The 226,571-nt window shown below is 40.0% G+C and carries 182 protein-coding genes, 2 tRNA genes and 4 pseudogenes (1 of these 188 running past the window's edge); 109 read left to right on the plus strand and 79 right to left on the minus strand.

Translation table 11 applies throughout. The features are described 5' to 3' along the window. A protein-coding gene (locus tag ACE1CI_RS18720; RefSeq protein ID WP_413263026.1) for an iron uptake porin crosses the window boundary here: on the minus strand, positions 1-1,149 show its 5' portion. 600 nt of this gene lie to the left of the window's left edge; 1,149 of the gene's 1,749 nt are visible here — the first part of the coding sequence; it begins with the start codon at positions 1,147-1,149; its stop codon lies beyond the left edge, outside the window. A 255-nt stretch (positions 1,150-1,404) separates the two neighbouring features. On the opposite strand from ACE1CI_RS18720, the gene ACE1CI_RS18725 reads away from it, so the two are divergent. The 7 genes from ACE1CI_RS18725 (at position 1,405) to ACE1CI_RS18755 (ending at position 5,828) form a co-directional block, all read left to right on the plus strand. Then, positions 1,405-1,878 carry a hypothetical protein gene (locus ACE1CI_RS18725; RefSeq protein ID WP_413263027.1) on the plus strand — a complete coding sequence of 158 codons (474 nt, stop codon included), beginning with the start codon at positions 1,405-1,407 and terminating at the stop codon, positions 1,876-1,878. Between the two features lie 58 nt (positions 1,879-1,936). Beyond that, entirely contained in the window at positions 1,937-2,719 is a 783-nt protein-coding gene (locus ACE1CI_RS18730; RefSeq protein WP_413263028.1) for a YoaK family protein, read from the plus strand. A gap of 120 nt (positions 2,720-2,839) precedes the next feature. Then, complete coding sequence (locus ACE1CI_RS18735; RefSeq protein ID WP_413263029.1) at positions 2,840-3,415, plus strand: hypothetical protein; 576 nt, start codon at positions 2,840-2,842, stop codon at positions 3,413-3,415. Between the two features lie 59 nt (positions 3,416-3,474). Further along, complete coding sequence (locus ACE1CI_RS18740; RefSeq protein ID WP_413263030.1) at positions 3,475-3,948, plus strand: DUF4079 domain-containing protein; 474 nt, start codon at positions 3,475-3,477, stop codon at positions 3,946-3,948. 194 nt (positions 3,949-4,142) lie between these two features. After that, complete coding sequence (locus ACE1CI_RS18745) at positions 4,143-4,814, plus strand: putative antibiotic biosynthesis monooxygenase (protein ID WP_413263031.1); 672 nt, start codon at positions 4,143-4,145, stop codon at positions 4,812-4,814. Between the two features lie 9 nt (positions 4,815-4,823). Next, on the plus strand, positions 4,824-5,066 hold the full coding sequence (locus ACE1CI_RS18750) for a hypothetical protein (RefSeq protein ID WP_413263032.1): 243 nt from the start codon (positions 4,824-4,826) through the stop codon (positions 5,064-5,066). Between the two features lie 9 nt (positions 5,067-5,075). Beyond that, on the plus strand, positions 5,076-5,828 hold the full coding sequence (locus tag ACE1CI_RS18755) for a hypothetical protein (RefSeq protein WP_413263033.1): 753 nt from the start codon (positions 5,076-5,078) through the stop codon (positions 5,826-5,828). Positions 5,829-5,964: 136 nt separating this feature from the next. On the opposite strand, the gene ACE1CI_RS18760 is transcribed toward ACE1CI_RS18755, so the two are convergent. Beyond that, positions 5,965-6,180: a heavy-metal-associated domain-containing protein gene (locus tag ACE1CI_RS18760; protein ID WP_496615563.1), complete on the minus strand. Its 216-nt coding sequence runs from the start codon at positions 6,178-6,180 to the stop codon at positions 5,965-5,967. Positions 6,181-6,565: 385 nt separating this feature from the next. Between ACE1CI_RS18760 and ACE1CI_RS18765 the strand changes: the two genes are divergently transcribed. The 3 genes from ACE1CI_RS18765 (at position 6,566) to ACE1CI_RS18775 (ending at position 9,662) form a co-directional block, all read left to right on the plus strand. Then, complete coding sequence (locus tag ACE1CI_RS18765) at positions 6,566-6,847, plus strand: hypothetical protein (RefSeq protein WP_413263035.1); 282 nt, start codon at positions 6,566-6,568, stop codon at positions 6,845-6,847. 329 nt (positions 6,848-7,176) lie between these two features. Next, the gene (locus tag ACE1CI_RS18770) at positions 7,177-8,583 is read left to right on the plus strand and encodes a uracil-xanthine permease family protein (RefSeq protein ID WP_413263036.1); all 1,407 of its coding nucleotides are present in this window, start codon (positions 7,177-7,179) and stop codon (positions 8,581-8,583) included. Positions 8,584-8,963: 380 nt separating this feature from the next. Beyond that, positions 8,964-9,662: a GntR family transcriptional regulator gene (locus ACE1CI_RS18775; RefSeq protein WP_413263037.1), complete on the plus strand. Its 699-nt coding sequence runs from the start codon at positions 8,964-8,966 to the stop codon at positions 9,660-9,662. 110 nt (positions 9,663-9,772) lie between these two features. On the opposite strand, the gene ACE1CI_RS18780 is transcribed toward ACE1CI_RS18775, so the two are convergent. Continuing rightward, on the minus strand, positions 9,773-11,608 hold the full coding sequence (locus ACE1CI_RS18780; protein ID WP_413263038.1) for a WD40 domain-containing protein: 1,836 nt from the start codon (positions 11,606-11,608) through the stop codon (positions 9,773-9,775). Positions 11,609-11,824: 216 nt separating this feature from the next. Between ACE1CI_RS18780 and ACE1CI_RS18785 the strand changes: the two genes are divergently transcribed. From ACE1CI_RS18785 to ACE1CI_RS18810, 6 genes are all read left to right on the plus strand, one after another. Continuing rightward, positions 11,825-12,565 carry a Uma2 family endonuclease gene (locus ACE1CI_RS18785; RefSeq protein WP_413263039.1) on the plus strand — a complete coding sequence of 247 codons (741 nt, stop codon included), beginning with the start codon at positions 11,825-11,827 and terminating at the stop codon, positions 12,563-12,565. Between the two features lie 120 nt (positions 12,566-12,685). After that, positions 12,686-15,310: an ATP-dependent chaperone ClpB gene (clpB, locus tag ACE1CI_RS18790; protein ID WP_413263040.1), complete on the plus strand. Its 2,625-nt coding sequence runs from the start codon at positions 12,686-12,688 to the stop codon at positions 15,308-15,310. A 190-nt stretch (positions 15,311-15,500) separates the two neighbouring features. Further along, positions 15,501-16,091: an SH3 domain-containing protein gene (locus ACE1CI_RS18795; protein WP_413263041.1), complete on the plus strand. Its 591-nt coding sequence runs from the start codon at positions 15,501-15,503 to the stop codon at positions 16,089-16,091. A 99-nt stretch (positions 16,092-16,190) separates the two neighbouring features. Then, positions 16,191-16,409, plus strand: a complete 219-nt coding sequence (locus ACE1CI_RS18800) for a hypothetical protein (RefSeq protein ID WP_413263042.1) — start codon at positions 16,191-16,193, stop codon at positions 16,407-16,409. 50 nt (positions 16,410-16,459) lie between these two features. Then, on the plus strand, positions 16,460-16,678 hold the full coding sequence (locus ACE1CI_RS18805) for a DUF6887 family protein (protein ID WP_413263043.1): 219 nt from the start codon (positions 16,460-16,462) through the stop codon (positions 16,676-16,678). A 45-nt stretch (positions 16,679-16,723) separates the two neighbouring features. Next, positions 16,724-16,981 (plus strand): toxin-antitoxin system, antitoxin component, Xre family protein, encoded by a 258-nt coding sequence (locus ACE1CI_RS18810; protein WP_413263044.1) that lies wholly within the window; start codon positions 16,724-16,726, stop codon positions 16,979-16,981. A 51-nt stretch (positions 16,982-17,032) separates the two neighbouring features. Here the strand turns inward: ACE1CI_RS18810 and ACE1CI_RS18815 are convergent, their stop codons facing one another. Next, positions 17,033-17,374, minus strand: a complete 342-nt coding sequence (locus ACE1CI_RS18815; RefSeq protein ID WP_413263045.1) for a XisI protein — start codon at positions 17,372-17,374, stop codon at positions 17,033-17,035. Positions 17,375-17,428: 54 nt separating this feature from the next. Between ACE1CI_RS18815 and ACE1CI_RS18820 the strand changes: the two genes are divergently transcribed. The 4 genes from ACE1CI_RS18820 (at position 17,429) to ACE1CI_RS18835 (ending at position 18,923) form a co-directional block, all read left to right on the plus strand. Further along, on the plus strand, positions 17,429-17,668 hold the full coding sequence (locus ACE1CI_RS18820; RefSeq protein WP_413263046.1) for a hypothetical protein: 240 nt from the start codon (positions 17,429-17,431) through the stop codon (positions 17,666-17,668). 112 nt (positions 17,669-17,780) lie between these two features. Beyond that, positions 17,781-18,047 carry an AbrB/MazE/SpoVT family DNA-binding domain-containing protein gene (locus tag ACE1CI_RS18825; protein ID WP_413263047.1) on the plus strand — a complete coding sequence of 89 codons (267 nt, stop codon included), beginning with the start codon at positions 17,781-17,783 and terminating at the stop codon, positions 18,045-18,047. Beyond that, the gene (locus ACE1CI_RS18830) at positions 18,035-18,364 is read left to right on the plus strand and encodes a type II toxin-antitoxin system PemK/MazF family toxin (RefSeq protein WP_459563838.1); all 330 of its coding nucleotides are present in this window, start codon (positions 18,035-18,037) and stop codon (positions 18,362-18,364) included. Before ACE1CI_RS18825 ends, ACE1CI_RS18830 begins: the two co-directional genes overlap by 13 nt. Before the next feature lie 82 nt (positions 18,365-18,446). Continuing rightward, complete coding sequence (locus ACE1CI_RS18835) at positions 18,447-18,923, plus strand: DUF29 domain-containing protein (RefSeq protein WP_413263049.1); 477 nt, start codon at positions 18,447-18,449, stop codon at positions 18,921-18,923. Positions 18,924-19,014: 91 nt separating this feature from the next. On the opposite strand, the gene ACE1CI_RS18840 is transcribed toward ACE1CI_RS18835, so the two are convergent. Then, entirely contained in the window at positions 19,015-19,335 is a 321-nt protein-coding gene (locus tag ACE1CI_RS18840; protein WP_413263050.1) for an H-type lectin domain-containing protein, read from the minus strand. 121 nt (positions 19,336-19,456) lie between these two features. Continuing rightward, positions 19,457-20,863 carry a guanitoxin biosynthesis MATE family efflux transporter GntT gene (gntT, locus tag ACE1CI_RS18845; protein WP_496615565.1) on the minus strand — a complete coding sequence of 469 codons (1,407 nt, stop codon included), beginning with the start codon at positions 20,861-20,863 and terminating at the stop codon, positions 19,457-19,459. Positions 20,864-21,330: 467 nt separating this feature from the next. Here gntT and ACE1CI_RS18850 point away from each other — a divergent pair, with 467 nt between their 5' ends. The 3 genes from ACE1CI_RS18850 (at position 21,331) to ACE1CI_RS18860 (ending at position 25,250) form a co-directional block, all read left to right on the plus strand. Continuing rightward, positions 21,331-21,879: a hypothetical protein gene (locus tag ACE1CI_RS18850; RefSeq protein WP_413263052.1), complete on the plus strand. Its 549-nt coding sequence runs from the start codon at positions 21,331-21,333 to the stop codon at positions 21,877-21,879. A gap of 266 nt (positions 21,880-22,145) precedes the next feature. Further along, entirely contained in the window at positions 22,146-22,631 is a 486-nt protein-coding gene (locus tag ACE1CI_RS18855; RefSeq protein ID WP_496615566.1) for a DUF2127 domain-containing protein, read from the plus strand. Between the two features lie 33 nt (positions 22,632-22,664). After that, the gene (locus ACE1CI_RS18860) at positions 22,665-25,250 is read left to right on the plus strand and encodes a CPBP family glutamic-type intramembrane protease (RefSeq protein ID WP_496615567.1); all 2,586 of its coding nucleotides are present in this window, start codon (positions 22,665-22,667) and stop codon (positions 25,248-25,250) included. 72 nt (positions 25,251-25,322) lie between these two features. On the opposite strand, the gene ACE1CI_RS18865 is transcribed toward ACE1CI_RS18860, so the two are convergent. Then, positions 25,323-25,946 carry a DUF938 domain-containing protein gene (locus tag ACE1CI_RS18865; RefSeq protein WP_413263055.1) on the minus strand — a complete coding sequence of 208 codons (624 nt, stop codon included), beginning with the start codon at positions 25,944-25,946 and terminating at the stop codon, positions 25,323-25,325. 145 nt (positions 25,947-26,091) lie between these two features. Between ACE1CI_RS18865 and ACE1CI_RS18870 the strand changes: the two genes are divergently transcribed. The 4 genes from ACE1CI_RS18870 (at position 26,092) to ACE1CI_RS18885 (ending at position 31,763) form a co-directional block, all read left to right on the plus strand. Continuing rightward, positions 26,092-26,532, plus strand: a complete 441-nt coding sequence (locus tag ACE1CI_RS18870) for a response regulator (protein ID WP_413263056.1) — start codon at positions 26,092-26,094, stop codon at positions 26,530-26,532. Positions 26,533-26,888: 356 nt separating this feature from the next. Beyond that, positions 26,889-29,222 (plus strand): ATP-binding protein, encoded by a 2,334-nt coding sequence (locus ACE1CI_RS18875; protein WP_413263057.1) that lies wholly within the window; start codon positions 26,889-26,891, stop codon positions 29,220-29,222. After that, positions 29,176-29,622: a response regulator gene (locus ACE1CI_RS18880; protein WP_413263058.1), complete on the plus strand. Its 447-nt coding sequence runs from the start codon at positions 29,176-29,178 to the stop codon at positions 29,620-29,622. Before ACE1CI_RS18875 ends, ACE1CI_RS18880 begins: the two co-directional genes overlap by 47 nt. An 11-nt stretch (positions 29,623-29,633) precedes the next feature. After that, positions 29,634-31,763, plus strand: a complete 2,130-nt coding sequence (locus ACE1CI_RS18885) for a hybrid sensor histidine kinase/response regulator (RefSeq protein ID WP_413263059.1) — start codon at positions 29,634-29,636, stop codon at positions 31,761-31,763. 95 nt (positions 31,764-31,858) lie between these two features. On the opposite strand, the gene ACE1CI_RS18890 is transcribed toward ACE1CI_RS18885, so the two are convergent. The 7 genes from ACE1CI_RS18890 to ACE1CI_RS18920 form a co-directional block, all read right to left on the minus strand. After that, positions 31,859-34,540, minus strand: a complete 2,682-nt coding sequence (locus ACE1CI_RS18890) for a CHASE2 domain-containing protein (RefSeq protein ID WP_413263060.1) — start codon at positions 34,538-34,540, stop codon at positions 31,859-31,861. Positions 34,541-34,654: 114 nt separating this feature from the next. Beyond that, a complete protein-coding gene (locus ACE1CI_RS18895) occupies positions 34,655-35,926 on the minus strand; it encodes a diguanylate cyclase domain-containing protein (RefSeq protein ID WP_496615568.1) in 1,272 nt (423 codons plus the stop codon). Beyond that, on the minus strand, positions 35,914-36,414 hold the full coding sequence (locus tag ACE1CI_RS18900) for a CHASE2 domain-containing protein (protein ID WP_496615570.1): 501 nt from the start codon (positions 36,412-36,414) through the stop codon (positions 35,914-35,916). Before ACE1CI_RS18900 ends, ACE1CI_RS18895 begins: the two co-directional genes overlap by 13 nt. 25 nt (positions 36,415-36,439) lie before the next feature. Next, entirely contained in the window at positions 36,440-37,198 is a 759-nt protein-coding gene (locus ACE1CI_RS18905) for a DUF928 domain-containing protein (protein WP_413263062.1), read from the minus strand. A 122-nt stretch (positions 37,199-37,320) separates the two neighbouring features. After that, entirely contained in the window at positions 37,321-39,891 is a 2,571-nt protein-coding gene (locus tag ACE1CI_RS18910; RefSeq protein ID WP_413263063.1) for a CHAT domain-containing protein, read from the minus strand. A gap of 4 nt (positions 39,892-39,895) precedes the next feature. Continuing rightward, on the minus strand, positions 39,896-42,421 hold the full coding sequence (locus ACE1CI_RS18915; protein ID WP_413263064.1) for a two-partner secretion domain-containing protein: 2,526 nt from the start codon (positions 42,419-42,421) through the stop codon (positions 39,896-39,898). 73 nt (positions 42,422-42,494) lie between these two features. Next, a complete protein-coding gene (locus ACE1CI_RS18920; RefSeq protein WP_413263065.1) occupies positions 42,495-45,362 on the minus strand; it encodes a two-partner secretion domain-containing protein in 2,868 nt (955 codons plus the stop codon). Positions 45,363-45,404: 42 nt separating this feature from the next. On the opposite strand from ACE1CI_RS18920, the gene ACE1CI_RS18925 reads away from it, so the two are divergent. Then, positions 45,405-45,545 (plus strand): hypothetical protein, encoded by a 141-nt coding sequence (locus ACE1CI_RS18925; protein ID WP_413263066.1) that lies wholly within the window; start codon positions 45,405-45,407, stop codon positions 45,543-45,545. A gap of 75 nt (positions 45,546-45,620) precedes the next feature. Here ACE1CI_RS18925 and ACE1CI_RS18930 read toward each other — a convergent pair whose 3' ends face one another. Next, positions 45,621-46,739 carry a trans-sulfuration enzyme family protein gene (locus tag ACE1CI_RS18930; RefSeq protein ID WP_413263067.1) on the minus strand — a complete coding sequence of 373 codons (1,119 nt, stop codon included), beginning with the start codon at positions 46,737-46,739 and terminating at the stop codon, positions 45,621-45,623. 139 nt (positions 46,740-46,878) lie between these two features. Here ACE1CI_RS18930 and ACE1CI_RS18935 point away from each other — a divergent pair, with 139 nt between their 5' ends. Beyond that, positions 46,879-47,385, plus strand: a complete 507-nt coding sequence (locus ACE1CI_RS18935; protein WP_496615571.1) for a DUF6653 family protein — start codon at positions 46,879-46,881, stop codon at positions 47,383-47,385. A gap of 38 nt (positions 47,386-47,423) precedes the next feature. On the opposite strand, the gene ACE1CI_RS18940 is transcribed toward ACE1CI_RS18935, so the two are convergent. The 5 genes from ACE1CI_RS18940 to ACE1CI_RS18960 all read right to left on the minus strand — a co-directional run bounded on the left by ACE1CI_RS18940 (position 47,424) and on the right by ACE1CI_RS18960 (position 56,110). After that, on the minus strand, positions 47,424-50,648 hold the full coding sequence (locus ACE1CI_RS18940) for a CHAT domain-containing protein (RefSeq protein WP_413263069.1): 3,225 nt from the start codon (positions 50,646-50,648) through the stop codon (positions 47,424-47,426). A gap of 110 nt (positions 50,649-50,758) precedes the next feature. After that, positions 50,759-52,414, minus strand: a complete 1,656-nt coding sequence (locus ACE1CI_RS18945) for a trypsin-like peptidase domain-containing protein (protein ID WP_413263070.1) — start codon at positions 52,412-52,414, stop codon at positions 50,759-50,761. Positions 52,415-52,437: 23 nt separating this feature from the next. Further along, the gene (locus ACE1CI_RS18950) at positions 52,438-54,120 is read right to left on the minus strand and encodes a WD40 domain-containing protein (protein ID WP_413263071.1); all 1,683 of its coding nucleotides are present in this window, start codon (positions 54,118-54,120) and stop codon (positions 52,438-52,440) included. A 12-nt stretch (positions 54,121-54,132) separates the two neighbouring features. Beyond that, on the minus strand, positions 54,133-54,708 hold the full coding sequence (locus tag ACE1CI_RS18955) for a COP23 domain-containing protein (RefSeq protein ID WP_413263072.1): 576 nt from the start codon (positions 54,706-54,708) through the stop codon (positions 54,133-54,135). Between the two features lie 22 nt (positions 54,709-54,730). After that, complete coding sequence (locus ACE1CI_RS18960; RefSeq protein WP_413263073.1) at positions 54,731-56,110, minus strand: glycoside hydrolase 100 family protein; 1,380 nt, start codon at positions 56,108-56,110, stop codon at positions 54,731-54,733. Between the two features lie 71 nt (positions 56,111-56,181). Here ACE1CI_RS18960 and ACE1CI_RS18965 point away from each other — a divergent pair, with 71 nt between their 5' ends. From ACE1CI_RS18965 to ACE1CI_RS18985, 5 genes are all read left to right on the plus strand, one after another. Further along, positions 56,182-56,676 (plus strand): GNAT family N-acetyltransferase, encoded by a 495-nt coding sequence (locus tag ACE1CI_RS18965; protein ID WP_413263074.1) that lies wholly within the window; start codon positions 56,182-56,184, stop codon positions 56,674-56,676. A 171-nt stretch (positions 56,677-56,847) separates the two neighbouring features. Continuing rightward, positions 56,848-58,014, plus strand: coding sequence for a hypothetical protein (locus ACE1CI_RS18970; RefSeq protein ID WP_413263075.1), 1,167 nt, complete (start codon positions 56,848-56,850; stop codon positions 58,012-58,014). A gap of 7 nt (positions 58,015-58,021) precedes the next feature. Continuing rightward, positions 58,022-59,089: a hypothetical protein gene (locus ACE1CI_RS18975; protein WP_413263076.1), complete on the plus strand. Its 1,068-nt coding sequence runs from the start codon at positions 58,022-58,024 to the stop codon at positions 59,087-59,089. Positions 59,090-59,213: 124 nt separating this feature from the next. Beyond that, positions 59,214-60,152: an RpnC/YadD family protein gene (locus tag ACE1CI_RS18980; RefSeq protein ID WP_413263077.1), complete on the plus strand. Its 939-nt coding sequence runs from the start codon at positions 59,214-59,216 to the stop codon at positions 60,150-60,152. Positions 60,153-60,536: 384 nt separating this feature from the next. Beyond that, entirely contained in the window at positions 60,537-60,995 is a 459-nt protein-coding gene (locus tag ACE1CI_RS18985; RefSeq protein ID WP_459564022.1) for a pentapeptide repeat-containing protein, read from the plus strand. Between the two features lie 96 nt (positions 60,996-61,091). On the opposite strand, the gene ACE1CI_RS18990 is transcribed toward ACE1CI_RS18985, so the two are convergent. Then, entirely contained in the window at positions 61,092-61,745 is a 654-nt protein-coding gene (locus ACE1CI_RS18990; protein ID WP_413263079.1) for a glutathione S-transferase family protein, read from the minus strand. Between the two features lie 95 nt (positions 61,746-61,840). Then, positions 61,841-62,401: a GNAT family N-acetyltransferase gene (locus tag ACE1CI_RS18995; RefSeq protein ID WP_413263080.1), complete on the minus strand. Its 561-nt coding sequence runs from the start codon at positions 62,399-62,401 to the stop codon at positions 61,841-61,843. A 310-nt stretch (positions 62,402-62,711) separates the two neighbouring features. Between ACE1CI_RS18995 and ACE1CI_RS19000 the strand changes: the two genes are divergently transcribed. Further along, on the plus strand, positions 62,712-63,785 hold the full coding sequence (locus ACE1CI_RS19000) for a methyltransferase domain-containing protein (RefSeq protein WP_496615573.1): 1,074 nt from the start codon (positions 62,712-62,714) through the stop codon (positions 63,783-63,785). 278 nt (positions 63,786-64,063) lie between these two features. Continuing rightward, entirely contained in the window at positions 64,064-64,492 is a 429-nt protein-coding gene (msrB, locus tag ACE1CI_RS19005) for a peptide-methionine (R)-S-oxide reductase MsrB (protein WP_413263082.1), read from the plus strand. A gap of 57 nt (positions 64,493-64,549) precedes the next feature. Here the strand turns inward: msrB and ACE1CI_RS19010 are convergent, their stop codons facing one another. From ACE1CI_RS19010 to ACE1CI_RS19030, 5 genes are all read right to left on the minus strand, one after another. Next, positions 64,550-65,200, minus strand: a complete 651-nt coding sequence (locus tag ACE1CI_RS19010; protein ID WP_413263083.1) for an NAD(P)H-dependent oxidoreductase — start codon at positions 65,198-65,200, stop codon at positions 64,550-64,552. A 61-nt stretch (positions 65,201-65,261) separates the two neighbouring features. Next, positions 65,262-67,046 (minus strand): ABC transporter ATP-binding protein, encoded by a 1,785-nt coding sequence (locus ACE1CI_RS19015; RefSeq protein ID WP_413263084.1) that lies wholly within the window; start codon positions 67,044-67,046, stop codon positions 65,262-65,264. 9 nt (positions 67,047-67,055) lie between these two features. Continuing rightward, positions 67,056-67,445, minus strand: coding sequence for a type II toxin-antitoxin system VapC family toxin (locus tag ACE1CI_RS19020; protein WP_413263085.1), 390 nt, complete (start codon positions 67,443-67,445; stop codon positions 67,056-67,058). After that, positions 67,432-67,695 carry an AbrB/MazE/SpoVT family DNA-binding domain-containing protein gene (locus ACE1CI_RS19025; RefSeq protein WP_413263086.1) on the minus strand — a complete coding sequence of 88 codons (264 nt, stop codon included), beginning with the start codon at positions 67,693-67,695 and terminating at the stop codon, positions 67,432-67,434. The genes ACE1CI_RS19020 and ACE1CI_RS19025 overlap by 14 nt, the downstream gene beginning before the upstream one ends. Before the next feature lie 64 nt (positions 67,696-67,759). Then, positions 67,760-69,502 (minus strand): ABC transporter ATP-binding protein, encoded by a 1,743-nt coding sequence (locus ACE1CI_RS19030; RefSeq protein WP_459564023.1) that lies wholly within the window; start codon positions 69,500-69,502, stop codon positions 67,760-67,762. A 301-nt stretch (positions 69,503-69,803) separates the two neighbouring features. Here ACE1CI_RS19030 and ACE1CI_RS19035 point away from each other — a divergent pair, with 301 nt between their 5' ends. Further along, positions 69,804-70,595, plus strand: a complete 792-nt coding sequence (locus ACE1CI_RS19035; RefSeq protein WP_413263088.1) for a TspO-related membrane protein — start codon at positions 69,804-69,806, stop codon at positions 70,593-70,595. Between the two features lie 8 nt (positions 70,596-70,603). Here the strand turns inward: ACE1CI_RS19035 and ACE1CI_RS19040 are convergent, their stop codons facing one another. Beyond that, positions 70,604-72,244 (minus strand): RluA family pseudouridine synthase, encoded by a 1,641-nt coding sequence (locus tag ACE1CI_RS19040; RefSeq protein WP_413263089.1) that lies wholly within the window; start codon positions 72,242-72,244, stop codon positions 70,604-70,606. A 127-nt stretch (positions 72,245-72,371) separates the two neighbouring features. Between ACE1CI_RS19040 and ACE1CI_RS19045 the strand changes: the two genes are divergently transcribed. From ACE1CI_RS19045 to ACE1CI_RS19070, 6 genes and pseudogenes are all read left to right on the plus strand, one after another. After that, the gene (locus tag ACE1CI_RS19045) at positions 72,372-72,719 is read left to right on the plus strand and encodes a DUF433 domain-containing protein (RefSeq protein ID WP_413263090.1); all 348 of its coding nucleotides are present in this window, start codon (positions 72,372-72,374) and stop codon (positions 72,717-72,719) included. Further along, a pseudogene (locus ACE1CI_RS19050) lies at positions 72,700-72,840 on the plus strand (DUF5615 family PIN-like protein); the annotation flags it as partial. The gene ACE1CI_RS19045 and the pseudogene ACE1CI_RS19050, both read left to right, overlap by 20 nt. Next, positions 72,840-72,935: pseudogene (locus tag ACE1CI_RS19055) on the plus strand (type II toxin-antitoxin system YoeB family toxin); the annotation flags it as partial. The pseudogenes ACE1CI_RS19050 and ACE1CI_RS19055, both read left to right, overlap by 1 nt. Positions 72,936-72,968: 33 nt before the next feature. Next, positions 72,969-73,118 carry a PIN domain-containing protein gene (locus ACE1CI_RS19060; protein ID WP_413263092.1) on the plus strand — a complete coding sequence of 50 codons (150 nt, stop codon included), beginning with the start codon at positions 72,969-72,971 and terminating at the stop codon, positions 73,116-73,118. A gap of 125 nt (positions 73,119-73,243) precedes the next feature. Further along, the gene (locus ACE1CI_RS19065) at positions 73,244-73,399 is read left to right on the plus strand and encodes a hypothetical protein (protein ID WP_413263093.1); all 156 of its coding nucleotides are present in this window, start codon (positions 73,244-73,246) and stop codon (positions 73,397-73,399) included. Continuing rightward, a complete protein-coding gene (locus ACE1CI_RS19070; RefSeq protein ID WP_413263094.1) occupies positions 73,383-74,015 on the plus strand; it encodes a hypothetical protein in 633 nt (210 codons plus the stop codon). Before ACE1CI_RS19065 ends, ACE1CI_RS19070 begins: the two co-directional genes overlap by 17 nt. Here the strand turns inward: ACE1CI_RS19070 and ACE1CI_RS19075 are convergent, their stop codons facing one another. Then, positions 74,016-76,007 carry an N-6 DNA methylase gene (locus tag ACE1CI_RS19075; protein WP_413263095.1) on the minus strand — a complete coding sequence of 664 codons (1,992 nt, stop codon included), beginning with the start codon at positions 76,005-76,007 and terminating at the stop codon, positions 74,016-74,018. 356 nt (positions 76,008-76,363) lie between these two features. After that, on the minus strand, positions 76,364-77,884 hold the full coding sequence (locus tag ACE1CI_RS19080; protein ID WP_413263096.1) for a hypothetical protein: 1,521 nt from the start codon (positions 77,882-77,884) through the stop codon (positions 76,364-76,366). 78 nt (positions 77,885-77,962) lie between these two features. Here ACE1CI_RS19080 and ACE1CI_RS19085 point away from each other — a divergent pair, with 78 nt between their 5' ends. Next, a complete protein-coding gene (locus tag ACE1CI_RS19085) occupies positions 77,963-79,060 on the plus strand; it encodes a helix-turn-helix domain-containing protein (RefSeq protein ID WP_413263097.1) in 1,098 nt (365 codons plus the stop codon). Beyond that, positions 79,044-79,556 carry a PIN domain-containing protein gene (locus ACE1CI_RS19090; protein WP_413263098.1) on the plus strand — a complete coding sequence of 171 codons (513 nt, stop codon included), beginning with the start codon at positions 79,044-79,046 and terminating at the stop codon, positions 79,554-79,556. The genes ACE1CI_RS19085 and ACE1CI_RS19090 overlap by 17 nt, the downstream gene beginning before the upstream one ends. A gap of 168 nt (positions 79,557-79,724) precedes the next feature. Here ACE1CI_RS19090 and ACE1CI_RS19095 read toward each other — a convergent pair. From ACE1CI_RS19095 to hisF, 3 genes are all read right to left on the minus strand, one after another. Then, positions 79,725-79,797: transfer RNA gene (locus tag ACE1CI_RS19095), tRNA-Ala, on the minus strand. Positions 79,798-79,861: 64 nt separating this feature from the next. Beyond that, positions 79,862-80,074, minus strand: coding sequence for a hypothetical protein (locus ACE1CI_RS19100; RefSeq protein ID WP_413257240.1), 213 nt, complete (start codon positions 80,072-80,074; stop codon positions 79,862-79,864). A gap of 106 nt (positions 80,075-80,180) precedes the next feature. Further along, entirely contained in the window at positions 80,181-80,948 is a 768-nt protein-coding gene (gene hisF, locus ACE1CI_RS19105; protein WP_413263099.1) for an imidazole glycerol phosphate synthase subunit HisF, read from the minus strand. Positions 80,949-81,018: 70 nt separating this feature from the next. Here hisF and ruvB point away from each other — a divergent pair, with 70 nt between their 5' ends. From ruvB to ACE1CI_RS19120, 3 genes are all read left to right on the plus strand, one after another. Further along, the gene (ruvB, locus tag ACE1CI_RS19110; RefSeq protein WP_413263164.1) at positions 81,019-82,107 is read left to right on the plus strand and encodes a Holliday junction branch migration DNA helicase RuvB; all 1,089 of its coding nucleotides are present in this window, start codon (positions 81,019-81,021) and stop codon (positions 82,105-82,107) included. A gap of 177 nt (positions 82,108-82,284) precedes the next feature. Then, the gene (locus ACE1CI_RS19115) at positions 82,285-83,163 is read left to right on the plus strand and encodes a tetratricopeptide repeat protein (protein ID WP_413263100.1); all 879 of its coding nucleotides are present in this window, start codon (positions 82,285-82,287) and stop codon (positions 83,161-83,163) included. 192 nt (positions 83,164-83,355) lie between these two features. Further along, positions 83,356-83,715: a hypothetical protein gene (locus tag ACE1CI_RS19120; protein ID WP_413263101.1), complete on the plus strand. Its 360-nt coding sequence runs from the start codon at positions 83,356-83,358 to the stop codon at positions 83,713-83,715. Positions 83,716-83,855: 140 nt separating this feature from the next. Here ACE1CI_RS19120 and ACE1CI_RS19125 read toward each other — a convergent pair whose 3' ends face one another. Both ACE1CI_RS19125 and ACE1CI_RS19130 read right to left on the minus strand, forming a co-directional pair. Continuing rightward, on the minus strand, positions 83,856-84,389 hold the full coding sequence (locus tag ACE1CI_RS19125; RefSeq protein WP_413263102.1) for a GNAT family N-acetyltransferase: 534 nt from the start codon (positions 84,387-84,389) through the stop codon (positions 83,856-83,858). A gap of 20 nt (positions 84,390-84,409) precedes the next feature. Next, positions 84,410-85,246 carry a TIGR01548 family HAD-type hydrolase gene (locus tag ACE1CI_RS19130; RefSeq protein ID WP_413263103.1) on the minus strand — a complete coding sequence of 279 codons (837 nt, stop codon included), beginning with the start codon at positions 85,244-85,246 and terminating at the stop codon, positions 84,410-84,412. Positions 85,247-85,342: 96 nt separating this feature from the next. Here ACE1CI_RS19130 and ACE1CI_RS19135 point away from each other — a divergent pair, with 96 nt between their 5' ends. Further along, a complete protein-coding gene (locus ACE1CI_RS19135) occupies positions 85,343-85,648 on the plus strand; it encodes a 30S ribosomal protein PSRP-3 (RefSeq protein WP_413263165.1) in 306 nt (101 codons plus the stop codon). 29 nt (positions 85,649-85,677) lie between these two features. Continuing rightward, the gene (locus ACE1CI_RS19140) at positions 85,678-86,898 is read left to right on the plus strand and encodes an acyltransferase family protein (RefSeq protein WP_413263104.1); all 1,221 of its coding nucleotides are present in this window, start codon (positions 85,678-85,680) and stop codon (positions 86,896-86,898) included. 59 nt (positions 86,899-86,957) lie between these two features. Here ACE1CI_RS19140 and ACE1CI_RS19145 read toward each other — a convergent pair whose 3' ends face one another. Further along, positions 86,958-87,374 carry a hypothetical protein gene (locus ACE1CI_RS19145; protein WP_413263105.1) on the minus strand — a complete coding sequence of 139 codons (417 nt, stop codon included), beginning with the start codon at positions 87,372-87,374 and terminating at the stop codon, positions 86,958-86,960. A 588-nt stretch (positions 87,375-87,962) separates the two neighbouring features. Between ACE1CI_RS19145 and ACE1CI_RS19150 the strand changes: the two genes are divergently transcribed. From ACE1CI_RS19150 to ACE1CI_RS19165, 4 genes are read left to right on the plus strand one after another with little or no spacing between them, the layout of a single operon-like run. Further along, positions 87,963-88,571, plus strand: a complete 609-nt coding sequence (locus tag ACE1CI_RS19150; RefSeq protein ID WP_413263106.1) for a hypothetical protein — start codon at positions 87,963-87,965, stop codon at positions 88,569-88,571. Between the two features lie 17 nt (positions 88,572-88,588). Next, positions 88,589-88,966: an Imm10 family immunity protein gene (locus tag ACE1CI_RS19155; RefSeq protein ID WP_413263107.1), complete on the plus strand. Its 378-nt coding sequence runs from the start codon at positions 88,589-88,591 to the stop codon at positions 88,964-88,966. Positions 88,967-88,984: 18 nt separating this feature from the next. Next, positions 88,985-89,242: a ribbon-helix-helix domain-containing protein gene (locus ACE1CI_RS19160; RefSeq protein WP_413263108.1), complete on the plus strand. Its 258-nt coding sequence runs from the start codon at positions 88,985-88,987 to the stop codon at positions 89,240-89,242. 2 nt (positions 89,243-89,244) lie between these two features. Further along, the gene (locus tag ACE1CI_RS19165; protein WP_413263109.1) at positions 89,245-89,550 is read left to right on the plus strand and encodes a type II toxin-antitoxin system RelE/ParE family toxin; all 306 of its coding nucleotides are present in this window, start codon (positions 89,245-89,247) and stop codon (positions 89,548-89,550) included. Positions 89,551-89,648: 98 nt separating this feature from the next. On the opposite strand, the pseudogene ACE1CI_RS19170 reads toward ACE1CI_RS19165, so the two are convergent. Beyond that, a pseudogene (locus ACE1CI_RS19170) lies at positions 89,649-89,903 on the minus strand (DUF4383 domain-containing protein); the annotation flags it as partial. A gap of 297 nt (positions 89,904-90,200) precedes the next feature. Here ACE1CI_RS19170 and ACE1CI_RS19175 point away from each other — a divergent pair. From ACE1CI_RS19175 to galK, 10 genes and pseudogenes are all read left to right on the plus strand, one after another. Next, positions 90,201-91,031, plus strand: coding sequence for an MFS transporter (locus tag ACE1CI_RS19175; RefSeq protein WP_413263111.1), 831 nt, complete (start codon positions 90,201-90,203; stop codon positions 91,029-91,031). A gap of 175 nt (positions 91,032-91,206) precedes the next feature. After that, on the plus strand, positions 91,207-92,784 hold the full coding sequence (locus ACE1CI_RS19180; RefSeq protein ID WP_413263112.1) for a peptidoglycan-binding protein: 1,578 nt from the start codon (positions 91,207-91,209) through the stop codon (positions 92,782-92,784). Between the two features lie 271 nt (positions 92,785-93,055). Further along, positions 93,056-93,280: a hypothetical protein gene (locus ACE1CI_RS19185; protein ID WP_413263113.1), complete on the plus strand. Its 225-nt coding sequence runs from the start codon at positions 93,056-93,058 to the stop codon at positions 93,278-93,280. Positions 93,281-93,646: 366 nt separating this feature from the next. Then, a pseudogene (gene glf, locus ACE1CI_RS19190) lies at positions 93,647-96,271 on the plus strand (UDP-galactopyranose mutase); the annotation flags it as partial. A 416-nt stretch (positions 96,272-96,687) separates the two neighbouring features. After that, positions 96,688-98,943: a family 1 glycosylhydrolase gene (locus tag ACE1CI_RS19195; RefSeq protein ID WP_459564025.1), complete on the plus strand. Its 2,256-nt coding sequence runs from the start codon at positions 96,688-96,690 to the stop codon at positions 98,941-98,943. 174 nt (positions 98,944-99,117) lie between these two features. Further along, the gene (locus ACE1CI_RS19200) at positions 99,118-99,465 is read left to right on the plus strand and encodes an STAS domain-containing protein (RefSeq protein ID WP_413263117.1); all 348 of its coding nucleotides are present in this window, start codon (positions 99,118-99,120) and stop codon (positions 99,463-99,465) included. A 137-nt stretch (positions 99,466-99,602) separates the two neighbouring features. Then, on the plus strand, positions 99,603-101,633 hold the full coding sequence (locus ACE1CI_RS19205) for a glycoside hydrolase family 2 protein (protein ID WP_413263118.1): 2,031 nt from the start codon (positions 99,603-99,605) through the stop codon (positions 101,631-101,633). Beyond that, positions 101,545-102,645, plus strand: coding sequence for a galactose-1-phosphate uridylyltransferase (gene galT, locus ACE1CI_RS19210; protein WP_459564026.1), 1,101 nt, complete (start codon positions 101,545-101,547; stop codon positions 102,643-102,645). Before ACE1CI_RS19205 ends, galT begins: the two co-directional genes overlap by 89 nt. 149 nt (positions 102,646-102,794) lie before the next feature. Next, a complete protein-coding gene (locus tag ACE1CI_RS19215) occupies positions 102,795-103,886 on the plus strand; it encodes a M24 family metallopeptidase (protein ID WP_413263120.1) in 1,092 nt (363 codons plus the stop codon). Positions 103,887-103,953: 67 nt separating this feature from the next. Next, positions 103,954-105,024, plus strand: a complete 1,071-nt coding sequence (galK, locus tag ACE1CI_RS19220; RefSeq protein ID WP_413263121.1) for a galactokinase — start codon at positions 103,954-103,956, stop codon at positions 105,022-105,024. Here the strand turns inward: galK and ACE1CI_RS19225 are convergent. Then, positions 105,021-105,395, minus strand: coding sequence for a signal peptidase I (locus tag ACE1CI_RS19225; protein ID WP_413263122.1), 375 nt, complete (start codon positions 105,393-105,395; stop codon positions 105,021-105,023). The genes galK and ACE1CI_RS19225 overlap by 4 nt on opposite strands. A gap of 17 nt (positions 105,396-105,412) precedes the next feature. After that, a complete protein-coding gene (locus ACE1CI_RS19230; RefSeq protein ID WP_413263123.1) occupies positions 105,413-105,811 on the minus strand; it encodes a response regulator in 399 nt (132 codons plus the stop codon). Positions 105,812-106,808: 997 nt separating this feature from the next. On the opposite strand from ACE1CI_RS19230, the gene ACE1CI_RS19235 reads away from it, so the two are divergent. Next, positions 106,809-107,165, plus strand: a complete 357-nt coding sequence (locus ACE1CI_RS19235) for an HNH endonuclease (RefSeq protein WP_413263125.1) — start codon at positions 106,809-106,811, stop codon at positions 107,163-107,165. A 183-nt stretch (positions 107,166-107,348) separates the two neighbouring features. Here the strand turns inward: ACE1CI_RS19235 and ACE1CI_RS19240 are convergent, their stop codons facing one another. Continuing rightward, positions 107,349-109,793 (minus strand): metallophosphoesterase family protein, encoded by a 2,445-nt coding sequence (locus ACE1CI_RS19240; protein ID WP_413263126.1) that lies wholly within the window; start codon positions 109,791-109,793, stop codon positions 107,349-107,351. Positions 109,794-109,987: 194 nt separating this feature from the next. On the opposite strand from ACE1CI_RS19240, the gene ACE1CI_RS19245 reads away from it, so the two are divergent. The 4 genes from ACE1CI_RS19245 (at position 109,988) to ACE1CI_RS19260 (ending at position 114,107) form a co-directional block, all read left to right on the plus strand. Continuing rightward, positions 109,988-110,191 (plus strand): ChaB family protein, encoded by a 204-nt coding sequence (locus ACE1CI_RS19245; protein WP_413263127.1) that lies wholly within the window; start codon positions 109,988-109,990, stop codon positions 110,189-110,191. Between the two features lie 135 nt (positions 110,192-110,326). Beyond that, on the plus strand, positions 110,327-111,994 hold the full coding sequence (locus ACE1CI_RS19250; RefSeq protein ID WP_413263128.1) for an esterase/lipase family protein: 1,668 nt from the start codon (positions 110,327-110,329) through the stop codon (positions 111,992-111,994). 125 nt (positions 111,995-112,119) lie between these two features. Continuing rightward, entirely contained in the window at positions 112,120-113,445 is a 1,326-nt protein-coding gene (locus ACE1CI_RS19255; protein WP_413263129.1) for an aromatic ring-hydroxylating dioxygenase subunit alpha, read from the plus strand. A gap of 74 nt (positions 113,446-113,519) precedes the next feature. After that, positions 113,520-114,107 carry a Uma2 family endonuclease gene (locus tag ACE1CI_RS19260; protein ID WP_413263130.1) on the plus strand — a complete coding sequence of 196 codons (588 nt, stop codon included), beginning with the start codon at positions 113,520-113,522 and terminating at the stop codon, positions 114,105-114,107. Between the two features lie 46 nt (positions 114,108-114,153). Here ACE1CI_RS19260 and ACE1CI_RS19265 read toward each other — a convergent pair whose 3' ends face one another. From ACE1CI_RS19265 to ACE1CI_RS19275, 3 genes are read right to left on the minus strand one after another with little or no spacing between them, the layout of a single operon-like run. Further along, positions 114,154-115,275, minus strand: a complete 1,122-nt coding sequence (locus tag ACE1CI_RS19265; RefSeq protein ID WP_413263131.1) for a glycosyltransferase family 2 protein — start codon at positions 115,273-115,275, stop codon at positions 114,154-114,156. Positions 115,276-115,294: 19 nt separating this feature from the next. Then, positions 115,295-116,230, minus strand: coding sequence for a D-2-hydroxyacid dehydrogenase (locus ACE1CI_RS19270; RefSeq protein ID WP_413263132.1), 936 nt, complete (start codon positions 116,228-116,230; stop codon positions 115,295-115,297). 26 nt (positions 116,231-116,256) lie between these two features. Continuing rightward, positions 116,257-117,087, minus strand: coding sequence for an aldolase/citrate lyase family protein (locus ACE1CI_RS19275; RefSeq protein WP_413263133.1), 831 nt, complete (start codon positions 117,085-117,087; stop codon positions 116,257-116,259). 771 nt (positions 117,088-117,858) lie between these two features. Between ACE1CI_RS19275 and ACE1CI_RS19280 the strand changes: the two genes are divergently transcribed. Next, positions 117,859-118,551, plus strand: coding sequence for a PEP-CTERM sorting domain-containing protein (locus tag ACE1CI_RS19280; RefSeq protein ID WP_496615576.1), 693 nt, complete (start codon positions 117,859-117,861; stop codon positions 118,549-118,551). On the opposite strand, the gene lhgD is transcribed toward ACE1CI_RS19280, so the two are convergent. Beyond that, positions 118,544-119,731: an L-2-hydroxyglutarate dehydrogenase gene (gene lhgD, locus ACE1CI_RS19285; protein ID WP_413263135.1), complete on the minus strand. Its 1,188-nt coding sequence runs from the start codon at positions 119,729-119,731 to the stop codon at positions 118,544-118,546. The genes ACE1CI_RS19280 and lhgD overlap by 8 nt on opposite strands. 159 nt (positions 119,732-119,890) lie before the next feature. On the opposite strand from lhgD, the gene acs reads away from it, so the two are divergent. The 7 genes from acs to ACE1CI_RS19320 all read left to right on the plus strand — a co-directional run bounded on the left by acs (position 119,891) and on the right by ACE1CI_RS19320 (position 127,984). Continuing rightward, entirely contained in the window at positions 119,891-121,858 is a 1,968-nt protein-coding gene (gene acs, locus ACE1CI_RS19290; RefSeq protein WP_413263136.1) for an acetate--CoA ligase, read from the plus strand. 227 nt (positions 121,859-122,085) lie between these two features. Continuing rightward, on the plus strand, positions 122,086-122,850 hold the full coding sequence (locus ACE1CI_RS19295; protein ID WP_413263137.1) for a glutathione S-transferase family protein: 765 nt from the start codon (positions 122,086-122,088) through the stop codon (positions 122,848-122,850). Further along, positions 122,843-123,808 carry a flagellar assembly protein H gene (locus ACE1CI_RS19300; RefSeq protein ID WP_496615577.1) on the plus strand — a complete coding sequence of 322 codons (966 nt, stop codon included), beginning with the start codon at positions 122,843-122,845 and terminating at the stop codon, positions 123,806-123,808. Before ACE1CI_RS19295 ends, ACE1CI_RS19300 begins: the two co-directional genes overlap by 8 nt. 27 nt (positions 123,809-123,835) lie before the next feature. Next, a complete protein-coding gene (locus ACE1CI_RS19305; protein WP_413263139.1) occupies positions 123,836-124,207 on the plus strand; it encodes a hypothetical protein in 372 nt (123 codons plus the stop codon). Between the two features lie 124 nt (positions 124,208-124,331). Beyond that, positions 124,332-125,624 (plus strand): glycosyltransferase, encoded by a 1,293-nt coding sequence (locus ACE1CI_RS19310; RefSeq protein ID WP_413263140.1) that lies wholly within the window; start codon positions 124,332-124,334, stop codon positions 125,622-125,624. Positions 125,625-125,627: 3 nt separating this feature from the next. After that, positions 125,628-126,710, plus strand: a complete 1,083-nt coding sequence (locus tag ACE1CI_RS19315) for a hypothetical protein (RefSeq protein ID WP_413263141.1) — start codon at positions 125,628-125,630, stop codon at positions 126,708-126,710. 236 nt (positions 126,711-126,946) lie between these two features. Further along, entirely contained in the window at positions 126,947-127,984 is a 1,038-nt protein-coding gene (locus tag ACE1CI_RS19320; protein WP_413263142.1) for a DNA cytosine methyltransferase, read from the plus strand. A 12-nt stretch (positions 127,985-127,996) separates the two neighbouring features. Here the strand turns inward: ACE1CI_RS19320 and ACE1CI_RS19325 are convergent, their stop codons facing one another. From ACE1CI_RS19325 to crtR, 6 genes are all read right to left on the minus strand, one after another. Continuing rightward, positions 127,997-128,812, minus strand: coding sequence for a tetratricopeptide repeat protein (locus ACE1CI_RS19325; protein ID WP_496615578.1), 816 nt, complete (start codon positions 128,810-128,812; stop codon positions 127,997-127,999). An 8-nt stretch (positions 128,813-128,820) separates the two neighbouring features. Beyond that, positions 128,821-129,636, minus strand: coding sequence for a helix-turn-helix domain-containing protein (locus ACE1CI_RS19330; RefSeq protein WP_413263144.1), 816 nt, complete (start codon positions 129,634-129,636; stop codon positions 128,821-128,823). Positions 129,637-129,697: 61 nt separating this feature from the next. Continuing rightward, a complete protein-coding gene (locus ACE1CI_RS19335; RefSeq protein WP_413263166.1) occupies positions 129,698-130,546 on the minus strand; it encodes a DUF4351 domain-containing protein in 849 nt (282 codons plus the stop codon). 132 nt (positions 130,547-130,678) lie between these two features. Continuing rightward, positions 130,679-132,628, minus strand: a complete 1,950-nt coding sequence (locus ACE1CI_RS19340) for an iron uptake porin (protein WP_496615579.1) — start codon at positions 132,626-132,628, stop codon at positions 130,679-130,681. A gap of 549 nt (positions 132,629-133,177) precedes the next feature. Further along, positions 133,178-135,952 (minus strand): Vgb family protein, encoded by a 2,775-nt coding sequence (locus ACE1CI_RS19345; RefSeq protein WP_413263146.1) that lies wholly within the window; start codon positions 135,950-135,952, stop codon positions 133,178-133,180. 430 nt (positions 135,953-136,382) lie between these two features. Then, a complete protein-coding gene (gene crtR / locus ACE1CI_RS19350) occupies positions 136,383-137,288 on the minus strand; it encodes a beta-carotene hydroxylase (RefSeq protein WP_413263147.1) in 906 nt (301 codons plus the stop codon). 265 nt (positions 137,289-137,553) lie between these two features. On the opposite strand from crtR, the gene pyk reads away from it, so the two are divergent. From pyk to ACE1CI_RS19370, 4 genes are all read left to right on the plus strand, one after another. Next, positions 137,554-139,347 (plus strand): pyruvate kinase, encoded by a 1,794-nt coding sequence (pyk, locus tag ACE1CI_RS19355; protein ID WP_496615580.1) that lies wholly within the window; start codon positions 137,554-137,556, stop codon positions 139,345-139,347. Positions 139,348-139,477: 130 nt separating this feature from the next. Further along, positions 139,478-140,641 (plus strand): dual-specificity RNA methyltransferase RlmN, encoded by a 1,164-nt coding sequence (gene rlmN, locus ACE1CI_RS19360; protein ID WP_413263149.1) that lies wholly within the window; start codon positions 139,478-139,480, stop codon positions 140,639-140,641. A gap of 196 nt (positions 140,642-140,837) precedes the next feature. Further along, complete coding sequence (locus tag ACE1CI_RS19365) at positions 140,838-141,401, plus strand: sugar O-acetyltransferase (RefSeq protein ID WP_413263150.1); 564 nt, start codon at positions 140,838-140,840, stop codon at positions 141,399-141,401. Positions 141,402-141,504: 103 nt separating this feature from the next. Beyond that, positions 141,505-141,900 (plus strand): VOC family protein, encoded by a 396-nt coding sequence (locus ACE1CI_RS19370; protein WP_413263151.1) that lies wholly within the window; start codon positions 141,505-141,507, stop codon positions 141,898-141,900. A 197-nt stretch (positions 141,901-142,097) separates the two neighbouring features. On the opposite strand, the gene ACE1CI_RS19375 is transcribed toward ACE1CI_RS19370, so the two are convergent. The 3 genes from ACE1CI_RS19375 to ACE1CI_RS19385 all read right to left on the minus strand — a co-directional run bounded on the left by ACE1CI_RS19375 (position 142,098) and on the right by ACE1CI_RS19385 (position 144,787). Next, a complete protein-coding gene (locus ACE1CI_RS19375) occupies positions 142,098-142,985 on the minus strand; it encodes a hypothetical protein (protein ID WP_413263152.1) in 888 nt (295 codons plus the stop codon). Between the two features lie 355 nt (positions 142,986-143,340). Continuing rightward, positions 143,341-144,228 carry a hypothetical protein gene (locus ACE1CI_RS19380; protein ID WP_413263153.1) on the minus strand — a complete coding sequence of 296 codons (888 nt, stop codon included), beginning with the start codon at positions 144,226-144,228 and terminating at the stop codon, positions 143,341-143,343. Between the two features lie 46 nt (positions 144,229-144,274). Then, positions 144,275-144,787, minus strand: coding sequence for a hypothetical protein (locus tag ACE1CI_RS19385; protein ID WP_413263154.1), 513 nt, complete (start codon positions 144,785-144,787; stop codon positions 144,275-144,277). Between the two features lie 274 nt (positions 144,788-145,061). Between ACE1CI_RS19385 and ACE1CI_RS19390 the strand changes: the two genes are divergently transcribed. Further along, on the plus strand, positions 145,062-146,042 hold the full coding sequence (locus ACE1CI_RS19390) for an exopolysaccharide biosynthesis polyprenyl glycosylphosphotransferase (RefSeq protein WP_413263155.1): 981 nt from the start codon (positions 145,062-145,064) through the stop codon (positions 146,040-146,042). 178 nt (positions 146,043-146,220) lie between these two features. Here the strand turns inward: ACE1CI_RS19390 and ACE1CI_RS19395 are convergent, their stop codons facing one another. The 3 genes from ACE1CI_RS19395 to ACE1CI_RS19405 all read right to left on the minus strand — a co-directional run bounded on the left by ACE1CI_RS19395 (position 146,221) and on the right by ACE1CI_RS19405 (position 150,293). After that, the gene (locus tag ACE1CI_RS19395) at positions 146,221-146,703 is read right to left on the minus strand and encodes a universal stress protein (protein WP_413263156.1); all 483 of its coding nucleotides are present in this window, start codon (positions 146,701-146,703) and stop codon (positions 146,221-146,223) included. 235 nt (positions 146,704-146,938) lie between these two features. Then, positions 146,939-149,437, minus strand: coding sequence for a phosphoenolpyruvate synthase (ppsA, locus tag ACE1CI_RS19400; RefSeq protein WP_413263157.1), 2,499 nt, complete (start codon positions 149,435-149,437; stop codon positions 146,939-146,941). A 376-nt stretch (positions 149,438-149,813) separates the two neighbouring features. Continuing rightward, positions 149,814-150,293: a hypothetical protein gene (locus ACE1CI_RS19405; protein WP_413263158.1), complete on the minus strand. Its 480-nt coding sequence runs from the start codon at positions 150,291-150,293 to the stop codon at positions 149,814-149,816. A 129-nt stretch (positions 150,294-150,422) separates the two neighbouring features. Here ACE1CI_RS19405 and arsM point away from each other — a divergent pair, with 129 nt between their 5' ends. Then, positions 150,423-151,391, plus strand: coding sequence for an arsenosugar biosynthesis arsenite methyltransferase ArsM (gene arsM / locus ACE1CI_RS19410; protein WP_413263159.1), 969 nt, complete (start codon positions 150,423-150,425; stop codon positions 151,389-151,391). A 172-nt stretch (positions 151,392-151,563) separates the two neighbouring features. Continuing rightward, positions 151,564-152,571, plus strand: coding sequence for an arsenosugar biosynthesis radical SAM (seleno)protein ArsS (arsS, locus tag ACE1CI_RS19415; RefSeq protein ID WP_413263160.1), 1,008 nt, complete (start codon positions 151,564-151,566; stop codon positions 152,569-152,571). Positions 152,572-152,636: 65 nt separating this feature from the next. On the opposite strand, the gene ACE1CI_RS19420 is transcribed toward arsS, so the two are convergent. Next, entirely contained in the window at positions 152,637-153,131 is a 495-nt protein-coding gene (locus ACE1CI_RS19420; protein WP_413263161.1) for a GNAT family N-acetyltransferase, read from the minus strand. A 110-nt stretch (positions 153,132-153,241) separates the two neighbouring features. Between ACE1CI_RS19420 and ACE1CI_RS19425 the strand changes: the two genes are divergently transcribed. Beyond that, a tRNA-Asp gene (locus ACE1CI_RS19425) sits at positions 153,242-153,315 on the plus strand. A 356-nt stretch (positions 153,316-153,671) separates the two neighbouring features. Here the strand turns inward: ACE1CI_RS19425 and dtd are convergent. Beyond that, on the minus strand, positions 153,672-154,124 hold the full coding sequence (gene dtd / locus ACE1CI_RS19430) for a D-aminoacyl-tRNA deacylase (RefSeq protein ID WP_413263167.1): 453 nt from the start codon (positions 154,122-154,124) through the stop codon (positions 153,672-153,674). Between the two features lie 92 nt (positions 154,125-154,216). Here dtd and ACE1CI_RS19435 point away from each other — a divergent pair, with 92 nt between their 5' ends. Beyond that, positions 154,217-157,288, plus strand: coding sequence for a PAS domain S-box protein (locus ACE1CI_RS19435; protein WP_413263162.1), 3,072 nt, complete (start codon positions 154,217-154,219; stop codon positions 157,286-157,288). A 46-nt stretch (positions 157,289-157,334) separates the two neighbouring features. On the opposite strand, the gene ACE1CI_RS19440 is transcribed toward ACE1CI_RS19435, so the two are convergent. After that, on the minus strand, positions 157,335-158,486 hold the full coding sequence (locus tag ACE1CI_RS19440) for a CobW family GTP-binding protein (RefSeq protein ID WP_413263168.1): 1,152 nt from the start codon (positions 158,484-158,486) through the stop codon (positions 157,335-157,337). A gap of 134 nt (positions 158,487-158,620) precedes the next feature. Between ACE1CI_RS19440 and cysS the strand changes: the two genes are divergently transcribed. Further along, complete coding sequence (cysS, locus tag ACE1CI_RS19445; protein ID WP_413263163.1) at positions 158,621-160,102, plus strand: cysteine--tRNA ligase; 1,482 nt, start codon at positions 158,621-158,623, stop codon at positions 160,100-160,102. 189 nt (positions 160,103-160,291) lie between these two features. On the opposite strand, the gene ACE1CI_RS19450 is transcribed toward cysS, so the two are convergent. Then, positions 160,292-161,989, minus strand: a complete 1,698-nt coding sequence (locus ACE1CI_RS19450; RefSeq protein WP_413262003.1) for a vanadium-dependent haloperoxidase — start codon at positions 161,987-161,989, stop codon at positions 160,292-160,294. A gap of 420 nt (positions 161,990-162,409) precedes the next feature. Here ACE1CI_RS19450 and cobM point away from each other — a divergent pair, with 420 nt between their 5' ends. The 4 genes from cobM (at position 162,410) to ACE1CI_RS19470 (ending at position 165,517) form a co-directional block, all read left to right on the plus strand. Next, positions 162,410-163,228 (plus strand): precorrin-4 C(11)-methyltransferase, encoded by an 819-nt coding sequence (gene cobM / locus ACE1CI_RS19455; RefSeq protein ID WP_413262004.1) that lies wholly within the window; start codon positions 162,410-162,412, stop codon positions 163,226-163,228. 321 nt (positions 163,229-163,549) lie between these two features. After that, positions 163,550-164,947, plus strand: coding sequence for an oxygen-independent coproporphyrinogen III oxidase (gene hemN, locus ACE1CI_RS19460; protein WP_413262005.1), 1,398 nt, complete (start codon positions 163,550-163,552; stop codon positions 164,945-164,947). Between the two features lie 169 nt (positions 164,948-165,116). After that, the gene (locus ACE1CI_RS19465) at positions 165,117-165,311 is read left to right on the plus strand and encodes a hypothetical protein (protein ID WP_413262006.1); all 195 of its coding nucleotides are present in this window, start codon (positions 165,117-165,119) and stop codon (positions 165,309-165,311) included. A gap of 11 nt (positions 165,312-165,322) precedes the next feature. Beyond that, entirely contained in the window at positions 165,323-165,517 is a 195-nt protein-coding gene (locus ACE1CI_RS19470; protein WP_413262007.1) for an RNA-binding S4 domain-containing protein, read from the plus strand. A gap of 12 nt (positions 165,518-165,529) precedes the next feature. On the opposite strand, the gene ACE1CI_RS19475 is transcribed toward ACE1CI_RS19470, so the two are convergent. The 8 genes from ACE1CI_RS19475 to acsF all read right to left on the minus strand — a co-directional run bounded on the left by ACE1CI_RS19475 (position 165,530) and on the right by acsF (position 186,335). After that, a complete protein-coding gene (locus ACE1CI_RS19475) occupies positions 165,530-171,490 on the minus strand; it encodes an amino acid adenylation domain-containing protein (RefSeq protein ID WP_496615583.1) in 5,961 nt (1,986 codons plus the stop codon). After that, positions 171,487-174,798, minus strand: a complete 3,312-nt coding sequence (locus tag ACE1CI_RS19480) for a non-ribosomal peptide synthetase (RefSeq protein ID WP_413262009.1) — start codon at positions 174,796-174,798, stop codon at positions 171,487-171,489. Before ACE1CI_RS19480 ends, ACE1CI_RS19475 begins: the two co-directional genes overlap by 4 nt. A gap of 136 nt (positions 174,799-174,934) precedes the next feature. Continuing rightward, a complete protein-coding gene (locus ACE1CI_RS19485; RefSeq protein ID WP_413262010.1) occupies positions 174,935-176,521 on the minus strand; it encodes a S8 family peptidase in 1,587 nt (528 codons plus the stop codon). Between the two features lie 384 nt (positions 176,522-176,905). After that, on the minus strand, positions 176,906-179,392 hold the full coding sequence (locus ACE1CI_RS19490; protein WP_413262011.1) for an ABC transporter substrate-binding protein: 2,487 nt from the start codon (positions 179,390-179,392) through the stop codon (positions 176,906-176,908). A 138-nt stretch (positions 179,393-179,530) separates the two neighbouring features. Beyond that, positions 179,531-182,059, minus strand: coding sequence for an ABC transporter substrate-binding protein (locus ACE1CI_RS19495; RefSeq protein WP_413262012.1), 2,529 nt, complete (start codon positions 182,057-182,059; stop codon positions 179,531-179,533). A gap of 38 nt (positions 182,060-182,097) precedes the next feature. Continuing rightward, the gene (locus ACE1CI_RS19500) at positions 182,098-183,501 is read right to left on the minus strand and encodes a DUF1822 family protein (RefSeq protein WP_413262013.1); all 1,404 of its coding nucleotides are present in this window, start codon (positions 183,499-183,501) and stop codon (positions 182,098-182,100) included. Positions 183,502-183,520: 19 nt separating this feature from the next. After that, positions 183,521-184,972, minus strand: a complete 1,452-nt coding sequence (locus ACE1CI_RS19505) for a hypothetical protein (RefSeq protein WP_413262014.1) — start codon at positions 184,970-184,972, stop codon at positions 183,521-183,523. A 289-nt stretch (positions 184,973-185,261) separates the two neighbouring features. Further along, complete coding sequence (acsF, locus tag ACE1CI_RS19510) at positions 185,262-186,335, minus strand: magnesium-protoporphyrin IX monomethyl ester (oxidative) cyclase (RefSeq protein WP_496615584.1); 1,074 nt, start codon at positions 186,333-186,335, stop codon at positions 185,262-185,264. A 232-nt stretch (positions 186,336-186,567) separates the two neighbouring features. Here acsF and ACE1CI_RS19515 point away from each other — a divergent pair, with 232 nt between their 5' ends. Beyond that, positions 186,568-187,329, plus strand: coding sequence for a biliverdin-producing heme oxygenase (locus tag ACE1CI_RS19515; RefSeq protein ID WP_413262016.1), 762 nt, complete (start codon positions 186,568-186,570; stop codon positions 187,327-187,329). A 93-nt stretch (positions 187,330-187,422) separates the two neighbouring features. On the opposite strand, the gene ACE1CI_RS19520 is transcribed toward ACE1CI_RS19515, so the two are convergent. Next, positions 187,423-188,610: a glycosyltransferase family 4 protein gene (locus ACE1CI_RS19520; RefSeq protein WP_413262017.1), complete on the minus strand. Its 1,188-nt coding sequence runs from the start codon at positions 188,608-188,610 to the stop codon at positions 187,423-187,425. Positions 188,611-188,648: 38 nt separating this feature from the next. Beyond that, entirely contained in the window at positions 188,649-189,854 is a 1,206-nt protein-coding gene (locus ACE1CI_RS19525) for a glycosyltransferase family 4 protein (protein ID WP_413262018.1), read from the minus strand. Between the two features lie 399 nt (positions 189,855-190,253). Between ACE1CI_RS19525 and ACE1CI_RS19530 the strand changes: the two genes are divergently transcribed. After that, complete coding sequence (locus ACE1CI_RS19530; RefSeq protein ID WP_496615586.1) at positions 190,254-190,436, plus strand: hypothetical protein; 183 nt, start codon at positions 190,254-190,256, stop codon at positions 190,434-190,436. Between the two features lie 65 nt (positions 190,437-190,501). Here the strand turns inward: ACE1CI_RS19530 and ACE1CI_RS19535 are convergent, their stop codons facing one another. Beyond that, the gene (locus ACE1CI_RS19535) at positions 190,502-192,652 is read right to left on the minus strand and encodes a VPS10 domain-containing protein (protein ID WP_496615587.1); all 2,151 of its coding nucleotides are present in this window, start codon (positions 192,650-192,652) and stop codon (positions 190,502-190,504) included. A 488-nt stretch (positions 192,653-193,140) separates the two neighbouring features. Between ACE1CI_RS19535 and ACE1CI_RS19540 the strand changes: the two genes are divergently transcribed. The 3 genes from ACE1CI_RS19540 (at position 193,141) to ACE1CI_RS19550 (ending at position 196,589) form a co-directional block, all read left to right on the plus strand. Next, on the plus strand, positions 193,141-194,469 hold the full coding sequence (locus tag ACE1CI_RS19540) for a flippase (protein ID WP_413262021.1): 1,329 nt from the start codon (positions 193,141-193,143) through the stop codon (positions 194,467-194,469). A 75-nt stretch (positions 194,470-194,544) separates the two neighbouring features. Continuing rightward, complete coding sequence (locus tag ACE1CI_RS19545) at positions 194,545-195,513, plus strand: glycosyltransferase family protein (RefSeq protein ID WP_413262022.1); 969 nt, start codon at positions 194,545-194,547, stop codon at positions 195,511-195,513. A gap of 14 nt (positions 195,514-195,527) precedes the next feature. Then, entirely contained in the window at positions 195,528-196,589 is a 1,062-nt protein-coding gene (locus ACE1CI_RS19550; RefSeq protein WP_496615588.1) for a glycosyltransferase, read from the plus strand. Positions 196,590-196,649: 60 nt separating this feature from the next. Here the strand turns inward: ACE1CI_RS19550 and ACE1CI_RS19555 are convergent, their stop codons facing one another. Genes ACE1CI_RS19555 through ACE1CI_RS19575 form a run of 5 tightly spaced genes read right to left on the minus strand, consistent with a single transcriptional unit; the run spans position 196,650 to position 201,934 of the window. Next, positions 196,650-197,429 (minus strand): hypothetical protein, encoded by a 780-nt coding sequence (locus ACE1CI_RS19555; protein ID WP_413262024.1) that lies wholly within the window; start codon positions 197,427-197,429, stop codon positions 196,650-196,652. A 49-nt stretch (positions 197,430-197,478) separates the two neighbouring features. Further along, entirely contained in the window at positions 197,479-198,576 is a 1,098-nt protein-coding gene (locus ACE1CI_RS19560) for a glycosyltransferase family 4 protein (protein WP_413262025.1), read from the minus strand. A 12-nt stretch (positions 198,577-198,588) separates the two neighbouring features. Then, complete coding sequence (locus ACE1CI_RS19565; protein ID WP_413262026.1) at positions 198,589-199,683, minus strand: glycosyltransferase; 1,095 nt, start codon at positions 199,681-199,683, stop codon at positions 198,589-198,591. A 56-nt stretch (positions 199,684-199,739) separates the two neighbouring features. Then, positions 199,740-201,026: an O-antigen ligase family protein gene (locus ACE1CI_RS19570; RefSeq protein WP_496615590.1), complete on the minus strand. Its 1,287-nt coding sequence runs from the start codon at positions 201,024-201,026 to the stop codon at positions 199,740-199,742. Next, complete coding sequence (locus ACE1CI_RS19575) at positions 201,023-201,934, minus strand: glycosyltransferase family 2 protein (protein WP_413262028.1); 912 nt, start codon at positions 201,932-201,934, stop codon at positions 201,023-201,025. The genes ACE1CI_RS19570 and ACE1CI_RS19575 overlap by 4 nt, the downstream gene beginning before the upstream one ends. Before the next feature lie 522 nt (positions 201,935-202,456). Here ACE1CI_RS19575 and ACE1CI_RS19580 point away from each other — a divergent pair. From ACE1CI_RS19580 to ACE1CI_RS19615, 8 genes are all read left to right on the plus strand, one after another. After that, positions 202,457-204,679 carry a GumC family protein gene (locus tag ACE1CI_RS19580; protein ID WP_413262029.1) on the plus strand — a complete coding sequence of 741 codons (2,223 nt, stop codon included), beginning with the start codon at positions 202,457-202,459 and terminating at the stop codon, positions 204,677-204,679. Between the two features lie 281 nt (positions 204,680-204,960). After that, entirely contained in the window at positions 204,961-205,608 is a 648-nt protein-coding gene (locus ACE1CI_RS19585; RefSeq protein ID WP_413262030.1) for a hypothetical protein, read from the plus strand. 36 nt (positions 205,609-205,644) lie between these two features. Further along, positions 205,645-205,911 carry a hypothetical protein gene (locus ACE1CI_RS19590; RefSeq protein ID WP_413262031.1) on the plus strand — a complete coding sequence of 89 codons (267 nt, stop codon included), beginning with the start codon at positions 205,645-205,647 and terminating at the stop codon, positions 205,909-205,911. Between the two features lie 24 nt (positions 205,912-205,935). Next, the gene (locus ACE1CI_RS19595; RefSeq protein ID WP_413262032.1) at positions 205,936-206,232 is read left to right on the plus strand and encodes a 2Fe-2S iron-sulfur cluster-binding protein; all 297 of its coding nucleotides are present in this window, start codon (positions 205,936-205,938) and stop codon (positions 206,230-206,232) included. A gap of 21 nt (positions 206,233-206,253) precedes the next feature. Then, positions 206,254-206,706 (plus strand): ankyrin repeat domain-containing protein, encoded by a 453-nt coding sequence (locus tag ACE1CI_RS19600; protein WP_413262033.1) that lies wholly within the window; start codon positions 206,254-206,256, stop codon positions 206,704-206,706. Next, on the plus strand, positions 206,696-207,979 hold the full coding sequence (locus ACE1CI_RS19605; RefSeq protein WP_413262034.1) for a SagB family peptide dehydrogenase: 1,284 nt from the start codon (positions 206,696-206,698) through the stop codon (positions 207,977-207,979). The genes ACE1CI_RS19600 and ACE1CI_RS19605 overlap by 11 nt, the downstream gene beginning before the upstream one ends. Positions 207,980-208,434: 455 nt before the next feature. Then, the gene (locus tag ACE1CI_RS19610; protein WP_413262035.1) at positions 208,435-215,163 is read left to right on the plus strand and encodes an esterase-like activity of phytase family protein; all 6,729 of its coding nucleotides are present in this window, start codon (positions 208,435-208,437) and stop codon (positions 215,161-215,163) included. Positions 215,164-215,298: 135 nt separating this feature from the next. Continuing rightward, positions 215,299-215,811 carry a sterol desaturase gene (locus ACE1CI_RS19615; protein ID WP_413262036.1) on the plus strand — a complete coding sequence of 171 codons (513 nt, stop codon included), beginning with the start codon at positions 215,299-215,301 and terminating at the stop codon, positions 215,809-215,811. 34 nt (positions 215,812-215,845) lie between these two features. Here the strand turns inward: ACE1CI_RS19615 and ACE1CI_RS19620 are convergent, their stop codons facing one another. From ACE1CI_RS19620 to ACE1CI_RS19630, 3 genes are all read right to left on the minus strand, one after another. Then, positions 215,846-216,796: a type II restriction endonuclease gene (locus ACE1CI_RS19620; RefSeq protein WP_413262037.1), complete on the minus strand. Its 951-nt coding sequence runs from the start codon at positions 216,794-216,796 to the stop codon at positions 215,846-215,848. Positions 216,797-216,807: 11 nt separating this feature from the next. Further along, positions 216,808-218,241 (minus strand): DNA methyltransferase, encoded by a 1,434-nt coding sequence (locus ACE1CI_RS19625; RefSeq protein ID WP_413262038.1) that lies wholly within the window; start codon positions 218,239-218,241, stop codon positions 216,808-216,810. Positions 218,242-218,473: 232 nt separating this feature from the next. Continuing rightward, positions 218,474-219,424 carry a FliH/SctL family protein gene (locus ACE1CI_RS19630; protein WP_496615592.1) on the minus strand — a complete coding sequence of 317 codons (951 nt, stop codon included), beginning with the start codon at positions 219,422-219,424 and terminating at the stop codon, positions 218,474-218,476. A 126-nt stretch (positions 219,425-219,550) separates the two neighbouring features. On the opposite strand from ACE1CI_RS19630, the gene ACE1CI_RS19635 reads away from it, so the two are divergent. The 5 genes from ACE1CI_RS19635 (at position 219,551) to ACE1CI_RS19655 (ending at position 226,390) form a co-directional block, all read left to right on the plus strand. Further along, positions 219,551-220,609, plus strand: a complete 1,059-nt coding sequence (locus ACE1CI_RS19635) for a glycosyltransferase family 2 protein (RefSeq protein ID WP_413262040.1) — start codon at positions 219,551-219,553, stop codon at positions 220,607-220,609. Between the two features lie 140 nt (positions 220,610-220,749). Beyond that, positions 220,750-222,246, plus strand: a complete 1,497-nt coding sequence (locus ACE1CI_RS19640) for an NAD(P)/FAD-dependent oxidoreductase (protein WP_413262041.1) — start codon at positions 220,750-220,752, stop codon at positions 222,244-222,246. 95 nt (positions 222,247-222,341) lie between these two features. After that, entirely contained in the window at positions 222,342-223,817 is a 1,476-nt protein-coding gene (locus tag ACE1CI_RS19645; protein WP_413262042.1) for an amidase, read from the plus strand. 36 nt (positions 223,818-223,853) lie between these two features. After that, a complete protein-coding gene (locus ACE1CI_RS19650; protein WP_413262043.1) occupies positions 223,854-224,855 on the plus strand; it encodes a glycosyltransferase family 2 protein in 1,002 nt (333 codons plus the stop codon). 20 nt (positions 224,856-224,875) lie between these two features. Beyond that, positions 224,876-226,390, plus strand: a complete 1,515-nt coding sequence (locus tag ACE1CI_RS19655) for a lipopolysaccharide biosynthesis protein (RefSeq protein WP_413262044.1) — start codon at positions 224,876-224,878, stop codon at positions 226,388-226,390. The last annotated feature ends 181 nt before the right edge of the window (positions 226,391-226,571 follow it).

Here is a 226,571-nt window from a genome sequence, read left to right on the forward strand (position 1 = left end):
GCCGTCTCCGGGGTTGCTGGATGTATTAAAACCTGCTATTGGATTGAGAAATTCCGTATTTTCTGCCAAATAAGCGACAGTGAATTGAAATTTAGTACTGGGAGTCCAAATAAAGACGGCACCGGAACCGCGATCGATCGCATTAAGCAAAGTACTACCATTAGACTGATAGCTGGTAGCTCCTCTGAGGAAGAATGTAAAACGGTTGGCATCAAAGTAGCGATAGTAGTTGATTCTCGGACCGATCGCAACTCGAACTTTGTCACCAATGGGAAACTGATAAAACAGTTCGCGAACGGCAACGCTGTTAGGTGAAAGCACACCTGTTTGATCTAAAAAAGGTGTACCCCAAGAGTTGAAAAAACCAGCGGATACAAATTGATTTGCTGGAGAGTTACCGTTACCTGCGACGAGTTGGGTAACTAACAAATCCTTTCCGGTGAACGAGGTATTAAAGTTCAGAAAAACGTAGTAACTGAGGGTAATTTGAGGATTGTCTCTTTGTACGCGAGTCGGGCGGTTGTTGGCATCACGTTGGGGTGGGGCGAAAGCGCTGTTGGGTGCTCTGAGCGATCGCTCTGCGGTGACTTTATCCCCAGCATAAGCTCCAGTTAAATTAAACCATACATTTCCGGTTAGCTTGGTAGTTGTAGAAAACTGTTGGCTTTCTAAAGCCTCTGTGCGTGCTTCCAACGCTTCCACTCGTCCTCGCAATGAGGCTAACTCAGTGGCAAACTCTTCTTGCAATCGTCTAATTGCGTCTAAATCTTCCCGACTGATACCTTGAGGTAAAGCAGCAATTAACTCTTGAATTCGATCTAAACAACTATTTAAACCTGCGGCGAACTCATAACGAGTCATCGCCCGATTACCACGATAAGTTCTGTCAGGATAACCTTCAATACAACCATAACGCTCTACCAAGGACTGTAACGCCTGAAATGCCCAATCTGTCGGCTGCACATCCCTTAGCTGAGAAACTGATGTTACTTGTTCGGTGTCAGTTTCCAACTCATTCTCTAATCCATAGTTGTCTAACTCCTCTTGTGTCAGATCGATCGCAGATGCCTGAACAGTAGAAACAGAAAACAATACCCCAGTTGAGATTGAAGCGACAAGAAGCGCTGTCTTTAAAAGCACAAAATTCACAATGAATCCTCACACTCACACCAAAACAGGATGCAAACTACCTAACAAAGTTCACGATTACCTTGCCATGCTTGCGATAGATGATTTAGTTGCAGTATACGGTATACTAAAAAAATCGAGCGTTTTGTATCGTCAGAGACGGAAGTTTGATGAGAGTTTGGACTTAAATTACTAAGCGCAAATTGGATTTATGTTCAACTAATCAAGACTTTGCTGGCGCTCAAAGCGCTGGTTTAATTGAGGAGTTCCATAACTATGTTTAAGTACTTACCCAAGAGGTTTAGTGCCCTAGTTTTATCGTTGATGTTGTTTCTGGGCACCTTGATGGGGTACGCCAAGGTAGCTCAAGCAGCTGAATTTTCGGAAGTTTTGCAACTTGGCGATCGCACATCTTTCGCGTTACTAGCAGAAGCAGTGGAAGCTCCCACGCTAACAGAAGAAGCCAAAGAAGCTGCTAAAGAGGAAGCGAAGAAGTTAGAGGAGGAAAAAGAGGCAGCAGAAAAGGCAGCTAAAGAAAAATTGAAGGCAGAAAAGAAAGCGGCTAAGGCTGAAGCCAAGCGGTTGAAGAAGCTGAAGGAGGAAGAGGAAGAAGCCGCTAAAGCAGAGGCAAAGAAAGCTAAAAAAGCCGCTAAAGCCGAAGCGAAAAAAGCCAAAGAAGCTGCGAAAGCGGAAGCGAAAAAAGCTAAAGAAGTCGAAGAAGCCAAAGCAGAAGTAGAAGCTAGTTCTTAGAATTTGTTGAATCCACTAATTGATGATGCACTAAAGCGTTTGCACCTGAGAAAAAGCTATGACTGTAGTTCCACAGCGTAATTATACATTTCATCTGAGTGCTTTTCTGATCGGCGATCGCCCTGCTGGGTTCTTGCTGAGTTGGGTAGCAGGATTCGTTGATACCTCGGCTTTTATCATTTTGTTTGGCATTTTCACCGCTCATGTGACAGGCAATATTGCTCTGGCTGGTTCATCTTTTGTCAGTTCCGACACCGAAACAACCATTACTCGCCTGTTGATGCTACCCACATTTATGCTGACAGTTGCACTCACTTCCTTACTGGCGAGGTATGCTCGACATAAGAAATGGTCGGTTTTTGCCGTGCTGCTGACAGCGGAAGCGATCGCCTTAACCGTTTTTTTAGTAGTTGGCATGAGTTTATCACCTGCATTGCTGTTAGATGTGCAGGAAGAATACATTTTGCCGATCGGAATGTCAGGTGTGGTAGCAATGGCAATCCAAAATGCCTTGATGAAAGAGTCACACGGGGTATTTAAAAGTTACATTCCTACCACAGTGATGACAGGGAATACAACGCAACTGACGATCGATATTGTGCAGTTCTTGAGTGCGAAATTTTCCTCAGCTGAATCAGCAAAAAAAGAAGCCGCAGAAGCTTGGGAAAGAATGAGCCGATTTATTCCGGTGATTGTAGGCTTTGCGCTTGGTGGATTAGGTGCAGCGTTTTTCGTCTTGGTGTCAGAATCTTGGTGGAGTTTAATCTTTCCCCTAATAATTATCTCAGTTTTGGCGATCGCAGCTTATGTAGAACACGCTCGTAAGTCTTCGATCGCCTAATAGGGGAGCAGGGGAGCAGGGGGGCAGGGGAGCAGGGGAGCAATTTTTTCTGTTTCCAAATCAAGTAATTTAGTTTGAAACTTGTCTGATTATTTGTTAGTTACTCGGAAGAAAATAGCGATGAAACGTTTGTTAGTGTCAATAATTGTCGGTGCGATCGTATTCCTAAATCTCATCGTAGCCAGTCCAGCTAATGCCAGTCCGAGTAATATGCTGGGAATGCCAAATTTCTACCTTGCAGATACATCGGCTCCATTAACTAAAGATTTTATAACACAACTGGAAACAGAGATTATACCCCAGTTGGAAAAGATATTTACCCCCGAACAAAAGGAGCAGTTCCAAACAGAAATTGCTAATGGTAAAACTTTTCGTAAAGCGTTTAAATCGCTGACGCTGACTTTAGATCAGAAAATGCAGCTAAAAACCTTGCTCAAGTCAGTTTCCAAAAAAGATGCTTTTGCTTCTTTAACACCAGAGCAGAAAAAGCAAATATTCTTGAAGAAGAAAGAAATGATGATGCCAACTACCGAGGAAATTACTGACAAAATTACTGCTGGATTCAAAGGCAAAGGAACTGATTTACCAGAGGGAGTTAAGGAGAAAATCGAGGCTGGCATTAAAAAGAAAGAAGCCTTTATGCCAACTCCAGAAACTATTGGCGAAAAAATCAAGGCTGGCAAAAAAGAAGATTAGTTACTGCATTGTTGTGAAACACTTTAAGAATAATTCAATCGTTTGTTGACTGAAAACTGATGAATAGCGACTCTATTATTTTGAAATCTCTGATTGCTTTCTCTCACCCATTGTTGATGTTGGGAACACTAGCAGGTGCATTTTATGCACTGTACTTAGGTTGGCAAGTAAGACGAACTCGTACTGCTGACAAAGATGTAAAAAAGGAACTAATCAAGGGAAAATTCAACCAAAGACACTTTCAATTTGCTTCGATTTTGCTTGCCCTTTGGATTGTAGGTGGTATTGGTGGTATGGCAGCAACCTACACCCTTTTCCATAAGCTATTTGTTAGTCCGCACCTACTTTTAGGATTATCCTCGATCGCTGTAGTAGCGATCGCAGCTGCATTTGCACCTTTAATGCAACAAGGGCAAGAGTGGGCGAGAATTGCACATATTACGATCGCCACTACCATGATTGGCTTAGTTCTAGCCCAAACCTACACAGGTCTGCAAATTGTCCAGAAACTTGTCAACGACATACTGGGGTAGGGATTGGGGACTGGGGACTGGGGATTGGGGACTGGGAAAGTTTTGAGTTTTGAGTTTTGAGTTTTGAGTTAATTAATATTCTCCTTGTCCCCTTGTCCCCCCATCTCCCCAATCCCCAATCCCCAATCCCCAATCCCCAATCCCCAGTCCCCAGTCCCCAGTCCCCAATCCCCAGTCCCTAAAACCAAAGGAAAATGCCGAAACCTCCGATCGAACGAATCTTTTATAGCACTTTGGTGACGGAACATATTGTTCCGAAGGGGAAAGATGTTGTCTTTCAGAGGTGGCATAACTCTGTGATTCAGGTGGCAAAAAAGCAGGTGGGATTTGTGCGATCGGATCGCTGTCCACCTTTACCCTGTAAAGATGATGTGGTCAAATGGTATACGATTATCCATTTCGATTCGCCAGCACATTTGCATGATTGGATTAAGTCTGACGATCGCAAACGACTATTAGAAGCTGGACAAGAAATCTTTCGCGCCTATCGTTTTAAATCCTTTACCACTGGGTTAGAAGGTTGGTTTTCTCAAAGTTCTGGTTCTGAGGAAAATAATTTAGAACCTCCACCTTGGAAGCAAATTTTATCGGTGGTATTGGGGTTGTATCCAATCATTATGCTGCAATCGCGATTGTTTACAAATCTCGGCATTATGCAATCTTGGTCGCTTGCTAGTTCAATGTTGATCAATAATTTGATTACATCCTCAATTTTAACTTTGGCAGTTATGCCAATAATTTCTCGAATGTTCAGTTTTTGGTTGCGCCCTAGCTATCGGCGTTATTCTTGGAAAACGGAGATTTGGGGATTAACAATTGTTATCGCAGCAATGGGATGTATGGTGGTTTTCTTTAATCAATTTTGAGGAGTTTTCATGGATGCTTTAATGGAGTCGATCGATCCCCAAGTTGTGTTACTCGTTGGTGCGATCGCAGTTTCACTACTACTATTGCGGCTACTCTTGCGCGTGCTCAATGTGGGTTTAGGAACAATTTTAACTATTGTGGCGATCGTTCTAGTGCTGCAATATGTTTTCGGCATTAGTCCCAAACAATTATGGTTTGAAATCAGTCATTTGCCGCAATATTTCGCCCGATTAATTAAAGGTTTTATTTGAAGGAATCTTATGCTTAAACGGTTAAAATTAATCTTTACTTGCTTGCTAGTTTTGGGAATTTCGTTAACTTTCTCTATTCCTGCACAAGCGGGAGGTAAGAAAGCTCTGGAATTTGAGGCGGCGAGTGGCACAATTGAAGTTGCAGCTATTTACGAAACCTCATTTCCTGCTCAGAAAAGTCTGGGAAAATCTCTAAAAATCAGTAATAAGCTGATGAAAAAAGCCGCTGGATTTAAGGGTTCTTCGATGTTTCAAAGTCAAGATGGTAAACAGACGATCGCCTTTTCTCAATGGCAAGATTTAGCCAGCTATCAAGCTTACACCCCTGCGCCAACTACTACCTCGACTTCTGCATCTACACCCCCTGCACCAACTCGCACTTTAATTTTTGAAGTTGTCTCTGTTCAGACAGGAATTAACGGCGCTACTCCAGCATTGCGAGGGAAAGAAGCTGTGGTTCAATTTACTCAGTTTACGGCGAAGAATCCTGATGAGCGATCGCAAATTCTCTCCCAAGTTCAAGAAATGATTCCCGCACTGCTTCAAAAGCAACCTATTCCTCAATCTGTTCTTCTTCTCAAAGGTGTAGAAAACGAACAAATTGCCCTTCTGACTAACTGGAATTGTAGTGCTTTGTTCCCGGATTTGGGTGAGCCTGTGGCGATCGAACCTAGCAGCGATTTAGTTGCTTTAGCAGACAACGAACAGCACCTTTATAACGTTGTCAATATTATCCCAGCTGAGGTGAAAGAGGAGGATTAATTGCGATCGATCTGTAGCTATGCTGTAGAGACGTTGTATACAACGTCTCTACATTCTACGTAAACCCTTTCTTTTTATAGTTTTATAAACCGCTCCAGACACAGAGGACACAGAGAAAAGAGGGAGAAGATATTAGTTATTCTTTAAGGGAATGTCCAGTGGCAGTAATGGTTTGTTTAATTGACTCTTCAGAAGCAACGGGTTTATTAGAATCAGATGAATCTACAGTAACGGTTTTGGATTCTACATCTACTTCTACCTTGGCAGTGGGATCTACTGTGGCAATAGCATCAGTCAGTTTTTGTGCTTCTTGCGAATTGGTAAGAGTGGGAACGTTTAATTTCAAAGACATAGATAGATTTCAATTCCTTCCTAATAACAAAAAGTTTTTCTTAACATTAGAGATGGATTGGGAGTGTGGCATCTATCATTAGGAATTAGTCATTGGGAAGAAAAAAAACTAGATTTGTTGTTAATTCCTCGTTAGAGGCTTTTTTGCCACAAAAGCGACATGGGCATGAGGTAAAGCAAACTGACCGTAGCAATCGTGAATATAAGCGAGGTCTTCTTTATACCATTTATTCATCCGTAACTTCTCGCCAGTGTTATAATGAAATTATAAAATGTAGCGTAAGGCACAGAAAAAGATTCGGACATACAATCGTAATTCGTTAATTGCGATGTATGGTGACAGGTTTGGATGTGCCTCCTGCAATGCAAATTGAGGAGGTTCAACCATGAAATTCTTAAACCATAGTTCAACAAATGGCTCTGGGTGGGAAGTTTATAAACAACTCGAACTGATTCCAGAGTCCGCTTCTAATCCTGTAGAGCGCCCTAATCATTTTGCTTCTGGGCTAAATTTGCTCTGGCGACCTTTACTTGGTCTACTCATTGATGAGTTAGTTGAGGAGCAACGAGTCGAATATCTCGATCGCTGTTGGTCATTAAACGAATTTGGTGAAGGAGAAAAGTCTCCCTCTAATTCACTACAGCGATTCTGGGTGTTAATAAATTAACAGTTCTTAGATGTTCTTAGATCCCCGACTTCTTCAAGAAGTCGGGGATCTTTTTGCGGAAGTAAATTTAATGTAACTCAGAGTACAAAATCAATGCTTTTAATGGTATACCGTATACGAAAGTTTGGCTTCATAGTTCCAAAAAATAAGGGAAAGTACAGCCCGAAAGTTCTGGAAACTGAAGTATGTCAGTAAATAGCGAAGCTGGCACCAGCTGCGTGTGAGATGAAGCCATCTATTAAGCACAATCAAGCTTGATTACAGAGAGGCAGTCCTCTCCATATAAATAACCCCTTCTTTCTGTTCCTTGTGTACTAATAGGAGAAGTCATGGCAAAGTTCGACGAAGTGTCGATTGAGGGCATAGGGCAAGAAGCACCCATAGAGCAAGTAGCTACGAGTAGCAAATTGATTTATGGTCTGGACGATCGTCCACCAGTACCGGAAGCGATTTTTGTTGCGATTCAGCACGTACTAGCAGCATTTGTAGGAATTATTACCCCTCCGTTGATCATCGGCACCACAATTGGGCTTCCGCCTACAGAAACTATCTATATCATTAGTATGTCGTTGTTTGTTTCTGGATTAGCAACCTTTCTCCAAGTCAAACGGTTTGGTGTGGTAGGGTCTGGTTTACTTAGCCTTCAGGGTACTAGTTTTGCCTTTTTAGGCTCGATCATTGGCGTGGGAACGGCGATCACCCAAGCTGGTGGGACTCCCCAAGATGCCCTAGCCAGAATTTTTGGAGTTTGCTTTGTTGGGGCATTTGTGCAAATTTTCTTTAGTCGCTTTTTGCACCTTGCTGGCCGGATCATTACTCCAGTTGTTTCTGGAACGGTAGTGATGATTATTGGCTTGAGCCTAATTAAAACAGGCATGATCAGCATGGCGGGAGGAATTGCCGCACAGAAAAATGGCACCTTTGGTAGTACACAAAATCTGCTTTTATCCGGTTTGGTACTGGGTACGATTATCATAATGAATGCAACAGGCAATCGTTATTTGAGAATGGGTGCGATCGGCATTGGCTTACTCGTGGGCTACATTGTCTCAATATTCCTGGGGTTAGTAGACTTCAGCATCTTTAGCCAACTGCCAGTAATCACTCTCCCCTTGCCTTTGCGCTACGGTATGAGTTTTGATTTTATTTCCTTTATTCCATTTGTGCTGCTTTACATTCTCACTTCAATAGAAACTATTGGCGACCTGACAGCAACTTCATCTATTACCGGACAACCCGTAGAAGGTAGCCTTTTCATGCGACGTATCAAAGGCGGCATTTTGGGGGATGGCATAAATTGTTTAGTAGCAGCATTGTTCAACACTTTTCCAGTCACCACATTTAGCCAAAACAATGGTGTCATCCAAATGACAGGTGTTGGCAGCCGCTATGTGGGATTTTTCATTGCTGGAATTTTATCACTTCTGGGTTTAGTTCCGATTGTGGCTGGTCTGTTTCAATCCTTGCCGCAGCCTGTACTTGGGGGAGCAACAGTGGTAATGTTTGGTGCGATCGCTGTAGCTGGGATTGATATTGTCTCTTCCGTAGAAATTGGTCGTCGTGATTTAATGATCATTGCAGTTTCCCTGGCGTTGGGCTTGGGCGTAGTCTACGTTCCCGAAATTTTTACCAATAAACCTGCCTTATTCCAAAATCTTTTTTCCTCTGCTACTGCCACTGGCGGACTGTCTGCTGTTCTTTTAAATTGGTTGTTGCCCAGAAGTATGGAGCGTTAGTAGCTTCATTACTCTACTCGCCAACTACGTCAGGAAACGTACTGTGCAAAACTTATTTGTTAGTAATTTGTAGGTTTAGGGTTAGCCCTAGTTGATTAGCGTCTGCTTGACCTGTCACTGGGGCTAGTTTTATGGGTTGGATTTGGGAAAAGTCTTTTGCTGAGGGTTTTCTTGTATTGTTCATCCCCACAAAAGCCAATGGCTTCGAGTCGAGCGTAAATCTCTAATAGTTTTTACATGAAAAAACAAAATTTTCTGTGTCAAAAATTACAAATACTTGGTGAGTACTGTAAATAAATATTATGTAGTGATGACATTACCTGTAGTATTAAGATTAGAATCGCTAAAATTTTGCTTGCAACAAATTAAGGAGTAGGTGTTTGTCCCGGTTTCCTAAATCACTTCAGCGAAATCAGCCGTTGAAGGAACAAGCTTATCAATCACTACGAAAGATGATTTTGTCGGGTGAGTTAGCTCCTGGTCAACGGTTGGTTGAAGCGCAACTGGCTAGAGATTTACAGGTTAGCCGCACGCCTATTCGAGAAGCATTGGCGCAATTGCTGCGAGAATCATTGGTAATGACCGATGGAGATCAAGGATTAAAAGTAGCAATTTTCTCTGCGGAAGATGCAGCACAACTGTATGAGTGTCGGATTGCTTTGGAGCGGGTTTCCGTGACCGCAGCTTGTGACAATGTAACGGCTGCTCAACTGCGAAAACTGCAACGTTTATTACAGAAATCGGAGAAGTTAACAGATACGAAGCCTTCACCACTGTTAAACTTTCAACTGCTGGATTTAGATTATCAATTTCATCGTCTGATTGCGGAAATGTCTGGTAACTTGTGGCTGCAAGGAATGTTAGACCAGATTTTTGACAAAATGATGCTGTTGAGAATCCAAACGATACAGCAGAATCAGAGCGTGTTAGATATTCGGACCGAACATCTTTATATATATGAAGCGATCGCCCAACGCAACTCAGAAGTAGCTGTAGAAGCTGCGATCGGTCATCTCCAAGCTGCTAAAGATCGGGTAGTTCAAGAATTACAAATCATTCTCTCGGACACAGCAACCTAGATTTAGAAGGGGTTAGGGGTTAGGGGAGTGAGAGAGTTTTGAGTTTTGAGTTTTGAGTTAATAAACTTCCCCAGTCCCCAGTCCCCAGTCCCCAGTCCCCAGTCCCCACACTACTCATGTCGCCACAGCTTAATGGTGCGATCGTCACTACCAGAGGCTAAAATTTTGCCATCGGGACTAAAGGCGAGAGAGCGAACTTGGGCGGAATGACCGCTGAGAGTGCGGAGTAGTTTACCTTGCTCGACTTGCCAAATTTTGATGGTATTATCGCCACTATCACAGGCGATCGTTTCGCCGTTGGGACTGTAGGCGATCGACCAAACAGAGCCGGAACTACTTGTCAGAGTATTGAGTAATTTTCCGCTACTCAACTGCCAGAGTTTAATGGTGTTATCGCCACTGATACTGGCTAAAAGTTCGCCATCGGGACTGAGTGCGATCGCCCAAATTGAGCCAGAATGACCATTAAGAGTATTTATTAATCTACCGCTATAGAGATCCCAAATTTTGATTGTATTATCCCAACTTGCACTAGCGAGGGTTTTTCCATCTGGAGTAATGACGATCGATTCTACAAAGTCCGAATGTCCGGTTAAAGTATTGAGTAATTTACCAGTACTCACCTGCCACAATTTAATATTTCCATCACCACTACCACTAACCAAAACTTCGCCATTAGGAGTAAAAGCTAAGGTAAAAATAGTTACAGAATGCCCTGTGAGAGTGCGAATTAAATTACCATTACCCAATTGCCACAATTTAATAGTGCAATCAGCACTACCAGAAGCTAAGATTTTGCCATCTGGACTAATTGCTAGACAAGCAACTGTATCTGAGTGGGCGTTAATTGTAGAAATTAGTCTACCATTACCTGATTTCCAAAGTTTAATAGTTTTATCAGCACTACCACTTACCAACATCAGTGCATTAGGGCTAAAATTAAGACAAGTAACGGTATCTGAATGTTCTACTAAATTGCTCACACATCGCCAATTACGGATCGGGATTGTGGTTCCTGAATTAGGCGGGATAACAGTTTTTCTCCAACCTTCAGTGTACAATTCTTTAAGTACTTCTGTTGCCGATTGATAGCGTTTTTTTAAGGAATCTTTGAGCAGTTTATCTAAAACTTGATAAAGCTGATCGCTAACATCTGCACCCAAACGCCGCAAATAATCTCGCCATACCCAACCGCCTTCAATGGGATTATAAAGTTCATCAAGAGCAGCTTGGGTTAATAGTTGAATGCAAACAATACCTAAACTATAAAGGTCGCTAGCAGGATAGATTCTGCCACCGCGCAACTGTTCTAAAGGTGCGTATCCTTCGGTAGCGTAATTAAACCGAATCGGGGTGAGTTTGTTATCAGTTAACTGTCGGGAAATGCCAAAATCGATGAGGATGTGTTTGCGATCGTTCTTTCTCCTAATAATATTCGTCAGTTTAATATCTCGATGAATTGCCTGACGATTATGCACAAATTGCAACACAGGTAAAATATCATGTAACAATTCACGAATTTGTTGTTCGTTGTAAGCACCCTGTTCTTGCAATAGCTGGGATAAATCCTGCCCTTCGACATATTGATTAACCAAATATAGGCGTTTATCCTCTTCAAAATAAGCATAGAGCGCGGGAACTTGGGGATGTTGTTCCCCCAAATGTAGTAATTGTCGCGCCTCCTGTTCAAACATTTGGGTAGTTTTCGCCATTGCCGAGTTATTGTTTTGAATTTGCGGTAACGGCAAAAATTGCTTGATGACGCACTGAGAGTTTAACCTGTCTGTATCTTCAGCCAAAAAGCTCCTACTAAAAGCCCCTTCACCAATTGGGCGAACGGCTCTGTAGCGTTTTCTCAGAAACAACTCCGATCCACAAGTGGGACAAGTCTTTGCTTCATCGCGGTTTTGGGGCTTTTTACAGAAAGGGTTGAGGCAATAGCTCATACCTGATAAGAATTAAGCGGCTTGAAATAATGGTAATGCCTACTAGGATAGTTGCGAACAGCACTTGGATGTTTTTTTGAGGGAATTTTTTAGTTTTAGGCAAGAGGGAACTCCTGAACAGGGCATGGGGAACATAAGGTGTACCAGGAATAAAGGGAAATTTTCGGAATAAGTTGATATAATTGCTAATTAATAAAATTCAAAATATAAAATCAAATGACTTCGGCTTTTACATCAGAAATAATTAATGAATGGCCCGATCATACCCAACTACCAGAATCAAATGGTACTTTCGTGAAAAATTTCCAAGAACACCCCCAAAGTATACTCTTAACTGATTCAATTGAACCAATTTTGCAAACAATTCATCCTGATGGACAATACTGTATTGGTCAAGATTGTGGCATATATTGGCGTATCACCGAGCCACCAGAACGAGGCGCAGAAGCACCTGATTGGTTTTATGTACCAAATGTACCGCCAATGCTCAATGGTGAGACACGCCGTTCTTATGTGATGTGGCAAGAATTTCTCCCGCCTTTAATTGTTTTAGAATTTGTTTCTGGGGATGGCACAGAAGAACGAGATAGAACACCAATAGAAGGCAAATTTTGGGTTTATGAACAGGTAATTGGTCCAGCATTTTATGGAATTTATGAAGTGAGAAAAGCGAGTGTAGAAGTTTATCATTTAATCGAAAATCGCTTTGAATTACTTAGTGTCAATGAACGCGGACATTATCCAATTGCACAGTTGGGGGTTGAGTTGGGAATTTGGCAAGGACAATATCAAAATATGGAGTTGCCTTGGTTACGCTGGTGGGATTTAGATGGGAATCTGCTATTAACAGGTGCGGAACGTGCAGAAAGAGAACGGCAAATTGCCGAACGAGAACGGCAACGAGCAGAACGTCTAGCTGCAAAATTAAGAGAGTTAGGCATCGACCCAGAGGAATAATTTTTCTACGGCAATACCGATAAAAAAAGGTGTAAACACCGATCCTGCTAATTGTGTCAACTTTTCTACAATACCTGTAGACGAAAAAGTGAGTATAGCTAAATAGGGGAATAAAGAAGAATGCAACCAAATAACCCTAATCAATTTACAGAAAAAGCTTGGGAAGCGTTAGCTCGCACCCCAGATATTGTAAAAACAACTGGGCAGCAGTATATTGAAAGTGAACATTTGATGAAATCGCTGCTGGAACAGGAAGGTTTAGTCACCAGCATTTTGAATAAAGCTGGAATTAACGTACAGCGAGTTAGAGATTACACTGATGATTTCATTCGCCGCCAACCGAAGGTTTCTGGTGGTAGTTCTGTTTATTGGAGTCGCAGTGTTGATACTCTGTTAGATAGAGCAGATAACTATCGGAAAGAGTTTCAGGATGAATTCATTTCGATCGAACATTTGTTCTTAGCTTTTGCTCAAGACGATCGTTTTGGCAAAGGGTTATTCCAAGAATTTAAACTAGACGAAGCTAAACTGAGAAATACGATCGCACAAGTCAGAGGCAGTCAAAAAGTGACCGATCAAAACCCAGAAGGAAAATATCAATCATTAGAAAAATACGGTCGTGACCTCACAGACCTAGCAAGAACAGGTAAACTAGACCCTGTAATTGGACGCGATGATGAAATTCGCCGCACAATTCAAATCCTTTCCCGCAGAACTAAGAATAACCCCGTTTTAATTGGTGAACCTGGGGTAGGAAAAACCGCAATTGTGGAAGGTTTAGCACAACGAATTGTCAGCGGAGATGTTCCCCAATCTTTGCAAGATCGAACATTAATTGGTCTTGATATGGGAGCATTAATTGCTGGTGCTAAATATCGGGGTGAATTTGAAGAACGTCTGAAAGCAGTATTAAAAGAAGTTACCGATTCTCAAGGTAATATTATTCTGTTTATTGACGAAATTCACACCGTTGTTGGTGCTGGTGCGACTCAAGGCGCGATGGATGCAGGTAACTTGCTAAAACCAATGTTGGCGAGAGGTGAGTTGCGTTGTATCGGTGCAACTACTTTGGATGAATATCGTAAATATATCGAAAAAGATGCGGCATTAGAACGACGTTTCCAACAAGTTTATGTCGATCAACCAAGTGTTGAAGATACTGTTTCTATTCTCCGAGGTTTGAAGGAACGTTACGAAGTTCATCACGGGGTAAAAATTTCTGATAGTGCTTTAGTTGCTGCGGCGACACTTTCTATTCGGTATATTAGCGATCGCTTTTTACCCGATAAGGCGATCGACTTAGTAGATGAAGCTGCTGCAAGGTTGAAGATGGAAATTACTTCTAAACCGGAAGAACTTGATGAAGTCGATCGGAAAATCTTACAACTAGAAATGGAAAGATTGTCATTGCAAAAAGAAAGCAATGCAGCTTCTAGAGAAAGGTTGGAAAGATTAGAAAAAGAACTCGCAGATCTCAAAGAAGAACAAAGCACATTAAATGCTCAATGGCAGTCTGAAAAAGATGTTATTGTTGAGATTCAGGGGATTAAGGAAGCGATCGATAAAGTTAACTTAGAAGTTCAACAAGCAGAACGGAATTACGATTTAAACCGCGCTGCTGAGTTGAAATACGGTAAACTAATCGAACTGCAACACAAATTAGAAGCAGCAGAAACCAGACTTGCACAAACTCAAAAGAGTGGTAAATCACTGTTGCGAGAAGAAGTCACCGAAGCAGACATCGCGGAAATTATTTCCAAATGGACAGGAATTCCTATCAGTAAACTAGTGGAATCTGAAATGGAAAAACTGCTGCATTTGGAAGATGAATTGCACAAACGAGTAGTTGGACAAGATGAAGCAGTAACAGCTGTTGCTGATGCAATTCTCCGTTCTCGCGCAGGTTTAGCAGATCCAAATCGTCCTACCGCTAGCTTTATTTTCCTCGGTCCAACAGGTGTTGGTAAAACCGAATTAGCGAAAGCATTAGCAGCATATTTATTCGATACCGAAGAAGCTTTGGTGCGAATTGATATGTCTGAATACATGGAGAAACACGCCGTTTCGCGGTTAATTGGTGCGCCTCCAGGGTATGTTGGATATGACGAAGGTGGACAGTTAACAGAAGCAATTCGTCGCCGTCCTTATGCAGTAATCTTGTTTGATGAAATTGAAAAAGCTCATCCAGATGTTTTCAATGTAATGTTGCAAATTTTGGATGATGGACGAGTTACTGATGCTCAAGGTCATACAGTAGACTTCAAGAATACTGTAATTATCATGACTAGCAACATCGGTTCGCAATACATTTTAGATGTTGCTGGTGATGATTCCCGTTATGATGAAATGCGGGGAAGAGTGATGGAAGCAATGCGAAATAGTTTCCGTCCAGAATTCCTTAACCGGATTGATGAAATGATCATCTTCCACGGTTTGAACAAACAAGAATTGCGGAAGATTGTGCAGTTGCAGGTGCAAAGGTTGGGGCGACGGTTGAGCGATCGTAAAATGTCTCTCAAACTCTCCGATTCTGCATTAGATTTCTTAGCAGATGTAGGATACGATCCTGTTTATGGCGCACGTCCGTTAAAGAGAGCAATTCAAAGAGAGTTAGAAACTCAAATTGCCAAAGCAATTTTGCGCGGTGAATTTACTGATGGCGATACCATTTTTGTAGATGTGGAAAATGAACGTTTGGCGTTTAAGCGTTTACCGCAGGAGTTGTTGACGGTTAAATCGAGTTAATTTTTAGTTAGATAGTGATTAATTAACCCACCTGAATTTATATTTGGGTGGGGTTTGTTTATTCGCGTGTTGTGATGACAAGACATCTCAAAGATATAACAAAAAGCTTAAATTTATCATTGCAACAGATGAGTTCGAGTACAATAGCTACTATCAAAAAAAATTAAGTTATTAAGAATGGTATACTCTAATGAGATATTCTTCAAGAAGATATGCAAGAACAGGCGCTCTAATTTTACTTAGTTTATTGTCGATTTTCTTTGCTAGTGAAGCTCATGCTTCTTGGTTACAAGCTGTTATTGCTAAGTTGCAACAGCGAGGTCGAATTGTTGTAACTGGAGATCCATTGACCGATGGTATCTATTATATTGACGCAATTGATTTTACTTCTTTTGCTGGAGAAGGGTGTGTAATAAACTCGCTATGTCAGTATGGTGTGAGAATTGGTGGAGTGGTATATGATGGACAACTTAATAATTTTCTGATACGTAATTGTAATAAACCTGGCACTGGAATTGTCTGCGGTAAACCTCAACAAAGAAGAGTACAAAGTCGCCGCTCTGGAGAAGCAGTTCTTACTGGAAATGATTCAGGGTCAAAGATTAACCTTCGGTCTGCTCCAAGTGCAAATTCAAGGTATCTTGGGTATGGATTAATTGGCGATCGAGTCAGGGTTTTACGTCAAGCTAATGGCGAGGATGGCTACATCTGGTATCAAGTACAGTTTCCCCGGTCAGGAGCTATAGGTTGGATTAGAGGCAATTTTGTTAGGCTTTTGTGATAAATTTTTCTTGCTAGTGCCTGGGTAATTCTAAAATTATCAGTTTTTGTTTTTAGTGTAAAATTTGAGTGCAATCAAGAAAAGGCAGAATCTAATTTGATGGAAACCGAAGATGAATTGCGTTCTGAATACGATTTACATAGTTTGCGTGTCAGAAAATTAGGTTCTGGACGAAAAAATTTTGGTGTAACAACAATTCGTTTAGATCCCGATGTTGCGGAAGTGTTTCCCAATTCAGAGTCAGTGAATGAAGCACTTAGGTTTTTAATTAGAATTGCCAAGGAGAACAAAGCATCTCAACCTATCCCTCCCAATTGATTCAGAGAAGAGATTGAAATTAAAATTACTTCATAAGGGGAGGTAAATTAATGAGCAAAGTTAATTATGATGGGATGTCCGATCGAGAGTTGAAGCAATACTTTCTCGCTCATAAAGATGACAAAGCTGCACTTCAAGCATATTTAGATAGACGCAATCAGCGCCCACGTAAAGTCATCACTAAAATAGGAGATCCTGATTTTGACATTAAGCTGCTTGCAGCTATTCTTCAGCAAATGCAGGATTATCAAAATAACAATGATGAATAAGCCTAACTTTCAAACTTGCAATGTAAACAATACCTGATTTGTACCATGAAAGAAGAGTATGATTTCTCCCTATCTGTAAAAAACCCATATAGTCCAGGCTATTACAATGATACCGAACAGCTGCTAATTGAAAAAATCCGCAGTTTATCGCCGGAAAAGGTGATGGAAGTATTGGATTTTGTAGATTTTATTTGTCAACGAGATGAAGAAAATAGTTTAGTCAAATCAGCAAGTAAACTTTCGGAAAACGCTTTTAAAAAGGTCTGGGATAACTCAGAAGATGCTGAATATGACCAGTTATAAATTCGGTGATGTTATCTTCATCAAGCTGAGTAAGCGTTCTTCGCACACCCTCTAAGCAACGCCATATCCCGTATAAGGGCGTTTATAAGGTGGATGTAACCCTAAAACAATATCCTCTTTTGGTACTCCCATTTCTACTAATTCTTGCGCTAAATCAGCCTCGGTCATATTGCGCTGAATCCAGATTTTGCCATCTTTAATATCTATGTGAATGAAACAGTTGTAAACTCGTTTCAGTCCATTCCAACCAATATCTAAGACTTGGTAATGGTCGTTTTCTGTATCAAAGACAACTTGAGATTCAACCTCTGATTCTGAATTTATATTATCAGAATCAGCATGAGATGTTAACAATTTACGGATAAATTGACGATACTGTTCTATTCTTTCCATTAGCTTATTTTATCATCTACACCAGTTTAGTCACTTTAAGAAAACGTGAAATTTATGCACAAAACGCCTTTTGAGGAATCACCAAATTCTGATAACGAACTTTTACCTGAATACGACTTTGACTATCAGAAAGCAAAACCTAATCGCTTTGCTTCTCGTAGTGGAAAAAAGAAGTTAACTGTTGTGGTTTTAGATGAAGATGTAGCGGAAGTTTTCACTACACCGGAGTCAGTTAATAGAATGCTTCGAGTGTTAATTGAGACAATGCCACAAATAAAAGGTGAGACAGCTTAAAAAAGCGATCGCCAACAAATTAAAAGCTCTATGTCAATTATCACTAAATTACTTGACGATCGCTCTTTTAGTAAATACAATGTAATTACCAAAACTATAAAAAAACCTAACTATGGGCACAGCAATTAGAACTCGAATTGTTAAAATCGGCAATTCTCAAGGGATTAGAATTCCCAAACCTCTGTTAGAACAAAGCTGTATTGATAGCGATCAAGAAGTAGAAATTGAGGTGGAAGGCGATCGCTTAATTGTGCGTGCTGCACCAAAAATACGGGTAGGATGGGATGAAGCTTTTGCAGCAATGGCGGAACAAAAAGATGATATTTTATTAGATGATGTTAGTACTACAAATTGGGATCAAGTTGAATGGGAATGGTAGTCAACCGTTTTGATGTTTTCCTAGTAAATCTCGATCCTACAGTTGGTAGCGAAATTCAGAAAACTCGACCTTGTGTAGTGATTTCGCCAGATGAGATGAACCGCAATATTTCTACTGTAATTGTTGCACCAATGACTACGAAAGGTCAAGCATATCCCACAAGAATAGCTTGTCAATTTCAGGGAAAAGATGGGCAAATTGTTCTCGATCAAATCCGTACAGTAGACAAAGCTCGATTAGTAAAACTGCTTGGTAAAATTAACGCTGATGAGCAAAGAGCAGTTCTTGATACATTGGCTGAAATGTTTGCTGAATAATAATATCTACACAGATCCCCGACTTCTTCAAGAAGTCGGGGATCTCGCGATAAAATAGGTTAAATCAATATATTACTTTTGTATGACACCTTTTCTGCCATCAACTGCGAATCAGCTATCTATTTTATACGAACAGGACTATTACCTTTGGTTAGAAACAACCGCTAAAATCCTGCGAGAGGGACAAGTTTCTTTGCTTGATACTGCTAATTTGTTAGAAGAAATTGAAGACATGGGTAGGAGTGAGAAACGGGCGGTTTATAGCAATCTCAAAATTTTATTGATGCACCTTCTTAAGTATAGGTATCAACCAGAAAAGCGATCGCAAAGTTGGATAGCAACTATTGTTGAGCATCGCCAAAGACTGAAAAAAGCTTTTAAGGAAAGTCCAAGTTTGCAACCTTATTTTGCGGAAATACTTAACGAATGCTACCAAGATGCTAGGGAATTAGCTGCTGCTGAAACGGGATTAGCAATTGATGTGTTTCCAGTTGAATCGCCTTTTGTTGTTGCAGAAATCCTGCATTCTGATTACTTAATTGCAGATGATAATGATTAGATTAAATTTGCTGCTAGGAAGCGATCGCACACCTAATCCCAAGCACTGAAACACAGTAGAGCGATCGCTAATTCCACGCTTACTCTTTCAATTAACCTTCCCCGATCGCAATGAAATTAAAAGCTGACTTTTCTTTGCTAACCTCTAATTTTGCCGCAGTTGCGCCAGCAGGTTGTTTAACTTCTAAATCCCAGATTGTAACTTGGAATGTATCTGCTTTGATATCTTTAACCACAATTTGATTATCAGCGCCCCAATCTTTCAGGGTAGCAACTACACAAGGAGGAGTAGCAAAAGCTTCTGCAAAAGTAATCGCATACAATCCAGCTTCTACTAATGCCACAGTAAACCCTTCACCACCTTGTTTTGTGCCATCATCGTTGACGGTTCCATAAATGATTTTTTGTGCCATATTTGCCTCGTTTGCTTAATTCGATACTTGTCTGATAACTACTAACCTGACATCAAATTCAGGTAACTATGGATACTCAACTGCAAAGAATATCATAATCTAGGAGTTTGTTGTGAGGACTTTAGTGCTCATCCTTAATAAAAGTTTTTGGTACTTGGTTTAAAAGCGTAATTACTCGCACGAACATGAAAGAAGTTAAAGCTAACCACAAAAGATGATTACTTTGGGTATGCCAAGCAATTAAAGCTATGGGAGAAAATCCAATTAATGTGGCAATTAAGGCAGCATTACGAAGAATCGCCCCAGATGTTAAACCTAAAAAGTAGCCGTCTAAAATGAAAGCAATAGAACCTAAACCCAACACTGGTAATAACCACCAAACGTAAGTATCTATTAGCTGCATTAATTCGCCATGATTAGTTAACAATCCAAACATAGCATTAGGAAAGATGATAAAGATTAAAGCTAAAGGAATACCTGTTGCTAAACTGGTGGCACAGGCAATTCTTAATACTATGCTTAGTTGTTGATAAGCTTTTTGTCCGAAAAAGATTCCGGCTAAACTTTCGGTAGCAAATGCCAATCCATCAATTAGATAAATCCCTAGAGTAACTACTTGGAGAAGCAGGGCATTTTCAGCTAATATATCTGTGCTAAAAGCTGCGCTTAGGTTTGTAAAAATCGCAAAGGCGGAAAGAAAGGCGAAGGTACGAATGAAGATGTTACCGTTAAGAGTTACGGCAGCTTTCATGGCATTGGTGTCGAGGATTTTTCCGAAAAACGATCGCACTTCTTGCCACTTAGTTTCTCTAGCAACTAAAATCATTCCTGCGATTAACATTAAATACTGACTAATTGTTGTTGCCATACCTGCGCCAGCACTTTCCCAACCTAAACGAACAATAAATAGATAGTCAAAAATTACATTTCCTCCATTGCCAATGATGGACATTAATAACACTTTGCCGCTTTGTTCTCTACCTAAAAACCAACCAATTAACACAAAATTAAGTAAGGTAGCGGGTGCTGCCCAAATCCTACTTTCGTAGTAGTCTATCCCCGAAGTTTCTACTTCTTTTGCACCACTTAAAATCGCAAATCCTAGTTGTTCTACGGGATATTGTAAAACCAGAATTATTAGCCCCATTCCTAAAGCTAATAAACCGTTACGTAACCCTACTAAAATCACTGTTTCTTTGTCATCTCTTCCCACCGCTTGAGCAGTCATTCCGGTAGTACCCATGCGTAAAAATCCCAAGGTGCGGTAAATATAATTAAACAAAATTGTGGAAAGGGTAACTCCGGTAAGGTGGCGTATTTCTGTTAAATGTCCCAAAAAAGCAACGCTTAATAATCCAGAAAGCGGTACCATTAAATTGGAAAGAATATTAATCGCAGCGAGTCGAAAAAAACGCCGCAGAATTTCTGGTAAGTTAATACTTTTTGCAGATGCACTCTCTAGTTGTTCGAGTGTATCAAGCTCAAAGGTTTGACTTCGTTCTAGAGGTGGTTTTGCAGAATTAACCATGTTTCTAATTGACTAAGCATTTTGATTATGGTTTATTCTATCTTAATTAGAAAATTCTAGCATTTTGATACTTTGGTTACATTAAAAATCCCACTGGCAATATAAATTCCCTTACAGATGATGTGAAAGAGAATTTATTTCTCTAGTGCTGAAAAGCTTTTTTGTTAAGCAAAACTGTGCAGTCTGCTACTAACAAGCATTGCTGGGAACTGGTTGCTGAGTTTGAGCGTTTATTGGCAACGCATTACCCATAAGGGATAATAAGCAAATGGTAACAGCAATAATTAAGAGTTTAGAACGAATTTTCATAAGTTTACTACAAACATTTAGCGATCGCTATTTTCTCATGTTTGTCAATCTCTCAAACTTCCGATCTTTTATTCCTCTGCGCCTGTAACTTTGCGACATTAAAAAATTACATTTATAATAAAGTTAATTCTATTTTTTTTTTGAAAAGAAAACATGATATGAGTATTCACCAAATTTTACTTGACTATTCACTGACAATTTTCGACTGTATAGAAGATTTGTTTGATGAGTTCAATGAATTTTTCCGATCGCTGATTATCCAAGTAGAAGAAGAATTAGAATTGCGTCTAGAAATAAAAGAAACTTTAACTAATGAAATTAAGGAAAAACAAAATGAGCTAAATGAATTACAAAAAGAAATAATATTTTGCAATTCTGAAATAATGACGTTAAATACAGATTTAATTAACTGCGAACAAAGAATAGCGAATTTCCCCACAAAATTAGATAGTCAAAACTTAAATTCAGATTTCATGAATTCGAGAAAAATTCAACAGGATAGTGAAACTAAGCAAGCGCTAATAAATTATTTGCTTAAGCCTGAATCAATGAATCAAATGAGGATTCAAGCACAAGAAATTAGGAATCATGCGAAAAATATTAGAAAACAATCTGCGGAAATTCGCAAGAATATAAACTATTTAAAAAAAGAGTTGTTTTTTACCATAAGTGACACATCTTCGTTAACACAATTTGAGCAAACCTAGACAAGGAAGGATACTAGCTTCAACGTGAAGCCATGCAAAGCAGAAAACTTTTGCTGTTATATCAAATAGAAAAAAGGATGCAACAAATCGGAGATCCCCCATTATCCCCCTTAATAAGGGGGACTTTAAACTCACTCTTGTTCCCCCCTTGGGAAGGGGGGCTAGGGGGGATCAGGCATCTGTAGCAAACATTTAGGTATTCCATATTAGATCTATCTATGGATAGAACTTTAAGCTATAATCACAAATTAAAAATCAAAAATCGCATGGCAGATCAAACTCAACGCTCTTTAAGTACAAAATTAATCGTTGTTTATAAAGGTTGCATAGTATTAATTCTGACAACAATTAGCATTCTGTCTTTTTTTAGTTGGAAAAATTACGATCGACTAGCAATAGTTGCTCAAGATTATCTAGTTGATGGAGAGTTCACTTTAAGTGATTGGTTTCTCAATGCTGTATTGAATATACCTGCTGAAGGGTTGCGGAAGATGGCGCGAGTTGCGGGGATTTATGCAATAGTTATGGGAATTGCGACGATCGGATTTTGGTATGGGAAGAAATGGGCAAATATCTTAATGCTGTTAATGGTTTCTTTGCCACTACCTACAGAAATTTTAAATTGCTGGCATCATTTTTCTGGGAAACATTTAGTGATTCTCTTGCTTAATATCATGGTAGTGATGTTATTGCTGAAGAAAGTGCTGACACCAGCAACAGAATCAGTTTCCGAATTGTCAGAATCGATTTAAAATTTAGAAATTAAAAAAATTGGGGAGATGGCAATGCAGCAATGGTTGAGAGTTGGGAAAATTCTATCGCAATACCGAGCAATTATCCTCGTAATATTCAGCGCAATTCTGACAATTTTACTACACGCACCATTGCTGATAGCAGTAACAGCATTGCCTTCCTCCCAATATTCCTCAACAATTAAAGCGCCATTTAATCAACCTAGTTATTATCCGATTACCGCAGAAGTACCTGCTAATTTTCGACCTGTAAGTGATTGGGTAGGACGGCTAATTCTGCCCTCTAAAGAGCAATATCAAGAATTTGCCAAAACAAACAAAGAAACTGATTGGGCATGGTTCCAGGTGGAAGTAGCCCCTGCTAACGAGAAAAATTTAATTGGTAAGACTGTGCGTTTGGCATGGAGTAAAGAACCGCAGGTGCAAGCTTACGTAAATAAAGCTTCTCGTGATACTCGCTTTCCTGCATCTGTGCAAAAGTCTTACGAAAATGGAGTCATTCATCCGATGCGACTGAATAATCGCGATCGCGTCGGTCCCTTACAATCATTAGCAGGGGCACATCCTATAGATGATGTGACAGTAATTTTGCCTGGAAAAGTTGTAGTTTCAGATCCCCGACTTCTTCAAGAAGTCGGGGATCTGGGTAACACAAACGAAAGTAATTCAACTACAATTTTGCGAATTAATCGGGAACCTTTTCAAGAAACTGGCAGATATTATGGATTAGTCAAATTTTTGGGATTAGTGCCACAAAAACCCCAAGATTTGCCGCAACTTTGTCCGGGAAAACCCCCTTGTACCAGCGATTTAATGCGGGTGCAACACTACAATATTAAAACTGGTAAATTTGATGGTGCAATAGAAATTGTTCGCATTCCCCAACAACCGCCAGATAATGAGGGAATCTTTAATATGACTACTCGCGATCTGGATAAGTCGCCAGCGGGTAAGGCGGGTTGGTATATTTACGGCGCGAAAGATCGGGCGGGAGTTTTTACAGTGCAAGCAATGGTACCGCGATCGCTAATTAAAGTCAAACCCCAAGAAACAATTAGCGGATTTAATCCAGGTTTAAAATTTATTAATTTCCAAAATTGGCAAGATGTAGAAAAAAAGAAGGGAACAGTTGAAAGTATACTTTTAACAGGTAAAACTGACGGCACATATAAAGATTGGGAAATTGGCGATCGGGTTTTAGTAATGCACCTTTATGGCGGAAAAGGTGGCACATATCGCAACGCAGAAAAGTTCGCTTTTGGCACATACACAGGACACTTTTCTTTTGGTGTAGCTGAAGTTGTGCGTGACGTTTTTACCAACGAACCAATTTTTAATATAGACTACTTTCAAGTTTATGGTAATGGCGGAGATGGTACATTATCCGGTATGCAAACTTGGGCGAATTATATGGGCAATCTGCGCCGAGGATTTATGGGAGTTCGCCCAGTTTCGGATGTGTTAATTAAGCTGGATACCTTAACCAAAGAATACGATTTTGGCGGTACAAAACTTTCCTTGTTTAATGAACTAATGGGCGAATTAAGTTTAGTTGCTGCACGTTATCGCATTGGTGATGGTAGCGGAGATTCTAGCATTACTTCTGCAACTTCTTGCGTGCAAGATTCAGCACAAGCAATATTTCTCACTTTATATCGCTTTCAAGAAAAAATAGAAAATAATCGCCAAATTGTGCAATGGATGAAAGATAATCCTAATAATCCAACCACAAAAAGGTTTAAAGATTTGGTAAAATTAGCCAAAGATTTAGCAGAACAACTAACACCAATGGGTGTAGTACGTTGGGATTGGCAATGGAATGCTGATGTACTTACAGGGGTGCGTTCTGACAAAGAGTTTATTAGTATTAGTGATTTTAAACCGAGAAATTTACTCACGGGATTGATTAGTTGGCGAACTGCTCTCCCTCGGCAAGCATACGATGAATTTTCCATGCTATTTTTAAATAATGGTGCCCAATTATGGTTTTTACGCACTAATCAAATTGGCGGAAAAGATCCAAATCTTGCACCATTAGAACCAACTTTATTATTAGGTGCGTGGAAACTGCCATTTACTAATATTCCGATATTTTCTTATTTGGTAACTCGCACTTTTGGCGGGGTAACAATTCCTTCGGAAATAGATTGGTTGAAGACTTTAGGTATGTTAGTAATTTTTGGTGCGATCGCAATTCCCATTGGTTTTACCAAAAACTTTCTTGACTGGCAACCTTTAACTACTCCCTGGTATCATCAATTAGGCAGGACAATTCGACTGCTATTTGTTCCCGCCTTACTCCAAGAATACCTGTTTCGTGTCTTATTATTGCCTTATCCGAAAGATTGGTTTTCGCCTTTAATCTGGTGGAGTTGGGGATTTTTAGGGTTAGGGATTTATGTAGGATATCATTTGATTTTGGCGAAATGGTTTGGGCGATCGACTTTTGCTAATCCCGTGTTTTTGTTGTTAGTAACTCTCTTGGGTTTAACTTGTACCATTAATTATTACTTGATTGGTTCCCTGTGGACAATTACTTTTATGCACTGGGTAACGGTGACAGTTTGGTGGTTGTTTTTTGGGGGAAAAATGCGATCGAGTTTGCCAAAAACAACTTAGTAATCTTGGTTCGTTGTAGCGACTTTAGTCGTTTAATTAAGGAAGAGAACGACTAAAGTCGTGACAACGAACCTAAATTTTTTGGAAGATTACAGAAAGATTATTTGCTGGCATAGAAACAGTTTCGCGCCATTGCAAATTTTGCATCTTTGCAGCAGCAATTACATCATCTAAATCACGCACTCCCCATTCTGGATTCTGACTTTTTAACATTTCATCAAATGCAGCATTACTCGGTGCGGTATGTTGCCCATTTTGTTTAAAAGGGCCATATAAATAAAGGATGCCATTTTGGGGAAGAATGCGTCCTGCACCTGCCATTAATCCTAAACAAGCTGACCAAGGTGCAATATGAATCATGTTAATACTAACTATGGCAGTAATTTCGCCAAGATATTGCTTTTCTTGTTCGATCGACCAAATATCAGCACAAACATCTAATAAAATCGGCGGATAAATGTTATCTGATGGCGCGTACTCCAGCCAAGCAGAAATACTCGCAAGTGATAGATAATTAACATCTGTAGGCAACCATTTCCGTCCAGAAAGACGTGGCGCAAAAAAGACGGCGTGTTCACCAGTACCACTTGCTATTTCTAAAATTGTACCAGTGCTGGGTAAAATCCGCTGCAACACTTCTAAAATTGGTTCTCGATTACGCTGAGTCGCTGGGGCAAATTGTCGATCGTCGCTCATTTTTAAAAGATTCTAACAGGGCGAGTTTTTATCGGAGTAGACAGATAAAATTATATGGCGATCGATAACCTGATTCTAGATCCCCGACTTCTTCTGTGAAGTCGGGGATCTGGATAACACTAGATAGTTAATTGTGGCGTTTTATATGGAAAAATCTCCAACAGAGCGGTTGATTTTAATTTTGGAGGATAACCCGGATCATGCCAATCTCATCACTAATGCACTGACGGAAAGTTCAACACACTACCGCATTGTGACGATCGCTGATGGTACAAAAGCAATGGATTTTCTCCATCATCGTGGGGAATATGCTGATGCTCCTCGTCCCGACCTAATTCTACTAGATTTACATTTGCCGGGAAAAGAGGGCAAGGAAATTTTAGCAGAAATTAAAGCCGATCCTCAACTGCACCGCATTCCTATCGTTGTATTAACTATTTCTCAGAGTGAAGAGGATATCTTTGGTATCTATGCACTCCAGGGCAATTGTTATGTGATTAAATCTGATGATTTACAACAATTAACTCAAACAATTAAGCGCATTGAAGAGTTTTGGTTAAGAATTGTTACTCTACCGTTAGAGTAGTTACTCACAAAATTAAGTTGTTTCTTGAAAAAATATTGCTAATTGCTGAGGAGAAATAAACTTTTACATTATTTGTGCAGCTAAAAATTGAATCACTATATATTGGGAAAACTTCTACTTTATTTAAGGTTTACATTTAGCCGCTGAAGAATTTTATGCGGTATGCTGCGACTAGAGGTAGAAATTGGAAGGTCAGAATTCTCGGCTAGAGGAACAGGGAAATTCGGAAATATTTATTGTTAAGCAAAGACAAGTAAATAGCGGATAAGTTTCACACAACAGGAGTAATTATTTGTAAGATCGGCTGAAGCTAGGACGGGAAATAGATTTTATACTCTGGTTTGTGGAGGGTAATTATGACAGCTATGAATTTAGAGACGCAAGAGATTAATTTAACCAGTTTAAAGCAGCCGCAAATCCATACATTGACTCAAATTCAACCGCACGGAGTCTTGTTGGTATTGCAAGAACCAGACTTAACAATTTTGCAAGTTAGCACTAACTGTTCGGCAGCTTTTGGAATGCCAGCAGAACAGGTTTTGGGTAAGACTTTGGAAGATATTTTAGATACTTTCCAACTGCAACAATTTAAGGAAGGATTAGAGCAAGAAAACCTAGATGTAATCAACCCGACAAAGGTTTGGGTGAGACGGAAAGGGGATGATTACTTAGTTTTTGATGCGATATTTCACCGCAGTTCCGATGGATTTTTGGTTTTAGAGTTAGAACCAGCATTAACTCAGGAAAATATCCCATTTTTGAGTTTTTATCACCTAGCGAAGGCTTCTATTGGACAGTTGGAAGCTACCTCGAATTTACAAGATTTCTGTCAGATTATTGTTCGGGAAGTGCGGAATGTCACGGGATGCGATCGCGTGATGTTGTACAAATTTGATGAAGACGGACATGGCGAAGTTGTTGCTGAAGTAAAACAGCCGGAAATGGAACCATATCTAGGGTTACACTATCCAGAATCGGATATTCCCCAACCAGCGAGAAAAATGTTTCTCTCTAACTGGATTCGGGTAATTCCCAATTCTCAGGCTGAACCAGTAGAACTTTATCCCAGCAATAACCCAATTACAAATCAACCGATCGATCTGACTCTTTCCATTCTCCGCAGTCCTTATTCCTGTCACTTGGAATATTTGCACAACATGGGAGTTGGCGCATCTTTAACTATCTCCTTAATGAAGGATCAGAAACTTTGGGGATTGATTGCTTGTCACCATCGCACACCCAAGTATATTCCTTATGAATTGCGGAAAGCTTGCGAATTTTTGGGCAGAGTAATTTTTGCCGAAATTTCCACCCGTGAAGAAGAAGCAGATTACAATTATCGGATGAAATTGTCGCAAGTTCAATCAATGTTGATTGAATATATGTCCCAGTCAGATAACTTCATTTCTGGGTTAGTCAATCATCAAACAAACTTGCTAGATTTAGCAGATGCCAAAGGTGCGGCAATTTGTTTTAATGGACATTGGACAACCATTGGACGCACGCCACCAGAAAACGAATTAAATTATTTGGTGCAATGGTTAGGCAAAACCGTAGAAGAAGAAGTTTTTTACACTGATTCATTGCCGTTAATTTATTCTGATGCGGAACGATTCAAGGATATTGCTAGCGGGTTGTTAGCGATTCCAATTTCTAAGCGGAGTTATGTATTATGGTTCCGTCCTGAAGTGTTGCAAACCGTAAATTGGGGGGGAGATCCAAATCACGCTTACGAAGTGAAAGAAACAGACAATAATTTGCGTTTGTGTCCGAGGAAATCTTTTGAATTGTGGAAAGAAACGGTGCGGTTGAAATCTTTGCCTTGGAAACAAGTGGAAGTGAAAGCAGCACTGGAATTACGAAAAGCGATCGTCAATATCGTACTCAGACAAGCGGAAGAATTAGCCTTACTCGCGCAAGATTTGGAACGTTCCAACGCCGAATTAAAGAAATTTGCTTATGTCGCTTCCCACGACTTGCAAGAACCACTAAATCAAGTGGCAAATTATGTGCAGTTGTTGGAAATGCGGTATAACGAAGAATTAGATCAAGATGGCAAAGAATTTATCGACTTTGCTGTGGAAGGTGTGAGCTTAATGCAAACTCTAATTGATGATGTGTTAGCTTACTCCAAAGTAGATTTGAAAGGCATTGAATGGGAATTAACTGATTTAGAATTAGCATTGGATCGAGCATTAAGTAATTTACGCGGCAGAATAGGCGAAACTAATGCTACAGTTACTTTCGATCAAATGCCGACAATTGTGGCAGATGGAACTCAATTAATGCAATTATTCCAAAACTTAATTGGGAATGCGATTAAGTTCCAGAAAAAAGATGAACCGCCACAAATTCATATTGGGGTGCAACGGCAAGAAGATGATTGGTTGTTTAGAGTTAAAGATAATGGCATTGGCATCGATCCGCAATTTAGCGATCGCATCTTTGTCATTTTCCAACGTTTGCACACCCGCGATGAATACCCCGGCTCCGGTATGGGATTAGCCATTTGTAAAAAAATAGTAGAATGCCATCGAGGACGGATCTGGGTCGAATCCGAACTGGGCAAAGGCGCAACCTTCTGCTTTACAATTCCAGTAGGAGGACGCGACTCTGCTAAAGCAATCCTTCGTGAGCGCAATCATGCCAACCCAAACAGGTTACAAAAGAATCTTTTTGATCGAAGATAATCGCGGCGATATCCGGCTAATCCAAGAAGCATTGAAAAGCACTGCTGCTCAGTGTGAAGTGATTGTCGCTAGGGATGGCATGGAAGCAATGGCTTATCTCCGACAGGATGGGGAATTTGCGGGTGCAACTCTTCCCGATCTCATCCTGTTGGATCTGAATTTGCCGAAAAAAGACGGACGGGAAGTGTTAGCAGAAATTAAAACCGATCCTGCACTTAAGCACATTCCCGTAATCGTCTTATCTACTTCGCGCAATGAAGAGGATATTTCTAAAAGTTACGATTTGCACGTTAATTGCTATATCTCCAAATCGCGAAATCTCAGTGAATTGTTTAAAATTGTTCGGGGGATTGAGGAATTTTGGTTGGAAACTGCAATACTTCCTTCGGAAGGAAAGTAGAAAAAACTTGCGTGAATATTTTGTTGGTTGAGGATAACCTGGCAGAAGCAAGGCTATTAAAAGAAGTATTGAAAGGAGCAATTCTAAGTCGGTTTAACTTAGCCCATGTGAAACGTTTGGGGGAAGCAATTGCCACCCTAGAAACTGAAACTTTTGATGTAGTGCTGCTAGATTTGACTTTACCAGATAGTGAGGGGCTAGCTTCTTTAGATTCACTAATTAAGCACGCCCCTAGCTTGCCAGTTGTTGTTTTAACTAATACTAATGATGACGAATTGGCGATCGAATCAGTGCGTCATGGGGCGCAAGATTATTTAATGAAACGGCAGATCAATCAAGAGATTTTGGTGCGTTCTTTACGGTATGCGATCGAACGGAAACAAGCCGCCGAAGCTTTAAGAGAAGCCAACGAAATTCTCGAAAAGCGGGTACAAGAACGCACCGCTGCCTTAGAAATGGCTAACGAATTATTGCGCCAAGAAATTGAATGGCGACAAAGAATTCAGTCAAGATTAGAACTAGCCCAACAAGCCGGAAAAATTGCTTCTTTTGAATGGCTAATTCAAACTAATGATATTGTTTGGACAGCAGAATTAGAAGCACTTTATGGATTAGCACCGGGCAGTTTTGAGGGACAATATGAAGGTTGGATGCAAAGTATACATCCAGACGATCGCCCCAAAGTAGAACAAGAACTCTGGCAAGCCGTCAAAAAGGGACAGGGATTAGATACAGAATTTCGCATTATTTGTCCTCAAGGAGGCAGAAGGCCGAAGACTTCCGTCTTGGTCAGCCGAACGGCAGAAGGCAGAAGGGAAGACGAATCTTTATTATTAGATTTAGATGAAGCCTCTTGTCCGCTGACTTCTAACTGTTGTGTTCCCGGAGAAGTTCGCTGGATTGCTGTTAAGAGTAGCCTATTTTGTGACCAAACAGGAAATCCAGTGCGAATGATTGGTATCCACATGGATATTACCGAAAAGAAACAGCTAGAAGCGCAATTTTTACGCGCCCAGCGTTTGGAAAGTTTGGGAACCCTTGCCAGCGGTATTGCTCACGACTTAAATAATATTTTGACTCCTATTTTGGCAGTGGTGCAACTATTACCGATGAAACTGCCAAACTTAAATAATAATACTCAACAATTATTGAAAACCTTGGAATCTAGCGCCCAAAGAGGAGCAGATTTAGTTAAACAAATTTTATCTTTTGCTCGTGGAGTTGAAGGCAAAAGAATTAATTTACAAATCCATCATTTATTATATGAAATAGAGCAAATTATTCAACAAACTTTGCCGAAATCTATTGATATTCACAGCAATATTCCCTCAAATCTTTGGACAATTTCCGGCGATACCACGCAACTGCATCAGGTGTTTATGAATCTCTGCGTTAATGCCCGTGATGCTATGCCTGAAGGTGGTAATTTGCAAATAATTGCTCAAAATATACTGGTGGATGAACAGTATGCCAGAATGCACTTAGATGCTAAAGTTGGGGCTTATGTAATGGTGAGTGTTGCCGATACCGGAATGGGCATTCCCCCAGAAATTCTTCATCGAGTTTTCGATCCATTTTTTACTACAAAAGAAGTTGGCAAAGGTACGGGTTTAGGACTTTCAGCAGTGCTGGGAATTGTCAAAAGTCACGGCGGATTTATTGATGTGCAAAGTGAGGTAAATAAAGGCAGTTTGTTTAAGGTGTATTTGCCTGCGATCGAATCACTTGTTAACGAAACTAATGATGATTTAGAATTATTAGTTGGTCAACAACAATTGATTTTAGTTATTGATGATGAAGCCGCAATTACGGAGATTACTAAAAATACATTAGAAATTTATAATTATCGAGTTTTGACAGCGAGTGATGGCATTGAAGCGATCGCTCTTTACGCTGAATATAAAGACGAAATTGCTGGTGTATTAATGGATATTATGATGCCGACAATGGACGGTACAACTATTATTCCCCTCTTACGCCGACTGAATCCAAATGTATACGTATTAGCCATGAGTGGACTAAATTCTACAGAAGTAGTTTCTCAAGTCCAAAAGTTAGGTTTTCAAGGCTTTTTATCTAAACCATTCACCACAAAAGAACTACTCTGGGCATTATATAAAGGACTAGTAACAGGGGACTAGGAAAGTTTTAATTTGTAGGGGCGGGTTTAGTAGAGAAGTCTGTGGTCATAGCAGAATAATTAACAACTTTCACCCGCCCTGGAGAGAGTTTTGAGTTAATCAACTTCCCCTTGTCTCCTGGGCCCTTGGAACCCCTCTACCCCCATGCACCTGGACACCTCTACACCCCTGCACCCCTGCACCCCTGCACCCGGAGCACCCCTGATCCGCTGCCTCTCTTCCAGACAGCGTTGCAAATAAATGTGAGCAACTTTATCTTGAGGATTAACAGAAAGACATTTGGCAAAAATTTCTGCGGCGCGTTCAAATCTGCCTAAATTAAAAAGTAAAACTGCTTGTTCAAATCCGGTTTTAGTTAAATATTTAGCTTGTTTAAGTTCGGGTGGATCGGCATCAAATATTTCATAAACAGTGACCATTTCTGATTTGCCTTTAACTTTTACTTTATCAATCAGTCGTATCCCATAAGCATTAGCATCATTTAAAGCCAAAAAAGTGTAGTGAGAAATTAATAAAGCTACGCCATAATTTTTGGTCAACCCTTCAAGTCGAGAGGCCAAGTTAACCGCATCACTAACTACTGTAGTGTCCATGCGCGATCGCCCGCCCACAGTACCTAGCATCATTGTACCTGTATTAATTCCAATGCCAATTTTAATCGGCGAACTACCCCTACTTTGGCGCTCTTGATTAAACTCATTAAGGGCGTTTAGCATGGCAATTCCTGCTTTAACGGCATTATCTGCTTCACCAGTAAACAGTGCCATAATTGCGTCACCAATGTATTTATCAATAAACCCTTGATTGTGAATAATTTCTGGTTCCATGCGGCTGAGATAATCATTAATAAATTTGAAATTCTCAGCCGGAGTCATACTTTCTGATAAAGTGGTAAAATCCCGAATATCAGAAAATAATACGGACATTTCTTTTTGCACTTGATCGCCTAATTGCACATCAATAATACTTTCTTTGTTTAATAACTCAAGAAATTGATGCGGCACGAAACGCGAGTAAGATAAGTTAAGTGCAAGTAACTGTTCGGTTAATTTTATCCGTTCTGCTTCAGCTTTTTTGCGTTCAGTGATATCCCGAAAAACTAGCAGTGCATAAGTAATTTGCTCGGATTTATCATAAATAGGAGTTGCCCAACTTTCTAGGGGAATAATCTTATTTTGTAGATGAATTTCTAGATCATCCACTGAGAAAGATTCACCTTTTAGAGCACGGACAATAGGTAATTTTTCATAAGGGTATAATTGACTAGTTCCAGCCAGGTAAAGTTGGTAAAGTTCTGTAAAATCCTTAATTGTACTATCAGGAATCACTCCTTTACCAAGTAGTTGTTGTGCAGCATCATTCAGGTAATAAATTTTGCCATTCCCATCAACAACTGCAACTCCTATTGGTACTGCTTCTAAAAATTGAGCTAATCTTCTTTCACCTTCCCTTGCTGTTTCTTCGGCTTTATATTCTAATTCGGCGGTAACTGTATCGTAGTGTGCGGTGGTAGTTTCTAATAAAATTTCTAAGTCGGTTTTTTGCCGTTGTAATTCTAGGGCGTGGTAGCCTGCGATCGCAATTCCCGAAGTAATTAATGCTGTTAACGAGGGAACTACAGGTAGCCACCAACTAGCTAAAAAAGCTAAATAACTGCCCCCAACCAGACTACCTCCGGCTACTACAATAAAGATTGTAAAAGTTACCCATTTCCCAGCAAATTTATTGATGAATTGTTGCGCTACCAGTAATTTCCTAGTTCCTGTAGCGCCGATAAAAGACCAAACTAAAACCCAGAAAATTTCGCTTGGTTCTGACCAATATTTAATAAAAGGTCTGTCATCTAATGCCGCACTTAAAATTTGGCTAGTTAAGTTAGCATGAATAACTACTCCTGGTGTTAATTTGGGGCTACCGAAAGGATTAGCACTGTAAGGAGTAAAGAATAAATCGTTGAAGCTAGAACCAGTAACACCGATTAAAACAATGCGCTCGCGCATCATATTTGGCGGTATGCGATCTGACAAAACATCCTTTAATGATATAGTTTGGAAATTATTTAAACTGCCTCGATAGTTCAATAAAATTTGATAACCACCAGAGTTAGCCCTAATATATCCACCTTCATTACCAGTAAAAGGCACAAATTTAGCTTTTCCTAATCCTAAAATTTTATTTTTCGGGTCGAGCATCTGGAGTTTTATGCCGCGACTTTCCAAATACATTAAAGCTAATTTGGTTCCTAAACTTAATCTTGTTTTTCCTTGGGCAGATCTTACTGATAGCAAACCTCGCCGCACTTTGCCGTCAGAATCTAATACTAAATCTGAAATTCCTACTTGTCCTAATTTGCTTAAAGTTGGCGGTGGTGCTACAGTATTTCCAACTACTTTTTCTACCCCTATTAAGTTAGGTGTAGATTGAAACGTTTTAACTAATTCCGCGTTACCAGGCGGTACTGGCAAATCCCGATATATATCTAAACCAATGACTTTTGGCTGCTGGGCTTTCAATTTTTCAATTAACTGGGTTAAAACTGCATCGGAAATCGGCCATTGATTAGTATACGTAATATCCGACTCATTAACAGTAACAATAACAATTCGAGAATCCACTGATTCCCGGGGACGTAAGCGAAAAAACTGATCTAAAGTCGCCCATTCTAAAAGCTGGAATAAACCTAAATAATTCGCTATTATTACTAATCCAGCAACACTGGGGGCAAGAATTAGTACGCTGCGCCATTGGCGAATTATTTTGTTAAGTTTTGACTTCATAGATTTTTCGCATTAAAAACTGAATGCAATCGTCGCTGTTAACAAAATTCTAATGAAGCACCCCCTTCGCCGGAAAAAAAATCTTTAACCGAGCCGCATTGGATTCACCCTAAGTTAATGTTTTTCTTTCTCTTGCATTATTATAGCGGCAATAATCCGATCGCGTCCTTGTTGTTTAGCTTTATAAAGGGCTTGGTCAGCTGTATTAATTAATTCACTGATAGAATTGGTGAGATCGGGAACCATACTCGCTACACCACAACTGAGAGTGACGCGATCGCTAATTAAAGAATTTTCATGTACAATCTGTAAACTTTTGACATTTTCTGTAATTCTATTCGCCACTTTTAAAGCAACTTCAGGATTAGTATTTGGCATAATTACAGCAAATTCTTCTCCGCCATAACGTGCCACCAAATCAGTAGAACGAGTTACTTTGGCGATCGCATTAGCCACTTTTCGCAAACATTCATCACCAGCTTGATGCCCGTATGTATCATTGTATTTTTTAAAATAATCAACATCACAAAGTATCAGAGAAATAACGTTCATTTTTTCTGCCATTAAGCCCCATTCTTGGTGCAAAAATTCATCAAAGCAACGACGATTTGCTACCCCAGTCAGGCCATCCAAATTTACCAACTGTTGCAATTCTAAATTGCGGTAAATCATGCTAGCAATTGCGGAAAGCATCAATGCTGCTATGGGAGAAATAACAGGCAATATCCAGCCACTTAAGAAAGCTAAATAACTGCAAATAATTAAAATTGTTATACACAAAATAATACTAATAACATTAATTGACCATTGTGGTAAAATAGCTTTTTGTTTTTGCTTGCTTGCTCTTAATAACCTCCAACTAGTTCCTCCACCAATTAAAGACCAAAATAAAACCCACAAAGCTTCTATTGATGGGGATAAAACGCGGAAAAAAGGAAACTCGCCCCAAGCGGCGCTGATAATTTGGCTGGTTATATTAGCGTGAATTAATACCCCTGGCATTCGTTTGGGAGTAGTAAATAAACTACTACTGTAAGGAGTGAAGAATAGGTCATTAAAGCTAGTGCCAATATTACCAATTAAAACTATGCGATCGCGAAATGTATCCGGCGGAACTTGGTTATTTAAAACTTCTGTCATTGTGACAGTATTAAAGCTATCTGTTGAGCCTCGATAGTTAAGAATAATTTGATAACCACCGGAATTAGTCCCTGCATAAGGCCCTTCATTTCCGGTAAAAGGAACAACTACAGCTTCACCTAATTGTAAATACTTTTTATTTTTATCTATTAATTGGAGTTTAACTCCTTTTTTTTCTAAATACATCAAAGCCAACTTAGTTCCCAAGCTGAGATGCACTTCCCCACCGCTTCTTACAGATAGCAAGTTCGGCGCACTTTTCCATCAGCATCTAATACTAAATCAGCCATTCCTACCTGTTTTAATTTACTTAAACTTGGCGAGGCAGAAACAGCATTTGCGACTACTTTTTCTACTCCGATTAAGTTAGGTGTAGATTGAAATAATTTTACTAACGTTGAATGTCCAGGTGGTACTGGCAAATCGCGATAAATATCTAAACCTATAGCTTCTGGTTTTTGCGCTTTGACTTTGGTAAGTAATTTCGCTAAAACTGCATCAGAAATCGGCCATTGTCCGACTTTATTAATATCTGACTCATCAATAGTAACAACCACAATACGCGGATCGACTGGTGCCGGGGGGCGAATGGCAAAAAATTGATCGAAAGTAGCCCATTCTAACAGTTGAAAGACCCCTAGATAATTGGCGGCTATCACTAATCCAGCTATACTAGGGGCAGTAATTAATAAACCGCCCCTTTTGGCAATTCGCTTTTTAAGTTTTAGCCACATTGATAGCACCCTAGAATAATAGAGGCTAGTTTAACAATGGTTGGGAGGCGATCGCTTCTAGCCCTACTGATTTTAACAATTGTTCCCACTGACTAACCAAATTAGCATCTGTTGGTTGTAATTTTCTCGCTTGGGCTAAACTAGCTAATGTTTCATACCATATTCCCTTTTTGCCATACAAAGCTGCACGTTCGATCGGTGTGATATTTTGTAGCTGACTTAGTAATGCTGAATCGGGTTCAATGCGCCGAATTCTCCCTTGAATACCGGGGCTATCCGGTCTGAGTCCTTGTTCCCCAATCACTACAAAAGCCCAGCGATAATTCTTGCCCACTTCCAAAGATGGCGCATTTTCTGGAAGTGTAAACTGAAGAATTCCTGCTTTACCAGTCAGGGCAATTTTCGTCTGATAAATATTTTTGTTGTTCTGATCTTCCAAGCTAAAAAATACTTCTTTTGCCGAATTTTCCGGCACGTAAATAAAGAATGTGGGACGACCTGTTACTGTCAACCCATCTCTATTACCAGGCATTAATGGAACTACACATCCGCCTGTGTTTATTACCTCTTGCGGACATCCACTGCCACGAGATGCGCCGCCAGCCGTGTCATCTGGTTTATCGCTTCCTGGTGGGTCAAATGTTACATTACCTGCTAAACGGCTTTGTATAGATTGTGACCCATTTGCGGCAGCGGGTTGGGCTTTGACGCTGGAAACCAGGCTAGGAATTATGATTTGTAGCGAGAGTGCGATCGCAAATAAAGCCAAAGGTTTTCTGTTCATATTACCTCAACATTAAATATATGTTTAGTAGATACTTGCCCATTTATATCAAAGCGCATTTACCACTTTAATGTAAAGCTTTGCAGAGCAACTTTATCAATTATTTAAACTTATCTCCATGTTTATAACCAGTTACCTACGATAATGAAAGGAGCCCAGTAAAATGGGTGATTATACTGAGATTGCTTAAGTAGCTTTAACTGTGCTGTACGCAGCGCTTCCGCTTTACTATTACCCTGAGACAATAATTGATAGAATTCGGTCATTAATTGAGCAGTCGATTCATCTTTGACTGACCAAAGAGTTGCCAAAGTACTACGCGCACCCGATCGCACTGCTACACCTGCTAAACCTAATGCAGCCCGTTTATCACCAGCCGCAGTTTGACAAGCACTTAAAACCAGCAATTCGATCGGACTTACATTACCTTGTTCCCGATACCGCAATAAAGTCTCGAATTCTTTAACTTTAACTTTCTCATCCCAAGTTAAAATAAAAGTCTCTTCTGGATTAGAGCTAAACTGACCATGAGTAGCTAAATGAACTATGGGAAAAGCTGTTCCTGCAATTTCAGATTGTAAATTCTTTTCGGTAAATTCTTGGTTTAAAAATACTTTACTCGGAACTTCTTGGGCAATTTTATTTACTTCAATTTCTACTCCCGGAAGTGCAGAAAAGCCTTGACGAGATTCTGTGATTCCGCCAGTTAAAACTTTGATTTTCTTTTGGCTAAGTGATTGAGGTGCAACCAGAGATAAACCAGGAGCTAGAGCAATATTGTATTTTTCCAATAAATAACTTTTCCCATCATAAAGGGCTGACATTGGTAAATTGCGTAATATTCCATCCTGCACAAATACTAAAGTTTTCACTCCATTAGCCGCTAATTCTGCTTCAGCAGGTTTAATTAACCAATCATAAACTTGTTGCGAAACGCGCAACCTTTCTTCACTAGAAAAGAAGGGATTGAGAGATTCTAATAACTGCACCAGCGTTTTTTCTACTTCAGCTTGCGGCAAATTAGTTGTGTATTGCCGTAAAGGTTTTCCCGGTTGGGAAACAATTACTTCTAAACGATCGGGTAAAATAATTGGATAAATTACTGCCGCTTGCGGATCTAAGCGATCGATCTGCTGCGGTTTAGCATCTAAACAAGCTTCGCGGAAAAAGTTATCTAACTCTGCGATTTGTAAGGATTCAATTACTTCACGAGCTTGTTTCAACTTGTTTTGATCGGGATTAGATTTTAACAATAAACTAACTAACTGACGATAGACAGGTTCAACACTTTCTTGAAAAGAGAATTGAATATCGGGATTAATAGCGACTAAATCAGTTCGCAGAGATTTTAGTGTATTCACAGATTCAGTATAAGCAGAAATAGCACCTGCAACATCACCTCTTCGTTGCAAAATTTCGCCCATTTGGGATTGTAACCGAGCCATAATATCAGCTGCATTTAACTGTTGAGCAATAGTTAAAGCTTGCTTAGTTAAATTTTGCGCTTCTTGTGATTGTTGGGTTTGTTGATATAGTTTTCCTAATTGTCCCAGGGCAAAAGATTCGGCTCGTAAATCTTGAAGTTGGCGCGAGTTTTTAATCGCTGTTGCTAAGACTTGGGCAATGGCTGGCGGATCATACCCCATTTTAATTAAAGTATTAGCAAAATTGACCTGAGCGTAAATACTTTCTCGATTTAGCGGAATCTTTTCTATTTGAAGTTCTATTTCCGGCAATAAATTTTTAGCTGCTTCCAGGTTTTTAGTTTCAACTAAAAGGCTTAATTCGTTGAGTCTCGCTTCCAGTTTTGTCAAAGGATTACTCGCAGTTTCGGCAGCTTTTTGATAATTTACCAAAGCTTCTTGAGGTTTTTTTAAGGCTCTGAGGGTATTTGCCAAACTCAATAAAGTAGTGCTAGTTTCCGCATCAGAATTTAGCTGCTGAGAAATTGCCAAACTTTGATTTAACACTTCTTGAGACCTGGTTAAATCTCCCACAACTTGCAAAGCTACACCTAAACTACGCAATCCCATTGCTTTTAAAGCAGTATTAGGTAAACTTTGCAATTTGGTATTTAATTCTTCTAAATTTTGTTTAGAGCGTCGGTAAAGTCCCAAAGCTTGTAAAGCTTGTGCTTGATTAATTTTGCTACCGATAAATCCGGTTTCATCTCCAGCTTGGGAATAAGCTTTTTCGGCTTGTTGCCAACTACTTAAAGCGGCTTCTGTTTGTCCGGTTGCGAATTGGATATTGCCTTGAGTATTTAAAGTTTGAGCCAGAATATTTGGGCTAGATTGAGCTTGTAAGAGAGTTAAACTTTGGGTAATAGCATCTTTAGCTTGTTGCCATTGTCCTAATTCTTGATAAGCATTAGCCAGGTAATTTAAAGTTAAAGCAAGTTGAGTGCGATCGCTCTCCCCCTGCAACCTGTTCACCGCCTGTTGCCAAACACTCACCGCTTCTGCAAATCTGCCATTAGCAAACAGCCTTCGCCCTTGTTCCAACAAACTCAATTCAGGATAATTTTGCTGATTAAGAGTGATAATTTCTCGTTTAACTTCCCGTTTCGTCAAAGCAAATTTCAAGTGAGATTCAGCTGTTGCGGGAAAAACTACTGTCACCAGAAACAAAGTCAATAAACCCAGCCACACAGTTTTATGAATAGATTTTAATAGCGATCGAATTCTAATCATTACTTTAAAACCCACTGCATTGTGGAAGTTTATACCAAAGATTTTCCGTAGTAGATTGAGTAATCAATTCTACTTTACCATCAGCATTCTTCACCCAACCAGTAGCCTCAATAATAGAGGTGGGGGGGCTTCCGTCTTGGTCAGCCGAACGGTGGGGAGGTAGGGGGATGGGGGGAGATAAGAGGGCTAGATCTCTCCCCATCTCCCCATCTCCCCATCTCCCTTGCTCAAAAGAACGTAAATCACGCCAAACTGTGGCACTTCTGAGGGCTTGGTTGGGATCTTCAGGTAAGCCGCCTCTTCCGGTAATTACGAAGGTGTTGCCTCTAGAAGACCCACAACCTGCGACAATTTGATTACTAAGATCGGTAAAGTTTTCTGGTAATTGAACTAAACCAGCACTAGTATCAACTTCTGGCGTATTAATTTGGACAGTACCGCTTAAATCTGGTGTACCGCCTGTAGCAGTAATATCGCTATTGGGAGTAGTTGCTAAACGATATTGAATGCCAAAAATACCTTGAGCATTAATAGTAACTCTACCGCCTTGACTAGCGACAGAATTAGCAGTAATGTCACTGTTTCCCAAAGCAACTAAACTATTGGTATTAATATTAATATTACCGCCATTTCCGGGGCCGCCTTCTGTACCAGCGGTAGCAGAAATAAAACTATTGTTACGCATTTCTATGATGCGCGATCGCACGGTGAAATTTCCTCCTTCTCCTGATGCAGAAGTTCCTTCTAAACCGCTGTTATTATTCATCAAAACCGAGTTAGCTTCGACAATTAAGTTACCAGCATTTCCCGTGCCTCGCGATCGAATACTGACTCTTCCCCCATCTCTTAAGATTAAGCGATCGGTTTGTATGGTTAAATTTCCCCCTCTACCTAGAGATCCCGGTTCTGTCACCGAAGTAATCGCACTTAAAAGTTGACCATCGGCAGAATTTCCTTGTAATTTGACAAATTCAGATGCTTTAATGATCATATCTCCTCCCTGTCCTTGACCAAAGGAACTAGCTGCTAAAACTGCACCACTGCTAAGGGTTAATTGTCTGGTATTAATCCGCAATTCTCCCGCATCTCCCAAACCTAAACCGCTGGTAAAAATGCCGCCAAAAGCCCTAACAGTTGGTGAAATAGGAATGGGATTGCCGCTACTTATTGCGATCGAATCAGCAGCATTTAAAGTTAAATCTCCGCCTTTTCCTACGCCAAAACTAGAAGTTGTGATCAGACCATTATCTTGGGCTAAAAATCTCCTAGTATTTATCGTTATTTCTCCTGAATTTCCCACCGCATTTACTCCGGTTCCTGTAGCAATAAAAGCGGCACTTAGCTGTAATAAATCTGATGTATTGAGGGTGATATTACCACCCTCACCGCCAAATGTAGAAGCAGCTATATAAGAGCCATTACTCGCCAAAAAGTCAGGCGTATTAATTATGATATCTCCGGCCTTTCCTGACCCAAAGGTTAAGGTAAAAAAGCCATTAATTAGGTCATTAATAGTAACAGTTCCCGTAGAAAACTTGACGACATTTTGTTCATAACCGCCAGTACCAACAATTTCTACAGACTCAGAAGTATTTACTGCTATAACTCCTCCCGGTAAATCACCCAAAGTAAAAGAAGAGAGACGAGAACCTTCGCTAAGACGTAAATTTCTAGCTTGGATTTGGATTTCACCTCCACCTGTTCCACTAGTATCAACTCTGGCATTACCTAATAGTTGAATATCGCCAAAATTTTGGGCGTTTAGATAATTAAAAACAAAACCTTTATTGCTAGTTGTGAAGTTAACATCACCTTGAGTGACACTTCCTAATTCAATTCTTCCTCCTGGTGTAGTTGGGACAAAGTTGCCTTGAGAAAATACAATAGGAATTCCGCCAGCAGTCAGACCTGTTGCCAGAGGATTGGTGCTACCAGAAATTGTGATATCTCCTCCTACTAGCGCCAAAGTTTGCCCTGTTTGGACAGCTAAATTAGAGCCTTGTACTGCAATTTTTCCCGGTGGATTTGACCCAAATTGCAAACCGATCGGCACATTCACAGTTAGCAAAGGCTTGGTATTAGTATTAGTAGCACTAAAAATACTGCCGTCATTAAACTTAATGCTATTTGCCGTACTAGCAATAAATGAACCACCGATATTTAATTGGGCATTTGGGCCAAAAATAATCCCGTATGGATTAATCAAAAATAAGTTGGCTCTGCCATTAGCACGAATTAAGCCATCTATATTCGAGATATTTTTCCCAGTCACGCGACTAAAAATATTTTGAATATCGACGGAGTTATTAAAAAATGCTTCGCCTCCAGTAGGCAGCGAAAATTCTTGGAAGCTGTGGAAAAGATTGCTACCGCTAGTCGTACCGCCCTCAATACGGATAGTATTCCCATTGGGAATCACAATAGTATTATTGGGTAATGTAGCATCGGGAATTACTTGTGCCGACAGGGGATTGTAGGCACTGAGTAATAACACGGAAATAATGCCTAACTGTTTTAAGTTATTCTTCATGTTTTTTTGACCAAGCAGACGAGGAATCGATTTCGTTAGGTTGGTGAACTTATATCTGATTCCCCATAGAGGATTAGCGTTCGCGTAGCGTACCCTTATGCGTATCGCACCCCGTCTGATGATTCCAAGTATCAGTAGGAATTCGATCGGTATTATTACTGATCAATTCTATCTGACCAAATGAATTTATTTTCCAACTAGTAGCCTCAGTAAAAGAGGTGGGGGGATGGGGGGGTAGGGGGGTGGGGGGAGTTGAAGATGCAAATGTCTCCTGTGCCCCTCTGCTCCTCTGCCCCTCTGCCCCTCTGCTTCCCTGCTGAGCAAAAGCACGTAAATCGCGCCAAACTGTCTGACCTCTGAGGGTTTGGTTGGGATCTTCGGGTAAACCGCCTCTTCCGGTAATCACGAAGCTATTACCTGGAGAAGCTGAACAACCAGCGACAATTTGATTACTGATATCGGTAAAGTTTTCTGGTAACTCCACTAAACCAGTACTTGTATCAACTTCGGGAGAGTTAATTTCCACAATGCCGCTGAACTGAGCGCCGAGTTCTGAAGAGGCGGTAATATCACTTTGGGCTGTGAGTTGTGGGCGGAACTGAGTGCCAAAGATGCCTTGTGCGGTGATGTTAACTCTACCGCCTGTACCTTGGACTGCGTTGGCGGTAATGTCGCTATTTTCCAGAGCTACTAAGTTATCAGTATTAATGTTGATGTTGCCACCGTTAGCATTTCCGGCATTAGTGCTGATTTGACTACCACGACGCAAAAGGATGAATGGTGCTTGCAGGTTAATATTCCCACCTTCACCAGAGCGAACGGAAGCATCGATGGTGCCTGTGCTCTCAAGTGCGATCGCAAAAGCGACAACATTAAGAGTACCAGCATTTCCCGTTCCTAAACTGTTTACACCAATAAGTGCGCCATCTCGAACAATCAAGCGGTTTGTAGTCAAACTTAAATTTCCCGCCTCACCTGTGGGATTTAATGGGAACAAACTCGCCAGCAAAGCATCACCAGATGCCGTAAGAATGCCACTAGGAAATGCACCATCTCTAGTTATACCGCTTGCCTCCACCAACTCGGAAGCGTTGATAGTGATTTTTCCTCCTCTTCCCGCATCGACTGTGGAAGCTCCGATCGCGCCACCATCTCGCATAATCAATCGCCTGGTGTTAATTGTCAAGTCGCCAGAGTTACCACTCCCTAGTGTTCCGGTATTAATTTGAGAGCGAGAAACACGACTGGTAATTGCCGTGGAAGTACCAATTATTTGGACTGATTCTGTAGCATTTATGGTCAAATTTCCCCCCTTACCGCTAGCAGGAATTAACCGATTTACGGCAATAAATCCGCTAGCAGAAGATATCGTTCCTCCGTCTTCTAACAGCAAAGAGCCTGTATTAATTTCTATATTTCCGGCTGCTCCCGTGCTGCCAATTGTGTTAGTAGCGAAGCCAGTACTTACTGGACTATCGGCGCGTTCTGTGGTTATAAAAACTGAATCAGTTGCTCTGACATTGATATTTCCGCTGTTACCTGCACCGAAAGTTGAGGTGGAAATTCCTGCTCCATCGCGGATAGTTAGCTTTCCTGTATCTATATTTAAAGAGCCGGAATTTCCCTGACCAAATGTTATGGTAAATGCGCCGGAACTGATAATTTCTGCTGATTCTGAAGCTTTAATAGTAACATTTCCCCCAGTGCCTAAAGTAAATGTCGGGTTGCTGATACTCGCTCCTTCTCGGAGGGTTAACTGTCTGGTATCAAGGGTAATATTCCCACTTTTTCCAGTTAAAGCTGTTCCAGCAAATAAGCCTCCTTGCCTTTCTAAAGGGTTAAGTGTTCCGGTTAAAGCGGCATCAAAAATAATCCGGCGAAATTCAGCAAATCCGCTGCCTGTAAGTTGAATTAAATCAGTGGTGCTAATAGTAATATCTCCTCCGGCACCTGCACCCAAACTTGTAGCACCGATGAAGGATCGATCGCTCAATCTAAATTGATTTGCCCCAATACTTATCCCCCGTCCGTCGAGATTTCCTAGAGTATCGGAAACGAAGGAAGAGCGATCGCGCAAAGTAACATTTCCTCCCCTAACTCGAATCGCACCACCACCTAAACCACTGGCATTAACTGAAGCTATTCCTGATAGTTCAATATTACCAAAATTGCTAATCCCGGAATAATCTAAAGCTATGCCTGTGGCTGTTGGTAGCAAGGTAACTAAACCCGAACTCGCCACACTACCTAACTGAATTTCGCCTTGAAAAGCCGTCAGATTGCCATTATTTAAATTTAAATCTCCGCCAATTAAAGCTAAAGTTTGACCGGGCGAAACTTCTAAACCAACATTAGTAGGAATAGGAATTCGCGGATCTAAAGGTGGCAGAGGAATTAAACTAGTAGCTTGGGATTGATTGGTAATGCTTTGCGGATTAGCACCAAACTGCAAACCAATAGGTACATTAATTGTTAACAAAGATGGTGCTGTCGGATTAACAGCACTAAATTGGGTGCCATCTAAAAACCGAATACTACTCGCAGTAGAACCAATAAATGAACCACCAATATTTAATTGAGCATTTGGGCTAAATATAATGCCGTTGGGGTTAATTAAAAACAAATTAGCCCTGCCATTTGCGCGAATTAACCCATCAATATTCGAGATATTTTGCCCGGTAACTCGACTGAAAATATTCTGAATATTTTGGGCATTGTTGAAAAATGCCTCGCCCCCTGTAGGGACAGAAAATTCTCTAAAGCTATGAAATAAATTACTTCCAGCTGTACTCCCGCCTTCAATGCGGAAACTGTTTCCTTGGGGAATGACAACACTATTGTTAGGTAGTGTAGCATCGGGAATTACTTGTGCTGACAGGGGATTGTGAGCGCTCAGCAATAGTAGGAAAATAGTGCCTAGTTTTGTTAAGTAATTATTCATAGTTTTGTTAAGCAAACGAGGGGATCTTTTTTTATTAATTGGGTGAATTGCCAATTAGATAATTCCCCATTAATGATTAGCGATCGCGTAGCCCACCCTATAGCCCAGTCGGGCATTCCAGAAAAGGCATATCGCACCCCGTCTCAATTATTCCAACTTAGCGATCGCAATTCCAACCGTTGAATTAGCTACCGTCAATTGAATAAACAAACTTCCTTAAAAAGACCTACCTTAAGATAGTTTTTTTATTATAAGCAATTAACCCAACGCTTGAGCAAGGTCATTGATTAAATCATTGGGATGTTCTAAACCAATAGATAAGCGTAATAAATTTTCCGGTGTTTTTGTGCCTTTTCCTTCGATCGAGGCGCGATGTTCAATTAAACTTTCCACACCACCCAAACTAGTAGCCCTAGTAAAAATTTTTACCTTAGCAGCCACAGTAAAAGCTTTTTCCTTTCCCCCTTTCACCTGACAGGAAATCATTCCGCCAAACAGTTGCATTTGTTTTAAGGCAATTTCATGCCCAAAATGATGTTTTAAACCAGGATAATAAACTTGTTCTACTTGGGGATGATTAGTTAAAAATTCTGCCACTTTTAAAGCATTTTCGGAATGGGCACGCATTCGATAAGGTAAAGTTTGAATTCCCCGCATAACTAACCAACAATCAAAGGGCGCAGCTACCGCACCACCAACTTTTTGAATCTTTCTAATTTTCTGAAAAAACTCATTTTCCGTTTTACTAATAACTACACCTCCCAAAACATCACTATGTCCACCGAGATATTTAGTAGTAGCATGAACCACCAAATCCGCACCTAAATTCAAAGGAGTTTGCCCCATAGGAGAAGCCCAAGTATTATCACAAACACATAAAGCATTTGTTTGATGAGCAATTTCCGCGATTTGGCGAATATCGGTAATTTTTAGTAAAGGATTGGAAGGAGTTTCGATCCAAATTAATTTAGTGTTTGGTTGAATTGCTTCGGCAACTAAATTAGGATTAGTTAAATCGGTGAAAGTTACTGCTAATCCCCAAGGTGCTAAAATATCTTTTAACAGCAAAGATGTACCGGAATAAATATCATTTGGGGCGATGACATGATCGCCGGGAGAAAGGGCTTGAAATCCGCTCATTGTCGCCGCAGAACCGGAAGCAAAAGCCGCTGCAACTGCTCCATTTTCTAACTGCGAAACACATTTTTCTAAAGCTTCTCGATTGGGATTATTGCTGCGAATATAATCATAACCTTGGGGATAAGTTCCATCTGACGATCGCTCAAATGTAGTTGAAAGATAAATTGGTGTGACTACTGCGCCTGTAGCTGGGTCTGTTTGATGTCCGGCGTGAACTGCTAAAGTTTCAATGTGCATGATGATTTGTGCTGAATAATTGAAAATAGTTAAGATAGGAAAAGTTAGTCTCCTGATTTAACGTTACATCTCGATTATTTCATCTCTTAGCAAAAATTTCCTGGTTTCAAATGTTACTAACATTGTGGAGGTGATTCTAATGACTCTAGAAAGAAGTATAGCAGCAAGTTTTAGCATGGATGAGGCAACTTGGGAGCGTCACGCTAATCCTTGGAGTGTGTGGACACGCTTTTCTGTTTTACCTTTGCTAATTTTAGCAATTTGGAGTCGGGTTTGGTTGGGTTGGTGGTGTTTAATTCCCGTTACAATTGTTATTGGTTGGATGTGGTTAAATCCACGCATTTTTCCTAAACCTAGTTCGACAAATAATTGGGCTTCTAAAGCGGTTTTGGGTGAACGAGTTTGGTTAAACCGGGATAATGTTCCAGTACCTAAACATCATCAAAGAATTCCTAATATTCTCAGTGCTGTTTCTACGTCGGGAGTGATTTTTTTGATTTGGGGGTTGGCTCATTTGAATATTTGGCCTACTTTATTAGGAGTGACTTTGGTTTATTTGGGAAAATTGTGGTTTATCGATCGCATGGTTTGGCTTTATGAGGATATGAAGGATGTACAACCAGAGTATCATAATTGGTTGTATTAACGACTGAAGTCGTTACAACGAACCTGAAACGGAGTTTTTTAACTATTACCAATTAGAATGAAAGCTGCCCAATAATAAGGGTGTTTTAAGCGTTCCATATTTTGTGAGGCAAAGTTGCTGGGAGTGGCTGGTTGGATGGGTAATTGTTGTTGTTTGACTGATGGTTGATAGGTTCCAGTAATTAAGGCAATTTGCGATCGTCTTAAAGCCTCTGCTTTGCTAATATTTCCTGTCTTTAATGTGTGATAAAATGTGTCCATTAAGGCTTGGGTTCCGCCATCGGAAACAGCCCACAATGAGGAAATAGAGGCTAAAGCACCTGCTAATTGCATTTGATAACCAAAACCTAAAATTTCTTCGCCATTTCCTAATTTTCCTCCCACCGCAGTTTCGCAAGCACTCAACACTACTAAATCTACATTAGAAAGTGACCAAGTTTCAACATCTCTTAGAGTGACAAATTCGCCATTTCCAAATAAGATAAATGAGTCTTCTGGCGAACCTGTTAAAAAGGCGGCGTGAGTGGCTAAATGGACGATGTTATATTCATTTAACCGAGGAATTACTGTTTCGGGACTAAACTCGTTATCTAATAATTGAGTAGTATTAGGAACCGTAGCTGCTAAATTTTTTACTTCCCGTGCAGCAAAGGGTAATCCTGAAAAAGCTAATTGTCGATTTCCCGCCTTTACTGTGTAATTTCCTTGGCTAAAAGCTGCTGCTAAAACTCGTGGATTAGGTTTAGGTACAACATTAAAGTTACTCAAACTTGCGGCGGTGATATTGCTGATTTGATAGCGCTGAACTAACCATTGTTTTCCGTCAAAAAGGGCGGCTAAAGGAATATAACGTAATTGTCCATCTGGGGCGTAAAGAATGGTTTTGGTTTCGGCTTGAACAAGTTGAGTTTCTATTGGTTTGATTAACCAATCATAAAACTGTTTGGCTAAGATTTTAGGATCTACTTCTGGGTTTTGCAGTGCGCCGCGAAACTCGACAAGTGCTTGATTTAATTGTGTACGTTTAACAGGAACTGAACGCCGAATTGGGGGAGAATAGCCTGTGACTAATACTAATTCTATGCGCTCGTTTAAAATGAGCGGATAAAGAATTGCTGTTGATTGGGGTAATTGTTGTAAGGAACGTTGTAAGCGATTTAAATTCGGTAAATCTAGGTTTTGATTTTTAGATGTGCGACTCAGTTCTTGGGATAGGCTAACTATTTCCGGGGAACGAATGAACTCGTTAAAATCGGCGCGAATTTGTTGTTGAATTTTCTCTAATTCAGCTATTCTTTGTTGTTGTTCTGGCGTTCTTTGATTGTCTGGAATGTTGCGTAATTGTGCAAGTTCTTTACCCAGTTTTACGGCTTGGTTATACTTTTCTGTAATCTGTTGTTCTTGAGATAATAAATCAACACCTTTGGCTGTTTGTTCATTTCCGCGCACGTTTCGCAAGTAATCATTTAATTCTTGTACTTTGAGTAAGTCTAAAATTTGTTGTGCTTCGAGAATTCTATCTTGTTTCAGCAATAAATTGGCTAAGTTGCGATAGGTGTCAGTAATTGTGTTGGTAAATGCTTGTTGTTGTGCGATCGCTAATACTTTTAAATCTTTGCGAATTGCTTCTATAATATTAACCGCTTGTTTGTAAAAAACAATTGCTAATGTCGGTTGATTTTGTTGTTCTAATACATAGCCAATATTGCTTAAGGTAATACTTTCGCTGCTTTTTTCGCCTACTTCTTGGAAAATAATTAATGCTTTTTGTAAGTTTTCTAAGGATTGAGGATATTGTTTTAATTTAAATTTAACGTTGGCGATACTGTTGAAATTTCGCCCTTCTCCAGCTTTGTCGCCTACTTCTTGACGCATGGATAATGATTGCGATAAAAGTTTTTCTGCTTGGGAATATTCTCCTAAGTCTGCGTAGATACTACCTATATTTTCTAATGTGTTAGCTTCGGCTGCTTTGTCGCTGATTTGTTGAGAAATAGCTAAGGCTTGGCGATAATATTCTAAGGCTTGATTATACTGTTTTTGTTGTTCGTAAATATTGCCGATCGCATCTAAATTCTTCCCTTCCCCCGCTTTATCCCCAATTTCCTGACGTATAGTTAAAGCTTGTTGCAAAAATTTTAATGCTTCGGGATATTGTCCTAAATTAAAGTAAACTCCACCCAGATTATTTAAGGAATTTCCTAAACCCGATCTATCACCAATTTGCTGTCTGATTGTTAAGGCTTCTTGATAGGATTTCAAGGCTTGAGGATATTTTCCCTGACTATATAAGATTCCGCCAATGTTATCTAAAGTATTGCCTATTTGGGGGCGATCGCCAATTTCTTGAGCAATTTTTAAAGATTGTTGGTAAGTTGCTAAAGCTTGTTCATAATTTCCCTGATTTTCATAAATAATTCCCATACCATTTAAGGTACTACCAACACTAGCTTTATCACCTATTTCCCGCAAAATTGGCAAAGCTTGTTGATAAAATTCTAAAGCCTTTTCATTCTCACCTAACTGACGATAAACTAAAGCCAGATTGCTCACAATTCGCCCAATACCTGCTCGATCTTTAAGCGTTTTACGAATTGATAAAGCTTGTTCATAGTAATTAATTGCTTTTGGATATTCCCCTAAACTAAAATATACGCCGCCAATATTATTAAGAGTACGTCCTTCATCTCGTTTATCTCCCACTTGCTGCCGAATTATCAAAGCTTGCTGATATAATTCTAAAGCTTGATTATAGTCACCTTGCGCCGCATAAACAGCAGCAATATTGTGTAATGCTTCTCCTTCAATTGCAGGTTTTTTAATTTGTTTGGCAATAGCTAAACTCTGTTGATGGAATTCTAAAGCTTTGGGATATTCACCTAACAAGCGATAAACTAAACCAAGATTATTTAAAGTTTCCCCAATCCCAGTTTTATCATTAATTCGTTTCCGAATTGATAAAGCTTGTTGTAAAACATCTAAAGCTTGATTATATTCGCTTAAACTTGTATAAACTTCGCCTATATTATCAAGAGTTTCAGCAATACCAGCTTGATTATTTACTTTTTTTTGCAGTTGCAAAACCTGTTGGTAAGTTTGTAAAGCCGTTGAAAATTGACCTGTTTGATATTGTTCGATCGCTTGTTGAAATAATCGATTTACTTCAGTTTGTTGCGCTTGTACTAAATGATTTGTTGTTAAAGGTAGTACAACCAAGAGAATTACAGTTAAAAAACTATTGGAAAAAGCTTTTTTTATCTGCATGGGAACTCTTGCAAAATATAGAAAATCTCTAGTATTCATCTGTGTTTATCTGTGGATATCTGTGGTAAAAAACAAGACTTTGGACTTTTGCAAGCAGTTTAATGATAACTTCAACTTCCGGGCGATCGCCAAATTTTAATCCAATGAAACGATGAATTATCGAGATGTTCAGCGGAAATAAGTGTTCTTCCGTCTGGACTAAGTGCGATCGGTGCATTTGCATCTGGTAAATAAAACCTCCGTCCAGTTTGCAAATTCCACATATAAACAGTGCGAGTAGCTGCATATCTACTAGCACTGATATAAATTTGCCCATTAGGATCAAAAGTTCTAGAAAGACAAAGATGAGTTCCATTCGTGGAAGGATCGGATAAAGCGCGGATAAATTCTCCTGTTTCTAAATTCCAAAGTCTAACTTTACCATCCCACCATTCAGCAGCTAAAGCTGTACCATCTGGGCTAACAGTCACACATTGTACTATACCACCTGCGCTATTTTCCTCCCTAATAATTTCAAATTTTCGTAGTAGTTTTCCAGTGACTACATCCCACACTTGCACCTCATATTTAGGGTGATGAAAAACTACAATTTGACCGTTAGGAGTGAAATTAAAAGCTCCGTCTCCTACTTTGAGAAACTTGATTGGTTTTCCAGTTGACAAATTCCATAAATGAAGATGTTTTTTCTCTTTTTCTTCCAGACTATAGCCAGCTAAAATTTGACCATTATGACTAATTTCACTAGCAATTCCTGATATCGTAGTTTTGAGTTTACCTGTGGGAAGATGCCAAATTTTAATTGTTTCGCCATCTCCAGTTACTAAGGTTTGACCATCACGACTAATTAAAACTGAAGTAACTGAATCTGGATGTGTACCAATGGTTTTTTGTACTTCTCCAGTTTTTAAGTTCCATAGATGAATTTCACCTTTAGTATTCCCAGTAACAAAATTTTGCCCATCAGGAGTAATAGCTAATCCTATAACTCCTGCTTTATCAGTTGTTTTAATGCTTTTGGCTAAAGTAAAGTTGACCAGAGAGTAGGGCAAATTAACATTAGTTTGCGATGCCATTTGCCAAAAACTATTAATAGGAATTCCTAAATTAAAGCCTGATTTCACATCAATTGTTTGCCCAGTATCGGGATTAATTATTGATTCTCCTTCTGCCCTGCCGTGAATAGCAATTACGCGCCCTTCGTCATCCAAAACAGGCCCGCCACTCATTCCAGAACGGGTAATATTTGTGTAAACTAAAGCATAGCCATCTTCTAAAGGTTTTAATGGACGACCGGAAACTTTTCCTTGAGTAACTTGATAAATTCTTTCAGTAATTGCTCTTCCCGGATGAGGCCAACCAGAAGTATAAACTGTTGCCCCTTCTTTGATTCGATCGGAGTTACCTAACAGGGCTATGCGATATTTTTCAGTGCTAGTAAATTGCACCATTGCTAAGTCCATTCCGGGGAATTTTTTCACGTTACGATAGTCTAATTTATATTGTTTTCCATCAGGAGTAATTATTTCATATTGGTCTTGGGTAGCAACAACGTGCTTGGCAGTTAAGACATAGTAAGTATCGTTTTTGTGAGAAACTATTACGCCCGATCCGGGATTTTGCCCGTTAATAACTACTGTGATTTCTTTAGCAATGGCTGATATTGTTTGTTCGTTTGATGTTTGCGGTGCGGTAACTTGTGACTGTGTTATTACTATTGTCGCACCAATTATTACTGCTGATAATCCATTAAAAAAGTTTGGTTTCATCCTGTTTAATTCCCTAATTGTATTTAAGGTTTAGATAATTGCCAAATTTTTACTGTGCCATCTGCATTTCCACTAATCAAAGTTTGCCCATCCTTACTAAAAGCAAGGGAGAAAACTTCTATAGGGAAATTTCTCCGATTGCGTACATCCAAACTATGCAATAATTGTCCAGTATGCAGGTTCCAAATTTTAATAGTACCGTCATAACTACCGCTAGCAAGAATATGTCCAAAGGGATCGATCGCCAAAGAAGAAATAGTCCCCGAATGTCCTTTTAAAGTCCGCAATAATTCGCCAGTATTCCGATTCCAAAGTTTAATAGTCGCGTCATCTTCAGTACTACTTTCTCCTCCACTTAGGTCTTTATTACTATAATTTCCACTGGCAATAGTTGACCCGTAAGGACTAACGGCAACCGCTCTAATAATGTTTAAATTGCCACTCAAAGTCCGCAATAATTGACCTTTATTTACGTCCCAAACTCTGATAGTTTTATCGGTACTGCTGCTAACTAGAGTTTGGCTATCTGAACAAAAAGCGATCGACCAAATATAATTAGAATGCCCGGTCAAACTGTGTAACAATTTTCCTGATTGCAAATTCCAAATTCTAATCACTCCATTGTCTACGCTACTACCAGCAGCAATCATTTGTCCATTTGGACTAATAGCAAGTGATACAACTGAACCCGGGCTTTCTGTTAAAGTATGCAGCAATTGTCCATTTTGAAGATTCCAAATTTTAACCGTTTTATCTCGACTGCCACTAGCCAGAATTTGCCCATCGGGACTAATAGCAAGGGCATCAATAGTGCTAGAATGTCCAGCTAGAGTACGCAACTCTTTCCCAGTGTTTTTGTTCCATAATTTGATGTTGCCATCTGCTAAACCACTGGCGATCGTTTGTCCGTCTGCACTAATAGCAACTGCTAAAACTTTTTTAGTGTCAGGTAAAGTATTTACCAAAGTAAAATTATCTCCTAAATAAGTTAGGTTAATTTTATTTTGAGTAGCGTTTTTTAGAAATGTATTAATCGAAATTGCTAAATTAAAGCCCGATTTAACATCAATTGTTCGCCCAGAGTCAGGATTAAAAATCTCCTCTCCTTCCGCCCTACCGTGAATACCAACCACGCGCCCTTGGGTATCTAAAACAGGGCCGCCACTCATGCCAGAACGAGTAACATTAGTGTAAACTAATTCATAGCCATCTTCTAAAGTTGCCAACGGACGACCGGAAACATTACCTTTAGTCATTTGGTAAATTCTGGCGGTCATTGCAGGCCCAGGATGAGGCCAACCTGATATATAAACTGTTGCGCCTTCTGTGATATTTGTAGAATTTCCCAATTGAGCAACTTGGTAATTTTTATCACTAGTAAATTGCACCAAAGCTAAGTCAACACCAGGAAGTTTTTGCACTTTGCTGTAATTTAAAGGGTGTTTAATAGCATCAAAAGTGACGATTTCATATTCATCTTGAGTGGCGACGACGTGCTTGGCAGTGAGGACGTAATAAGTGTTACCTTGCTTGGCAATAATTACGCCAGAACCAGGATTTTGTCCGTTAATTACTACTGTAATTTCTTTTGCCATACTAGCGATCGCTTGTTCGTCTACAGAACTTTGCGAAACTACTATCAACGGTTGAGAAATTACAATTGCCGCCCCAACTAATGCCGCCGATAATTGATAATAAACTTTCATTATTTTTCACCGTCATTTGGGAGTAGGAGTAGCAGTAGGAGTAGAATTTGGAGTAGATTGGGGGCGAGGATTTGGTCTATTGTTAGGAGTCGAACTGGGATATCCGCCGCTGAGAAACTTATCTAAGCTAATGTAAACGCGATCGCCTGTTTCATTAATTGGCTTACTAGAAACAACTCGAATCCGAAAAATTCTTTGTAAGGCGTTTCTAGGATTTGTTTCGGTAGAATTTAAAGGAAACAAGACACCACTGCAAGGTGCATTTTCTTGGGCTGCAAAACAGACAACTAATTGCCCATCTTTTCGCTCTGTAGTAATGTAATTAAGGTTGCCTTGAGAGCGAGAATTTTGGAAATTAGTGGCAACTTCTTCGCAGCGTTGTTGTGGGCTACTTCCTTGTCCTGAGTTAGTAATATCCCAGATAATTAGCGGTACTTCTCCTGTAGAAGTCCGGGCAATAGTAGCAGGAGCACCATTGCTAGTGCCACAGAAAAAAGTAACATTTTGTGCCAAGCTAGGTTGAGGTGTAGCGATCGCACTAACAAAAGCGATCGCCGTAGATAATTGTAACCAAGATAGATTTTTCATCGTTAAAACAGCAGTAAAGTTGTTAGATTGATACATCTTCAAAGGGGAAAGTTACTAATTTTAGGTGATCGGGATTAGCAATAAACTCCTTAGCTAATAAATAACCTGCGATCGTCCACGTTTGATATTTCCTCGCTTCTTTACCAATTAATCTACCATCTTGTCCATCGTAATATTCCGGCCATTGATCTTTCAAGAGGCGACGTTCTGCGATCGCGATCGCATGATGTGCTAATTCACCTCGATCCATTTTTTTCGCTGCTGCTGTTAACATCCAAAGTAAAACAGGCCAACTTCCACCATTATGATATGACCAAGGACGATTTTTTGGATCGGCACCAGTAACAATTCTCCATTCTATATCTTCCAAAGCTGGATAACATATTTTCATTGGCATATTACCTATTAAATCAGTCCAGCGTAGTTCAATCAAATTCAATATTCTATGTGATTGTAGTTCGTCAGTTAAGGAAACAATAATTGCCATTAAATTCCCTAAAGCAAAGAAGCGACTGTCTAGTTGCGAAGGGCCTAAATTCCCGGCTAAATAACCTGCTGCTTCCGGCAACCATTTGGCTATTTTGTAAAACGGAATTGAATCAGAATAAATATTAAATTGATTGAGAGCTTGTTCTCCGTATTCTTCAACTTGATAGCGATAAATTACATTCAATCTATCAATATCTAACCAATAGTTTTCTCGCAATTGCTTTAGTAAAGCAGGTAAACGAGAATGCACTGCTTTAATAATTTGTTGATTCTCTTCATGAGGAATTAAAAGTTCCAAACTAGCGCGAAGTGCAGCATAAAATAATGATTGAATATCCAAAGGATGCCCGTATAATCCCATGCGCCGATCGATCATACTAGCTGCATCAGGAACTAATACCATTGGATACATATCAAATCGAGTCACTAAACAAAGTTGCAAAATTAAGCGAATTCCCTCTTGAAAATCCTCTCTTTTAGCTAAAGAATAATCATCAGTAGCGATCGCATAAGACCGTAATAAAATAATCCACCATAAACCAGCATCAGCGGGTGCAACTCTACCGATCGCGTGTTCACCAAAGTCAGGTTTTAAATATTCTTGCCCATTAACCGAAACAATTTTAAAACTAGCTGGCATTAAACCACGACTAGGTGTTGAGGAATCTAACTGCGTTTTTTTCGGCTGTAATTTCAAAGTTTCTTCTAAGAAATTACGTACAATATCACCTCTGCCTTTAATTAAAAAAAGCAATGCTGAAGAAACAAAGTCACGAATAAAGCACTGATCGTAATTTAATGCCGCAATATCAGGATCGCTTGCTGCGATCGTACCAATTGGTCGTCCTTGGTAATAAATAATTGACTTTTCCAGCGCTAACCATGCTTCTTCCACTACAGTTCGATCGCTCAATTTTCAGCCCTCTATAAATTACGTAAACATAATTAGAATTATTATAAAAGTTTATTAATTTCTGACAACTCATGTCAATTCGAGAGTATCAGCCATCAGATGCAGAAAATTTAGCAGCAATCTATCGAGATGCGGTAATTGGCATCGGTTCAACAGCTTATAATGCCAAACAAATCGAAGTTTGGTCATCATTTCCTGAAGACTTAGAAGAATTTCGCCATTTACTGGGTCAAGGTTTAACCATTGTGGCACTTGAGGAAGGAGAATTAGTAGCTTTTGGGCAATTAAATCCATTAAATCATATTGCTTTTCTTTATACAGCTACTCGTGTTGCCCGAAAAGGTTACGCCACCAAGATTTACCAGCAATTAGAAGATTATGCGAAAGCGAGAAATGTGCAACGCCTACATACCGAAGCCAGTCACATCTCGAAACATTTCTTCTTAAAAATGGGTTTCTCGGTGATTGAAATGGAAATAGTCGATCGTAAAAATACTCAATTTGAACGATTCAAAATGGAAAAAAGGCTGTTTCAGGGAGATCGGGATAAAGGCTACACAGGATAAAGGCTACAAGCTTTAATTATTTTTACTCCTGTGAAACTTTGGTAGATGAGGGGGTAAAATTATACTTGTATGAGCAGGCTAGCGAAGAGCTTTACACTAACCTTAGATGGCTTTAAATATAAGGCTGTGTAGGGATAATGGAAAAATAACTATTGAAACAAGGAAATGTTTATGACAACAGATATCGATATTTTAAAGGATGCAAAGGTAAATTGCTACTCTGTTATGGTACAGCTAAGTGTTGAAGATTATCTCAATATGATAAGTAAGACATTTGTAAATAGAGGAGGCTTAGAAGGACAAAGAGATACATTAAAAACAACAACAGCTATCCGTATTCGGAAGAGAATGGTTCAAGATATAGAAGCAGGCGCACTAATTCCACCCATAGTGTTAGGAGTAGTCGTGTCGCCAGAACATTTCTCAAAGTTAGATAAATTAAAAAACAAAGATTCATTTTTAGAATTGATGCAAGGGATTGATAGTGATAGCATCTCTATAATTGATGGAATGCAACGAACTACAGCCTTACATGAAGCACTAAAAAAGACAGATATTAGTAAAAACCAAATCCGTATAGAATATTGGATTGCCTCTCAAGTCAATAGCCTTACTTATCGGATGTTAGTTTTAAATACAGGGCAAGTTCCTTGGAATATCAGGAGACAGATTGAAATAGTTTTTCTATCAATTATAAAAGAATTAAAACAAAAATCTACTTCTGTGGAGATTTGGGAAATAAATGATGAGAAGCGAAGTTCATCACCTGGACAATTTCAGGCTAATAACATCATAGAATTATTTTTGGTTTTTGGTGCAAGGAAAGAAAAAATTGACTTACAGGAAAGGTTAGCAGATGAATTTATGAGGCAAGACTTTATAGAATCAGCAGCCAATGCAAATTTTACAAATATATTTTATGAAGTGATAGATTATTTGGGTAAATTTGATAAAGCTATAGCCAAAGCTAAAGATGAAAATTCAGAAGAATATTTTAAAGACGGTAATTTATTTAGAAAAAGTCAACCAGCTTGTGTTGGTTTTGTAACAGCTATAAGTTTGTCTGTTCTGGGTAGACCTGGCTCTGATCATAGCCCAGAAAGACAAAATGAAAAATGGAATCAAATTAAAAATGGTGCCGATCAAATGTTACAACGTCTATCAAGCCTAAATAGTAGCGAAATAAGGAATTTTCTAGATTTTCCAACTTTAAATGAATTGATTGGTAAAAAACCAGCTAAGTCTAATGAAAGAGAATTCTTTGTCCAAGCTTTTAGAACCTTAATCGAGGAAAACTTTCAAGTTGACAATATGACTCCGTGTTGGAGGTCTTACTGATAATCTTATGTCTAGAAACATGATAAAAGCTAACGAATACATATTTGAAGTATTAGCTAACTTTGGTCAAAAAAGTAAAGAAGCTACGCCTGTTTCTGATACAACTAAACGATGTATTAAGACAAATAATGAAGAGCAAGAATGGTTGAAAGAAATCAAAATTATAAAGAAGCAGCTAATTGTACCCAACTTCCAGACAGCATCATTTGAATTTAATACCCAGAAATACTTTGTTGCTGTCGGTTGGCAGAGTAAAGAAATTGTTGATAGTGATAAAGTTCTTCAATTTGTAGAACCGAATGCAGGTATAGTTACAGCATTACTATTTGAACTGAAAATTCCTCTTAGCCGTAAAGCAAGCCCTCTTGAGATTACCAATATAATGGTATATGGCTCTGACAATGAAGTAATTAAGTACGAATTTTCTGAGATAATTCATTTTTTTGAACCATTTTCTGTTTATCGAATTCAGGAAGATTATCCTTTCATTGAGAATGATATAGATTTAATAAGACTATCTGGTTTCTATACTTTAAAAAATAGCCAATTAATTACCTTGAATTTTTCTGGCGAAACCCTTGATAAATTTGAGCAGATATTTTTTGAGGGTGCAAAAACTATCCCTTATGAAAATTTATTATTTAGTTTATTTTCTGTTTCTTGGAAATATTCATTTCTCGATATATATAGATGTATAGAAAGGCTATTTTCTATATCATTTTTGGAAGATTTTCACAAGAAACTGCAAATTACAGATCCGCTCTTAAAGTTTTCGGCTGATGTTGAAACGTACATTGGTTGGAAACCCAAAGAAAATGAAGCGGTTAATAAAATAATTGACGGTTCGCCTGAAGAAGCTCATTGTTTATTGCAAGAAATTAAAAGATGTATTGATGGTACAGGAGAAGGTAAATGTGGAGAGTTAGTTTATAAAATTCGGAATTCTATAGTTCATTTTAGGCCAGCAACTCAGTGTATGGATCTCGACGATAAGAATTGGGATATACTAATAAGAGCATCTTTATATATTGTTGAACATTGGTATAACCAATATAACGAACAATTGAGTATATAAACTAGATTATTTATCCAATTCATCTACCCACCCTATTAAGTTTAGTCTTGAACAAATAGCTTAATGTAAAAGTTTCCATTAGAAATGACTGGTAAAATTAAAAATAATAAATGAGGATTTCTAAATGGTCGATGAACTAAGAGCGGATTATGATAGCGCCTGGAAAGAAGCACTCACCATTTATTTTGAGCCATTTATGGCCTTTTGTTTTGCAGATGCTCACGCCGATATTAACTGGGAAAGAGGTTATGAAACTTTAGACACTGAATTACAAGAAGTAATTCGCGATGCCGAGATAGGAAGGCGTTTAGCAGATAAGCTGGTAAAAGTATGGTTGAACTCTGGTGAAGATGCTCTCGTTTTGATTCACGTTGAAATCCAAGGGCAAGTGCAATCAGACTTTGCCGAAAGAATGTATGTTTATAATCATCGATTATTCGATCGCTATCGACAAAAAGTATTTAGTTTTGCCGTATTAGGAGACGAAAATAGCAATTGGCGACCTACAGGATATAGTTATTATCGATGGGGATTTCACAGTAATTTACAGTTTCCGGTAGTGAAACTACTCGATTATCGAGCAGCTATCTTAGAAGAAAGCACTAATCCCTTTGCTATCATTATCGCGGCTCACTTAGAAACCCAAGCAACACGCAACGATTTACAGCAGCGCTTCCAGTTAAAATTGAGCTTAGTGCGACGACTGTACGAGCGTGGCTATACTAAAAATCAGATTTTAGAGTTGTTCCGGTTTATTGAATGGATGATGATTTTACCGGATGCAGTTCAACAAGAGTTTAAGGCACAAATTAAGCGAATCGAGGAGGAAAGGCAAATGCCCTACATCACCAGTTTTGAACGAGATGCGAAATTAGAAATTGCTCGCGAGAATGTAATAGAAGTTCTAGAAACACGGTTTTCATCGCTACCAGATGACTTATCCCAAAGGATAAATGCAATCAACGATCTAGATCTGTTAAAACGACTGCATAAACAAGCTATCACTGTAACGTCAGTAGAAAAAGTTGTACAAATATTAACAGAAAGCCAAGAGGAAAGTTAACAACGCCTACACACCGAAGCCAGTCACATCTCGAAACATTTCTTCTTAAAAATGGGTTTCTCGGTGATTGAAATGGAAATAGTCGATCGTAAAAATACTCACTTTGAACGATTCAAAATGCAAAAAATTATCTTGCCATCTACCTCTCGACTTTAATATCCTTTCGCTAGTTTATCCAACTAGATAGAGGTTTAGAACCAAATCTAAATTATAAAATTACTGGTGATCTAACACACACAAACTCAGTGCCATAGATCAATGGTACAGTCTTTCTGCTGTCACATTAAATTTGTGGGAAGGATCAACACCTAAACTCAACTTTAGTGACAGAATAGAAGAGTGAGGAAATCTAGTAAACCCAATTTTGGATTGAGGGGGAAGATGATGAGACTATTTCATTTGGCGACATTAAACCTACTCGCACCCCTATTTTTGACAGGCCCAGTGCTGGCTTTTAATCCGCTTCAGGTCCAACAATTATTGTCAACAGGAGAATGTTCTCGCTGCGATTTGTCAGGGGCAGATTTGAGTAACGCATATTTAATTGGTGCTGATTTGACAGAAGCTAATCTCAAAGGTGCTAATCTCAAAGGTGCCAATTTAGAAGGAGCCGACTTATCTGGCGCTAATTTAATGGGAGCCAATTTAACAGAAGCTTTTCTTACCAACGTAGATATGCGCCAAACTAATCTCGATGGCGTAAATTTTGCTAAAGCTACTATTAATGACTCGAATGTTTATGGCGCTTCCATGAATGATTTGAACATCACTAATGCCACTATCTATAACACAGCAATTGGTGTTGGTGGAGAAGATCTAGAAGATTATAAAGGTTGGCCATAAAAAACAATTAAATTCCTAAGTTCGTTGTGATGACTTTAGTCATTCTCTTTAGCAAGGGAACGACTAAAGTTGTTACAACGGACTTTTAATTACGAACTAACGAGTTGCCAAAATCTTTTTGATTCGGGGAAGTGCGGCTTGGATTTTTTCGGGTGAAGCAGTTGTTTTCTGAAAACTTTCTCGCTGTTGCAATCTTTCTAACCAGTTATTTAGTTTGGGGTAAATGTCAATGGCAAACCCAATCATCGGTAAAGATTGCAGCAAAGTTCCCGCTACAACTTCTGCTAAACTAAACATTTCTCCCGCAAAATAAGTGTTATCGCCCAACAAATTTTCGTAGAACTGCAACACCGTATTAATGCGTTCTTTTGCTGCTTCTAATTTAGCCGATTCCACCTCTAATCCAACCATTTGTTTAGTAATTAGCACAGTCGCGGGTTGAATTTCATTGACAGTAATCATTTCTACCATGCGAACTTTAGCTAATGCTTGAGCTTCTTGCGGCATCAAAGATGGCGTGGGATAGTTCGCTTCTAAGTAATCTAAAATCGCCAAAGATTCCACCACTGTAAAGCCATCATCAATAATTACAGGAACCCGTTGCAAAGGGTTAATCGCCGTAAATTCTGCTTGAAATTGATCGCCATCTAACTTCATTTCAACAGGCTCAAAAGCAATTTCTTTTTCTAACAAAGCTACCCAAACACGACGAGCATTGATTGAAATCTCACCAAAATAAAACTGGAGCATTTAATTCACCTCAATAACTACAGAAATCTTATTTAAATTGTAAACACCTCCTTCTCTTTCCTCTGCGTTCTCTGTGTCCTCTGCGGTTTAAAAGATTAGCTTTCCCACTCACTTTTAAGAATGGCATATTTTACAGTATCTTCAAATTTTCCCCATTTCAAAATATGTTGACGCAGACAACCTTCGTAACGCATTCCGATTTTTTGCATCACTCTACCAGAAGCAGGATTACTAGAAAAATGGGAAGAATGAATGCGGTTTAATCCCAAAGATTCAAAGCCGTATTTTACTATAGCTAAAGCTGCTTCAGTGCAATAACCATTTCCCCAAAAAGGCTTACCAATCCAATAACCTAATTCAGCACGATTATTCTCCTGATTTATTAGTAACCCAATTGAGCCACATAACATATTAGTTTCAGGAAATGCGATCGCAAAAACAACCTCTTTCCCCTCTGCAAAACTTTTTGGACGAGTATTAATCCAATCTTGGGCCATCCCATCTTCATAAGGATGGGGAATAGCTTGGGTAACGGCGGCAATAGCGCGATCGCCCGCCAACCTCTGTACTTCTGGTGCATCCTCTAGCATAAAAGGGCGCAAAATTAATCGTTCTGTGTAAATAATTGGCTGTTGTTTCTCTTGACTTAAATTCATAAAATTTCACCAGCATCAAATACTACAGCTAAAGATGAGTTATAAGCACTTGTAAGCCACAAATATTTACAGATTCAACACTGTAAAAGTGACGGTTACTACCGAATCAAGTATGTATTTATACAGGAAAACAACTATTTTTAATGTTACATCTTCCCTATTTCTTCCCGACTGTTGCCTAATCTTAATCCATCGCTAGATGGAAGTGGGAAAAACAGTAACCGCATCATTATTAATTACTTCTGTGTGAGCTAATCACCAACCTTAAATTCCCCATTGTTAATATCGCGTCAAACAGGACTAAATAATTATGACGACCCAAATTTTTGACGAAACGAAAGCCGAAATATTTACCGATCGCATACTGGGCATCCTCAATGATAGCGCACTTGCGCTAATGATTTCTGTCGGTCATCGTACCAAATTGTTTGATACTTTAGCAGAATTAAGACCTGTTACTAGCCAAGAAATTGCTGATGCCGCAGGATTAAATGAAAGGTATGTGCGAGAATGGTTAGGAGCAATGGTGACAGGAAAATTTATTGATTACAATCCCGCTAATAAAACCTATTATTTGCCTCCCGAACACTCGGCATTTCTAACTAGATCGGCAGGCGCAAATAATATGGCTTCGATCGCTCAATTTATTGCAGTTTTAGGAACAGTAGAAGACCAAATTGTAGATTGTTTTTTCAATGGTGGCGGTGTACCTTATTCCCAATATAAACGCTTTCATGAAGTCATGGCAGAAGAGAGCGGACAGACGGTAGTAGCTGCTTTGGAAGATCACATTTTGCCATTAATTGCTGGGTTAGTAGAAGATTTGGAAAGGGGAATTAATGTGTTAGATGTTGGTTGTGGTAGTGGTCGAGCGATTAATAAATTGGCGCAGAGATTCCCTAATAGTCAATTTTCGGGATATGATTTTTCGGCAGAAGCGATCGCCATTGCTACCGCCGAAGCTCAACAAAAAAGATTAACTAATGTTCGCTTTCAAATGCAAGATGCTGCTAATTTTGACGAAAGCGATCGCTATCATTTAATTACCACCTTTGACGCAATACACGACCAAGCAAGACCCGATTTAGTTTTGCGTAACATCCAAAAAGCCTTGCGTCCTAATGGAGTTTATTTGATGCAAGATATCCATGCAGCAACCGAAGTGAATGATAACTTAGATCATCCAATTGCCCCATTTCTTTACACCATTTCCTGTATGCACTGCATGACAGTTTCTCTGGTTGATGGTGGCATGGGATTAGGTACAGTTTGGGGGCAACAAAAAGCATTACAAATGTTAGCTGATGCTGGATTCACTCGTGTAGAAATCAAACAATTAGAACATGATATACAAAATGACTACTACATAGTCACAAAGGATTGAAATTTACTGAATTTGGATGTTAATTTAAAGGGTAATTGCTTATGTGCCAAGTTTGTAACTTAGCGCTGCGCCGTCAGAGTTTGAATAAAAGTAAATCTCAACTCTTAAATAGCAGCCAAATTTTTTCCCTAACAGATCTCAAAAATCTCTCCTCTCAAATTCCCAACTTGAATCAGTCTGGAAGTAAAATTAGCCCCTGAATTTTTGGGAAATTTGCGGTAAAGTGAAAGTAGAAACATTAGCTAATTGCTGAATCTACTAACTTTGCCCTAAATACCATGACCACATCCAAGCAAGAATTTGAAGTTACTAAAACCGAACAAGAATGGCGAGAAATTTTAACGCCTGAACAGTTTAATGTGTTGCGGAAACATGGCACGGAAAGAGCAGGCACCAGTCCATTAGATAAAGTTTATGACAAAGGTACATTTGTCTGTGCTGGTTGTGAGTTACCCCTGTTTACTGCCGATACTAAATTCAACAGTGGTACTGGTTGGCCTAGCTTTTTTGCGCCGCTTGAGGATGCGATCGAAACAACTGTCGATCGCTCACTTTTCATGACCAGAACCGAAGTTCATTGTCGCCGCTGCGGTGGGCATTTAGGTCACGTATTTAATGATGGCCCAAAGCCTACAGGTCTGCGTTACTGCATGAATGGAGTATCATTAAAATTCATTCCCGAACAAACTTCTGACAACAATAATTAACTCCATGTGCGGTTAAATATTGTAGGGGCGATTCATGAATCGCCCCTACAATATTTTTTAAATATACTGCACTACTTCTTCAGTGGGAAAACGCACTTTTGGCATGACAGCATACTTATCATCTGCTGCACGATAACCCAATGGACAAACTACAACTGCGGAATATCCCTGCTCTGTTAATCCTAACAATTCATTGTATTTAGCAGGATTAAATCCTTCCATTGGGCAAGTATCAATTTCCAACATTGCCGCAGCAGTCATTAATTGACCTAACGCAATGTAAACTTGTCTAGCAGCCCATTCATCAAGTTTGACGGGAGGATTCTTCAGGAAATTTTTAACTACGTTGCTGAACCCTTGCAAAGAATCTACAGGCACCTGACGAACTTCAGTCATGCGTTCTATGTAGTGGTCTACATCAGCAGCAGTTATATCTTTTTTAATCGCCAATACTACCAAATGGGAAGCTTCCACAACCTGTGTTTGTCCCCAAGAATATTCTACTAATTGTTGGCGAAGTTCGGGATTAGTTACTACGAAAAACTTCCAAGGTTGTAACCCAAACGAGGAAGGTGCTAGTACTAAGCTTTGTTCCAGGGTTTTCCAAACTTCAGTAGGAATTTTTTTGTTTGGATCAAACTTTTTAGTAGCGTACCGCCAATTTAACTGTTGGATTACCTGATCGGGAGCAACTACAGTACTAATCATGATGTTTAGTTTTGTAAAGTTACCTAGATTATAGTAGACAACCCCCCTAAAAAAGCAAGAGCTATCGATTAGAATTTGCCCCCAATTGCAAAGCATAGAGATTAGCGTAAACTCCTTGTTGGGCAATGAGTTCTTGGTGAGTTCCCCGTTCGACAATTTCTCCTTGTTGAATTACTAATACTTGATCTGCTTTTGTTACTGTGCTAAGACGGTGAGCAATTACAAAGCTAGTGCGTCCTTTTAATAGACGTGCGATCGCATCTTGCACCAAAGCTTCGGTTCTAGTATCAATACTACTAGTAGCTTCATCTAAAATTAGAATTTGTGGATTAATTAACACCGCACGAGCAATACTAACTAACTGTCTTTGTCCCTGACTTAAAGGCGCACCTCTTTCGCCTAATTGAGTCATATATCCCTGAGATAATGAGGTGATAAATTCATGCACATTGGCTAATTGTGCCGCAGCTTCAATGTCAGCTTGCGTGGCATTTGGACAACCAAAAGCAATATTTTCTGCCACAGTACCACTAAACAAAATATTATCTTGTAAAACCAGACCCATTTGACGACGTAAACTCGCTTGAGTCACACTTCTGACATCAATATCATCAATTTTTACTGCTCCATCAGTAACATCATAAAACCGCAAAATTAAATTAATAATTGTGCTTTTTCCTGCTCCTGTTGGCCCAACTAATGCGATCGTTTCTCCTGGTTGAGCGTGTAAATTCACTCCTTTAAGTACTGGTTGATTAGGAGTATAGCCAAAAGTAACATTTTCAAACTTTACCTCACCTTTAATTGCTGGCATTTCTTGAGCATTAAGAGCATCCTGAAGTTCCGCAGGTTCATCTAATAAAAAGAAAATTCGCTCCAATCCTGCCATTGCAGATAGAGCCTGAGTGTAAAATTGACTGAGGATTTGAATTGGGCGAAAGAACTGCTGCACGTAGATTAAAAAAGCAGTGACAACTCCCACAGTAGCAGCACCAGTTAGTGCTAAATAACCACCATAAGCTAACACGGCAGCGGTGGCTAAAGTGTTAAGAAAATCAATTGAAGGTAAAAAGGCAGAAGTAATTGCTACTGCTTGAATATTGGCATCACGATTAGCAGCATTTAACTGAGCAAATTCTTTAATATTCAGGTTAATGCGATTGAAAGCTTGGGCTTCTCGGACACTGGTAATTCCTTCTTCTAATTTAGTAGAAAGTTCGCCAATTGTTTCCCTGGTAGTGCGAAATTTACTTCTCGCCCAACGGGAGAAAAAGCCAGTGGTGAAAATCATTAAAGGCACAACCAAATTACTCAATAATGCGAGTTTCCAGTTAATAGCAAACATGGCAATAATAATGCCAACTAAGCTCAACAAGTTACCTAACATTTGGGCAACTGTTTGTCCAAATGCCTGATTAACTGTGTTCACATCATTAAGCAAACGGCTCATTAAATCGCCTGCTTCGCTGTGATCGAAAAAACTGACTGGCAAACTCTGAATTTTCAGGAAAATATCTTGTCTCAATTGCGCGAGTAACCGTTGCATAATCCAGCCTATTCGCATAATTTGCTCTCGAATCGCAGCGATACTTAAAATGTAAATTAGTACCAATATTCCTAAAGTTAAGAACAATCCGCGTATATTTCCTTTGCTAATTAAATGATCGATTGACCAACCAATTAAGAAAGGGCCAATGGATTGCGTTGCCGCACCGAGCGCTACTAAAGTTAGAGCAATAGGAATCTCTTTACTATAAGGTCGGAAGTACTGCAAAAAACGTCGTAGCGTTTTTGATTGGTGAGTTGCTTTTTGTTCAGGTGCAACAATTGGACTGGGACTTCTCATCCTAATTCCTCATAAGTTTTTCACAACACACTGCGTCAATCCTACTGCTCTTTTCACCAACTTCTCATCAAATGTGTAGAATTCAGGGTAATTTTGACTATGAGCTAAATGAAAAGCATCAGCAAAATCTAAACCATTTTCATGCCATTGTAAGACTTGGACAATCAAATTAGTATCTGTCACATAAACATTTGGCAAACTAAACAAGTTCCTCAAAGCTGTACAAATTTCAGATGGTTTAAATTTATAAGCAAAACGTAGTACCCATTCTATTTCCAAAATTACGGTATCAGGAATAAAGATATCCTGAGAATTGAAAAGTTTTACACTTTTGTTGAACTGTGATTCATCATCCTGAGTTAACAGCCTAATCACAACATTAGTATCAACTGCGATCATGCCATAACTCCTCGATTCCTTGAGCTATGGCATTTTCCATATCTTCCAGGGTTTTAGGTAATCCTTGATACTTTAAACAGCCTGCAACATCATGCAATGATGTTTCTGGAAATGGCTTTTTAGGTTTGAGTAAAATTCCATCTCCAATTTTAATTGCCATCAGTTCTTGTCCAGATTTCCATTGATGGGCTTCCCGTAAAGATTGGGGAATTAACACTTTTCCTTCTGCTGATAATTTGGTTGTTTCCATGTAAATAGAAGCCTCAAACTTTCAATCTAGATGCCCAGATTTTAACATTATTTTCCTAAAAATTTTATGTTTTATTTGGTTGCTTCACTTGGGATTCCAAAATGGCTCCATATAAAGGACTAGTTCTCATCAATTCTTCATGAGTTCCTTGCGCTACTAATCTTCCTTTATCCATTAACAAAATTCGATCGGCATTTTTCACGGTACTAATTCTTTGAGCAATGACAAAAGCTGTACAGGTTTTTTTCCGCATTAAATAATCGAGTTCTTCCTGAATTTGCGCCGCAGTTCTGGCATCAACCGCAGAAGTGCTGTCATCTAAAATGAGAATGCTGTAATTTGTTAGTAAGGTACGAGCGATCGCAATTCTCTGCTTTTGTCCACCAGATAAACCTACGCCTCTTTCCCCTACAATTGTCTCGTAACCATCAGGTAAACTCACAATAAAATCGTGAATTTGAGCAGTTTTTGCTACCTCAATTACTTGTTCCATTGTGGCATGAGGATTGGCATAAGTAATATTTTCCCGAATCGTACCAGAAAATAAAGTAGTTTCTTGGAAAACAATGCCAATGTGCGATCGCAAACTTGCTAAAGTAAAATCTCTCACATCTCGCCCATCAATCCTCACTGCGCCGGAAGTCACATCATAAAACCGAGGAATTAAGTTAATAATTGTACTTTTACCCGAACCAGTCATCCCTAAAATAGCGATTAATTCTTTAGGTTTAGTTTCAAAAGAAATACCTTTTATGGCTTCTGTAGTCGCTCCAGGGTAGCGAAAACTAACATTTTCAAAGGTAATTCTACCACCACAAGTTTGAAATGGGATAGCATCGTGGCGATCGCGAATTTCAACTTTTGCATCTACTACTTCATAAACTCTTTGAGCAGATGCAGCTGCTTGCGCGATCGCTGGAGCCGCAAAACCAATTAACAAAACGGGTTGCAAAATTAATAGTAAATAAGAGTTAAATGCTACTAATTCCCCAATGGAAAATCTCCCTTTAATTACTGCAATTCCGCCATAACCAACCACAACTACTGAGACTAAATTACTCAATAAAAAGATGAATGGAAAAGTATTACGAATGGCGAAAATAGTTTTCATATTGGTTTTCAGCAAAGCATCATTGAGCGTTGTATAACGCTGAGTTTCGGCTGATTCCCGGACAAATGCTTTCACCACTCGCACACCAAACAAATTCTCTTGTAATACAGTATTAAGCTCTCCCAATTGTTGTTGTACTTGTCCGAATAACTTACTATTTTTTTGCAAAAATCGTGCCAACAACCATGCCGACATAGGCACAACTGTTAAACTAATTAATGCTAATTCCCAATTCATTACCAGTAAAATTGTAGCAATAGTAACTAACGTGACTATAGCACTAATTACCTGGATTAAACTAGTACTTAAAAAAGTGCGAATTTGTTCAATATCGCTGGTGACACGAGTTAATAATTGAGAAGTTTGTGCTTGATCGTGATAGCTAAAACTCAGGTTTTGAATTTTCGTAAAAATCTGATTTCGCAGATCGTAAACAACTCCCTGAGATGCCATTTCTGCCCAAAAACTTTGCCCGAAATTAAATAAACCCCGTGCGATCGCAGCCACAACCATCCAGGCGGCACTGTAAACTATAATTTTCGGGTTTGTTTTGCTAATACCCTCATCGATCGCCCAGCGAAATAGTTGCGGAGTTACCGCATTAGCAGCTGTTAAAAGCAACAAACTAAGTAATGCTCCCCATGCAGTCCAACGGTAAGCGCTGAGGCTTCCTAGCACTCGCTGGAGTGGTAGCATCGATGAATTATTTTGAGATTCTGGTTGCTGCAATTGATTCACCTTTTTTTGCTGATAAAAGAGTTTTATTCTAAATGTTACTTCGAGCTTTTATGGCAAATTGTATAAACTTTTAAACCAATTGACAAATTTCTGAGCATTTGGATGACATGGATTGACTGATATTAGGATAAGCTATTTTTACCCAAAATACTCTACTTTAATGAAAAGTGTGAGTTGCTTTCATTAATAGTGCGCTCGCTCACTTCCCATAATAATATCCTTTAAAATGTAGTGTTGAGTGATTTGGCTATCTAAATTTATGAACACATTGAGACAAGAAACTAGTTCCGGGTTGGTATTATCGATCGCCACTCTAATCGCCATCTTCGCCACCCTGATTGTTAACATCCTATCAAACTTCTTCCCTCCCGGAGGTAGAAATATTGGTGAAATTGCTAACACCATTTTACAAGGTGTACTGATAACTCCCGCCAACTATGCCTTTGCTATTTGGGGATTAATTTACTTAGGATTAATTGCCTACAGCCTTTATCAATTTCGTCCTTCCCAGCGTGGAAGATCCACCATCCAACAAGTTAATGCTTTGGTAATTCTGGCTAGTTTGGCGCAGATTTTTTGGGTATATTTGTTTACTTTGCGTTTCTTTTGGCTTTCCGTAGTGGCAATGTTAATTATTCTGTTGCCATTAATTAGAATTTATTTGCTATTAAGAAATGGCAGATCGCAAGTATCGCGGGACAGAAGATGGTTCGCGCAAATTCCCTTTAGTATTTATCTCGGTTGGATTTCCGTAGCAACAATTGTCAATATTGCCTCGGCGCTTTACATTTCTGGTTGGGATGGTTGGGGAATTAATGATACTGGTTGGACTGCTATTATGCTGATTATCGGTACAGTTATTGCTGCGATTGTTGCCATCCAAAGAGGAGATATTGCTTTTACATTAGTGTATGTTTGGGCTTATGTAGCAATTGCTTTGCGTCATTTGGCTAACCCTGTAATTTGGATTACTGCGTTAGTGAGTGCGATCGCCTTAGTAGCACTGATCGTCTTTGAAAAAATTACCAATAACAGGGAAATTAGCAGATAGATCATATTTCAAAACGGAGTTTTCGCTTGAATAGTTAAACTTTCCCCTAACTGGGGATGCCCAAAACAAATTTCTTTGGCGTGTAAATGTAAGCGATCCACGTTAGCATTACAGCCATAAAGTCGATCGCCTAAAATCGCCATTCCCAACCCTTGCTCATCAGCAGCATGAACTCTAATTTGATGAGTACGTCCTGTCACTGGAAAAAACTCAACACGAGTGTAATTCCCTTCCCTAGCAATCACCTGAAAATGAGTTACACTCGGTTTACCATATTGCCAATTAACTCTCTGAAACGGGCGATTTTCTGGATCTCCCCAAAGCGGTAACTCGATCGCACCTTTGTCAATTAACACAATCCCAGAAAGCACCGCTTCATAAACTTTCCGAACTTGTCTTTTTTCAAACTGTTGACTCAATAGGCGATAACTTTCCCGGTGACGCGCTAACAATAAAACTCCCGAAGTTTCTTGATCCAAACGATGTACAGCAGTCAACATCATTCCATCTGGTAAAACTTGACGCAACCTACTAATAACACTATCCTGGTTATAGCTGTAACGTCCAGGTACAGAAAGTAATCCCGCAGGTTTATTTACAGCAATTAACCATTCATCTTCATAAACAATATCAATTTTTTCCCTTGCTTCTCTCGGAGTCATTCCCGATAGCAAAAACCCCATTAATGGTTGACAGCGTTCTACACAAGCACCATAAAACTCACCAGCAACTTTATCACCATTAACAGAACTTTTCCCCCACCAAAACTCAGCCATTGCCAAAGGTTTCAGATTATGTGTTGCAGCATAATGTAACAGTTTGGGGGCGCAACAATCCCCCGTTCCAGTGGGTAAACCTCCGGGAATTAATTGTTGTAAAGTGAGAGATTTTCCCGAAAAATTAGTTAAGGAGTAAACAGCGTGCATTTGCGTTTGTAACTGACGAGATAATTCTTGACGCTGTTTTTTTAATTCCCGAATTTGGGCATCTGCTTGAATAATTAACTGTTTAATTGGTAGTAATAGATCGTCTCTTTGGCGTTTAAGTTTTCGTTTCTCAATTCCCTCTAAACGACTTTGATGATTCAGTTCTTCTAAAGCTTGGTTGAGTGCTTCCCCTGTCAAATTTTGGCAGAGAAGTTGGCGTTTTTCTTGGCGTTGTTGTTTAGAATGTTGATGGCGATCGCACATTTCCCGCAACTTCTCCTCAAACTCCCGAAACAGCCTTTCATACTCTTCTCTTTCCGGGAGTTGCTTCAGCCTAATTAATTCATTTTTAATCGCTGACAATTGCTCTAAAGTGCGACTTTCTTCTAATACTAATTCCTCCCTTCCCGGAATCGGCAGAACCCAACCTTCTACCACGCTACAACTATTAAGAAGCCCTGAAAAAGCTTTTAAAACTCCTAATTCGCCATTGGGCAATTCTACAATTAATATGCCATACATTTTGCCCTCATGGGAAAAGCGATCGTCACTCTTCAATTGTTGCATTAAAGTTTTTGCGATCGCTTCCGCTAACGGCGTGCGAGGTAACTTCAATAAATCCCCAGTTTGGGGACAATATCCTTGATACCAATAACTAATAGATGAATCACTAACAGCAAAATTGCTATGTATAAAATCAACAAGTTGATGAAGAATTACCATATAATAGTGTGGGAGAGCTAAGTAATAATAGTTTAGCTCAAATGGTAGGGGAGTCGCTCGCAGATTTTGAGGCTAATAAATGCTAAAATCCTGCTAATAACATTGTTAGTTTTAGGCTTAGAGAACCGTGATCCTAGAAGATTACTTTAATTTTTTGGCTCCTGATGACATTCGGCTCAAAGGCACACGAATCGGCATCGAAACAATTTTATTTGACCACCTTTTTCGTGCCAAAACTCCAGAAGAGATTGCTAAAACCTATCCTTCACTAACCTTAGAACAGGTCTATGCAACAATTTTATACTACTTGCATAACAAGCCAGCAGTTGAAGCTTACATGACCGATTGGTTAGAATGGGGCGATAAAATGCGAGCAGAACAACAGCGTAATCCTCGCCCAATTGTAGAGAAACTGAGAAAACTGAAAGCTCAAAAATTGGCAAACTCAACTGATAATGCTCAAGTATCTTATTGATGAAAATGTCGATCCCATTTATACAAATCAACTGCGCCGTCTTAACCCAAATTTATTCGTGATAGCAGTTGGGGATATCACTGCTCCACCCAAAGGTACATTAGATCCAGAAATTTTACTATTGTTGAATTAATTAAGGATATAGATCGATCGCCCTTTGAAGGATTAGGTAAACCTGAACCTCTGAAATACGAGTTAAGTGGTTTTTGGTCAAGGACTACGATTATCAGGTTTTACGGGAAAATCGAAATGTTTCTGATTGATACATCTGTCTGGATTGATGTTTTACGCGACAGGACAGGTGCAGTACGTCGATCGCTCGAAGCAATACTATGTCATAATAAGGCAATTAAATTCACCTTTAGTTATGACAACAAATACCCAAACTTTAATCAATAAAAATTATGCTGAAGAGAATTTATGTAAATAATTTTAGATGCTTGGTCAATTTTGAATTGACAGTAGATAGCTGAAATTTATTTTTAGGGTCAAATGGTTCGGGCAAAACAACCGTTTTCGAGGTTTTGAGAAAACTACAAAAATTTATTTTAGGCGATCGAGATTTCCAGCAAGATTATAAAGTGTCAGATTTGTTTACAAGCAATGATTTAACAAGATGGCAAAAATCCAACATTCAAAAATTTGAATTAGATATTGAAGGAAATGGTGGCATTTATTAATGTTGCCTGGATTGTCGATGCAAATGTAATTAGAACTCTGAAACTTCGGCAATACCTTACCAATCCTAAAACAAGTCCTGATGCTACATTTTTTAAGAAAGTTCTTGACGATAAAATCAAAGTGAAAACATACTTAACCGATCGAGTATTAACCGGAGTTCACAAAACAAATCGAGAAAAACGCTGGGAAGTTCACCCTCGCTCAGTTCATTTTGCTTTCAGACGGGTTTGTATAGCAATTGAATATGAATTGATTACACAACTTTGTGCGTTTCAAGGCTTTCCAGAAAACTCGCAAAAGATGCTCCAATATCGAGGAATTCTGCCGCAAGACTTGAAAACATCTCGATGTCCGATTACCCTTGAACCGCTTGTTTTTCAAGAGTTTCAAAATGAACTGATGAATCCTTATCACGGAAAATCCCATTTTCAAGTAGGGCATCTTAACCCACTCAAACTTAACGATCCAAATAGTCTTGTTTTCGGGCACACACCAGAAAATATAGCTTGGATTTCTGCCAATGGCAACAGGATTCAAGGCAGTATGAGCTTGGAAGAAGTCCGAAATTTACTAAAGCGAATTGCCCAAAACTATGAGAATGAAGGCTTGGTATAATTACAAACCTGCAACAGCTAATCTAGCTTTTTTGGCAAGTTCTCTAGCTTCCACACGATCGCTAATAACTTTTTTCACCATTTCTGTAATTTCATTACACAATTCCTCAGATTTAGGAATTGGTAGAATAAGTTCATTAATTCTTTCCCCAAGACTATCAATAATGTCTTGTGTGAACTGCTTAGATTTTATTTGACGTTGCACAACTGGCGAACTCAGAATAGCTAACAATAGAAATGGATTTAAACCTAAATTATTCGCCATTGTCCGAATTTTATATAAATGACTTTGATAAATTATTTCTTGATCGTACTCAGTGACGATCGCACAAGTCCCAATCAAATAACTACCATCTTTAACCATCAAAATATCATTCACTTGAACATCTTGCTTTCTTTTAAAAGATTCAAATATTTTGCGGTCAACTCCATGCTTAGGATCTGCCTTTAACTCCCAGTTACTAATATCAGAAGTTCTGATAAATGGAATATCGCCAGTACCATAAGAAAGTTTACCCAATTCATCACCTGTAGACACCTTTAAAATTCCATCTTTCAAAAGTTGCCCAAAGGTCAATAAAGTATGAGTGTTTTCTAAAGATGCTAAATTTTCATTAACTTGGGGATCGTAATATCTCGGACATAATACATTTGATTGAATTGAATCAGCATCGACCAAAAAACCCAGAGGAGATTTAGTAAAAGGTTGATTTTCTTGCAAAAGTTTCAGATTATCCGCAATTTTAGGTAAATCATTATTAGGAATAGTTCTGGCGCGAGAATCTTGACCACACCACTTAGCCTCAGCCATAAAAATCAAATTATTTTGCTGTGAATCTTTACCCTTTTTTTCAGCAACTAAAAGACAAGTTTTTGTATGTGTACCTCCTTTACCTGAAGTTTTAAATAATGCTTCAGGCATCCCAATTACAGCTTGAATATTACTCTTTTCTAAAATATACTCAACAACGTATCTGTAAGACTTATTAGACAAAATGCTTTCAGGAAGAACAATTCCCATTCTTCCGCCTTCTTTCAAGAGAGATAGACATCTTTCAACAAACAAGACTTGTGGAGGTACTTGGCTCCTTACTTCTGTTGTCGGACACCATTTTTCCAGTTGAGAATAGAACTTCCATTTCCGAGCTAATTGAAATTCTTCTAATACTTCAGGTCTAGCGGCAACGATACGAACCCCAAAAGGTGGATTAGCTAAAACTACATCAAAACCTTGACTTTCTGCTTTGTCTCGAAGTGGAAAAAGCTCGTTTTGTAATGCCAAACTGTCTCCAGATAAAATATTTGGATGTCCGCCTGTTAATAGGGAAATGTGAAGCTTTGCCAGATTAACTAAATATTCGTCTTTATCAATTCCCCAAAAATTCTCAGTAGCAAAGTGAGAAATTTCTGGTGTAGACATTCCTTCTTGATACCAGTAACGAGCGACTGAAGTCAAAAAACCTCCAGCACCACAAGCAGGATCGATGATTGATTCTCCCGGTTTTGGAGCGACTGCTTTAACTAGTAAATCAGTCACAGAACGAGGGGTAAAAAATTGACCGGAACGACTTCGTGATTCACTGCCAACAAAAACTTCAAAAGCATCAGCGATCGCATCACTTGTTCCATCAATCAACGAAAAAGAACAATCGCTAACAACTCTATAAATTGCTTCCGTATCTAAGAGAATTTCCGAATTTGAGTTATAAATATCTGGAAAATCTTCTCGAACTTGGATAAAAACAGCCCGAATTCTGTTTGCATAATCTACTGAATACATCTCAGCTTGAGGAGCAAAAGCAAGCCCTAACTCGATGTAAAGCTTGCAAAATAAACATTTAAGGATCTCGTCTAAAAGAATTTCATCACGAGTTGCGCCAACAAACTGCCCAGCTAAATAATTACGAAGATTTCTGAATATCTCTTTAGGTGTACCTATTCCTAGAAATAATGATAATTGCCTCACATCGGCTTTGACTGAACGTTTGGGCATAGTTTGTTTACGCGATCGGTTTTCATCACATTTATCTGTTAACCACAACAAATAAATGCCGTTTTAACAAATGAGTGTCGGGCAAATTTATGAGCTTGTAATCTTTGCTAATTAAAGCTTTCAGTTATTTTAACACTATTCGGCTTCATCGGAAAGATTTAACATTTTACTTGTCGTTTTTAAAAAAATTAACATTTTAGCTGTCGTTGCTTCAAATGGCAGTGCGCTCGGACAAAATTAGACCTAATTCAGTATGGATCGATTTGACACTAGCAGAACCATGTTTCATGTTCTGCTAGTTATACTATATCTGTAGTACTTTCCAATGATGGTAAATCGCCAAACATTATCAAAACTCACCGAGCGATCTCACGGTTGAGAAATAATACTGGTGAATTAACTACTTCTACGACAACTTTATTTTGCAAATTGGAGTAGCGGATTCCTCCAGAAATTTGCTCGACATGGACAGGAACGCTATTTACCCAAGTAACACGCCTTTGTTTGTTATAAATATTCATTAAAGTCTGACCATTTCGAGTAAAAATCCTCACCGCATTTCTGCTCGTTTCAAACGATAAAATGGTTTGATTAGAAGCTAGAGATGCTAATGAAGAAGTTGGCAATGAATACACATCTACTTTAGACAGGTTTTCTGATTCACTTGAATGATTTAGTGCAGGTGATTTCAACAATGGTAAGGCTCCTAAAACTTGTGGAATAACTATTCCTAAAATTGCAACCCAAATTGAATAAACTGCAAACTCTGTTTGGACTGAGGCGAATAGGTCTTTATTCAAAGCAAAACTTTCATGAAGAGCATTTTTTAGTATTGCAACATCAGCCTTTAAAGAAGGAATATCTTCTGTATAATTTGGAATAAGGGGTTTTTCAGATATATTTGCGATCTGATTATTCTCTATTTCTCCCTTAAAAAAGTACTTTTCCCAATGGGCTACAGCAGAACGATTATCATTATTTAAATTCTCGTCAGCAATTTTTTCATAAGCTTCAATAAGAAGTTCATAACGGTAGAGCAGAGGTAATTCCTGAAGGAGGTAAGTGAATCCTTTCTTTGCTTTAGACCAAGAGCCAAACTTGGAGTTAAGATAATAGAAAGGTTTAGAAAGCTCAACAAAAGCATCTGAAGCCGCCTGAAAACAATTTCTAGCCTCGTCAATTTTTGATGAGATATGTTGTCTCCACTTCTTAATTTCAACGCTTTGATAGAAATCATGCGCTATAAGTTTTAAGGTTCTCTCGTAATCTCCTATGTAAAAACTGTATTTACTTCCCCTAAGCGGTATTTGCATTGAAGGATCTCCATTAGCTTCAATTTTAAGAAGGTCCCAATCAGTTTTTAAAGCTGTGTAAAATCTAAGATATGTATAAACAGACAAAGGAAGATTAGGTTGAATCTTTTCAATTGCACCATTAAAAGATTTTATAGATTGAGGATGAGGTGGATCGCTCTCGCTCATTCTAGACATTGCATCTGCGAGATCATACTTTTCATCACTTACTTTTGAAGTAATTCTAAAGATGATTCCATCAAAGAAAATTTCTTCTCCTGATTTGTGTTTAGCATAAAGATAGCAAGGCAATCCTAAATCGGAATCACTTTCGACAATTTCTACATGGAGAAAATCTTTATTTTCCATAGCTTTCTGCTTTAGTTTTTCAAATACTTCTGGGGAACTACGGAAAACGTGAGTAGGACGATTTAGAATGCTTGTATTGTCGGAAAATTCTGGCGAAATTTCAAACAAATTCAATGTGGTTTCATAACTTTCACGCCTTTCCAGAAAAGTAATCGGAAAATAACCCATGCAGTGTAGCTCAATACCTTGAAATGGCGCTTTGCTGACAACATTCATCGCTTGATATTATTGATTGTGATTTAAAATTGGTTTACAATACATATATTAGCAATAAATTTGTAAACCAACCACCAGATGATTGGCACTCGTATTAAACTAGCTCGCAAGAAAGCGGGCTATTCATTGCGCGATCTGGCTGAAGCTCTGGGTGGCAAAGTGTCCGCCCAGGCGATCGGCAAATATGAGCGTGGTGAAATGACCCCCAGCTCTGACGTATTGATTGCTCTTAGCAAAGCGTTGGGAGTGACTATCGCTTACCTAATGGATAGCCAAAGGATTGAGCTAACTTCTGTTGACTTTCGTACCAAAGCAAGCACTACTGTTAAAGATCGCGCTCGTGTCGAAACCGAAGTTATCGAATGGGTAGAGCGATACCTTCAAATTGAACAGATTCTTGAACTAGACGTTAGCCATTGGAAAAAGCCATTTGAGCAATTAGAAACCGTTCATTCTATTGAGGAATCAGAAGACCTTGCTAATCGTGTACGCGATCGCTGGAAACTCGGTCTAGATCCGATTCCTAATATGACAGAGCTTTTAGAAGAGAAAGGCTTAAAAGTTCTAATCGTTGACCTTCCAGAGCGAATATCAGGTTTTACCTGTCTCGTGAAAAGACCAGGTGATTTAGCTGATTTGCCAGTAATTATTGTTAACAAAATATGTTCTCTGGAACGTCGAAGGCTAACTCTTGCTCATGAGCTATGCCATCGCTTGATAGATCCTCAGTATTTGTCAGAAAAAGAGGAAGAATATGCAGCAACCAGATTTGCCGGAGCTTTTCTTATGCCTCGTTCTCATTTAGAAAAGGAAGTTGGCAAGCATCGTAACTCTCTAGGATATCGAGAATTAATGTCCCTAAAACTAATCTATCGAGTCAGTGGTGCAGCATTAATTGTCCGTCTGCGAGACATTGGCGTTATATCCAGTTCTGTGCTTACCTATATGTTCCAATCTGTGGCTCGAACTTGGCGTACTAAAGAGCCAGAAGAATTAGAACCGGAGGATAAAAGAGGTCAATATGAGCAACCCCGACGCTTTGAGAGGTTATGCTACCGCGCCTTAGCTGAAGATTTAATTTCAGTTCCTAAAGCATCAGAACTCTTGCGTTGCTCAATTGAAAAAGTAGAAGCGGGATTAAAAGGACCCAAATCAGCAGATGCGAATTCTCATTAGTGATACCTCTTGTTTGATCGATCTGCGTAAAGCCTCCTTATTGGAGGCTTTTGTTCAGCTTCCCTACGATTTGGTAATTCCAGATGTTCTGTTTGAGCAAGAGTTAGTGCAGTTTTCCAATACTGAAAGAGAACTTTTAGAGGAAAAATTAAGAGTTTTGAGCTTACCTGGTGAAGCAGTTATCAGAGTACAAAGCGTGAATCGAGATTATCCCACCTTAACGTTAAATGACTGCTTCGCTTTTGTTCTTGCAGAACAAACACCTGATTGCATTTTAATGACAGGAGATCGCAATCTACGTAACTTGGCAACTAGTTCTGGGATAGAAGTTCACGGCGTTCTCTGGGGAATTGATGAAATGTATAGTGCCAGAGTTGCTACTGTCAACCAGCTTTATTCTGCTCTACTGCTCTTTCAAGCAGATTCTACAGTGAGACTTCCTGCTTATGACTTAAATCGTTGGATAAAACGATATCAATCCCTACTAAATAGCTAAGAAAAAATCGGGCAATTACCTATAACTTTGCTACAACAATAACTGTAATATGGTTTATTTTCTTAGGAGATAACAATCCTTTTTAAGGAACTGGAACCATAAATTTGCCACTGCGGTAAACTTATGGGTAAAGTCACAACAAATAATGTCTTAATCGACACAAGTTTATGGAGCTAAGCGGACTCGAACCGCTGACATCTTCAATGCCATTGAAGCACTCTACCAACTGAGCTATAGCCCCGTTTGACGCTTTTCTATAATGCCTTATTTTTGATTTCCTTGTCAAGGGTTTAGCGACAAATTTTTTAGTACAGTAGACAAGGACGTTGAGCCATTTCTGATAAATAGCCCATATAACTGTTCATCAGGAAGTATACCACCAACATTGCGGCTGCTGACAGGGCGACTAAAGTACCTGCCAACATTAGGGAAAACTCTTGTTGATCGAACGCTTCCTGCATCAGATGCAGTGACCAAGCTACCAGAGCCACATCAAAAATTAAAATAGCAACCAACATATTTTTACGAATCGTAACACTTCATCTATTTTAATATACTCAGCCCAAGTCATAGATTGCCAGTAAAAAACCGGAATCTTCCTTAAGATATACATTTCAGGGATTTTCACCCCCGAACTGGCACTTGATGATTTGTTAAGTAATTCTTAATTTCTGCAACGCTGAGTTGACCGTAATGTAACAAAGAAGCTAAGAGTGCTGCTTCTGCCCGCCCCTTGGTTAAAGCTTCATAGATGTGTCCACAGTTACCAGCACCCCCAGAGGCAATTACAGGAATTTCCACCGAGTCAGCAATTGTTCTGGTAAGCTCTAAGTCGTACCCTGCTTTGGTTCCGTCTGCATCCATGCTGGTAACTAATAATTCTCCTGCGCCGCGTTTTTCTACTTCTTTTGCCCACCAGAGCGCATCTATACCAGTATTTTCCCTGCCTCCACGCACGTAAACATCCCAACCCGGGTTAGTAGGATCGGTTCTGCGTCTGGCATCAATTGCTACTACGATACACTGATTGCCAAAGCGATCGCTTGCCTTATCAATAAAATCAGGATCTCTTACCGCTGCTGAATTAATGCTAACTTTGTCCGCACCCGCTCTTAACAATTGTTTAATTGTTTCTAAGGATTGAATGCCACCGCCGACAGTCAAAGGGATGAACACCTGTTCAGCAGTGCGGTACACCACATCGATAATAATGCCTCGGTCTTCGTGAGTGGCGGTAATATCAAGAAACACCAACTCATCTGCGCCAGCGTCATTATAAACCTGCGCCAGTTCTACCGGATCGCCAGCGTCCTTAAGATCCACAAAATTAACACCTTTAACGACTCGCCCAGCTTTCACATCTAAGCAAGGTAAGATTCGTTTAGCTAACATAGCAATGTCTCACGTCCTCGAAGTGGTGAATAATAAGAGACTAGCGGAAAATCTACCCATATTTTTAACTATGGCGATCGTTTCTTCCCAGCAACAGCCTACCGAACCAGAGCGTAAACCCAAACAACGGCAAGAGTCAACCCGCAAGCGCCAGACTCGGAAAGCGCCAGAGGAGAACTTATTGCAACCTACCGCCGCTGTTGACGAACAGGAAAAGCAGGAAGAAAGTCTCAGACCTCCGCGACTTGCTGATTATATCGGACAAAAGGAACTGAAGGAAGTCCTGACGATCGCCATTCAAGCCGCAAAAAACCGAGGTGAACCTTTAGATCATCTCTTACTTTATGGCCCTCCCGGTTTAGGGAAAACCACCATGTCCTTAATTTTAGCCGCAGAAATGGAGGTAAATTGCAAAATTACGACTGCACCCGCCTTAGAACGACCCCGTGATATTGTGGGGTTGCTAATGAGCATGAAACAGGGAGATATCCTGTTTATTGACGAAATTCATCGGTTAACGCGGATGGCGGAAGAGTTACTTTATCCGGCGATGGAAGATTTTCGGGTTGATATTACGATCGGGAAAGGACAATCTGCCAAAACTCGGAGTTTACCTTTGCTACCCTTTACATTAGTAGGAGCGACAACGAGGATTGGTTCTTTGACTTCACCTTTGCGCGATCGCTTTGGTATCATTCACAGATTACGCTTTTACGAACCCGAAGAACTAAGTCAAATTGTACTGCGAACCGCCGAAATCTTGAAAACTCCCATCACTCCCGAAGGCGCAGCAGAAATAGCGCGACGTGCTCGCGGTACACCCAGAATTGCCAATCGTTTGTTAAAAAGAGTTAGAGATTATAGTCAAGTAAAAGCATCCGGCGAAATCACCCAAAAAATTGCCAGTGACGCACTAACATTATTTAATGTAGACCCATTAGGATTAGATTGGACAGACCGCCTCATATTAAAGGCTATGATTGAAAATTTTAACGGAGGACCAGTCGGATTAGAAACGATCGCATCTGCAACAGGAGAAGACTCCCAAACTATAGAAGAAGTCTACGAACCTTACTTAATGCAAATAGGGTTAATGCAAAGAACACATCGGGGAAGAACAGTAACACCTGCCGCTTGGAAACATTTAGGTTATGATTAATTTTTGGGATTGGAGATGACAGGCAAGATGCCTGTCCTACAAAACTGGGAAATTTTAGATGTTAGATTTTAGATTTAGATTTTATCTCATTACAGGACTGCAATATTCACCAACTACCAACTACCAACTACCAACTACCAACTACCCACTACCAACTACCCACTACCCACTATTAAGATGATTCGCTTAATTCTGACTCTCCTAACTGTAGTAATCTTGTTTCTTGCTGGGTTTAATACTTCGCCAGTGATGGCGCAAACGGAGACAACAACTCCTAGTATTAATGAAACCGAATTACCGAAAATTGAAACCCCGGAAACTGCGCCTTCTCCTAGTATCGATGAAGAGAAATACAAAAAAGCCAATGAAATCGGACAAAAGGCTTTTGATGCAACAGAAAAAGGAGACTTTGTAGCAGCAGAAACTTATTGGAATGAGTTAGTAGAAATGTTTCCAGATAATCCGGCGTTGTGGTCTAATTTGGGAAATAGTAAGGCTGGTCAAAATAAACTGAAAGAAGCGATCGCAGATTACAATAAATCAATGGAACTGGCACCAACAGCGCCCGATCCTTATCTTAACCGAGGTTTAGCTTTAGAAGGATTGGGTAAATTTGAGGAAGCGATCGCAGATTACAATAAGTTACTAGAAATCGCTCCCAATGATGCAATGGGTTATAATAACCGAGGCAATGCCCAAGCAGGTTTAGGTCAATGGGATGAAGCGATCGCAGATTACCAAAAAGCCTTTGAAATCGCCCCTGAATTTGCCTTTGCTCGTGCCAATTATGCCCTAGCATTATATCAAATAGGGCAGAAAGAAGTGGCAATTCGCACCATGAGAAATTTGATTCGGAAATATCCTCAATTTCCCGATATGCGTGCTGCTTTAACAGCTGCGCTGTGGGAACAAGGACAACATGGAGAAGCGGAAAGTAACTGGGTTGCTGTGGTGGGATTGGACGATCGTTATAAAGATATAGAATGGGTGAAAACTGTCCGTCGTTGGCCTTCTTCTTTAGTTGCAGCATTGGATAAGTTTCTGAAATTGGAATAATTTTTTCTTGTAGGACAGGCATCTTGCCTGTCACTAACTTGCTTCAGGAAAATAAGGCGATCGCACAATCGAAAACAACTTAGTGGGAAAGTGCGATCGCAGAAGTACTCTCGGTTTCTTCTATTTATATATATATAGGTAATTGCGTGTCGAGTTCTGGAGTAGGTGGAGGAGAAATAGTGAGCAATTAATATGGCTGATGATTATAATTTGCTAGGTTTAGGTGGTCTTACATCTCTAGTAACAAATGTAAAAATTTCTCGGTGGGGTACTGAGGTGTTAGTTGAATGTTTGTACGATCCAAAAGGCGATCGCTTACCTTATTCGCTACTATTTAAAGATTGTCGTGAAATTAGATGGGATGTTCACGATGAAGAGGAAGTAGAGTCAGAATTAGCAGATTTAGTTGGTATTCACTTGGGTGAAGCAGCACACTTAAAACCAGCTTTGATACATACAGATATTTTTGAAATTTCGATAATTTACGGTAGTTTTAGTATGCTTCAGAAGAAGAAGGAAAAGAAGGCGATCGTACAATCGACAACAACTTAGTTTGATGAAGGGAGGGAAAGTATAAATTTCTTCTTTAGTTGCAGCATTAGATAAATTTTTGAAATTGGAATAATTTTTGTTTGTAGGACAGGCATTTTGCCTGTCACTAACACAAGTTTCCCTATTCAATTTTGGGCTGCTTAACCGTATCCAAAATTCTCTAGATTTTTCCAACCATAAGCTACCTCAATCAACCGTTTCCCACCAATTTCAATCTCTTTTTCCCGAACTGGTTCGCCGCCAAGTGCAGTATAAAATTGACAAGCAGGATTATCAACCAAAACCCACACCAGCATAGATTTTATACCTAACTGAATCAGCATTTTTGCAACCGCTTGCACCAAACAGCGTCCTATTCCCTTTCCTTGATGGATTTGTAGAATATAGATTGCATTCAATTCACCTTTATACAAGGGATCTCCTGTACGTTCCACTCCTCCGTTCGCAAAACCGACAATCTTGCTAGATTCTTCCTCAGCAACAAAAGTAAAGTTGCTATCTTCTGGAGGGAGATGAAAAATTTGATGCCAAAAGTTTGCTCTTTGCTCGTATGATAGCTTTGCCAAATGTTCATCAGGCACGATGCCTTGATAGGTCGATCGCCAAGTATCTACATGAACCCTGGCAATGGCAGGTACATCATTGTGGGTCGCTTCCCTTACAATCATAATCATTGATCTGTATATTTCGGTTTTTAAACGGTGTTTTCCATTGCAATTAATTCCTGAATTTTCCCAGCAGTTAACTCTTGCACATTTCGCAGAATTATTTTGGCACCAGCTTGTTTTAAATTCGCCGTATAAGCATCAAGTTGTTGAGAGGTTTCTTGTAAAACATGAGGTGGTAAAATTCCTACGCCTATCCACAAACGATTCGGTTGCAACACCTTAGCTTTTTCTACGGTGTACATATCAGCAACCGTGTCTCCTACATAAATAACTGGTGTGGTTTCATCGGCGGAAAATTGCTGTTCTAATAATTGCACAGTTGCGAAAAGTCCGGTAGGATCGGGTTTTCCTGGTGCGTCTTCCATTGCGATTAAAACGGGAGATTTTAATCCTAAACGTTTACATAAAACATATTCTGCTGAACCTCTGGTTGCACCGCTGAAAAAACCCCAAGGTATTCCTGCGGTTGTCAAACTTTCTAAATACTTTGGTTCTAAAAGTAATGGTTCTGTGCAAATGTAACCTGTCCAATTTTCTGGGTTAGGGCCACGATAACGAGATTGGAAGAAGGCGACTAAGGTATTGTAATCTAAGGCTATTTCTGCGCGGGTTTGTCCCTGTTTTTCAAAATACCGATAAACTAATTCTTGGGAGGCTTCCCAGTCATTGTTCCATACGCCTTCGGATTTTAGGGTATCAATGTCTACTTGGGAGGGACGATAAGCGCCGCTGGTGTATTGTTCTACTGTGTCTGCAAGTGCCCGACGATAGGAACCGCCGACATCGCGCACGACCCCATCAATATCAAAAACTACGATCGCCAATGCCCGACTTACACTCTTGTCTAGGTTAGATGCTGTCAATTTGATTTACCTCGAAAATTTAAGGAAAAAAGGTTAGACAATTAGGTTATTATAGAAAGGTTGTAAAGACGCGAAAAGTCTGGGTTGAACCCGGAGGTGGGTTTGTCGAAGTTTATTTTAAAGGTTCTCTGGTTAGACAAGGATGTAGCGATCGCAGTTGATCAGGTGGTGGGCAAAGGTACAAGTCCTTTGACGAAATACTTTTTTTGGCCGCGCAATGATGCTTGGGAAGAGTTAAAAAAAGAGCTAGAATCCAAGCACTGGATTTCTGAAACAGACCGAGTTGAACTTCTCAATAAGGCTACAGAAGTAATTAACTACTGGCAAGAGGAAGGCAAGCGTCGTCCCATGTCAGAAGCGCAAGGTAAGTTCCCAGAAGTTGCCTTTACTGGTAGCGCCTGATTGTATCTAAGTCGCCACAAGTTAATGTTTTGGTCATTTCTGAATTTAGCAAAGACACTTTCCTGGTTGCAATCTGGGAAGGTGTCTTTGATTTTTGTAGGACTTTTACGCACTCAGATTTACTTACACCTACTTACATGGATAACGCTAAAAAACATCTTGAGTTTCTCGATCGGATTCGCGCTATAGCCTGTATTTCTGTATTTCTTTTCCATTCTTTTATGTATGCTTTTTTTCCTCGCCTGCCTTGGGCAGGTTGGGTTCCAGATTTTACATCAATCGGTTCGTTTTGGTTTCTACTGCCTTTTAACTTTGGATGGGCTGGTGTCTCAGTTTTTTTCGTCGTTAGCGGATTTTGTATTCACCTTAGCTTTCGGCGAAACCCTAACTGGCGTGACTTCACTATTAGACGGTTCTTCCGAATTTACCCGCCATACTTATTTGCCCTTCTGCTTTTTGCACTATTTTGGCCGTGGACACACATACACTGGGGGCTAGAAAGTGTAATTCAGCTAGCGAGTCATCTGACCCTTCTTCATGATTATTCTGACAAAACATGGTATTGGTTCAACGGTTCTTTTTGGAGTATCGCAGTTGAGGTACAGCTTTATCTTCTTTACCCTGTTCTTTTAGGGTTGGTGGCACGGTTTGGTTGGCATCGTACCTTAGTTGCGATCGCAATGCTGGAAATTAGCTTACGCAGTATATGGAATTTGATTTATCTATTCACTGGTGTAGAGTGGCCTTTTTATCTTTTAGGATCGCCGTTTGTTTATTGGTATAGCTGGTCTATTGGTGCAGTAATAGCTGAGGCATATCTTTTGGGGCGTACCATTCCATTTGCCAACCATTCATTGATTGCTTGGGGTGGGGCTGCCATTTGCAGCTATTTCCTGAAACCATTAACATTCTTTTCCTTTCTCTTCTTTGCGTTATTAACGGCTACAGCAATCGCTAAACTTCTTAGTCGAGGCGATCGCGTGCCACGTTATTTATCCTTCCCTTTATTTTTCTCTAAATCACTCAGTATGATTGGATTATGGAGCTATAGTATTTACCTGCTACATCAACCAATTATTGCCAATCTGAGCGTTTTGATTGTTACGAAACTTTCTTTGCCCCCATCACCAATAGTATTTTTTACTGTATGTCTTTGTCTTTGGTTTCCTATTATTGGACTCTCGGCATTTTGGTATCGTAAAATTGAAATTCCTAGCCTAGCTATCGGTAGGCAATTGATTAGAAAATGAAAAAAACCGAAAAATTTTGGGGAGGGTGGCAATTTTTTCCTGCTTACCCTCCAACTTTTTTATCCGTCCATTAAGAAGGAGTAAACTAGTCGCAATAGTTCTAATTCTGTAGGATCTAACCTCCGACCTTCTGCAAGCGCAATAAATTTTCCTTCCAATTCTTCCATTTGTTGATGCGGGGGATCGATGCTTGTAAACTCTGCTAAATAAACATTAATAGTATCTGCTGCTGAATCTACTTTTGCCCAAAATTCTGGTTCAATTTTTAGCTCACCAGTGGATAAAGTTAATTTATGTTCAATATGTGCGATCGCCTCATCCAAACCTGTAGCCACTTCACCTTCGAGTGAACTTTCGATAATTTGCGATTCTGAAGGTAAGCCATCAAATTGGCAAACCGTACCATTGAGGCGTAAAAACTGGACTCGCGCACTTGTGGGATGCTTGTGGTACAAAATGAAGCGGTTGTTTGGCATGGCTTGTTAGTTAATTTTTGAGCGATCGGTTTGAGAATGCCTTAATACAAGAGCCTATCTATAAGTGTCAGAAGCCAGAAGGCTCTCAGTAAAGAAGGCTTGTATAAAGTTTTTTCACTTGTTTTAGGAATTACGCTCACCTCCCGGTTTTTGAACCTAATTGGCTTATTTCAGCGTCAGGGTAGTAACGAAAAACCGGGCTTCGACCTGAGCTTAAGTCCTAGTTTTCACTGTATAGCTATTTCTACCACGCTGCTCTACTATTTACATTAATAAAATCTGTAATCTTACACTTAGATAAATTTTTCCGGCTTTACTAAGAAATGATAAAATTTTTTGGTAAATTATTTCATTAACCAAGGGAACAGGGAACAGTTTTCCCTAATTTTTGAAGCCAAAGAGTTTTGTAACTATTCGTTAATCAATTAAGAATTGCTTAGGTATGTTAAGAAATGTTTTGGTATAACAGAGAACAGCGATCGCGCTTTGCCACCAAATTTTATAAATTTCACCTAAAAAGAATTTCTGTTGCGCCTCTCTAGGAATACAATCATTTAAAGCGGTAAATCAAGGCTGGAGTGATGAGAAATGAACCAAGATCCTAATTTATTTTGGTTTGGGTGCGTGCTGTGGTTGGTCAGCGTTTTAGTTATTTTCCACTTAGTTTACTCTCATTCTCCAGTCAAGGTTGCAGTTACTCCGAAGCGAGTGCATCCTATCAAGTACGCTTATGTAATTAATACAGATGAAGAAAAAGAAATTGCTCAATTGCGCCAAGAATGTGCGCGACTCCGCCAAAAATTGCAGCAACAATCGCAAAAATTAAGGGAAGATTTTCAATATAATACCTTTTATCAGTTAGAAACTCTTTTAACTAATTATCCTACGGTTTGTAAACTTGTCCAAGAACACCCTGATTTACCTGCACAAAATATCTTACCTTTGTTCAAACCTTTGGATAAAATTTTAGCTCATTGGGGATATGAAGCGATCGGCTCACCTTTAGCACAAGTTCCCTACAATCCGCAATTACATCAACCCGACGATCGAGATATTACCGTTGGCGAAAAAGTTTACATTTGGTTTGTGGGATATCAAGATCCGAAGTTAAAATATATTGTTTCCCCTGCGATCGTTAGCCGCAACTTACCAGAAATTCCTAATTCAAATAAAAGTTATGCAGTGCAATTTAGTTAATTGATTGGACTAAATTAATGAAACTTAATTTTAATGCCAGTGAATTTGAGGCTAATCATAGTGACCTTTGTATTGGTTTTTCTGAGGAGAATGACGGCGAACACTATTTTATTATGCAACGAGATGACAGTTATATAGAAGAGGATCTTCCTAATGTGGAGAGTATCTACTCAGAGCTAGACGATCAGTGCTGGGGAGGAAATGGAGGAATCGATTGGGTTACTCTGAGTCGTAATAAATTTATTATTCACTATAATTCCTCCAGCACAACTCGTATAGGGTACGACGAAATTGAAATTAATTTCTCACTTAAGAATTCTGATTTTCAGGAGTTACGTAACGTATTACAGAAGATTATGCGGGGTTATGAAGATAAGTTGAATTTCGTTGATTGATTGACAAAAGGAGAAAAAATGCAAATTTCTTTAAAGCCAGAACAAGAAAAGTTTGTCCTAGAGAAACTACAACAAGGTAAGTATCAAAGTGTGGATGAGTTATTAGCGATCGCATTTCAACTTTTGGAGGAGCAAGAGCTTAAAGAAAAACAACTGCTTGAGCTAAGGGAAAAGATCGCCGCAGGAACAGAAGAAATTTGTCAGGGAAAAGTTGTTGATGGTGAATTAGTTTTTCAACAATTACAAGAAAAACTAAAACAGATGGAAAAAGGCTAAATATGAGTAGTTATATTTTCTCTGAATTAGCAGTTAAAGACTTGAATGAAATCTGTGAATTTATCGGGCAAACTAATGTAAAAGCTGCCAGCAAATTATTTGATTCTATTCGGCAAAAATGCAAGTTAGTAGCTGGCTTTCCTAACATGGGTAAGGATTATACATGGATTGCACCAGACCTGCGCGGCTTCATCATTGATGAATACATTGTGTTTTATTATCCTCGTGAAGATGGAATTGATATTGTCCGCGTAGCTTATGGCAGGAGGGATTTAAAAGCTTTGTTTGAGGAATTTAGGGATAATTGATGAGAAAAGCAAGACTATATTGAATTACCATTGAGAAAATTCTCTTGGTAAATTGTTGCGCTTCAGTTTAGCGCTGAAGCGCAACAACTTAGATAATTCTAGGTACTAAATTTTGCCTCTTCTGTGGGTAGGAAAAAGCCATAGTAACCTGCTGCTGCTGCGGTTAGAGCATTGAACCAAACATTGTTACCGAAGATTGGCATTAAACCGAAAGTTGTGTTAGTGACAGGCAATAATCCCATGAGTGCGATTAAGACATAAGCGATCGCAAAAGCACGATTAAATAAACGAGCGCTAGTCAAATTGGTGAACGATGCAATACCCAAAAGTCCAATACATAAAACAATAAGGTGGGAATTACCCACCTTAGTGCTGTTAAGTCTTTCGGTATAGTTTTGGTTATAGGGGGCGATCGACTTGGCGATTCCCACAAAGCAGTCAATCAAATAATCACATCTTTTAGTTGCCAACTGGAGAAAGAAGCGTTTGTTTGTTGTTCTCTGCCCCAGTGCTTTGCTTCTATCTATTAATTCAACCTAGCCAACTGGTTTTCCTGAAAATTTAGAGCCAATTTAATTAAGCCTTTCTTATCGCTCAACCAAGTAGTCTCAAAGTGGCCTACAGTCAGACTACAAGGTTATTGTTTAATCTTGAGTTTCGCAATTTTGCTGGGGTTAACTAGTTTGATTTTTCAGCTTAAAATCACCGATGTGAACCCGAAACTAGTACAAGATTCACACCCAACCGAACAGCCGCACTGGGATGCAGTGCTTAGTTTCCTGAAAAATGGCAATTTTTGGCGATTTTTGCTTTATTCTGCCCTGTGGAGCTTTGCTGTTAACGTTAGCGCTCCTTTCTTTAACCTGTTTCTCTTGGATAATTTGTCGATCGACATCAGCATAGTCACAATCTATAACAGCTTAGGTGCTGGTGCTAATCTACTAATGCTCATGGTTTGGGGCAAACTGGCAGATCGAGTAGGAAGTCGCCCCATAATGATCGTAATTGGAATTTTGGTAGCTCTCACGCCGCTACTTTGGCTAGAATCTGGAACTAGCTCGATTTTTCTTTGGCTTTGGTTTCCGCTGTTGTTCGTGCTAGGGGGTGGAACTTGGGCTGCGATCGATCTATGCAGCGGCAATCTTCTCATGTCCGTGACACCGCTACGCAATCAATCAATTTACTTTGCGATCGCCGCAGCAGTTCCCGGCGTAACTGGCGCAATGGGAATCACTACAGGCAGTTTTCTGGCAACTGCGATCGATATCGGGGGTTTGCCAGGGATCTTTGCTCTCTCCGCTATGCTCAGATTGGTGGCTTTGTTACCTTTAGTTTTTGTTCATGAACAACGGGCTGTTTCTCTAGGTAAATTTTGGCTGCTACTATTGCCAGCTTGGTGGCGAAGAGTACCAACCGATCCAGGAGAAATCTCTTTTCAACCCTTGGTTCAAGATCCAGAAGCATCTTCAGATGTTGATTAATCAGGACTTACGCAAAGCCTAATTCCTACTTATAGAGGCTTTGCGTAAGTCCTGAGATATACAGATCCTAAGCGAGATCCCGGACTTCTTAGAGAAGTCCGGGATCTCGCTTGGAATTGTGGAAAATGTCTAATTAGGAGATAGTTATTGTTAAGTTAGTGTGAGGTAGTGAATTGTGAACTCGCAAGGAGTAAGTCTGCAAGACATTTTAATTCAAGCACAACAAGGCGATACCCAAGCTATTGCTACCCTGATTAATCAAGCTTTATCCACAACAGCAATCACAGCAATAGTTAATTCTGAAGGTAGTTGTCTGCAAATAACATTACTGTCTCACCAATCATTAGAGCGAAAATTCTGGGTTGGTTTTGTCAGAGATGGGATGAAAGGACTAGAATGTAAAACTTTTAAATCTGTGCGAGTAATTGGGCAACCAATTCACAAAGTCCCCGCTAATTGGATTCAGGAATTTGAGTTATATGCCTCTGAACCTCAAATAACGCCGGAAACAGTTGCAATTTCCCAACAACGAAATTTTAAAATTCCTTTACTGTGGTTAGTCAGTGGTGCGATCGGGATTTTATTAATTTTGGGCAGTTTTATCCTCAAACATCAACTGGAAAATAGACAAATCATCCCAACTCAAACGCTCACTCCTCAAGCACAACCTACACCAAAAGTCACTGCTAAACCTACACCAAAAGCCACTCCCAAACCTGTTGTCAAAGTAGTGAAAAAAGCACCGCCAGCTAAACCCCGCACTGCGCCAATGTACTTGGAAAAAACCATTACCGGACGCATTACTCCGAAATCAATTGTGCATTCGGGGAATGGGCTGTTTTTTGCTCAAAACATGATGTACAGCCACACAATTACTGTGTATAACCGAGAGCATAAATTAGTGAAAACTATTCCCGATCGCGTAAATTTAGCGAAGTTTGGTTATCCTAATTTTAAAGGCGATTACAACGGCGCACCTGTGGAAGTTAGTTTTTCCCACAATGGTAAATATGCTTGGGTTTCTAATTATCAAATGTATGGTGCTGGGTTTAATAATCCGGGAAGCGATCGCTGTTCTCCCTCCCAAGGAACAGACAATAGTTTCTTATATCGCATCAACACCGAAACTTTGCAAATAGAGAAAGTAATTCAAGTAGGTTCAGTTCCTAAGTTCGTCGCTACTTCTCCCGACAACCGTTTTGTATTAGTCAGTAATTGGTGTAGTTGGGATTTAAGCATTATTGATACTCAAAAAAATCAAGAAATTAAACGAGTTAAAATTGGCGCTTATCCCAGGGGGATTGTTGTCGATCGCAGGTCTAGAAAAGCTTATATTGCTGTCATGGGTTCCACTGATATTGCTCAAGTTGACTTACAAGATTACTCAGTTAATTGGTTGCGAAATATTGGGCGAGCTCCACGTCATTTAAACCTTGATAAAACGGGAAGATATCTCTACGCCTCTTTAAATAGTGAAGGAAGAATCGCCAAAATTGACTTAACAAAACCTGTAGTAGTCTCTAGAGTTTACACAGGTGCAGCACCACGCAGTATGGTTTTATCAGATGATGGTCAAATGCTTTATGTAGTTAACTACAACAACAATACTGTGAGTAAAGTTCGCACCCAAGACATGAAAGTTTTACAAACAGTCGGAGTCGGTGCTAGTCCAATTGGAATTACTTACGATCCCAAGAATAGAGAAGTTTGGGTAGCTTGTTATTCAGGTCAAATCATGGTCTTCCAAGACTAACTATGTATCGTAGTATATTTTTTGCTGTGCAGCAATTAATTGATTCTACCTCTAACTACCTATTACTATCGGGTTTTTATTACCGTAGAGTTAGCCATAAGACCATCATTTTGGCTGATGCTTATTAACTTCTGAATTCTTAAGCTATAGATGTAAATAAAAACTATTAGTGCCATCGCCAAAGGAGCAGTGAAATGCTGACTATAGTTGCATTTTTAGCAAGTTACGCATTAGTTAGTGCCGTTTTTGTATCTGTGGTTGAGTAACTCAAATGGGATACTCTCAACAGAAAAACGTGACAACTAATCAAATAATAACAATTTTGCTAAACTTCCGCTATCTCTCGAAGGGAAAGCTTAAAGGAGAAACAGAAGGGAAAAGGTTAAAGGTTAAACCAGTAATTCAATTCCTTTTCCTTTCTGACAAGTTTTTTGAAATATTTCCGGTTATTCATAATTATCAAAACCTTGACCAAGCTTTCTACAGATCTGTTTGACCTATTTTAAAACGGGTAAATAGTTTAAGATAACAGATTTATCTTCAAGTAAGCAATAACCAACTGAGTCAGTCTAATGGAAGAAGTAGGTAGCAAAAATACATTTCAGGAGAATAGCAAATTCAGTCTTATGGAAGAAGCAAACAGCGACAATATCCTATAAATTTATCTGCAATACCAAATATTTACTTCGTTCTCAATTAACTCCTTAATTATAGCTAACTTAAGGGTGTTGAAGAGGCGTAAATTTTGCTGAATCTTGCTAACTAACATCTTTTTTTTGATGCACTAAATGTTCATTTCTTACTTTTATTAATTGTTGGATGTATTAAAAGTAAGAACAAATTTTAAAACTAGAGGGTTCTTATGTCTAAAGATGAAAACTTAACCGATGTTCATGTCAGCGACCTGGAAACACGGAATATAGAATTTTCTTCAGAAAACACTACAACAAAGCCAGCATCTTCCATGAAAAAATCGTTATCTAAGTTACATTCAAATGATTTGCCAAATTCGCTACCAGAAAATTTTACTTTAGTTTGTCTTTCACATTTACGATGGAATTTTGTTTATCAACGACCGCAACATCTTTTAAGCCGCTGCGCCAAAGAACGAACTGTATATTTTATTGAAGAACCTATTTTTAGCGCCGATACTTCTCCTTGGCTAGATGTGAGTACTAGCGAGTGTGGAGTTGTGGTTGTAGTACCGCATCTCCAGGAAGGAATGAGTGAAACAGAGATTACTGTCACTTTGGCAAAAATGCTCGATGATTTGTTTGCCGAGAAGCAAATCATCGAGTATGTTCTCTGGTATTACACACCAATGGCATTGAGTTTTTCTCGCCATTTAAATCCGCTTTTAGTCGTCTATGATTGTATGGATGAGCTATCAGCATTTAAGGGAGCAAGTCCGACTTTAAAATCTTTAGAAGCGGAACTATTTAACCGTGCAGATTTAGTATTTACAGGCGGACAAAGCCTTTACGAAGCTAAACGCGATCGCCATCCCCAAGTCTACGCCTTCCCCAGCAGCATCGATAAAGTTCACTTTGGCAAAGCCAGAAATTTAGCTGAAGAACCAGCCGATCAAATCAATATACCTCATCCCCGTTTAGGATTTTTTGGGGTAATAGATGAACGCATGGATATTGAACTATTAGGCGAAATAGCCCAAGCAAGACCTGATTGGCATTTCGTCATGATCGGACCTGTAGTTAAAATAGATCCAGCGATATTACCAAAGTACGAAAATATTCATTACTTGGGTGGCAAATCCTATCAAGAATTACCCGGATATGTTGCTGGGTGGGATATCGCAATGTTGCCCTTTGCACTTAACGAATCAACTCGGTTTATTAGCCCTACTAAAACTCCTGAATATCTCGCCGCAGGTAGACCAGTTATTTCCACTTCCATCCGCGATGTTGTTCGTCCTTATGGCGAAAATGATTTAGTAAAAATAGCTGACAATGCGACAGATTTTATTGCCGCAGCTGAAGCATTAATGAATCAAGAGTTTCTCTCATCTGATTGGTTAGAAAGAGTCGATACTTTCCTGGCTGACAATTCTTGGGATGCCACTTGGCAAAGAATGATCCAGCTAATAAAAGGAAAGTTAGATGAGCGATCGACTATCTCCGACCAAAACCAAACAGTTAACATTTATCAACCAATCCGCGTCAAAAATAAATTATATGAATCACATATTTCCAGTGTTTAAACTTGGCAAATTCCCTTAGTAGAAAAACTAAGTAACTTGTCAATGCCCAACCTGATTGACGATTACTTAGTAGCCAAGTTTTTCATTCCCTGGTAGTGAAGAAGCATTTTGTTCCTCGCTAACTCATTAGGAACAGAAACTTCCTGCACGATTTTGTAAACGAAAAGAGAGGTATTTGGAAATGTTTGATTATTTAATCGTGGGTGCAGGATTTGCTGGCAGCGTGCTGGCCCAAGGCTAGCGAGTCAGTTAGGAAAAAAGGTGTTAATTGTTGACAAGCGTAACCACATTGCTGGTAATGCTTACGACCACTACAATGAAGCTGGAATTTTAGTCCACAAATACGGGCCACACATTTTTCATACTAATTCTCGCGAAGTTTTTGAGTATCTTTCTAACTTTACTGAATGGCGGTCTTACGAACACCGAGTACGTGCTAGTGTTGATGGTCAATTAGTACCAATTCCCATCAATCTGGACACCATTAACAAACTTTACGGATTGAATCTTACCTCATTTGAACTAGAAGAATTCTTTGCCAAAGTTGCTGAGAAAAAAGAGTATATCCGCACTAGTGAAGATGTAGTTGTAAGTAAAGTAGGAAGAGAACTTTATGAGAAATTCTTCCGTAACTACACTCGGAAACAATGGGATATGGACCCATCAGAATTAGATAAATCAGTTACGGCGCGGGTGCCGACTCGGACTAATCGGGACGATCGCTATTTTACCGACACTTACCAAGCAATGCCATTGCATGGTTTTACAGTGATGTTCGAGAAAATGTTATCGCATCCGAACATCAAAATAATGCTCAATACCGATTATCGAGAAATCCAAAATGTCATCCCCTATCGTCAGATGATTTATACAGGGCCTATTGATGCTTTCTTCGATTATCGTTACGGCAAATTACCTTATCGTTCCCTAGAATTCAAACATGAAACTCATAACAAACCAGTACATCAACCAGCACCCGTAGTTAACTATCCCAACGAACATTTATACACTCGTTGCACTGAATTTAAATACCTCACCGGACAGGAACATTCTAAAACTAGCATTGTCTACGAATTCCCCCAAGCTGAAGGAGATCCTTACTATCCAGTACCACGTCCAGAAAATGCCGAACTTTACAAGAAATATAAAGAATTAGCTGATGCTATTCCCGAAGTATATTTTGTGGGAAGGTTGGCAACTTACAAGTATTACAACATGGATCAATGCGTAGCTCAAGCGCTAACGGTCTTCAAAGAAATTCGCACCAAAGAGCAAGAAAAACCACTGGTTTTGCAACCAATGGATCGCCGAGACAATTACATTCAAAATGTATCTGCATCAGAAATAATTGGGGAACATTCTCCTTCTCAACCAGTCACTACGAATGGTAACGGTAAGCATTAGTTGGGGAATGGGCGATTCATGAATCGCCCCTACGGTACGGGCAATTCATGAATTGCCCCTACGACAGGGAAATAAATACTATTTTCCCAAGTTTGGTTAACACCTTAAGCATGGGATAGACACTAATTTTAGATAGCCGATTTCCCGAACTCTTGAATCATCAAAATAATCGAAGATCTAAAATCTAAAATCCAAAATTGATTGAGGTGTATTTAATGGTAACGGCGGCATTAAATCGGGAATTATTGCGGAATAATTCTCCAGAAATTCAAAGTTTAAAAATGGAAATGTGGGCGGGTGTGGAGTGTACTGTTAACCGAGTTGGCGATCGCTTTTTCAACCAACTAGAACGCAACGGTCACGGAACGCGCTTAGACGACTTAAACTTATTTGCAGAACTTGGCATTCGCACCATCCGTTACCCTGTAATTTGGGAATTAATTGCCCCTAATGGGTTACAAAATGCTGATTGGTCTTGGGCAGATCGACGCTTAGAATACTTGCAAGAATTGGGTATTCGTCCGATTGTAGGCTTAGTGCATCATGGTAGCGGCCCTAGTCATACTAGCTTGATCGATCGCAACTTTGCGCCTCAACTCGCCCAATTTGCCCAAGCCGTGCAAGAGCGTTACCCTTGGGTAGAGCTATTTACACCAGTCAACGAACCCTTAACTACTGCCCGTTTTAGCGGTTTATATGGGCATTGGTATCCGCACGGACGGGATAACGCCACCTTTATCTGTGCATTGTTAACTCAATGTCGCGCCATTGTTTTATCAATGCAAGCCATTCGTCAGGTTAACCCAACTGCAAAGTTAGTGCAAACCGAGGATTTGTGCAAAGTCTTCAGTACACCGTTTATGGCGTATCAAGCTCAATTTGAGAATGAACGCCGTTGGTTGAGTTTGGATTTACTGTGCGGAAGAGTTAACCGCGAGCATCCTTTGTGGGGTTATTTGTGTTGGAGTGGAGTAAGCGTTGCTGAACTAGAGTGGTTTTTAGCAAATCCCTGTCCACCGGACATGATTGGGATGAACCATTACTTGACTAGCGATCGCTTTTTAGACGAACGTCTAGAACGTTATCCTCATTGGACTCATGGTGGCAACGGAAGACACCAATACGCCGATGTGGAAGCAGTGAGAGTTTGTGTTGAAGGAATTGCAGGGCCAAGTACATTAATAAAAGAAACTTGGGAACGTTACCAACTGCCCATTGCCGTTACCGAAGTACATCATGGTTGCACTCGTGAAGAACAGTTGCGCTGGTTAAAAGAAGTTTGGGATGCTGCTACTAGCGTGCGTGCCGAAGGAGTAGATATTCGGGCAATTACCGCTTGGTCACTTTTAGGTTCTTATGACTGGAACAGTTTAGTAACCAGGGTTGAAGGTTGCTACGAGTCAGGCGTATTTGATTTACGTTCCCCCAAACCCCGCCCCACCGCCTTAGCCCGAATGCTGCGCGACTTAGCAACGAAACGAACTTACGATCATCCAGTTTTAGACGTTCCCGGATGGTGGCATCGTCAAGAGAGGTTGATTTATCCGCCTGTTTCTGTGCAGAGATGGGGAGGTGGGGAGATGGGGAGGTGGGGAGATGGGGAGATGGGGAGATGGGGAGATGGGGGGAATCCCAAATCTACGTCAACAACTCCCCCCACCCCCCTACCTCCCCATCCCCCCACCTCTTCCCCTCGTTCTGTAGCGATCGTTGGTGCTAGGGGGACGTTAGGGCAAGCATTTGCGCGAATTTGTGAGATTCGGGGAATTCCTTATCATCTGCTGTGTCGGCAAAAGATGGATATTACCGATCCGATTTTGGTCGATCGCACTTTAACAGACTTAAAACCTTGGGCGGTGATTAACGCTGCTGGGTATGTGCGGGTAGATGATGCGGAACGGGAACCTGATGCTTGTTTGCGAGTCAATGCTCTAGGACCTGCAATCTTAGCCGATGCTTGCGCCATGAGGGGTGTAGAACTGCTGACTTTCTCATCCGATCTCGTCTTTGACGGAACTCGGGCTGCTCCTTATGTAGAAAGTGATGTTGTCTCCCCCCTAAATGTCTATGGACGAAGCAAAGCAGAGGCAGAAGCACGAGTTCTGAAAGCTCATCCCACATCGTTAGTTGTGCGTACCAGTGCCTTTTTTGGCCCTTGGGATGAATACAATTTTGTCACCATTGCCCTTCGCACCCTGGCATCAGGACAACCGTTCTTAGCAGCTGCGGATAGTGTGGTTTCACCGACTTATGTCCCAGACTTGGTGAATGCCTGCTTGGATTTGTTAGTTGATGGTGAGTGCGGTTTATGGCATTTAGCCAACCCTGGTGCAAGTTCTTGGGCAGATTTGGCGAAATTTGCCGCAAAACAAAGGGGTTTGGATGTCAGCAGAATTGAAGCTTGTTCGATGCAAGCTCTCAGTTTACTAGCACGCCGCCCATCTTACAGCGTTTTAGGGAGTGAAAGAGGAGTGTTGCTGCCGCCTTTGGAAAATGCGATCGATCGCTACTTCCACGAATGTCAGATTTTGAGGTGATTAGGGACTGGGGACTGGGGACTGGGGACAAGGGGACAAGGGGATGGGAAAATATTTAACTACCTCTTCAACTCTCCCTACCTCCCTACCTCTTCTTCCCAGTACCCAGTCCCCAGTCCCCAGTCCCCAATCCCCTTTCCAAACATTTTTATTTACTAAAAGAGGATTAAAATCATGAGTATTTTCGTTAAAACCATTCAATCTCCCGAAATTTTAGATAGTCATTATGCCATTCAATTCAGTCAAGAAATCGAGAGCTTAATTGCGGCAGGTGTCAAGATTTTCCACCTGGAACTACACAACGTCACTTTTATTAGTAATTCCGGGTTAATGGCTTTAATTTCCATTTTTAGAAGTGCTAAGGCTGCTAATTGTAAATTATTGCTAAAATCGAGTAGCCATCAAGTTAAGATGCTGTTAGAACTGACGGGTTTAGATCGAGCTTTTGAGGTTTTACCTGACTTAAATTCCTCAATGGGAGATTTAATTCAGACAGCTAAGACAGCCGTTCTCAGCAAATAATTAAAGCAGAAGTTGCGGCAAGCTCTCGCTCAGTCTGGTTAGGAAAATTTTTTGATAAAAATACCCCAAAAGAGTTAATAGTTTCTTACTTATGGGTAATCTAGATATAGAGATATGTCCTTGGGAAGAAGACTAATATGTACTCTTTGGGTAAGTGGTTAGAAAACTGTTATAACGGGTCAAGCAATTCCGGTGCGACCTTTAGTTTCTATCAGAATGAACGAGCGTATCCGCGACCTCAGCTGCAACGCTCTCATTGGATCTGTCTGAACGGTTCGTGGAAATTCACTTTTGACGATGATGGAACCTACACTCAACCGAGTGATGTTTCCGACTGGAGTCAAACGATTGAAGTTCCTTTTGCGCCAGAATCCAAGAAAAGCGGCATTGGCGATACTGGTTTTCACCCAAACTGTTGGTATGAAAGAGAATTTGACCTGCCACAGTTAACTGACGATTCCGAATCCGTTAATTTAAAGTCTAAAATTGAATATTTAAAATCCAGCAGGGTTTTGTTGCACTTCGGGGCGGTAGACTATCGCGCCCGTGTGTGGGTGAATGGTCAGTTTATGGCAGATCACGAAGGCGGACATACCCCATTTAGTATTGATATTACCCCGGTATTAAATCATAATGGGCCACAACGGATTACGGTTTGGGCAGAAGACGACCCGCAAGATTTAGCTAAACCTCGCGGAAAGCAAGATTGGCAGTTAGAGGCTCATAGTATTTGGTATCCGCGCACTAGTGGGATTTGGCAGACGGTTTGGGCAGAGGTTGTTCCTTCTACTTATATCGATCGCATTCGTTGGACACCGCATTTTGAACGTTGGGAAATTGGTTTTGAAGCGTTCGTTGCGGGTGAAAAGCGCAATGGTATTGAAATCAAGGTGAGATTGTCCGTTGGTTGCACTTTGTTAGTTAATGATACTTACGAAGTAATTAACGGAGAAATTCATCGCCGGATCGCTCTTTCCGATCCGGGTATCGATGACTACCGGAACGAATTGCTGTGGAGTCCTGAAAAACCGACCTTAATTAATGCGGAAGTGGAATTATGGTCTGATGGCGAATTGCTGGATCAAGTTAAATCTTATACAGCAATGCGGACAGTGGGGACACAACGCGATCGCTTTATGCTCAACGGAAGACCCTACTATCTGCGCCTAGTTCTAGACCAAGGATACTGGCCTGAGAGCTTAATGACAGCCCCATCCGATGAAGCATTGCGGCGAGATGTAGAACTAGTCAAAGCAATGGGTTTCAACGGCGTTCGCAAACACCAAAAAATCGAAGACCCCCGTTTCTTGTATTGGGCGGACGTGCTAGGGTTAATGGTTTGGGAAGAAATGCCTTCCGCTTATCGCTTTACCCCGAAAGCAGTGGAACGCCTCACCAAAGAATGGACAGAAGTGATCCAACGAGATGCTTCCCATCCTTGTATTGTAGTTTGGGTACCGTTCAACGAATCTTGGGGAGTTCCCGACTTAACGGCGACAGACGCGCATCGCCATTTAGTCCAAACACTGTACCACCTAACCAAAACCTTAGATCCGACTCGTCCGGTTGTGGGTAACGATGGATGGGAAAGCGCCGCTACTGATATTCTGGCGATTCACGATTATGATAATCGACCAACTCGGTTAGCCAGACGCTACGGCCCTGAAGTTAAGTTAACAGATTTGTTCGATCGCCAACGTCCCGGAGGAAGAGTGCTCACCCTCGATGGTTATCCTCACCAAGGACAACCGATCATGTTAACCGAATTTGGTGGGATTGCTTATGCTGGAAGGGACGATCGCAAAGCTTGGGGATATGTCCGTTCTCAGGATCTCTCCGAACTGCAAATCAGATATACAGCATTATTGGATGTAGTGAACAAAACAGAAATGTTCAGCGGTTTCTGTTATACCCAATTAACCGACACCTTCCAAGAAGCCAACGGTTTATTGTATGCTGACCGTACTCCGAAATTTCCCATAGAACAAATTGCATCTGCAACTCTAGGTAGGGGAATCGAAGAGGAAGAAGACGCTATGCTCAGTAAAGTAAAAGCTGCGTGGGCAAAAAACCATAATGTTGTATTCCCAGGAGCTATCGAAACCGGATGGTCGCCAGCTGACACTGTACAGCAGATACCCCATTGCGGAGGGAATCACCCCGCCTAGTCCCAGCAATGAACCAATAGCCGCAAACCCCCACTTGCGCTGGCATCCATTGCGAGGCGAGTGGGTGGCTTACGCGAGTCATCGACAGGGGCGCACATTCATGCCGCCTCCAGAGTATAACCCGTTAGCGCCCACTAAAGATCCAAATTTTCCGACTGAACTACCCCAAGGACGTTACGATGTAGCGGTATTTGATAACCGCTTTCCCTCGATGACTGTGGCAGCAAATAACCCACCAGTCAGCATTGTGGAAACTTTACCAGCAAATGGGGCGTGCGAGGTAGTGGTATTTACCCAAGACCCGCACGCCTCTTTAGGTGAATTAGAATTGTCACATTTAGAATTATTGTTGCAGGTGTGGGGCGATCGCACTCGTAAAATAGGCGAACATCCCCACATTCAATATGTCTTACCCTTTGAAAATAAAGGCGTAGAAATGGGGGTAACTTTAGAACATCCGCACGGACAAATTTACGCCTATCCTTTCGTTCCCCCAGTTCCGGCGAAAATGTTGTCAAGACAGCAAGCATATTACCAAGAACATCAAAAAGGATTGCTACAAGACTTAATTCAAAAAGAGATAGAAGACAACCAACGCATTATTTATTTAGACGATCGTGCTGTTGCTTTCGTCCCCGTTTGTGCGCGTTACCCTTACGAAGTTTGGCTGGCAACAATTGAACCAGTAGCTACTTTTATCGACCTTTCCGAACCACAAAGAAAATCCTTAGCAAGGGCGTTAAAAACCGTCACCTTAAAATATGATGGTTTGTGGAATCGTTCCTTCCCCTATTTAATGGCGTGGTATCAAGCACCGACTGATGGAAAACCCCATCCAGAAGCCCATTTACACGCTCAATTTTACCCACCTTACCGCACAAAAGACCGTTTAAAATATCTCGCCGGAACCGAATTAGCAGCAGGAATGTTCGCTAACGATGCCCTTCCTGAAGAGAAAGCAAAAGAATTACAAGCGGTAATTGTAAACATAGAAACCCCTGTGCAAGTGTGAGGAATGAGAATGTTGTTTGAACCGCAAAGAGCGCAAAGAACGCGAAGAAGAGAGCCAAAAGGATTAAGCGTTAGTAATAAAACTCCTCTTTCTTCTCTTTCTTTCTTTGCGCTCTTTGCGTCCTTTGCGGTTAAAAAAAAGAAAAATTTATGAATCTTGAAGTTGACCAAAAATTAAATTTAATCCGCAACGCTTTAAGTGAAACTGAAGCTCAAGGAATTCGCCTCAAAGGAACAGACTGGTTTGCTTGGGCAACTGCTGGCGCTTCCCACACGGTTTTATTAACAGCAGAAACTGGAGTTGCGGAAGTTTTAGTAACTCAAGAAAATGCCTGGATACTAACAAATGAAATTGAAGCCCAACGCTTCAAAGATGAAGAAATACCCGCTAATTTCCAGTTTTTTATCTATCCTTGGGCAGATGATTCTCAGTGCGAAAATTTTATAAAGGAAGTTACTAATGGGGGGAAAGTGTTGAGCGATCGACCAATTCCCCACGTAGAAAAGCGATTACCCCCATCTTTACAACAGCATAAACGAGTGATGATGCCCAGTGAATTAGAACGTTATCGCGAAATCGGGCGGAAGGCGAGTGAGGCGATGACGGAAGTGTTAAAAGCTGCTAATTCTAATTGGACAGAATACCAACTTGCAGGTGCGGGTGCAGAAGCTTTATGGGCGAGAGGTTTACATCCAGCTTTAACTTTGGTGGCTGGGGAAAGGCGTTTACCGCTTTATCGTCATGCTACACCAACTGGGGAAAAGATTGGGCGACAAGCGATGTTGGTTTTTTGCGCTAGGGGTTATGGTTTATTTGCCAATCTTACCCGATTTGTGGTTTTTGGTGGGTTGAAAGATGAAGACGCAAATTTACATCGTCATGTTAGAGAAATTGAAGCAGAAGCGTTGAATTCTTGTCAACCTGGAACATCTTTAAATGTGGTTTATGATGTTTTAGCAAATGCTTATGAAAAGCACGGTTTTCCTAATGCGATTCGCGAACATCATCAAGGGGGAACTACAGGTTATTTGGCGCGAGAAGTTGTGGCGAATCCCACTACTACTGATACTTTAGAAGCAAATATGGCTATGGCTTGGAATCCTAGTTTACCCGGAGCTAAAATTGAAGATACTTTTGTGATTCTTGAGGATGGAAAGTTGGAAAATCTGACTCTCGATCCTAATTGGCCTAGTATTGAAGTAGAAGGAAGATTGCGTGCTGTTCCTTTGGAGATTGGATAATTTAAAACGCAGATAAAGGCAGATGAACGCAGATGAACGCAGATAATATGGCGATATTTGGTAAGTTATGAAAACATTTGAAGATGTATTTAGTACTCAACCGAACATAGAAGCTAGCGCCCCCGGCAGAGTGAATTTGTTGGGCGAACATACTGATTATAATGATGGTTTTGTTCTTCCTACTGCTATTCCCCAAAAAACAACTGTGCAGTTGGGTTTTAGTCATGACGAACAACACCATTTTTATTCAGCAGAACTTGACGAAAAAGTTAGTATTGCCAAAAACGATCCTAAGCCTGAAGGTTTTGCTAGTTATATTTTTGGCTGCATCGAACTCGTAGAAAAAGCCAGATTTTCAGTTCCACCACTAAATTTATATGTTACATCTTCCGTTCCAATGGGTTCGGGTTTGTCTAGTAGTGCTGCTTTAGAAGTTAGCACTTTACGCGGATTAAAATTACTCTTGAATTTACCCATTGATGATGTGCAAATTGCCCAAATTGCCCAAATTGCAGAAATTAATTATGCTGGGGTACAATGCGGAATTATGGATCAAATGGCTTCGAGTTTAGCCGATCGCCATTCCATGCTATTCTTAGATACTAGAACGCTCGATCGCCAAATTCTCCCCTTCCCCCCAAACGCTGAAATTGTCATCATCGATAGCGGTGTACCTCGCACATTAGCTGGAAGTGGTTATAACCAAAGACGCGCAGAATGTGAAGAAGCAGCGCGAATTTTGGGAGTCAAAGCATTAAGAGATATTGCCGACCCAGAAATAGTAGAATCTTTACCAGAACCTTTGCGTCGTCGCGCCCGTCATGTTGTTACTGAAGATAACCGAGTTTTAGAAGCAATTAAAGGAGTTTCACCCCAACGTTTTGGCGAATTAATGAATGCTTCCCATGCTAGTTTACGCGATGATTACGAAGTTTCTGTCCCAGCTTTGGATACTTTAGTGGCAATTTTGCAGGAAACTCCTGGTGTTTTTGGCGCACGTTTGACGGGTGCAGGTTTTGGGGGTGCTTGTGTTGCTTTGGTGGAAGAAGGGAGGGGAGGAGCGATCGCACAAACCACCCTAGAAAGTTATAATCAAGCAGGTCATACCGGAAAAATTTTAGTTCCCCAAATCGATTAACCTTTACCTATTCCTACACTATCCCCCGATTTTGAAGGCCATCTCACTGTTAGAATAGTAGAATCTGATTCTGCTACCCAAGTATGAGGTACGCCGGGACACCAAAGCACATAATCCCCCTGATTAGATAAGACAACTTCTGATTCTAGGAATTGCACGCGAAATCTTCCCCCAATCAAAATCGAAACTGTAGTCGCTTCCGCATTCATCGCCCATTCGCGCCTACCTTCTCCTGCTTGATGAACAGTCCATTTCACTTCTACGTCAGAGGTAAAACGAGGGTCATCATCTGGCATAAAATAACCAATAAACCAACCCCGGTGTTCTGTTCCATCTTTTTGGGCATTTCCAAATACAATTTTAGATTGCATTCATCAACTCTAACTTTCTACGTTGCTTTCAGCCTCAAAGAAGCTCTGACTCTTGCCATTAATTCATCATACTCGATCGGCTTCCGCACAAAGTCATTAGCCCCTAAATCTAAAGCTTGGGCTGCATTCATATTCTCATAAGCAGTAATTAGTACGATCGGAATAAAAGGCAAATCTTTTTGTTCTCGAATGCGTCGAGTTAATTCATAGCCATCCATTCCAGGCATCATCGCATCCAGTAAAATTAAATCTGGTGGCGTAGATTGTACCTTCTCTAAGGCTACTTTACCATTATTAGCAGTATCAACTACATATCCCTCTTCTACTAAAATCGCTTCTAGAAGAGATATATTGTCCTGCATATCATCAACAATTAAGATCCGTTTCAGTTGGGTTTTAGTTGGAGAAGAAATCATAATTAGCCTTCTAATTTAGCAAAAAACACTAAATGAAATTTGCAATTAACAGGTTTCCCAATTGTATCTTACTATATTTTTATTCTATTTACCTCATACCTAAAGTAGATTTTGCTAAGAAGGCTCCCAGAAAGAACTTTTTGAGTTTGAGTTAAAGTCCTTGCTTTTCTTCAATGTAATAATTATTACAATCGTTCTTCATTTTAATCTTTTTCTCTAGTTGTAAGTCCTGAGAAATATTAGTAGTAACTTTAAATTAAAACTCAGTTGTCTTAACACTTGATTATATGAATTACGAACAACAAAACGTTTAAAGCGAACAGGGGAAAGATGAGGATTTTTCGGCTACCAACCCAAGCGGGGACAAGGCAATATAAAAAACCTTGTTCCCTTTCCTCATTTTTCCATCCTAATAGTATCTATTGGGAGAGCAATAGTCTAAACAATTAATTGCTTCTTCTGTAAGGGCTGCTTTAGGATGCAAGGTACATTTCAGGTGATAATCACCCGTAAAATATTGACAGTTGGCACAGGGAATTTGATGCAGGCGCTTTCCTGTGTTAACTGCATCTTGGATAGCGTTCCAGATTGTCCACAATACTAAAAAAATCAATGAAACTGAAGCTATAAGGCTAATCACAATTACCCCATCATTATAAACATTGATGAATCTTTACCCTACAAGTATCCATAATAATTCTCTAACATTACCTTCTTCTTAAGAAAGATTTTAATTCTCTTGAATAACTGTATTCTTCATCACATTCATGTAATTAACAAAGTGTGAAACCCTAGTAATTGCTAGTATTATAAAAGCGAATATAAGCGCTATTTTTATTTATTTACTCTGTCTATCGAAAGATGAATATAATAGTAAATATTGGGAGTATGTTAGCGGGAAATTTGTTATCAAAAAAGCGCTCCGAAGTCTAATGTGTGGCTTACTGGCTTAATCCTATCGCACTAAGAGTGCGATAGGATTAAGCCAGTAAAGAATTTGCTGCATGAACAATTCAACCCTGGAGGATTTATGCTAATCCAGAAAATCATACAAGAACTAAAAGATATACCAGAAGAGAAGCTTACAGAAATTTATGATTTAATTCACGACTTCCGTTTAGGCTTAAATCAAGAAGACACCCAACCTCGTACCCCTGGACTACTAATAGGACAAGGAAAAGATTTTATTCATGTTCATCATTTAATACCTTTATCTGAAATTAATCAAGAATATGAAGTTGATCCTATTAAAGATTTGCGTCCACTTTGTCCAAATTGTCATGCTATGATTCACAGAAAACACCCTCCATTTACTATAGAGGAAATTAAGAATTTAATAAATAAAAATAGTTAAATTTATCTTCCTGCGATCGCTTTTAGGGGAGTTTGGGGTGCGATTGCTTTTTTGAAGGAAGTTGGGATGTGATCGCTCTTTTGGGGAGTTAGGAGTGCGATCGCTTTTGTAAGGGAGCGAAAGGTTAAGCATTTTTTACCTTAAACTCCAGTTGCTAAGAGCAAAGCCAGATCCCCGACTTCTTCAAGAAGTCGGGGATCTGTGCAAGGGAATTACATGGACTGGTAAAGGCAAGGTTTTTAATGTTAGGGGAACAAAATATCTACTATAAACTACGCTCTGATTGCCCCAGTTCGATCGCCAATAGATATCTTGAATTACTGCTTTAGCATCGTCATTTTCGCTTGACCAACGGAAAGAAACCAACCCAAAATTAGCTAACCCTACAACTTCTTCTCCTTCTTGAAACCAGCGTTGCCATAACCAAGATGTTGAATTCGAGCTTTTCTTATGAGAAAATGAAGCATAATTTTTGGCTTTTTCCCAAGCAGCTGGTTGGGCTTTTTGGCGTTTGATCCATTCGGTACGATACCACCAATCTGGGAGAAATTCTTGGTGGTTAACTGCGATCGACCAATAAACTTCTTGATTATGCCAATTACCTGCATCAACTTCACGTAATAAAGGAATTTCTGGTGAGTTTTCTAGCTGATAAACTTGGATTTTTTCTTGAATTCTTTGTACTTCAAACAATTCTGGTTGCTGATTCCAGCCAGCCCAAACTTCTGGTTGTTGGAGTGCTAAAGAAGATATTTTTGTATGCACTAATTTAGTTGTAAATTCTTCATTTTTGAAAGCACTTGCGGTTAATTGTACTATAATTTTAGGAGAGGTTTTATTGAGATTACGTTCACAATAATTAATTGTAACTGCACCGGAATAGTGAATATCACCAGTTAAAATTATCACGCGATCGCGCTGTTCCAATAAGTAAGAAAGCAATTTACCAAAACCGACTTTATTAAAGTTCCAAGAATCTCCTACATCGCTATTAAAAATCCGCTCGATATCATCAACTTGATGTCGTTTCCAATCCCAATTTTGAAAACTATCCACAAATGACAAACTAACTAAATTGGTGGGAATCACAACTAAAGTAGCCTCAATTTGTGAATTATCTGTTTCTTGAAGTGGTTGTTGAATTTGCTTTTTAAACGCAGTCGGACTTAATAACATTGGCGGATCGGTTGTTTTATTTTCACCTTTGGTATAACCGCGCCAAGTGCGTGTATCAAGAACAATCACTTCATGTTTAAAACTTCTGATAGTATAGTACCAAATTAAAGCCTGCGTACCATCTGAATGTTGACGATTTAAAATTAAGGTATTTTCATCTTCTTGGTAACGTAACTTTGGCGAAATATCAACAGGCATCCCTAAATATTTAGCTACATTCTCCCAAGCATTTGTGTTTTTTCCTCCTGACATTAACCAACGTTTTGCTGCTAGTAATAAATTTTCTCCCGGTTGTCCAGGTTGAAATTGTTCAGGAGTATTTCCCCAAGCTTGAAATATAGCATAAGCTAACATTGCGTTTTGCACTGCACGCTTACCAAGGGGTTTACTTAAAACGCGATCGCACCATTCCCGATTTAAAAACCAATCATCAGTCACATCATGATCGTCACAAATCATGTAAGTTGAGATGTTGGCAAGCGATCGTCTAACTTTCCAAATATCATTAGCAAATTCCAAGACAACTGCCGCTTCCTCATCCCAAAATTTAGCCTTTTTCCGGTTATTTCTAACTTTTTCACCTGTGGGAAAACGATTAGGCCAAACAATAGGCGACCAAGCAAACAAATACATAGCAAAGTATTCGCCCAAACCAAAAAGATGACTCTTTGCCTTTTCTGGTTTATTCACAAACATCGCAGTGAAACCGCCATAATCTTTGGCAATATCAGTCCGTTCTCCAGGGAATAATTCACTAACTTTTATATCTTCAATTTCGCCATCTCCTAATTGTTGTAAAGGCAGCTTTTCTTCCCAACCCAATAACGTATTACCTGCATCTGTTACTGCCCAAAGTAGGGGATCTGCTACATCATCACCGTAGATTTGATCGCCTGTTAAAAACAATTGTTGGGGACGATTTAAAGCTTGATTAGCCGAGTGACTAATTAGATCGTCTAATATTGTTAAAGCATCCCGTCCCCCACCATGAGGTTTTCGACAAGAACCATGCACAATTCGTAAATAATTTAAATCATCGGGTGGCATGGCAAAAGTGGGTAATTGATGGGAAAAATAACTAATTGTTACTTCGGGAAAACCGCTTTCAAAGTTTAACGCTTCTGCTAAATTATTGTTACCAAATTCTAAATCATAAGCATAAATTTGCCCTGGTTGGAGTAGGTTTTGTCCTGCCAGATGAGGTTTAGCGGTAACAGCAACTACATGAAGAAATTGACCCAATGGTATTGTGTAACTTTTACCAAACAACAATAATCGATCGATAACTTCACCATTACCGTTAACTGTAGAGTAAACTTTTAGTGTTACATTGCGCGGTTCTTTTAAAGCTACCCAAACAGTAACGGCGTTTGGTTCTGTTCGCCGCAAAATTGGGCCTGCGAGAATTAGGGGTAGGCGATCGATGCGATCGCACAAAGGTGTCCATGACATAAATAATCTATCTCCCAACATAATCGCCAAGCGGCCTAATCTCTAAACCACTTTAATATATTTACTCACAGATAGCAGTCTTAACAGTATATTTTTACGAAGCGAAATGGTTTTATTTCAAAAATCAATCTTCAGAATGATAAATTTTCCTGAATCACATGGCAGTCTGAAATAAAGATATTAGGTATAAATTTATGCCATACCAACAAATTGCCGATTTACCAGACTCAGTAAAAAATCATTTACCTAAACACGCCCAAGAGATTTTTTTAGCAGCATTTAATAGTGCAACAGAAGAATACGACGAAGAAGAAACCGCTTTTAAAGTTGCTTGGAGTGCAGTAAAACATCAATACGAAAAAGGCAGTAATGGCAATTGGCATAAAAAAGCAGAATAGAGTGCGATCGCGCCTTAGTAAACGATTGTATTTATAGCAAATCTCAACAATACTTAGAGCCAATACTTAACGAAACTAAAAATAGTTTTGGGTAAATTTGTGTACAAAATAGATCGGTAGTATTGGAGAATAACCATGTCTGAACCTACCCGCCGCCCTTTACCATTAATTTTGATTCGAGGTTTTGGGGGATTCGATACATCGGACGAGAAAAAAAATGCTTACCAGGGTTTTACTGAAGGCACAGTTTACCCGCAAAAACAAGGGGAAAATTATATATATGAAGGTTTAATCCTGCGGTTTATGAAATCAAACTGGAAGTACCAAGACGCGACCAATGTTGTTGGGTACTATAACAACGTTATCGATCGCGAACCCTTAATTCCTGAAAAATTGCAGCGCTACAAAGATCCAAATATTATCGCTAAATTTATGCACTTTAAAGAGTTAGGTTATTTTTCAGGAGATAAAGTTATTATAGACGCAGGCATGGCGCTGAATCTGTTAGAAAATTCCGCAGATATTTCCAATTCTATTTGGATATTTCGTTACTATGATTTGGACGATCGAGTTTACGAAACCTATGGCAAAGCACTTGTCCGCTTAATAGATTTTATTATAGAACTAACATCGCTTAAGACAGATCGTAAGCCAAAAGTTAATATTATTGCCCATTCTATGGGGGGTTTGTTAGTGCAACAAGCCGTGCAAGTTACTTATCCAGAACAGCGAAGAAAAGCCGAGGACTATATTAACAAAATAGTCACTCTTGGTACACCCCACCAAGGCGTTACTATCCAAATTATCAAAAATTGGCTTAACATCGCAGCTGCGGATGATTTAAAACATTTTAATCCAGATTTTATGGGAGATAAAAATAACCCCATATCCTACAATAATTTTGGCAAACATTTCCCTCTACATCGCCTCCTAACGATAGTGGGAACCAATTATCGCAGCTACAATAACGCCATATCTTCTAGATTCAACCGATTATTTTCTCTGGAAGATGAGCTAGGGATAAACTACAATCGTAGTGATGGTTTAGTTAAACAAAATGCGGCACAAATTCCCGGTTCAGCCAGAACTTTTGTTCACAAATGTCACGGAGGACCAGATTCCCTGCTGACAGCAAGAGAAAGTTTTGAAATAGCAACCCGCTTCTTTTTTGGCAACGTGCGAGTCAGATTACGTTTTGTCAAAGGTACGGTGACTCGCGGTAAAGATTTCTTTGGAAAAAGCGAGTTTTTCTTGGGTGTTTCTATTAAACCGCGTGGGGTAGACTTTGAACTTTTCCATCAAAGCAGAGAGGCAGAAAACTGTTATGGCCCATTCAAAAAAGTTGCAGAACAGGATAAAAATATCAACTTTAGCGAACAAAATCAGGAAATGACTTTTCCTTGGGCTGATGATAATAAGTTGATTTGGGAAGGGTACTTAAACATTATACCGATTCTCAAAGATGAGAGTATTATCAATAAAGATATGGTAATCCGGTTAGATTTTTATGTGGGAGAACGGGATTTATTTGGTATTGGTTTTTCGGACAATATCATTTTCCACAAACAATACTATATCCGCACTTTGTTCCCAACTGAAAATCAATCAAATTTACTTTTATACCGACACACAGATGAGCAATTTGTTGATCCTAATTTCCAACCCCCAGAAGAAGACAAAATGCCTTATCTAAATGGTGGATGGCAATTTGATGTCAAAGGAACTGGTTTTGAGGCAACTTTTCGGATAGAAATTGATGAAATTCCTGAAGATGGTGAAGCAATACCTTTTGTAATGAATTAGGGAAAAATTTTGGTTGGGTTGTGCCATAGCTAAACCCAACCAAAGTATTGAGAATTGACAAGACTTTTAGATCCGATCGCACAGGTTATAATTAAAAACGAACAAGTTACGTAGTTAGCAGCAAAATGACATCAGAATTCAATTTCTTTTCACACTGGTATCCGCTTTCACCGCTCGAAGACCTCGACCCAAATCAACCAACAGCGGTAACTATTTTAGGATTGCGATTGGTAATTTGGCAGCCTAAATCATCTGAAACTTTTCGGGTATTTTTAGACCAATGTCCCCATCGTCTAGCCCCATTAAGTGAAGGGAAAGTAGACGAAAAAACGGGTAATTTAATGTGCAGTTATCACGGTTGGCAATTTGATGCCCAAGGAAATTGTACCCGCATTCCCCAAGCAGAAAACCCCGAATTAGTAGCCCAAAAAGCAAAATATCTTTGTGCAGTAACCTTACCAAGTCGTCAGGAACAAGATTTATTATGGGTATGGCCTGATGTTAATTCAGCTGCACTAGCTGAATCAGTTCCATTACCCTTATCGCCCCAAGTAGATGCAAGTAAAGGATTTGTTTGGTCTTCCTTTGTGCGCGATTTAGAGTATGATTGGCAGACATTAATTGAGAATGTTTGCGACCCCAGTCACGTTCCGTTTGCCCATCACGGAATACAAGGAAATCGCGAAAAACCCAGACCAATTTCGATTACAATTAGTGAATCAACTCCTAACTTAATTACTGCTAAAAGTAGCAGGAGTTCGATTACCTTTGAACCGCCTTGTAGGTTAGAATATACAATTAAATTTGGTGAAACAAAGCAAGTTGGTTTAGTTACTTATTGTATACCTACAACTCCGGGTAAATCGAGAATAGTTGCTCAGTTTCCCCGTAATTTTGCCAAAAATATAGTTAAATTAATACCTCGTTGGTGGGATCATATTAATAACCGCAATGCTGTATTAGATGGAGATATGATTTTACTCCAACAGCAAGAGTACTTTTTGCACCAAAAACAAAAACAGCAAAAAGAAAATTGGCAAAATGCTTATAAAATGCCGACAAGTGCCGATCGCTTAGTAATCGAGTTTCGCAAATGGTTTGATAAGTACGCTGATGGCAAGTTACCTTGGGATGAAGTAGGAATTACTGTTAAAGAAACAGCGGAAATTTCGGGCGATCGACAATTTGCACTAGACCGATATAAACAGCATACACAGCATTGTCAAAGCTGTCGAACAGCACTTTCAAAAGTGAAACTTCTGCAAACTTTGTTGTTAGGATATGTGGCAATTAGCGTTCCAGTAGTAGCGGTATTACCAGATGCAGTTAGAATGAAGTTTGGGTTGCCTTTGATAGTGCTAGTTTTGTTAAATTTAGGAATTTATAGTTGGCTGAAATTTTGGTTAGAACCAAAGTTTTATTTTGTTGATTACGTCCACGCAAAAAGGTAATCATGGTTAATCCAGTTGTATAATTGATGATAGGAAAATCCGATTTATCAATTATTACAACCAGGAGGTTGACTATGGTAGCTACTCCTCAACCTAAATACATGACTCCCCAAGAATATTTAGATTGGGAAGAACAACAACCAATTAAATACGAATATGTCAACGGTGAAGTGTATGCCATGACTGGGGGTACACTCGCCCATAATTCGATCGCCCTTAATTTAGCCTCAAACCTAAAAACTCACGTCAGAGGTAAAGGGTGTAAAGTATTTATGGCAGATGCCAAACTTGGTGTATCTGAAAATGGCCCTTTTCACTATCCTGATGTGATGGTAACTTGCGACGAAAGAGACAGAAACGCCAAGAAAGTTATCTATCATCCTTCTATAATTGTGGAAGTTCTTTCTCCGAGTACAGAGAGTTTTGACCGAGGTAAAAAATTCCAACAATATCGCCGCATTTCCACTCTCAGAGAATACGTTTTAATCAGTGCAGAACAGATAACTGTGGAAGTTTTTAGATTAAACGATCGAGGAATTTGGGAACTTTATACTTATACAGAAGGAGAAGAGATTTATTTAAGTAGCGTTGATTTTCGGTGTGCGATCGAACTTTTGTATGAGGATGTTGTATTAGAAACTGAAGAAGAAACAGGTACGTAGTTGCGCTTTAGCGCCCAAGCGCAACTACGTACATGGCTAAATTCTACTATTTACTTTTCGCGAATCGAGCGATCAAAAGGTTAGAAAAATCTCCCCACAAATCCAATCGCCAGGGGTTTCTGAGCAGGTATCGGAGTAAGATTTTACTGGAGACACTGCTGCGGGGATGAAAGGGAATAAGTTGTGTAGTTTTTTCCACATCTCTAGGCCAACTTTCTTGTACAATCTTGATTACGCCCTGATTTTGGGCTAAGTTTCCTAAAGTCAAACCAGGAGTGAGATACCACCAAAGCATCCCACAGATTAACTTAGTAAATTGATCGGATTCATCAGATAAAGCTGATTCCAGTTCTAAAGCTGACGATCGCAAAAGAGTTCGATCGGAGTTACTTACTGCTTTTAAAACATCAGCCATTGGGCGAAAAACTGCCAATCGTTTTTTGAGTCGATCGACTTCTTGAGGACGAACGGCAATTCGATCGGCAAGCACAGTTTCGGAGGAAATCATTACTGTTGCAAAAAAACTTTGCGCCTTTTGCAATCGCCATTGATGACTAGTAGATTTATCCTGAATCCGGTAGCCGATCGTCACGCTACGATTTCTCACTAAAGGATAACAGACACTCAACCGAAACCACATATAAGCATCAGTACCACCCCAAAACTGAGTTGTCCAACCTCCGATTTCTTCTAATGCACTGCGTCGAATTAAAACAGATGCGGGAGCATGAATTTGATTGAGAGGGAACATATTCCAAGGGTCGAATAGTTCTGGCTTTACAGTTGGCGGTGAAAAAACTAAATCTCGATCGGATGTAAACAAACAATCCTTAGCTACAGCAGCCGATGATTCTGGATATTGTTCTAAAAGGCTACTGAGAATTTGTAAGTGATCGGGATGCCAAATATCATCTTGATCGAGAAATGTTACTAAAGAAGCTGTGGTTTGTTGGAAACCAAAATTCCGGGCAAACTGGCAACCTTTCTGCGGATTACGCAACAGTTTCGCCCCGGAAAAAGACTTAACTATTTCTGGCGATCGATCTTCGGAACCGTCATCTACAACAATTACTTCTGTGGGCAATTTCGACTGGGAAAAAACCGCTTCTAGGGTTTGGCGAATCCATAACTCGCCATTAAATAAGGGAATAACAACAGCAATATCCATAAATTAATAATTTGTCTGCTTAAGTAACGCGATCGAGTAAAGGTTGATTGTTGATAAATCGAACTAGTTGTTGTTCGCAAAATTGTTCCATCATTGCTGAACGTTCGTAATGATGCGCCGCTACATGAGGGGTAACGATCAGCCCGGGAGTTTGCCAAAAGGGGTCTGCGGAACTAGTGGGTTTTGGATAGAGTACATCAAGGGCTGCACCACCGAGATGTCCAGCAGACAGGACTCGACAGAGGTCAGCACTCACCAGTGTTTCTCCTCGACCGACATTAACGATGATGGCATGACTGGGAAGCGCCCGCATTGCAGTTTCATTAAACAGGTCGCGGGTTTCTTCTGTGTGAGGTAAGGCGAGAAAACACCAATCCATGTCAGGGAGTAGACTGAACCAAGATTGACGATCGCAAAGATCGTCAAACTCAGCTAAAGTTTCCCCATTCACCGTTCGTTTTACGCCAGTTACCTTAATCCCATCTGCTTTAAGTAACTTGGCAATGGCGCGACCAATATTTCCCGTACCAAAGACGATCGCTTGACGGGGAAGCGGTAACCAGTCAAAGGTTTGGTTCCAAATCCCCGCTTTTTGGTACTCTAAAGCTTGAGGCAAACAACGCACCATTGCCCAAGCTAATGTTACTGCGTGTCGAGCAATGACGAAACTTTGTAAGGTCATGCGAGTCAGCATCACTTGACGTTGGGCTAACTCAACACAAGGTAAACGATCGACACCACTAGCGGTTGATTGCACCCAACGGAGATTTTGAGTATAAGGAAGAGATTGGATTAGGTAACGATGACCAAAAATCACATCTGCATCTTTAGCCGCTGCGATCGCCGTTTCCTCACTTTCGGCTACACTTACCCGGATTGAAGGTTCAATAGCAGTTAATCTTTGTAAGTGTTCTTCGCTGGGCTTGTGCGTACTGTACATTAACAAGATGTGCATAGATTCTTCAACTTTTGGCAATTCTTTTAAGCGGAAACTTGAGTTGGCGAAGGGGAGGATGGATAAACTTGCGATCGAGTTTCTTGGATTCTCTCCATAAATAATTTGTGATCCTGTAAAATAGCTTCCGGTTGACGACGACAAGCAGCCGACCAAACAGCACCAACAGCTTCAATTTCTGCATTTAGATCCCGTCCTTGAATCTCTCGTTTGAAACTGCGTCTGAGAAAACTTAAGTGACAACCCAAACGCGCCATTTCTGATAAAAGTTCGACAAACGGAATAGGTTTTCCCCCGCCAATTACTGTTACTCCGCCAAATCCTACCTGGCGATCGCTTAAAATATCAAAAATTCGCTCCACTGTGCCATCAGCTACCCCTTCCCACAGCCACTTGCTTTGCCGAGAAATCATTAAATCATTCAGACCAATATAAGCAAAACTCCAGCCAAGATCTCGTAAACTATGACAGTGTTCAACTAAAGGTTGAGTTTCAATTTGGATCGCCGTTTCTGCTCTGCCATTGACCAGTTTAATAAAACGTTCTATCTCGCTGGGATGTTCTGCCATAGGTAGCATGATGATTTTCGCGCCGTTATCAATAGCTGTTTTGATTTCCCGATCGCTATTTTCGTCTAAAGCATTAATTCTCACTGTAACTGGGATCGTCAAAACTTCAGCTAATGCCGCCACATCTTCTGGCGTATCACAATTTATTTCCGTGGCATAATTCGTTTGGCGATCGCCTTTACCCTTTTGTTCCCAGTCTACAATTATGCTGTCCACACCTGCGGTTTCAGCTTGTTTAGCTAAGGATAAATCTGTGCTAAACAAAAACAATTTTAGCTTTTTTTCCATAACAAAGTGCAATGAGTTTTTGGGTATCTTGTTGATTCCGCTAAGATTTGAGCAGAGATTTTTTCTAAAATAGACAATTCTTGAATGTTTTTCTTTTAATTATAAAGGAATTTTGCTAAACTTTATTTATATATATATTAAGTAAATCGTTAATTTTTGCTTTGTTATCTAACTTTTTCATAAGATTCTTTATCAGCACATCTGCGATAGCGATACCGGGAATTATAACTAAAATTTCGACTTCAGCTACCTTTACTGAAGACGGACTTAGCTGGCGGTTTTGATCCTAATGAATATCCCTTAAGCGTGTTCAAACAGGGGATAAAAACAGGTAATCCTGTGTGGACTTGGGGTGGAAGCGATTAAAAATTGATACTTCCCCTAAGCACCTGACGGTGCAGCGAGAGCATTCATCCGACGCTTTTAGGTGAGTAAATTGTTTTGGTGAGGAGTCTGGAGTCAGGTCACTTCCTTTTTAGGAACTCGAATCGCTACCATTAATTTTCCTTGATTACTCCTACTGTAATTATGTACAATTTTTGCCTGGGTTTTACTTAAGAAGTATTATCTCTAACTTTCATGTTAAAAATGCGTTATTCTCTTAGAAGTATTAGCTGAGCAAAATAGTAAAATTTGTAAATTTTTTAGTAATTTTGCACAAAGTAAGTATTTATCTATATAGGTTTAAGTTAAAAAAGTATTGGGCTAAAATATGGTCACTTATACGACCTGATGCCCAAACTTATCTCTAAATTTAAAATAGGAGAAAATATGTTGATTCGCCACCATTTATTAATTGCTATTACCACAATGACACTGCTGGGAACAGCAACCGTCACACCTGCACAAGCTTTTACCTTAAGCTTTCAATCAACTGATGGAAAGGTGACAGGTAACATAATTAGTCAAAATGATTGGCAGTCTAATTTGAACAATACAGGGTCGTCTAGTCTTTCCATTACAGGACAAGGGTGGAGTTTCTCCGGTCCGTTTAATTGGTTTCCAGGGATGCAGATGGGAAGTCAATGGTCTTTTAGGTCAACTCAAGGATTTGGATACGTACAACCAAATCCCTGGTATAACTATAACCCGACCGACTTCATACCTTTTCCTTATATAGAGCCTGTTAATAATATGCCACCTGGTCTTCCTCGGACTTGGTTTATTTTGTCAAGAACAAACACAAACCCAAGTATTAGCCTGTTTTGTCACTCTGATTCCGATTGTTTAGGAGATTCCGGTACAATAACACTAAATATGTCTTTTCGTGATTATGGAATGAATCGCTTGTACTCTTGGGTTGGGTATAGTGGACAGATCAGAGTAACTGCATGGAATCCTACTGGTACTTCGATTCCTATCACTCCTTTGCCAACAAATTCTGTTCCAGAACCTTCATCTGCATTGGCGTTTTTATTATTGGGTGGTGGTTGGTTGCTAGGGCGAAAATTGGCGATTAACTAATCTCAATTTCTGCAACAATTGCTTTCCCAATTTCAATGGAAGCAGTTGCCGCTGGCGAAGGTGCATTACAAATGTGCATGGCATTTTCCCCTTTAATAATCAAAAAATCATCCACTAAAAACCCATCATTCATTAATGCTTGGGCACGAACTCCTGCATGAGTCGGAATGACATCTTCCGATCGAATTTCAGGAATCAATCTTTGCAAACTTTGGACGAAAACTTCTTTACTAAAAGAGCGAATGATTTCCTGAATTCCTTCGTCATAATACTTCGCTGCTAATTTCCATAAACCTGGATAGGTGATTATTTCGACAAAATCTTTGAAGTCAAAATCAGTTTTTTTGTAACCTTCGCGCCGCCACCCTAAAACCGCATTTGGCCCAGCGTGAACGCTGCCGTCAATCATCCGGGTAAAATGCACGCCTAAAAAGGGAAATTCTGGATTGGGAACCGGATAAATTAAATTTTTAACTAGATGGCGTTTTTCGGGAGTTAATTCATAGTATTCTCCCCGAAATGGGATAATTTTGGCTTGGGGATCGACTCCACCTAATTTGGCAATGCGATCGCTCTGCAAACCCGCACAATTAATGATAAACTTAGTCTCAAAACTCCCTTGATTAGTTTCTAATATCTGACCATTACTAGTACTAATAATATTTAAAACTTTAGTATTAAGCCGTAAATCTCCACTATGAAGTTGAATCAATTCAGCATATTTTTGACAAACTTGGCGATAGTCAACGATTCCGGTTGAGGTTACTTTAATTCCCGCTAAACAACTAACATGAGGTTCTATTTCCCGAACTTCCGCTGCACTCAGTTTAGTGACGCTTAAGTTATTTTCTAAACCTCGATTGTAGAGATTTTCTAATAAAGGTAATTCTTTTGGGTCTGTAGCAACAATTACTTTACCGCAAACTTCATGGGCTATTCCATGCTGTTGACAAAATTTCACCATTGAGAGATTGCCAGCATGAGAAAGTTTCGCCTTCAGACTCCCTGGTTTATAATAAATTCCAGAGTGAATTACGCCGCTATTATGTCCGGTTTGGTGATATGCCCAGCTACTTTCTTTCTCTAAGACTAAGATCCGAGAATTGGGGTAATTTTGTGCGATCGCCATTCCCGTAGCTAAACCAACTATTCCCCCACCAATAATTGCCAAATCATACATAAGTTGTACCTAAACGCTAATTGGTGTCAGTTTACCTATGTCACCGAGAAAAACTAAACATTCTTTTATATAAATTTGTCAAGAAACAAAGTATCTTGAAAAAGGTATTTTCAGCTACCAATCAATCTGGTGGCGAGTTTTAACATCTAGCGAAGAACTATGCCTCAATCAACGATCGAATCAATCCTACAAGAAAAACGTTTATTTCATCCTTCAGGCGAATTTTCCCAAAACGCTCATATTAAGAGTTTGGAGGAGTATCAGCAATTATACGATCGCGCCCAAGCCGATCCGCTAAAATTTTGGGCCCAGTTGGCAGAACAAGAGTTACACTGGTTCCAAAAGTGGGATCAAGTGTTAGACTGGCAACCACCTTTCGCTAAATGGTTTGTCAACGGGAAAATCAACATTTCCTACAATTGCTTAGATCGTCATTTAACCACTTGGCGCAAGAATAAAGCAGCATTAATCTGGGAAGGCGAACCGGGAGACTCGCGCACTTTGACTTATGCACAGTTACACCGGGAAGTTTGTCAATTCGCCAATGTGCTCAAACAGCTAGGCGTGCAAAAAGGCGATCGCGTCGGCATTTATATGCCCATGATACCGGAAGCAGCGATCGCCATGTTAGCTTGTGCCAGAATTGGTGCGGCGCATACCGTAGTATTTGGCGGGTTTAGTGCGGAGGCATTGCGCGATCGCTTAATCGACGGACAAGCTAAACTAGTAGTCACCGCAGATGGTGGTTGGCGCAAAGATGCGATCGTCCCCCTGAAAGACCAAGTAGACAAAGCATTAGCAGAAGGCGTACCCACAGTTCAAAATGTCCTAGTTGTCAAGCGTACCGGACAACAAATTCACATGGAACCAGAACGCGACCATTGGTGGCACGATCTACAAAAGGGAGTTTCCGCCGACTGTCCCGCCGAACCAATGGATAGCGAAGATTTGCTATTCATCCTTTACACTAGTGGCAGTACCGGAAAACCCAAAGGCGTAGTCCACACCACAGGCGGGTATAACCTTTACACCCATATCACAACCAAATGGATCTTTGACTTGCAAGACACCGATGTTTATTGGTGTACTGCTGATGTTGGTTGGATTACCGGACATAGTTATATAGTTTACGGCCCCCTGTCCAACGGTGCCACAACAGTCATGTATGAAGGTGCGCCTCGTACTTCTAATCCCGGTTGTTTTTGGGATGTAATTGAAAAGTATGGAGTCACCATTTTTTACACCGCACCAACAGCAATTCGAGCATTTATTAAGATGGGAGAACAACATCCAAAAGCGAGAAATCTCTCATCTTTAAGATTATTAGGAACTGTGGGAGAACCTATTAACCCCGAAGCTTGGATGTGGTATCACCGAGTAATTGGTGGTGAACGTTGTCCTATTGTAGATACTTGGTGGCAAACGGAAACAGGCGGAATTATGATTACCGCATTACCTGGTGCAATTCCTACAAAACCCGGTTCTGCAACTCGTCCTTTCCCCGGAATTATTGCTGATATTTTGGACTTAGATGGTAATGCCGTTGGAGATAATGAAGGCGGTTATCTTTCGGTAAAATATCCTTGGCCTGGAATGATGCGAACTGTGTATGGAGATCCCGATCGCTTCCGTAGAACTTATTGGGAACATATTCCGCCAAAAGATGGGAATTACATCTATTTTGCTGGCGATGGTGCTCGCAGAGATGAAGACGGTTACTATTGGGTAATGGGTCGGGTTGATGATGTAATTAACGTTGCCGGACACCGTTTAGGCACAATGGAAATTGAGTCAGCTTTGGTGTCTCACCCCGCAGTTGCCGAAGCAGCAGTTGTTGGTAAACCCGATGAATTAAAAGGTGAAGAAATCGTTGCTTTTGTAACTTTGGAAGGTAGTTTTACTGCTTCTGATGAACTGAGTAAGGAACTGAAAAAGCACGTTGTTGGTGAAATTGGTGCGATCGCACGTCCCGGAGAAATTCGCTTTACCGATGCCTTACCAAAAACTCGTTCTGGTAAAATTATGCGCCGCTTACTGCGAAATTTAGCCGCCGGACAAGAAGTTTCTGGTGATACTTCCACCTTAGAAGATCGCGGAGTTTTAGATAAATTGCGTGAAGGTGCGTAATTCGATTTGGGATTTTAGATTTTAGATTGTGGATTTATGATTCCGTCTAGAATCTAAAATCCTTTTGGCGTTATGATGTGATATCATGTCCGATCGATCAGCCACAATATCCTTAATCCAAAACCCTGATTTAGACGTTATATATCCTGTAGAGACGTTATATATAACGTCTCTACATAATGGGTAATCAACCGGACATGATATGATGCAGTTTTTCGGAGTGATTGATGAAATTTGTACCTCGGTTAATCACATTTCGACTCAGCCATTACTGCGAGAAAGTCCGATGGGCAATGGATCGGATAAATTTTTCCTACATTGAAGAGTGCCATTTACCTCTATTGCATAGGCTGAAAACAAATCCGCTTGGTGGAAGCAGCGTTCCTATTTTAGTGACTGAAACAGAAGTTTTTAAAGATTCAGCAGATATCTTCAAATATCTAGATACAGTAGCACCTTCTCATCTAAAACTGTATCCAGATTTGCCAGTGCTACGGCATGAAGTTGAAAAATTAGAAGCGCGATTTAATCGCAAACTCGGTGTTTTAATAAGACAGTGGGGATATTTTTATACAATTCCAAATCGAAGTTTGATCCAAAAACTTTGGTGTGAAGAAGTACCAGAGTGGGAGAAATTACTATTTCCGATTCTGTTTCCCGTGACTCGCCGTTTGGTGTATTCCAGTTATAACGTTAATCGTGAAAGTGCGATCGCTGCCTATCATAAAGTTCAAAAAATTTTTGCAGGCGTTAGCGATCGTCTTTCAGATGGGCGTAAATATTTAATGGGAGACTACTTTTCAGCAGCAGACTTAGCATTTGCCAGTTTATCAGCACCAGGATTATTGCCACCTGAGTATGGTGGAGTTTTACCTGAACTGAATCAACTTCCTGATGAGATGGTAGAACAGATTCAAACCTTGCGTGAAACAGTCGCAGGCAAATACGCTTTGCGTCTTTATCAAGAAAAGCGTTATAAAACCCATGACTAGATTTATTCACGATCAATTCGCCAAAGATTATCTAGAAGAATTATTAGCACCTTTTGGGGAAGTAAAAGCACCTCGTCGCGTACCCGGAGAAGTGCGGGAAATTGATGTTTGGTTTTCCCCGACTACCTATCCAGAAGTGTTAGGATTATTAGGCAAATTAGCGGCTAATCCTGCCATCTTTGAACCATTTCGTAATCCAGCCACTCCCACAGACATCTGTAATTGTCTGTTAAAATTATTCACATTACGCGGAGAGTTACAAAGAGAAGCTACCCGGAAAAAAGAACGTTTGCTAGAGGAAAGTTTACCTCGCCTGTGGATTCTCTCTCCCACGTCAGGTGACTCGATTCTCAATGGTTTTGGCGCTAAAATGGATGCAGAGAACTGGGAACAGGGAATCTATTTGTTACCTGAGTATCTCAGGACGGCAATTGTGGTAATTCATCAATTACCGAAAACCGAAACTACCCTTTGGCTGAGACTTTTAGGTAAAGGGAAAGTGCAAGAGTCAGCAATTGATGAAATACGACTACTACCAGTAAATCATCCTTTGCGATCGAACATTCTCACCTTACTAACAAATTTTCAAGCCAACTTACAAACCACAGAAACTTTAGAACCAGAAGAAGAGAGTTTAATTATGAAATTATCACCTTTGTACATTCAATGGGAACAAGACGCTTTAAAAAGAGGGGAAGAACAAGGAATACAGCAAGGTATACAGCAAGGAATACAACAAGGAATACAACAAGGAATACAACAAGGAATACAACAAGGGATACAACAAGGAAAGCGTTTGGCAATTGAGAGTATGCTAGAGGCTAAATTTGGCACAATTGATCCAGAGTTATCCCAAATAATTGAACCTTTGATTCAATTACCAACAAAAGAAGTAACTCAATTGATTATGCAATCTAATCGTGAAGAGTTATTACGTAGATTTCAAGCACCAAATTAAATCCAGCAATTACCAGTAAATCATCCGTTGCGATCGAACATTCTCACCTTACTAACCAATTTCCAAGCCAACTTACAAACCACAGAAACTTTAGACTCAGAAGAAGAGAGTTTAATTATGAAATTATCACCTTTGTACATTCAATGGGAACAAGACGCTTTAAAAAGAGGAGAAGAACAAGGCATACAACAAGGCATACAACAAGGGATACAACAAGGAATACAGCAAGGAAAGCGTCTGACGATTGAGAGTATGCTAGAAGTAAAATTTGACATAATTGATCCTGAGTTATCCCAAATTATTGAACCTTTGATTCAATTACCAACTAACGAAGTAACTCAATTGATTATGCAATCTAATCGTGAAGAGTTATTAAGTCGATTTCAGGCACCAAATTAAATCCAGCAATTACCAGTGAACCATTTATTGCGCGATCGTAGCCCTTTAATTTCTTTAGCTGCACAGTGATAAGAAAATAGGAGCAAATGGGTAAGCTAACTATATCTAGCTTCTCCATCGACTAATGAAACACCTAAATTGCGATCGCCATAACTGTTTATCAGTAGTCATCCCCGTTTATAACGAAGAGTCTACCTTGGAAGCGGTAGTTCGCAAGGTTTTGACTATCCCAAACCTATTGGAAATTGTAATCGTGGATGATGGTTCAACCGATCGAACTCCAGCAATCGGGTTTGAACTAACAGATACTTACCCACAAGTCCGTTTTATTAGAAATAATCGAAATGCGGGAAAAACGGAAGCTTTGAAACAAGGCTTTCTCCTTACTAAAGGTGATATTGTTATAGTTCAAGATGCCGATCTAGAATACGATCCGGCAGAAATACCCCAACTAATTCAACCAATTATTGATCACTATGCCGATGTAGTATATGGTTCTCGCTTTCTAGTTCGCAAAGCCGCCCGTGTCTTGTATTTCTATCATTATTTAGGTAATAAAGGTCTAACTTTTTTATCCAATTTATTTACTAACCTGAATATGACGGATGTGGAAACCTGCTACAAAGCTTTTCGGGGAGACATCATCCGAAATATGTTAATCACCTCGCGTGGGTTTGGATTTGAAATTGAAGTAACTGCCAAAGTAGCCAAACTAGCTAAAATGGGATGCGCGGTTTATGAGGTTCCTATTAGTTATTACGGTAGAACTTATGAGGAAGGTAAAAAGATTGGCTTAAAAGATGGTTTCGCAGCTTTATGGTATATCTTATACTTTAATATTTTCTGCGGTTTAGCTGCTTCTTTTAGTGAAATGCCAGAATCTGTTGCCAGCAAAATTAAACCAAAATACGCTCCAAAACGGAAAAAATTTATTTCTCGCGCCCTTCCTACATGGGAAAACTCAACACCAACTTCTCGTCGCAATAAACAGTTAGTAACAGTAATACAGCAGTTTATCGGCTATTTATTCTCCGGTGGTGCAGCAACGATCGTAGACGTAGCAATTTTTTCCTTCCTGACTCAATTAGGGTTGTGGTATATACTAGCCTTGTGTGTAAGTTGGGCTTCTGGTTTAAACATCAATTTCTGGTTAAGTCGCCGTTTCGTGTTTCAGGTATTTTGGAAAAATTCTCTGTATCAATACGCTATATTTGCGATCGTTGCCATCAACAGTTTACTAGCTAACTTAGGACTATTACAACTGTTAATTGGCGAACTTGGCTGGAACAGCACAACTGCCCGCTTGTTTAGTGCTGCCTGCGTATCTGTACTCAGTTTTACCGGGCATAAACTTTATACGTTTGCCGATCGCGAACTGGGTAGTAAAACCCATCTAAACCTCAAAATTAGGAATTAAAAAATGGCAATTTTATTAATAGCAGTATCGTTTTTAACCACTTTGATTGCTATTAAAATAAATAACCGTCAAACAGATTGCCTAAGAAGTGCATTTATCAAAACATCCGTTATTTACGGAGTAATTATTGCCGTAATAACTGAGTTGTTAAGTTTTAGTAGATCGCTGTCATTCAGTTATATTGTACTGTGGTGGACATCCCTAGCTGTAATCAATAGCCTGATTTTAACAGTAGTAATTTTTTATTCCAAACCATCAATAAATAGTATCAAAATTAAAAATCAGCTAGGGAACTATTTGAGGAATCAAAATAATCTTAACATAATTAGCATAGCTGGATTTATTGTAATTAGCAGTATAACTTTGCTAACAGCATTACTCGTACCGCCTTACAACTACGACTCGATGACTTATCATCTACCGCGAGTAATGCACTGGATTCAAAACCAAACTGTTGCCCATTTTCCAACTCATAATTTGCGGCAAATTTCTTTTGCGCCCGGAGCCAGTTATATCGTCACTCATCTGCAAATTTTATCAGGTGGCGATCGCTTTGCAAATTGCGTTCAGTGGTTCGCTTTTTTCGGAAGTGCGATCGGTACTTCTTTAATTGTTAAACACTTCGGATTAATTCCATTAGTTTCTAATTTGCTGAGAAATGTGGCATTAAATCTGCCCTTAGCTGAATTTTGGAAACTAGTAGAGAAGATTCATAAAGATATCTTGAAAATAGATGTAAATTCCCCCGAAACTAGCTTTAATGCGGGAAAGTCTTTTGATTTTAATTATTTGTGGTGGAGAATCACACTGCCTGACGATAACTATGTTGGCAATGCAGTTCATTTAATTCTCATATTTGTGGCAATGCTGACTTTCATGCTGTATTTACGCAAAAAAAGAGAACTGTCAGATGTTGTATTATTAGCGATCGCTAACAGCACCGGATTTCTATTATTCTGCTTGTTACTCAAATGGCAAGAATGGGGAAATCGCCTGCTACTTCCTTTTTTTATTCTTAGCAGCCCAGTTGTTGGTTATTTTATCAGTCGCTTTTTAAAATCCGGTAAACTAGGTGATTCCCTTTGATAAACTTGGAATTTTTTACATAAAGAATTAGCGCAGATATCACTTTAATTTATCTGCGTCTTATCATCTTTATGTTATAATCCTCTTTAAATAATACCAAAACTGGGTTAGTTACCCCTATGTCTTCTCCCTCTTTTCTCTGCGTTCTCTATGCCTCTGCGGTTCCATTATCAAGGAAGTAGTTAAGCCGGATTTGTATAACGATATAAAAATAGCATTATTTTAGGAATCAATTAATGAAATTTGTAGATTTATTCGCTGGAATTGGTGGGTTTAGATTGGGTTTTGAACAAGCAGGATTTAAATGTGTTTTCTCCTGCGATATTGATAAAAAATGCCAAGAAGTTTACCGGAATAATTTTGCAGAAAAGCCTTTTGATGATCTTACCAAAATAGAGTCAAATAATTTAGCAGATTTTGATGTTTTAGTCGCAGGTTTTCCTTGTCAACCTTTCAGTATTTGCGGTAAAAAGCAGGGATTTGAGGATACGAGAGGAACGTTATTTTTTGAAATTTGTAGAATTGTCGAAGCTAAACAACCGAAAGTCATTGTACTGGAAAATGTTAAGCATTTAATTCATCACGATCGCACCAACACCCTCAATGTTATTCTAGCTAGTCTGCGTAACTTGGGCTACAATGTAACCTATCAAATTCTCAATGCCAGAAATTTCGGCGTTCCCCAACATCGAGAAAGAATTATTATTATTGCCAGCAAAGGTAAAGAGTTTAGCTTTTCCCGATTAAGAAGACAATTTCCGCCTCGACTCAGAGATTTTTTAGATGAAACAGGTAATTTTGAAATTTTAGATAAATCAGAATATACTTTAATTGAGCATCCCAAGTTACAAGAATCAGGACTTTTGTTTGTTGGTTATCGCAACAAAAGTACTTGGAAAACTGGAGTTAGACCTAATACAGAACACTTATCAAGAGTACATCGACAACCTAATAGGATTTATTCGATCGATGGCGTTCATCCCACGCTTCCATCTCAAGAAACTTCAGGGAGATTTTTTATCTATATTCCTGAGCAAGATATAGTGAGAAAATTAACAATAGGGGAGTGTTACCGAATTATGGGATTTCCCGAAACTTTTAAAATTCATTCTAATTTAGGAGAAAGCTACAAGCAAATTGGCAATTCAGTTTGTGTTCCAATGGTAGAAGCGATCGCTAAATCCATCCTAAATCAAAACCTCCTATCAAATCAACCCAATGAACCACAAACAAAAACTCCAGAATATAAACAACTCGTACTTTTCAATTACTGAAACCGATCTAAACTAACCCTTAGAAGCAGAACGTAATCGTCGATAATTATTAACTACATTTTGCAAAAATTCACCGCTTCCGGGTAAATTGTTAATAATGCTAGCATCAGATGTCCCAAACCAAAATACAGCAGCAGCACGCCTAACAGCTTCTAATTCATTATTTTTGCTTTGGTAATATTCTTCATTCAGAAATACGCGCACAGCACATTCTATTATTGACCTTGCTAAAGCAGGATTGGCAGCGAATTGCTCTGGTAAAACAACTTTCTTTGTGCAAAGTCTAGACAAATCAGCAATGGTTTTCGGTGGCAGTTTCCAATCACTATATACAGTAAAATTTGGCTGTTTCAAGTTGACTATAGTTAGCCGTAATGCTTCAGTTAAAGCCTTTACCCATGTATCAGAAATTTGAATTGGTCTGTTAGAATACCACCGGGAATATCTTTCTAATTCTCTGACTACATTGGCTCGATTAGATCCACGCTGAGGGTCTATAGATATTATTTGATCCCAAATTGCGATCGCTTCTTCATACCTCCCCAAAATTTGTAAAGCAAAAGCTTTGTTGGCTAAAATATCAACTAAAATCGGGCTATTATTCGGAGTGTTAGCTAAAGCGCGATCGCAAGCTACTACAGCTTCTTGTGCTGCTGCTTGCTTTTCAGGAAAAGGAATTTCTGGCTGTATTGGTGTTTTACATTGCCTTTCTAAAGTATAAGAATTCCCTGGTTGTGCCAGTAATTTCTGACCAATTAACAGTTGATTCGGAATCACAACAACTGCCATAGTTAAACCAACTTTAATCACCTGCCAAACTTTTGCCATTTCTAACTCTATACCTGACTCAAAATATCGAGAAACTCTTGCACAACACGATCGGGTTCTTCATTGCATCTGCTACAGTTGCAATAATAGATGATGTGGATACCGTGAGTTTCAAAAAGGCGATCGCGTTCTTCTGTTTTTACTGCATCGGGATGTGATAATTCTAGAATACCCCATTTGCCTTCATGGAAAATTAGAAAGTTGGCTTCTTGATTTTGTCTACCTTCTGATGTTGTGAGGCGTGCTTTGGCATTAGGGAAGAAAAGGATATTAGCGCGATCGAGTGCTTCAGCTATCTTGATTTGTTCTTCGTAGTAGAAATGTAAATCATTCCAAACATAGATTTTTTCTGAATTATCGCCAGTTTGCTGGTTATCTTCTTCAGATTGGATGATTTCTTCTAGCGAGTTAGTGTTATTATTAGGTATAGTTGATTTGTGTGAGTCGCTTTGACAAGAATCTATACCTAGATTTGTAAATAGTTTTACACCTGTTAGATTCGCTCTACTTAATGTTTTTCCTGTCAGATTGACTTCTATTACCTTATGGCGGTGTAAATTAACTTGATTTCGTTGCAAGTATCGCTTAAAAACCGACTGTAAATTATTTTTTTTTACCTTTTCTTCAAAAGCATCTGAGAGTTGTTTCCAAAGTTTAGCAGCTACAGATTTTATATATTCATCATCATACTTAGAGAGTTGAGCAATTTCTTGATATGAACATCTGCCTGACCAACATTGTCTGAAGATTAACTCTTGCACGTCGTTTAAGCATTCGCCATCTAGGAGAGTTTCTGCGATCGCGAGAGCTTCATCAACAGTCATAGCTTAAATTTCCTTAAAATATGGCATGAACTTTTAAACAGATGATGCTATATAGTAGCAATTAAGGCTGACGTTGATTCAACCAATTTGCTAAATCTGTTGCTGAGGAAAAATCCAAAAGTGCCTCTCCTAAATCCTCTAATTCTTCTATAGATAAAGTCTGAATTTGCTCTTGCATTTCAGGAGCGATCGTACCAAAACGTCGAGTCAACTGGCGAGTAACAAACGACAGCGCCTCCCGTTGCCGTCCTTGTTGAAGACCTTCTTGGAGACCATCTTCGCGAATTTCTTGGTAAATTACAGACTCCCGCATAGTTTCCTTCCTAAATAATTGTCTAATTAAGTTTTTTTCAAACCTCAAACCTGCGAGGACTTGGGAACAAGCGAGTAGATCGGCTTGTTGATTTGGCTCTTCAATTGTAGCAATCCGATTAGCCACTTGCTCTAGCAAAGTTCGCGGTGAGTTAGTTTGAGATAATGTTGCCAATGGCAGTAAGCCAGGAACGGATAGCAGTAAAGCTGGGTCTTCTTCCCACAGGCGAATCACTCGGTAGCGGTGTAGGGTGTTGTCGTCCCTGTACTGGGAGACAAAAGCTTGTTCCGAGGCTGTTTGCTGCAAAAAGATTACTACTTGATTGATGGAACAGGAGTATTGCCGCTTCAGCCTGACATAATAATCAAGCATTCGGAACGGCATCGGCGGATCGGAGTAGGGTAGAGTTTCAAATTCCAGATGTAGAATTTGGTTATCGGCTTGCAAGAAAGCCAGAGAATCAGCGCGAATAGGTTCTTGAATTAGTTCAGTTTTGAGAACCTCAATGGTGGTAGGTCGATCGATCGGCAGCAACCATTGGACAAAGGCGGCTGGGAATTTTTCAGCAAGATACTTGCAAGTGTTGTCGTAAGCCAAGAAACTTTTGTTGAGAAATAGGTGTGAATAATTGTAATCGTATCGAAAATTCTCCTGTTGCATCCTATTTTGGATTTTAGATTTTAGATCGCTCATCGATCTAAAATCTAAAATCCTCAGTTTATTCAGAAATTAGAAAGTAAAAGTAGTCCGAACCACAGGTACAATAGTCGTGCGATTGTCGCTAAATCCTTCAGGATTGAAAATCACAAATACACCAGGAGTAACGCTGATATTATTTGTGGCTCGGAAATTGACGTATCCTTCTACCTGATAAGGTGTGGCATCTTCGGGCGATACTGCTCTACCACCAGTGGAAGTGCGGGATAGAGGTTGTCCAAATATTAAACCAGCTGAACCACCTTTAGTCAGCACATCCTTGACATGAAGACCAACCAACCAGCTGATAAAATTAGTTGAGGCGTTGACTCGCACCAAGTCGCTAAAGATGTAGGTGAATGAACCAGCCAGGGTGACGGAAGGAGTCAAGCGAAATGCCGCTGATGCACCAAAGGTATCCATCTTGATTGGTTGGTTAGCGATCGCCACCAAAGCCGAACCCCTAGCCCTATTGATCTCGGTCGCATTGGGGGCAAACAGAATCGCGCCAATATCCGCTGAAGCTAGTCCCGTCGCCAAAAGATTGATCTGGTGATAGCTGTGAGCATAGTTTAGACCAATATCGATCGCTTTGGTGGGCTTGATCGTCAGTTGAGTTGCCGCAACATAACTACCATTGAAAAGACCCGCCCCCAGAGGAGTACCTGGGAATCCTTCATTGCCGGGAAAGTTTGCTTGCACCGACCCATATAATGCTCGCAGGTCAAAGGCGTTTGAGATATTCCAGATGAATCCCGCCGCTGATGCCAGTCCAGTCTGGGAAGTGCCTCCCGATACCCGATGCGACGCTGGCAGATTGCTGAAGCGGGAAATAGACCCTTGACCTTCTCCGGCAAAAGGTAGAATCGACGGGAAAGCATCCGATACTTCTGCCTTTGTTCCCGCAAACAATGTCAGCTTGCTGGCGACGGGGAAAATGTAGAGGAGTTTGTAGAGATTAACACTGTTGTTTCCACCCGTGACTGACAGATCTTGAGGATTGACGGTAGGAAACTGCGCTTCATAAGCCAATCGCACATTACTAGAATTGCCGAAAAGCACATCTCCGTAGCCTAAAGTTCCCGCCAGACTACCCCCAGTGTTAAAACCTGGAATTGCCGCACTCGGCCCACCGCCAAAATTGTAAGCTTGCAGTCCGGTAATCAACAAGTCTTTGCCAGTAAAACTGGTTAGTAGGTTGAGGCGGACGCGATCGTTTAACACAACCTCTGGATCTCTGCCCGGTCTAGGAATTGTGCCATTTACCGGATTAGTATTGTTGATAAAATTCGCATTGCCCCCACGATAAGCACCATAAGCCGTAGATAAGCTAAAAATCGCTTCTCCACTTAACTTAGTTGTAGTGGAAAACTGTTGCTTTTCTATGGTTGTGGTACGCGCTTCCAAAGCATCAACTCGACCTCGGAGTGTTGCTAGTTCAGCAGCAAATTGTTCCTGCAACCTTCGGATTTGTTCTAAGTCTCCTTGATTGACTGCATTAGGCATTGCCGCCAATAATTCATTAATTCGGTTTAAACAGGAATTTAACCCCGCAGCAAACTCATAACGAGTCATGGCGCGATTGCCGCGAAAGGTTCTGTCAGGATAACCTTCTATACAACCATAACGTTCCACTAAAGACTGTAATGCCTGAAATGCCCAGTCTGTGGGTTGAACATCTCTTAGTTGGGAAACAGATGTAACTTGGCCCAGTGACTCGTTATTAGATCCAGCACTCTCAAGCTGATCTATTGATGTAGTCTCTGGGTTTTCCTGAGAATTTGAGTCTATTGTGGGAGGCAAAGATTGGGTTTGGACAAAACCTGGTTTTAAATGCTCTTCTGGCAAATTAATATCCGTCAGTGTCTTTTGCGTCAACTGATTTTCCGGGTTAGTTGAAACCGCAAGAGATTTGAGTGGAAAAACACTAAGTAAAAGGATGGGAAAGGCAATTTTGCTGACGATCTGTAAATAGTAATTCACCGTAACTCCTCACACACACATATCAATTGTCAGGATTTATCCTGATGCTTTTGCTGATTATACGCGCTCGGCTGGTCAAAACATCAAGATGCTATAACTTATTATTTATAAAAGTAACTGATGATACAACGGTAATTAAGCTTATATAGATTTTTCTCTCCATTCATTTATATTATGTGTGGCTGATTAAACATTATTTAGAGAAGCTATATATAAGGCTCCGACAAGGTTTTGAGTTAAAGATACTATGACCCATTAAGCTTCAGATAATATGAAGCGTCACCCTGTCATCCCTCTGTAGATAGAGGTGCGATCGTTAGTTTAATTCATATTCCTTAAAGGTGCAAAAATCTGATTTATCCGGCAAGTTACAGTAGAGGTAATTCATGAATTACCTCTACTGTAACTTCGACCATCTTTAACCTAAATTTGTTTCTTTAACCCCTTATCAACAGCGGCGGTTGAATTAGATAATAGATAATTTTAGCTGAAATTTTTCCAATGTACGTTGTTGCGCTTGGGCGCCCAAGCGCAACAACGTACTTAGAATTAGAATTGCGATCGCACTACCAAACTACTCCGATTATAAGGCAATCGTTCCGTTGGTAAAACATCCAATTGAATCGTTGCATCTGCCAATACCGGATTTTCTCCTAACACTAAGCTAGTCAAATTCCGGTTAACAATTTCCCAGAATTGATTTTCATCTGGGTAATTTCGCAACACCTCATCTACCCGCTTGTAAATCGGTACAAAGTCAACATATTCTGCATCAGTTATCCCTTGCTTATAGGTATAATTCACATCAAGATTCAACGTATTCAAACCTTGATGTACGATCGGATATTCAGGAATCTTAAAGTTCCATTTTTCCTCTAGCAAACCTTGACGATTTCGCGTCACAATACTAGAGCGATCGTAAGGTAAAGCTATTGATGGCAGTACATTCCAGTTAATAGTTAAAGCGTCAATCGCCTGATTTTCCGTCAAAAGTTTTTGCGTCAGATTCTTATTGAGAATTTCCCAAAAATCCGTTTCATTCGGGTAATTCTTCAAATACTGATCTATTCCCTGATAAATTGGTACAAAATCCGGGTATTCATTATTTTTGATTCCCTTTTTGTAGACGTAATCAACATCAATATTTAAATTATTCAAACCTTGATGTTGAATTGGGTAGTTTTGGAATTTAAACGACCATTCCTCGCGTAAATCTCCTGTAGTGGTGGGGATATAAGAAAGAATTGCGATCGGACGATTCAAGTTAGGATTTGGCGGTACAAAAGTATTGCTATTTGGATTATTTGGTGCCGTAATTTTTGCTCCCGTTGCTGGGTTAAATCCTAAAATTGCCCCGATATTATTCGCACCTTGCTGGTAGTTAAAACCTACAGTATAAAGATTGCCATCTTCAGCAAAACTTAACCCACCTGTGAAGTTATTAGTTGTATTTGTTCCAGTATAATTTGTCGAAATTACACCCGCTAACTGCCCTGTTTGTACATTATATTTGCGGATATCGTTGGCAAAATCACTAACGTAAAGCAGACCATCATCAGGGCCAAAAGCTAATCCTAAAAGACTGACAAAACCATTGCCATTAGGTGCAGCTTCAGGAGAAGCAAATACAGTCGATTTACCTGTTTTAACATCATAACGTAATACCTGACTAGGTAAGCCAGCACTGAAATCTGGTTCACCATTTTTCGCTACACTTCCTTCGGTAGTAACGTAGAGATAACCATCAGGGCTAAAAATCATTCCATTCGGACCATTTAATCCCCCAGCTTGTTGATTTCCGGTGGCAAAAACATCAATAAATTGCCCAGTTGTGCCGTCATAACGTAAAATTTGGTCGGTTAAGAAACTGCTAACATAAAGTTTACCATCGGGGCCGAATACTGAACCATAAGGACGCAGCAAACCACCAGTTTCGTCAATGTTGGGAGTGTTGGGATTATCGCTTACAAAGCGATCGATAAACGCCCCAGTTCTTCCATCAAAACGCAAAATTCCTGAAGCACCTTGTTCTGTAGAAGTTGCAGGTTTATCACCACTGGAAACGTAAATGTCACTGATGCCATCATTATTACCATCAGGCCCTACAATAATGTTATCGGGTGAGAATAATCCTCCGCTACCAGCAGTAATAAATTCACCCAAAAAGCTACCCGTCTTGGCATCAAATCTGACTACGTTGTTACCTCTGGTATTTCCTATCAAAAACGTTTCTGGCACATTTAATAACTGTGGTTGAGTTCGGGTAACAGTACTGCTTCTCGTATATGGTAGATTGTTAGTTGGCAGCACTTCCAAATTGACTTTAAAATCTGCGAATTCGGGATTTTCCGAGAGAATTTGCTGAGTGAGGTTTTTATTCAAAATTTCCCAGAAATCCGTTTCGTTGGGATAATTAATTAGGAAGTTATTGATGCGGTTATAAATTGGCTGAAAATCAGGATATTGGCTATTGCTTATTCCTGGTTTATAGGTATAACTAACATCGAGGTTTAAAGTGTTTAATCCTTGGTGTTCAATCGTATATTGCGGAATTTGGAAATCCCATTTTTCCTCTAACTTTCCTTGTCTGTCACGGGTAACTATGCTGGAACGTTGGTAAGGTAATGAAACACTGGGTAAAACATCAATATCAACAGTCACAGACTGCATTGATGGATTTTCATCCAGCAGTTTTTGGGTGAGGTTTTTGTTGATGATTTCCCAAAAATCGGTTTCGTTGGGGTAGTTAACTAAAAAGCGATCGACACTTTTATAAATTGGCACAAAATCCGGGTACTCTGAATAAGTAATGCCGTCCATATAGGTATATTCAACATTGATATTTAGGTTATTAATCCCTTGGTGTTCAATTGTATAATTCGGTAAGGAAAAAGCCCACTTTTCCGGCTCAGGTTTGTTGAAAATAGTAGCGAGAGAACGACCTTCTTCGATCCCATTTTCGATAAAATGTTCAAATGCTGTAATATCACCTTTTTGTACAGCCGCCGCTACATCGGGGTTTTGTTGTAAATAAAGCAGGGTATTAAATGCAGAATTAGGATTGCGTATTTCAAATTGACCGTGTAAGATAAAGTGATCAAAAGCCGTAGTTGTCTTATTCTGAACAGCTAGGGCTACATCAGAATAGGTTTGTAAATAATATTCACTATCAAAGAAAGAACTGGGACTGCGATTTTCTAATTTTCCCATTCCGTTAAAGTGAGACAAGCCACTGCTAATAACGCCATTACTCAAAGCAACAGAAAGGTCTAAGTTGTTATCTAGATAGTAAGTTTCATCATACAATTGATTGGCAGTGAGCATATTATATTCTCCTGGTCTAAGTTATTTAAGGAAGAATTATACACCGTAATATTAAGTTCGTTGTGACGACTTTAGTCGTTCATTCCTAAATAAAAGCACTGAAGTGCTTACAACGAACCTAGCTACTAGTGCGAAAAAAAAGTTCGTTGTGACGACTTTAGTCGTTCATTCCTCAATAAGTAGGTGCAAATAAATAAAGTGATAATAGTTATAGGAGGATGGGGCGGGCAGGATGCCCACCCCACAAGAGTTACATCTTTCTTGTGGGGTGGGCATCCTGCCCGCCTTGCTTTTTACTTTATTTACATCTACCTACTTAAAAGCACTGAAGTGCTTACAACGAACCTCGCAAAAAAAGAAGCAAGGGATGAAACTTGCTTCTGGTGAGTTATTAAATTTCAATCAATTATGATATGTTCAGTAAATTTTGCTAAGCTTCTTCCAACTGCTGGGGAGACTTCTTTTTACCGTGAAAGCGAATTCCTAAAAAGATGTCGTAGACAAAACTCCAAAAATCTTTGCCTTGGAACAATCCTAAAGTTTGATAACAGCCTTTTTCATCTAAAAGCGGTTGAGTGGCGCGATAAGCTGTTTGGTAATGATACCAGGGAATTGAAGGCCACAAATGATGAATCAGATGATAGTTTTGACCTAAAATCAGGATGTTCAAAATTGGGCTTGGATAGACTCTAGCATTTTTCCAGCGATCGCGCTCCTGAAACGGACGATGGGGGAGATAATCAAAAAACAACCCTAACGCCAAACCTACTACCAAAGCTGGAGAAAACCAGAAATTCAAAACATAGCCCAAAATTCCGTGTTGGCAAGCAAAATAGACGATTGTGGCGACAAACAATCGACTGAAAAACCATTCCCACAACTCATATTTGCGCCATAAACGCCGCTTGAAAAAGTAAACTTCGTGATAGAAAAACCTCGCCGCAATTAACCATAATGGCCCACCAGTAGACACAAAATGGTCAGGGTCATTATCCGGGTCATTCACATGAGCGTGATGTTGAATATGTACCCGCGTAAAAACTGGAAAAGCAAAACCCAACATCAGGGCGCTACCATGCCCTAACATAGCATTGATGACGCGATCGCGATGGGCGGCATTGTGAGAAGCATCATGAATCACAGTCCCGACCATGTGCAAAGCAATCACGTTAATTAAAAAACAGCACCAATCAGGCCATTCCCAGCACCAATACCCGCAAGTGGAAAGTATTACCATTCCGACTGCGACACAAAACATCAGCAGCGTAGGATTAAAATCGCCGGGAGGTTGCAACAACTCCTTTGGTACTGTCAGCGGTTTCTGTGCCTCCGACATCAGTATCTTTACTCCTGTTAACATCCATCGCGTAGTATACGATACTGACACTCAAACAATAAAGTTTTGTTGCTTGCGGATTACGGTACAGTGAAGAGTTGTGAGTAGTGAAGTGTTAAATTAAGAGATTACCTTTAACTTAAAACTCTTCAAGGGCGGGTTTGGTGAATGACTTATCTGTTTGAGCATAAAAATAATATACTAAACCCGCCCCTACAAACTTATAACTTCCCCAGCCCCCTTCTACCCTTGTGGATAGGTCAAAATGCCATCTGAAAAATACCTAAGAAGAACAAAAATCGTTGCCACCATTGGCCCTGCTACCCGCACTCCCGAAGTTTTGCGTGCTTTAATTGAAGCTGGTGCCACTACCTTAAGGCTCAACTTTTCTCACGGTACCCACGAAGAACACCAACGGAATATTCGCCTAATTCGGCAAACTTCCTTTGAGCTTAATCAGCCAGTGGCGATACTGCAAGACTTACAAGGCCCGAAAATTAGGCTAGGGCAATTTGAACAAGGGTCTGTAGTAGTGAAAAAGGGCGATCGCTTTACTTTAACCAATCGTCAAGTTTTAGGCACTGAAGAAATTAGTTCCGTTACCTACGATCGACTAGCCGAAGAAGTCCCCGAAGGCGCTACCATCCTCCTAGACGACGGCAAAGTAGAGATGGTTGTGGAAAAAGTCGATCGCATCACCCAAGAATTACATTGTATCGTCGTAGTTGGCGGAGTCCTTTCCAACAGCAAAGGCGTAAACTTTCCCGGAGTCTACCTTTCCATCAAAGCCCTCACCGACAAAGACCGTAAAGACTTAATGTTCGGGTTAGATCAAGGTGTAGACTGGGTAGCATTAAGCTTCGTGCGAAATCCCCAAGACGTATTGGAAATCAAAGAATTGATTTTCAGCGCTGGAAAACAAGTGCCAGTGATCGCGAAGATAGAAAAGCATGAAGCGATCGAACAAATGGAAGCCATCCTCCCCCTATGTGATGGCGTAATGATTGCCAGAGGCGACTTAGGCGTAGAACTACCCGCAGAAGATGTACCCATCTTACAAAAGCGATTAATCGTTCTAGCCAACCGTTTAGGGATACCCATCATCACCGCTACCCAAATGCTAGATAGCATGGTTGGTAGCCCCCGTCCCACTCGCGCCGAAATTTCCGACGTAGCCAATGCTATCCTCGATGGAACCGATGCTGTGATGCTTTCCAACGAAACTGCCGTTGGTAAATATCCCGTCGAAGCAGTAGCGACAATGGCACGCATCGCCGTCAGAATAGAACAAGAACAAGCGCAACAACCAACCGTCGCCACCATTGCCAACTCCAGTCCTTCCATTCCCAACGCCATTAGCCAAGCAGTCGGACACATAGCCGAACAGCTAGACGCTACGGCAATCATGAGTTTGACTAAATCCGGCGCAACAGCCAGAAACGTCTCCAAATTCCGCCCAAAAACCCCAATTTTGGCAGTTACACCCCACGTCGATGTTGCCCGACAACTACAACTAGTTTGGGGCGTTAAACCCCTGTTGGTTTTAGATTTACCTTCCACCAGTCAAACCTTCCAAGCTGCCATCAATGTGGCAAGGGAGAATCATCTAGTCAACGAAGGCGACTTAGTAGTAATGACAGCTGGAACCCTGCAAGGCGTGTCCGGTTCTACAGATTTGATTAAAGTGGAAGTAGTAACAGCAGTACTCGGCAAAGGTACCGCCTTGGGTACTGGTTCAGTCAGTGGTAGGGCGAGAGTAGCCGCTAGCTATGCAGATATCTCTAACTTTAATCCCGGAGAAATTTTAGTCGCCTCCCGTACCAATGCAGAATACGTCGATGCCATTCGCAAAACCGCAGGGATCATCACTGAAGACGAAAGTCTCACCAGTCACGCCGCCGTCATCGGTTTGCGTTTGGGTATCCCGGTAATAGTCGGTGTGAAAAATGCCACTGGTTGCATCCGCGATGGGGCAATTTTAACTCTGGATATGCAGCGAGGATTGATTTATTCTGGTGCGATCGGTGTAACTCAGGCGGAAACCGTTGTTACTGTTTAGTCATTGGTCATTGGTTATTGGTAGTTGGTCGTTGGTAATTTGAAAATATCGAACTAATGACAAATGACCAATAACCAATGACAAATGACTTTAGCTAGGCTAGAGGTTTGGGGTTGTATTGGCAAAAATTATGGTGCAAAGTAAATTAACTAAGCGAACAGAAGTCGGAAGAAAGGCAGAAGGCAGAGGGCAGAAGGCAGAAGGGAAAGAAGAAGAAAGGGTAAAGGAAAAATTTAATTCCCCCCATCTCCCCACCTCCCCATCTCCTCTAACCGAACCCACCTCCCCTGCCCTCCTGGGTGCAACTGTAGCAGAATTAACTGATTGGGTGCAGCAGCAAGGGCAACCAGCTTATCGGGGAAAACAGCTGCATCAATGGATATATGAAAAAGGCGCAAGAAGTCTGGGGGAAATCACAGTTTTTCCGAAACAATGGCGTGATGATTTGGCGGATATTTCTATTGGTAGGTCAACTGTTCATTATCGTTCTGTTGCCCCAGATGAAACAGTAAAATATTTGCTGCGTTTAGCCGATAATCAAATTGTAGAAACAGTCGGCATTCCCACAGAAAAACGCCTGACTGTTTGCGTTTCTTCCCAAGTTGGTTGTCCGATGGCGTGCGATTTTTGCGCCACTGGTAAGGGCGGTTTTAAACGTAACCTTGCCAAACATGAAATTATTGACCAAGTTTTGACAGTTCAAGAAGATTTTCAAAGGCGCGTCAGCAACATTGTATTTATGGGCATGGGCGAACCTTTAATCAATCTAGAAAATGTCGTAGGGGCAATCAAATCGCTCAATGAAGATGTGGGTATTGGACAGCGAAATATTACTGTTTCTACTGTCGGTATTCCGGGAAAAATTCGCCAATTAGCCCAACATCATTTACAAGTGACTTTGGCAGTGAGTTTGCACGCTTCTAACCAAAATTTGCGGGAGAAATTGATTCCTACTGCCAAGAATTACACTTTAGAAAATTTGCTCGATGAATGTCGAGAATATGTGCAAATTACTGGGCGAAGAGTGACTTTTGAATATATCCTGTTGGCAGGGGTGAATGATTTACCGGAACAGGCGGAAGAGTTAGCAAAACATTTGCGCGGTTTCCAAAGTCATGTGAATTTAATTCCTTATAATCCAATTCAGGAAGCAGATTATCAACGCCCAAATGCAAAGCGAATTCAAGCTTTTATGAATGTTCTCCAAAATAGACATATCGCCGTCAGCGTGCGCTATTCTAGAGGTTTGGAAGCTGATGCCGCTTGTGGACAATTAAGGGCAAGTAAGGTATGAAAGGGATTAGGGACTGGGGACTGGGGACTAGGGACTGGGAAAGTTTTGAGTTTGTAGGGGCGGGTTTAGCAGATAAATTTGTGTTCACAGCAGAAGATTTAACAACAAAACCCGCCCGTACAGAGTTTTCTTGCCCCCCTGCCCCCCTGCCCCTCTGCCCCTCTGCCCCTCTGCCCCCCTGCCCCCCTGCCTAATCATGGAACAGCCGAAAAGAGAAAGAGAAAAAATGCTTGCGGGTGAGTTGTATGTTGCTGCTGATGCAGAGTTACAAGCTTTGCATTTAGAGGCTTGTCGGCTGACTCGTTTGTATAATAATACGGGGGAGGAGGAGAGGGATTTGCGATCGCAACTCCTCCACCAACTATTCGCCAAAGTCGGAAAAAATCCCCAAATCGTTCCCAATTTCTATTGCGACTATGGTTGTCATATTTATGTCGGTGACAACTTTTACATGAATTATGGTTGTGTAATTTTAGATTGCAATACAGTGCATATTGGCGATAATGTTTTGTGTGCGCCTTATGTGCAAATTTACACCGCTTATCATCCAGTAGATCCTAATATTCGCCTTACAGGAAAGGAACTCGCTGCACCAATAACAATCGGTAATAATGTTTGGATTGGTGGAGGGGCAATTATTTGTCCGGGTGTGGCGATCGGCGATAATACTACTATTGGTGCCGGAAGCGTGGTAACAAAAAATATTCCTGAAAATGTGGTAGCTGCGGGAAATCCTTGTCGGGTAATTCGAGAGTTATGATTTTTTGAACTCGGTTGATTTAGTACATTTATACTGCTATGATGCAGCCAAAAAGTATTGAAGTGCGATCGCGTAACCCTGGCAACAACTGGAGGATTTAAGTATGGACGATATTCCCAGTATTATCTCCCATGTCTCGCTCGGAACTAATGATTTTGAGAGAGCGATCGCATTTTACGATAAAGTGCTGGCAACGTTAGGCTGTAAACGGATTATGGAACATCCAGGTGCCATTGCTTATGGAAAGCAGTATCCAGAATTTTGGGTACAAACTCCCATAAACGGTCAACCCGCAAATGTCGGAAATGGTACTCATATTGGCTTTATTGCGCCTACTAAAGAATCAGTTCATGCCTTCTATGAGGCAGCTTTAGCTGCTGGAGGTGTCGATGATGGTGCCCCAGGTTCTAGACCGGAGTATGGTGAACAATACTATGGTTGCTTTGTCCGCGATTTAGATGGTCACAAGATTGAAGCGTCTTATTGGGAAGATATGTAATTCAATAACTTTATCAAGTATTGCGTTCATCTGCGTTTTTTAGAGATTTGGGATTTGCCAAAAGGTTAGGATTTTTACCACAGATATCCACAGATAAACACAGATGAACACAGATAATAATTTAACCACAGATGCACGCAGATAAACGCAGATGTAAAAGCGTTCACCTTTGGGTTATTAACTAAATTTTTCGGCAGTTAATCAGCGGCTTTTTCAATCAAATGTCTTGCTACGCTTTGTGTTCCTGTATGCTGATAATAATTGGTTGCTACGTCTAAAAATGCGGCAACGTAATCTAATTTATCATCGGCAAAATCAATGTATTGTTTTAAGTGACTAACTACATTTTGTGGTGTTAATTGATGGGATTGGACAAAGTTATTCATCCACCCTTGTACGGCAGCGAAATTTTGTTCCATAAATCCCAACTTTTCGGTTGTACTATTTCCGGGAATCATGCCGCTAATACTTTGAAAAATTGGGTTTTGTTGTAAAGTAGCTGAGTTGATATTAGTCAAGTTTGTATGTACTTTTCTCACAAAATCTGGCCCCAAGGGAACTAAAGCATCAACGGAAACTAACGCCGCCATTCGCATTAATGATTGTCCGCTATACTTACTTAAGCCATTGCCAAAAGCCCCAAAGTTAGTAACGGGGATTTGATGAATAGCAGAGAAAGCTAATAATTCAATTACTAATTTTAAACCGAGATCGATGCTTTGAATTACGTCAGATTTGGGAGTTAGTTTATTTAAGAATGAAAGGAAGCTAACTTTTTCACTTAGTTTATTGGCGATCGCCATCGCACCCATCGCACTATCCGCTGTATCCGCAATTTGATACAGCCAAATCGCTCTCTGATAACCTTGTGATGGATCGTTGTATATTTTCAGGGCGCGATCGCGTATTTTCTTAATCTTATCTTTGTCCTTCTTGCCAGTAACCGCCCGAATCATATTATCAAAACCTACAACATTTTCCCACTCCCCAGGCACCACAAAATCTAACCCTTGCAACAAATAAACAGTGGTACTTTTCGTGGGTAAACTATCAACTAACTCATCAATCCCTGTAGTTTGTGGCATAATTTATATCTCATTCAACTCTCTATTTAGACAGCCCAATCTTGGCAAAGGTTCAAATTTTCTCAAGGAACAGGAACTTCAGGAGACAATTAACTCAGCAGGATTAATACCAATTCTCTGTAAAATTGCACTTAATCATTGCCCCTCACTGTGGATGGGGAGGGGTTTGGGGTGGGGAAAATTTAAGCGCATCTTCATAGAGAATTGGTATAAGATACTTATTCGGATTTTTATGCTTTCAGTCCATTTTAATGGACTTGAGCTATTAGCCTGCGAATTGATTCGCAGGCGGGCTACAAACGCAGGTACAAGAAATCAATTAAACAATTTATCCTGTTCCCTGTTCCCTCTCTTCCTAAATTTCCCCAGATGCTCTTTCAATCAAACGATGTGCTAAAGTTTGAATTCCTGTATGTTCGTAATAGTTAGTCGAAACATCTAGGAAAGCAGCAAGGTAATCTAATTTATCATCAGCAACGTCGATAAAGCTGGAGAGATTTTTGGCGACTTTTTGCGGTGTTAAATCATGGGAATTGACAAAACCACTCATCCACCCAGAAACCGAATTAAAGCTTTCAGCAATGAAGTTTTTCTTCCCTTCCGTACTACCTCCGGGAATCAAATCTTTGACGCTATTAAAGCTTTGATTGTTTTGCAATTCTTGGGGACTCATGGTATTAAAACTAGATAGCACTTTTTCGATAAAATCTGGCCCCAAGGGAATTAAACCATCGAAGCAAACTAACGCTGCCATCCGCATTAAAGACTCGCCGCTATAGTCGCCTAATGCTGCTAAAAAGTCGCCAATGCTATCACCAGGAATCCCGTTAATTTGGCAAAAAGCTACTAATTCCACGACTAATTTTACTGCTAAGTCAATGGTTTGTGCTTTTTCAGCTTTCGGGGTGATTTTATCTAAAAAACCCAATAAGGAAATCTTTTCACCCAGTTTATTTGCTAATGCAGCCGTACCCAATAATTTTGAGCCACTGGTAACAGTTTGGTATAGCCATAATGCGGTTTGATATCCTTGGGATTTGTCGTTATATAAAGTAACAGCCCGATCGCCAATTTGTTGAATTATACTCTCGTCTGTTTCCCCTGTCACCGTGCGAATCGTGTTATCAAAACCTACCAGATTTTGCCACTCTCCAGGAATTGCAAAATCTAAGGCACGGAGCGACATTACTGTTAACCCACCTGTGGGGAGTTCATCAACCAACTCGAAAATAGGTTTACTCACAACTACTTCCTTGTTTTACTAGTTTTAATTTGAACTTGACAACAGTTTATTTCAGTGCTGCAATACCACGTAGATTGAATTTTTGCAACCAAGCTTCTCGATCGCTTTGGCTAAAAGATGAATCCCGCGATTGAACTTTTACTTGATAGCGATCGGCAACTAAGACAGCTGTACCATTACTACCAATATTAGCCGCTGGATAACCAGCAATTTTTTTCCCACTACTTTGGAACTTCTCCTTCGCTGAAGGGTTATTCACCGTATCAGAAACGGAAAGCACAGCTACATCTTTCCCATCTTTTTTCAACTTGTATTCTGCAAAACCTTTTTTCTCTTGGGCTGGTACTACTTGATACCCATCACCAGATTTAGGAAAATATTTATTAAACAGTGAGCCTTGGGTAGATACTTTCACTACTGCGGGAGTAGCATTTCTACCCGTACTGGCATTTTGGGCTTGCTCGTAGCGCGAAGGAGCTTGTTTTGCACAGGAAGACACCAACAACAACAAGCCAAGTAAAAATGGAGCCAAAATTTTCTGGATTCTGACAAAATTCATCGCTTTTTACCTAACTATAGGCCGCACGTTCCATATTGTCCCCTATATTTTGGCAAATTGTCATAACTTTTAGTAGAATCAATTTGCCCCTAATTCTGTTAGATACCGACTCAATGCTTATGTAACCATCAATTGTTAAGATATTTTGAAGGAAAATAAAAATTTTTGATAAAGCTTAACGATTTGTCTGGAAAAATTTCCAGATTTTAGGCAAACTAACATTAAAGTCCGCATTTTACTGTTAGTTAACATAGTTACTTAAACCATTGAAATTATGTATTCTGAGGTAATTGTGTTGCAAGAAACTACATTGATTCAAGTACCCCAACGCTTAACTGTGTTAGAAGCGGTGGAATTTAGGAAAACCTGTCAGGAACTGTGTCAAGCAGATACTGTACCAGACAAGATTATTTTCGATTTTAGTGATACTACTTTTATGGATAGTAGTGGTTTAGGTGCCTTAGTTAGCAATTTTAAACTCACAAAAGACAAGGGCATAGAATTACTATTGCGCGACGTGCGTCCGCAAGTTATGGCAGTTTTATCTCTGACTGGACTGAATGAAGTTTTGCCGATCGAGCAAACTGTAAGTACAGAAGCAGAAAAAACTACCGAACAAAGTGAAATTGTACCCCCTCCCACTCATCCTTCTATTTATTCTTGGATTAAACGATCGCTTGATCTTGTAGGGTCAATAGTAGGTTTAATAATTACAGGCATTTTATTTATTCCCATTGCCATTGCGATTAAATTAGACAGTCCCGGCCCAATTTTCTTCGGACAAATCCGCTGTGGTTGGATGGGAAAACGATTCCGAATTTGGAAATTCCGTTCCATGTACATTGATGCAGAAGCACGCAAAGCAGAAGTAGAAAACCAATTGGGTGACAACAAGCTATTCAAAAGTGCCAAAGACCCCCGAATTACTAAGGTAGGTCAGTTTTTACGTCGCACAAGTTTAGATGAATTGCCGCAATTTTGGAACGTCCTGAAAGGCGAGATGAGTTTAGTCGGCACCAGACCACCAACCCCAGATGAAGTGGAACAGTACGAAGTTCCTGAATGGCAGCGTTTAGATGTTAAACCAGGGATGACAGGAGAATGGCAGGTGAGTGGCAGGTCGCAAATTCGCAATTTTGAAGATGTGATCCGTTTGGATTTGAAATATCAAGAAAATTGGAGTCTCATGTACGACCTACAGTTGATTTTCAAAACTATCTTTGTTGTGTTTAACAAAAATAGCGGCGCTTATTAGAGGGCAGGGGAGCAGGGGAGCAGGGGAGCAGGGGAGCAGGGGAGCAGGGGAGCAGGGGAGCAGGGGAGCAGGGGAGCAGGGGAGAGAACTTAAAACTTGGAACTTTTTCCCTAACTCAAAATCTAAAACTTGAAACTATCCTGCTAACTCAAAACTCAAAAATTTCCCTATTCCCTACTTAATTTTGATGTTGTAGGGTAAGTACAGCACAGTGGGAATTATGCAGCACATAGTTACTTACGCTGCCATGAATGGCATCTTTAATGTCATAGCTAGCCCGTCTTCCCATTACTATTAAATCAGCACCCCAAGTTCGAGCTAGGTCGCAAATGTTCCACTTGGGGTCGCCAAAATTTTGCGTCATTTCGGCTTTAATACCCATTGCGATCGCTTGTACCAAATGCGATCGCAACAACTCCAAACTCTGACTTTCAAACTTCTCTCGCTGTTTAAAATAATTACTAATACTATCCTTATGGGTTAGAATTTGAGAGTTTTTACCCACTTGAATGCTGATGTTAGGATAACCTTCCTCGTATGGGCTGACGACGTGCAATAGCATTAATTCCGCATTACTGGTTTTAGCCATAAACAAAGCTGCTGCCAGAATGTGATTGCTCGTTTCCAATGAATCCATTGCCACTAGAATTTTTTTAAACATAACTTTCGCAGGGTTTGACGGGTTTTTTAGGGCAGAGGTTTTTTACCGAATTCAAGCATAAGGCAAAAATTAAATATTCAAGGATAAAAGAAAAGATTGTTGACTTTTGTAAGAGTAACGATCGATTGCTTTGTCTTATATCCTTAATAAGAAATGCTCTAGCAGAAATACCCACTAGAGCAATGCCTTTGTAGAGACTGTAGAGACGCAAATCTCTATAACCAAACTTTAGTTATTAGTTGCCACTTTCCATTTTGGCGATGTCGAGCAGGGTCTTGATTACTGAGTCGGGGTTCAAGCTGATCGAATCAATACCTTGTTCCACCAAGAAGCGGGCAAACTCTGGATAGTCAGAAGGTGCTTGACCACAAATACCAATCTTGCGATCGTTCTTCTTGGCTTTTTCAATCACCAACCGCACCATTTCTTTAACGCCTGGGTTGCGTTCGTCGAAGATGTGAGCAACTAAAGCGGAGTCACGGTCTAATCCCAATGTTAACTGAGTTAGGTCGTTAGAACCGATCGAGAAGCCATCAAACACTTGGCTAAACTCGTCTGCCATGATCACGTTATTCGGAATTTCGCACATCACGTAGACTTGCAAGCCGTTTTCGCCACGTTTCAAGCCATATTTTTCCATTTCCGCCAATACTTTGCGTCCTTCATCAGGAGTGCGGCAGAACGGAATCATCGGAATCACGTTGGTTAGACCCATTTCGTCGCGTACCCGTTTCAGGGCGATACATTCCAAGCCGTATGCTTCGCGATAATTTGGATCGTAGTAACGAGAAGCACCGCGCCAACCGATCATCGGGTTTTCTTCTTTGGGCTCGAATTCTCGTCCACCAAGCAAGTTAGCATATTCATTGCTCTTGAAGTCGGACATCCGCAGCACCACAGGTTTCGGATAGAATGCAGCCGCAATCATACCGATACCATGAGCTAGTTTGTCTACGAAGAAGTCAGCTTTATTTTCGTAGAGAGCGGTCAATTGTTGAATTTCCCACTTCGCTGCTTTATCTTCTAATTCGTCAAACTTCAACAATGCCAATGGGTGACATTTAATGTGGTTGGCGATAATGAATTCTAAGCGAGCTAGACCAACACCGTCGCAAGGAATCGAGGATAAACCAAAAGCTTCTTCAGGATTACCAACGTTCATCAAAATCTTGGTCTTGATTTGTGGTAGGTTATCCAGTTGGGTTTCGATGACTTCAAAAGGTACTAAACCTTCGTAAACCCGTCCTTCTTCACCTTCTGCACAAGATACGGTTACTTCTTGACCAGATTTGAGCAAACCAGTAGCATTGCCGCAACCGACGATCGCCGGAATACCCATTTCACGAGCGATAATCGCTGCGTGGCAAGTGCGTCCACCTTGGTTGGTAACGATCGCACTAGCTTTCTTCATGATAGGTTCCCAATCCGGGTCTGTCTTGTTGGTAACTAAGACTTGACCAGCTTGGAATTCATCAATCTTATGCACGTCGAGAATTACATTAGCCTTACCTTGACCAATCATTTCACCAACTGCACGTCCGGTAGTCAATACATTACCTGTGCCATTCAGTTTGAAGTTACGCAGGACGCTACCAGATTTTTGTGATTGAACCGTTTCTGGACGAGCTTGAACAATATAAAGTTGTCCGTTTAAACCATCTTTTGCCCATTCAATGTCCATCGGTGTATAAGTACCGCGAACTGCTGAATAGTGGTCTTCAATTATGCAAGCCCATTTACCCAATGTGAGAATTTCGTCATCATTCAGAGCATATTTAACTCTTTCTGATTGAGCAACTGAGACGTTTTTCGTCAGTTTAGTACCGCCGACATCGTAGATCATTTTGATCTCTTTAGTACCAAGACGTTTTTCCAAAATTGGACGATATCCGTCTTTTAATGTCGGTTTGAAAACGAAATATTCGTCTGGGTTTACGGCACCTTGAACTACGTTTTCACCTAAACCATAAGCGGCTGTAACTAAAGCTGCATTCTTGAATCCGGTTTCGGTGTCAATGGAGAACATAACACCAGAAGAAGCTAAGTCAGAACGCACCATCTTTTGTACGCCTACTGACAATGCAACTTCAAAATGATCGAAGCCTTTAATAGTACGATAAGAAATAGCCCGATCGGTAAAGATAGAAGCAAAACATCTATGGCAAGCTTCTAAAACCGATCTCACTCCATGTACGTTCAAATAAGTTTCTTGTTGACCTGCAAAACTAGCATCTGGCAAGTCTTCAGCAGTCGCAGATGAACGAACAGCAACGTCTACGTCTTGACTTTGGGATTCGCACTGTTCTTTTGCTTTGCCTTCAAATCGATCGCATATATCTTTATTGTAACCGTAGCGTTCGCATAGTTTTTGATATGCTGATGCGATCGCAGCTTGTAAATCTGGAGGGAATGGTGTGTCGAGGATTAAAGCCCGTGCTTGTTTGCCACGTTCTCTTAAATTATTAACATCCTCAACATCTAAATCAGAGAAAATTTGCCGTAGCTTTTCTTCTAGTCCAGCGCCTTTAATAAAGTACCGATAAGCATACGCAGTAGTCGCAAAACCCGTCGGAACATTTATTCCTTTGGGAGTCAATTCTTGAATCATTTCTCCTAGTGAGGCATTCTTTCCACCAACTAAGGGAATATCAGCAATTCCTACTTCTTCAAACCACAGAACTAACGCTTTGTCTTTAGACTCTGGAGATGTTTTTTGTTGTAGAGCAGTAACCATAATTCATTTCCTTCGCGCTCCTTAATTATCAGGATAAACATCACTTTCTCGTTTTCAACCAAATGCAGAAATTCTTTAGAATCTTCTCCCGTTACCTACTTTTTTACCCCTTGACTACCTAAAGGAAAAAAATTATTTTTTTCTGGTTTTCAACCTTGTTACTCCCAAAAAACCTACTATACATAACTTCATAAAAAATCGGAATTGCTTTGGGAATTGTTAACTTATCATTGAGACTGCACTGGGATACGTATTGAATTATCTCTATCTACAATCTACAAACTCCAGATCTCCAGATCCCCGACTTCGCAAAAGAAGTCGGGGATCTGAACAGCACTACCCGCTACCTACTACCTACTACCAGCGTGGGACAGATTCATGGTTGAGTGCCCACATTATTTTGAGAACCCCCGCTAAATTGGAAAGTTAAAGGCATACCATCCACACGACCGTTGCCGGAAATCGAGTTGATAGAATGAAATCCGCCGTAAGAAACGGTCACTTCCCCCGAAGCATCAGCATTACCAGAGTTAGTCAGTGCAATGGTTAAAGTATTTTCACTTCGGGAAATTAACTGACCACCAAACCGTAGCGTTCCAGTACCATCTGCATAAGTTAAGCCTAAATCAACAGTTCCTATTGGTCGAACTATCACTGATGCACCTTCAATAGGTCTAGTACCACGCCTACCAATATTTAGTGTTCCCCTACCCTGCTCAATCAAATTCAGCGCCGATCTCTGTGCTACAACAGGAAAAGATTGCGAAACAGGGATAGCCGCTTGGTTGACCTGCACTCCCAGCCAAGGAAAAACTAAACTAGTCAAAAAAATTACCGCTTTCGGAAACTTACTCATTATCCTACTTCTCCCCATGATTTAACTCTCAGCAAAAGCAATTATAATAACAATCAAGTTCATGACTAATTTGCCATATTAAAGTTTTAAATTCTACAGTTATAAATGTTCTCTCGGTTTTGACAAAAAATGAGCTATTTAGAAACGACCGCAAAATTTTACACTGAAGTAGCAGAACAACCACAAGTCGGTCTATGTTGCGTGCAAAGTACTCCCCTGCAATTTCCCGGATTAAAAATTCCCAAGCAAATGCAGGAAATGAACTATGGTTGTGGTACTACCGTTCATCCCACAGAATTAGCAGGTGAACCAACTGTACTTTATGTAGGTGTTGGTGGCGGTTTAGAAGCTTTACAATTTGCTTATTTTTGTCGTCGTCCCGGTGCAGTAATTGCCGTCGATCCTGTAGAAGCAATGCGGCAAGCAGCGACTCGAAATTTGGATATGGCGGCTTCAATAAATCCCTGGTTTGATGTTAGTTTTGTCGAAATTCGTACAGGTGATGCTTTTACTCTTCCGGTTGCCGATGCTTCTGTAGATGTAGTAGCGCAAAATTGTCTGTTTAATATTTTTGAACCAGCCGATCTAACTAAAGCTCTCCAAGAAGCTTATCGGGTTTTAAAACCTGGTGGACGTTTAATTATGAGTGACCCGATCGCTACAAGTCCAATTCCCGAACATTTGCGGCAAGACGATCGTTTACGAGCTATGTGTTTGTCCGGTGCGTTAACTTATGAAGAGTATACGCAACACTTAGTTGAAGTAGGATTTGGACAAGTGGAAATTCGTGCCAAACGTCCCTACCGAGTTTTAGATTGTCAAAGTTATAATCTCCCAGAACCGTTACTTTTAGAAAGTCTGGATTCGGTAGCTTTTAAAGTGTTAATGCCTGAAGATGGTGCTTGCATTTTTACAGGGAAAACAGCAATTTATGTGGGTGCAGAAGAGTTTTTTGATGACTCGGCTGGACATTTATTACAACGTGGCGTACCCGCAGCAGTTTGTGATAAAACTGCTAGGAAGTTGGGTTCATTACCGGGTAAGGAAATTTTAATTACTGATTCCACTTGGCATTACACTGGTGGCGGTTGTTGTTAGTTATTCTCGCAGGGATAGGTTAAAGGAATTACCTAAAGTTTTCCCTGCGGAACGGTGCGTTACGTTATCACTAACGCACCCTACCTAAGTTACTAGTTGGGGTAAGAGCGAAGACAGCGCAACAACGTACATAATTTTGGCTTCAATTTGGACAATTTTTTGGGAAATAACAATGCTTCAGTCAAGTTCGGAAAAGTTAGTTGTGACAAATTTCAGGAAAAAGCTAACTGCGCCATTAACTAAAAATCAAATTAGCGTTTTACAAATTAATTTAGGTAAGCGCTGTAACTTAGCTTGCAGTCATTGTCATGTGGAAGCTGGGCCAAAACGCACTGAAGAACTTTCTCCAGAAATTTGTGAACAATTAATTGAGTTAATTTATAAGTTTCCCCAAATTAAGATTGTTGATTTAACTGGCGGTGCGCCGGAAATGAATTATGGTTTTAAGCCATTGGTGGCGGCGGCTAAAGCAACAGGGAAACAAGTAATGGTGAGGTCTAATCTCACTATTTATTTTGTCGATGGTTTTACCGATATTCCTGAATATTGCGCCCAAAATCAACTGAGAATAGTTGCTTCTTTACCTTGCTATTTACAAGATAATGTGGATAAAATGCGCGGTAAAGGTGTTTATGATGCTTCAATTCAAGCGCTGCAATGGTTGAACAAATTGGGTTATGGTAAAGACCCGAATTTAATTCTGGATTTGGTGTATAATCCGCAAATTCCTAGTACAGAAAAGTTTTCATTGACTCCCAACCAAGATAAGTTAGAAAAAGATTACAAAATGTTCTTGCAAGAACATTTTGAAATTTGTTTTAATAACCTGTTCGCGATTACTAATTTACCGATCGGCAGAACCAAGCAACATTTAGAACGGCAAAAGCTTTATACTCCCTATCTACATTTCTTGGAGTCAAATTTTAATGCTGGTACGATCGCGCATCTAATGTGCCGAGATGAGTTATCGATCGACTATTTAGGTAACGTTTATGACTGTGACTTTAACCAAATGGAAAACTTACCAGCAAAAACTCCCGATGGCGAAACCTTGACAGTGGCGAAGTTATTAGCAGCGGGAAGTTTAGATTTAATTGAACAAGTGCAGACAGCAAATTATTGTTATGGTTGTACAGCTGGTTGTGGTTCCAGTTGCGGTGGCGCTTTAGTCGAAACATAATTTAGATCAAAGGAGATGTAGAGACGTTTCATGAAACGTCTCTACCAGAGTTATGGGTAACGTAACTAAGTTAGCCGTAAACCTACAATTACCAAGTCTCGTTCTATGCCATCAAGTTCCCCAACACCGGGAAGATAACCCCATTGTTGGAAACCCATTTTCTCGAATAAGCGCAAACTTGGCTGATTATGAGCAAAAATGTAGCCGATTAAAGTTTTAATTCCCAGTGCTGGACTTTTTGCGATCGCAGTTTTTAACAGGAAACCTCCCACACCACAGCCGCGATGATTTGCCGAAATATAAATACTCAACTCAGCCGTGTGTCGGTAAGCAGGTCGGTTATAACAAAAGGGTTGGAAACTCAGCCAGCCAACTATTACCCCATCTATTTCTGCTACCCACACAGGTCTACTGTTTGGCGTATGTTCCCGAAACCAAGTTAGACGACTTTCCACCGTCACAGGCTGAACATCCCCAGCAGCAATCCTTGCGGGAATTGAAGCATTGTATATTTCTACTATTATTGACAGGTCAGACTCAATGGCATCCCGTAGATTCATAGGAATTTAGAAAAAATCACTAAAAAACATTTGACAAATTCTAAAACAGTTGGCACAATAGAGATCGCGTCGAAAGAGACAACGACAGCGAAAAAAACGAAAAACACCGAGGGACTGTAGTTCAATTGGTTAGAGCACCGCCCTGTCACGGCGGAAGTTGCGGGTTCGAGCCCCGTCAGTCCCGTTCCTAACATCTAAAATACCCTATACCGTAGGGTGCGTTAGCGCAGCGTAACGCACCATTTCCGCCGTGTCATACCAAATCCGGGTTATTTACCCCCGATATCTTCTCCCTCTTTCCTCTGTGTCCTCTGTGCCTCTGCGGTTCATTATAAAGAGGGTATTTAACCCGGATTTAGTATCAGTGTCAGCAGGCGACTGAAGTCGCGGCTACACAAACTTTCGTCAAGACTTACGCCATTGTCACAATAACTGGTTGGTGCGTGACGCTACAAGTCTCATGGCTTGGTGCTGTGCTAATAATCTTGCAACGTCACACACCCTACAGCTACAGCTACACTACATGAGTTGTGAATTTGTCTAACCACTTTCCTTTTCTAGTAACAAAGTTACAGGGCCGTCATTGACTATTAAAACATTCATCATTGCCCCAAATATTCCAGTTTCTACTTTAAGTCCGCTTTGGCGTAACTTTTGGACAAAGCGATCGTACAATTCTTTTGCTGGTTGAGGTGCTGCTGATTTATCGAAAGAAGGACGGCGACCTTTGCGACAATCACCATACAAAGTAAATTGACTAATTACCAAAATTTCCCCGTTAATTTCTTGGACGGATTTCGAGAAGCGATCGCCATTTTCCTCATCAGTAAAAATGCGTAATTCCAAACACTTCCGCACCATCCAATCTAATTCCGTTTCCGTATCATTACTGGAAATTCCTACTAACAAATTTAGTCCTCGCCCAATTTTACCGACAACTTTGCCTTCAACTTCCACTTGAGAAGATTTAACTCTCTGAATCACTACTCGCATAATCTCAATTGAATAAGTAAGAAAGTGCTTGGCAATTTTAGCTAGGGTGAGGCAAAATGTAAACATTAAATAATACTAATAATTAACCTTGAATGTCATCCTATATAACATATAAATTTGGCTTAAATCAATCCATTCAGGAAGAATATCCAGACCAAGAATCTCTAAAAGATCGTCAATTGCAGATAATTTTTGAGACGGCACTGGATGGAATGGCGATCGCAGATGACCAAGGCCGTTATCTAGATGTTAACCCCGCTGCTTGTGAATTATTTGGCTTAGACAGAGATAAATTACTGGGACGCTACATTTGGGAGTTTGTCGAACCGGAGTTTGATTTCCAAATAACATGGGAAAAATTACCACAACAGGAAAAAGTGCAAGGCGAGATCCGCTTCCGAAGGCTTGATGGGGAGATCCGCATCGTAGAATATGCCGCAACAGCAAACTTTTCGCCCCATTGCCATCTATCAGTAATGCGAGACATTACACGACGCAAACAAGCAGAGGCACAAGTCGAGAAACTTACCCAGGAACTCGCACAAGCCCAAGCTCAACTACAGGAAGCAGGCATTGAACCTGTAAACAAAGATACGCCCCTACAGAGTTATCGCCTCAAGCAACTTGCCCAACATATTCCCGGCGTGATTTATCAGTTTCGGATGCGCCCTGATGGGACTTGCCACTTTCCCTACGCCAGCGAGGGGGTGCGAGAAATTCATAACGTTTCTCCAGAAGAATTACTGGAGGATGCTTCCAAGGTTTTTGCGGTTGTTCATCCTGAAGACCTCGATCGCGTTCATCAATCCATCCAGAAATCAGCCTCAGAGCTTAGTCCTTGGTTTTGTGAATATCGAGTTTGTTTACCTGATGGGCGGATACTGTGGTTATTTGGTCATTCTACACCCCAGCGAGAACGAGATGGCAGTATCCTTTGGCACGGCTACATCCGGGATATTAGCGATCGCAAACAAGCGGAAGCCGAACTCAAGGAAGTATCTGAGCGTTTGTCATTCGCACTCAAATCGGGGAAAATGGGCTGCTGGGAATGGGACATTGTAGAGAACACCTTAGTTTGGGACGATCGAATGTACGAGCTATATGGTGTCACCAAGGAGTCTGATAGTAGATTAGCTTATGATATTTGGGCAACCGGGCTCCATCCTGACGATCGAGAAGCTACCGAAGTTATTATTCGCCAAGCAGTGTTAGGGCAAGCAGAATACGATCCTGAATTTCGGGTAGTTCATCCTGATGGCAGCGTCCATTTTATTAAAGCATTTGGTTTAGTTCGACGGGATGCTCAAGGGAATGCTCAAAAAATGATTGGGCTTAACTTTGATATTAGCGATCGCAAACAAACGGAAATTTTGCTTAAACAAAGCCAAAAGCGCTATCAAACTCTAGCCGAAGCCTCACCCATTGGTGTCTTTTTAACTGATGCTAAGGGAGATTGTTTGTATGTCAATCAAACTTGGTTGCAAATAACTGGATTAAGTCAAGAAAAAGCTCTAGGCCCAAATTGGTCTATAACGCTTCATCCTGAAGATAGAGAGCAGGTTTTTCGCGAATGGTATGAAAGTGCATTAAACAAAAAACAATTTGAATCTGAGTATCGTTTCTTGCGTCCTGACGGTAGTGTTACTTGGGTTATTGGTCAAGCCTTAGCTTTGATTGATAATCAAGGTGAAATAGAAGGATATGTTGGCACTATAACTGATATTACCGATCGCAAACGTCAAGAACAAGCTCTCCGCTTAATTGTGGAAGGTACAGCCGCCAAAACAGGCGAAGCATTCTTTAAAAGTTGCGTCCAATATCTCGCCCAAGTATTAGAAGTGCGTTACGCTTTTATAGCCGAATTTGTGGACTCAGAAAAATTAATTGCTAAAACTCTAGCATTTTGGGCAGGAGACGGCTTTGGCGATAATTTTACTTACAATTTAGTCGGTGCTCCCTGTGAGCAGGTTAACAGTCAAAATGACCTCTGCATATATCCTCATTCCCTGCAATCCCTATTTCCTGAAAATGATGATTTAGTCGCCCTACAAGCCGAAAGTTATGCAGGTGTGCCGATTATTGATGCTAATGGTAATAGTTTGGGATTCCTCGCAGTTTTAGACACTAAACCGATGGTAGAAGAGATTACAATCCAGTCAGCCATCTTAAGAATTTTTGCTACTCGTGCGGGTGCAGAAATAGAGCGGATAGAGGCGGAAGCAGTACGACGATCGGAAATTAAACTGCGACAAAAAACTGAAGAATTAGAAGCAACCCTTAAACAGTTGCAAGCTACCCAACTGCAATTAATTCAAGCCGAAAAAATGTCAAGTTTGGGGCAATTAGTAGCTGGTATTGCCCATGAAATTAATAATCCCGTGAACTTTATTTATGGCAATATTCAAACTGCTACTGATTATGCTACAAACTTAGTTAATCTAATTCAACTTTACCAAGAGCATTATCCTAGTCCGCTGCCAGCGATTGCTGATTTTACAGAAAATATCGATTTTGAATATGTAGCTAGTGATTTTCCTAAGTTACTGACATCCGTAAAAAATGGAGCTACACGCATTAGAGATATTGTTAAATCTCTACGGACATTTTCGCGCCTAGATGAAGCCGATTTGAAAGAAATAGATATTCACGAAAATATTGAGAGTACCTTAGTAATTTTACAAAATCGGTTGAACGGTCGGGCGGGAAATCCAGAAATTCATGTGCATAAAAATTATGGTAAATTGCCCCTGATTGAATGTTATGGTGGTTTATTAAATCAGGTATTTATGAATTTGTTAGTCAATGCGATCGATGCGATCGAACAACAACGAGAAAGCTTAGAACCTACAGAAAAATTAGATTATCAAGGTCAGATTACGATTACAACTTCTATAACTTCCGAAAATCAAGTTTTCATCTCCATTCAAGATAATGGTGCTGGGATGAGTCCCCAAGTTCAAGAAAAGATATTTAATCCCTTTTTTACAACTAAAGCTGTAGGGAAAGGTACGGGAATGGGACTAGCAATTAGCTATCAAATTGTCACGAAGAATCATCAGGGTGATTTGCAGTGTTTTTCTAGACTAGGACAAGGAACAGAGTTTAGGATGGAGTTACCGATTTGCGATGTTAGATCCCCTTCTTTTAGATCCCCGACTTCTTGAAGAAGTCGGGGATCTAAAACTAGAGCGCTAAAGCGCAACAACATACTTATTTACCGAATCCTTTACCGCGATTTGTGGTAGGAATGCAGACACATTTTTCCAATTGCGCTTTCAAAGTCTCATGGTCTAAATTTTGTCCAATCAACACTAATTGATTTTTGGGATTACCTTTCCAATCTTCATCATCCATTGTGAAACGCTTACCGCATAAGTGGAAAATATGCCGTCTGGGACTTTCATCAAACCAAAGAATTCCCTTAGCGCGGAATACCGTATCTGGCAATTGATTGTCTAAGAAAAATTGGAACTTTCTAATTGACAAAGGTCGATCGCTAGCAAAAGAAATTGAAGTAAAACCATCATTTTCTAAGTGATCCGAGTGATGATGGTGGTGTTCATGATGGTGATGCTCGTGGTCATGATCGTGATGATCGTGGGTGCAATGACCATGATCGTGATCGCAATTAGAATGGTCATGATCGTGAGCATGATCGTGGTGATGATGATGTTCGTGTTCGTGGGTTGAATCCTCAGTTTCAAAATATTTATCCGATTCAAATAAACCCACACTGAGAATTAAAGCAAGTGGAACTTGTGAGTTCGTAGTTCGCAGAATTCTTGCGCCTTGTTTAATATCGCGAATCTTCACTTCCAGCAGATCTAAATCTGCTTCATCCACCAAATCAGCCTTATTTAATAAAATCACATCGCCATAAGCAATTTGATTGTAAGCAGCTTGGGAATTAAACAAATCCAAACTGTAATTCGCTGCATCTACGACCGTAATAATCGAATCCAAGCGAGTTAAATCGCGTAATTCAGTTCCGAGAAAGGTCAAAGCTACAGGTAGAGGATCTGCCAATCCCGTAGTTTCCACTACTAAATAATCTACCTTGTCTCCCCGTTCCAAAACTTTGTAAACGGCATTAACCAAATCATTATTAATCGTGCAGCAGATACAACCGTTACTTAACTCCACCATGTCTTCGCCAGTGGAGATAATTAACTCATTGTCAATGCCAACTTCGCCAAACTCATTGACGAGAACTGCTGTTTTTAAACCCTGTTGATTGGTCAAAATGTGATTGAGGAGAGTAGTCTTGCCACTACCGAGAAAACCAGTAATAATTGTGACTGGTAAACCTTGTTTTGGCGCATCCATTGCGATCGATTGGTCAGAAGAAGCTGCTGTTTGCATAGCCAAAGTTTCAAAAACGTCGGAAAATGGGAGTGTAACAGAATAGTGCCGAAGCACTAGCATCAGGATGCTCGTTGGCATCCCACACCTTTATTCCCTATTATTGCCGATCTATCCTTCTCTTGAAATTTGTTATGACCCTAACGCTTTACAACACCCTCACTCGTCGAAAAGAAACCTTTACACCCTTGGAACCGGGAAAGGTGAAAATGTACTGCTGCGGCGTGACGGTGTATGACTATTGCCATTTGGGTCATGCGCGTTCCTACATTGTCTGGGATATGGTGCGTCGCTATTTGCTTTGGCGCGGATACCAAGTTCGCTACGTGCAGAATTTTACGGATATTGACGATAAAATCCTCAATAAAGCACGGCAAGAAGGCTCATCAATGGAAGCCGTAGCCGAAAAATACATCCAAACTTATTTTGAAGATATGGATCGGCTAAATATCATGAAAGCCGATGAATATCCCCGCGCTACTCATACTTTAGATGGAATTAAGCGATTAATTCACGAATTGGAACATAAAGGTTTTGCTTATCCCGCTGCTGGCGATGTTTATTACACTGTGGGGAATTTTTCTGATTATGGCAAACTTTCCGGTCGCCATTTGGCAGATATGCAAGCGGGGGCGAGTGGTAGAGTGGAAGTAGAAGACCCGGAAGCGGCGAAGAAAAAAAACCCCTTTGATTTTGCGTTGTGGAAAGCGGCGAAACCGGGAGAACCTGCTTGGGAGTCGCCTTGGGGTGCAGGTCGTCCGGGATGGCACATCGAATGTTCGGCGATGGTGCGTCAATGCTTGGGGGAAACTATTGATATTCATGTGGGTGGTGCTGATTTAGTTTTTCCCCATCATGAAAATGAAATTGCTCAGTCGGAAGCTGTAACAGGTAAGAGTTTAGCAAATTACTGGTTACACAATGGCATGGTGAATGTTGATGGTGAAAAAATGTCGAAATCTTTGGGCAATTTCACAACTATTCGCCAGTTATTAGATGCGCCAAATGCACCAGAACCAATGGCAGTAAGGTTGTTTGTAATGCAAGCAAATTACCGGAAACCGATCGATTTTACAGCTGAATCAATGGCATCTGCCCAAAATAGTTGGAATACTCTAAAAGAAGGTTTGCTTTTCGGTTACGAATACGGCAAACAATTAGGTTGGGATGTAGGACAGGCATCTTGCCTGTCATCCTCTGTGTCATCCTCAAACCCCAACCCCTACGAACAACGTTTTCAAGAAGCAATGGACGATGATTTTAATTCTCCTGCTGCTTTAGCGGTTTTGTTTGAAATTGCTAAAGAATTAGGGAAGGAAGGTAATATCTTAGTCCATGAAGGTAAAACGAAAACTGCGCCTAGTGAGTTAGAAACACAATGGAAAACTCTGGTTAATTTGGCGAATGTTTTGGGTTTGGAAGTGAAACCTGAGACAGAAATAAAGGAATCTAATGATGGTTTGAGTGATGCGGAAATTGAGGATTTAATTCAACAGCGACAGGCGGCGCGAAAGGCGAAGAATTTTGCGGAAGGCGATCGCATTCGTGACCAATTAAAAGCTGCGGGAATTACTTTAATTGACACAGCAGAAGGTACTCGTTGGCATCGCAATTGATTACGACTGAAGTCGTTACAACAAACAACTAAATAACTCAAGTTGCTAGTTACAAGTCTGGCTCTTTCTTAGCCCCCCTTATTAAGGGGGGTTGGGGGGATCTAAACGTAGTCATCACAACCGAAGATCCCCCCTAACCCCCCTTAATAAGGGGGGAACTCCGAAAGAATTAATAACTAGCAACTTGCGTTAAATACTAATGGTTGTGCCATCAAATTTGGTGAGAGAGAAGTTGAAGTTTTCGTTGTAAGATGTTTTTTGCTCTTGGAGAATACCGATCGCGATCGCTTCACCCAATTTCAAAGATTCAGTGTAATCAGTGCGCCAGTGAACGCCAGCAGCATTGCGACCAATAGCAATATTAGCTGCTAGTTTATTTAACTCACCACCAACGGTTAACTTACCTTTATCTGCACCATTGTAATCAACTAAACAAGTACCATCATCACTGGCAATAACGGGATTTTCGATCGGGAAAGATTCATCAAACCACGCTTTTAAAATGGTTACACAAGCACCAGCAACTGTAGCGTGTCCTGCACCATAAGCGGGATGAGTTGGCGAACCTTCGGGAAATGCCATTGGTAATAAATATGTACCGTTATTTGGGAAATATTTACTCAATAAACCAGTTTGGAGGGAATCTAAGATTTCGCGATCGATCATCGGATACAATTTTCTATCACTTTTTAGATGAAAATGTACCCGACCACCAAATTCTTCTGGGCGCAGTCGGCGATGGACAAACCACTTTTGATACCAGACAGCTTTTAGTGCTCTGGTTGCTACTTCAGTAACCAGACTGAGAATATGTGGCCCGCCAAAAGTACCAAAACCAATTTGATTAACTGAGTCTACATAAGGGTTGCCGCGATCAACAGGAAATTCAAACTTTTTGCCGCCTACTCCTCTCATTTCTAGAGGAAGTATACCTGTCATTTTCTTTTCTTTCATTTCTGAGAGTAAGTATAGGCAAGCATTCAGATAAGCTTCATACAAAGCATCAAAATGAACGTAGGTTGCTAAATCGCGCAAGTTGCGAATAAACAAAGGTTTCTTTTCAAATTCATCTTGACCGCTAGTATCAACGCCGCTTTGTACTTTCCGCCAAGAATCTTCATCAGTCATGTAATCTTTGCCAGCGATCGCAGTTTTTTGGCGTTGATCGATTCTCAAAGTACCGTAGCGAATATAGCCATCTTTTTCAGTGTAATTTAATGCTTTATCGCTATTACCTTTGAGCAAAAATTGAGAAATATAAGGCCCTACTAAATCCCCAGGCGCAGAACCACGAAACAAGGTAGCAGGAGTAACTTTACCATTTTTATCTTTGGGACCACGAAAATCAGAAAACTCTTTAGACATCGACTCCGCAGCGAGACTAACCTTTTGCTTAATCTCGTCATTATCTCCGTAGGCATCATTGCTGTCAAAATACTTGCTATGTACATCCCGCAGTAATGCCATCCAATAAAGTTCCCCCATTTCCGCAGAATTTTCGGCACTATCAATGCGAGGTGCTGGTGGAATGGCAAGTGCGTGGGAATCTGGCCCTTCTAAATCAAAAGCTAGTCCTGCTTGCGGATTGGTAAATTTGCGAGTTCCCCCCAAAGGGATTTTTTCAAAGTCGTCAGGGTTGCCGCTAGCTAAAGCTTTGAGTAACATTCGATAAGCTTTAGGATCTACCTCGCCTAATTCAGGGCGATCGGTGTTGCGAGGTAAACCTTTGGTAAAATTGGCGATATAGTTAAGCTGATTGTCTGAATTACGGTAAGTTGACTCTTCACCATTATTTATGTGTTCGGGGTGCGATCGCAAAAAAGCTTCTTCTGCTGCATCTTGGCGAATTTTCCGCGCTTTAGCACGACGAGTATATGCGTTTTCCATGAATTTTCTAACCTAATTTTAAAGTTAAGCTTGTCTAGTACTTTGTTTTTTACAGAGACAATCAATTTAATTCTGGAAGATTTACAGAAGTTCTGACAGTACCCTCTCCGGGTACTCTTACTTTAAACTGTTGCCTAAAACTAGCATTCCCTAGCATTTGTTAGACCAAGCTTAGGTGCTTTCCCTACCTTAGTTGTGGCATTATCTATAGAATGGTGGACGTTTTTCTGGGTCTGATTATTTGTGATTAGCTAAATTTTCTAAATTAGTTACCATCTACAAAAAAAGAAGCCCTAGAGAGGAATCCCTCCAAGGCTTAACCAGGGTGCATCTACCACTTACTATTTCTCTATATATACTTAGTGATCCGGAATGATTTCTTCTGATAAGTCTCAAACTGAAATATGCTTGGAAAGGGTTATGAAACCTTTACCACCAGCAGTTTACATTGTCGGTGCAGGCCCAGGCGACCCAGATTTATTGACTGTGAAAGCACAAAAAATTTTGGCGCAAGCTGATGTAATCTTATTTGCTGATTCTTTAGTACCAAAGCAAATTTTACAGGGTGTTCGTCCTGATGTAGAAATTATCCCGACGGCGAACAAAACTTTGGAAGATATTTTACCTGTGATGATTTCACGGGTGCAAAATGGTAAATCTGTTGTGCGTCTGCATTCGGGAGATCCTTGCCTTTACGGTGCTGTACACGAACAAATCGAAAGTTTAGCAGAGGCAAATATTCCCTTTGAAATAATACCGGGAATTAGTGCTTTTCAGTTAGCAGCAGCTAAACTCAATGTTGAATTAACGGTACCGGAATTAGTTCAAACTATTATTTTGACTCGGATGAGTGGCAATGCTTCCGCAGTCCCAGAAACGGAAGAATTAGCTTCTTTAGCAGCACATAAAGCAAGTTTGTGTCTTTACCTGAGTGCGCGAATGGTGGAAGCAGCACAAACTAAATTAATGGCACATTATTCTGCTGATACACCAGTAGCAATTTGTTTCCGTTTAGGTTGGCCTGATGAAAGGATTTTAGTAGTTCCTTTGCATCAAATGGCAGAAGTAACTCAGCAAGAAAATTTAATTCGTACTACTCTTTATGTGATTAGTCCGGCTTTGGGTGAGGTGGGGAAAGTGCGATTGCGCGAAGCGCAGCGCCAAAGGCGATCGAAACTTTATCACCCAGAACATTCTCATATTTTCCGACCAAAGAGGGGACTGGGGACTAGGGACTAGGGATTGGGGAGATGGGGAGATGGGGAGATGGGGAGATGGGGAGATGGGGAGAAAGAGGAAAATTCATTAACTCAAAACTCAAAACTCAGAACTCAAAACTTTCCCAGTACCCAGTCCCCAGTACCCGAAAGAGAGCCATATCCGCCAGATCCCCGACTTCTTGAAGAAGTCGGGGATCTGTGGTTCATTATTAAGTTTTGCAACTTGTTGTTTGGCTAATTTATCCATAGCTATAGAGTGATTAAAGATAAAAATTTGCTGAAACCATTATTCGGCAAGTGTTTGATGGGAAATTGTACTTATTAGAGATTTGTGGAGAATATGAAACTGCTATCGCAAGCTGTGGAATTTGACTTTAATTTGCTGAGAAAGTACGATCGCTCAGTACCCAGATATACAAGTTATCCACCTGCAACGGAATTAAAAGAAGATTTTCGGGAAATTGATTTTAAAGCAGCGATCGCAGTTGGTAATTACAAAAATACTCCTTTGTCGCTGTATTGTCATATTCCTTTTTGTGAGTCTCCCTGCTATTTTTGCGGTTGTAATACGGTGATTACGCAACGTAAAGAAGTAGCAGAACCTTATTTAGATTATATTGGACGCGATATCGAAAGAATTGCGGAGTTAGTCGATCGCGATCGACAAGTGCAACAACTTCATTGGGGTGGAGGTACGCCTAATTATTTGTCTCCCCAACAAGTTGAGAAGCTTTGGACTAAGATTAATGACAATTTTCAATTAGCTTCGGAAGCGGAAGTTTCGATCGAAGTTAATCCCCGGTTTTTAGATAGAAATTATATTTTTCATTTGCGCGATTTGGGATTTAACCGGATTAGTTTTGGCGTTCAAGACTTCGATCCCAGAGTGCAGGAAGCAGTTAATCGTATTCAAACAGAAGCGATGTTGTTTGAAACGATGGAATGGATACGAGAAGCTGGGTTTGAAAGTGTCAATGTTGATTTAATTTATGGATTGCCTTATCAAACATTAGAAACTTTTGAAAATACGATTTCCAAAACTCTGAAACTCAATCCCGATCGCATTGCTGTTTTCAATTTTGCTTATGTACCTTGGATCAAACCAATTCAGAAACAATTGCCTCAAGATTCATTGCCATTAGCTTTAGAAAAACTGAGCATTTTACAAATGACAATTGAAGAATTAACCGCTAATGGTTATGTATTTATTGGCATGGATCACTTTGCTAAACCTGATGATGAATTAGCGATCGCGCAAAGAGAAGGAGAACTACACCGGAACTTCCAAGGATACACTACCAAACCAGAATCAGATTTACTAAGTTTTGGCATGACATCTATTAGTATGTTGCAGGATGTTTATGTACAAAATCACAAGCGTTTGAAAAGGTATTATCAAGCAATTGATAATCGAGAATTTCCCATTGAACGGGGTGTTAGGCTGACAAAAGATGACATTATCCGTCGCTCTATCATTATGGAATTAATGTGCCAATTCCAACTTGACAAACATGATGTTGAAGAGAAATATCATCTCAGCTTTGACATGGATTTTGAAGAGTATTTTGCTCAAGAACGTTACGATTTACGCTTGCTAGAAGCCGATGGATTAGTTCACATTTCGCACAATAAAATTCAAGTCACACCAAACGGAAGATTATTGATTAGAAACATTGCTTCAGCTTTTGATAAGTACTTGAGAAACCAGCAAATTGGACGATTTTCTAAGGCAGTTTAATTTGGGGACTGGGGACTGGGGACTAGGGACTGGGATTTCTCGTAAATCAAGCATTTCACGAATTAATCAGGTTTACTTATCACCATAAGTAAGAGACAGCCTGTTTTTTCTGAAGAACATTGAGCTAAATTAGCGAGAAAGACCTACTTTATCCTGAAGTTCCCCAACTATGAGTGCTACTAAAATTGACTCAGTTGTTACCATTCGCCAGTTTACCTTAGCCGTGTTCTATAACGCATCTACCGAAGCATGGCAGTTTCGCATTCTCAGTCCCGGTGGAGAAGTGTTTGGATTCAATAAAATTTACTTTTCACCAGAAGCGGCGTTAAAAGCTGGATTAGAGTGGATTGGTACAGGAAATTAACCGGGGTAACCATGACAGATCAAACAATTAAGCTTGACCAATTTTTGAAGTTAAAGGGAATCGCGTCAACTGGTGGACAAGCAAAGCTGATGATTCAATCAGGTGAAGTGAAAGTAAATGGTAGCCCAGAAACGCGACGCGGACGACAATTAGTGAAGGGCGATCGCGTCACCGTAGCAGATAAAACTTTTATAGTCGAGTTATGATTTGCTCTGTGTTTATAACAAATATTGCCCAAGTTTTTCAGCTAGGGTTTGAACATGAGGTTGTTTTAACAAAGATAGGTGATTTCCGGGTATTTGATGCAGTTGAATGTCACTTGCTAATGTACTCCAGCCTAAAGTTCGATCGCCTTTAACAGAATCAATTTGTTCAGCAGCTTTAAATACTGTAATCCGTTTGGAGTAATTTTGTGGTACATATTGGTAAGCGGCTTGAGCGTTAGCATAAAAGATTTTTAGCATGGGTGCGATCGCAGATTCATCTAACAACTTTAATCGGGATTCTTCGGAAAGCAAACGCCCGATCGCAGACCATTGCCAACGATTTGTGGCAAGTGCGCCATAGTCCAGCAAAAATGGTAGCACAGACCAGAGTGCAGTTCCCAAGAGAAACTTGAGACTTTGCAAAAAAGATGGTTTATTGCTGGGTGCTGGTGTATCAATAATTGCTAAAAGCCCGATTTTTTGTCCTGCTTTTGTTAATTGTTGTGCCATTTCAAAGGCAACTAACCCACCAAAAGACCATCCTCCGAGAAAATAAGGGCCTTGCGGTTGAATGGTTTTAATTGCTTGAATGTAGTAGGATGCGATCGCTTCAATTTGATTTAAAGGCGAAGTTTTTCCATCTAATCCTAATGGTTGTAATCCATAAAAACTGCGATCGCTACCTAAATAATGCGCCAGTTCCAGATAGGGAAACACAACTCCAAACATGGGATGTACGCAGAAAAAGGGTTGTTTGTTTCCCCCAAGAGTTAAGGGAACTAGAGGCGATCTATTAGCTGGAGATTTTTGAAAGTCGAGGGGTTGAAGAATTTGATAATTTTGCTTGAGTAGCGTTGATTGTGCAGATTGTTGTGCTAGAGACGATCGCTTGTGACGGTAAGCAGAACGATCGAGTCGAACTAAAGGAGGAATTTTTGGGGTTAAAGTGGTGTCGCGTAAGGTTTCTAGGATGGGGGCTAGTTGCGCGATCGTTGGTGCTTCAAAGAGACTTTTTAAAGGTAGTTCGATGCCAAAAAGATCGCGCACGCGGGAAGTCATTTGTGTTGCTAAAAGGGAATGTCCTCCTAATTCAAAAAAGTTGTCGTGAATATTTACGTTTTTGAGTCGCAAGAGTTCTTTCCAAATATCAGTAAGGGTTGATTCTGTTGGGGTTAATTTTGCGATTTCTTTATTTGGTTGCTCAATGGGATTTTCAGCGAGAGTAGGGAGGATTTGGCGATCGACTTTTCCATTAGTAGTCAAAGGTAGCGTTTCTAATGGCACAAAAGCGAAAGGTATCATGTAATCGGGTAAACTTTGTTTCAGATGATCGCGGAGTTCAGGAATAAGTTGACGGGCAAATTGAGACTGGAGTGGTTCATTTGTGTAGTGATGCCAGGATTGATTCAGTTGTTCAGGAATGGCAAAATTAACTGTTTTATTAACGCCATGACGAATGAATAACACATCATAGTTACCTGTTTGAGTTTCAGTTGACCAAGTAATTTCTATATTGTAAGGCAGTACCTTTTCTAAATCCCACCAATCTTGAGGATCGATTCCCTTTTCAGTAGAATCCTCCAACATTTCTCGCATTCGGACGACTGTTTTTGGAGCTTCTTTATTTCCTAGCAAATTTGCAATTTTAACAGTAGAATTTACCCGACTATTTATAACATTTTTAATTATCAATAATTCTGGTTGAGTCTCTATTAGTTTATCTTTAATCTCTGCTAGATCCCCGACTTCTTCAAGAAGTCGGGGATCTAGTACTTCTTGAAGAAGTCGGGGATCTGTTCGCAGCAAAACATTATAGCGAAACTGGGTCATTTCATTGTGATTTCGACCGCGTGAAAGCCGAATTTGTACTTGCTGAATTTGGGGAAATCGATCGCGCAAAGCATAAAATAATCGCGGATCGATCGCTAATTCCGGTTCGGAAAATTGCGAGCGATTTACTAATTGCTGGAGTTGACTTTTTTCCATTGTTGCATCTGCTTGACAAAAATGCACCCAAGTATGAAAAGCTGTTAGTAAAGGCAAACTTCGGACATCGCCAATAAACAAAACGCCACCGGGAGCGAGTGTTTGAATTGCACCATCAATTACTTGCATTAAATAATCGACACTGGGGAAATATTGGACGATCGAATTCAAAATTACCACATCAAATGATGCTCGATCGATACCTTCAAAATCAGTTGCCATTCGGTGCAGTAATTCGACTTGAGGTAAATTGCAATTACTTAATTGATTCTGAATAGTTTCCAAAGCAACCATTGAAAAGTCTGTGGCTAAATACTTTTCACAATGAGGCGCAATTAGAAATAGTAATAATCCTGTACCACAACCAATTTCTAAGACTCGTTTGGGTTTAAGGGCGAGAATTTGGTCAACGCGATCGCTCACCCATTCTTGCATTTGTTCCACAGGAATTGGTTCGCCAGTATAGCTACTATTCCAACCTGTAATATTAAAGTTTTGAGTTTGATTTTTGGGTTGATAAGTTTGGTTATAAAGAGTTTGCCAATGTTGAATTTGTTGGGTTTGTAGCGATTGTAAAACATTTTGCTGAAAATGTTCGAGATCGAGGCTAAAGTAAGCGATTAAACGCATTTGATCAGAGGTAATAACCACCGCATCTCTAATAGCTGGATGGCATTTTAACGTCGCTTCAATTTCGCCTAATTCTACTCGAAAACCTCTGATTTTAATTTGGTTATCGACTCTTCCAAGAAATTCGATCGCACCATCATTGCAGTAACGAGCGCGATCGCCAGTCCTGTAAAGTTTTGTGTTTTGAATTTTGAGTTTTGAGTTTAAGAATTCAAGATTAATAAATCTTTCTTCTGTTAACTCTGGGCGATTAAGATAACCACGCGCAATTCCTACGCCGCCAATGTATAATTCGCCTGGAATACCAACCGGAACGGGATGCAAATTAGCATCAAGAATATAAACTTGGGTATTGAGGATTGGACGACCAATTTTTAAAGGATTATCGCCGGGAAAAAGTTCGGCAACGGTTGCCCAAATAGTAGTTTCTGTGGGCCCGTAAGCGTTGAAAAAGTGACGATTTTTCGCCCAGCGATCGATCGCTTGACTTGAGCAACTTTCTCCACCTGTAATTAATACTTGAAGTGCTGGAAGTTCCGCAGATGGTAAAACAGCTAAAACTGCTGGAGTTAGCAAAGCATGAGTAATCGCGTTATCTTGAAGAAATTGCACTAATTCCATTCCCGGTAGTTGGGCAGATTTGGGTGGAATATATAAAGTACTACCAGAACCTAATGCTAAAGCAATCTCGAAAATTGACGCATCAAAACTTAGAGAACTGAATTGCAAAATTCGGCTATTTCGAGATGAATGAAAGACGTTTTTTTGTGCCTCAACGACATTGCATAAACCGCGATGAGTCAGAAGAACTCCTTTCGGTTTACCTGTAGAACCTGAAGTGTAAATTACATAAGCAAGATTGTCAGGAGTTAGGGTTAGATCCCCCCTGCCCCCCTTAATAATTAGATCCCCCCTGCCCCCCTTAATAAGGGGGGTATCATGAGGTAGAGAATCTGATCGATCGAGACAAAGTATTTGTGCTGGTGATGTTGGTAAAGATTCAACTAACCAGGATTGAGTTAATAGAATCGAAACCTGTGTATCAGTTAACATGAAATGAAGCCGATCGCGAGGATAATTAGGATCGAGTGGCACATAAGCACCACCAGCTTTAAGAATTCCCAAAATCCCAATTACCATATCAGCAGATCGTTCTACACATAACCCAACCAAAGTATCTGCTTGCACTCCCATTTGTCTCAAAATTTGTGCTAGTCGATCGGCTTTTTGATTAAGTTCTTTGTAAGTGAGCGAATTATTTTCTGATACAATTGCGATCGCCTCTGGATCTGATTCAACTTGTGCCTCAAATATTTGATGAAAACAGCATGATATCGATCCCCCTAAATCCCCCTTAAAAAGGGGGACTTTGAATTCCGTTTCCCCCTTAAAAAGGGGGACTTTGAATTCCGTTTCCCCCTTAAAAAGGGGGACTTTGAATTCCGTTTCCCCCTTAAAAAGGGGGACTTTGAATTCCGTTTCCCCCTTAAAAAGGGGGACTTTGAATTCCGTTTCCCCCTTAAAAAGGGGGACTTTGAATTCCGTTTCCCCCTTAAAAAGGGGGACTTTGAATTCCGTTTCCCCCTTAAAAAGGGGGACTTTGAATTCCGTTTCCCTCTTAACAAGGGGGACTTTGAATTCCGTTTCCCCCTTGACAAAGGGTTCATTGAATCTGGTTCCCCCCTTGTTAAGGGGGGTTAGGGGGGATCGATTCCATTCGACAACAATTTGCTGATATTCTGCGATCGTCAGTAAAGGTAAATCTGAAAGATGAGTGTCGGGATTAGCAACAATGCCTTCGAGTAACGTTTGAAAATGTTCGACTAAACGTTGAATTCGATCGCGATCGAACAAATCCGTACTATAAGAAATAAAACCACTTAATCCTTCCTCAGATTGCCATAAATTTCCCAATCCTTGAGTAGATTGCCACAAGTGAACCTCTAAATCAAATCGGGTACTTCCTGACTCATAACGTGCAGGTTCTAACTTCAAACCTGGCAATTTTAATGGTTGAATGGGGGCATTTTGCAGGGCAAAAGCAACTTGAAATAAGGGATTATGACTGAGATTTCGATCGGGCTCTAATTCTTCTACTAATTTTTCAAAGGGTAAATCTTGATGGGTGTATGCTTCCAAAGCTACATTCCGAACGCGATCGAGTAATTCCCGAAAGGTAGGATTACCAGATAAATCCGAACGCATCACCAAACTATTAACAAAAAAGCCAATTAATCCTTCTAACTCACTGCGATGACGGTTGGCAATGGGAGATCCGATCGCAATATCAACCTGCCCAGTATAACGATAAAGCAAAGTTTGAAAAGCTGCCAACAAAGTCATAAATAACGATCCGCCTGACTGCTGACTCAAAGCTTCTAAACCTTGAGTGAGAGTAGGGGAAATATGCAGCCCAAAAGTTGCGCCTCGGTAAGTTTGAACAGATGGGCGGGGGCGATCGCTTGGCAGATCCAACACTGGCAAATCTTGTAATTGTTTACGCCAGTAAGCTAATTGTTCCTCTAAAACTTTCCCCTTTAACCAGTTACGTTGCCAGCAAGTAAAATCAGTATATTGAATAGGTAAAGCTGGTAATTCTGGTGTCTTTCCTTCAACAAATGCTGTGTAAAAACAAGCTAGTTCCCGAATCAGTACGCCCAAAGACCAACCATCAGCAACAATATGATGTAAAGTTAGCAATAAAACCGCTTCATTTGAGTCAAATTTTAACAATGTTACTCGCAAAAGTCGATCGGTTGTTAAGTTAAACGGACCTTGTGCTTCAGCTGTTGCTAATTGTTGACTAATACGTTCTCTGTCACTAACAGCAACCGTTGGCAAATTCACCACTGATAATTCAAATTTAACATCATTTTCAACACTTTGTACAGGTTGTCCATCAATGATTTTAAATGTAGTGCGAAGGGCAGAATGACGGCGTACAATTTCTTGAAACGATCGCTCTAATGCCCCTCGATCCAACTTCCCAATTAAGCGAATTGCCGCAGGTATATTATAAAAAGGATTGTCTGGTGCAAGTTGATATAAAAACCACAATCTCTGTTGAGCAAAAGAGAGGGGCAGAGGGGCAGAGGGGCAGAGGGGCAGAGGGGCAGAGGGGATAGAAGAATTTATTCTGTTCCCTTTCTTATCTTCTGCCTTTTGTTGATGCAAGTATGAGATGAGTTCGGTTTTGCGATCGACTAATTCTTGACGCAATTCAGCTGTTAGTATTCCTTCAGGGGCGTTACAACGCAAACGCATCTTTTCTGGAGAATGTTTTTCACCCTCAATAAATAGCTGAACATCCAAACTTTTGAGATGGGAAACAAATTCTGCGATCGTTCTAGTCATCATATTTCTATTTCCTCACGTCTGGGCGATCCCGATTTCAAAGTTTCGATTTTTTGGGCTAATTCTGCGATCGTTGGTGTTTCAAACACACTGCGTAAAGGTAATTCTACAGATAAGCGATCGCGAATCCGTGAAACAAGCTGAGTCGCCAGCAAGGAATGTCCTCCCAATTCAAAGAAATTATCATGAATTCCTATCTGTTTCCGCCCTAAAAGTTGCGTCCAAATTTCTGCTAAATATGCTTCCAAAGAACTTGTAGGTGCAATGTTTGGAGTGATTTCTGTTGCAACATTTAAGTTAGGAGGTGGTAGTGCTTTTTGATCTACTTTGCCATTAGCAGTAAGGGGTAAATTGTTTAATCTAACAAATGCCACAGGAAGCATATAAGCAGGTAATTTTGTTTTGAGAAACGATCGCAATTCTCTGACATCGCTTAGATCCCCGACTTCTTGAAGAAGTCGGGGATCTGGGGGATAGCATTTAGGAACAAAATAGGCAATTAACTGGCGTTCACTTTCCAACTCACGCACAATTACAACTGCTGTTTCTATCAGCGGATGTTGAGCAATAACTGTTTCAATTTCGCCCAACTCTACCCGAAATCCTCGAATCTTGATTTGATAATCTGTTCGTCCCAAAAACTCAAGATTGCCATCGGAACGGTAAAGAGCGCGATCGCCAGTCTTGTAAAGTTTTGCGGGTAGAGACGTTGTATACAACGTCTCTACAGCTTCGTTTTTTGATTTATAATTTATAAATCTTTCTGCTGTTAATTCTGGACGATTCAAATATCCTAATGCCAGTCCATCTCCGCCCAAATAAATTTCACCGTTCACACCTGTTGGAACTGGATTTAAGTTAGCATCTAACAGATAAACTTGAGTATTAGCAATTGCTTTTCCAATGGGAATTATTGTATAATTTTCTGGAATGTCTTGCACTTCGTACCAAGTAGAAAATGTGGTATTTTCAGTAGGGCCATAAACATGAATCAGATGTTGGGGTTTGCCTTGTTGCAGCACTGTTCGCACGCGATCGACATTCGCCATTTCACCGCCGAATAGCAGGTATTTTAGCGATCGAAAAGCAGCAGGAATCTGACTAACTGTTTGATTTAATAACGCCGTTGTCAAAAACAAAATACTAACTTGCTGTTGCTGTAATTCCGTAACAAAATCAATCGGTAAAAGCGTTGTCTCTCGCTCAATTCCAATTAATTGAGCACCGTTAAGTAATGCACCCCAAATTTCAAAGGTTGCCGCATCAAAGGCGAGGTTTGCTACTTGTGCAATGCGATCGCTTGGTTCTATCTGCACATAGTTTGTTTGACACACCAATCGATTTACTGCTCGATGGGGTATCATCACTCCTTTAGGTGTTCCAGTCGATCCAGAAGTGTAAATTATGTAGGCAAGCTGTTCACTTTTCCCAGGAATAGACAAGTTCTCATCTGACTCTTTAGCAATAAAATCCCATTCCCGTTCCAAACAAATTACTTTAGTTTTATCAGTTTGTAGTAAATCCGCCCAATTTTCGTGAGTTAATACCACTTGAATTCCGGCATCTTCCAGCATAAAATGTAGTCGTTCTGGAGGATAAGTCGGATCGAGGGGAACGTAAGCACCACCAGCTTTTAAAATTGCTAACATTGCAGCGATCGCCTCAACCCCACGTTCTAAACAAATTGCCACAGGCATTTCCGAACTAATGCCTAACTTTTGCAAATATCGTGCTAGTTGATTACTGCCTTGATTTAACTCTTGATAAGTGAATTGTTGCTTGCCGAATTTAAGAGCGATCGCACTAGGTCTTTCTCTAACCTGCACCTCAAATAATTGATGAATACATAAATTTGCTGGAAAATAGGATTGATTCCCTTGCCAAATCTGTAACAAATTTTCTTGTTCTTCTGTAGTTAATAATGAGAGTTGAGAAAGATGAGAATCTGGATTCGCTACAATGCTCTCTAATAATGTTTGAAAATGTTGTTTTAGAGATGCGATCGTAGTTGAATCAAATAAATCGCTGTTATAAACTATCAAACCACGCAATCCGTCAGAATGCTGCCAACCTTTACCCCACAAATTCCTGAAATTATCGCCACATTTCCAAAGATATAATTCCAAATCAAAACGCGCAGTTTTGGTTTCCAAATCTACGGGACTGAGAACTAATCCTGGTAATACTAATTGTTCGATCGGTGTATTTTGCAGCGCAAAGACAACTTGAAATAAGGGATTTTGACCCAAACTACGAACAGGTTGCAATTCTTCCACCAGTTTCTCAAATGGCAGATCTTGGTGAGAGTATGCTGCTAAAGTAACATCCCGGACTCGATCCAACAATTCGCGAAAAGTCGGATCGCCATCCAAATTGGTGCGTAACACTAAACTATTAACCAAAAACCCAATCAATCCCTCTAATTCGCTACGATGACGGTTGGCAATGGGAGATCCGATCGCAATATCCACCTGCCCCGTATAGCGATGCAACAAAGTCTGAAATGCCGCTAGCAGAGTCATGAACAGCGTTACACCCGCTTTTTGGCTTAAATTCTCCAAATCATCCAGCAACGATTGGGGCAACTCCAGTAATTGACTCGCACCCCGATGACTTTGCGCCCAAGAACGAGAAGCACCAGGCAAATTGAGAACAGGCACATCTTTTAACTGTTGTTTCCAGTAGAGCAACTGAGCATTCAACGCTTCTCCCTGCAACCATTCCCGCTGCCAGTGGGCAAAATCGGCGTATTGTATTGGTAATTGGGGTAAAGTAGCTGGCTTATTTTCCACCAACGCCCGATAAATTTCGCCCAACTCCCGAATCAAAACACCGCTTGACCATTCATCAAAAATAATGTGGTGCAATGCTATTAACAATAGATGTTCAGTATCATGCAATTGCCAGAGTCGAACGCGAAATAGTGGTTCTTTATCTAAATAAAAAGGTTGCTGAATCTCTTGCCAAATTTCAGCTAGTGCTGTTTCCTCCCGAATATTGGCTGGTAATACCTGTAAATTAGTAAATTTTAGTGGGACTTGCCAGTTAGTTGCGACTACCTGCATCAATTGCCCATCTACAACCTCAAACGTAGTGCGGAGGATTTCGTGACGGTGGATCAAGGCTTGGATGCTTTGATGGAGGTACGTTTGCTCTAGCGCACCCGTCAGCCGAAATACAAGCGGAATCACGTACAAAGCGTTTCCCGGAAGCAGTTGTTCAATAAACCATAAGCGCTGTTGAGCAAACGAGGCTGGAAAGATAAAAACTTCTTCCTCTAAACGCTCTCGATCGAGTTTGTTTGAAACCATTCACACCCATAGCTGTTCACACTCACTCTTTTATAAAGGTAAAACTCTCCCAAGAATTATGCTTTTAGATAGATTTTTCACGAAAACAGATCCCAAAACAGATCCCCGACTTCTTCAAGAAGTCGGGGATCTCAGTTTAGGCAAATAATCCTACTGGATTAGCTGTTGTAGTCAAGATATTTTCTAACAAAGTAGGTGATAGATTGGGATTGGCACTTAAAATCAAAGCAGCAGTTCCCGCTACATGAGGAGCAGCCATTGATGTCCCAGTTTTAGTTTCATATCGGTCAAAATCAGATGTGGAATAAACATCTACTCCTGGTGCAACTACATAATCGATCGGTGTAAAACCAGCATCGTTAGAAAAAGCAGGAATAACTTTATTGCGATCGACTGCGCCAACAGCAATGCCAAAATGAGTAGCATAACGACTTGGATATTCAGGCGCAAAATCGCGATCGTTTCCAGATGATGAAACAACAACAACACCTTTTTCAAAAGCATCTTTAATAGCTGCTGCTGTTTTGGGTAGAGTAGACGAACCACCCAAGCTTAAGTTGATTATTCTGGCTCCGTTATTAACAGCATAACGAATTCCGGCTGCGACATCATCATCAGTTCCAGAAGCGAGGTCATCTTCAGGGAATCTTTCGAGTACCTTTACTGGCATAATTTTGGCATTAAAAGCTACTCCTGTTGCACCGAAATTGTTATTTTCTGCCGCAATTATTCCTGCTACATGAGTACCGTGACCGTCTATATCTAACGGAGTGCTATCGTCAAAGACAAAATCCCAACCGCGAATATCATCAACAAAACCATTGCGATCGTCATCAATTCCATTTCCCGCAATTTCTCTGGTATTCACCCAAATATTATTATCTAAGTCAGGGTGGAAGTAATCAACTCCACTATCTATAACCGCTACTACAATTCCCTGTCCAGTAACACCTCTTTGCCAAACTTCTGGAGCTTTAATCATATCTAATCCCCAACTATCACCACCTAAATTGGGAACATCGGGGAAAGTGCTTTGTCCAGTTGCTTTAGCGACTGCTGCTGCTGCATTTACTAAACCATATCCGAATGTAGAATTAAAAGAAAATGGTGAATATTTACGTCTTTCTGCCAAAGCGTTTATTAGAAAATGTTCCCATAATTGACGGTTATTTAAAGCGGCTAAATCCCGATTGTTAGACTTATAAAAATTGAGGTCTACAAAGGGTGAAAATATGCGTCCTTCATTGATACCCGACTGGGATAGATGGTCAAATAACTGGCGATTATTTAAAGTTGCTAAATCGCCATTATTCGCTTTATAAAAATTGAGGTCAATAAATCTAGAAAAAACTCGCCGTTCATTCAAGCCAAAATTAGACAGGTGTTCTAAAAGTTTCGGTTTACTTAAGTTTAATCTAGCTAAATCAGGGTTACTATCTTCATAGAATTTTAGGTCTACAAAAGGTGAAAATCTCCGATTTTCTGACAAACCTACATTAGCCAAATGATTGAATAGTTCGGTATTTCCTAAGTTTCTTAGATCGCGGTTACTAGAGCGATAAAAATTTAAGTCGATGAAGGGTGAGAACGATCGCCCCTCTGCTATGCCAGCATTTCTCCAGTGTGCAAAAGCTTGTTGATTGTCCAAGCCAGCCAAATCAGGATTCTGAAATCGATAAAAATCAGCGTTAAATAGACTATTTAGCGCAGTGGAAGTAGACATAGATGATTCCCTCAAGAATTGACTAAAAAGCAAGTGTAAATCTTGATTTAATCTCTGATATGTCTGAAGGAATGTTACTTATGCAGTTTGCTCTTCCAAATCTATTATTAGTATTTTTAATATAGTAGATTTGGAAGTTTAATACAGTCAAAACTTATCTAGTTGTTGCTGTATCACTCCGCACAATGAAATGCGATCGTCGTTCTAATTACCAAAACATTGAGACTCGATCGCGCTTAAGCAATTAGTAACAAATTTTTTTTATTTCGTCAATGCAGAGTTTTTGTTTTTTGAATAAATTTAATTACAATTAACGTATTCTGCTATACTTTATGATTTTTTGCTAAGACTATGAATAATAATTTAGTTTCGATTAATGGGAAGCTACTCAATTTTAACAAATTTACCGTTTTGAACTTGAACTAATGTATCAGGACGCTGTTGCTGAAAGAGAAATTCACGTTCGCCTGTTTTGCTGTTAAACTTAAATTCTCCAGTGATTCCCTGAACTTTAAAGTTTGGGTTTCTGAGGATTTGGTCTAAATTTTGGCGTGTTGTATCTGGTTGTTTAAGTAGTTCTTGTAAAGCTGTTGCGATCGCAATTGTTGTATCTTTAGCTGTCGATGCTCGCCAAGTATTAAGTTCAGTTTTCCAGAGTTTCCCAAATGATTCTTTTTCTTGCTGATTAGGAAAGTAGGGAACAGATAATGTTAAACCTTCCACTGCGTCTCTTCCCAATTCGACGGTTTTATCATTATACAAAGTTGGACTACCAAATAGCTTAACAGGCAATTTATTTTGTTTAACTTCTTTGAATAGTGCGATCGCTTTTGGCAAATTATCCACATAAGGTGCTACCATCAAGCTGTTAACTTTTTGATTTTTAATTACATCAATGACGCTACTAAGACGGAAAGTGCGATCGGAAAAGTTACAGTTAACCTCGATATGCTGTCCTTTGTAAGCTGTAACAACGTACTTAAATTCATTTTTAAAGGATTCTTGATCTGGAGATATATTATCCACACAAATGGCAACTTTCGGTTGAGGAATTACTTTGCCTAAACCTTGAGATAATTGTGCAGCAAAAAAAGTAATTTGCGGAACCAAACGAAAAACATACGAATCTGCTTTCAATTGATTAGCAAAGCTAGTTGGAGAAATCATCACCAATTTCCCCTGCTGATAAATCGGAGCCGCTGCTACTGAAGCATTACTGCCATTATGCCCAATAACTGCAAAAATAGCCGGATCTTTGACAAACTTCTCAGCATTTTCTTTAGCTAGGTTATCATTGTTATTATCATTGGCAATAATTACTTGTAATTGCTTACCCATAATTCCATCATCACGGTTAATTTCCTCTTGAACTTCAGCCACACCCCGCAACATTTCTTCCCCTATAGGTTGGTTGCTACCAAGAGGTACGCTGACAGCAATTTTAATAGTTGCTTTGGTATTAGCTGCTCTGACATTATTTAAATAGATTCGGGTTTCTGGATCGTTAGGGTTTTTCTGAAGAGATGCTTTAAAGTATTCGATCGCTTCTAAATAATTTTTATCTCTAAATGCTTTCACTCCAGCTTCTTTTTCTGGAGTAATATTTTTTTCGCTGATAATTTCTTCTCCTAAACTAATTCCGGGCGCAAGAGTAGCATCTTTTGATAGTTCATTGAATTTGTAGATTGCCAAACCAAGAGTAAAAAGTGCGATCGTTCCTCCTATTCCTCCCAGAACAATTTTCCAATTAATTGGTATTGGTGGTTTTGGTGGATAAAATAATGGCGGTTCTTCAGGATTTTGGAAAATTACAGGCAACCAAGAAGCATTAGGAGAACTATTATCTATCAACAACCTTAACCGATCGCGAGCATCATGTACAGCTTGATGTAAAGAAGCACCATGAGCAAAACTAGTCAGGAAATCATTTAAAAACTTTTGCGCCACTTCATCATGAATTGGTTGGCGCATTACAATAATATGAGGAATTTGTAACTTTTCTAATTTTCGTGCTAATCCCAATCCATCACAAGAATTAAAAATTGCCAATTTTAAGCCATTTCTAACTGCTATTCTTAAATATCTTTCAAGCTCTATGGTTGATAAATATCCTTCATCATTTTTATTATTATTAATCCAAATTCCCCCATCATTTCCGCTAGGATGCGTCGAGCTATGCCCAGCAAAGAAGATAATATCCCAAGGTTGATTAACTAGCTTTTCTACAAATTCTTCTCTTCCGGGTTCTCTTAATAAAATTAATTTGGCATTGTTTAATTTGTCTTGCAAAATATTCCAATCAGTTTGAATATCAATTTTTTCATCACTTCCCAGAATAACTAGAATTTTAACTTGGCTTTTCAAAGCTCCTCTTCTGCGGGTGCTTGTGCTACTCAAAGCAACTTCAGCATAATCATAATACTCTTGAAGAAAACGCCATAGTTCCCAAGGAAGTTTCTGTAAATCTTGGTTATCGGTTTTTATAATAAAATTTACTGAGTCGTTTTGACCAACTGTATGTAGCAGTCGTTGTTTCAGTGGAGCTAAGGAGGAACGATCTAACCAATCATTGAACTCTTGTTCTAACCTATCAGCCGCATTTATTACTCGCTCTCTAGTGTCCTCGTTGGAATAGTTAGAATTAGTTTGTGGTGGAACATTAATCTGTCGTCTCCACCAACGGTTGCTTTCTCCCCAAGAGTAGTAAGCTGTTTGCCAATTATTATAATGCTCGATAACTTCTGGTGCTGGTGCAAGTCTACCTTTGACTTCTTGAACGCAAACTTCTCTATTTTCCCTAATGGTTAAGGTTATAGGAAAACCTGTTTCAAAATTACCCTGTTCAATTCTGAAGATGACTTGCTTGCCCATATTTATCGCCCCTTAATTATGAGAATAGGACTCGATAATACTTAAGCAAGTTATACAAAATTTTTTTCCGTTTCGTCAAGTTAAATTTCTTATTTTTTTATAAAATTTTGCTTTTTTCTGCTGAGTAGCCTTCTATACTTAGTTTTTTATTTCCCGCCAAGTGCAAGGTTCAGAAGAACAATCAGGTGCGATTAGTGTATTGGTATTTTCTTGGCGATCGCTTCCTTTCAAAGTAATCTTTCCGCTTAAACCTTGACTACTAAATTTTGGATTTGCTAAGGCTTTCTGTATTCCCTCTCGGCTGGGTTTAAATAGCTGAATTTGTATGGCATCAATCACCATTTGTAAGGCATCGTATGACATAATCACAGGCCAATTTAACTCTGTCTTTCCCCAAAATTCCTGAAATTCTTTAGTAGTATTATCTGAGGCATAAAAAGGAACAGTTATGACCATTTTTTGCAATGCTGTCTTTCCTAAAGCTAAAACTTTGTCTTCTGGTACTGTATCGCCGCCAACAATTAATAATTCCCCATTGTTCTCTTTAATTACTTCTAGTTTATTGGAGTCATTGGAAATAGTATAAGCATCGGGAAACAGCGCTATAGCTGTATCTTTAAACTTTTGTTTAACCCAAGCCACCTTACTTTTTATTTTAGATGTATCTTCTCTTAAATCAAAATCAGCAACAATTTGTATGCGATCGTTCAAAGCGGTTTTAAAATCTTTTTTTGAAGCTTCGCTAAAAGCTTTACCTGTTGTATAAAAAATAGCTACCTTTTGATAACCTTTAGCAAGGAGATAATCAACTAAAGAATAACTTGCTAATTGAGTAGTTGATACAGGTCTAAAGAAAATATTATTAGGATGAGTAGAACTTAGTCCATCATTAGCCGTACTGGTAGGCGATAGTAAAACCAATTTGTTGCTTTCATAAATTGGTTTTACATTAATTGAAAGATGGCTGGAATAATGACCAATAACAGCCAGAACATCTTGCCGCTTTACTAATTCTTGAGCAATCTTTCGAGCCTGTTCTTTATTATTACTATCATCCGCCAGTAAAACTTTAATTTTCAATTTATTTTGTGGATCGTTATTAAATCGCTCTTGCAGCCAAGCTACCCCCTTGACGATATCTTCACTCACGAAAGTTGGAGAATTGGAGAAGGGAACTATTAGAGGGATAGTGTAAATATTAGCTGGATTAATACTCCCAGCCATAATCTTGGCATTGTTCAAATATATAAGCGTTTCTGGATCTTTCTTTTCATTCCATGCTTTTGTTAGTAGATTAACGGCTTGGGAATAGTCTCTATTAGCGATCGCATCAATACCTTTTTGTTTTTCTAGTTGCGGCTGACTTTCTTTCGGATTCATTAAAGCCTTTTCCCCGCAACTCATCATTCGTAAATCTTTATTGAGTTGAATCTCACAAGCTGTTGGCTGAGGATAAAACTTGGGTAATAAATGATGTGAAATGCCAAATACGAGCAATGATAAAACGAAAGCGATCGCACTCAATTGCCAAAACTTAAACTTCTTATTTCTTCCTTCTTGGCGAAGAGTTTCCTGTGGATAAAATAGTGGTGGTTCTTCAGGATTTTGGAAAATTACAGGCAACCAAGAAGCATTAGGAGAGCGATGTTCTATCAACCTTAACTGATCGCGGGCTTCATGCACCGCCCGCTCTAAAGAAGCACCATTAGCAAAACTAATCAGGAAATCATTCAAAAACTTTTGTGCCACTTCATCGTGAATTGGCTGACGCATCACGATAATATTAGGAATACGCAACCTTTCCAATTGCCGTGCTAAACCTAATCCATCACAAGAATTAAAAATTGCCAATTTTAATCCATTTCTGGCTGCTCTTTCCAACGCGATTCCTAACTGTTGTGGCGATAGATTGTCTTGATTATTTATCCAAATTCTCCCATCATTTCCCCCAGGTTCAGTATAACTATGTCCGGCAAAAAAGATAATATTCCAAGATTGATGAATCAATGCTTGTCGGAATATTTCTGATTCAGGTTGCATCAAGAGAGTTAACTGTGCTGTTCCTAAGTTTTCCTGAAGAACATTCCAATCTGTTTCAATGTCAATATTGTCGTCACTTCCCAAAATTACTAAAATTCTTACTGGAATACTAAGAGCGCCTCTTCCTGGTGTTCTTATACTACATAAAGCTACTTCAGGATGACCATAACGTTCCCTAAGAAAACTCCAAAGTTCCCAAGGGAGTTTTTGTAATTCTGGGTTGTTAGTGTGGATGAAAAATTTTACAGATTCATCACGTCTTACAGTTTGAAGTAACTCCTCTCTAATAGATGCCAGCGGGGAATTATTTAACCAATTGTTGAACTCTTGTTCTAAGTTATCAGCCGCATTTCTTACTCGCTCTCTACTGTCCTCGCTGGAAAAATTGGTATTACTTTGCGGTGGAACATTAAATTGTCGTCCCCAGGAACGACTATTTGGATCTTCAAGCCAGTCGTAGTAAGCTTGTTGCCATTCCTCGTAGTATTGAAGAAGATCCGGTGCTGGTGCAAGAAAACCAGAGACTTCGGGAGCACAGAGCCTCCCATTTTCTCGAATTTCGAGATTAAGCGGGAAACCTTGCTCAAAATCACCTGTCGCAATTCGGAAGACAACTACTTTGGTCATTGGCTTTTTCTTTCTACGGCTGGGTTTTGATAATTATATTAAACAACGAATTGTTCAGTAATGCTAATGTTGTCTAGAGTTAAGCGGACGTGGAAGCGATCGCCAACATCAGCACTAAAATTCAAAGAAATGTAATTATCTAGCGGTTTTTCTCTCGCTGTAGCCTCCAAACCAGGGATAGGATTACCATCTTCATAAAGTCCAATTAATCGCAAACCTGGAGGTAATTTAGAACCATAAACTCCGCTACTCTGCAAAGAATTTCCCATTGGATAAGCTCGCAGCAACACAGCAACTTGACCATCCAATTTTCGCAAAACTGCTATCATCAAAGCAATATGATTTCCCTTTAATTGCATACCTAAATCCATCACTCTTCTAATCGCCGGATTAGGGTAATTTGGATCGATCGTCCACAAATATTCAGCAGCTTTCCAGCGAATTGTTTCATCACTAGTATGTAGTATCAACTGAACCAAAGCATTTTTATCTTCCATATTCTGAGGTAAAGTTACCTCACTTTGACTGTTACGTAACTGCTTAACTGCTCGGTTAATTTTTTCTGGCGTTTCCAATTCAACTCCCCTCACTTTTTTGAGTCTAAATGTAGGTGCTACAGTTTTGCTTTTTAACCAATCTTCAAAAGTCTGCCAACCTGCTTCCACAGCACCATTTAACCACTCACTCAGACTGCAAATTTTTCCTAGTGGTAAAACCCGCCTTTGGTACAATTCTTGTAACCAACGACTCTCATTTAACAATGCACCCCACTTTTCAAACTTTGCCTTCAAGCGTGGCGAATAAGGCGAAGGTTTGCTCAATTTTTCCATCAAATCTTCCGCTTCAGTTTCAGATAATTTGGGCAAAGCTATTACTGAACCTTTTTCATCAGGAGAAAGCTCAAGCTTAACTGCCAGTATTTCTAAGTGCGGAATCACCCAATCTCCTGACAAATGATAGAGGCGATAAATTGAATCGTAATCTGCCTTAGCTTTCAAACTTTCCCGGCTCACAAAACCCCAAAAATGCAAATATTTTTCTTCTAAATCAACTCTCACAGGTAGATAATAATCTGCTGCCCAATTAGGAATATCCACCCATTCTTGAGGTACAGAAAAACCTGCAATATCAATCGCATCGCTGGGAATTAGTACCAGCCTTTTGTTACCCAAATTAATCCCACATCCATTCACAAATTCCCATATTTTGCAGAAAAACTTTTCATTGGGAAATATATTAGGCGAAATTTCTGTTTCTAAATTCTCCTGCATCCACTTCAAGAAAAGATTGAGACACAGACGATTTATGTAAGCCTGATGGCAACCTGTTTGATTAGAATAATCTCGCGGATCGGGTTCAGCTTTTTTCAAATCATCCCCCGACAATGTTAACCAAAGATGTTCCGAATAAATGTTGCTTAATGTTTCTATGTTCAAGTTCATGGCTTTGAGTTTCAATTGGCTAAATGTAAAGTTGCAAAAGAGTTTGTAAACGAGTTTCGGTAAGTACGGAAATTTGCGCTGTAGCTCTGCTTTCTAACGGTAATTCAAGTTTAATTTCTCTCTGAATACTATCAGTTATGCTATCAAATAGCCATTGTTTAATTGCTGCTAGTAGTTCTGTGACTTCCTGTTCGGATTTTTGCATTAGATTGCTAATTTCCTGGAGTGGCAAATTAACAATATAGAATAGCCTTAATAAGTCTCGGCTTTGATTTCCCAGAAATCTTATTGCTTTATCGAAAAAGCGATCGATTTGCTCCGAGTAGTATTCGCATAATACGGCTTCAATTTCATTGCTGCTTTCTAAACTTGGTTCTATTTGCAGATTTTGTCTAACCCAATCACGAATTTGTAACAAAATGTGCTTGTGCGATCTTTGGAGACAGCGACTAATGTTGCATTGTGGTAAATTACCTAATTGTCTACCAATTTGACCTTGTTTTAGTTCTAAACCATACCTAAGAAAAAGAGTTTGCTTTTCTGCCACTTGTTCTAATCCTTGCAGTATTTGAGCAACAAATTCCTTGAATGAAGCTAATGTTTGCTCCATTTCTTCATCGCATCTCTGCTGGGAAGGAAGATTGTCAATAAAAGATATATTCTCATCCGTTGACCAATAAGTATAACTATCTAAAGAACTAATAGGCGGATCTAGTAGTCTGCGAATGGCAATGCCAATATTTTCTAAACAATCTTGAACTTCTCTTGCGTTAATGTTCTGTCTCAAATTTTCTTGGTGAATTTCAGAATAACGGTTCGCAATTTCTTGAAACTGTTCTGTTTCAAATCTGTCTACTCGCAGATTTAATGAGGCTCTTACCTCTTGAAAACATTGCCAAATTAGCAGATATTGAGATAAATTTGTTTGATTGTAGCCTAAGCTTTGTAACGCTTCTGTAACTTGTTTGCGGCTAGAGCGTGCAACTAAACCTAAGTTGCTTCTCCCTAGTGTTTCTAGTCCGCTCATTCTTCTGAGTGGTGGGATTAAAGAATTCTTAATTCTTCGCTCAGAAAAACTCTTTAATGTGGGATAGAAATAAGTAACTTCAAAACGACGCTCATCAAATCTTTCAAAAAAATTCACTGGGTTGCTTACCAATTCAGATCCAATTGAGAATAAATCTTGGAAATAAGTAGCACGGTATCCAACGGGGAAAAAAGACAGAATTTGCCGAACTACTTTTTCGCAACGTCTTTGTAAAAAAGCAATCCAATGATTTCTGCATAATTTATCCTCTGGATACCTTTGTAACTGTTCAAATAAATTTAGTGCTACTCTGGTTTCCGATGTTCTTTCGTTGAGATCTTGGCATAACGAGTCAATGCTTCTCTTTAATCGCGGATCGATTCGCCAGATAATACGATTTTCTTCTAGGCTATGGGGTAGGCGATAAAAGCAGTCCAATGGCATAAATGTATCCTGAGCAACTAGATGGAACGTTCTAGACTAGCTACAAAGGCTGAACTCCTTGTATTTTGGTCTACTTTATATGATTGGGAGCGATTTAAAAATTTATGCAGTTCTCTAACTCAGATTTTGCAGCAGGGGAGGTAGAACCTCCCAGATCCTCGTTCCCAGGTTCAACCTGGGAACGAAAAAAGGAGGCTCTGCCTCTTGGTGCTCTTATCTGAGTCTAAGCAAGATCCCCGACTTCTTCAAGAAGTCGGGGATCTGGACTTTGGGGATCTGGTAGAGTTTTCTAACGCACGGTTCCTCTCAAGGTTTCTGCATCAACACCTTTGAGCAGATAAATCCGCAGCAAATGACCGAAAATTGATAATTGAAGTGGTAATTTACGTAACGCTTTCAACCATTTGGGTTGAGAACTACCATCAATTTGGGACATCTTTAAATTTAGATCGGAACTGCGATGTAGGCGATCGAAAAACTCTGGATTTTCTGTATCTAGAACTGAAGGGAAAGCGCGTGCAGCTGATTCGTTAGTCTTGCGAATTACTTCCGCATCAAATTTCGTTGCATCTAATCCCAATACTTTATAAAATCCTGTTCTTTCGTGAACCGTCAAAGTATGAGTGGCAAAAACTGTCAGCAAGAAAAAGCGACTCCACAAGCGAGATTGCCAAGTTTGCCACAGTTTTGGTTGCGATCGCAACAAGGCTTTAAAAATATCCCCGTGACGGTTTTCATCCTGACACCAGCTTTCAAAGTAGCGGAATAAAGGATAAAACTGATTTTCAGGATGTTTTTCTAAATGGCGATAAATAATGATGTAGCGCCAATACCCAATTTTTTCGGATAAATAAACTGTGTAAATTACCCATTCGATCGGGAAAAATGTGTAAACCCGATTCTTTGTCAAATAACCCAAATCCATCGTACAGCCAAAATCCCCCATTGCTTTATTGAGGAATCCCGCATGACGCGCTTCATCTCTCGCCATCAAGTTAAACATTTCCGATAACAGCGGACTGCGATCCTTTAATTTGCGCGAAAGTTCCTTAAACAGCAAAAACCCGGAAAACTCAGAAACGCAAGATCTCTCCAAATAATTAATAAAAGCTTGTCTGTCTTCTCCCGTAATATGATCCCAAGACTCATTAAACGCTTCATCCCTAACAAAGTGGTGACGGTTGTAATCCGCCCGCATTTCTGCCAACATTGCCTGTAATTCGGTGTCTTGGGCAGATAAATCCATTTGGGCCGCAGTTTCAAAGTCTGTCGTATAAAACCTCGGTGTGAGGATGTTTTCCTTTAGTGCTTTTGTTTTACCTGCTGATAACTCCTGAGAGGGCTTTGGCGGAGAAGTAACCATAGTGTTTGTCTCGTTATAACTCAATAGCTTTTAAGTTATACTACTTGCTGCCTCTTGAAAAGATATTTATGTGGAAAAGGTAACAAACGTTAATCTTACTGTTACTTTGTTAAGTTATGAAAACTATTTCACATTTAATCGCCTAATGGTTATAAAGTATTAAAAGTCTTTTGGTGGGATGGATAAGGATGCCTGCTGAAAGCGCATTGTCTTAGGAAAGAGGTAAATTGAGATGAGTCACGATTTAGCCAACAGTCTGCGAGAAGGCACAAAACATTCTCACACTGCTGCGGAAAATACTGCTTATATGAAGTGTTTTCTCAAAGGAATTGTTGAAAGAGAACCATTCCGCAAGTTGCTGGCAAATCTGTATTTAGTCTACAACACTTTAGAAGATTCTTTGCGGCGTTATCAGGATCATCCAGTATTAGGAGTGATGTATTTTCCTGAGTTAAATCGCACGGCAAATTTAGAGAAAGATTTAGCTTATTATTATGGTGAAAATTGGCGGGAACAGATTGCTGCTTTACCTGCTGGTAAAGTTTATGTCGATCGCCTCCAAGAAATCGCCAACAACGACCCAGTGCTTTTAATTGCTCACAGTTATACTCGTTACATGGGCGATTTGTCTGGTGGACAAGCTTTAAAAAACATCATTCGATCGGCATTGAATTTACCACCAGATCAAGGTACAGGATTGCACGATTTTGAACAAATTCCTACTGTAGAAGCTAGACGAGAATTTAAGGAAAAGTATCGCCAAGCTTTGAATTCTTTAGCGATCGATGAAGCCACAATTCAACGCATAGTAGAAGAAGCCAACTATGCGTTTAAATTGAATCGAGATGTGATGCACGATTTAGAAGAAGATGTGAGATTGGCGATCGGCGATCGCGTATTTGATTTACTCACCCGTCAAGACAAACCAGGTAGCACAGAACGACCTGCTCATAATACAACAGGCGAAGCTGTAGTAGTTGGATATAGTGCTTAAAGTAAGAGTTTTTAGACTCACACAAAAGCTGGGTTTCTTTATAAAAATCAGTCATTTCTAAGTCCAGAAACCCGGTTTTTTGAACATCAAAAATTAGTAAGCTGAGCTTTCATAGGTGCTACTTGAAAGTTGGATTGCTGTGTTTTCTGTTATTAAAGAGGGGTGGAGTGTTGTGTACACTTTTAAAGTTTTGGCGCTAATTTCCTCCCAGTTATAGTGAGTTTGGACGTATTTTTGGGCATTTTTAGCCATCACTGCCATTTCATAAGGATGATGAATTGCCCAATCTAAGGTACTAATACAGGAGTCTAAATTTTCCACTTGAAATGCTAAACCCCTTTGCTCAGATGTAAGTTGCTGATGGACAGGAATATTACTGGCAACTACCGGGATGCCTTCTTGCATTGCTTCCAACATTGCTAGAGGTAATCCTTCTAATTTGGAAGGAAGTACAAATAATCCAGCACCTCGAATAAGTTCTGCTAAATTAGAGCCTTTTTGTTGACCAGCAAATATGATGTCTTTGTTATTTGCTGCCATATTGACTAGTTTTGTAGAGTATTCAGCAGTGTCGCTTGTGCCACCAACAAGAGCTAATTTCCATCCTTTTGGCTGGAGTTTTTGGAATGCTTGAATCAGCAAATCGGGGCATTTTTCTGGGACAAGTCTACCTAAAAATAGAATGTACTTTTGCTGTGTTAAACCAAGGGAGGTGCCAAAAGCAAATTCGGGGTCTGATGGAGCTAAAACAGAAGCGGCGTTAGGAATATAAGTTGTCTCTTTGTTATAGACTTTCTTGAAATAGGAGCGTAGGTCTTCGGAAACAACTATGATTTCGTCAGCAAAGCGTACTGCTGCTCGCTCACCGTAGTAGAGTAATTTTCCAGAACTTTTGCCCCATTTGGCACGCTTCCAGTCTAAACCATGACAGGTGACAACGATTTTGGCTGAGGTGGTCAATTTTGGTAGCCAGCAAAAAAGGGATGGCCCTAAAGCATGGAAATGAACTATATCATATTGCTCTGTTCCAGAGGCGATCGCGCCCAGTGCAGAACTCAGCAAAGCATCCATTCCCCCAGCGTATAAGCAAGGTAAAGAGATAACGCGAACTCCCTTGTACTCATAACTTTCCAGTGAGGTGGATTCAGTATAGGAAGAACGGGCAAACAAATCTACTGAATGACCTTGCGCTACTAAACGCGGATAAATTTCTTCACAATGATGTTCAATACCGCCTTGTTTAGCGGGTAAGCCTTTGGCACCAATGACAGCTATTTTCATGGAGAAACCCCTGTTAGACTTTGGTAATGCTGAAAAGTTTATAAAGAAGTCCGCTGTTGCCAACGGCTTAACATATCTTTGTAGATGTCACCCACTACAGTCTTTGCACTATAAGGTGCAGCAGATGCAATACAGGCTTCGATCGGATAATCTGTTGGATTGTAAAGTACCCTACCGAGAGCCTCTGCAATTGCAACTGGTGTACGTTCTTCGCAAATTACTCCACTCTTAGGAGAGAGTAAGTTAGGAGTTTCACCGCATCGCGTTGTTACTATCGGTGTCCCACAGGCTAGTGCTTCCAGAACTACTAAAGGTAAACCTTCGTAAGCACTGGTTAAGATAAAGGCACTGCAAACTCTTTGCAATTTTGCCAGTTCTGTTTGGTTAATTGCTCCTAGCATTGTTACCTGCTTTTGCAGTCCCAGGCGATCGATCTCTGAAGATACTTGCTCTCGCAAATCTCCATCACCTGCTATGAGCAAATGAATATTTTGATTGTTTAAAGCAGCAATAGATTGCACCAATAAAATCGGGTCTTTTTGAGGATGTAACCTACCTGCAAAAAGGACAAATTTTGTATTTTCTGCTTTGCCCATTTTCTGCGCTAAATTTCGTCTTTCCCTCTCTCTTTCATCTTTGGTTAATGCATAACAGATTTCCTTGTCTACTGTATTTTTTACATACTTAACTTTGTCTGCTATTTTAGGATAGCGTTCTTGATATAATTTCGCTGATTCTGTGTTACAAGAAAGAATTTCGGAGAATTGATTAACTAACAGGCTCTCGATCGCAAAATATGCTGCTGGTAGGTAACGCCATGCGATCGCATCTTTCCCATTCTGAGAATTTATCTGTTTGTGAATATCATTGTGAATAAAAACCGTTTTTTCTCCAGACCAATTCAATGCTGCCGCTGTTGGCTCCAACCTGTGAAAGTGCATAAAATCAGAAGCAAACTGACGACCAAAAAGTGCCACTGTGTATTTAATCGTCGTTGGGATTAGCTTTCTGACATTATCATTTTCTATATAAAGCACAGGCATAAACTTAATTGCTTTACCTGCTAACTCAGCTTCCTGCCATTTACCTAGAGGCTGGCGTGGATCATCTCCTGTGCCTACCAGTCTTACTTCAAATTCATCAGGAGCATACTTAACAAAATTTTTAATTACAGTTTGTATTCCCCCGATGCTACTGCGCCAAGGGTTAAACTGATAAAAAATGGTTAAAATTGGTTTATCCATGATTAATAAAATCTACAACATAGCCTATCATTAATATTTTCTCAGATATGTATATCTGCTTGTCATCGCCAATTTCACTGATATTCTAAGTACCTACCCAATCTGATTTCTGCACATCTTTATGGGGCAATTTCTAAATTATCCCCCTAATTTAAATTTTTATCTATTATTTTCTAGAAACATATAAAGATTTGGTTAGTTATTTACGAAGAAGAAATTAAGCAAGTACAGGGAAAATAAATAGAATGGGGCAAATGCCAGTAGTTTTACTTAAAGAAACAGCGATCGCGGTTGACACTACGGAAATCGATATTGTATCATTATTATCAAGGAATTTTACATAAACTAACCATAATCCCTATAAAATCATTTATGAAAAGACTAATTTCGTTACCCTTAATGCTAATTTTTACCGCGGCTGGTTTTATAGTTTTGGCGGTTTCCGTAATTCTACTGACAGTAGAATCACTGATTTCCTCCTTATGGTCACAAGCGCCATCATCTAAAACTGAAACCGGGAAAAAAAGTTTTACTCAAGCGCAACCACCCTCCACAGAACCACAAGTCCGTTCCAGAACTTAGATCCCTTGATTGAGATCCCTTGAGATCCCCGACTTCACAGAAGAAGTCGGGGATCTAATCTTAAGTTATGGTATGTGAGCTAAACTTTTGGCATTTTGCGGAACTCCGTAAAAAATTCCCCTGCCGTTCGTCCCAATAAATACCAACCCAAATTGCTGCCAACTTCCTTCCATTGTGTTGGGTTCATTACCAATGGGATTTTCTCTAGAACCAATGCTGACCCAAGTTTGCCCTCGATCCAAAGAACGGAAAATGCCATCTCCGATGCCCTTAACTTTTCCGTATAAATAAAGGGCGGGAATATTGCTTCCTTGGGGTGGTTTACCAAAAGCAAATAAGGAAGCCCTTTCTACCGAAGCTAGTTTTGTGAAGGTAGAACCGCCATCTGTGGAACGGAACAAACCATTTTTATCTAAACTAACCCACACCTCGTTTTTAAAACCGGGAACTGTTTTAATTGCATAACTATTCCACTGACCGTGAGGAAGAGAAGAGTTAACCAAAGTGAAGGATGAACCCCCATCAGTACTGCGGTAAGTTTTGCCTTCCCTGTAATAGTAAAAGGTATTCCCATCTACTTTGTCTGCGGCTAGAGGGTGATTCCAAAACCAAGGCCCTTCAGGGCCATCGGGTAGTCCCGAAACTTGTTTCCAAGATGCGCCACCATCTGTGGTGCGTAGAGGTTGGGCTTTGCTGGTGATAATTACAAAAAGATTGGGATCTGTGGCAGAAACAGCTACCCGCAAGGGCATGGTGTTTGCTGGGAAAGAGGGAAATTTTTCCCAAGTTTTACCGCCATCGGTGGAAGTTGCGCCACTGAAAGTGGAGTTCCATCTGGCACCACCGACGCGGACTACCCGCTCTTGATTATTTTGTGAGTAAGCAAGACCCAAGGTATCGCGCCATTCTGGTGTGCCATGAAATCTTTGTGAGGGATAGGCGTTTAGTCCTTTGTCGTGATAAAAACCGACGACATCAGCTAGCGCACTTAGTAATACGGGGCCTTTTGCTGGTGCAGCTAAGGCAAAGGAAACTACTTCTTCGTGTCCTTGTTGGTAGTTAGTCCAGACTACTGGATTGGTGTTGATGTTGTTGGTTTGCCAAATGCCGAATCCATCTGTTAGCCAAACTTTTCCGGGAAGATGGGGATCAAATTCGATCGCAGATGTCCAAAGAGAAAACATCGGATGCGCCCGATCGTTCCACCAAGGAACAGTGTATTGTAGCGATGCTTTTTTTTCTGCCCAATTCTTCCCACCATCAGAACTTTGATAAATTTTGGTGTTGACTGATTGACCGCTAGCGACGATGATTTCATTGGAATTTTTCGGGTTAATAGCTAAAGCATTAAAGAATGTTTCTCCACCGGAAGGAGTAATATTAGTCCAGACTCCGTTGGCATATTTGCTAACTCCAGACATCGCAGTAATGTAGAGAATACCGTTATTACTAATTGCCATCCGTTGTGGCTGATTTGGACTGCCTTCAATTTTGCTCCAAGTTACACCTGTATCAATAGATTTATAAATTCCGTCTCCGAATACATTAGCGTAGATTAAACCTGGCTTTTGCTTATCAAACAGAATGCCTAAAACGCCTATTTTAGGGCTGAGTTTTGCAGACAATGAAGTAACTTTCGTCCAGGTTGCGCCTGCGTCTTGAGATTTCCATAATCCGTCATGTCGGGAACCAAAAAAAATGATGTTAGAGTTATGGGGATTGACAGCTAATCTCATTCCTGCCCAACGTTGTTCGTCGTTGCTGTCCATTCCTAAGTCTAGGTTTAGTTTTTTCCAGGTTTGACCGCGATCGCTAGATTTAAAAATAGACCCTTTCGGTTGCCAAGCTGAGTATTTCCCGGCTGCTATATAGACAATATTCGGGTTATTTGGATCGAAAGCTAGTGCTTCTCCACCATAGTAAGTTTGTTGCGCTTGGGGAAAACTATCAGTTAAAGGAATCCAACTTTTACTAGCTGCATTCCAGCGATAAAATCCCCCTATGTCAGTTCTAATATAAACCAGATCTTTTTGTTTGGGATGTATGTAAATACCTGTAACAAAGCTACCTCCTCCTATTGATACGTTAGCCCAGCGATACCCATTTTCACCAATGCTAGAGGGCATTGCACTAACAGGTGTAATAGGTGTAATGGTTTCACTTTGTTGGATATCATTGCCGCATCCAGCTAAAATCCCCATTAAACCAAAGGTCACAGTCCAAGAGATTATACGGTTTTGCTTTAAATTTATGATGGGCAATGGGCTGGGGGATTTAGAGACACAAGGAAGTAGAGTTTGACCTATAGTGACATTTTTCAGAATTTGAATCGGTTTAAGTATGCTCATAAATTCAGCAAAATTCTTGTGATTGAAAGCTTGAACCCTTTCAGGGAAGCGCGATCGGGGATAAAACTATCCTAATTATCTCTATTGTTCAAGCAGTGGTCTTCAGTAGTTCTGGTGAATAGAAGATTAAATTTTAGGTAATTTTCCGTAATTTCACTCATAATACTTTATCTACAACCCTCCTAAAATTAATATGGTAATGCAGCGTCAAATTCGATGAATTAGACAAGGGTAAAAAGTAAAAGTAAGTAATGGTGCATCTTGCTAGCCCAGAAGAGCAAAACTCTTTGCTTATTGGTTCAAATCTTAACGAAACTTAAGTAAAGGTCAAAGAAACTAATTTAAAGTCGAGTACTATGCTAAATAAATTGACTTCTGTAACGCAAAACATTAGCCCAGAATTACGCAAGATTATTGGTAATATAGGGTGGCTATTTGGCGATCGCATTCTCCGCATGGGTGCAGGGCTAGTAGTCGGTGCTTGGGTAGCCCGTTACTTACAACCACAGCAATTTGGTCTGTTTAACTATGCGGGTGCTTATGTAGCGCTGTTTACCATTATTTCTAGTTTAGGGTTGGATCAGCTGGTCGTGCGTGATATTGTCCGCGATCCTGATTGTAAAGATGAAACAATGGGTACAGCTTTAGCATTAAGAATTTTTGGTGGCATAGGTGCAGTTGCAATTACAACTGTAACTGTTTTTGCTTTTAACCGCGATAGTTATTTAACTACTGTTTTGGCAGCTGTTATGGCAGTTGCGACCATTTTTAATGCCTTTAATACTATTGAATTGTGGTTTCAGGCACAAGTTAAATCAAAATATACAGTTATTGCTAAAAATACAGCCTTTTTTATAGCAACTTTGTTGAGAGTTGTTTTGATTCAAATGCAAGCACCATTGATCGCTTTTGCTTGGGCGGTGGTGGTGGAAAGTCTCTTGGGTGCTATAGGTTTGGCGATCGCTTATAAAGCAAAAGGACAAACCTTTTTAGAATGGCGTGTAAGTTGGCAACGTGCTAAAGTTTTACTGAAGGAAAGTTGGTCATTAATACTTTCTGGTTTCGCAATTATGGTTTATGTTCGGATTGACCAAATTATGCTAGGTCAATTACTTAACGAAAACGCTGTTGGTTTGTACTCAGTAGCAGCGAAAATCTCCGAACTTTGGTATTTTATTGCTAGTGCAATTGTCAGTTCTGTAACTCCTTCAATTGTCAAAGCTAGGGAAGAAAGTCAGACACTTTACTATAAGAAACTACAAAAGCTTTTTAATATGATGGCAGTGATTACTTTCGGACTAGCAATTGTCATGGTAGGTTTGTCGAAACCGCTGATTGTTCTGTTATACGGTCAGGAATATGAACCAGCTAGTACAATGTTATCTATCTACATTTGGTCAGCAGTATTTGGATTTTTTGGCTGGGCTAAAAGTATTTGGATTATTGCAGAAGGTTATACTACATACGCTTTAATTACTACTTGTTGTGGTGCGGCGATGAATATTGGATTAAATTTTTGGCTGATTCCAGCTTATGGCGGAAATGGGGCTGCGATCGCTACTGTTGTTTCTTACGCCTTTACTGATTATGTTCTCTGTTTCGTTTATCCCCCAGCACGTCAGCTTGGTTGGATTATGACTAGGGCATTAACCTTTAACTTTTTCACTTTCAAAAATTTGTGGTAGTCCGATGAGTTAATGCTATAAAGAGAGCATCGCTCAACAGTTTGAAGACAACTTGCAATTCAAGGAAGTATTTTTATGGAAGACTTTGGAATTATCATCGCTTGCTGCGACCAAGATTATCACTATGCTAAAGGTTGTTGCGGTAGCATTAGACATTTCTTGGGCGATGTACCGATTTGTCTAATTATTGATGGAGAATTTTCAGCAAAAGAATTAGAAAAAGCTTATGGTGTGAAGGTTATTAATCATTTAAATGTGAAAAACCAAGTTCTCCGGGAGAGAAGTTTTGGTTGGGGATTAACTAAAATGATCGCCTTTTGGGAAAGTCCCTGGAGTAAGTTCCTTTTCCTTGATGCCGACACTATTGTTTGGGGAAATATGCTCAAATATGCGAATTTTAAAGACTTCGATATAATTGTCGATCGCCCCCTGTACAAAGATTCCCTTGAAGAGTTTTCCCAATTTTTCTTTAACCCTCAAGCAGTAGAGAAGCACTTTCCCGAATTTGACTGGCAAAAGCATTTTGGCGAATACTTTTGTACAGGAACATTTTTTGCCAAAAGAGGCTTGATTAGCCTAGATGAATATATTTATATGTTGGATTTTATCAAGGAAAATCCTAATATATTCTTCCAAGGTGAACAAGGATTTTTGAATATGATCGTCTTTCGTGACTCCGATGCCGGAAAACTACGTTTGGGACAATCAAGCTTTCAAGTTATTGCCCAGAAATTTAAATGGGATGAATTAAAAAATCGCTTTCCCGTTGATAAAAAAGGCCCAGTAGTTCAAGGAGATGATGCTTGCGTAATTCATTGGGCTGGGCCAAAACCAACCTTGTATAATTCGCAAGTTTATTCAGAACCAATGAATTTTTGCCGTCGGAAATGTATGCAGGAAGTACAAGGTTTAACAGGATTGCCAGCAGAAGCTTTGCTAAAATCAGAAGATATTAAACGCGATCTCAATATTTACCAGAAAAAGTTGGTTCGCAAAGTTAGAAAAGCGATGAAACTTTCGGTAAAAACTGGAGTGAATTATTAACTCAAGGAATTGCTATGTCTTCCCAAAATCCTCGTGCTAGTGCTATCATGGCTGTTTATAACAGTGGAGAATACTTAAAAGAAACGATCGATAGTGTATTAAACCAAACCTTCACAGATTTTGAGTTTATTATTATCGATGATGGTTCTCGCGATCGCAGTGTAGAAATTATTAAATCTTACCAAGATCCGCGCATTAAATTACTTTTAAATGAAGAGAATCGCGGTACTGGTTACAGTCGTAATCGAGGAATTGAAGCTTCTAGGGGTGAATATATTATTACCATAGACTCGGATGATATTAATTTACCCCAAAGATTTGCCAAACAAATTGCTTACATGGATTCCCATCCCGAAGTTGGTATATGTGGTAGTTGGATCGAAACAATTGGCGAAGCTGCCGGAGAATTGTGGCGATGTGCAGTCAAGCCCGATATTGTTCACTGTCGGACTTTGTTTGAAGCAGTTTTATGTCATCCTTCAACAATTATTCGCCGCAAATATTTAGACGAATATTCTTTGAGATATGCAGTTGAACTCAGACGTGCTCAGGATTGGGATTTATACTGTAGGGGTGCTAGACATTTTCAAATAACAAATATCCCGGAAGTTCTGGTTTACTACAGATGGCGCAAGTATGGGAAGAACTTGTCCGATGAAGAACTAATATCTAAAACATATTATTACTTCTACGAAATTGACAAAAGAAACTTTCAAGTATTAAATTTACAGCCAACTGAACAAGAAATGTTAGTTCATCGTCGTTTAGGAAATCTTGAACTAAAGAAAGATCAAGATTTCGTTCTCGAAGCTAACAAATGGTTAAATAAACTTTTTGCCGCCAATCAAATTGCTAAAATATATCCTCAATCAACTTTTCTTCAGGTTTTAGCAGGTTACTGGTGGGAAGTATGCAGTTATGCGTCTGATTCTCCTCTACAAGCTGTCAACCAATTCTTTAATAGTCCCTATTTGGATATTAAGAGTCTATCTGCAACTGGTAAAGCTACACTCTTGGGTAAATCGTTGGTTAAAAAAAGCTATCTTATCTTAAAAAACGCTTTAAAAGCTTCCTAAGCTAAAGCGAAAAGCGAGAGCAAGCGAGATCCCCGACTTCTTCTGTGAAGTCGGGGATCTTTATTTCAGAAATGGGAAGTACTTGCCCAAATTGTATTTCATCCGCTTTTTAATTCCCCGCAAACTGTTATTGCTTACACTTTGATACATCCAAGCATCTAAATCTAATCCAAAAGGAGTTTCTACCTTACTAACAAGGAAAGATGCCGGATCGTCAGAAACTAATACTTCCCAAGTATGTGGTTGTTGTGCGCCCCAATTAATAATATCTTCTAAAGTCACTCTTTCTAAAAGCTTTCTTTTGATCAAGCAAGCAGCTGTACCAAAGTATTTCTTGGGATGAGCAAAAATGTCACTTCCTGGGTAATCTTTACCAGGAAACCAGTTTTGATCGAATTCCTTTGGCATAGTGAGAAGATTTATGCCCAGAAGACTTTCATCTTTTTCCAATACTTCCAGACTATGTTGGATAAATTTAAAGCAACTTTCATAAGAAGTAGTTACTTTGATATCGTCATCAAGGTGGAGAATATAGTCACCTTGGCAAATCACCATACTGTTAATAATACCGAAATTACTGTGGGGTGCATGAATTAGAGTATTGTACTTAATATCGTCAAATTTATTAAGATTACTGGTTTGTTTGAGCAATCTAATTCCATTAATTTCAGGGCTGCCATCGTCTAAAAATAATTTTTCCCCAAAGGGAAGTTCGAGCAATTGATCCCAAGTTTTTATAGCGTTACGCACTAAGGAAGCGCGGTAGTTAGTTAAAGAACTAAGATAGGAACAGGTACAAAAAGAGGTTTTACTGAACAATTCGCTGGTGATAGTTTCCATAATATCTAAACTCCTATTAATTAATGATTTGGCTAATTGCTTCGCTAGTTTAATTATCTGATAAAACTTGGATAATATTAGCGGCTATTTTATCCCAGTTCAATTGATTTTTCATCTTGTTTCTTGCTTGCCCGGACATTTGATTTAATAAAGCAGGATTGGTAAGCAAATTGATGATGCGATCGGCTAAAATTTCCGCTGTAGGCTCATGAATAACCACTCCATTTACATCATTATCCACTATTTCCGGCATTCCATCTTTATCTGTGACAATACAAGGTACTCCATAATTCATCGCCTCCATTAAAAAAACCGGAAAAGGATCGCAATAAGCAGGTGCAACTACTAAATCTGATGTGAGAAATAACTCGCGCATTGCCTCAGCAGAACGAATAATTCCGGGAGTTTCAACTCCATCTTGTTTGATAGATAAATTTTTCCCAATTATCACTAATTTAGCATTGGGAATTGCTTGTTTTACCTGCTTAAAGGCCGCTAAAAGTAAATCTCCACCCTTTCTTTCAAAATCAGAACCATTAAACAAAATTTGTTTACTACCAAAGCTTTTTTCTCCTTGATATGGTTCAGTATAATTGCCAGAAGCACCTACCACCGTTATTTTTTCGCCTGGAATGCCGTAATCTTCAATTAAGGATTTTTTCACTACATTACTCATCGGAAAAAGATGATGAGCTTTTTCATAAGCCTTGCGTTCGCAGTCCAGCCAAAAATTAAGTTCTTTTTGGTTACTAAAAGGAGACCAAGCAGGCCAATTTTTTGCTGCTAGTGCCATATTGTAGTCTAACAGCATAACATAAGGAATATCGAAATTTTCCCAAAATGGACAATAAAGGGCAAATATATGAAAAACTAAATCGGGATGATATTCCAATTCTCGGATTTTTTTCTCGGTTTCTAAAGATTTTTTGACAAATGTTTGCTGATTTTTCCGCAATAACTTTTCCGCAGGTTTCAGGAGAAATTTAGGTAAAAGCTTCTTGATTTTTTGCCCTCGCTTAGTTTGCTCTAAACTTCCTTGGGCTAGGTAATCTAATTGTTCTAAATGGGGAGACATAGCTGTAAATAAAGGCTGATGGCGATTGATAAAAAACGCATCCCCTGTAACCAAAATCTTTGTTAGCTCCATAGTTTTCATCTCCTAACCAACCTGTAAAAGTTCTAGATATTGTTCCACAGCCTTTTCTAATAAGAATTCTCCGGCTTTTTGCTGTAATAACGTTGAATTTAAGGGGTTCTCTAAAGCGTTAATAATTGCTTGTGCCATAGCTGGAATATCTCCCACAGGGACTAGCTTGCCATAGCGATCGTTTTCTAAAATTTCTGCAGGGCCACTTTTACAATCGGTGGATACTACGGGAGTTCCTACTGCGATCGCTTCAATCAACACCGTAGGCAATCCCTCATATAATGAGGAAAGGACAAACAATGCCGATCGCTTCATATAAGCAAAAGGATTATCCACAAATCCAGGTAAAGCCACATCTTTTTCTAAACCTAACTCCTGCACCAAAGCTGACAAAATTTCTCTATCTTGACCTTCACCTAATATCATTAATCTGGCTGGACGTTGCTGTTTAACTTTAGCAAAAGCACGAATTAAAGTCGGAAAATCTTTTTGCTTATCCAAACGTCCCACCGCCAAAATTACCGGAATTTCTCCTGGTAAAAACCAAGGATGGGTTAAAGGTTCGGCAGCTTTTTTGAGTAATTCTGGTGTTACCACTGGATTATAAATTACTTTCACACTTTCTTTCGCCAAACCTAGATTTATCAAATCAACAGCTGACCCTTGAGACACTGCCACCACCTGATCAGCCAAAGGATAAAATAACCTTGCCAAATAAGGTGCAAGTCGCTTTTTGATCTGAGTTGATGTTTGAGATTCCACTGAAAGCGTGTTGTGTACGCTTACCACCACTCGCGTTGATACTCCCGCTAAACGCCGACATAAAAGCGCCACCACATTGATATCTTCCATTGCTGAAAGTAAAGTTTTGGGCTGATTTTTTCGCAAGTAACCTATCAAAGCGGGGAAACTTCGCCACAATCTCCTAGTGTTTAAGTTTATTACTCGCACTTGCGGCGGAATTAGAGATATAGAAGGGCCATCCGTTTTGACTAAAACCAAATCTACGCTTAGACCTTTCTCGACAAAACCACGAGCTAAATAGAGCATTACCCTTTCTGCTCCACCACCACCAAGACCTGCCATAAAAAGAGTTATGTCCGGCATTTCTTCTAGTCCAAATTACAATTAATTAAGCATATTATGAGAGCTAATTTGAAAATTTAAACTAACTTTTTAGGTTTAGTTTCTACTTCCTCAGTTTCTACTTCCCAAGCACTAGGTATTACTGCCCGAATTCGCTTCATGGACAAAGTTGCTATCACGTATAATATCCAGAAAAAAGAATTAGTTTCTACAATAGTAGACTCGGTGTTATTATACACTAATAAAAATATTACATACAATAAAGGCCACAAGTCTTCTATTTCCCCGCCAACTCTTGCCCAAATTAGTCCTCTGAAAAAGCAAAGTATCAAACTACCAAACCAAAGTGCAAACCCAATTAATCCCAAATGAACTGCTACATCTAAATAGCCATTGTGAGCTTGAGATAACACTAAGAAAATATAAAATTTCACATTTTCTCCTTCTCCTCCCGGTTGCCAAAATGCTTCATAACCAAAGCCTAACCAAGGACGCTCTTTAATTTTATCGATGACAAATTCCCAAATATCTGTCCGACCCGTGAGAGTAGGATCTTTGCCAAGACCGTATAGGAAAGGCTCCCAATTACTTACTAACCATGTAGCGGCGCTGGCACCTATTAAAACGATGACAATCAAAAAGGGAACAACTACTGATTTTGTTGATTGCAAAGCTTTACACAGCGGTACAAGCAACATCAAGGTGAGAAAAACTAACAGACCAGTTTTGGAAGTGCTCAGCTGAACCATAAGAACCGAAAGGATAAAAATACCCCACATAATTCTTCGGTGTTTCTTAGCTTTCAAGGCAGCAAATAACAGAGGGACTGTAGATATAGCCATGAAGCGAGCGAAGTGATTTTTGTGGAGTAACGGACCGCGCCAAGCTCCTTTATGAGTTCCTTGTTCTATTCCATAATTAGGCAGCGCCCCACTGTACAACAAGCTGAACACTACGGATATACCGAATGTCCATTGCAAGATGTTCATTATCTCTTTCATGTTGTAGCGGGAAGCGATGTATAGCCCGAATAGGGATGTGAGCAAAGTTAACCTACCATTTTTTTCGGATATATCTGGGAAATCAGACCAAAGATAGGACATAACAATTACTCCCATCAAGCCCCAGATTAAGACATCCCTGAGCGCTGGACGAATCACTGTTTTGAGCCGTAGCGTCAGCATAACGATCGTATAAGCATAGTAAGCATATCTCAACACCATCATGATTTTGTCAAATGGGTTGCTGCCTCCTGCACTTCCCCCGGTTCCATCGGAGCCCCGACCGTAGCTGGCCATGCCAATTGCGCCGGAGAAAACCAGCATACCTAAAATTGCTAATGCTTTTTCGAGTTTTGGGTTCACGGTTTTAAACGATTGTAAATAGCCCTAGCGTTAACTTCTATTTTTTCTCTTGGTGTTAGGGAACTGAAGTATTTGTTGACAAATTCTTGATATTCTGGTTCCACACCTCCGCTATGCCAAAATGCGCCCAAAGCAGCAGCAAATATATTATTTGTAAATTTAGATAAAAATGGATAATTTACTCGCATCCAATAGGCAGTAAGGGTAAGTATTCTAGCTGCGACTAGGCGATTATCTTTTCTCATGCTGTAAGCATTACTACCGTGGACGCGATAAAGTGTCAATTCTTGATCTAGGAGTAATCCTTTGCTTAGTGCGATCGCCGTAAATTCCAAATAACCATCGTTCAAACCAATTCTTTTGGCTTCCGGCATGGGGAGAATTTTTTGTAACACAGAGCGTCTAAAGCACAGACCAGAAGTAGAAGGAAGCACTGGTAATTTATCCCTTAGTTTGCCGCCTTTAATATGTTCTCTGAGATCGTACTCTCCGGCTGGTGGGTAAACAAAACCTCTGTCTATTGATGATTTAGCTTCGCCATCCACCCATTTTAAGGGGTGAAAACACCATTCTAAGTCTGTGCGATCGCCAAATGCCTTAACCACTTGAGCCGCTTTTTGGGGCAAACAGACATCATCAGCATCCAAAAAGCAAATAATATCTCCTCGACTCGCAGCAAAACCAGCATTGAAAGCCGAAGCCTGTCCACCATTTTCCTTGAACACTGAGATAATTTTATTACCATAACTAGCGATAATTTCCCGTGAATTATCGGTGGAACCATCATCTACAACAATTACTTCCACATTGGGGTAGCTTTGGTTTAAAGAACTATCGATCGCTTGGCTCAGAAACCGCCCGTAGTTATAGTTATTAATCGCAATACTAACCAAACAGTTATCTTTCATGCTCTACCAACTTCAAGCTTTTTACTTTTGTGGCATTGGTTCTTAAGTCACGGCTACTCAAAGAAAGAACCAGCCACTATTTTAACCGACTAAATCCTGCGGTGAATACTGATACAATTACTAGAAATATCCTCAATTTAGATACTTCGCCTATCTAAATTGAACAATATCTTCCTTAAATATACTATGATTTGATTATTTGTTTACCTCTTTGGGTACTATATAGCTATGAGCCAAATCCTTACTCCGTAGATTTACGGATTTACTATCTCAGTATTTATCCGTATTTCTGTTTACTTACTTGCCATTTCATTTAGTTAAGGTTATGAAAGATATGAGCGAAACATTTTTAAGCGAATCAAAATCGTCATCTGATTAAATGTGAAAAAATACCTAATGTTTGCTAGGTGGTAACTTTCCTGAAAAATATGTAAAAAAAAATACCATATCTTTGCTTAAGTTCACTTTAAAAACAACTCGTATTGTAGAAAACCTGTCAACCCTTTCCGAGAGTAGAATCCTATGAATCCCAAAGACTACAGCGAAGACATAGATTTCCAAAAGTTTGGCTTGATCCTCAAACGGCGTTGGCTTCCAGGTGCGGTAGCATTCTTAGCTGTTTTTACACTAGCTACCCTATCCGCAATGAGAAAAACGCCTACTTATGAAGCTCAAGGAAAATTACTCTTTCAAAAGAAAAATACCTCTTCTTCTCTGATCACCGAAGCGGGAGAAAAATTAGGGCAGTTGGAAACCCTAAACATGATGAACACTCCCGTAGATACCCAAGCGCAGGTAGTCACTTCGCTGCCAATCGTCACAAAAACCATAGAAGCATTAAACCTTAGAGATAAGAAAGGCGATTTAATACCACCGGAAGCTTTCTTTTCAGGACTTACGGTAAAAGGGATCAAAGGGACAGATGTTTTGCAGATTACCTATAAAGCTAAAACTGCCCAGGAAGCCGCTGATGCGGTGAACAAACTGATGCGTCTTTACATAGAAGACAATATATTGAAAAACCGGGCGGAAGCAGCAGCGGCTAGAGATTTTATTAGTAAAGAGTTACCAACAGTACAAGCTAATGTTCGGCAAGCTGAAGCCGCCTTACGTACTTTCAAAGAAAAAAACAATATTGTAGCGCTGGAACAAGAAGCTGTCATGGCTGTTGATGTAATCACTGGCATAGATAGACAACTGGCTACTGCGGAAGCTCAACTGGCAGATACCATAGCTAGAGTTGCCGAAATCCAGCAAAAGCTCAATATGAGTCCAGAGAAAGTGATTGATTTGAGCAGTGCGAATCAGTCCAAAGTAATTGAGAGTTCGCTTCAAGAATTACAAAGAGTGGAAGCTCAGCTGATATTAGAAAGGACTCGTTTTACAGCAACACACCCCGTAATCAGAAACTTAGAAGATAAGCGGAATGGACTGAAAGCATTTTTGCAAAGTCAGATAGGACAGTCTCTCGGTACAAGAACACAAATGCCAAATCCAAATGGCAATTTACAAACAAGTGAATTGAAAGAAAGACTAGCGACTGACTTGGTGAGTTATGAAGGGCAACGTTTAGGCTTAGTTAAGCAAATTGCGTCTCTAAATCGTACCAAGGAAGCTTACAGAAACCGAGCTAATATTTTACCTAAATTACAAGAAAAATTCCGAGATTTAGAACGGCAAGTGGAAGCAGCACAAGCCAGCTACCAGATTCTATTGAAGAATTACCAAGAAGTACAGATTGCCGAAAATCAAAATGTTGGTAATGCAATGATCATTGAGGAAGCAATGGTTCCCGGAAAACCCGCTGATAGCAAGAAAAAATTGTTTTTGATTGGTGGATTTATCGCCGGGGCTATGATTTATGTAGTGGTAGCTTTCTTAATAGATTTAGCAGATCCAACGCTGAAAACAGCCAAAGAATTACGGGGACTGTTCAAGTACACTGTATTGGGGATGATTCCTTCTTGGAAAAAAAGGCTGGTATTTCCACTTCCTCTGAGGAAACAAGAGGAAAAAGTGAAACTTCCGGTTAAAGATGCTCCGCATTCGATTATTAGTGAAACTTACAGGATGCTTCAGGCTAACTTGAAGTTTCTCAGTCCCGATCGCGAATTAAAAGTTATTGTAGTCACAAGTTCTGTTTCTAAGGAAGGTAAGTCAACTGTTTCGGCTAATTTAGCTTTAGCTATGTCTCAGTTAGGACGGAAAGTGTTATTAATCGATGCTGATTTGCACCATCCGATCCAACATCACATTTGGAACTTAACTAATGCTGCTGGACTTAGTGATGTAATTGTCGGTCAAGCTGATGTCAATACAGCGGTAAAAGAGGTAATGCCTAACTTAGATGTGCTTCCTTCGGGAGTCATTCCTCCTAATCCTTTAGCTTTGCTAGATTCTAAGCGGATGGCTTCTTTAATTGAAGATTTTTCTCAGACTTATAATTTCGTCATCATCGATACAGCACCTTTGGTACTTGTGGCTGATGCGCTGACTTTAGGCAAAATGGCTGATGGTGTGCTGTTGGTGGCGCGTCCTGGTGTGGTGGATACTGTTAGTGCTTCTGCTTCTAAAGGATTTTTAGTTCAGTCGGGTCAGAATGTTTTGGGTATGGTGGTCAACGGCATCATTATTGAAAATGAACCGGATAGTTACTTCCATCACGCCAAATCATACAATGAGGATTTGACTACTACAAAAGTTACTTTGGCTAAAAAGGAAAAAGTTAGTTCTCCTTCCAAGTAAGCTGAATTTAGATACCCTTTAGATCCCCGACTTCTTGAAGAAGTCGGGGATCTAATTTGATCTGGGTAAAAAATATACACATTTTATAATATTTCTTTATTTTAATACAAATTAAAAAATAATTTTCCTGGGATTTCAGTATTCAAAAGTACGGAATAGTTGAGTTGATTCCTTTGTAATGATGAAAGGTAATTTGTTTTAAGATGGCAACGGCGAGATGTTAAGGCTAGGCTTTGCGATCGCATAAAGAATTACAAAAATTACTAAAATAGGTCAGTCCAATGATAAAAATTTTAGGGGCTACTCAGTTCGATCAGCAGGTTCTCAATATCTCGTTGATCAATATTTGTAATCAGGAAAGTTATGTTGGTCAGGAGATGCGAAAGCGCTACAATGCTTGGAAAGATGAAAGTGATGAACCTTCGCAAAATCCCTGGTTAGATTTGCATCAATTTACAATTTATGTACCCCATCCCGATCAACTTTATGATGGCATGACTTTGGCAGATGGGTTAACTAGGGGTTATAACGTTGAGGTAAAACCTGTAGAAAATAGAAGTCAATTACCTTATAAAATTCCCCCATTTGGACATTTTGTGGTGGTGCTAAAACAAAAGGAAATTGATGCTGATTTTGAGATTGCTGCTACCGGAATTTTTGTCCGTCCTTTGGCAGTTCTTTATCTAGATATTATTGTCGATATTGACAAACCTGAATATCAACCAATTTTTGTGAAGCATCCCATAATCAGAGAATACCCAACAGGTTGGGAAGAAAAACTGAAAATGTTTGTTAATGGAGAGATTAGGGGTGAAGAGTTACCTGATTTAGTGGGGTATGTCGATCGCGCAGTTAATGAAGATTATCGATCGCCTTCCTGGGATGAAGCTACTCAGCTAAATAATCGGTTTGCAGGTGTTAGAAGATAACTGAAATTATCTTTTTGTAGTGAGATGGAGAGACTGATGAATATTGAGTTTATCGACCAAGAACTGCTCGAAGATACGGATACAGTAATGACGATCGTATCGCTCAGTTCTGTAAATAGTCAATGTGTTTTGGCAAGATTAATGATTGATATTTTGGGTCGTCCTGGTGTAGATAATGATATGCAGTTTATGGGATCTGGCGATCGCTGGACTGTTACCTGGACTGAACCTAATTTACCATTAGATGTAACCAAAACGTTAGTTAATCTGGCTCTTAATCCTCAGTTAAATTTGGCTAGATGAGTAATCAATTTGCAAGGGGAAACTATGACAAGTTACAAGGTGACTTTAATTAACAAAAGCCGAGGTTTTTCGCAAACAATTGATGTACCTGAGACTGAATCTATTCTCGATCAAGCTGCTGAATATGGCATCAAAATTCCTTTTGAATGTGTAGTCGGTGCTTGTGCAATGTGTCAAGGAAAAATTGTGTCGGGAACAGTGGAGCAAGAAGAACAAATTTTCTTAAGCGAGAAACAAATTGCTGATGGATATGTGTTGACTTGTGTTGCTAAACCAACTTCTGATTGCATTTTGGAAGTAGAGTTAGACGAGTATCTTTAAGATTTGAACAAGGAGGAAAAAATGGTGGTAGCAGTTTCATTAGTAGACATGAATCAATGGTTATTAGCTAACGAATTTGAGCCAGAAAATATAGACCAACGGGGAAGTAATGGCGATACAGCTTTGATGAAAGCAACTCAATTAGGTGAGGTAAATGTTGTGCGATCGCTAATTGATGCCGGAGCAAATGTTAACATTAGAAATAATGACGGCAACAATGCTTTATGGTTTGCTTGTTTTCGCGATCGCTTGGATTTAATGAATTTACTTGTGGAAGCAAAGATTGATATCAATAACCAAAATGATAACGGTGCAACAGTATTAATGTATGCAGCTTCCGCAGGTAAAACGGAAATTGTGAATGCGCTTTTAGCAGCAGGTGCAAATTCTCAGTTGAAAAATTTGGATGATTTTTTGGCGATCGACTTTGCAGCGAATATGCAAATTTTAAGGATTTTGAAAAATGCTGCCTAAGATTGCCAAAAATCAATACCACGAAGCGACAAAACTCTCATTTCTATCGGTGCAAATCGATCCCAATTATGTCGATTCTTCCACGCAACCCGCTGCATTCAAACGTTATCCTAAATTCTTTCGCAGGTTTCCCTTAAATCTGGAAAATCCCAGTCATTCATTTTTACATTTTACCAGTGCGATTAGTTCGCAAAAAATGTATCGAGAGGGTAGCTATTCGTTGCGGATAAATCCCTCTGCGGGTGCGCTTTATCCTACGGAAATTTACGTGCAAATTCGCGGGATTAAGGGGATTATTGAGGGGATTTATCATCTGGAAGTGGAAACCCAATCGCTGACTTTAATTTATGAATTAATTGATGATGGATTGGAAGGTTATTTATTTGACAATCGCCTGGTTAAAGGTTATATTTTCTTGATTAGTTGTGTGTATTTCCGTTCCAGTTGGAAATACAAAAATCGCAGTTTACGTTATTGTTTTTTGGATGGCGGTCATCATCTAGGCGCGATCGAAGCTTCTGCTTACACGCACGATCTACAAACCCAAATTGTATTCGATTTCGATCAGTTAGCGCTCAATGATGATTTAGGATTAGAAAATAAGGAATTTGTGACAACTGCTATTGTTGTCGGAGAAGTGAAAGAAAAAACAGTGCGGAGATTGCGATCGCCAATTCCCTTCGTTTCCGGTACTGATTATTTTGAACCAAATCACTTTGTTGAAGCAGGTTACAAACATACCCTTTCCCCAACAAAACGCACGCAGGAAATTATCCAACCCCAGTTTTCTGTTAATAAAGCAAACTATCTCGAATCAATCCAAAAACGCCGTTCTGCAAGACGTTTTCACCAAGCACAAATTACCCAAGAAGCATTTTTGGCAGTTTGGGAATCGTTACTGCAACCAATCGCTACTCTGAGTGACGAAGCGATCGAAATTTACGCCATTATCCAAGATGTAGCAGGAATAGAACCTGGACTTTATTACAAAGAAAAATGCTTGAAAGTCGGTAGTTTTAGAGATAAGATGGGTTATCTTTGTGTTAATCAAGCGATCGGAAGAGATAGTGCAGTTTTATTCTTTTTTGTCGGTGACTGCCAAAATTATCGCACAGCCTTGCAACTTGCTGGATTACTGGGACAAAGAGTTTATCTCAGAGCAATTTATGAAGGATTAAATTGTAGCGGGATTGGTGCCTTCTTTGATGATGAAGTGCAAGCATTTTTAGGGACTGAGGGTAGTGTTTTGTATGCTATTGCGATCGGAATTTAACCCTCAAACCCAGATCCCCGACTTCTTGAAGAAGTCGGGGATCTAGATCCAGCTTATAACCCAGATCCCCGACTTCTTGAAGAAGTCGGGGATCTAGATTCAGCTTATAACCCTATAGTACGACCTGGAAAACCAGCAGCATCAAAATACATTCTTTGCCCAACTTGTTGATAATTTAAAATTGTGTTTAAGTCTATGGTAAGGATGAGAAAAATCAATATATTTGTGCTTTTAATTAATCTTAAATAAGTCAATTTTTAATCTAATTTTAACCGGAACTTAACTTAAACAAGATATGTGAAACAGGAAAAAAGAAAAAATTATCTCTTAACCGTATCTTTAACAAAATGTATGTGCTTTTTAACCTTTAACAGCTAAATTTAAGCCTGCTAATAAATAAAAGACTTTATAGAGATGCGGACAGTAAACGCCGCGAAAGGAAAGAGGTAACGGTTATGAGTCCTAAAGTGATTTTGATTTCACTCGACGGTGCAACAGCATCGATAGTTAATTCGTACCTCGACAGCGGCGTACTGGAAGCTAACAAAGGTTTGGGTTTACTCAAAAGTAAAGGAGTAGCAGCGGCAAATGAGACAATTACACCATCGCTAACTGCTCCTAGTCACATTGCGATCGCCACAGGTTCCACAGCCGCCAAAAACGACATTAACGCCAACACTTTTCACTTAGTCGCCAGTCCCTTCAACCAAAATGTCAGCGGTTTTGCCGCACCGATCGGCGGTTATAACATCAGTATTGATGGTGCTAGCGAAAGTGACAACCCCACAGCTGAACCATTATGGGTAGATTTGCGTGCTGCGGGGAAAAAAGTTGTCACTGCTACCTTTCCTGGTGGAGATGGAATTGATGTTCGGATTAATGCTAGCGATCCTAACAGTGCGATCGTCCAATCCAAAGATGTCAGAACAGTAGATTACACCGTACCTTTCGGAGCTTTTGGAGGTGTAGCAGCCAGAGGATTTAGCCTCACTAAAAATGACTTTGTTGCTGCTCCTCAACAAACAATTACTCAATTAAATGCCGCAGGTAAAACATCTTTTAGCCCGATTCTGCAAACTAAAACATCATTAGAAAAATTTACAGTTGGCGGCATTAACTTCGATCTTCAAATAGCAGCTTTAGATACCACCAACGATAACCAAACTAATTACGATACCCTAGCAATTTTTGATGCTACTCAAGGCATTAAATCCGGCCCTTTTAACCTCCCTTCCACAGGCCCAGCCTACATCAAAGCTAGTGAAAATACCTCAAAACTATTTTATTTAGAAGGAACTTCTAACAAAGTCGGCACTTCATTTTACGTCAGTAATTTAGCTCCCGACCTTTCCTCAGTTAGAGTCGCTCGTTACTCAGCAAACTTCATTCCTCGCCCCACCAATAACCCTGCTGTACTAGCCAATGTTGATGATATTAATAACAACATTGGCTTCTGGCTACCCCAAGCAGATTTTCGCATTCCTGAACGGTTAAGTCCAGGTTTCGAGCAATTTCCTGATGCCGAACTCGAAGTTATTTACGCAGATCAAGTGCGTACCTTCGTAGATTATCAAACTCGGTTAGCTTTGCGAGCCATTCAACAAAATCCGAACGCCGATTTGGTAATGACTTATTTTGAACAACCAGACGGTTCCGAACATCAATTTCTCCTCACCGATCCTCGCCAACCAACTGATTTTACTAATCCTAATTCTATTGGTTCCGGTCAAGACCCCCAAAAAATTGCTCGTTACCAAAGATACGTGCAAACTGCTTACAAAGCAGCTAATGATGCCGTACAAAAAATTATTGACACTGTGGGAACTGATAGCACTGGTATTCCTAACAGCAATATTATGGTCGTTTCCGATCACGGTTTTGCACCATTTCACACCGCAGTTAGTATTAACAACATCTTGAGAAATGCTGGCTTTGATACGAACAAAGTCCGGGCAATTAGTAGTGGGCCAGCAGTTAATATTTACATTAATTTGCAAGGACGAGAACCTAACGGAACTGTCACCCCAACTGAATATGTGCAGTTGCAACGCCAAGTTATCGATACGCTGAAAAACGTTGTAGATAGTAATCCAAATTACGCACAAGGCGGAACACCAGTTTTTGACAAAATTTACGATCGCCCCGTCCCCGCTAATCCTACAAGCGCAGACATTATTAAGGCAAATAATGAATTTATTGGTCAGGATAGTGGCGATGTTTTTGCACTCCTAAAATTAGGATATAACTTTGACGGCACTCAAACTCCGGTAGTGCAACGTAAAGATGATCCTGCTACAAATAGCCCGATTTTCTCGGTTCCTAACTTTTATGGTGCTCATGGTTATGACCCGACGCTCAATGAAATGAAGGCAATTTTTTATGCAGCAGGGCCAGATGTTGGCAAATTAAATTTGTCACAGGTTCGCAATATTGATGTTGCACCCACAATTAATAATTTGTTGGGTGTAACTTCTGCTGAAACAGTACAAGGAAACCCAATTAATCTTCAACCAAAAACTATGACAGAACTGAAAGGATTTGCACTTTTACCCGCCGATACATTTGCTGGTGGCCCACCATCAGGATCGCAAGCATCCGGTTTAGGTGGTCCCTTCCCCGCACAACCAGTTCAGGGATTTAGTGGAGTGCAATTTGCTGATAAAGATTCCTACTGGTTTATGCCAGATAATGGTTTTGGAGCTAAGGCAAATAGTCCTGATTTTCTGTTACGAATTTATCGCGTTTCTCCTGGTTTTAAGGGTGTGGGAAATGGTGATGGAAAAGTCAAGATTGATGAGTTTATTTCTCTCTCCGATCCTGATAAAAAAATTCCCTTCCAAATCGTGAATGAAGGAACATCACAAAGGTTATTAACAGGTGCTGATTTTGATATTGAATCTTTTGTTTTTGACAAAGATGGCACGATTTGGATCGGAGATGAATTAGGGCCTTATTTGTTGCACTTCGATCGCACTGGCAAACTATTAGAAGCACCCATTGCTACGCCAAAATTTGAACAGGTCAATACTTTAACTGGGGAAATACCAATTGTCATTGGACACCGAGGCGCTAGCGGTTATCGACCAGAGCATACTTTAGCTTCTTATGAGTTAGCTATTGATATGGGGGCTGACTATATTGAACCGGATTTGGTTTCTACCAAAGATGGTGTTTTAGTTGCCCGCCATGAAAATGATATTACTGGGACTACGGATGTTGCGAACCGTCCAGAATTTGCCGATCGCAAAACCACAAAAGTAGTAGATGGTCAATCAATTACAGGTTGGTTTACTGAAGATTTCACCCTAGCAGAATTGAAGACTTTACGAGCGAAAGAGCGTTTATCTTTTCGCGATCAAAGTTTTAACGGGCAATTTGAAATTCCCACATTGCAAGAAGTAATTGATTTAGCTAAACGCAAAAGTGCAGAAACTGGCAGAACGATCGGTATTTATCCAGAAACAAAACACCCAACTTATTTTCAATCTATTGGGTTGCCTTTAGAAGACCGCTTAGTAGATGTTCTTAACAAAAATGGTTACATCGGGCCTGAAGCACCTGTATATATCCAGTCGTTTGAAGTTGCCAACCTGAAATATTTAAATACCAAAACTGATGTACCTTTAGTTCAGTTACTTGATGCCGTAGATGTCGGGCCTGATGGTAAATTAATTGAAACCAAACCTTACGATTTTGTAGTGAGTGGCGACCCTCGCACTTATGGAGATTTAAGAACTCCGCAAGGATTAGCTGAAATTGCCACTTATGCTGATGGAATTGGCCCTTGGAAGCGGATGATCGTCTCTGTTGATGCTAACAACAAAACGCTGCCGCCTACTACTTTAGTGCAAGATGCTCATGCGGCAGGTTTACTTGTTCACCCTTACACTTTCCGCAATGAACCTACTTATTTAGCCACTGATTATAATGGCGATCCAGATGCAGAATACGACCAGTTTTACAAGCTAGGTGTAGATGGATTATTTAGCGATTTTTCCAATACTGCGGTTAACGAACGCCAGGATTTGTTGGTGAAAGATGTAGTGCGATCGCCTGACAATCCTGATGTATTATCCGGTAAAGCAACAGCTAATCTCGGACGTTCCAGAGGTTACGAAGGATTAGCAATCAATCCCCAGAAAACTAAATTATACGCGCTTTTAGAAGGCCCGGTAACTGGCGATCCACAAGATGCTCTACGGATTAATTCCTTTGATTTAGAGAAGAATCAATTCCGAGGAACTGTCGGATTCTATCGTATGGAAGCGGCAGGTAATTCGATCGGGGATTTTACAGTTATTAATGAAAACGAATACCTCGTCATTGAACGCGATCAAAATCAAGGAGACGCAGCGCGACTCAAGAAAATTTATAAAATCGATCTGTCGAAAAAAGATGCTAATGGCTATGTCGCAAAAGAAGAAGTAGCCGATTTGTTGAACATCCAAGATCCGAATGATTTAAATGGTGATGGTAGTAGAGTTTTTCGCTTTCCTTTTGTCACCATTGAAGATGTTTTGGTAATTGACAGTAATACAATTTTAGTCGCCAATGACAATAATTACAGGAGTGGTACTGGTCGTCCGCCAGGGCCAGATCAAAACGAAATTTTGTTGCTGAAATTAGATAAGCCGCTGAATGTAGATCCGCGAGTTGGAGTTGGTGCAGTACAACAAGGTACAAGTACCGATCGCTCATTTCAAGGACTATTTGATGCCAAATATTATCTAGCAACTTATTCAGATGTTGCTGATGCAGTAGCCAAAGGTTCCATCAAAAGCGCCTACGATCATTTTGCACAATATGGTATGGACGAAGGACGCAATCCCAATTCCTTATTTGCCTTGGGCTATCTATCAGAAAATCCCGACGTTGCACAGGCAGTTACTAACGGTCAATTTAAAAGTGGATTCGAGCACTTTTTTCGCCTTGGCTACAAGGAACAGCGCAATATTAGTAACCAGTTTCGACAGTTTTTTGATGATAGTTATTATTTGGGCAACAATTCGGATGTGGATGCGGCGGTTAAGGCGGGGAGATACAAAAGCGCGATCGAACATTACATCAAAACGGGTTTAGCAGAAGGACGCGCTCCTAGTGCCAATTATGCAACATTTAACGATTTTTATCTAACATCTAATCCCGATGTTGCTCAAGCAGTAAGACAAGGTTCTTTGCGAAGCGGAATGCAACATTTGATGCTATATGGGCTATCAGAAGGACGGGAACAATTAACTCAATTCAATACCATTTTAAGTAACTTCAATCCTGGCTTTTATCGTCAGCTTTATCAGGATGTGACAGATGCGGTTTCCCAAGGAAAAATTAGCAGTCCGTTAGATCATTTTATTAAGTACGGATTGAATGAAGGTCGGATTCCTAGTGCTAAATTTAATGGCAATGCTTACTTAGGGGAAAATCCAGATATTGCATTTGCGATCGCCCAAGGTAAATACAAAAGCAGCTTTCAATATTATCTAAGTTCCGGTTACAAAGAAGGTCGTAATTCTGACACAGTTGACTACAGCGGAAATCCCAGAGGGGTAGATGTTAACTTAGCAACAGGGATTGCCAAACCAAATCAAACTACAACTATTTCTTTTGATAATTTGCCTGCTTTGGCACAAACAGCAGCAGGTCAAACTATTAATTTAGGTGGATTTTCTGGATTAACTTATGAAGGAAAAGCTGCTAACGGTAACTTAAAGTTTATCACCCATACCGATCGCGGCCCCAATGCTGAACCAACAGATGTTAACGGCGTTACTTCTCGTCCTTTCCCCATCCCCAGTTTTCAACCCAGTTGGGTACGATTTGAGGTAAATCCAAACACAGGAAATATCACCAATTTACAGCGAGTAGGTCTGACTAATAAAGATGGTAAACCTCTCACAGGATTGCCTAATTTACGAGGTACAAGTGGACTGGCTAACAGCGATGAAGTCCCTGTAGATGTGTTTGGAAAAACTCTCGATCGCGACCCATTTGGTGTTGATTTGGAAGGGATTACTCGCGCTGATGATGGCACTTATTGGATGGTGGAAGAATACCGTCCTTCTATTTTACATTTCGATAGCAATGGCAAGTTAATTGAACGTTATGTACCCAGAGGTGCTAATGCTTCTGGAGTAGTAACAGGTGTCGAAGCATTACCAAGTATTTACGCTCAACGTCGCAACAATCGAGGCTTTGAAGCCGTTGCTTACCAAAATGGCAAAGTCTACGCTTTTATCCAAAGTGGCATCGATAATCCTGATGTAGCAAATGACAGTAATTCTCGCAATTCTTTAAACTTGAGAATTTTGGAATTCGATCCTAATACTAAGACTACAACAGCCGAATATCTCTATCGGATTGAAAGTCTAAGTAGTGATAAGATTGGCGATGCTGTATCTCTAAGTAATGGCAAATTCTTAGTAGTTGAACGGGATGATAATTCAGGCGCAAGAGCTTTCAAGAAAGTTTACCAAATCGACTTGAGTGGGGCGACAAATTTAAGTAATGCAGACTTGACTAAATTACCTGTGGGTAAAACAATTGAAACTGCAACTCTTGATGAGTTAACCGCAGCAGGGATTAAACCAGTTAGCAAACAATTGTATGTTGATTTAATAGCCGCTGGTTACGATCCTAGTGCTGATGCCAAGGTAGAAGGTTTGACTTTAATTGATGGTAATACGATCGCCGTCATAAATGACAACGATTTCGGCATCGGTGGCGCAACTTTGGATACCAAAACTGGTCTTTTAACCTCCAACAATTCCAACTTGAAACCACTTTTGGGCATCGTTACTAATAGCACCGAACAAAGTAATGTCAGCAATGTTAATAATATTACTGGGACTGCTTTTAACGATAAGTTGACAGGTAATAGCAACGCCAATTTTATAGAAGGTGGAAACGGTAAAGATACCCTTGCAGGTGGAGGCGGCGCAGATATTTTCTTCTACAACTCTCCCAATGAAGGCGGCGATACAATTACCGATTTCAGTAGCGACGATCGGATTTATCTGAGTGCGGCTGGATTTCTAAGTGGATTGACTGCTGGTGGTAGTCTTTTGTATAACACAACTACTGGTGTTTTCAGCTTCGATCCTGATGGTGCAGGACCGCAAACAGCGATCGCGATCGCTACTTTATCCGGTACACCTGCATTAACGGCTGGTCAAATTGCGATCGTTTAGTACAAGAAGGCAGAAGGTAAAAGGAAAAAAAGCTGTTTCTCCCTTTATCTTCTGCCTTATAGCACTAGCAAATTACATTAACTACTGCTCTCACAATAAGGTGTTTTGCAACTTGATTTGAGGAATAAAATAAAAATGCTTGAAGCTATCTTTGTAAGTTTGCTATTACTATTTTTTGGTGATTTTCTTTCTACCTTCGTTTATCACATACCAGAACACATTTTTGGCAATCTGCATTTGAAAACACATCATCACGGGAAAAAGAACTTTCGCCACTATGCTATTTTGACATTCGATCCTTTGGTTCTTTTAGATGGTATTTTAGGCGCTTTACCTTATTTATTATTAGCAGTAATTCTGTGGTATTTCTCACCTATTGGCGTTATTTGCGGATTGCTTTTAGGTCAATTTCATGTTTGGTGGAGGCATATTACTATTTTAGGAGCAACAACTCCAAAGATAGTAACTGTTTTATGTCAAATATTTTTTATCACAACTCCTGAAAGACACTGGATACACCATCAAAAACCTAATCAGGCTTTTGGTGATATATTTACTTTTTTTGAGGAACCTGCAAAAGTATGGTTGCGTTGGCTACGTTGGTTAAGACTTTATTTTAGGCAATCTGCGATCGTCAACAAATATTAACTCGCTCATTTCTACGCTGTAAGAAAAAGTATTATTACAAACTACACAACCAGCGAGAAATAGATGCAACTTGGTTCTCCTGATTCAAATTTGCTGCGTTAGTAATAATACCGTTTTCCAATTGATTCCAAATTTCACCTGCCATTCTTCTTTCAATAGCTGCACCAATAAAGAATGTAAGGGGTTTATACCCAACTCTAGAAAATGCTTCACGTACACGATCTAAAGCGGCGCGTGCTGTTTTCCAATGCTCGTCTGCACCTGCGGGATCTATACCACCTTTAAGCTCACCAAGCGCAAGATATGACTCAACCACATTGAACTTGCTAGCTACCAAATCTAACGGAGCAAGATTAAACAAGCACATATCTACATTACTTCTGAATAGTGGAACAGTTAAGTTGTAAATCAATGTACGACTTCCGCTTTCACCTTTCCAGCTAATTCCCCGTAAAGACAACTCAATTTCTGAATCATCATTTGTCATTGCTACCCATTTTTGCGTTTTCAAATGTTGCCAATGATAACTTACGCCAGCAATTGTGAGGGTGGATAAGAGGGCGCGAGTTAGTTTTCTCTGTGCTAATGCTCCTCCAACATTTCGCATTGAGCCACCAAGCGTATCACCACGAGTCAGCAAAAATCTAAAAACTAATTCTTCTACAAATTTTGCTCCCGCTGGCTCCAGAAAATTCTTAATCAAACCGTTTATTGCTTCTATTTTATCTTCTGGCATTAGGTATTTCAGAGATTTATCAGATAAACCAGCCGCCGTTAATAAACCCATTTCGATGCCTTTAATCTTGAGCAAGTCAGCAGGATTTTCAGCTTGAGAAGCTGCTTCTTGAAGTACCCTTGCTTCTGCAATATATGGTGTAGCACGTCGATTTTTTTCCAGCGCCAAAGCAACAAAACCTGCACGAGTCGCTTGATATGTTGTAACCAGATCGTCACTAGATTGAAGATGTTGGCGATAAGAACACATAAGAATTTAAATTACGGCTTTTTCCATACATAAACACACTTTCTTAAGGGTTCGCGTCCGTGATTTCCCATTTGCTGACTACTATTGCCTTTATCACCAGGTAAAACCAGGATATTCTCAACAGTAAAACCCATTTTTTCGGCAAAGTTAGAGAGAATCATATCTACTGAAATACTCACACCTGCATAGCGCACATTATCATTAACCATAAATAAGTGTGTTCCAGGTTTAAGAACTCGGAAGCATTCTTGGATCGCACAAGCCATCTCGTAGAAATATCCTCTCACCATTCTGGGGATACCTTTGTTGTTTAAGTTACCTTGTTCTTTTTGAAAGTCTAAATATTTCAATATCCCTTGCAACAAACTTTGTTCATCAGCAATATTTAGTGCTGTTTTCCACGCTGGATTGATTGTTAATAAATCTTTGGGTTTATTTTCGACTGTACAACTTAACATTTCTTGGCGCAACTTGATTAACTCTTTTTCAGAAATTCCAAGTAAGGCTAATTCTAAGGCATAAGTACGAGTATAGTCATATCGATTGCAATAGGGTGGAGATGTAATAATTGCATTATATTCGGCTTCAGGTAGATGTGACAAAACCTGAAGGCAAGAACCTTTATAAAGATGTATTTGACCGTGATTAATGTTTACAGGAAAAAGCTCTAATTGTTGTGTAGCAGGAGCTAAATCACTGAGGATTTCTGCAAGTTTATTGGCAATAGCTTGATTAAATTCTAGTATTTCACCTTTATTAAAGCTTTTTTTGCCCAACCCACGCCCAGAGCGATAATCCCATCGAAGATATTGTCCATCTTTGCGAGTATAACTTATAGATTCTAAGACACAAAGCAGAGCAAAGTGCAAAACTGTTTGGACTCTAATATTTTCTTGCTGACAAGCTCCGAGATATCTTTCTAGCAAATCTTTAGTTGTTTCGGAATAAGCACCTTTGGTAATATTTAATTCTTTTAACGTTATTCTTTGTTCACATTGTCGCCAAACTTGTAACTCATACCAAATTTTTAATCTAGCAACATCTTCTGAGGTAAATTCAGTATCTAATAGCTGTTTGGTGGTAATTATTTGTTGTCCGATCGCTAATAGTTCAATTCCATCAGCACTAATTCCTAACTCACTAGCAGCAAATAAAGCTGTACCACTACCTGCAAAGGGATCTAAAATCTTGCCTTGAGTAATTCTATATTTTTGCAATAAATACTCTACAAGCGATGCTGAGAATGCTTCTTTATATTTGTACCATCGATAAATGGGTCTAATTTTGTTAGCCTGAAAGCTAACTAGAGGACGGGTAAGTGAGGGCTGAATTACAAATTTACTTTTAAAATGGTCAAATAACTGGCTATCAAGCTTGTCAATTTCTCCTAGACTCTGGTTTTCTACTTGGGAAAGAGAATCGGAAACACTTGCTAGGTTTGACACTTCTTAATATCCCTGAAAATTAAATGGGTATGTTGTTTTGCTGTCTTCGCTCTCATCGAGATTGGTAATAAGAGCGCTGAAGCGCAACAACGTACCTAATATAGATTAGATTTACTTTTGTCGCAAGCAGTTTACTCAAGAAATAATATTATCTCCTTGCATCTAATACAAAATTTGGGTTAGCTATCCCCTTTATCTACGATCGCAAAGGTTGTCTGACGGATCGTACAAACTAATCAAACCTTGCCAACAATTCCTCACGGGACAATTGCAACAACAAAGCAGTTGAATCTGCGGGCGGTAAAGCCAACAAAGGCTCAATAATTCCCATTAATTCTTCATCCAACTCTCCAAATTTCGCTCTCAACAAATTCTCCACAAAAATTCGCTGTCCTTGGCGAACACCTTGCTCAATACCGCGTTCAATACCGCGTTCAATACCGCGTTCAATACCTTGCTCGATACCTTGCTCGATACCTTGCTGAGTAGCTTCAGCCAAACGTTGTTCATAAAGTGGTGACAAACGCATGATTAAATCTTGCTCCTCTGGCTCTAAATTTTGGCTTACTTCTAATATAGTCTTGAGGTTACTTAACAACTCCAACACCACACCCCGTAACGGGTCATTTTCTGGAAGTGCTGCCAATTCATCAATTGCTTGTTGCTGCACTCTCCCTTTACCTAGAATGCGTAACCAAAGTGTTTCTTGAGTTACTGGTAATTGGTGAATTACCACAACACCCGTTTTCAGATGTGGGTGAAGAAAATAAACTCCGCTCACCCAGTTGTTCATATCAAGTGTAGCGCCAAAACCTGATAATAGAGATTCTGATGCTGTAGGAGAAATTAGCCAAAGAAAAGGTAAATCTGTTTCCTCTATTCGGGTATTATTTCGTCTTGCTTGACGTTCTAAAAAAGCAAAAACATCAAACAATTTGCCCATACAACTACGAACATCCCCCAAATTGATAGCATTGCGGAAAGGTTCAAAAATTGCCGCAGTAGCCGCCAAGCGCCCTAATAATCCCAATTCGGTAGATGCAACTTGCCCCCTTGGTGCAAACCAAACATCAATTTCTCGAACTTCACTGACAATATTACGGCTTGTTTCCACCTCTCCTAAAGGTGATAACAATTCTTTGAGATAATCTTTGGCAAATTGGTCATAAGGAAATACAGTCATTCGATTTTAGGTTTTTGATTTTGGTTTAAAGAATTGCAAAATTGGTTAGATTCAATTATCGTATGATCCGATCGCACTTTGCCCCCAAAGCCCGATCGCTCAAATACCCGCCATTTAACTTAATTTATGCCATCTTTTCCAGAGAAGAAGTTCAGTGATAAAAATTTTTCAGATACCAGCGAGTTAGCCAAATCTACGCTCACAATTTCTCTAATTGTTCCAGTGCTTAATGGTGGGGAAAACTTTCGCCAATGTTTGCAAAGTGTGAGCAAGGTAGCTGAGAAACTATTAGAAATTATCGTAATTGATGATGGCTCATGTGATGATTCGGGAAAGTTAGCAGCAGAGTTGGGTGCTCAGGTAATTACTTTTCCTTCTCCTGGTGGCCCTGCCCGTGCTAGAAACAAAGGGGCGGAAGTTGCAAAAGGGGAGATTTTATTTTTTATTGATGCCGATGTAACGCTGACTGTCGAGACGATCGATCGCCTAATCACCGCATTTTCCCATTCTCCCCATCTCGATGCCTTGATTGGCTCTTATGATGATAGCCCTGGAAGCCCTAACTTTCTCTCCCAATACAAAAACCTATTTCATCACTACACCCATCAAACTTCCTCTGAGGAAGCTTCGACCTTTTGGGGTGCTTGCGGCGCAGTGCGACGGGAAGCTTTTTGGGCGGTGGGGGGATTTGATGACGGCTATCGCTACCCCTCGGTGGAAGACATTGAGTTGGGCTATCGCTTGAAACGGGCGGGTTATCAAATTAAGCTGGATAAAACCGTTCAGGTAAAACATTTGAAGGATTGGCGGGTTGTCTCTTTACTCCGGGCAGAGATTTTTTATCGGGCGATTCCTTGGACGGAGTTGCTTTGGCGCGATCGACAATTCTCCAACGATCTCAACTTAAAGAATTCTAGCCGTGTAAGCTTAATTTTGACCTACTTGCTGGTAATTTGCCTGATTGGGGGCTGGTGGTGGTCAATCTTGTGGTTAATTAGTCTGGGTGTTAGTCTTGCCTTGTTGCTACTAAATTTACCCCTGTATCGCTTTTTTCTGCAAAAACGAGGCATACTATTCACATTTGGGGTAATTCCCTGGCATTGGTTGTATTTCTTTTATGGAGGTTTAGCATTTGTGATTGGCACAATTCGCTATCACCTGTACCATAAGCTAAAAATACATTAAATCGGGAGGGAGGAAACGGAAAACTAAAAGCAGGGAACAGCGAAAAAATTAATAGCTTGTTACCTGTTGAACGTTACGAAGTTTCTTTTTTTGTGGTTTAATCGCTGTCTTAAGCAGTCTAATTGTGGAGTGAGTGAGTAGTGGAATATAGTAATGTTATAGTTATTGGTGCTGGGCCTGCTGGCTTGACGGCAGCTTATGAGTTGATGAAGCGTGGAACTCGCTCGATCGTTCTCGAACAAGCAAATAAAGTCGGTGGCATCTCCCGTACAGAAACTTACAAAGGTTATCGTTTTGATATAGGTGGACATCGATTTTTCACCAAAGTCGATGAAGTTCAACAATTTTGGCAGGAGATTTTGGGAAAAGAATTTATTAAAGTTCCCCGACTCTCACGAATTTATTATCAGGGAAAGTTCTACAATTATCCCTTGTCTTTAATCAATACTTTATCTAATTTGGGAGTTGCGCCCAGTGCTTTAATTTTAATGAGTTATCTGCAAGCAAGACTCAAAGTTAAGCTGAATCCTGAAAAGCAAGCAGAAACTTTTGAAGAATGGGTAACAGAACGTTTTGGAGAACGTTTATATAGAATGTTCTTTAAAACTTATACAGAAAAAGTTTGGGGAATTCCTTGTAGTAAAATTCGGGCAGATTGGGCGGCGCAAAGAATTCAAGGAATGTCGCTCAAAGGTGCGGTAATTAATGCTTTATTTGGTGCTCAAAATGCCAAAAGTTTAATCAAAGAATTTGATTATCCAATTTTAGGGCCGGGAATGATGTGGGAACGCTGCCAAGAAAAGTTGGAAGCACATGGCATCCCAGTTCATTTAAATACAAGTGTGATTCGCATTGAAAGAGTGGGAATGCGAATTAAGCGAGTGATTGCGCGTCAGGGCGATCGCACTTTGGAATTAAATGCCAAACATTTTATTTCCACTATGCCTGTATCTGCCTTGCTACGTTGTCTCGATCCCTTACCACCAAAAGAAGTTTTGCAAGCAGCACAAAGCCTCAAATATCGAGATTTTCTCATTGTGTCGCTGATTGTTAATCGCGAAAAGTTGTTCCCTGATAATTGGATTTATGTTCACAGTCCAGAATTCAAAGTTGGACGAATTCAAAACTTTAAAAATTGGAGTCCAGCTATGGTTCCAGATCATAGCAAAACTTGTTTAGGAATGGAATATTTTTGCAGTGTTGGCGAAGAGTTGTGGGAAATGTCTGATGCAGATTTAATTAAACTTGCTAGTCAAGAAGCGATCGCACTAGGCATAGGTGTAAAACCAGGAGATGTAGAAGATGGGGTGGTAATTCGTCAGCGCAAAGCTTACCCTGTGTATGATGCTGAATATCGCCAACATTTACAGGTAATTAAAGATTATTTAGAAGCTTTTGATAACCTACAAACAGTTGGCAGAAACGGAATGCACCGCTACAACAATCAAGATCATTCGATGTTAACAGCAATGTTAGCTGTACGCAATTTGTATGGTGAAAATCACGACCTTTGGACAGTTAATACAGAACGTTCTTACCATGAAGAATTCACTGTGGAAGACCAAAAAACTGCGGCAAAATTGTCATCAGTATTGCGTTCTTCCAATAGCGATCGTCCAACAGCTGCGATCCAGTAGGAATTGGGGACTGGGGAAGAGAACAAGGAGACAATTTAATTCTCTCCTGCACCCCGCACTTCTGCTCTTTCAGGCGTAAATGGGAACCGAGAACAATGAACGATCTGATATCTTTATCGGCAACTCAACTCGCCCAAAAAATTCGAGAACGCAGTGTTTCATCTGTGGAAGTTCTTGATGCTTACCTGGAACAAATTAGTAAATACAACTCCCAACTTAACGCCATTTGTACGCTTGATGCAGAACGGGCCCGTCAACGCGCCAAAGCTGCTGATGAAGCGTTAGCAAAAGGTGAAAATTGGGGAGTTTTACATGGTTTACCAATCACAATTAAAGACTGCTTGGAAACTGCTGGAATTCGCACTACCGGAGGTTACAAAGGCTTAAAAAATTATGTTCCTACTTCTAATACGATCGCAGTGCAAAGATTAATTGCTGCTGGTGCGATCGTTATGGGAAAAACAAATTTGGCGAGACTAGCAGGAGATTTTCAAAGTGCTAATGATTTGTTCCCTCGCACTAATAATCCTTGGGATTTGAATCGTACAGCAGGTGGGAGTTCTGGAGGTAGTGCAGCAGCGGTTTCAGCTTTCCTTTCTCCTCTTGATATTGGCAGTGATATTGGTGGTTCTATTCGCCAACCAAGTCATTTTTGCGGCATATTTGGACTTAAACCAACCGATCGCAGAGTGCCTACAATAGGTCATATTCCCGAAGTTCCCGGAATGCCTAAATGTATTCGCCAAATGTTAACAATCGGACCGATCGCTCGATCAATTGAGGATTTACAATTAGCCTTTCCTTTAATTACTGGATCTGACCTAAATCAACCAGATATTCCCCCAGTTCCTTTAGATACACCAACTCAGAAACCTCTGCAAAATTTACGCATTGCTTGGACAGATCAAATAGAACAATTCCCAGTAGCGCAAAGTATTAAATTAGCGATGCAGGAAGTTGCTAAAAAACTCACAAATGCTGGAATTCAAATCGAACAACGAGTACCAAAATTTGATTTTGTTGAAGCTTGGAGATCGTATTTTGGGCTTTCGGTTTATATTTCTCTGTGTTCGCAAAAGTATGATTGGGATTATGTCAAGGAGTCGCTGTCTTTAGTTTTTCGAGAAGCAGCGCAAGGCGATCGCAATTTACGAAAACTCAGCGATCTTCCAGGGGCAATTTTCCCAGTTTCTTTAAATCCAAATATCAAAAAGTATTTTAGTATTTTGACAGAACGAGATAATTTTATTATTCAAATGGAGCGAGAATTAGCACAATGGGATGTTTGGTTATGTCCGGTAGCAATGACGACAGCATTTACTCATTGCGCTAGAGGTGATGCAGTGGAAATTGACGGCAAAAAAGTTCCTTACATGATGGCATCAGGTGCTTATACAATACCTTTCAGTTTTACTGGTCATCCAGTAGTAGTAATTCCCATTGGATTTACAGAAAATAACTTGCCAATAGGGATGCAAATTGTCGGTCAAAGATGGCGAGAAATGGAGTTATTATCGATCGCGCAAAACCTATTTGAAATCGTTGGTCAATACAAATCTCCAAAGCTTTAAAGTAAAATATTTCAAACTATCATTCTTAAAGTCAATATGTCACAAGTTCTGGAAAACACTAAATTGCCTAGCTTCTCAATAATAGTTGAGACAGAAAACTTAGCAAGTTCAGAATTAGAAGGATTATATCGTTCTTTGGATTCGATCGCCTCTCAAGACCTATCTCCTGAATTAGCTAAAGAAGTTTTAATTCTGGAAAGCGGAGATGTTCCACAAGAAATGATAGAACAACTTACTAAAAAATATCCCTGGTTAAGTATGCGTCGCATTGCCGCAGATGTTGATTACTATGCTGCTAAAATGAAAGGCGTTTCTTTGACAACTGGAGATGTAATTGTTTTAGCGGATTCAGATTGTATTTATCAGCAAAATTGGTTACGAAATTTGCTTGCACCTTTTGCTGAGGATAATGTTAATGTGGTGGCAGGGGAAACTACAATTTCGGCTGAAGGCGTTTATGGATTGGCGATCGCACTAACATACATTTTCCCCCGCTTTTCCCACAGTAACAACCTGGAAAAAACCCAATATTATTTCTGTAATAATGTGGCTTTTCGTCGTTCATTTCTGGCTAAATATCCGATTCCTGTAGATTTGCCAATTTATCGAGGGAATTGTGTAATTCACGCTAATTCTTTTATTAAGCAAGGAGAAACTATTTGGAAACAACCAAAATCCCGCGCTTGTCATGCTGCACCTAATGGCGGAGCACACTTTTTCTGGCGATTCTTGTTATATGGATATGATGCTTTGTTAATTTACCGTTTAAGACAGACGGAAAAGAAAACAGTTTTTCAGCCAATTGTAGAATTGTTTATAAGTTTGGCACTGGGATTATATAAAGTTATGGTAGCGGCAAAAAGGTTGATTGATGTGGCGATCGAACAACCAAGATATTTGTTGAATTTACCGATCGCTATTTTCATCGCTTTAACTTCGCTGTTGCTGTACTTTATTGGATTAATAATTAGTTATTTTCGACCTAATTATTTCCTTTCCAAAGAAGGCAAAGTCGAAGTTTATTGGGAACATTCCTGAAATATTAAGAGAGAAAATCTTTGAAAGCCAAAAGAACGAACTCACAGAATTTCCCAGTCCCCAGTCCCCAATCCCCAGTCCCCAACCCCTCCAAAGGTTTGGCATCGGGAACGATTCAGGTATTTCTGGCGGAGGCGTTATTGTTGCCTACTGGACTTTTAACAGCGGCTTTTTTAACCCGCCAATTAGGGCCAGAAAGTTACGGTTTATTCCTGTTAGCAACTAGTATAGTTTCTTGGATTGGTTGGAGTATTACTTCGGCTTTTACACGCACTACAATTAAGTTTGTTGGAGAAACAGAAAATTGGCAACCTGTGGCAACTACGGTGTTGCAATTACATCTTTTTTTGGGGGTTTCTGCTGCTATTATTTTTTGGTTTATTGCCGATCCTGTAGCCAAGGCTTTAGGTGAACCTGGCATGAATAATTATTTGCGATTGTTCATGTTGGAAGTACCAATTTTTTGTGTTACTTATGTGCATCGTAGCGTATTAGTTGGGTTGGGTAAGTTCTCGGAAAGAGCGATCGCAACTGCTACTCGTTGGCTTACCAAAATGATATTAACTATCGCTTTAGTCGCCGCAGGTTTATCAATTTGGGGAGCAATTATTGGGAGTTTAATTTCAGCATTAATTGAGCTTTTCGTCTGTCGGTTTTATGTGCGTCCACCGCTGTTAAAGCGATCGACTTTCCCCATGCAGAAACTCTGGGGTTATGCAGTACCATTATTTTTGATGGCTATCAGTTTACGCCTTTATGACAAACTCGATTTATTCATGTTGAAATTGTTAGGAGGAACTGCGGCTGATGCAGGTTATTACGGAACAGCGCAAAATCTTTCTGTAATTCCTGGGATATTTACCCTGGCATTTGTCCCTTTACTTTTATCAACTCTTACTCGTCTTTTGCGAGAACAGGAATTGAAAAAAGCGCAAGAACTAAGCAAAAATGCCATGCGTTTAGTGCTGTTATTAATACCTTTTGCCGGGTTAGCTGCTGGTGCATCTTACGAAATTATTAAACTACTTTTCAGTGCTACTTTTTTACCTGCTGCGCCGATATTTTCTATATTAATTTTTGCCGCAGTAGCAATGGCAATGATTTCGATTACAACTGCTATTCTCACCGCTGCAAGTAAACCAAATTGGACGATCGCACTCACAGGCCCAATGGTACCATTAGCGATCGCATTTGACCTCTGGATGATTCCCAAATTTGGCACATTAGGAGCAGCAATTGTTACAATTACCGTGTCTAGTTTAGCTGCATTAGCAACAATTTTCGCCCTCTACCATCTCTGGAAAATTTTCCCTTCACTCCTCTCTTTTGCACGTAGTTCACTCATCGCTGGGTTGGTTTATGGATTAGCAAGTATTTGGGAAACTCCGGGTTGGTTACTGATTTTAAAACTTTTGGTTTTAGGATTATTAATTCCGTTAGGATTGCTGATTTTGGGAGAATTTAGCGCCCGCGAAATTGCCTCTGTGCGATCGGTTTTCCAAAGATTTGTTAGTAAGATTATTCAAAATAACTAGATTAACAATCTAGTACCATATTCTTGTAACTAATACAGGATTTAGTACAAATATGCCAGAACAACCAAAAGGATTACACTTAAGAGCACTTGCGCCATACGAAGATAGATTGCTCAGTGCTTTAAGCTTCTTCCGCACCAAGCGCCAGAAAAACCACACAAAGCTCACCACTGCCTATCCA

It is taken from the genome of Floridaenema flaviceps BLCC-F50 (genome assembly GCF_041929275.2).
Lineage (GTDB): Bacteria > Cyanobacteriota > Cyanobacteriia > Cyanobacteriales > Aerosakkonemataceae > Floridanema > Floridanema flaviceps.

Excerpts from the sequence above, each read along its gene's own strand:
- ACE1CI_RS18725 (WP_413263027.1), top strand. The coding sequence starts at position 1,405 with ATGTTTAAGTACTTACCCAAGAGGTTTAGTGCCCTAGTTTTATCGTTG.
- ACE1CI_RS18730 (WP_413263028.1), top strand. The coding sequence starts at position 1,937 with ATGACTGTAGTTCCACAGCGTAATTATACATTTCATCTGAGTGCTTTT.
- ACE1CI_RS18735 (WP_413263029.1), top strand. The coding sequence starts at position 2,840 with ATGAAACGTTTGTTAGTGTCAATAATTGTCGGTGCGATCGTATTCCTA.
- ACE1CI_RS18740 (WP_413263030.1), top strand. The coding sequence starts at position 3,475 with ATGAATAGCGACTCTATTATTTTGAAATCTCTGATTGCTTTCTCTCAC.
- ACE1CI_RS18745 (WP_413263031.1), top strand. The coding sequence starts at position 4,143 with ATGCCGAAACCTCCGATCGAACGAATCTTTTATAGCACTTTGGTGACG.
- ACE1CI_RS18750 (WP_413263032.1), top strand. The coding sequence starts at position 4,824 with ATGGATGCTTTAATGGAGTCGATCGATCCCCAAGTTGTGTTACTCGTT.
- ACE1CI_RS18755 (WP_413263033.1), top strand. The coding sequence starts at position 5,076 with ATGCTTAAACGGTTAAAATTAATCTTTACTTGCTTGCTAGTTTTGGGA.
- ACE1CI_RS18760 (WP_496615563.1), bottom strand. The coding sequence starts at position 6,180 with ATGTCTTTGAAATTAAACGTTCCCACTCTTACCAATTCGCAAGAAGCA.
- ACE1CI_RS18765 (WP_413263035.1), top strand. The coding sequence starts at position 6,566 with ATGAAATTCTTAAACCATAGTTCAACAAATGGCTCTGGGTGGGAAGTT.
- ACE1CI_RS18770 (WP_413263036.1), top strand. The coding sequence starts at position 7,177 with ATGGCAAAGTTCGACGAAGTGTCGATTGAGGGCATAGGGCAAGAAGCA.
- ACE1CI_RS18780 (WP_413263038.1), bottom strand. The coding sequence starts at position 11,608 with ATGAGCTATTGCCTCAACCCTTTCTGTAAAAAGCCCCAAAACCGCGAT.
- ACE1CI_RS18785 (WP_413263039.1), top strand. The coding sequence starts at position 11,825 with ATGACTTCGGCTTTTACATCAGAAATAATTAATGAATGGCCCGATCAT.
- clpB (WP_413263040.1), top strand. The coding sequence starts at position 12,686 with ATGCAACCAAATAACCCTAATCAATTTACAGAAAAAGCTTGGGAAGCG.
- ACE1CI_RS18795 (WP_413263041.1), top strand. The coding sequence starts at position 15,501 with ATGAGATATTCTTCAAGAAGATATGCAAGAACAGGCGCTCTAATTTTA.
- ACE1CI_RS18800 (WP_413263042.1), top strand. The coding sequence starts at position 16,191 with ATGGAAACCGAAGATGAATTGCGTTCTGAATACGATTTACATAGTTTG.
- ACE1CI_RS18805 (WP_413263043.1), top strand. The coding sequence starts at position 16,460 with ATGAGCAAAGTTAATTATGATGGGATGTCCGATCGAGAGTTGAAGCAA.
- ACE1CI_RS18810 (WP_413263044.1), top strand. The coding sequence starts at position 16,724 with ATGAAAGAAGAGTATGATTTCTCCCTATCTGTAAAAAACCCATATAGT.
- ACE1CI_RS18815 (WP_413263045.1), bottom strand. The coding sequence starts at position 17,374 with ATGGAAAGAATAGAACAGTATCGTCAATTTATCCGTAAATTGTTAACA.
- ACE1CI_RS18820 (WP_413263046.1), top strand. The coding sequence starts at position 17,429 with ATGCACAAAACGCCTTTTGAGGAATCACCAAATTCTGATAACGAACTT.
- ACE1CI_RS18825 (WP_413263047.1), top strand. The coding sequence starts at position 17,781 with ATGGGCACAGCAATTAGAACTCGAATTGTTAAAATCGGCAATTCTCAA.
- ACE1CI_RS18830 (WP_459563838.1), top strand. The coding sequence starts at position 18,035 with ATGGGAATGGTAGTCAACCGTTTTGATGTTTTCCTAGTAAATCTCGAT.
- ACE1CI_RS18835 (WP_413263049.1), top strand. The coding sequence starts at position 18,447 with ATGACACCTTTTCTGCCATCAACTGCGAATCAGCTATCTATTTTATAC.
- ACE1CI_RS18840 (WP_413263050.1), bottom strand. The coding sequence starts at position 19,335 with ATGGCACAAAAAATCATTTATGGAACCGTCAACGATGATGGCACAAAA.
- gntT (WP_496615565.1), bottom strand. The coding sequence starts at position 20,863 with ATGGTTAATTCTGCAAAACCACCTCTAGAACGAAGTCAAACCTTTGAG.
- ACE1CI_RS18850 (WP_413263052.1), top strand. The coding sequence starts at position 21,331 with ATGAGTATTCACCAAATTTTACTTGACTATTCACTGACAATTTTCGAC.
- ACE1CI_RS18855 (WP_496615566.1), top strand. The coding sequence starts at position 22,146 with ATGGCAGATCAAACTCAACGCTCTTTAAGTACAAAATTAATCGTTGTT.
- ACE1CI_RS18860 (WP_496615567.1), top strand. The coding sequence starts at position 22,665 with ATGCAGCAATGGTTGAGAGTTGGGAAAATTCTATCGCAATACCGAGCA.
- ACE1CI_RS18865 (WP_413263055.1), bottom strand. The coding sequence starts at position 25,946 with ATGAGCGACGATCGACAATTTGCCCCAGCGACTCAGCGTAATCGAGAA.
- ACE1CI_RS18870 (WP_413263056.1), top strand. The coding sequence starts at position 26,092 with ATGGAAAAATCTCCAACAGAGCGGTTGATTTTAATTTTGGAGGATAAC.
- ACE1CI_RS18875 (WP_413263057.1), top strand. The coding sequence starts at position 26,889 with ATGACAGCTATGAATTTAGAGACGCAAGAGATTAATTTAACCAGTTTA.
- ACE1CI_RS18880 (WP_413263058.1), top strand. The coding sequence starts at position 29,176 with ATGCCAACCCAAACAGGTTACAAAAGAATCTTTTTGATCGAAGATAAT.
- ACE1CI_RS18890 (WP_413263060.1), bottom strand. The coding sequence starts at position 34,540 with ATGAAGTCAAAACTTAACAAAATAATTCGCCAATGGCGCAGCGTACTA.
- ACE1CI_RS18900 (WP_496615570.1), bottom strand. The coding sequence starts at position 36,414 with ATGTGGCTAAAACTTAAAAAGCGAATTGCCAAAAGGGGCGGTTTATTA.
- ACE1CI_RS18905 (WP_413263062.1), bottom strand. The coding sequence starts at position 37,198 with ATGAACAGAAAACCTTTGGCTTTATTTGCGATCGCACTCTCGCTACAA.
- ACE1CI_RS18910 (WP_413263063.1), bottom strand. The coding sequence starts at position 39,891 with ATGATTAGAATTCGATCGCTATTAAAATCTATTCATAAAACTGTGTGG.
- ACE1CI_RS18915 (WP_413263064.1), bottom strand. The coding sequence starts at position 42,421 with ATGAAGAATAACTTAAAACAGTTAGGCATTATTTCCGTGTTATTACTC.
- ACE1CI_RS18920 (WP_413263065.1), bottom strand. The coding sequence starts at position 45,362 with ATGAATAATTACTTAACAAAACTAGGCACTATTTTCCTACTATTGCTG.
- ACE1CI_RS18930 (WP_413263067.1), bottom strand. The coding sequence starts at position 46,739 with ATGCACATTGAAACTTTAGCAGTTCACGCCGGACATCAAACAGACCCA.
- ACE1CI_RS18935 (WP_496615571.1), top strand. The coding sequence starts at position 46,879 with ATGACTCTAGAAAGAAGTATAGCAGCAAGTTTTAGCATGGATGAGGCA.
- ACE1CI_RS18940 (WP_413263069.1), bottom strand. The coding sequence starts at position 50,648 with ATGCAGATAAAAAAAGCTTTTTCCAATAGTTTTTTAACTGTAATTCTC.
- ACE1CI_RS18945 (WP_413263070.1), bottom strand. The coding sequence starts at position 52,414 with ATGAAACCAAACTTTTTTAATGGATTATCAGCAGTAATAATTGGTGCG.
- ACE1CI_RS18950 (WP_413263071.1), bottom strand. The coding sequence starts at position 54,120 with ATGAAAGTTTATTATCAATTATCGGCGGCATTAGTTGGGGCGGCAATT.
- ACE1CI_RS18955 (WP_413263072.1), bottom strand. The coding sequence starts at position 54,708 with ATGAAAAATCTATCTTGGTTACAATTATCTACGGCGATCGCTTTTGTT.
- ACE1CI_RS18965 (WP_413263074.1), top strand. The coding sequence starts at position 56,182 with ATGTCAATTCGAGAGTATCAGCCATCAGATGCAGAAAATTTAGCAGCA.
- ACE1CI_RS18970 (WP_413263075.1), top strand. The coding sequence starts at position 56,848 with ATGACAACAGATATCGATATTTTAAAGGATGCAAAGGTAAATTGCTAC.
- ACE1CI_RS18975 (WP_413263076.1), top strand. The coding sequence starts at position 58,022 with ATGTCTAGAAACATGATAAAAGCTAACGAATACATATTTGAAGTATTA.
- ACE1CI_RS18980 (WP_413263077.1), top strand. The coding sequence starts at position 59,214 with ATGGTCGATGAACTAAGAGCGGATTATGATAGCGCCTGGAAAGAAGCA.
- ACE1CI_RS18985 (WP_459564022.1), top strand. The coding sequence starts at position 60,537 with ATGAGACTATTTCATTTGGCGACATTAAACCTACTCGCACCCCTATTT.
- ACE1CI_RS18990 (WP_413263079.1), bottom strand. The coding sequence starts at position 61,745 with ATGCTCCAGTTTTATTTTGGTGAGATTTCAATCAATGCTCGTCGTGTT.
- ACE1CI_RS18995 (WP_413263080.1), bottom strand. The coding sequence starts at position 62,401 with ATGAATTTAAGTCAAGAGAAACAACAGCCAATTATTTACACAGAACGA.
- ACE1CI_RS19000 (WP_496615573.1), top strand. The coding sequence starts at position 62,712 with ATGACGACCCAAATTTTTGACGAAACGAAAGCCGAAATATTTACCGAT.
- msrB (WP_413263082.1), top strand. The coding sequence starts at position 64,064 with ATGACCACATCCAAGCAAGAATTTGAAGTTACTAAAACCGAACAAGAA.
- ACE1CI_RS19010 (WP_413263083.1), bottom strand. The coding sequence starts at position 65,200 with ATGATTAGTACTGTAGTTGCTCCCGATCAGGTAATCCAACAGTTAAAT.
- ACE1CI_RS19015 (WP_413263084.1), bottom strand. The coding sequence starts at position 67,046 with ATGAGAAGTCCCAGTCCAATTGTTGCACCTGAACAAAAAGCAACTCAC.
- ACE1CI_RS19020 (WP_413263085.1), bottom strand. The coding sequence starts at position 67,445 with ATGATCGCAGTTGATACTAATGTTGTGATTAGGCTGTTAACTCAGGAT.
- ACE1CI_RS19025 (WP_413263086.1), bottom strand. The coding sequence starts at position 67,695 with ATGGAAACAACCAAATTATCAGCAGAAGGAAAAGTGTTAATTCCCCAA.
- ACE1CI_RS19030 (WP_459564023.1), bottom strand. The coding sequence starts at position 69,502 with ATGCTACCACTCCAGCGAGTGCTAGGAAGCCTCAGCGCTTACCGTTGG.
- ACE1CI_RS19035 (WP_413263088.1), top strand. The coding sequence starts at position 69,804 with ATGAACACATTGAGACAAGAAACTAGTTCCGGGTTGGTATTATCGATC.
- ACE1CI_RS19040 (WP_413263089.1), bottom strand. The coding sequence starts at position 72,244 with ATGGTAATTCTTCATCAACTTGTTGATTTTATACATAGCAATTTTGCT.
- ACE1CI_RS19060 (WP_413263092.1), top strand. The coding sequence starts at position 72,969 with ATGTTTCTGATTGATACATCTGTCTGGATTGATGTTTTACGCGACAGG.
- ACE1CI_RS19070 (WP_413263094.1), top strand. The coding sequence starts at position 73,383 with ATGGTGGCATTTATTAATGTTGCCTGGATTGTCGATGCAAATGTAATT.
- ACE1CI_RS19075 (WP_413263095.1), bottom strand. The coding sequence starts at position 76,007 with ATGCCCAAACGTTCAGTCAAAGCCGATGTGAGGCAATTATCATTATTT.
- ACE1CI_RS19080 (WP_413263096.1), bottom strand. The coding sequence starts at position 77,884 with ATGAATGTTGTCAGCAAAGCGCCATTTCAAGGTATTGAGCTACACTGC.
- ACE1CI_RS19085 (WP_413263097.1), top strand. The coding sequence starts at position 77,963 with ATGATTGGCACTCGTATTAAACTAGCTCGCAAGAAAGCGGGCTATTCA.
- ACE1CI_RS19090 (WP_413263098.1), top strand. The coding sequence starts at position 79,044 with ATGCGAATTCTCATTAGTGATACCTCTTGTTTGATCGATCTGCGTAAA.
- ACE1CI_RS19100 (WP_413257240.1), bottom strand. The coding sequence starts at position 80,074 with ATGTTGGTTGCTATTTTAATTTTTGATGTGGCTCTGGTAGCTTGGTCA.
- hisF (WP_413263099.1), bottom strand. The coding sequence starts at position 80,948 with ATGTTAGCTAAACGAATCTTACCTTGCTTAGATGTGAAAGCTGGGCGA.
- ruvB (WP_413263164.1), top strand. The coding sequence starts at position 81,019 with ATGGCGATCGTTTCTTCCCAGCAACAGCCTACCGAACCAGAGCGTAAA.
- ACE1CI_RS19115 (WP_413263100.1), top strand. The coding sequence starts at position 82,285 with ATGATTCGCTTAATTCTGACTCTCCTAACTGTAGTAATCTTGTTTCTT.
- ACE1CI_RS19120 (WP_413263101.1), top strand. The coding sequence starts at position 83,356 with ATGGCTGATGATTATAATTTGCTAGGTTTAGGTGGTCTTACATCTCTA.
- ACE1CI_RS19125 (WP_413263102.1), bottom strand. The coding sequence starts at position 84,389 with ATGATTATGATTGTAAGGGAAGCGACCCACAATGATGTACCTGCCATT.
- ACE1CI_RS19145 (WP_413263105.1), bottom strand. The coding sequence starts at position 87,374 with ATGCCAAACAACCGCTTCATTTTGTACCACAAGCATCCCACAAGTGCG.
- ACE1CI_RS19150 (WP_413263106.1), top strand. The coding sequence starts at position 87,963 with ATGAACCAAGATCCTAATTTATTTTGGTTTGGGTGCGTGCTGTGGTTG.
- ACE1CI_RS19155 (WP_413263107.1), top strand. The coding sequence starts at position 88,589 with ATGAAACTTAATTTTAATGCCAGTGAATTTGAGGCTAATCATAGTGAC.
- ACE1CI_RS19160 (WP_413263108.1), top strand. The coding sequence starts at position 88,985 with ATGCAAATTTCTTTAAAGCCAGAACAAGAAAAGTTTGTCCTAGAGAAA.
- ACE1CI_RS19165 (WP_413263109.1), top strand. The coding sequence starts at position 89,245 with ATGAGTAGTTATATTTTCTCTGAATTAGCAGTTAAAGACTTGAATGAA.
- ACE1CI_RS19185 (WP_413263113.1), top strand. The coding sequence starts at position 93,056 with ATGGGATACTCTCAACAGAAAAACGTGACAACTAATCAAATAATAACA.
- ACE1CI_RS19195 (WP_459564025.1), top strand. The coding sequence starts at position 96,688 with ATGGAAATGTGGGCGGGTGTGGAGTGTACTGTTAACCGAGTTGGCGAT.
- ACE1CI_RS19200 (WP_413263117.1), top strand. The coding sequence starts at position 99,118 with ATGAGTATTTTCGTTAAAACCATTCAATCTCCCGAAATTTTAGATAGT.
- ACE1CI_RS19205 (WP_413263118.1), top strand. The coding sequence starts at position 99,603 with ATGTACTCTTTGGGTAAGTGGTTAGAAAACTGTTATAACGGGTCAAGC.
- ACE1CI_RS19215 (WP_413263120.1), top strand. The coding sequence starts at position 102,795 with ATGAATCTTGAAGTTGACCAAAAATTAAATTTAATCCGCAACGCTTTA.
- galK (WP_413263121.1), top strand. The coding sequence starts at position 103,954 with ATGAAAACATTTGAAGATGTATTTAGTACTCAACCGAACATAGAAGCT.
- ACE1CI_RS19225 (WP_413263122.1), bottom strand. The coding sequence starts at position 105,395 with ATGCAATCTAAAATTGTATTTGGAAATGCCCAAAAAGATGGAACAGAA.
- ACE1CI_RS19230 (WP_413263123.1), bottom strand. The coding sequence starts at position 105,811 with ATGATTTCTTCTCCAACTAAAACCCAACTGAAACGGATCTTAATTGTT.
- ACE1CI_RS19240 (WP_413263126.1), bottom strand. The coding sequence starts at position 109,793 with ATGTCATGGACACCTTTGTGCGATCGCATCGATCGCCTACCCCTAATT.
- ACE1CI_RS19245 (WP_413263127.1), top strand. The coding sequence starts at position 109,988 with ATGCCATACCAACAAATTGCCGATTTACCAGACTCAGTAAAAAATCAT.
- ACE1CI_RS19250 (WP_413263128.1), top strand. The coding sequence starts at position 110,327 with ATGTCTGAACCTACCCGCCGCCCTTTACCATTAATTTTGATTCGAGGT.
- ACE1CI_RS19255 (WP_413263129.1), top strand. The coding sequence starts at position 112,120 with ATGACATCAGAATTCAATTTCTTTTCACACTGGTATCCGCTTTCACCG.
- ACE1CI_RS19260 (WP_413263130.1), top strand. The coding sequence starts at position 113,520 with ATGGTAGCTACTCCTCAACCTAAATACATGACTCCCCAAGAATATTTA.
- ACE1CI_RS19265 (WP_413263131.1), bottom strand. The coding sequence starts at position 115,275 with ATGGATATTGCTGTTGTTATTCCCTTATTTAATGGCGAGTTATGGATT.
- ACE1CI_RS19270 (WP_413263132.1), bottom strand. The coding sequence starts at position 116,230 with ATGCACATCTTGTTAATGTACAGTACGCACAAGCCCAGCGAAGAACAC.
- ACE1CI_RS19275 (WP_413263133.1), bottom strand. The coding sequence starts at position 117,087 with ATGGAAAAAAAGCTAAAATTGTTTTTGTTTAGCACAGATTTATCCTTA.
- ACE1CI_RS19280 (WP_496615576.1), top strand. The coding sequence starts at position 117,859 with ATGTTGATTCGCCACCATTTATTAATTGCTATTACCACAATGACACTG.
- lhgD (WP_413263135.1), bottom strand. The coding sequence starts at position 119,731 with ATGTATGATTTGGCAATTATTGGTGGGGGAATAGTTGGTTTAGCTACG.
- acs (WP_413263136.1), top strand. The coding sequence starts at position 119,891 with ATGCCTCAATCAACGATCGAATCAATCCTACAAGAAAAACGTTTATTT.
- ACE1CI_RS19295 (WP_413263137.1), top strand. The coding sequence starts at position 122,086 with ATGAAATTTGTACCTCGGTTAATCACATTTCGACTCAGCCATTACTGC.
- ACE1CI_RS19300 (WP_496615577.1), top strand. The coding sequence starts at position 122,843 with ATGACTAGATTTATTCACGATCAATTCGCCAAAGATTATCTAGAAGAA.
- ACE1CI_RS19310 (WP_413263140.1), top strand. The coding sequence starts at position 124,332 with ATGAAACACCTAAATTGCGATCGCCATAACTGTTTATCAGTAGTCATC.
- ACE1CI_RS19315 (WP_413263141.1), top strand. The coding sequence starts at position 125,628 with ATGGCAATTTTATTAATAGCAGTATCGTTTTTAACCACTTTGATTGCT.
- ACE1CI_RS19320 (WP_413263142.1), top strand. The coding sequence starts at position 126,947 with ATGAAATTTGTAGATTTATTCGCTGGAATTGGTGGGTTTAGATTGGGT.
- ACE1CI_RS19325 (WP_496615578.1), bottom strand. The coding sequence starts at position 128,812 with ATGGCAAAAGTTTGGCAGGTGATTAAAGTTGGTTTAACTATGGCAGTT.
- ACE1CI_RS19330 (WP_413263144.1), bottom strand. The coding sequence starts at position 129,636 with ATGACTGTTGATGAAGCTCTCGCGATCGCAGAAACTCTCCTAGATGGC.
- ACE1CI_RS19345 (WP_413263146.1), bottom strand. The coding sequence starts at position 135,952 with ATGCTCACTGCCAATCAATTGTATGATGAAACTTACTATCTAGATAAC.
- crtR (WP_413263147.1), bottom strand. The coding sequence starts at position 137,288 with ATGTCGGAGGCACAGAAACCGCTGACAGTACCAAAGGAGTTGTTGCAA.
- pyk (WP_496615580.1), top strand. The coding sequence starts at position 137,554 with ATGCCATCTGAAAAATACCTAAGAAGAACAAAAATCGTTGCCACCATT.
- rlmN (WP_413263149.1), top strand. The coding sequence starts at position 139,478 with ATGGTGCAAAGTAAATTAACTAAGCGAACAGAAGTCGGAAGAAAGGCA.
- ACE1CI_RS19365 (WP_413263150.1), top strand. The coding sequence starts at position 140,838 with ATGGAACAGCCGAAAAGAGAAAGAGAAAAAATGCTTGCGGGTGAGTTG.
- ACE1CI_RS19370 (WP_413263151.1), top strand. The coding sequence starts at position 141,505 with ATGGACGATATTCCCAGTATTATCTCCCATGTCTCGCTCGGAACTAAT.
- ACE1CI_RS19375 (WP_413263152.1), bottom strand. The coding sequence starts at position 142,985 with ATGCCACAAACTACAGGGATTGATGAGTTAGTTGATAGTTTACCCACG.
- ACE1CI_RS19385 (WP_413263154.1), bottom strand. The coding sequence starts at position 144,787 with ATGAATTTTGTCAGAATCCAGAAAATTTTGGCTCCATTTTTACTTGGC.
- ACE1CI_RS19390 (WP_413263155.1), top strand. The coding sequence starts at position 145,062 with ATGTATTCTGAGGTAATTGTGTTGCAAGAAACTACATTGATTCAAGTA.
- ACE1CI_RS19395 (WP_413263156.1), bottom strand. The coding sequence starts at position 146,703 with ATGTTTAAAAAAATTCTAGTGGCAATGGATTCATTGGAAACGAGCAAT.
- ppsA (WP_413263157.1), bottom strand. The coding sequence starts at position 149,437 with ATGGTTACTGCTCTACAACAAAAAACATCTCCAGAGTCTAAAGACAAA.
- ACE1CI_RS19405 (WP_413263158.1), bottom strand. The coding sequence starts at position 150,293 with ATGAGTAAGTTTCCGAAAGCGGTAATTTTTTTGACTAGTTTAGTTTTT.
- arsM (WP_413263159.1), top strand. The coding sequence starts at position 150,423 with ATGAGCTATTTAGAAACGACCGCAAAATTTTACACTGAAGTAGCAGAA.
- arsS (WP_413263160.1), top strand. The coding sequence starts at position 151,564 with ATGCTTCAGTCAAGTTCGGAAAAGTTAGTTGTGACAAATTTCAGGAAA.
- ACE1CI_RS19420 (WP_413263161.1), bottom strand. The coding sequence starts at position 153,131 with ATGAATCTACGGGATGCCATTGAGTCTGACCTGTCAATAATAGTAGAA.
- dtd (WP_413263167.1), bottom strand. The coding sequence starts at position 154,124 with ATGCGAGTAGTGATTCAGAGAGTTAAATCTTCTCAAGTGGAAGTTGAA.
- ACE1CI_RS19435 (WP_413263162.1), top strand. The coding sequence starts at position 154,217 with ATGTCATCCTATATAACATATAAATTTGGCTTAAATCAATCCATTCAG.
- ACE1CI_RS19440 (WP_413263168.1), bottom strand. The coding sequence starts at position 158,486 with ATGCAAACAGCAGCTTCTTCTGACCAATCGATCGCAATGGATGCGCCA.
- cysS (WP_413263163.1), top strand. The coding sequence starts at position 158,621 with ATGACCCTAACGCTTTACAACACCCTCACTCGTCGAAAAGAAACCTTT.
- ACE1CI_RS19450 (WP_413262003.1), bottom strand. The coding sequence starts at position 161,989 with ATGGAAAACGCATATACTCGTCGTGCTAAAGCGCGGAAAATTCGCCAA.
- cobM (WP_413262004.1), top strand. The coding sequence starts at position 162,410 with ATGAAACCTTTACCACCAGCAGTTTACATTGTCGGTGCAGGCCCAGGC.
- hemN (WP_413262005.1), top strand. The coding sequence starts at position 163,550 with ATGAAACTGCTATCGCAAGCTGTGGAATTTGACTTTAATTTGCTGAGA.
- ACE1CI_RS19465 (WP_413262006.1), top strand. The coding sequence starts at position 165,117 with ATGAGTGCTACTAAAATTGACTCAGTTGTTACCATTCGCCAGTTTACC.
- ACE1CI_RS19470 (WP_413262007.1), top strand. The coding sequence starts at position 165,323 with ATGACAGATCAAACAATTAAGCTTGACCAATTTTTGAAGTTAAAGGGA.
- ACE1CI_RS19475 (WP_496615583.1), bottom strand. The coding sequence starts at position 171,490 with ATGATGACTAGAACGATCGCAGAATTTGTTTCCCATCTCAAAAGTTTG.
- ACE1CI_RS19480 (WP_413262009.1), bottom strand. The coding sequence starts at position 174,798 with ATGGTTTCAAACAAACTCGATCGAGAGCGTTTAGAGGAAGAAGTTTTT.
- ACE1CI_RS19485 (WP_413262010.1), bottom strand. The coding sequence starts at position 176,521 with ATGTCTACTTCCACTGCGCTAAATAGTCTATTTAACGCTGATTTTTAT.
- ACE1CI_RS19490 (WP_413262011.1), bottom strand. The coding sequence starts at position 179,392 with ATGGGCAAGCAAGTCATCTTCAGAATTGAACAGGGTAATTTTGAAACA.
- ACE1CI_RS19495 (WP_413262012.1), bottom strand. The coding sequence starts at position 182,059 with ATGACCAAAGTAGTTGTCTTCCGAATTGCGACAGGTGATTTTGAGCAA.
- ACE1CI_RS19500 (WP_413262013.1), bottom strand. The coding sequence starts at position 183,501 with ATGAACTTGAACATAGAAACATTAAGCAACATTTATTCGGAACATCTT.
- ACE1CI_RS19505 (WP_413262014.1), bottom strand. The coding sequence starts at position 184,972 with ATGCCATTGGACTGCTTTTATCGCCTACCCCATAGCCTAGAAGAAAAT.
- acsF (WP_496615584.1), bottom strand. The coding sequence starts at position 186,335 with ATGGTTACTTCTCCGCCAAAGCCCTCTCAGGAGTTATCAGCAGGTAAA.
- ACE1CI_RS19515 (WP_413262016.1), top strand. The coding sequence starts at position 186,568 with ATGAGTCACGATTTAGCCAACAGTCTGCGAGAAGGCACAAAACATTCT.
- ACE1CI_RS19520 (WP_413262017.1), bottom strand. The coding sequence starts at position 188,610 with ATGAAAATAGCTGTCATTGGTGCCAAAGGCTTACCCGCTAAACAAGGC.
- ACE1CI_RS19525 (WP_413262018.1), bottom strand. The coding sequence starts at position 189,854 with ATGGATAAACCAATTTTAACCATTTTTTATCAGTTTAACCCTTGGCGC.
- ACE1CI_RS19530 (WP_496615586.1), top strand. The coding sequence starts at position 190,254 with ATGCTAATTTTTACCGCGGCTGGTTTTATAGTTTTGGCGGTTTCCGTA.
- ACE1CI_RS19540 (WP_413262021.1), top strand. The coding sequence starts at position 193,141 with ATGCTAAATAAATTGACTTCTGTAACGCAAAACATTAGCCCAGAATTA.
- ACE1CI_RS19545 (WP_413262022.1), top strand. The coding sequence starts at position 194,545 with ATGGAAGACTTTGGAATTATCATCGCTTGCTGCGACCAAGATTATCAC.
- ACE1CI_RS19550 (WP_496615588.1), top strand. The coding sequence starts at position 195,528 with ATGTCTTCCCAAAATCCTCGTGCTAGTGCTATCATGGCTGTTTATAAC.
- ACE1CI_RS19555 (WP_413262024.1), bottom strand. The coding sequence starts at position 197,429 with ATGGAAACTATCACCAGCGAATTGTTCAGTAAAACCTCTTTTTGTACC.
- ACE1CI_RS19560 (WP_413262025.1), bottom strand. The coding sequence starts at position 198,576 with ATGGAGCTAACAAAGATTTTGGTTACAGGGGATGCGTTTTTTATCAAT.
- ACE1CI_RS19565 (WP_413262026.1), bottom strand. The coding sequence starts at position 199,683 with ATGCCGGACATAACTCTTTTTATGGCAGGTCTTGGTGGTGGTGGAGCA.
- ACE1CI_RS19575 (WP_413262028.1), bottom strand. The coding sequence starts at position 201,934 with ATGAAAGATAACTGTTTGGTTAGTATTGCGATTAATAACTATAACTAC.
- ACE1CI_RS19580 (WP_413262029.1), top strand. The coding sequence starts at position 202,457 with ATGAATCCCAAAGACTACAGCGAAGACATAGATTTCCAAAAGTTTGGC.
- ACE1CI_RS19585 (WP_413262030.1), top strand. The coding sequence starts at position 204,961 with ATGATAAAAATTTTAGGGGCTACTCAGTTCGATCAGCAGGTTCTCAAT.
- ACE1CI_RS19590 (WP_413262031.1), top strand. The coding sequence starts at position 205,645 with ATGAATATTGAGTTTATCGACCAAGAACTGCTCGAAGATACGGATACA.
- ACE1CI_RS19595 (WP_413262032.1), top strand. The coding sequence starts at position 205,936 with ATGACAAGTTACAAGGTGACTTTAATTAACAAAAGCCGAGGTTTTTCG.
- ACE1CI_RS19600 (WP_413262033.1), top strand. The coding sequence starts at position 206,254 with ATGGTGGTAGCAGTTTCATTAGTAGACATGAATCAATGGTTATTAGCT.
- ACE1CI_RS19605 (WP_413262034.1), top strand. The coding sequence starts at position 206,696 with ATGCTGCCTAAGATTGCCAAAAATCAATACCACGAAGCGACAAAACTC.
- ACE1CI_RS19610 (WP_413262035.1), top strand. The coding sequence starts at position 208,435 with ATGAGTCCTAAAGTGATTTTGATTTCACTCGACGGTGCAACAGCATCG.
- ACE1CI_RS19615 (WP_413262036.1), top strand. The coding sequence starts at position 215,299 with ATGCTTGAAGCTATCTTTGTAAGTTTGCTATTACTATTTTTTGGTGAT.
- ACE1CI_RS19620 (WP_413262037.1), bottom strand. The coding sequence starts at position 216,796 with ATGTGTTCTTATCGCCAACATCTTCAATCTAGTGACGATCTGGTTACA.
- ACE1CI_RS19630 (WP_496615592.1), bottom strand. The coding sequence starts at position 219,424 with ATGACTGTATTTCCTTATGACCAATTTGCCAAAGATTATCTCAAAGAA.
- ACE1CI_RS19635 (WP_413262040.1), top strand. The coding sequence starts at position 219,551 with ATGCCATCTTTTCCAGAGAAGAAGTTCAGTGATAAAAATTTTTCAGAT.
- ACE1CI_RS19645 (WP_413262042.1), top strand. The coding sequence starts at position 222,342 with ATGAACGATCTGATATCTTTATCGGCAACTCAACTCGCCCAAAAAATT.
- ACE1CI_RS19650 (WP_413262043.1), top strand. The coding sequence starts at position 223,854 with ATGTCACAAGTTCTGGAAAACACTAAATTGCCTAGCTTCTCAATAATA.